Below are 225,374 nucleotides of genomic sequence, written 5' to 3' on the forward strand. Positions count from 1 at the left end.
GACGACCCGAACTGGGACGAATGGCAGAAATTCCAGGATCAGGTCGAGCTCTACAACGAGATCGCGGAGGACGTCGGCTCATGGTGGGGCGAGCTGGAAGTGTGGATCGCGGAGAACCTCGACGGATTCCTCGGAGGACTTCCCGCCCAATCCGCAGCGGAGAAGATACTCGAGGGTCTCAAGACCGTGGGTGAGGAGGTGCCGCGCACCTTCTTGGACGGAGCGGAGCTGCGCTGGGAGACGGATGCCCGCACCCTCACCTCTCAAGCCCAGGAACTCCGACAGGGCGCCGCCGATTTCGTGCGCGAACTGCGCTCGGGCAACCCCGCCGTCCGTGCAGCAGCGGAAGCGGCGAACCCCCACGGCATGCGGTGGGCCGCGGACGAGGCGGAAGACCTCGCTCGACGACTCGCCAAGGCCGGAAAGGTCATCCCCTTCGTGGGTTGGGGGATCGACCTGTGGAGTCTCGGCTCGGACATGGCTACGGGGGATGATCCCTCCTCCACCGGAGTGGAGATCCTCGGTGGTGTGGTGGGCGGTATCGCCGCCACCGCGGCCGTCGGAGCCTTGGCGGCCGCCGGCATCGTGACGCTCCCGGTCTGGGGCACGGTCGCCGTCGTCGCCGGAGCCAGCGTCGCGGTGGGAGCCGGCGCCGTGTGGGCGTACGAGAACTGGGTTCCGCAGGACGTCCGCGAGTCGATCGATGCCGGCATGGAGCAGGCGTGGGACGCGACCGCCGATTTCGCCGAAGACGCGTGGGAGAACACCGGCGATTTCCTCGGCGATGTCGGGCACGGCATCGGAAAGACCTGGAAAGGGGTCTTCGGGTGAGCACCGCCCCGACGACGATCGTTGTACCCGGCCACCCGGGCTGGCAGGGCCAACAGGGCTCGACCGGCGCCGTGACCAGCCTCGGAGTGCTGCTGGGACTGGCCGCGCTGGCGTACGGCGCGATCCTGTTCGCCGACCCGGCTCCCTCGATGAAGGCCCTCGGTCTTGCGGTCGTCGTGACGGCCGCGGCGACGGCCTGGCTGCTGATCGTGCAGGTGCGCCTGTCCCGCGTGCGGGTCGTTCGCGCCTCGGCCTCGCCTGACGAAGTGCGCTTCGCCGGCGCGACCGAGACGGCATGGCCGCTGCGGGTGCTGGGAGTGTTGGGGCTCGTCCTGATCGGATGCTGGCTCTGGGCCGTCCTGACGGTGCCCGCCGATCGGCTGAGCCTGCTAACCCTGCTGCTCGTGCCCGTGGTCGCAGCATCCCTTCTCTACGGCGGTGGCCGGGCCTGGCTGGGGCTGTCGGGAGCGCACTCGCTGACCCTTACCCCCGAGCGCCTCGTGCTGCGGATACCCCGCAACGCGCTCAATGCTCCCTGGGGGGATATCTCAGGAGCGCAGTTGGTTCAGAACCGCGTCGTGGTGACATCGGGAGCGGGCGGCTCGGTGTCGTGGGCGGCCCGCGATCTGGCGAGCGATCCGGTGATCCTCGCCGACCTCGTGTCGTTCTACGCGGGCTCCATCGCCGCGCGTGCCGAGATCGGGGAGGCGACCCTGGGCCGGCTGCAGGACGGCGCTCTGCCGGGGGCACAACCCCGGCGCCGCCCGCCGATGACACCGGACGCGCGCAGCTAAGCTGACGGCGGACACAACGCCCGGGTGCACCTCTGCCCTCGGAGAGACGGGGACCGACGTGACCCAGACGATGAACGTGCAGCGCGCGCTGCTGCGCATCTCGGTGCAGAGCGAGGGACGCCGACTCGACATCGGTGTGCCCGCCCAAGTGCCGCTCGTCGAGTTCATGCCCGGCTTCGCCCGCAGCCTGGGCGTGTTGGATCCGACCATGACCTACGCGGGCTACGCCCTGCAGAAGGCCGACGGCACCGTTCTGGACGTGTCGCAGGGGGGAGCCGCGCAAGGCGTCGAGGACGGCGAAGTGCTCACGCTCGCCCGCGGCGGCCTCGTCGCCCAGCCTCGCGTCTACGACGACATCGTCGAGGCCGTCATCGACGCGACGAACGACCAGAACCGCCCCTGGACGACGAAGGACAACGCCCGCACCGCTCTCGCCGTCAGCCTCACCCTGCTCGGGGTCTGCGCGGTACTGCTGCTCGCCGCCGGCCCCTCGCTCGGAGTGGGCGCACTGATGGCCGGCGGCGGCGCCGTCGCGCTCCTGGTCGTGGCGGCCGTCGTCTCGCGTCTCGGTCAGCTCGAGGCAGGCCAGGGGCTGGGGATCGCCGCCGCGGTGTTCGCCGGGCTCGCGGGATACCTCGCCGTCCCGGCCTCGTTCTCGCTCTGGGGCTGGCCGCTCGCGGCCGCCGGAGCGGGCGCGCTCATCGCCGGCGGTGCGGCGCTGGCCCTGCTGCCCGACCGTTCCGAAGTGCAGCTCACTCCTCTCGTCGCCGGCGGGATCATCGGCGTCACCGCGACGATCGCCGCCCTCGTTCCCGACTCCGAGGTCACGCCCTACGCCGTGATGATCGGCATCGCCGCGACGATCGGCGGCGCGCTGCCCTGGCTCGTGCTGAGCTCCACGCGGATCAAAGTGATCTCCCCGCAGACCGACGCCGAGGTCTTCGCCGACCCCGTCCCCATCGACGCTGCGGAAGTCGCCCGCCGAAGCGCCCAGGGTCGACGCATCCTCATCTCCCTCCGCGTCGCTCTCGGGATCGTGGTGCTGGCGGGAACCCCCTTGGTCGCAGCGTCCGGCGCCGCGGGCGCGGCCCTGTGCACCCTCGCCTTCGTGGGCATGATGTTCCCGTCGCGTCAGACGTACGCCCGTTCGGGGGTCGTCACGGTGATGGCCGTCGGCACGCTGGGTCTCGCCATCGCGGGCCTCACGATCTCGTTGACCCAGCCCGACCTGCGTCTCGTGCTGCTCGTCGTGCTCACGGTCGCGACCGTCTTCGTGGTGACCATCACCCTGCTCTCGCCGCGGGCGCGCCTGCGGCTGACGCGTTTCTCGGACGCCGTGGAGCTGCTGGTGCTCGCCGTGCTGCTGCCGCTCAGCGTCATCGCCTCCGGACTGGCGTAACCGCGTGGCCACCAAGGGCGACCTCATCGAGGCGCAGAACTTCTCCCGCCGCCGACTGCTGACCGCCTTCATCAGCGGCGCCCCGGGCGGTAAGGAACTCGAGCCCTCCTCCCCCATGCGCGCGGTGATCGCCGCGATCGCGCTCACCGCGCTGGTGGTGCTGGTGGGACTCTTCTACGGATTCATCAAACCGGGGCTTCCGAGCGGGTGGGAGAACGGCAAGCTCATCCTCGTATCCGACACCGGGGCGCGCTTCGTGACCGTCGACGGCGTGCTCCACCCCGTCATCAACACCGCGAGCGCGCGGCTGCTGCTCCCCTCCGCCGAGTTCGACGTGCTCTCCACCGAGCAGCAGAACCTCGAGGGCACGCGTATCGGCGACACCCTCGGCATCGTCGGCGCGCCAGACGAGCTGCCGGCGCCGGACCGACTCAGCAACACGGGCTGGAGCGCGTGCGTGACCGACGACGGCGCCCTGGACGTGCGCATCGGGGGCGCCCCGCTCGCCCGCGCCGAAGGGCGCGCGGCGGTGGTGGAGTCGGACGGCAACCTCTACGTCATCGACGGCGGCCGCAGCTTCGCCGTGGCCGACAACAGCGACGCCGTGCTGCGCGCCGCGGGGATCACCTCTCTCGACCCGGTCACCGTGCCGACGGACTGGCTGAACCTGTTCACGCCGGGCACCCCGCTCGGCCCGCTCGTCGTGGACGGCGCCGGTGGATCGGTCGAGGGCACCGACCTGCCGGTCGGCACCGTCGTGCATCAGACCGGTGCGCCCGACACCGAGCGCCTGCTCGTGCAGTCCGACGGCACCCTCGCCGCACTGACCCCCCTCGCCTGGCAGCTCTACCTGCTCGGCAGCGGCAGCGGATCCGGCGAGCCGGTCGACGTCACCACCGCCGAGACCGCTGCCCTCGACACGGCAGCGCGCCCCGCCGGCGGTGAGGATTGGCCCGACGAGGGCTTCCAGTCCATCGCCACCGACCAGCGCGCCTGCGCGGCCCTCGTCTCGGGCGACGGTCAAGCCACCACGGCCCTCGCCACCCAGGACGCGAGCACCGGCGTCACCGCCGGGGTGAACGTGGAGCCGGGCAGTGGCGCCCTCGTCCGCGCCGGTGGTCGCGGGGTGCAGAACACCGGGATCGTCACCCTCGTCGATGCGACCGGGCGCGCGTACCCGCTGCCCGGGGCGACGGAGGAGACCGTGCTGCGCCTCGGTTACACGGCCGATTCCGTCGGTGCGGTCAGCGACGGGTGGACCGAGCTCCTGCCCACCGGACCCGCGTTGAGCGAGGCCGCGGCGGGGCTTCCCCCTACCGCCGAGGCACCGTGACCCGCGCGAGAGCGACGCGGTCGGCTGCTGCCGGGATGCTGGGGCTCGCCCTGGTGCTGACCTTCGGCGCCGGCGCCCAGGCCGCGATGACGAACGCTTCGCCGTGGCGCGCGGCGGCCCAGGAGCAGTGCAGCGCCGCCACCCGCATCCCCGAGACCCCGCCCGCCCTCGAAACGCTGCAGAGCGAGGCCGCGTGGTCGGTCACGCGCGGAGCGGGCGTGACCGTCGCCGTCGTCGATTCCGGGGTCGCAGCGGCCAACCCCCACCTTGCGGCCGCGGTCAGCGGCGGCGTGAATCTCGTGCCCGACGGCACGGACGCGGCCGGTACCGCCGACTCCTACGGGCACGGGACGGCCATCGCCGGTCAGATCGCCGCGCGTCTCATCGAGGGTTCGGGGATCGTCGGGCTCGCGCCGGAGGCGAAGATCCTGCCCGTCCGCGTGTTCGCCGGCACCTCCGACCAGGAGGTGGAGGCGGGGTTCGGGCCCTCGACCGCCCGCATCGCGGAGGGCATCCGCTACGCCGCGGATCAGGGCGCTCAGGTCATCAACGTCTCGATGAGCACGGCTGCCGCAGACCCCGCCCTCGCCGAGGCCGTCGCCTACGCCACCGCGTCGGGCAGCCTGGTGGTGGGCAGTTCGGGAAACCGCGACTCCACGCTGGCGCTGGAGGAGAACGACGGGGACGGCGAGCGGTACCCGGCCGGCGCCGCCGGCGCGCTGGGGGTCGCAGCATCCGATCTCTCGGGAGCCCCGACCGAGGCGAGCATCCATGGCCCGCACGTGGCGATCTCCGCGCCCGGGCAGGAGATCGCGACGACCTCCGCCCTCGGAGGCGACTGCGCGTACGCGGTCGAGGAGGCCGCCACCAGTTACGCCGCCGGTTACGTCTCGGCGGCGGCGGCGCTCGTCGCGGCAGCCTTCCCGGACGAGACCCCCGAACAATGGGCCTACCGTCTGGAGGCGACGGCGGTACGCGCCGACCCGGATACGCGCTCCGACGAGGCCGGCTGGGGCGTCGTGCAGCCGTTCGATGCGATCGCGCTGGTGCCCGGAGCCGATATCCGGGGGCCCGCGAGCCCGTTCCTCACCACCCCCGCACCCGCCCGCACCCAGGACGCTGCCGCACCGATCTCGGTGAGCGACGACCCCGGGCCCGATGCCGAGGCCCTGGGCATCGCCGCGACCACCGCGATCGTCGCGCTCGTCGTGCTCGCCGCCGTCGGTGCCCTCAGCGTGTTCGTGACTCGGCGGCGCGCGGAAGCTTCCGTGTCCTCCTCGCGCACCCCGACCGGCCGCGGCGGACTCTTCGGGGACTCCCCCGGTCCCTGACCGCGCCGGCTAGGCCGTGTCGACCCGGCGAACGCTCAACCGCGCGTCGCCGAGGAGGAACTCCCCGTCGACCGGCACCGAGGCGCCTGGGGCGACCTGCTGCGCGACTCCCTGCGGGTCGAGCAGAGCGATGCCGTTGACCGAGCCGAGGTCGGTGATCAGCCATCCCTCGCCGCTCCACTGCAGTTGCGCGTGCTCCTTGGAGACGGTGCGGGTGTCATCGTCGACCGTGACGTACTGCGCCTCGCCGCGGCGCAGCAGCGGCTTGCGTCCGAGCACGATGGTGCGGGCCGTGACGGCGAGCGCCTCACCCGAGGGCAGCACGAGCTCCCAGCTGCGCGGACCGCGCACGATCGAGGTCTCGTCGTCGATCGGGTCTTCCCGCGAGCGGCGGCGGTACGACGTCGCGTCCGCGACGTCCGGCGTGACCGGCTCGACCACCGGCGCCGCGGGCGGCGGCGTCAGCGGAGCCGCTGTTATGACAGGGGACGCGATGACAGGGGCCTGGATCACCGGGGACGCGATGACGGGGGGCTCGGGGAGCGGCGCGGGCGGCGCGGCGACCGGGGCGGCCGCGGGAGCCCAGGCGGCGCCCGGGGCGATCGGCGCCACCGCGGGCGGCCCCGCCGGTGCGAGGGCGGGCACGGCGCGAACGCCGCCCGCGCTCAGCGCGAGGGGCGCTTCGTCGGCTTCGTCATCGTCGTCCGCCGCCGCGCCGGTGGCGATCGGCTCGGCGCCGGCGATCACCATCGCCCAGACCGGCGGCAGCAGGACGGCGAGCACCGTGGCGCCCGCACCCCGCCCGACGCCGATGTTCACGCGGTGGGCGGCGATCGCACGCAGGACGACGCCGTACACGGCCACGAGCGGAACGAGCAGCAACGCGGCCTTGACCGGGTCGATGCGCCCCATCCGCAGGATCTCGGCGTCGTTCAGCAGCGGCACCCACGCCCGCCACGGCTCGACGCCGTGGCTCTGCAGCACCCGGGCCAGCCCCAGGGCGTACCAGATGTGCCAGGCCGCACCGACGATGAGCACGACGACCGCTACCGTCAGCGCCACCGCGAGAAAGGCAGCTGTCTCCATCACGTGGGATCCTCTCCGCCGGGCGACCGGGTGGTGCCTCCTCGACGGTACCGCGTCGGCGCACAGGTTCGGCAAACGTGCAACGCCCGGTCGCGCCCTGGCGGAACACGTCGAGGCCCGCCTACGTTGGAGGCTGCACGACGAGAGGACACCCCGATGAGCGCTGAGACCCCCACGAGCGAGACCGTCACCGTCACGCGCGACGACGAAGCATCCCGCTACGACATCCGCGTCGGCGACGCCGTCGCGGGATTCGCCGCGTTCGTGCTCGACGACGGACGCGTGGTCATGACCCACACCCAGATCGACCCCGCGTGGGGCGGCCGCGGGCTCGGTTCGACCCTCGTCAAGGAGGCCCTGACCGATCTGGCGGCCCGCGGGATCGCCGTGGTGCCGCAGTGCCCCTTCGTGGCCGCGTACCTGCAGGACCACGAGGTCCCCGGACTCGTCATCGAATGGCCGGACGAAGACGAGGATGCCGCGGTCGACGAACCCACCTCGTGACCCGCCTCGACGGCGATCCACGTGAAGCCCCGGTGCGCGAAGAGCCGGTGACGGAACAGCCGAGGGTCCCGCTGGGTCCGCAGACCCTCCTGCTCGAAGCCCGCGAGGTCCCCCTCGGGGGCGTCCGGGCGATGTCGGTGCACCGCAGCCTCCCCCAGCGCGCGTTGCCGATGGTCGGAGCGTGGTGCTTCCTCGACCGGTTCGGACCGCAGGACACACGGATGCGCGTCGAGCCGCATCCGCACATCGGGCTGCAGACGGTCACGTGGCCGTTCGTCGGAGAGGTCAGGCACCGGGATGCGGTGGGCAGCGACGTCGTCGTCCGCCGCGGAGTGCTCAACCTGATGACGAGCGGGGCGGGCATCGCCCATTCGGAATACTCCGTGGGAGACGGCCCCGTTCCGCTCGATGCCCTGCAGCTGTGGGTGGCCCTCCCCGAGGAGCGCCGTCACGGCGGGTCCGCCTTCGAGCAGCATGCCGAGCTGCCCGAGGTCGACCTCGGCGCGGGCGCCGACGCCACGGTGGTCATGGGTGAATTCGCCGGCGCCACCTCGCCCGCCACCGTGTACACCCCGATCGTCGGGGCCGAGGTGCGCATCCCCGCCGGGGCCACCGTGCGGCTTCCGCTGCGCGAGGACTGGGAGTACGCCGTGGTCGGCGTCTTCGGTGCGGCCGCACTCGAGGACGAGGGTGCAGCATCCCCGGGCTTCGACAGCTCGCACCTGCTCTACCTCGGATCGAGGCGGGATGCTGTCGAGCTCAGCAGTATCGAGGGCGCGACCGTGTTCCTCCTCGGCGGCGAACCGTTCGAGGCCGACATCGTGATGTGGTGGAACTTCGTGGGGCGCAGCCACGACGAGATCGTCGATGCCCGCGAGCAGTGGGAGGCCGGCACCGAAAGGTTCGCGCACGTGGTCGGACACGGTGACGAACGCATCCCCGCCCCGCCGCTGCCCGGCGTGCGCCTCACCCCCCGGCGACGGCGCTGATGGCGCGGCGGATGCCCCTGGTCGCACCGCGCATCACCCCGATCGTGCTCCCGCACCTCGTCCCCGGCGACACCGATGCCCTGCGCGCCGGTGCCGCCGTCGACGGCGTGCGGTTCGAGGGGATCGATCTCGACGGCCGCGACCTCGCCGATCTGGCCCTGAGCGAGAGCGCACTGTCGGACGTGTCGGCCCACGACGTCGACCTGCGCACCGCCCGCATCGTCGACACCACGATCGACCGGCTCAACGCGCCCGTACTGCGAGCGGCGCGCTCGCACTGGCGTGACGTCGAGATCGCGCGCTCCCGGCTCGGCTCGGTCGAGGCGCACGGCGCCGGGTGGCAGTCGGTGCATTTCGTGGGGTGCAAGATCGGCTACCTGAACCTGCGGGGCGCTGACCTCCGCGATGTGCTGTTCACCGACTGCACGCTCGACGAACTCGACCTGGGCGGGGCTCGAGCCACCCGCGTCGCTTTCGCCGGCGCGCGGGTCGCGGCGCTCGATCTCACCGACGCCACGCTGTCGCAGGTCGACCTGCGGGGCGCCGAGCTGCAGCAGCTCACGGGGATCGAGGGCCTCCGCGGAGCGACCCTCAACACCTTCCAGGTCGCCCAGCTCGCCGACGTGTTCGCCGAGCGGCTCGGCATCCGCGTCGCCGACTGACCGCTCGGCCGCGAGCCCTCCGGCCGGACGATACTCTGAGAGCGTGGCGACAGCATCCCGAATCTCGACCCGCGTGCTGCTGGTCTGCGCCGCGATCGGTGTCGCCACGGGTGTCGTCGGAGGGATTGCGGGCTGGGTCACCCCCGTCGTGCTCGCTTCGCTGCCGATCGTTTACGGCTTCGTGCTGGGCGCGCACGTCATGCCCGGGATCATCGCCCAGGAGACCCTCCGGCTGCCGTGGGTGGCGCTGCTGACCCACGTGCTGGCCGCCCTCGTCTCCAGCGCCGTCGCGCCGCAGTTCGCCGTGCAGTTCCTCGGAACGGCGGTGCTGTTCGGCGGCATCCAGGAGCTCGTCGCCGCCGTCACGCGCTATCGGGTCTGGGGCGCCTGGCGCTTCTTCATCTCGGCCGTCATCATCGGCGCGATCGTCGCGGTGGCCGTTGCGTTCGCGGCGCACCTCTCCACCCTGCCCGCGTGGGCGGGCGTGACCTATCTCGTGCTCGCCGTGCTCGGCCCTGTCGCGTGGACGGCCGTCGCCCTCGGCGTCGGAGCGGGGCTCCGGCGAGCCGGCGTCGCCCGCCGCCGCTGACCGTCCTCCACGCGCTAGTTAGGGTCGGCTAACCTTACAGAGTGAGCCTCGACCCCCTGCTGCGTGTGCGCGGCCTGGGGATCACCCACGACGACGCCCCGACCGCCACTCCCGCCGACGTCACCTTCGACGTATCGGCCGGCGAGGTCGTGCTCTTGCTCGGACCCAGCGGTTCGGGGAAGTCCACCCTCGCGCTCGCCCTCAACGGACTGATCCCCCAAGCCGTCCCCGCGACGGTGACGGGTTCGGTGCACGTCGGCGGGAGGGATGCTGCCACCACCGCAGTCGCCGAACTCAGCACGAGCGTGGCGATGGTCTTCCAAGACCCCGATGCCCAACTCGTGACGGGATCGGTGCTCGACGAGGTCGCCTTCGGACCGGAGAACCTCAAGCTCCCCGTGGCCGAGGTGCTCGCGCGCGTCGAGAGCGCGCTGCGGCGAGTGGGGCTGTGGCATCGGCGCCCCGAGAATCCCGACCGCCTCTCCGGGGGTGGGCGTCAACGCCTCGCGATCGCCTGCGCGCTCGCGATGGGTTCGCCGTTGCTCGTGCTGGACGAGCCGACCGCCAACCTCGACCCGCGCGGCATCGAGGAGGTCTACGCCGCCCTCGGCGACCTCGTCGCGGCGGGAGATCGGGCCGTGGTGCTCATCGAGCACAACCTCGATGCCGCGGTGGAACTGGTCGATCGCGTGGTGGCGCTCGACGCCGGCGGGCGTGTGGTCGCCGACGGGACCGTCGACGAGGTGCTGCGCGGCCGCGCCGAAGAGCTGCTCGCCCTCGGGGTCTGGCTGCCGACCTCGACGCTGGCAGCGCTGCGCCTGCGGCGGGCGGGGTACGCGCTCGATCCCCTGCCGCTGAGCCCCGACGCCCTGCACGCCGCGCTCGCGCAGCAGCCCGAACCGCGGAGCTTCGGCCCAGCGGAGGAGATCCGGGCCCCCACGCTCCTCCCCTCGGCCGATTCTCCTCCGGCGGGACCTCCGGTCATCCGGGTGCGGGGGCTCACGCTCACCCGCGGGCGCTCCCCCGTGCTGCACGACATCGACCTCGACATCGCCGCGGGCGAGTTCGTCGCGGTCATCGGGGCCAACGGCGCCGGCAAAACGAGCCTCGTGCAGGCGATCGCGGGAGTACTGCGCCCGCCGCGTGGCACGGTCACCGTGGACGGTCTCGACGTGCACCGCGCCGACGCGCGCACCCTCGCGGCCCGGGTCGGATTCGTCTTCCAGAACCCCGAGCACCAGTTCCTCGCGCACAGCGTGTTCGACGAACTGGCGCACGGTCTGCGGATGCTGCGACTGCCCGACGACGACATCCACGCCCGCGTGCACGCCCTCCTCGAGCGGTTCGGACTGAGCCACCACGCCCGATCGCACCCGTTCCTCCTCTCCGGCGGACAGAAGCGGCGCCTCTCCGTCGGCACCGCCCTGGTGGGCGGCGCTCGCATCCTCGTGCTCGACGAGCCGACCTTCGGCCAGGATCGCGCGCGCGCCGACGAACTCCTGTCGCTGCTGCGCGAGCTGCAGCGCGAAGGGACCACGATCGTCGTGGTCACCCATGACATGCAGCTCGTGACCGAGTACGCCGACCGCACGGTGGTGATGAGCGACGGCCGGGTGCTGGCGAACGCTCCGACCACCGAGGTGTTCGGAGACGACGCCCTCATCGAGCGGGCAGGCCTCCGCCCACCGCCGCTGCGCCGCGCCCTCCGCGGCTTGGAACTGCATCCGTCCCTCGCGGGCGTCACCCGCCTCGCCGACCTCCCCGGCTCGCTGCCGTGACCGCCGTGACGACCGCGATCGACCCCTACGCCGAGGCGCAGCCCGCCCGCGGGGTGCGCTTCCTCGCCGCGCTGAACCCCCTCGCGAAGATCGCCGGCCCGCTCCCGGCGATGATCACGCTGGTCTTCGTCCGCGACCTCCGAACGCCCCTGGTCTTCCTCCTGCTCGCGTACGCGGTGCTCCTGATCGGGGCACGACTGAGCGGGCGGATGCTGGCGCTGCTGCTCCTCGGGGTTCCCGCGGCGATCATCGTGGTCGGCGTGGGGTTCTCGGTCTGGACCGACGCGGCGCGGGTGGACCAGTCGCTCGTAGTGCTGCAGATGGGCGGGTGGACCCTCTACGGCGGTGCCCTCGCGGTCGGCTTCGCCACCGCCCTGCGCCTGGGAGCGATCGCGACGCTCGCGCTGATCGGGGGACTCACCACGACCGGGCCCGACCTGGTGCGATCGCTCGTGCAGCAGCTGCGCGTGCCCTACCGGGTGGGCTACACCGCTCTGGCCGCGTTCCGCTTCGTGCCGCGATTCGGCTACGAGCTCGAGGTGATCCGGCAAGCCCACCGGGTGCGCGGCGCCCACGGCGGTCGAGGTCCGGTCGCCGCCGTCGCGCGGTGGGCGGGCTACGTCGTACCCCTTCTCGCCGGCGCCATCCGCCACGCCGAGCGGGTCGCGCTGGCGATGGATTCGCGGGCGTTCGGTGCCTACCCCACGCGCACCGAGCGGCACCTCGTACCCCTGCGCGCCCGAGATCTCGTCTTCGTCCTGCTCTTCTGGGCGGCGACGGCCACCGTCCTGCTGTCGCCTTTCTGGCCCTCCGTCTGAACCGAAGGATCGACCATGTCACGCGTCTCCACCGCCTACCTCCTCACCTGCGCCGCGATCGGAGTCGCCGGGGGGATCGTGCTCGCCGGGGCCAACTGGATCTCGACCGCGCTGTTCGCGACCGTGCCGTTCGTAACGGTCGCGCTCGCCGGCATCTGGTTGCTTCCGGCGGTCGTCGCGCTGCGCCTGCTCGAGCGCCCGCTGGCCGGGCTGCTGGTCGGTCTCATCTCCGGCCTCGTGATCGTGCCGTTCTCGGGGTACGGGTTCGCGAGCGTCGCCACCAACGTCTGGTGGGCCTTCTTCGCCGAGCTGCCGTTCCTCATCGTGCTCTACCGCTTCTGGCGCACCTGGCAGTACTACGCCGGGGCGGTCGTCGTCGGGATCGTCTACCCGCTGCTGGCGGCAGCATCCTTCGATCTCTTCTCCTTCCCCTGGCCGTTGCAGCTGGTGTTCGTGCTGTTGACCATGGCCTCGGCCGCGGTCGGGGTCTTCGTGGGGATCGTGATCGCCGATGCGCTGCGCCGCGCGGGGGTCGCCCGCATGGCGAGGCGGCGCCCACGCGTCGCCCGGTGACCCGGGCAGCTCGCCGGTGTGCGAGGAGGGCAGCGCGCCGCGCCGCTGCACCGATGACGCGGCGTCTGCTGTCTAGACTCATGCTCGAGCGGAGGGGGGACCGATGGCACGACGCCGCAAGACCGTAGCGCGCCACGCGCGGCTGGGTTCGCCGAGCGCCCTCGGTCAGGTGTTCACCCTCCTCGCCGTCGCCGTCGTCGTGCTGCTCGTCTCGGGCGCCGGCACGATCGCCTACACGGCGTACGACCTCACCTCCAGCATCGAGAACAACGCCGTCGAGCTCGACACCGTCGTGGCTCAACCCCCGTCGATCGGGGCGTACGAGGGGCCGTTCGACGTGCTCATCGTCGGCACCGACGAGTGCGAGCCCGAACTGGTGCAGCTCTTCCCCGGCCGGTGCACCGGCCCCGACGCCGGCGGCCAGCTGAACGACGTCAACATGCTCGTCCATGTCTCCGACAATCCGCGCAGGGTGACCGTCGTGTCGTTCCCCCGCGACCTGATGATCCCGATCCCGGAGTGCGCGGGGAAGGACGGCTCGATCCACTCCGCGATGAGCAAGCAGGCGATCAACTCCGCGTACGGCGACGGCGGCCTCAACTGCGTCGTCAAGACCGTGTCGAAGCTCAGCGGGCTCGACATCGGCTTCGCCGCGAAGGCGAGCTTCGGCAACGTGATCGCGATCACCGAGGCGATCGGCGGGGTCGAGGTGTGCATCGGCGAGGGCGGCCTCCGCGACTCGAACACGGGTATCGACTGGCCCGCAGGCCCGCGCGTGGTTCAGGGGGAGGACGCGCTGAAGTTCCTCCGCGTTCGCAAGGGCATCGGCGACGGCAGCGACCTGGCGCGCATCGGCAACCAGCAGCAATACCTCTCGAGCCTTACGCGCAAGCTGACCAGCGAGGGAGTCCTTTCCGACCCCGCCGCGGTGCTGCGTCTCGCCACCGCGGCCGCGCACAACATCGAGCCCAGCGAGAGCCTCGCGAACCCGCTGCGCATCGTTCAGCTGGCTCTCGCGGCGAAGGACGTGCCGACCTCCGACATCGTGTTCGTCCAGTTCCCCGTGAACGACGACCCCGCCGACAAGAACAAGGTGGTGCCCGACCAGGCGGCCGCCAAGAAGCTCTGGGATGCGCTCGCGCAGAACCGCCCCCTCGAGCTGACGGGCGACCTGGGATCGAACGGTGGAGTCATCGAGGCCGGCCCGACCGACGGCGCGGTTCCCTCCGAGACGCCCGTCCCCGATCCGTCCGCCAGCGCGACTCCCCCCGCGCCGGATGACGCGGTCCAGCTCCCCTCGAACGTCAACGGCTCCACCGCCGAACAGCGCACCTGCTCCGCGTAGACGCGCGCGAGCGGCAGCATCCGCTCTCCCCCTTCGCCCGTGTGATCCGTCCAGAACGTACGTACTCGACCAGCACGCACGTCATCGCGCCCGAAAGCGTGGGGTTTCGTCGAGTACGTGCGTACTCGACGATCCGGGGGTGCGGCGAGCGCGCCGGTTAGGAGGCGTAGTCGGGCGCGGCGGGAAGGCCGAAGAACTCCTCGAGCGTGCTGTACCCACCGTCGTGGTAGAGCCGGGCGATCTCGGGGCCGACGTAACGGAGGTGCCACGGCTCGGGGAGGTAGCCCGTGACGTCGGTGCGTCCGTCGAGGTAGCGCACGATCCAGCCGTGCTCCCAGGCGTGCTCGGTGATCCACGCGCCCTGCGTGGTCGCGGCCAGCTCGTCGATCGTGCCGCAGCCCGCTTCGCCGCACGCCACGACGTCGGCGCCCAAGCCCGACTGGTGCTCACTGAATCCGGGGCGAGCGCTCACGAGGTCGGCGCCCTCGACCCCGCGGTCACCGACGTGCCCGCGGTAGGTGGTCTGCTGGGTCGCGTACGAGCGGTAGCCGCTCTCCATCGCGATGTCCCCGGCGCCGGCGGCGCGCGCGGCCTGCGCCATCGCATCGAGGGCGTCCGCAGCATCCGATCGCAACTCACCGCCCTCGAGGCTCTGCACCGTCGCGGGCATGGCCAGGGGGAAGGGCGTGTAGTCGTTGGGCGCGAACGGGCGCTGCTTGTTCACGACGACCCATGCACGCGTCGGATCATCGAGGGGGATGCACGCGGCCGTGCCGGTCGCGATCATCGAGCGGAAGGTCTCGGCACCTCCGGCGGCGTCGATCACCGCGGCGTCATCGCCCGATTCGAGCGTGCGGAGGAAGTCGGGGTCGTCGCAGAGCGCCGTACCGGCCGCCGTGACGTCGAACGTCGGGGCGGGCAGACCCTCGGCGGGCATCGGCTGCACCGTGGCGCCGATCGTCGGCCGATCGACCGGCTGCGGCAGGGCGATCGGGGGAGCTTCCGCCAGTTCGGCGACCATGCCGCCGGTCACCGCAGCGGTGACGGCGCCCGACCCGCCGAAGACGAGGGCGGCGGAGGCTGCGGCGATGAAGAAGGTGCGGATCCCCGCCTCGCGATGACGCGCGTGCTGGGCGATCGGGGTGGCGAGGGTGTCGGAGCGCTCGCTCATCACCCGCGCCTCACGGCGCGAGCGGGGGGAGGACGTACCGGGCAACGTCACCCTCCCATTGTGTCCGACGACCCGCGCCGTGGCGAGGCAGCGGCGCGTCCTTCGATTGTGGACGCTTGCGCACTTGACACTCTTTCGTACATCTGTTCCCATGGAAAGATGCGATGGCAAGGACAGCAGTTGGGTGTGGCGGATGCTGCGGCCCTCCCCGGTATGGAACAGATGGACGGGCTCGTCCGCTCGGTCACGACCCCCGAGTTCGCGGGGATGACCTTCCACGAGGTGCTCTGCAAGAGCGCCCTGAACCGGGTTCCGGGCGTGTCGGCCATGCCGTTCGACTGGACCGTGAACCCCTACCGCGGGTGCAGTCACGCGTGCACCTACTGCTTCGCCCGAGGGACGCACGAATACCTGGACCTCGACGCGGGCAACGACTTCGACTCGCAGATCGTGGTCAAGATCAACGTCGCGGAGGTGCTGCAGAAAGAGCTGCGACGCGGGTCGTGGACGCGTGAGCCCGTGATGCTCGGCACCAACACCGATCCCTATCAACGCTCCGAGGGCCGCTACCGGCTGATGCCCGCGATCATCGGGGCGCTGGCGGAGTCGGGAACGCCGTTCTCGATCCTCACCAAGGGCTCGCTGATGCGGCGCGACCTGCCCCTGCTGACCGAGGCGGCAGCATCCGTTCGGGTCTCACTGGCCATGTCGATCGCGATCTTCGACGACGCCCTGCAGCACTCGATCGAACCCGGCACGCCGTCGACGCAGGCGCGCCTCGACACCGTGCGCGCGGCGACGGAGGCCGGATTCGCCGTCACCGTGTTCCTCATGCCCGTCATGCCGCACCTCACCGACTCCGTCGCCGCGCTCGACGATGCGTTGCGGCGCATCCGCGAGGCCGGAGCCGTGCGGGTCGTCTACGGCGCGCTGCACCTGCGCGCGGGTGTGAAGCCCTGGTTCTTCCAGTGGCTCGAGCGCGAGCATCCCGAGCTGGTGTCGTCGTACCGGGGACTGTACCCGGGGGTGTCGTCGCAGGCGCCCAAGCTCTACCGTTCGTGGCTCGCGAAACGGGTGCGCCCGCTGCTGCGGATGCACCGCCTCGACGGGCACGACGAGGACGAGCACCCCCGCGGTCGCCCCCAGCCCGGACTCGCTGCCCGCACGCCGCTGGCCACGCCCACACTCCGCCCGCGGATCGAACCGGCCACCCTCTTCTGACCCGGGCGCGCGGTCGTTGACGACACCGCTCACCTGTCGCAGAACGCGGGTGATACTCGCAGGTCGTGACAGGGGAGCCTTTAACGACACCACTCCCCTGTCACAACGTGCGGGTGGTAGCCGCAGTTCGTGACAGGGGAGCAGGGTGGATGCCGGCGCCGAAGCGCGCGGGATCAGCCGGCGACGTTCGACGCCTGGCGGCCGCTGAGCTCCTCGAGCAGGTCGTCGCCGGGACGCGCGTCCTCGAAGGGCGCGTCGATCTCGGCACGGTCGAGCAGCTCGGTCATGCGCCGCTGGCGCTGACGCGTGATGAGCGACACGACCCGGCCGGCGCGGCCCGCGCGGCCGGTGCGACCCGAGCGGTGCATGTAGGTCTTGTACTCGTCCGGCGGGTCGGCCTGAACGACGAGGTCGATGTCGTCGACGTGGATGCCGCGGGCGGCGACGTCGGTGGCGACGAGCACCTGCACGCGTCCGGAGGTCAGTCGCTCAAGGTTGCGCGTGCGCTTGGCCTGGTTGAGGTCACCGTGCAGGGCGACCGCCGAGATACCGGCGTCGTCGAACTGCTCGGCGAGCATCTCGGCGTAGGCGCGGGTGCGGGCGAACACGAGGGTCTTGCCGTCGCGGTCGACGAGCGAGGTGAGGATCGCGGCCTTGTCGCGGTGATCGATCACGAGCACGCGGTGCTCGATCGTGCCCGAGTCCTGGTCTTCACCGGCGACCTCGTAGACGGCGGGCTCCACGAGGAACTCGTCGACGAGAGCTGCGACCTCGCGGTCGAGCGTCGCCGAGAACAGCAGCTTCTGGCTGCCCTCCGCGGTGTGGCGCAGGATGCGCTGCACCGGCTCGAGGAAACCGAGCTCGCACATGTGGTCGGCCTCGTCGAGCACCGCGATGGTGACCTCGGACAGGTCGAGCTTGCCCTGCTCGATGAGGTCCTCGATGCGGCCGGGGGTACCGATGATGATGTCGACGCCCTTACGCAGCGCTCCGACCTGGCGGCCCTGGGGCACGCCACCGTAGATCTGCGTCGTGAACAGGCCCACGCTGCGCGCGATCGGCTGCACGGTGCGGTCGATCTGCAGAGCCAACTCGCGGGTGGGCGCGAGGATCAGCGCGCGGGGCTTCCGGGCGAAAGCACGCTTCTGCCCCGCGCCGGCACGCAGCACGCTTTCCACGAGCGGAGCGCCGAAGGCGATCGTCTTCCCGGAACCGGTGCGCCCGCGGGCGAGCACGTCGCGACCCTCGAGGATCGGCGCGACGGTGGCTGCCTGAATGGGGAAGGGGCTCGGCGCGCCGAGCTCGGTGAGCACCTGCACGATGTTCTGGCCGAGGCCGAGGTCGGCGAAGGACGCTTCTCCGACGCTCGTCGCGTCGACGGCCTCCGCCTGCAGGCGCTCGTGCACGGTGTCGACACGGTTCTCCTGCTGAGTGGTGCGCGCCGGCTTGCTCCAGTCGGAGCGACCAGGACGCTCTTCGCGGGCCGGACGCTCCCGGCGGTCGAAGGAACGCGTCGGACGCTCGTCGGAACGGGCCGGACGCTCGTCGGACGCACGCCGCGGGCGGGGATCGAAGGAGCGGGCGGAGCGGGCGGGGCGATCTTTCAGACGCGCCTGACGCTCGGCGAAGGTCGGAGCGGGACGATCGTTCGGACGATCGGGCCGGTCATCGAAGGACCGCGCCGGGCGGTCGAAGGAGCGGGCCGGACGCTCGTCGTTGGAACGGGCCGGACGGTCATCGCGACGCGGCCGCTCGTCATAGGAACGCACCGGGCGGTCGTTCGAACGCACGGGGCGGTCGTTCGAGCGGGCCGGGCGATCGAAGGACCGCGCCGGACGGTCGTCGTTCGAGCGCACGGGGCGATCGAAGGAGCGGGCGGGGCGATCGTCGGAGGAACGCGTGGGGCGATCGTTCGAACGCGCGGGACGCTCGTCGTAGGAGCGTGCAGGACGGTCGTTCGAGCGGGCCGGACGCTCGTCGAACGAACGCGCGGGGCGGTCGAACGAACGCGCGGGGCGATCGTCGTACGAGCGGGCGGGGCGCTCCTCGTGGCGCGCTGCGCCGGCCGAGTGCGTGCGGATGCCGCGGGAGGCGTCGCGGCCGGCGCGCTCCTGCGCAGTCCAACGGCGCTTGGGGGCGGCGTCGGTCGCCTCGGCGGGGCGGTGACCCCGGTGGCTGGGGCTCTTGCTGCCGGGCTTGCTCGCCGACCACGAGGAACCGGCCTCGTCGGGGCGACGCTTGCGATCCTGGTAGGCGGGCTTGTCGCCGTACCGCGGCTCGAAGTTCTTCGCGGGCCGGCCGCCGGCCGGCTTCTTGTTCTTGGGCATGGGTGTGTCCTTCTGAGTTCTCGCACGAGAACAGCGTCCGCGCTCGCGCGGACTACCCGGACTACCGTCGGCCGGGGCCATTCCTGTTATGGTCCGGGGCGCAGATCGGCCCCTGGAATCGGCCCCGAGGACTGACAGAATTGCACGCGCCTCAGCGCGGTGTCCTCCGCCGACCTGCCAACGCTATCCCACTCCCCTGTGAAGACGCCTCCCTCGCACCTAGGGTGGAGGGGCGACGGATGCTGCGTCCGACCGCCGAGCGAGGAGCGCCGCATGAGTACCGATCCCACCGGCCACCGCTTCACTCTGACCCGCGGCACGGTCACCGCGGAGGTCGCCCAGGTCGGGGCGGCGCTGCGCGCGCTCACCGTGGACGGTACGGATCTGGCTCCCCGCTACTCCGACGATTCGCCGACGCCCGCAGCATCCGGGGTCGTCCTCGTGCCGTGGCCCAATCGCATCCGCGACGGCATCTGGGACGACGAGGGAACGGTCCGCCGCCTCGCGATCTCCGAACCCGCTCTCGGAAACGCCAGCCACGGGCTGCTGCGCTTCGGTGCCTACACCGCGGATGCCGCCCCCACCGACACCCTCACCCTGCGCGCCGACGTGTTCCCGCAGACCGGCTACCCCTACCACCTGGCGACGGCAGTGACCTTCACCCTCACCGATCGCGGCCTGCACATCGCCCACGTGGTGCAGAACGTCGGCTCGGGCGCGGCACCGGTCGCCCTCGGGGTGCACCCCTATCTGCAGATCGGCGGGGTGCCGACCGCCGATCTCGTCATCCGCTCCAGTGGTACCCGCCGCCTCGTGCTCGACGAACGCAGCCTTCCGATCGACGAGCGGGACGTCGACGAGGCGACCGACCTCCGCGGCGGCCGCCGCCTGGGCGACCTTTCCCTCGACACGGCGTACCGCGGGCTGGATCGCGGGGCGGACGGTCGGATCCGACACACCCTCACGGCGCCCGACGGCCGGATCCTCACGCTCTGGCAGGGCGAGGGCTTCGACTGGGCGCAGGTGTTCACGACCGACCGCTACCCCGGACAGCCCCTGGCGGTCGCGGTGGAGCCGATGACCGCGCCCGCGGACGCCTTCAACTCCGGGGTCGGACTGCGGCGTCTGGCACCCGGCGAAGAGTGGTCGCTGGAGTGGGGCGTCGAGCTCGCCTGAGCGCCCCTCGCGGCCTGATTCGCGACGCGCCGAACAGGATGCTGCGCCGACGCGCGATATCCGGTAACCCACGCGACTCCCACGGGCGCTACCATGAGCGGGACGGCTTGCCGTTGCGCTGGGGCGCGAACATCTGATGTGGACCACTTCCCGGCGTTCTACCTGCCGATGGGGCGACGGGGTCTGGGGGTCTCGCGGGGGTGGGACGCCCCGTTCGTCCTGGATGGAAAATGCCCGCTGCGAGCTTCGCCACCCCGCTGCCCTTCCCGATCGTGATCCCGACGCCGGCCGCCGTGCTGTCGCGTCTCACCACCATGCACTTCGGCTCCGCCGCGCTGATCGTGCTGCTCGGGGGGATCTTCGCCTCCATCGTGACCACCACCGACCCGCTCTGGTGGCACCTGCACTTCAGCCGGCTCGGCACGTTCCGCGACACCTCGGGGTGGCTGTTCAACGGCACCCTGATGGTGTCCGGCATCGTCGTGACGCTCTACGCCCACAGCGTCGGTCGCGATCTGCGTCGCATCCAGCGCCATTCCGTGCGGCGCGGCACCGCGCTGACCGCTCAGATCTGCCTGAGCATCGTGGGCGTCAACCTGGCCCTCGTCGGGTGCATCCCGCTCAACGTGAACAAGACGATGCACGACAACGTCGCCGGCAGCATGGTGCTCGGCTTCGCCGCACTGCTGCTGTCGTCGCCGTTCCTCATGCACCGCCTTCCCAAGCGGCTCATCTACTCCACGGCGATGGCCTTCGTGGTCATCTTCATCAGCGCATCGCTGTTCGTGACCGAGACCATCAACCTCGCCCTGTTCGAGGTCATCGCCACCAGCGCCATGTTCGCGTGGTCGGCGGTGTTCACCCGGTGCGTGGCGGGGTCGGTGAAGAGCCTCAGCTCGACGGATGCTCCCGTCGATACTCCCGTCGAGACGGCACTGTATCGGGCGCACCGTGCGACGCCTGCTCGCCGGCGCGCTCTGACTCCGGCCCGCCGTCCGCTGCCGGCGTCGACGACGCGTCCGGCGCCGCTGCGCCGCTCGTCGGTCCTGCGTGCGGACGCGGCGAGCCCCCGCCGTCCCGCGCCTCGGGTCCGCCCCGGCGCCCTGCGCGCCGCTCAGCACGCCGCTCACGAGCCCCTTCCACGAGCGCGTAGAGGGTCGGCAGCACGAGCAGCGTCAAGAATGTCGACGACACCAGCCCGCCGATCACGACGATCGCCAGCGGCTGCGAGATGAACCCCCCGTGCCCGGTCACGCCGAGCGCCATGGGCGTGAGGGCGAAGATCGTGGCCAGCGCGGTCATGAGGATCGGGCGCAGTCGTCGTGAACCGCCCGCGATGGTGGCATCCACCACGCTGAGACCCTTGCGCCGGTACTGATTCACCAGGTCGATCAGCACGATCGCGTTCGTCACGACGATACCGATCAGCATCAGCAGCCCGATCAGCGAGGCGATCCCGACCGGGATGCCGCTGGCGAGCTGCAGCAGGATCCAGCCGGTCGCGGCGAACGGCACCGACACGAGCAGCAGCACGGGCTGCAGCAGCGAGCGGAACGACGCCACCATGATGATGTAGACGATCAGGATCGCGGCCAGCAGCGCCAGGCCCAGCTGCTGGAAGCCTTCCTGCTGCTGGGTGAGCACGCCGCCGACCTCGGCCGTCGCGGACGAGGGCAGCTCGGTGTCGGCGAGGGCGCTCGTGACCGCCGCCGATGCCGCATTCAAGTCGTCGCTGGTGGGGGTGACGGTGACCGTGGCCGTCTGCTGTCCGCGCACCGTGGTGATCGAGGTCGGACCCTGCGTCTGCTCGACGCTCGCGATCTCGTCCAGCCGCACGATACCGCTCGCGGTGGGGATGCTCAGGGCGCGCAGCTCGTCGAGGGTGGCAGGCGTGGACGGCGCCGACAGGTACACGGTCAGGGAGGTGTCGTCGATCTCGACCGAGCCGATCGAGCGCGGCTGCATCGTGTTGGACACGAGTCCACCCACCGCGACCTCGGACAGTCCGCGCTCGGCGGCGGCGTCGCGGTCGACGGTCACCGCGATGTACGGCAGCGACGCCGACAGGTTGCTCGTGACCTGGCCGACGCCGTCACGGCCGTCGAGCGAAGCGGTGACCGCGTCGGTGGCGGTCTGCAGGGTGGAGCTGTCGGGCGCGGACACATCGATCTCGATGTCGCTGCTCGTTCCGAAGCCGCCCCCGGAGGAGGCGACGGTGATCGTGCCGACGTCGGACAGATCGGCGACCGCGTTCTGCACGTCCTGACGCACGGTCTCCTGGTCGGCGTCCGCGTCGGTGGTGATCGAGTAGGTCACACCGGCGCCCCCGCTGCTGAACGCATCGCGCAGCGCCGAGCCGGTCGAACCGATCGACACCTGCACCGTCTCGATGCCGGGCAGGCCGATGATGGCCTCCTCGACGCGCTGCGATGCGGCGTCCTCCGCTTCGAGGCTCGCCGACGGCGCGACCTCCTGCGTCATGGTGAACGTGTTCTGGCCCGAGTCGCCGAGGAAGTTGACCTTCATCAGCGGGGCGAGCGCCCCGGTGCCGGCCAGGATCACGAGGGCCAGGCCGATGGTGATCCACTTGTGCGTGAGGGTCCAGCGCAGGATCGGCAGGTACCGCCTCTGCAGCCCGCTGGGGGGCGCCGCGGGATCCTCCGGATCGATGGGGTTGCCCTCAGCATCCAGCACCGGCTTGCCGGGTCGCAGGAACCAGTACGCCAGCACCGGCACGATCGTCAGCGCCACGAAGAGCGAAGCCACCATCGCGATGGTCACGGTGAGGGCGAAGGGACGGAACAACTCCCCGGTGAGATCGCCGACGAACGCGATCGGCAGGAAGACGGCGACGGTGGTGAGCGTGGACGCTGTGATCGCACCGGCCACCTCGCGCACACCCAGCAGCACGGCCTGCAGTTTGTCGGCCCCCTGCACGTAGTGCCGCTTGATGTTCTCGATGACGACGATGGAGTCGTCGACCACGCGGCCGATCGCGATCGTCAGTGCACCGAGGGTGAGGATGTTGAGGGAGTACCCGAACGCCTGGATCCCGATGAAGGTGATGAGCACGCTCGTGGGGATCGAGATCGCCGTCACCAGCGTCGAGCGCACCGACAGCAGGAAGACGAGGATCACGAGTACGGCGAAGGCGAGGCCGAGCAGGCCCTCCTGCGCGAGGGACTCGATGGACTGCTGGATGAAGGGCGCCTGGTCGAAGACGACCGTGAACGTGGCACCGTCGAGCGACTGCTCGAGATCGGGAAGAGCGGCGAGCACGCCGCGCGAGACGTCGACCGTGTTGGCGGAGGGCAGCTTCGTGACGGCGATCGTCAGCGCCGGCTCGCCGTCGACGCGGGAGATCGAGGTGACAGGGTCGGCCTGCTGGGCGACCGCGGCGACATCGGCGATCGTGGTGAGCCCCGATCGCGCCTGCTCGGCGTCTGTGGGCACGAGGGGCAGGGCCGACAGGTCGTCGACCGAGGTGATCTTCGAGCCGGTCTGCACCGTGAGGGTCTGGTCCGACTCGGTGATCTCGCCGCCGGGGAACAGCACGCCGTTCTGGTCGAGGGCGTCGGTGATGGCCTCCTGCGTGAAGCCCCGCTCGGCGAGCTTGGCCTGGTCGGGAGTGATTGTGACGCGCTGGCCGATGCCGCCGACGATCTGCGCGGCGTTGACGCCGTCGATGTCCTGCAGATCGGGAACGACGGTCGACTCCAGGTCGGCCTGCACGGTCGAGGCGTCGCTGTACCCGGTGACGGCGAGCTGGATCACGGGCAGGTCGTCGATGTTCACCGCGACGACGTTGGGCTCGACGCCCTCGGGGAGCTGAGATTCGATGCGGTTGATCGCCTGCGTGATCTTCTGCTCGGCCGTCGCCAGGTCGGTGCCGTAGGTGAAGGACGCTTGGATGATCGAGGCGTTCGTCGTGCTCGTCGCCGTCGTGGATTCGAGGCCGGGCACCCCCTGGATGGCCGTTTCGATCGGGGTGGAGACGTCGTTGCTCACGACCTCGGGGGACGCTCCCGGGTAGGTGGTCACCACCGAGAGCAGCGGGAACTCGATCGAGGGGATGAGTTCCTGCTTGAGGCTCGTGAGCGCGAGGCCACCGAACACGGCCGCCACGATCGTGATCAGCGCGATGAGAGCGCGGTTCTTGAGGCTGAGGACGGCGAGATTCGACACGAGGGTCCTTCGCGGATCACGGGGGTGGGATGCGTCGGCGAAGCCGATACACAGATGTATCGAGTCAAGTATTCCACGCGCGCGCGGGGGTGGACCCCAGCGCGTTCGGGGTGTAAGGCCTTCGGCTACCACCGGCCCTCGGGAGGCGTCAAGCCCTCCCCGCGCCGAAGGGCGCGTGGGACGCTATGGGCGTGTCCCGGCACGTCGTCAGGCTCGGTGTCGCTGCGCAAAGCGGCACTGCACTTACCAAGGAGTTCTCGCCATGAACATCGCCCTCCTCGTCATCATCGTCGTCGCGATCGTCATCGCCATCGTGAGCGGGCTGAACGCCTCGCTGCAGTGGCTGCTGTGGGTCGCCCTCATCGTCGGCGTCATCGCCCTCATCGCCTTCCTCTTCCGCGTCATCAGCGGCCGCAAGAGCGTCTGACTCACCCGGTGGGTTCCGCGTTTCGATACGCCGGATCCACCGCTCTACCGCGAGGTGACCTCGCGGCCCGCGAATGCCACGTCCTCCCCCCAAGGGACGTGGCATTCGTCTTGCCCCGGCCTCCGACGCTCGACTCAGAGGTGCTCGTCGGCGTAGTGGTGCAGCGCGTCCCGCACGAACTGCGCACCCGCGGTTCCGCCCGTGGCGGTGGCGTAGTTCTCACTGAATCGCGGATCGGTCACGTACATGTCGCCCAGGCCCCGGACGTACGGACCGACGTCGACCGAGGGCGTGCCCGGGATGCCTGCGAGCCAGCGAACGTGACGTGCGGCCTGCGCCTGCGCCTCCGGCGAACCGGGGTCGCCGCCCGCTTCGGCGAGCGCGACCCAGTCGCCGGCGAGTTGCGCGGCGTGACGGGTGAACTCCGCCTTCGCCCCCGCATCCATCCCCCGCCACCACGCATCACTGCGGGCGTAGGCCTCCTCCCCCCAACGCTCGGTCACCTCGCGCCGGTGGGCGGTGTGGTCGAACCCGTCGAACATGTTCTCCGCCATTAGCGGTACTCCTTCTTCTAATGCCGCCACCGTGGCCTCCACGGCGGCGATCCGTTTGGCCAGGCCGATCTGCTCTTCACGCATCCAGGCGAGATGACGCGTCAGCGCTTCTTCCTCGCTCTGTTCGGCGGCGAGCACCTCGGCGATCTGGGCGAGACCGAGCCCGAGCTCTCGCAACAGCAGGATGCGCTGTAGTCGCACGAGGGCCGCCTGGTCATAGCGGCGATAGCCGTTCGCGCCCACCCGCGAGGGAGCCAGCAGCCCGATCTGCGCGTAATGGCGCAGCGTGCGACTCGTCGTTCCCGCCAGCTTGGCGACCTCCTGAATGGACCAGTCCATCGCTCTCTCCTCTCGTCCTGGTCCGAGCGTAGAAGTTGACGTCGCGTCAAGGTCAAGCGGGGATCAGCGACAGGTCTGGAAACTCGCGATATATCGTGTTATGGTCCTGGAAACGCGATATATCGCGAAGCTGGCGGTTCGCCGCCCGAGACAGAGGAGCAGCCATGACCCTGGAGAAGTGGATCATCCACCCGGGCGAGACACGCGTCATCGACATCGAGAAGGTGCGCTCGCTCAAGGTCGGCCTCATCGGCGGTCAGATCGACGTCGTCGCCCATGACGAGCCCGGCGCCCGCATCGAGGTGCACGGCGTCACCATCAAAGACCTGCGCATCGAGGTGACCGGGGACGCGCTCGAGATCGACCACCCGCAGCTGCGGTGGGACAACTTCCTCGCGTCCTTCCGCAACTTCGGCGCGAGCGGCCCGAAAGCCGAGATCAGCGTCGCCGTTCCCCGCGACGTCGCTCTGACCCTCGGGGTCGTCAGCGCGAGCGCGCTCATTTCGGGCCTGCGCACCGACGCCCGGTTGAACACCGTCTCGGGCGACATCATCGTCGACGGGCTGGCCGGCGCGCTGACGCTGAATGCCGTGTCCGGTGACGTGCAGGTGCGCCAACTCGACGGCAGCCTCAACGCGAACAGCGTCTCGGGTGACATCGCGGCCACGGGCGCGATCACGAAAGCATCCATCGACACCGTCTCCGGGGCGATGCTCGTGGACTCCACCGGTCCGATCCACGCCGTGAATCTCAACACGGTCGGCGGCAACGCCACCATCCGTCTCGACGAGGACCTGGCGGCCAACTACGTCGTGCGCACCGTGAGCGGGCGCGTGCAGGTCGACGGCACCATGCGCTCGATCTCGGGACTCACGAACTTCGCCGGATCCACCGGTGAACTGAGCGGCCGTTTCGTCGACGTGCGCACGAACTCCGTGTCGGGTGACCTCACGGTGCTGCGCCGCAGCCCCACCCCGCCCGCCCCCGAGAGCCTGGAAGCCGAGGAGGAGTGGTGATGGCACCCGTCTTCTCGCACGGCGACCTTCGCCTCTACCTGCTCAGCCTGCTCGACGAGGCACCGCGTCACGGTTACGACCTGATGCAGGCCCTCTCCGATCGCACCGGCGGCACCTATACGCCCTCGGCCGGAACGATCTATCCGCGGCTCGCGAAGCTCGAGGAGGAGGGCCTGGTGACCAAGACCGTCGACGGTCGCAAGACCGTCTACGCGATCACCGAGGCCGGGCACGCCGAGGTCAGCGCTCGCGAGGGCGACCTGCACGGGATCCAGGACGACCTGGCCGACAGCGTGCGCCTCATCGCCCAGGAGGTGCGCGGCAGCGTCAAGGAGGCGATGCGCAGCCTGCGCGCCGACCTCGCGGCGGCGTCGCGTGACGATCGGGCCGCAGCGCCCGAGCCCGCAGCCCACGACGACGCGCGCACGCAGAGCCGGGAGCAGATGCATCGCGCCGACGCGCTGGTGAGCGAATTCCGCGCCCGGGTGCGCAGCGACCTACGCGCGCACGTCGCCCGAGGGGGCGCGCTCAGCGGTGCGACGGTCGACGCGCTCGAGGTCGCCCTCGACGAGGCATCCCGCTCTCTGCAGCAGGCGCTCCGCGCCTGATCCACCTCGAATCCACGTCGAAGCGCTCGAATCCAGATTCGGATGCTGCAGCTCGACGTGGATTCGAGCGCTGAGGCATTGATTCACCCAGGGCGCGGCGGCCCGCGGGAGTCAGCCGACCCAGTCGATGTCCTTGTCGTCGGGAACCGGCTCGCTCAACGGCACGACCAGCACGGGTCGGTGCTGACGGTGGGTGAGGCGGGCGGCGACGGAGCCCGTGAAGAATTCGCGGATCGACTCGCCGAGGCCGCGTCTGCGGGTTCCGACCACGAACAGAGGCGAGTCGATGCGTTCGGCAAGACTCTTCATCGCGAGGGCGGGGTCGCCCACCAGTTGCGTGACCGACCACTCCACGCCGGTGCCGGCCAACGCACCCTCCGCGGCGGCGGTGACCTCGAGCAGTTGAGCATGGCCGGCGGAGACGGAGACGTCGGTCGGCGTCGCGTGGACGTAGCCGTCGGGATCCTCGAAGGTCACGAAGCGGGTGACGTCGACGTGCACGACGGCGAGCGGTACGGAGAGCAGTCCGGCATAGCGCGCGGCCTCGGTGTAGACCCGCGCGGGAAGGTCCGGATGAACCCCGACGATGACGGCTCCGTGCGGCACATCGGCCGCCGCAGCACTGTCGGCGCTGATGGATGCTTCGTCCGGCATTGCTTCACCCTTCTCCCCACCGGCGCGGGGAGCGCAGGAGGCCTCCGTGATATCCTGAATGCTACTCTTACCGGCTCGATCCCGATCCGTGAAACCGCGCAGGCCGCCTAACAGCCCGCCACAGTCAAATGAGGGGGTCTCGCATGGGGCGTGGCCGTCAAAAAGCGAAGCACACCAAGATCGCCCGAGAGCTGAAGTCTTTCAGCCCGTCGGTGAACTATTCGGCGCTCGAGCGCGAATTGGGGCACCCCGAGAGCGACGAGCCCGACTACGTCGACAAGTGGGCCGATGATTACGACGAGGGCGACGACGAAGAGCAGACGCCGACGTCGTCGACGCAGATCTCGCACTGACCGTCACCCGGTGACAACGAGAACGGCCGGCAGCGCTGAGCGCTGCCGGCCGTTCTGTCGTTCAGGTCAGGCGATACCGCGGCGGCGACGGTAGGCGGCGTACACGCCGATCCCGATCATCGTCGCGGCGATCCCGGCGAGGGCCCACGGTGCGTTCGCTCCGGTGATGGCGAGCGAGCCGTTGTTCGACGAGCCACCGCCGACGAGGGCCGGCACAGCCGACTGGCTCGCGGACGGCGAGGGCGACGGCACGGCGACCGCGCCCACGACCACGTTGACGTTCGCGGACAGCTCCACGCCCGTCTGCACTCCGGTGATGGTGACCGTGTAGGTACCGGGGTCGGCGATGCTGAGGTCGTCGAACGTCGCGACGCCGTTCAGCACGTCCACCTGTCCGAGGTCGACCGGAGCGCCACCCGCGGTGGAGGTGAGCACACCCCGTGCCTGCCAGTCGGCGTCCAGCCCCGAAACGGTCGCGGTGAACTCCGTGCTGGGTGCGACCTCTGCCGGGACGCTGATGGTCGCATCCGCGCTCAGCTTCTCGAGGTCGCGGTCCAGGTCGAGCGCGTCGGCCGAGGTGAAGAACAGGTCGGTCTGATCGGTCAGGCCGATGACGCCGGCGGCACCGGGGCCGTAGCCGGCGATGCGCACCTGCGAACCGGTGTGCTGCTGCGATCCACCCGCGGGGGAGGTGTTGTAGGCGACGATCATCGACTGGCCCTCCTCGGTGAGGAGGTTCACGCTCAGTCCGGGGGTGACCCCGCCGACGATCTGGCTCGTGTGGGCGTGGTCGGCGGTGACGATGACCAGGGTGTCGTCGTTCTCCTGGGCGAAGGCGAGCGCGACCTGCACGGCCTCGTCGAGGTCGACGGTCTCACCGATCTGGCCACAGGCGTTGGCGGCGTGGTCCTGCTTGTCGATGCTCGCGCCCTCGACCTGAAGGAAGAAGCCGTCCTCGTTGTCGAGCAGGCCGATCGCCTTGTCCGTGAGCGAGGCGAGCGACAGCTCCGCGGGGAGTCGGCCGGCGTTCTCGGTGCAGGGCACTGCGGGGAGCGCCCCGCCACCGACGGTCGCGTTCACGGTGTTGTAACGCACGGGGAAGTTACCCGGGGTGAAGAGGCCGAGCACCGGCTTGTCGGCGCTCGCCTCGGTGACAGCCGCAAGGCCCGCGGCATCCTGGACGACCTGGTAACCGCGGTCGGCAGCCTGGTTGAAGAGGGTCTGGCCCGCCCACGGGCCGGCCGTTGCAGCCTGCGTGAAGCTGGTCTGACCGCCGCCGAGGGTGACGTCGGGACGAACGTTCAAGAGCTGCTCGCTGATCGAGCCGAGGCCACCTTCCTCGATCGTCTCGTCGGGGCACGCCGTCATCGTGTCGGGTCCGTAGCATCCGCGCGCGGAGATGTGTGCGATCTCGGCGCCGGGGGTCGCGTCCTGGATCTCAGCCGTCGAGACGTTGCCGGTCTTCAGCCCGTTGGCCTTGGCGATCTCGAGGAGAGTCGCCTGCGGGGTGTTCTCCAGCGTGTAGTCGACGCTGAGCTTGCCGTTGGCCGTCTTCGTTCCGGTCGACCATGCCGAGGCCGTCGAGGCCGACTCGGAGGCGTAGTTGGGAAGGCCGCCGCTGCCCGGCTTGCCTTCCTCCTCGGGCGTGACCGCCCAGTGCACGTACTGACCCGTCAGGGGAAGCGCGTCGATGCCCTTGAGAGTGCCGGCAGCACCCTCGGCGTAGTTGCGGGCGACCGTGATCTCGGAATCTCCCATCCCATCGCCGATGAGCAGGATGACGTTCTTGGCCTTCCCATCGACCAGGGCCTGGCGAATCACGTCGTTGCGATCCTGATCATGGTCGAGGCGCGTGGCCCCGCCGTTCTCGGTGATCGGGGCGTCGATCGGCGCTGCGGTGGCCGGAAGAGCGAAGGTGAAGCTGCCGAGGGCCAGCGTGGCCACGGCTACCGCCGACCATGCCGCGCGGGCGCGGCTGGGCGAAGTGCGAGGGGTCATTGAGAGATCCTTCTCTGGTTGCGACGACGGGTCTCCGGCGTCTCTTCCAGGCAACCGCGTGAGCGGCTAACAGCGGGGGCGTCCGCGGTGAAGACTCGGCTAACAGGCGGGGTCGGTCACCACGCGCCGTGTCGCTGCTCCCACTCGTCTTCGATCGTGCGGCCGCGCGCCACGACGAACCCCGCGGGGATCGCGATCGTCATCACCGCACCCAGCAGGATGAGCGAACCCGTCCACTCCCCCGTCGCCTCGTGCACGAGGCCGATCGCGAGCGGCGCGAGAGCGGCGAAGCCGTACCCGATGCTCTGCACGAACCCGCTCAGCGCGACGGCGGTGTCGTGGGTGCGCGTACGCAGTCCGATCAGCACGAGCAGCATCGGGAACAGCAGCGGGGGCAGCCCCAGCAGGGCCACCCACAGCGGGGTCGCGACCGTCGGGACGAAGAGCAGGCCGGCTATGCCCGCGATCCCCGAGGTGACCGCGACCACGTACAGTGCCCCGACCACGCGGTAGCGCGACACCAGCAGGGGCACGAAGAACGAGCACGGCAGGCCCATGAAGGCGAACAGAGCGAGGAGCGCGCCGGCCTGCTGCGCGGTGGTGTGCGCCACGTCGACGAGGATCACAGGCAGCCAGGCGAAGGCGGCGTACGCGACGGAGGAATTGACCGCGAAAGTGGCCGCGAGCGCCCACGCGAGAGGCAGACGCACCAGCCGTCGCACGACGTCGGCCCGCGGCCGCTCGACCAGGCCGGCGTCGAAGGCGCGGGCGCGCACGGTGATCACGATCCAGGGAACGATGGCCGCCGCCGCCACCGCCGCCCAGACGGTGAACGAGAGGCGCCATCCCCAGCTGTCGGCGAGCGGCACCGCCACGAGGGGCGGCACGAACGTCGCGACCGCCATGGCCGTCGTGTACAGCGCGGTCAGGACGCCGACGCGGTCGGGGAAGTACTTCTTCGCGATACCGGGGAGCAGCACGTTGCCGATGCCGACGGCAGCGAACAGCACCACGGTGACCACCAGCAGTGAGACGGCGTTCACGGCGAGTGATCGGGCGGCGAGGCCGAGGGCGGCGACGACCACCGCGCAGAGGGCCAGGCGCTCGAGCCCGAGGCGGCGCTCGAGCGGGGGTGTGAGCAACCCCGCCGCCGCGAAGGCCGCCGGCGGCGCCATCCCGATGAGCCCGACCAGGGCGGCGGGGAGCGGGAAGTCCCCGGCGATCCGATCGATCACCGGGGAGAGCGAGGCGACCGCGATGCGCAGCGTCAACGCCATCAGCACGACACCGATGACGATGAGCACACGCCCGCCCGGGCGCGCGGAGCCGCTCACTCGAGCGGCCGGGTCATGACGTCTGGCTACCCTCGACCCAGGCCAGGTATTCATCGGTCACGGTTCCCGTGACGTACCGGCCGTCGAAGCAGCTCATGTCGAGGTCGGTGACATCCGAGCCCTCGAGGATCGCCGCCTTCAGGTCTTCGACCTCTTGGTAGACGAGGTGGTCGCAGCCGAGCTCCTGGGCGATCTCGGGGATCGTCCGGCCGTGCGCGACGAGCTCTTCGCGGGAGGGCATGTTGATGCCGTACACGTGCGGGTGACGCACCGGCGGCGCCGCGGAGGCGAAGGTCACCGATTTGGCGCCGGCATCCCGCGCCATCTGGATGATCTCCCGGCTCGTCGTCCCGCGCACGATCGAGTCGTCGATGAGCAGCACGTTCTTGCCCTTGAACTCGCTCGACATGGCGTTCAGCTTCTGCCGCACGCTCTTCTTGCGGACAGCCTGCCCCGGCATGATGAAGGTGCGCCCGACGTAGCGGTTCTTGTAGAACCCCTCGCGGTACTCCAGTCCCAGCTTGCGGGCCACCTGCATCGCGGCGGGGCGCGCGGAGTCGGGGATCGGCATGACGACGTCGATCTCGTCGACCGGCGTGTGCTTCGCGATGGTGTCGGCGAGGCGCTCGCCCATCCGCAGACGCGATTCGTAGACCGCGATGCCGTTCATGATCGAGTCGGGGCGGGCGAGGTACACGTACTCGAAGGAGCACGGCACGAGTTGAGCGTCGGGTGCGCACAGGCGCGAGTGCAGGGTGCCGTCGAGCGAGACGAACACCGCCTCACCGGGGTGCAGGTCGCGGACGACCTCGAAGCCGGCGTTCTCCAGCACGAGCGACTCGGATGCGACGACCCACTCCGCGCCGCCTTCGACACCGTCGGAGGGGCGGGTGCCCAGGATGAGGGGGCGGATCCCGAAGGGGTCGCGGAAGGCGAGCAGCCCGTACCCGGCGATGAGGGCGATCGCGGCGTACGAGCCCTCAACGCGCTGGTGCACGCGCGTGACGGCGGCGAAGACCTGGTCGGGGTCGAGGTCGGGACCCGTGATCACGGACTGCAGCTCGGAACCGAGGATGTTCACCAGCAACTCGGTGTCGGAGCTGGTGTTGAGGTGCCGGCGGTCGCGGTGGAAGAGCTCGTCGGTCAGCTCACGGGTGTTGGTGAGGTTTCCGTTGTGCACCAGGACGATGCCGTACGGGGCGTTGACGTAGAAGGGCTGTGCCTCTTCTTCGTTGGACGCGGTGCCCTTCGTGGCGTAGCGCACATGGCCCAGGCCGATGTTTCCGAGCAGGGTGCGCATGTCGCGGGTGCGGAACGCTTCGCGCACCATGCCCCGCGCCTTGGTGGTGTGGACGACACCGTTCTGCTCGGCAGTGGCGATGCCCGTCGAATCCTGCCCGCGGTGCTGCAGCAGGAGAAGGGCGTCGTAGATCTCCTGGTTGACCGAACCCTGGCCGACCATCCCGACGATTCCGCACATGTGGTGTTTTTTGCTCCGTGTTGGGGGGAAGAGGAGGCGGTCAGGCGGTCGGGTGGGCGCCGATGAGGCGCACCGCTCCGCCGTCGACACCCTTGGCGCCTTGTTCGAACGCGCCGTCGGGGCGCTGCCCGTCGCGGATCACACCGACCTGCCAGGCAGGGAGGCCCCGCGCAGCGAGGTCGGCGACGGCGGCGGCTGCCTGATCGGGCGAGACGACGGCGAGGAAGCCGATACCCAGGTTCCACGTGCCCTCGGTCTCGGCGAGCGACAAGCCGCCGAGATCGGTCAGCACCTGGAACACGGTCGGCGGCGCCCACGTGGAGCGGTCGATCTCGACCCACGTCTCGCGGGGCAGCACACGAGCGAGGTTCGCAGCGATACCGCCGCCGGTGACGTGGGTCAGAGCGTGCACTCCGCCGTCCACAGCATCCAGCAATCCGAGGAGCGGCCGCGTGTAGAGCCGGGTCGGCTCGAGCAGGGCCTCGCCCCACGTCACGCCGAAGTCGGGGGCGAGGTCGCCGTACTGGATGCCGCGCTGCGCGACGATGTGGCGCACGAGCGAGAAGCCGTTGGAGTGCAGCCCGCTGGAGGCGACCGCGATGACGACGTCGCCGGTCTGCACGCGCTCGGCCCCGAGCACGTCGCTGCCCTCGACGACTCCGGTCGCGGCTCCCGCCACGTCGTAGTCGTGCGGTCCGAGCAGTCCGGGGTGTTCGGCGGTCTCGCCGCCCACGAGGGCGGTGCCGGTCTCGGCGCAGCCGCGGGCGATCCCCGCCACGATGTCGGCGATGCGTTCGGGCACGACCTTGCCGCAGGCGATGTAGTCGGTCATGAACAGGGGCTCGGCCCCCACCACGACGATGTCGTCGACGACCATGCCGACGAGGTCGATACCGATCGTGTCGTGCTTGTCGATGGCCTGCGCGATGGCCACCTTGGTGCCCACCCCGTCGGTGCTGGTCGCCAGCAGGGGACGGGTGTAGGAGCGCAGCGCGGAAGCGTCGAAGAGCCCCGCGAAGCCGCCGACCCCACCGAGCACCTGGGGGCCGTGGGTCTGGCGGACCGCCGCCTTCATCAACTCGACCGCCCGGTCGCCGGCTGCGGTGTCGACACCGGCGTCGGAGTAAGGATCACGGGGAGCGTCGGCCACGCTTCCAGCCTACCGGCGCCCGCGGCGTCGAGCCCCGCCCGGCCGCCGCTCCGCCCTACAATGGCCCCATGCGGAGCGGGAGCGGTCCGGAGTGGGTGGTTCGCGAGGACGCGGGCCTGCCCGTCCTGCTCGCGCTCGCCCTCCGGCAGGCGATCGGGGTGCGCTCGCCCGACGACCTCCCGCACCTGCGCGGCGGCGCCGCCGAGACCGGCCCTGCCCGCGGTGAAGAGGCGCAGGCGCGCCTCGAACGGCAGTGGCGGGAGTACTGGGCGATGACCGTGGAGCCCCAGGCGCACCCCTCGCCGGTGCCGCTCGAACTCGTCGACGGCTTCGACACCGTGATCGCGCTTCCCGCGGAGGGAATGGATGACCTGCGCGCCGCGATCGAACCGCACGCGGGGTCCGCGCTGCACTTCGCGCGCGGCGCTCACGAGCGGTATTCGAGGGATGCTTCCGCCCGGCCCGGTGTTTCGTACCGCGCCTACGCCAGTGCGATCGCCGAACATGAACGCCGGGTGGGACGCCGGGCGCACTCGTTCGAACTCAACGTGCAGGTGCTGCCGCTGACGCAGCGCGGGGTGTGGTGGATCGGTTCGCTCACGATCGCGGTGACCGATGGCCTCCGCGGGGACGTCGTCGCGTTCGACACCGCCATCCACCCGATCATCGCCGAGCTTGCCTGAGGCTCAGTCGGGGAGTTCGACCCGCTCGTGATCGACGACCACGTCGCGCGTTCGACGACCGACGGTGCGATCGAGCACCAGTGCGATCACGGCTCCCACCACCATGCCCAGGGGAATGCAGATGAGCGCGAGGAATCCGAAGACCTGGAGGCTGGAATAGGACATGCCGGTGTTGGGACTGACCTCGCTCGTGCCGTTGAACGACAGGGTGAGAATCATCGCGGCCAGCACTCCGAGCGCTGCGCCCAGGATGAGGAAGACGGCGTACTTCGGGGCGCGGCGCACGCGCAGGGTCTCCACCTCGTCGGTGACGGAGGGGAGGGAGGAGAACTCGGGCTCGGGGGCCATGGGTCCATTGTCTCACCGCTCCCGCCGGGGCGCTCAGGAGAATGATGCGGCGTCGAGAGGTTCTTCGCGATCGGAGCCCGCGGCGGTCGTCAGGGCCGAAGGGGCAGCACAGCGGTGAGGTCGGCCCGCACGCCCGAGGCCGAGATGCGTCCGGCGGTCACAGCATCCGCCCAATGCTCTCCCCCCGTCGCCAGCGCGATCCACGTGCGAGCGTCCATCTCGACCACGTTCGGCGGCGTGCCGCGCGTGTGGCGCGGGCCCTCGATCACCTGGACGGCGCCGAACGGGGGCACTCGCACCTCGACCGCGTTGCCCGGAGCCTTCTCGTTGAGCAACTGCAGCAAGTACCGCACCGCGGTGGCAAGCTCGGCGCGGGCGGCAGGTAGCCCCGCCGCATCGGACGCCGACACGGCACCGAGGGCGGCACGCCCCTCACCCGTTTCGATCCGTCGCGGCATGTGATCACGCTACGCCTCTCCGGCTCGCCGAAGCCTGCTGCGGGCTGGGTGGGGCCCGGCGGGGCGCTCGCTAGGCTGACCGGGTGAGAATCCTCGTCCTCGGCTCGGGTGCGCGCGAGCACGCCATCATCCTCGCCCTCCGTTCCGAAGACGCGGAGCACGCGATCTTCGCCGCGCCCGGCAACGCCGGGATCGCCTCCGACGCTCATCTCGTCGACCTCGACCCGAACGATCCCGAGGCTGTGACCGCCTTCGCGGGTCTCGAGGCGATCGACCTCGTGGTGATCGGGCCGGAAGCACCTCTCGTCGCGGGTGTGGCCGACGCGCTGCGGGTACGCGGCATCCCCGTCTTCGGACCGGGCAAGGCGGCGGCCCAGCTCGAAGGCTCCAAGACCTTCGCGAAACGGGTGATGGATGCTGCGGGCGTACCCACCGGTCGCGCCGTACGCGCGGTCGACTCCGCCGCGGTGGCCGCAGCGCTCGACGAGTTCGGGGCGCCGTACGTCGTGAAGGCCGACGGCCTCGCCTCCGGGAAGGGCGTGATCGTCACGAGCGATCGCGCCGCCGCTGTGGGTCACGCCGCTGCCTTCCTCGCGAGCGGCGCGGTGCTCGTGGAGGAGTTCCTCGACGGCCCCGAGGTCTCCCTCTTCTTCCTCTCCGATGGCGACACCGTGCGACCCCTGAGTCCCGCGCAGGATTACAAGCGCCTGCTCGACGGCGACGAGGGCCCCAACACCGGCGGCATGGGCGCCTACTCGCCGCTTCCCTGGCTCGCGGAACGCTTCGGCGGCGAGGACGAGTTCGTCGACCTCGTCACCCGCGAGATCGCGGAGCCGGTGATCCGCCAGCTCGATTCCGAAGGCACTCCTTTCATCGGTCTGCTCTACGCGGGCTTGATCCTGACCGACACCGGCGTGAAGGTCATCGAGTTCAACGCCCGCTTCGGCGACCCCGAGACGCAGGTGGTGCTGCCCCGCCTGGTCGACCCCCTGTCGCAGCTGCTGCTGGCCGCAGCATCCGGAACCCTCGAGTCCTTCCCCCGCCCCGCGTTCGCGGACGCGACGGCCGTCGCGGTCGTGCTCGCCAGCGAGGGGTACCCCGTCGCCCCGGTGACGGGGTACCGCCTCGACGGAACCGATGACGCCGCCGAGGTCGACGACGTGCACCTCGCGCACGCGGCGACCGCCCGCACCGACGGCGGGCTCGTCACGACCGGCGGCCGCGTGTTGAGCGTCGTCGCCCTGGGGACCACCTTCCGCGAGGCCCGGGATCGGGCCTACGAGGCGATCGAGCTGATCGAGCTCACGGGCGGGCAGTACCGCACCGACATCGCCGCCCGCGTCGTCGAGGCGTGAGACCGCCGCCGCAGGCCGCGGCGAGCGTCACCACTCGGCCCCGCGCCGCACCCCCTCCGCCCGACGAAGATCGAGGAGATACCGGAAATCGAGGACGAAAAACGCCGAAATCGTCCTCAAAGTCCGGAATCTCCTCGAAATCCGACGCGCGGGCCGCGCGCGGAGCCCGAGCCCGCGCGCGGGCCCGAGGCCCCCCTACGAGGCGCGCGCGGCGGCCTGCACGGAAACTGCGCCGGTGAGACCGGTCGGCTTCGGGCGGCGCAGGAACAGCACCGCGATGATGCCGATCACCAGCACCCCGGCGGGCAGTAGCACGGCCTGCGACATCGCCTCGGAGAATCCGGCGGCGACCTGGGTGGGAAGCGTTCCGCCGCCGAAGCTGCTCGTCGCGTCCCCCGCGCCCGGCAGGTTGGCCTCGAGGCGCGCCTGCATGAAGGCGGCGATCGCGGCGGAGCCGAGCACGGATCCGATCGTGCGGGTGGTGTTGTAAATGCCGGCTCCGGCTCCCGCCTGGCGCGGCGGCAGGTTGCGCGTCGCGGTCGTGGCGAGCGGACCCCACATCCCCGCGTTCCCGACGCCCATCACGGCGGCGGGCAGCAGGAACATCCAGATCGGGGTGTCGAGGTTCATGAGCGAGGAGTACCAGACGAGCGATCCGGCGACGAGGACGAGCCCCGGGACCAGCAGGAACCGCGGGTCGGTGCGATCGAGCAGCTTGCCCGCGAAGGGGGCGAGCACGCCGGAGAGCACGGCCTGCGGGATGAGCAGGAGAGCCGACTGGGTGGGGGTGAGGCCCCGCGCGAGCTGAATGAAGAACAGCAGCGGCAGCGACATGCTCGTCACGGTGAAGCCGACGGTGGCGATCGCGAGGTTCGCGATCGAGAAGTTGCGCTCGCGGAAGAGCTCGAGCGGAACGAGCGGTTCGCGCTTCGTGTGCGCCTGGGTCCAGATGAACACGGCGAGCACGACGACGCCACCGGCGATCATCGCCCACACCCAGGGCGCCCAGTCGTAGTGCTCCCCCTCCTGCAGACCGAACACGATGAGGAACAGTGCGACGGCACTGAGGATCACGCCGGGGATGTCGAAGCGGTGGGGGCTCGTCTCGAGCTGCGGGACGAGCCGCCAGGCGAGCACGAAGGCCACCACGCCGACGGGGATGTTGATGAAGAAGATCCACTCCCACCCGAAGCCGTCCACCAGCAGGCCGCCGGCGAGCGGGCCGACGAGGGTCGCGACACCGGCGGTCGCACCCCAGAGGCCCATCGCGGCGCCTCGACGGTTCGCGGGGAAGGTGCGCGTGATGACGGCCATCGTCTGCGGGGTCATGAGGGCGGCGCCGACACCCTGCACCGCGCGTGCCGCGATCAGCAGGCCGAGCGAACCTGAGAGGCCGCAGGCGAGCGAGGCGAGCGTGAAGATCGCCAGGCCGATGAGGTAGATGTTCTTCGGACCGAAGCGGTCGCCGAGGCGTCCGGTGATGAGGAGGGGAACGGCGTAGGCGAGCAGGTAAGCGCTCGTCACCCACACGACGTTGTCGAGGTTGTTCGTGTTCGGGTCGAGCGCCGCCTTGATGGCGGGGTTCGCGACCGAGACGATCGTCGTGTCGACGAGGATCATGAAGAAGCCGATGACGAGCGCCCAGAGGGCGGGCCATGGACTGCGAGTGGGGGCGGATGCTGTGGCAGCCGTAGTGCGGTCGGTCATTGTTCCTGGTCCTGTCGGAGTGTGTGGAGGTAAGGATCGGCGGGGACCTCGTCGAGGCCCCAGGCGAGAGAATGGTCGGCCAGTTGCGCGAGGAGCGCATCGTGCCAGCGGAGATCGGCGTCGAGCAGCGCGCTCTCGCGGCTCGCTTCGACGAGGAACTGGCCCGGTACCGAGCGCGTCGCGGCCTCCGCGAGACCCGAGGCCAGCTCGTCGCGGTGCGCGGCGAGCAGCTCGCGCCGCCGGGTGAGCAGATCGAGCACTTCGGCCCGCTCGAGGTTGTGCGCCTCGGCGAGCGCCACGCGGAACTCGGTGGGTCGATCCAGACGCGTCAATTCGCGGCGCACCCAATCGACGACCGCGGCCGCGCCGGACTCGGAGAGGGAGTAGGTGGTGCGTTCTGGCCGGTTGCCGTCGCGGTCCACCCCGATCTCTGTGAGGAGGCCCGCCCGTTCGAGCGAGGAGATCGTGTGGTAGAACGTGCCGTTCTGGATGCGGAAGATGCGGTCGTCGCGGCGGTGCCGCATGAGCCGCATCATCTCGTAGGGGTGCATGTCGCCCTCGCGCAGCAGCGCGAGCACCATCACCCCGAGGGGGGTGATCTTGGTGGCGTCCATGGTTACTCCGGTTCGACTAGTCCACATGGACTATACGCCTGTTCGGGCCTGATGACGAGCGGTGCTCCGGGGAGGCGAACCGCGATAATGGGCCAGTGACCGACTTCCCCTCCCCCGAGCTCGCCGGCTGGCGCCACGTCTACTCCGGCAAGGTGCGCGACCTCTATCGCCCCCAGGGGCCCGGGGATGAGGCGGATGCCGGCGCCGAGCGCCTGCTCGTCGTCGCCAGCGATCGCGTGAGCGCCTTCGATTCCGTGCTCTCCCCCGGGATCCCGGGGAAAGGCGAGCTGCTGACGACCCTCAGCCTGTGGTGGTTCGACCTGCTCGACGGCGGTGACGGCGGCCGTCGCATCCCGAATCATCTCGTTGCCGATCACGAGCTCGTCGGCGACGATGCCGTGGAGATCATCCCGCCCAGCGTCGTGGCGCGCTCGATGTACGTGCGCAAGCTGGAGATGGAGCCCATCGAGTGCGTCGTGCGGGGCTACCTCACCGGCTCGGGCTGGGCGGAGTACCGAACAGACGGCACGGTCTGCGGCATCGCACTGCCGGCCGGCCTCGAGAACGGCGACCGCCTGCCCGAGCCCCTGTTCACCCCGGCCTACAAAGCGCCGCTCGGCGAGCACGACGAGAACATCTCGTTCGCCCGGACGGCCGAGCTGGTGGGCGAGGAGAGCGCCGCCGAGCTGCGCGACACCTCGCTCGAGATCTACGAGCGTGCGGCGCGGGTCGCCGAGGCGCACGGGCTGATCCTCGCCGACACGAAGTTCGAGTTCGGTCGCGACGAGCGCGGCACTCTGACCTTGGCCGACGAGGTGCTGACGAGCGATTCCTCGCGGTACTGGGATGCTGCCGCGTGGCGCGAGGGAGCGACGCCCGACGAGCGCATGGCGAGCTTCGACAAGCAGATCGTCCGCGACTGGCTCGCCGCGCACTGGGACAAGACGGGAGAGCCGCCCACCCTGCCCCCCGAGGTCGTCTCGCGTACCCGCGACCGCTACGCGGAACTGCTCGAGCGCCTCACCTCGTAGCCCTGCCCACTCCCCCCGTAAGGGGCCGCGGGTAGTCTCGGGAGATGGCCGCCGACATCTCCCTGCCCGCCGACGCCACCTCGACCGCCGCGCTCGCGGCCCGGGGTCTGCGCATGGCCACCGTCGACGCGAACGACGACGCGGCGGTGCGCGCGTGGGTCGAGGCCGACACGCGCGGCTTCCACGACAGCGCCCCGACCGAGGAATCGTTCGCCGAGCTGCGCCCCGATTTCGCCTCGCAGCGGACGATCGGCGTTTACGACGCCTCGCTCGCCGACCCCGAGGTGCCTATCGCCACCGTGACGGCGTGGCCGGCACCCGTCACCCTCCCCGGGGGCGAGATACCGGCGTGGGCGATCAGCGCCGTGACCGTGGCGCCCACCCATCGCCGCCGCGGCATCGCTCGCGCGATGCTCGAGGGCGAGCTGCGCACCGCCGCTGCGGCCGGCTTCCCCCTTGCGATCCTCACCGTGTCGGAGGCAACGATCTACGGCCGCTACGGATTCGGCCCCGTCACCTGGTCGAGCAGGTTCGAGATCGACGTGCGTCGTGCCGGATGGGTGGGCGCCCCCTCCCCCGGGCGGGTGCAGCTCGTCGGGCGCGACACCGCCATGGCCACCGCCCGTGCGGTCTTCGACGAGGCGCGCCGTTCGACGACGGGCGACGTCGGGGCGGTCGGTCGGCGGTTCGACCGGCTGTTCGGCATGCCCTCGGAGACCACCGAGCTGCGCAAGAAGCGCTACGTGCGCTACGACGACGAGACCGGCACCCCCCGGGGCCTCGCGGTCTACCACGTGCTCGAGGACGGTGACGACTGGTCGACCCAGGTCGCCCACGTCGACTACCTCGCCGTCACGACCGACGACGCGTACCGCGCGCTCTGGCACTACCTGCTCGAACTCGATCTCGTCGGCACCCTGAAGGCCTCGTTGCGCTCGACCGACGAACCGCTGCGGTGGCTCGTGAAGAACCCGCGCATGATCCGCACGACCGAGCTGCGCGAGCACCTCTGGGCGCGCGTGATCGACACCGCGGCCGCGCTCGAGGCGCGGACGTACGGCGCCCCCGGCCGACTTGCCCTGCGGGTGCACGACCCGCTCGGCTTCGCCGACGGCAGCTTCACGGTCGAGGCGGATGCTGCCGGCCACCCCACCGTCACGCTCGACGAGACAGACGACGCACCGCTGCTGGACGTGCCCGTCGACCTTCTGGCGTCGCTGGTGTTCGGGGGCGTCTCGGCGCTCACGCTCGTCGACGCCGGTCGCGTGCATGAACGCACGCCGGGTGACGCGGCGGCTGCCGATCGGATGCTGCGGGCCGAACGCGCTCCGGTGCTCACGACCTGGTTCTGAGCCGGCTCACGTGGAGTCGCGGACGATGAGGTCGACGGGCATCACGATCGAGTGCTCGGGGGCGCCCCCGGCCAACAGCTCCAGCAGCACCTCCGCCAGACGCTCGCCCTGAGCACTCGAAGGCTGGCGGACGGTGGTGAGGGTGGGCGAGGTCGTCGACGCCACAGCCGAGTCGTCGAAGCCGACGACCGCGACGTCGCCGGGGACGGCCAATCCCGCCTCGCGGAGCACCTGCAGTGCCCCGCGCGCCATGAGGTCGCTGGCGACGAAGAGGGCATCGGGCGTGCCGGCGGCGAGGATCCTCCGGGTGGCGAGCGCTCCACCCGCTTCGGTGAAATCACCGTCTTCCACCGCGACCGCCTCCAGTCCCGCCTCGGCGAGCGCGGCGGTGAACCCTTCGAGCCGGTCGAGCGCGGAACGCATGGAGGCGGGCCCGGTGATGGTCGCCACGCGCCGCCGGCCGCGACCGAGCAGGTGCTCGGCCGCGATGCGCCCGCCTGCCACGTTGTCGCTGTCGACCACGTGATCGCTCTCGCGCACGCGCACCCGGCGACCGCCGTAGACCACCGGGATCGCGCCGGAGATGCGGTCGATGAACGTGTCGTTGTCGTGGTGGGACACGATGATCGCGCCGTCCACGCTGCCGCTGCGAAGGAATCCGGTGGTCTTGTCGCCGGGATCGCCGTTGGCGAGGATCACGTTGAGGATGTAATCGGTGCGGGCGAGGCGGCTCTGGATGCCGGAGACCACCGAAGCGATGAACGGGTCACCGAAGAACCGTGCGGTGTCTTCGGGCACGACCAGTGCGATCGCCTGCGTGTGCCGGCTCGCCAGCGAACGCGCAGCCCGATTGGGCACGTAGTTCAGGTCGTCGATCGCCCGTCGCACCGATTCACGGGCCACCTCCGACACCGCGGGTGAGCCGTTGACGACGCGGGAAACGGTCGATCGCGACACTCCCGCCCGCTCGGCGACCTCTTCGATGGTCGAGGCACCGTGCGGTGTCACGCTCACCACCATGCCATTTCCTCCCAGCACCGACGGGGGCGCTACGACGAGGTGCCGGTGGTGCTCTCGAGCGCGCGCTCCGCGATGATGCGACTGTACTGGAGCGCCGAATCCTTGGGCGCCCGCTCCTGGGTGTCGTAATCCACGCGCACGATCCCGAACCGCTTCTCGTAGCCCCACGCCCACTCGAAGTTGTCCAGCAGCGACCAGTAGAAGTAGCCGCCGACGTCGATCCCGTCGTCGATCGCGTCGAGGATCGCGGCGAGGTGCTCGCGCACGAAAACGACGCGATCCTGATCGTGCACGCGCGTCACCCCGTCTTCGGAGACGGGCTGGTCGTCGTACGCGGCGCCGTTCTCGGTGATGAACAGCGACACGGCGCGCTCCGAGGTGTACTCGTCGTGCACCCGGCGCAACAGGCGGGTCAGACCCTCGGGCTGCACCTCCCAGTTCATGGGCGTGCGGGGCAGTCCGCGGTCGTGCCAGTAGATGTCGTCGATCGAGGGGAAGGGCGAGCTGATGACGCGATCGGTGGGCGCGTCGCCGGCTCCCGGAGGATCGACCGGCGGCGTGCCGCCGACGTATTCGCCGTGGTAGTAGTTGACGCCGAGCGTGTCGATCGGGGTCGAGATGACCTCCAGGTCGCCCGGGCGGATGGCCGCCTCCAGGCGGGCGACAGCGTCGGGGTCGACGCGACGGAAGTCCTCGACGATGTCGGCCGGATACGCGCCGCGGAACACCGGGTCGAGGAACCACCGGTTGAACTGCCCGTCGATGCGCCGGGCGGCGTCCGCGTCGGCCGGATCGTTCGGATTCACCGGATCGGCCACCGTCAGGTTCAGCGTGAGGCCGAGGTTGAGCGAGGAGTCCCGCGCCCGCAGCTCGTTCACGACCTGACCGTGACTCAGCAGGAGGTGGTGGGATGCCAGCATCCCCTCGCCCGCCGACTGGTGTCCTGGCGCGTGGATCCCCGCCGTGTAGCTGAGGAACGACGAGCACCACGGCTCGTTGAGGGTCGTCCAGACTCCGACGCGGTCGCCGAGGGCGTCGTGCACGTCGAGGGCGTACTCGGTGAACTTCTCGACGTTGTCGCGGTTGGTCCAGCCGCCGTTCTCCTGCAGGGCCTGCGGCATGTCCCAGTGGTACAGGGTCAGCCACGGCTTGATGTCGGCGGCGAGCAGTTCGTCGACGAGGCGCTCGTAGAAGTCGATGCCCTTCGGGTTCAGCGCACCGCCGTCGGGGCGTACGCGCGACCAGGAGGTGGAGAAGCGGTAGGTCTGGAGTCCGAGACGCTTCATCAGCGCCACGTCGTCGCGGTAGCGGTGGTAGTGGTCGCACGCGACGTCGCCGTTGTCCCCGTTGATGACCGCACCCGGCACCCGGCAGAACGCGTCCCAGATCGAATCGCGTCGACCGTCCTCGTGCGCTGCGCCTTCGATCTGGAAGGCTGCCGTCGCCGCACCGAAGAGGAAGTCGGCGGGGAAAGGACGCGTCGGGGTCGAAGCGGTGACATCGAGCAGGGTCATGGAGCGGATTCCCATCGTTCGGGGAGAAGGGGCAGAAATGGTCATCCTTTGACCGCCCCAGCCATGATCCCACTGATCAGTTGCTTGCCTGCGACGACGAACAGCACCAGCAGGGGCAGGGTCGCCATCACGGCTCCGGTCAGCACGATCGAGTAGTCGATGTAGTAGCCGGACTGCAGCTGGCTCAGGGCCGTCTGCAGGGTCGGATTCTGCGGGCTGAGCACGATCAGCGGCCAGAGGTAGTCGGTCCAGGCCGTCATGAAGGTGAACAGCCCCAGGATCGCCATGGCGGGGCGAGCGGCGGGGATGCCGACCGTCAGGAAGGTGCGGAACTGGCTGGCGCCGTCCATGCGCGCGGCCTCGATGAGTTCGTCGGGGATGACGTCGACGAGGTACTGCCGCATGAAGAACACCCCGAACGCGGTGACCAGGGTCGGCACGATGACCGCGCCGATCGTGCCGGTCCAGCCCAGTTCGCGCATCACCATGAACAGCGGGATGATGCCGAGCTGCGTGGGGATCGCCATCGTGGCGATGACGAAGATCATCAGGCCGTCACGACCGCGGAAGCGGAGCTTCGCGAACGCGTAACCGGCGAGCGTGGCGAAGGACACCACGGAGACGGTGATGATCGCGGAGATGAGCACCGAGTTGCCCAGGGCGAGCCAGAACGGGATCGTGTCGAGCACCTTCGCCGCGTTGGCGAGGAAGTTGCCGCCGGGCACCAGCGGCACGGTTTCACTGCGCGTGGCGTTCGTGCCGCTGGCGATGACGAACGACCACCACAGCGGGTAGACGCTGCCGATGACGAAGGCGGCCAGCAGGCCGTAGGTCAAGAAGCCCGGCCGGCTGCCGATGCCGGCGGTGCCGGTCTCGCGGGGCCGGCGGCGGCGGCTCGAGCGGGGCGGATCGGGGTCGACGGAGTCGATCTGAACCGCGGGGAGCGGTTCGGGGATGCTGATGGTCATGAGTCGCCTCCACGGCTGAGAATGCGCGCCCTGGCGCGGCGGGCGCGGGCGTCGCGCCGGGAATCGGATGCGGAGATCCGCCGCGCGATGAGGAAGTTCACCAGACCGAATCCGACGATCAGGAGGAACAGGAGCCAGGCCACCGCCGAGGCCTCACCGAGGTTGCGGCGGAAGAAGGCCAGCTCCCAGAGGAAGAGCACCGTCGTCTGGAACTGGCGGTCGCTACCGCCGATCCCTCCGGCGGTCGAGACGTCGAACAAGCGCGGCTCGGCGAAGATCTGCAGACCGCCGATCGTGGCCGTGATGATGACGAAGATGAGGGTGGGGCGGATGGTGGGGATCGTGATCGAGAAGAACCGGCGCACGGGACCGGCGCCGTCGATCGCGGCGGATTCGTAGAGGTCTCGGGGCACGGACTGCATCGCGGCCAGCAGGATGAGGGCGTTGTACCCGGTCCAGCGGAAGTTGACCATCGTGGCGATCGCGAGATGGCTCAGGAAGCCGTCCTGCTTCCAGGCCTGATCGGTGATGCCGACGACGTTCAGCAGGTTGTTCGCGAGACCGTCGGCGTCGCTGAAGATGCTCGAGAAGATGAGGGCGGTCGCGACGGGGGTGACCACGAAGGGCACCAGCACGCTCATCCGCCAGAAGGTGGGGGCGCGGAGCCCCCGATCGAGGAGGTAGGCCACGACGAGGGCGATGGCCAACTGCGGGATCGCCGAGAGCAGGAAGATGCTGACGGTGTTCGAGACGGAGTTCCAGAACATCCCGTCGCCGAGGATCTCGATGAAGTTGCCGAGGCCGACGAACTCGCCCTGGCCCTTGAGGAGGTCCCACTCGTAGAGCGAGACGACGAGCGTGTAGACGAGGGGGAAGAGGCCGACGAGGCCGAACAGGAGGAAGAAGGGCGCTACGTACGCGTAGGGCGATCCCTTGTAGTCGGCGCGGGAGAGCCGCATGCGCCAGGCCGACCGCACCGGCGCGATGGGCCGCTTCGGTGTGCGCGGGGTGGGTGCGCTGGTGCGCGGGGGCAGGGTCGCAGTCATGGGGAGAGTCCTCTCGCCGGGCGAGGGCCGGGGCGTCTGAACGAGCACGCCCCGGCCGTCGCGTCGGATCAGCCGACCAGTTCGTTCAGCAGGCCGAGCGCCTTGTCCCAGGCGCCTTGCGTGTCGATCTCGCCGAGGTCGAGCGACTTGAGCGCCGGACCGAAGACGTTCTCCTGGATCACCGAGTCGTCGGGGCCCTTGAACTGGGCGACGACTCCCTTTGCGCGCTCCGCGAGGATCGCGCCGGTGGGGGCGTCGCTGAAGAACTCGTTCGGCGTCGCCTCGGAGGCGAGCGTCTCTTGAGCTGCGACGGTGCTGGGGAAGTTGTTCGCCGCGGCGGACTGCTTCACCTGCTGGTCGGGCTGGGTGAGCCAGTCGGCCAGTTTGGCCGCGGCTTCCTTGTGCTCGGAGTCCTCCGAGACGGCGAGGAAAGCGCCGCCCCAGTTGGCGGGGCCTCCGGGGAAGGCGTCAGCGAAGTCCCAACCGTTGTCGGGCCCGCCGCCGGCGCCCTCGATGGCGCCCTGCATCGTTCCCAGCATCCAACCGGGGCACACGAAGGTCGCGAAGGTGCCGTCGAGGAACGACTTGCCCTTGTTCCAGTCCCACGCGGTCTGGGCGGCGGACAGGCCGTCTTCGGTGGCCGCACCCAGCAGCTCGAAGCGATCCTGCAGCTCCGCGTTGCCCTCGACGTTCAGTTCGCCGTCGCTGGTGTAGTAGCCCTCGTCGAGCTGGTTGACCATCGCGTTCCACACGAAGCCGGAGTGGTCGTAGAAGGCCTTGCCCGTCGCCTCGTGGTACTGCCGGCCCACGTCGAAGAAGTTCTCCCAGTCACCCTCGAAGAGGGCGGCGACCTCGTCGCGGTCGGTCGGCAGCCCCGCCGCCTCGAACGCCGGCTTGTTGTAGCAGAGACCCTCGGGGCCGATGTCGGTGCCGTATCCGATCACGCGCCCGTCGGGGTCGGTGCCCTGGGCGTACTTCCAGTCGACCCAGTCGTCCTTGCGGTCTTCGATGCCGTAGTCGCGGAGGTCGGCGAACTGGTCGGAGACCTCCATGATCGCGCCGAGCCATCCCTCCTCGAGGGCGACGACATCGGAGAGGCCGGAGCCGGCGGCGATCTTGGTGAAGGCATCGGTTCGGGCGTTGCCACCGGTGTCGATGTTGTTCGCTTCGATGGTGACGCCCGGGTTGAGCTCTTCGTACTCGGTGTAGAGATCTTCGTAACCGAAGGTGCCGAAGGTCGTCACCGTCAGGGTGACGTCTCCGCCCGATTCCTCCGAGCTGGGTGCCCCGCCGCCGGCGCAGCCGGCGAGGACGAGGGCGGTGGTGGACAGGGCCGCTGCTGTGAAGGCGGCGCGGCGCCGTGCAGGTGATTTCACAGGTCACTCCTTTGTGTGTTCGTGTCTTCGATGACCGGAACAGGTCTGAGCAAGCGATCCGTGGGAGCGCTCTCATTGCTCGGCACCACCGTATGGGATCGCTCCCACGGCGTCAAGGGAGCGCTCCCATTTCGTCGATCCGTCGCCCGCGTCGGGCCGAGGGGGCTGGCCGTAGGATGGAACGAGCCCCTCTCCCCGCGACAATCGGAGCGAAAATGCCCACCATCGTCGTCGACGTCATGCCCAAGGCCGAATTGCTCGACCCCCAGGGGAAGGCCGTTGCCGGAGCCCTGTCCCGTCGGGGCGAGCAGCGCTTCTCGAGCGTGCGCATCGGCAAGCGCTTCGAACTCACGGTCGACGGGCCCGTCGATGAGGCGACCCTCGCCGTGGCGCGTGAGATCGCCGACGACATCCTGTCCAACTCCGTCATCGAGGACGTCGTGGGCATCGAGGTCGTGGAGTGAGCGTACGCATCGGCGTCATCACCTTCCCGGGCTCGCTCGACGATCGAGACGCGCAGCGCGCGATCCGCATCTCGGGTGCGGAGCCGGTGGCCCTCTGGCACGGCGATCACGATCTGCAGGGGGTGGATGCCCTCGTTCTCCCGGGCGGCTTCAGCTACGGGGACTATCTGCGCGCGGGAGCCATCGCCGCGCTCGCGCCGATCATGAGCGAGGTCAAGGATGCTGCGGGCCGGGGCATGCCGGTGCTCGGTATCTGCAACGGCTTCCAGATGCTGGTCGAGGCGCACCTGCTTCCCGGCGGGTTGATCCGCAACGCCTCCCAGCAGTTCATCCGCCGCGACCAGCGGCTGCGGGTGGAGAACGCCTCGACGGCGTGGACGAGCGACTTCGCGGAGGGCGAGGAGATCGTCATCCCGCTCAAGAACGCCGACGGCGGCTACATCGCCGACGCCGAGACCCTGGCGCGGGTGAACGGTGAGGGACTCGTGGCGCTTCGCTACCTCGGCGTGAATCCGAACGGGTCGCTCGACGACATCGCCGGGATCACCAACGCGCGCGGCAACATCGTCGGCCTGATGCCGCACCCCGAGCACGCGGTCGAGCCCGGGTTCGGCCCCTCGACCCCCCTCGCGATGAAGTCCGGCGTCGACGGGATCGGCTTCTTCGCCTCGGCGATCGCCGCGGTCGTCGCCACCGCGGCCTGATCGCCCGCATCCGATCGCCCTTTCGCAGTGAGATGGTGAGCGACGCGGTGAGCGACGAGACCCCTCACGACTTCGCCGAGCGGCGCACGCTGGACGGCAGGCTGATCGAACGTCTGCGGCGGCCACCCCTCGCTGTGGCCCTCGGTCTGCAGCCGCACCCCGAAGGCGGGTGGTACCGGCGGACGTGGGCATCGCCGCAGACGGTCCCGTTCGACGGCGATCGCTCGACGCGGCCGGCCGCGACCCTGATTCTCTTCCTCCTGCCCGCGGGCGAAGCTTCGGGGTGGCACCGCGTCGCCTCGAGCGAGATCTGGATCTGGAACGGACTCGGCTCGGTCGCGCTGCAGTACGGAGGCGACGGGGAGAGCCCCGAAGACACCGAGGTGCTGACGCTGGGCGATCCACGGGAAGGGATGACGGTGCAAGCGGTCGTGCCGCCGAACGTGTGGCAGCGCACGCTCCCCGCCGGCCACGACGGACTGGTCAGCTGTCTGGTCTCACCGGGGTTCGACTTCGCGGACTTCACGATGCCCGACGTCGACGGGCGCAGCGGCGATCACCGATAGGCGCGGTGGTAGCGGGGCTCGATCGCGGCGTCGCCCGTGAGAGCGCGCTCGGCCCGTCGCGCCCAGTGCGGATCGCGGAGCATCTCCCGGCCGAGCAGCACGAGGTCGGCTGCGCCCTCCCTCACGATCGACTCGGCGTGGTGCGGGTCCTCGATCAACCCGACGGCCGCCGTCTTGACGCCCGCCGCGCGCACCCGCGCTGAGCCGGGCACCTGATAGCCGGGGCTCGGTTCGTACTCGGCGCCGTCGACGAGCCCACCGGAGGAGCAATCGACGAGATCGACGCCGGCCGCCGCGAGGTGGACGGCGAGCCGGGCGGAGTCCTCGGCGGTCAGGCCGCCCGGTGCCACGTCGTCGGCGGAGATGCGGACGATGAGCGGCATCGAGGACGGCATGGCTGCCCGTACCGCCGCCACGGTTTCCCGCAGGAACGCTTCGCGGTCTCGTCCCCAAGCGTCCTCGCGGGCGTTGGTGACGGGAGAGAGGAACTCGTGCAGCAGGTACCCGTGGGCGGCATGCAGCTCGATCGCGTCGAAGCCGGCCGCCACCGCGCGCCCGGCTGCTTCCGAGAACGCGCTCACGATCTGCGCCACCTCATCTCCGTCGGCTCGCCGCGGCGGCGCGTACCGACCGAACGGCGTCCCCGACGTGCCGACGGTGACCCAGCCGCCGCGCTCGGGCGGAACGGAGCCGCGATCCGAGGGGGCATCAGTGGGAAGCCCCGCGTACTTGCCGCCCTTTCGTCCGGCGTGGGCGAGTTGCACCGCGATCGCTCCCCCGGCGCGGTGCACGGCGTCGGTCACGCGGCGCCACGCGCCGACGTGCTCGTCCGACCAGATCCCGGCGTCCTGCGGGGTGACGCGGCCCTCGGGGGTCACCGCGGTCGCTTCGGTGATGATGAGACCCGCGCCGCCCAGAGCGAATTGGCCGTAGTGCACCACGTGCCAGTCCGATACCCGGCCTGATTCGTCGGGCACGGCGTACATGCACATCGGCGAGACGCCCACGCGGTTGCGCAGCCGCAGTTCGCGCAGCACGAGGGGCTGGAAGAGGGCGGGGCCGGATGCTTCGGACGAGGTCATGGTCGGATCTCCTTCTTGCGGCCGCGGAACAACGCGAAGAGCGACAGGACGAGCAGCACGCCGCCGATGGCGGCGATCGTGCCGCCGAGCTCGCGGATACCGCCGAGCGGCTGGTCGGTGCCGAGCTGGTGAGCCACGACGACGGCGGCGAGGGCCGCGCCGACGTACTGGGCGGTGCGGTAGATCCCGCTCGACGCTCCAGCGGCGTCGGAGGGTACCGCGCGGTGCAGCAGCAGCTGATTGCCGAGGTTGTTGAAGCCGTTGGGAAGGCCCAGCAGGGCGCAGAGCACCGCGAGCCACCACAGCGGCATGTCGCGCGAGGCCGTGACGGCGAGCAATCCCCCGGCGGCCACCATGGCCGACGTCCCCACGATCAGCAACACGCGCGGGTTCGTCCGGCGCCCGATCCGGGTGGCCGCGATCGTCGAGATCGCCCCCACCCCGAACACGGGCAGCATCAGCAGGCCGGTGGTGCCGGGGTCGAGACCCCGGGTCGCCTCGAGCCATTGCGGCAGGCCGTAGAAGATGCCGTAGAACGAGACGAACGTGGCCACCGCACGCGCGCAGGTCAGACCGAACTGTGGATGGGTCACCATCAAGCGCACGTCGACGAACGGGGTCGCTGCCCGCAGCTCGCGCCAGACGAACAGCCCGACGACCGGTACCAGCGCGATGAAGTAGATCCATTGCGGGCTCGACCCTTCCCACGAGAGCAGGCCGAGCATCAGCAGGAGGAGGGAACCGACGAGCAGCAGCATCCCGATCGGGTCGAGCGAGCCGAGGACCGCGCGCACCGGCATGCGCTCGCGACGGGTGTCGCGGGGAACGAACGCCAGCACGAGCACGGCGGACACCGCCACCACGGGCAGATTGACCCAGAAGATGCCCTGCCATCCCCACAGCAGCACCATGAATCCCCCGACGGTGGGGCCGAGGGCGGCCGTCGTCTGCCCGCACAGCGCGATGACCCCGATCGCCCGGGTCGCGTTCTCGCCCCGGCGTTCGGCCTGGGTGCGGATCACGGCCATCGCAGCGGGGAATTGCGCGGCAGCGCCCAGCCCGAGGAGCACCCGGTCGAGGATCATCGCCTCGGGCGTCGTCACGAACGGACCCGCGACGGAGGCCACAAGGATGATGGCGAGCCCGACCAGGTAGATGCGTCGCGCACCGAACAGGTCGGCGAGCCGGCCCGCCGTGGGCGATCCCACCGCAGCGGCGATGTACAGGCAGCTGACGATCCAGGCGATCGATCCCTCGTCGCCGAAGTATTCCGCCATCGGAATGAGCGCGACGGCGATCATCGCCGAGTTCAGTCCGAGCAGCAGAGTGCCGCTGCCGAGAGACCAGGGGATGCGAGCGGGAAGGGGCCGCGGCTCCCCCGCTGCGGCCGCACGTCTCTCGTCGACGTCGCGGGTCATGACCGCCCCCGGATGCGGGGGGCGGTGAGATGGGCAGTCACAGGGCAGCGACCTCGCCCGGGGTCACGAGGCGCACATCGGGGTGGGCCACCAGCATGCGCACGGTGCGCTCCGCGACGTCGGCGAAGGCTGCTTGACCCGAGACCCAGCCGAACCAACTCAGACCGAGGTGGCGGGGTCCGACGATCGCGGCGTCGGCCACCAGCTGGTCAACCGTCGCGGCGAGCACTTCCTCGTAGTCCGAGAAGGGTTGGCCCCGCGAGTAGAGGGCGAACATGTCCTCGGTCTCGAGGGGGTGCGCCACGGCGGTGAGTCCCGACGAGCGTCCCGTCAGGGCGACCGGGCGCTCGTCGATGGGCCAATCGCCGAGCCACCGGAAGCCCGATTCCCGCAGCAACGCGGTCGTCCGAGAGGTCGACGCCCGCTCCGGACTGAACCAGCCCGTGCTCTCGCGAGCTGTGTAGTGCGCGACCGCATCCCGCGACCGCGTGATGTAGGAACGTTCGGTCGATTCGTCCATGGCCTGCGAGAGGATGCTGTTCGCGGCCTGCCCGCGCACGACGATCTCTTGGGCGCGCTCGGCGACGCCACGGGCCAAGCCGGGAACCGTGCGCGCTCCCGACTCGTCGAGCGCGACGGCGACCGGAACGCCCGAGCGTTCCGCGATCGCGAGCAACCGCCAGATGCCGACCGTGAGCCCGAAGTCCCATTGCGATAGCCGAGCGACCTGCCCGTGGCGCGGCTCGGAGGTGTCTCGGCCCACACCGCCCTGCATCGACATCGGCGTCACGGACCCCGCGGGTGGAACGTCCTGGTAGCTCGGGGCGTGCAGCAGCACGCTGACGGTGAGCTTCGCACCGCCCGCTCCCGCCCACGGCTCTCGGTGCGTGTCGTACGCGTGCGCCAGGTCGGGCGCGAACACCACGGCTTCGGCCGGATGAGGGATGAGGGTCATCGCGCGGCCTCTCGCTGGACGTCGTGGGCGTGCTCGGCCTCGAGCTCATCGGCGTACGCCACCTGCTCGGCGAAGTGATGCTCGAGGTAATGGTCGGTGATCTCCCCCGCCGTTGTGCACCAGATGCGCTCGTCCGCGCGAACCCGCGCGAAGATCTCCCGGTAGAACTGGTGAAACCACGGTTGGCCCGCGAGGAAGGGATGCGTCGCGAAGCAGACGACGCGGGCCTGCCCGTCGTCGTCGGCGTCTCGCAGCAGTCGGTCGATCTGCGCCAGTGCGAGTGCGACGAACTCGCGTCCGGAGTAGGCCCGCGCGTGCAGCATGGGGACGTCGTTCAGCATGAAGCTGTACGGGATGGACACGAGCGGCTTGCCCGAGGCCGTACGCAACGGCCGGGGCTGCTCGTCGTGGATCCAATCGGCGAAGTACTGCATCCCGTGCTCGGCCATGAGATCTGCGGTGTTGTCCGTGCCGGAGATCTTCGGACCCAGCATCCCCTTGATGCGCCTGCCGCCGTAATAGGTCTCGCTCAATCGCTGGGACAGCGCGTAGAAGGCGTCCTCCTCGGCGTACGGCATGTCGTAAAGCGGACGGAGGTTCGAGATGCCGTGGCTCATGACCTCCCAGTCGCGCGAGAACATGGCCTCGCGCACCTCGGGCTGTTCTTCGAGCAGAGACAGGCTCAACGAGACCGTGGAGGGCATCTCGAACTCGTCGACGACGCGCAGCATGCGCCACAGTCCGACACGATTGCCGGCATCGCGGTGGGCGTAGTGCTGCATGTCGGGGAAGGCCACCCGGCCCTGCGGGCCGACTCCCGTCGGGGCGATGTAGTCGTAGTGCTCGACGTTCGGCGCATGCCAGAACGCGAGGGTCTTCCCGTTGGGCCAGGTGACCTGAGGGCGCGTCGTGAGTGGGGCGTAGTACAGGCGCCGGTTGTTGGAGATCGTCACGAGGCGGCAGCCTCGCGACTCTCCGCGAGCGCGGCGAAGCGCTGCAGCATCCACTCCTTCGACACCACGTCGCCGAAGCGATCCTGCATGTCCCAGAGCGAGACTTCGCCCGACAGCGTGCGGAAGTCGTCGCAGCACTCCTCGACGATGCTGATCCGGTAGTTGCGGTAAGCGGCGTCGACGACGGTCGCGCGGACGCACCCGCTCGTGGAGGTGCCCGTCATGACGACCTCGTCGACGCCGAGCTGCTGCAGCAGTTCGTCGAGGCGCGTGTTGTAGAAGCCGGATGCGACGGTCTTCTCCACGATGTGATCGGTGGGCGCCGCCGGCACGGCCGAACTGATCGCGGTCCACGGGTTACCGCGTTCGCACCGCTCGGTGAGGCTCGAGCGCACGCGTTGCGCCAGCATCCGATCGTCCAGGGAATCGAGGATCATGACGAGGTAGATCACCGGAACGCCGGCCGCCCGCGCCGCCGCCAACAGCTCGTTCGTGTGCGCGAGAGTGACGGCGGTGCCGGGGCCGACCTTCTCGTGCTCGGTGAAGGCACGCTGGAAGTCGACCACCACGACCGCGGGGGTGCGGCCGGGGCCGACCTTCGTCCGCTCGGCGCGGAGGCGCCGGATCGTGTCGACCTCGTGGTTCCAGTCGATGGTGTCGGTCATCGCAGTGCTCCTTCCCGAAGCGGCGTCAGATGCGAGAGGGCGGTGGTCAGGGCCCCGGGGGCGGGGTCGTGCATCGCGGCGAGGGTGGCGCGGACGGCCGCGGCGTCGAGGCCGAGGGGCGAGAGCGCCTCGGAGAGCAGGGCGTCGATACGCTCGGGGGAGAACGGCGTGTCCACCGCGTCGCCCTGGGGATGGCTCACCGCGCTCGAGAAGACGCGTGCGTCCTCGACCATCACGCTGACCCGAGCGGGGCGCGAGGTAGGGGTTCGCGGAGCGAGGGCGACGGTGTCGTCGTGGACGTCGACGAGGCGGGCGAGCGCCGCGTGCTCCGCCGGTGCCGGCACCCGCGCCCGTTCTGCGCCGACGTCGCCGTAGAGCAGAGCGCTCGACACCGCGAACGGGACGGAGAAGTAGGCGCCGTGGCGACTCGTCCACTCCCGCGCGGGCAGCGCCGCCGCCGACGCCACGCCGTCTACACGCACGGAGCGGATGCTGTCGACGCCGATGCCGGCGGCATGCAACTGCGCGCGCACGCCGAGCGCCGCGTCGGCGGGACCGTGGGTGTACGCGCATGCTGAATGCTGTTTCAGGTAGCTCGAGGAGACGAGGCTCCCCTGGCCGAGACCGTCGACGAGCAGGTCGAGGTCGATGGCGCCGAAGACTCCGCCGAAGGTGCGGCCGATCCCGCCGGCACCGCTCGGCATTCCCGCGACGGCGTATCGCGCGGCTGCCAGGCCCGCCAGGGCGCCGGCACCCACCCACTGATCCCGCACAGCCGAACCGGAGTGCACCGCCGTCCACGACGTGGCGGGCGCCATCGCAGCGCCGGTGTCGATGGCCCGCGCGATGACCGCAGCATCGGCGCCGAGGAGCACCGCGCACCCTGCGGCCGCCCCGGCCGCTCCCAGCGGACCGTGCGTGTGCACCAGCGGGGAGAAGCTGGTCGCTCGCCCGACGCGCGCGGCGATCTCGTACGCGACGTAGAGCGCTTCCCACACCCGCGGTCCCGACAGCTTCCTCGACTCGGCGAGCGCCAGCACGGCGAACACCGTCTGGGCGGCGGGGTGTCCCTTGCTGTAGCGGTTTCCTTCGTCGCGTTCGGTCGCGACGGAGGCGACGCTGTTGAGCCACACCGCCGCCTCGACGCTGACTCCGCGACCGGTGCCGATGAGGGTCGCGGGACCGCCGTCGGGAGTCCAGACGGCGCGGAGCTCCGCCTGTTCGGGCAGGCTCGCCGCACCCGCGGTGACGGCGAGGAGATTGGCGACCGCACGCTCGAGTGCCGAACGGGCCTCCTCTCCGGCCTCGGCGAGCGGCGAGCCCGCGGCCCAGGTTCCCAGCTCTGCCAGGGCTTCGGACGGCGTGATCCGCGGCGGTGCGATGGTCACGTCAGTACCCGAGGTACGCCGCGCGTACCCGCTCGTCGTTCGCCAGACCGGTCGCCTCGCCTTCGAGGGCCACGACCCCCGACTCGAGGACGTAGGCGCGGTCGGCGAGTTGCAGCACCTGCTGGGCATTCTGCTCGACGATCAGCACACTCACCCCGCGCTCGCGGATCGCGTGCACCGCGTGGAAGACGTCCCACGTGAGCTTGGGCGACAGGCCCGTGGACGGCTCGTCGAGCATGAGCAGGCGCGGGGCGCCCATGAGAGCACGCGCGATGGCGAGCATCTGCTGCTGCCCGCCCGACATCGTCTCGGCCAGCTGCTGACGGCGTTCGCGCAGGATCGGGAACAGGTCGAGGATTTCGTCCTCGGTGAAGCCGCGGCGCTCGCCGCGTCCCCACGCGCCCATGCGGAGGTTGTCCTGCACCGACAGCGACCCGAACAGGGCTCGGTTCTCGGGGACGAGCATCAGGCCACGGCGTGCCGCGGTATGGCTGCGACCGTGGGCAACCGGTGCCCCCTCGAAACGCACCGAACCGCCGAACTGCTTCACCTCGCCGACGATCGTCTTCAGGGTCGTGGACTTGCCGGCCCCGTTCGCACCGACGATCGCGACGACTTCTCCCTCCCCCACGGTGAGCGAGAGTCCGTGGATGATCTCCAGGCCGTGGTAGCCCGAGCGCAGGTCATCGACTTCAAGCAGCATTTCCGTACTCCTTCCCGAGGTAGGCCTCGACGACCCGCGGATCCGACAGCACCTCGTCGACACTGCCCCGGGCGAGTACGGCGCCCTGGTCCATCATCACGACGCGGTCGCTCAGCTGGCGGACGGCCGCCATGATGTGCTCGATGAAGAGCATGCTCATGCCCTCGTTGGTGCGAAGCTCGCCCAGCAGTTCGAGCACAGGCGCCCGCTCGGAGGGCACGAGCCCTGCCAGCACCTCATCGAGCAGCAGGATGCGGGGACGCATCGCCAGGGCTCGCGTGAGCTCGAGCCGTTTCTGGACCGCTGTGGGGAGCGAGCCGGACACCATCGCGGCCCAGTCGGTCAGACCGGTGCGCTCGATGAGTTCACCCGCCTCCCGCCGCGCCGCGCGCTCGGGTCGCACGCCGCGACTCTGAACGGCGATGGTCACGTTCTCCCACGCCGTCATCGAGTGGAAGGGGCGCATGAGCTGGAAGGTTCGCACCATGCCGCTCGCGGCGAGAGTGTGCATGGCAGCGCCCGTGATGTCGCGCCCGTCGAGCTCGACGGTGCCGGCGTCGGGGGGGAACGCGCCCGTGATGCAGTTGAACAGCGTGGTCTTACCGGCACCGTTGGCGCCGATGATGCCGACGATCTCCCCCTCGTCGACCGAGATGTCCACGTCGTGGAGCGCCTTGAGTCCGCGGAAGGACTTGCCGAGACCCTGGATGTCGAGGAGGCTCACTTCTTCACCGCCCAGTGCTTGATGGTTCCGTAGATCCCGCGCGGCAGCAGCAGCACGCACGCGATCAGGATGATCGCGTAGATCAGGATGTCCAGCCCGCCGTGGCCCTGGATGAACGAAAGCCATTCCGGGGGGTGACGCAGGAACGCCGCGACGAGGTCGGACAGCGGTGCCACCACCACCGCCCCGACCAGCGGCCCCCAGACGGTCGCCACGCCGCCGACGACGGCGGTGATGATCGCGTTGTTCGACACGTTCGCCCCGAAGGCCAGCTCGGGGTCGATGAACATGTAGTACTGCAGGTACAGCGTGCCGGCCGCAGCGGTGATCGCCGCCGAGATCGCCACCGTGGTGAGCTTGTAGCGGAGGACGTTCACGCCGATGGCGGCCGCGGCGAGGTCATCGTCGCGTGCCGCCTGCGTGAAGCGGCCGGTGCGGGACTGGAGGAAGAGGATCACGACCGCGAGGGCGGCGACCAGCATCCCGATGCCGATCCAGAAGTAGTACGGCGAACCGGCCGGGAACTGGAACATGCCCCAGTCGTCCCCGCGCAGCACCGGGAGGGTGAAGCCCACGGTGCCGTTCAGCGCGTCGTTGCCGACGACGAAGAGACGCAGCATTTCGGCGAACGCGAAGGTGGACAGCGCGTAGTAGGCACCGGTGAGCTTGTAGCGCAGCGCGAGGTAGCTGATTCCGACCCCGGCGGCCGCGGCCACGATCATCCCCGCGACGAGCCCGATCCACGGGCTGATGCCGAAGTCGACGAGCAGGATGGCCGTGACGTAGGAGCCGATGCCGAAGTACGCGGCGTGACCGAAGCTGAACATGCCGCCGAAACCGCTCATCATGTTCCAGCCGATGCCCATGATGGCGAAGATCACGACGCGCATGGCGATGGCCATCTCGGCCGGGGGAAGGATGAACGGCACGGCGATACCGATCAGCGCGACGACACCCAGCGTGGCGAACTGCCAGCGCGTGGTGGGTCGCGGCGTCCGCAACACGGTCGTGCTCGATGCGGGCGCCCTGCGGGCGGTGGTCGATGCGGTCGCGGTCATGATGCCCTCCCGAAGATGCCGCGGGGCTTTGCGAAGAGCACCACGAGGAATACGACGAAAACGGCGAGCAACGGCGACTGGCCGGGGAAGATGAGGCCACCCAGCTGCTCGGTGAGTCCGACGATGAGACCGCCGACGAGCGCGCCCGGGATGTTGCCCATGCCGCCGAGTACGACGACGACGAACGCGGTGAGGTTGAAAACCGAACCGGCCGTCGGCTCGATGGTGGTGAAGGGTGCGACCAGCGTGCCCGCCGCCCCCGCCGCCGCCGAGCCGAGCCCGAAGGTGAGCACGTAGATGAGGCGGATGTCGATGCCGACGAGGCGCGCGCCCTCGGGGTTTGCGGCCACCGACCGCACGGCGGTGCCCACCGGGGTCTTCTGCAGCACGGCCCAGAGGACGGCCACCAGGACGAGTGCACCGATGAAGGCGTAGATGCGGCTGAGGTCGACGGTCGCCCCGAGGATCGGTACCCCCACGTTGCCCGGCAACTGCACCGACTGCGGATTGGGACCGAAGACGAGGAGCAGGATGTTCTCGATCGCCAGCGCGAGTCCGATCGTGACGAGCAGCTGGGTGTGCACCGGCGCCTTCATGATCGGGTTGAGCAGGGCGGCCTGGGTCGCCGCGCCGACCAGGAACATCACCGGCACGGTGATGAGGAGGGTGAGGTAGGGGTGCATCCCCGTCGCGCTCACCAGGGCGAAGGTGAGGTACATCGCGAGGGCCACCATCGCGCCGTTGGCGAAGTTGATGATGTGCAGCACCCCGTAGACCAGGGTGAGTCCCATGGCGACCAGGCTGTAGATCCCGCCGGTGAGAAGGCCGGTCACCAGCGCTTGCGACAGCACCGCGGGGCTTCCCGAGATGATGCCGGCGGCCACGGTCGCTGCCGCGAGGATCACGGCGGTGACCGCGATCGTGCGCAGGGACGGGCCGTTGTAGACGCGGCGGGGGCGAGGCAGGATGCCTGTGCTCGCCGTGGTCGGATCGACCTGGGTCGTCATGGGACTCACTCCTCGCGTCAGCCCACGGGGGCGGGGTAGACGAACGGGGCCTCGGCGAGATCCTCCGGGAACACCTGCAGCACCTTCGCGTCCTGCACCTGCATGACGACGACCGAGGCGTTCGTGTTCTGTCCGGTCTCGTCGAAGGACACCGGTCCGTCGTTGACGACGAGAGGCTCGTAGGTCGTTTCGGCGATCGCGTCACGGATGGCGGCCGGGTCGCTCGATCCCGCTTCCTCGATCGCCTGGGCGATCAACATCACCGCGTCGTAGGTCAGCACGGCGCTGGTTCGGATCGGCTCGTCGAACTCTTCCTGGTACTGCTCGGCCAGCGCGAGCGAGGCCTCGTTGGTGACGTCCCAGTGGTAGTTCGAGTCGAAGTAGTTCTCGCCGCCGTTGGGGGCGTCCGTCACGAAGCGGGGCTGGTCGTAGCCGCCGTTCGCCACGCCGAAGACCGCGTCGATGTCGGGCGCGATGGAGCTGACCGCGCGCGCGATCGCGAGACCGTCGTTGTAGTACCCGGACACCGCGAGAACCTCGGCGCCCGACGCTGCGACCTGCTGCACCTGAGTGGACAGGTCGCTCGAGGCCGGGTCGTAGCTGATCGCCGGATCCACCGTGATGCCGTGCTGCTCGGCCTGGGCGGCGAAGGCGAGGTAGGCCGACTCGCCGAAGTTGCCCTGCTCGTACAGGTAGCCGACCCGGGTGACGGGGGTCTCGCTCGCCTCGCTGATCTCGGCGAGGTAATCGGCGCTCTGCGAGCCCATCATGCTCGCGGACGGCTGGATGCGGAACGAGTAGGTGTAGCCCTGCTGGAGGATCGAGTCCAGGGCCGACACGTCCATGACGAAAGGCACGCCGCTGCGCTCGGACACCGAGGCGATGTTCGCACTCGTACCGCTCTGGTACGAACCCACCAGTGCCGCGGCACCCTCCTGGATGAGACGGGTCGCCTCGCTCTGGCCGGTCTCGGGCTCACCGCGGGTATCGGCTGCCTCGAGGACGAGCTGAGCACCGCCGAGCGACTCGATGCCGCCGGCCTCGTTGATCGCGTCGACGGCCATCTGCGCGGCGTTGCTCATCTGCTGACCGTCCGCCGCGTTCGCGCCGCTCAGCGGATGCAAGGCTCCGATCACGATCTCATCGACGCTCTCGCTCGATTCCGGCGCAGCGCTTCCGACGGCTGACCCGGCGCAGGCGGCGAGGACGAAAGCCCCCGCCACCAGCCCCGCGGTTGCGGTGGCGATCCTAGTTCCGGTTCTCACGTGGTCTCCTCAAGTAGGGGTGTTCCGTCCAGCGACACTGTTTCTCTGTGCGGAACGATTGCTGAACATTCGGGTGGAACACGAGGGACGTTACGCCCCGATTTCCGGCCCCCCGTTGCCCAATTGTGAACAGTTTGTTTCTCGTGCTCGGAAATCGCTTCCAGCCGTTCCGTCCAACGAAACGGCTCGCTACGCTCGAGCCCGACGAAGGGTAGCGATGTCCACACCAACCGAATCTCCCGTCTCCACGACGACCCGCGTGGCCCAGGTGCTGCTCGCCTTCGGCGGGGCAGCCGGCCCGCTGGGCGTGTCCGAGATCGCTCGCACGTGCGGCTTGAGCAAGGCCGTGGTGCACCGCATCCTGCAGTCGCTGGTGGAGACCCACCTCGTCACGTACGTGCCGGAGCAGCGTCGCTACACGCTCGGCCCCGCAGCCTTCGCGCTCGGGCGCCTCGCCGCAGAGCGCAACGATCTGAGGGCTGCGGGGATGCCGGTCATCTCGCACCTGGCGCGCGTGACGGGGGAGACCACGACCCTCACGGAGCGCTTCGGACACCACCGGCAGTACGTCGGGCAGGTGGTCAGCACCAATCCCATCCGCATCACGATCCGCCTCGGGGAGACCGTGCCGCTCTGGTCGGGAGCGAGCGGGCTCAGCATCCTGGCCTTCATGGACCCCACGGACGTGGACTACATCCTGAGCTCGCACCGCTCGGAGTACACGAGCGCCACCGTGACCGACGACGCCGGGATCCGGGCACGCCTGGCGGAGATCCGCGAGCGGGGGTGGGCGCACACGGCCGGAGAACGCGTGCGCTTCTCCAGCAGCATCGCGGCACCCGTCTTCGACCTGGAGGGCGTGCCGGTCGGGTCGCTCTCGGTCGCCTATCTCGTCGACCGTCTCGGTTCCGCCGACCACTTCGCCCTGGCCGAGCTCGTCACCTCGGCGGCCGCCGACGCGGGAGAGCGACTGCGCACCATCCAGCGGGGAGAGATCGTCCCCTGACGCGCCAGAGGGTGACGCAGTCGTTGCTGCGCCACCCTCTGTTCGGCGATCCGCGGTCAGGTCGTTCGGCGTCGCGCGCGTGTTGCAAGGATCAGCGCAGCGGCTCCCACCGTGAGCGCCAGCGCTCCGCCGCCGATCAGCGGCCACGCCACCTCGGAGCCGGTTCCCGCGAGCGCGCCGCGCGTCGCAGCATCCGAACCGCCGTCCGCGTCACTCCCGGCAGTCGGCAGTCCTGCCGTCGGGTCGGGCGAGCCGCTCGGGGAAGGTTGCGGCTCTCCCCCGCCACCGTCAGGATCGGTCGGCTCGGGGTCGACGGGCGGGTCTTCAGGGTCGACGGGCGGGTCGACGGGCGGGTCGACGGGCGCCGCCGCCCGAGCCCCGGCGAACCACACCGAGATGCGCTCATCTGCGGAACCCGAAACGAACGGGTCGATCACTCGGCTGCTGACGACCTGACCGGCCGCCTGGCGCTCGGCGGTCACCGACGCGGGAGCGATGTCGTCTTCGACCCAGTCGACGATCGACGCCAACCAGTCGACGGTGGATTCGCCGGGTCCACCCGTGCAGTGTCCGACACCGGGCAGCAGGAACAGCCGGGCGTACTCGTCGGTCACCGCAGCGCCGCCGTCGCGTTCGACGACCGACTCGAAATAGTCGATCGTGCCATACGGCGTGATGAGCGGGTCGGCGAGGCCGTGGTAGAGGATGAGCTTGCCACCGCCCTCGGCGAAGGCCGACAGGTCGGGATCCTGCGCGTTGTAGATCTCGGCCTGGGCGTCCAGCTGTCGGTATTGCGTGCTCGGATCGAAGTCGCTCAGGGCGTATGTCGAGCCGGGATCGTCCGGGAAGGCGAGGTAGCGGAGCACGTTCTGGGCGTACGACCCGCTGCCCGAGAGGGATGCATCCGAGCTCACCGTCGAACCCCGCCACAGGGCTTCGGAGCCGAGCGGCACGCCGCCGGGGTAGAGGACAGTGCCGTCCTCGGCCACCGGGGCCGAGTACAGGCGCTGGACGGTCTGCACCTGCTCGGCCGTCAGGCAATCCGCCCCGACCACCCCGTCGGCGCACTGCAGCGTCGCCGGCGAGAAGTCGCAGCCGATCGGGTCGCTGATAACCCCACCGACACCGCCGCAGGCCTGCTGCACGGCGGCGGAGAGGGTCGCGATCGCCGTCGTGGTCAGAATGGCCGTGCCGTCCGCGCGACGGTTGGCTTTTTCGAAACCGCCCTGCGAGAGCACCGCGAGGTAGTTCTGGTAGAGGGCGGGGGCACCCGCGACGATGCCGTCGAAGTCGTCGGGGTACCGCTGAGCCTCACTCAACGCCTGGCGACCCCCCGTCGAGCAGCCCTGGAAATAGGTCGTGTCGGCGGCCTGGCCATAGACCTCCACGATCAGCGCGTCGGCGACGACGGCGAGCAGGTGCGGGGAGCGATAGCCCCAGTCCGCCTCGGCCTGCGGGTTGTCCAGCGCCCACTCCGCCCCGCCGCGCGGGTCGACGTGACCGGAGTCCTCCGCCCCGACCGCGAAGCCCGCGGTGAGCGCGTCAGCGCAGCTCGCGATGGGGGTGTAACCGCAGAAGCCGCCGCAGCCGGTCTGGAAGTAGCGGCCGTTCCAATCGGTCAGGGGAAGTTGCACCGTGTATCCGACCCGCCCCTCGATCACCCCCGAAAGCGAGCAGGCGAGGTCGCCCGATGCCGTCGTGATGATGGTCGCCGTCACGATGGTCGCCGTGACCGCGCTCGCTGCACCCTCGGCATCGTCGTCGCTCGCCGTGATCTCCGACCCCGTTCGTGCCGAACACTGCGCGTCGGTGATGGCCGCGACGGCCGCGGGCTGTTCCTCTGGTGGGAACGGCGCTGCCGCTCCGAAAGACGGCGTCGGCACGGCCACCAACGCGGCGGCGATCACCGCCGCGATCATCATCGGTCTTGTCTTTTTCATCGGGGATCCCATCCTGAAGCGTTCGACGGACGTGGAGCGTCGAAACGGATTCTTCTCGTCGGCCGTCATCGAACCGGTCACGCGGCCATTACGGTCTGGTTTCGTCTGCGCCCTTGGCGGCGACGGTGTTCCGCCGACTCGAACGCGGGAGCCGAGTGTTCCCGATAGCGGAACAGCGGCCCCGTGTAGCGTCGGAGGATGGCCCGCTCCGAACTCGTGATCTCCGTTCCCAACGACCAGCTCGCCGGCGACCTCGCCCCCCTCCCCGCGGGAGTGGAGGTCGTGGTCTGGCCGATGACGGACGACGCGCCCCGCGACCGTTTCGACATGGTGGTCGGTCCGCACGCGAACCTGACGGCGGCCCTCGCTCACCTGGACGGCGTCGAGGTCGGCCTGCTGCAGAGCCAGTCGATCGGGTACGAGGGGGTCGCCGAGCACGTCCCCGCGGGTGTCCCGTTCGCCAACGCCGCCACTGTGCACGAGAGCTCGACCGGTGAACTCGCCGTCGCCCTGGCCGTGGCCGCGCAGCGGCTCATCCCCGAGTTCGTGCGCGCGCAGGACGAGCACGAATGGCGGCCGCGTTTTGCCGAGAGCCTGGCCGACCGCCGGGTGACACTGCTCGGCTTCGGCGGTGTCGGCAAGGCCATCGCCGCCCGTCTGCAGGGCTTCGAGGTGCAGCTCACCGCGGTGGCGACCCGGGCACGCGAAGAGGACGGCGTCACCGTGCGCGCCCTCGCTGATCTGCACGACGTCCTGGCGAGCACCGAGGTGCTGATCGCTTCGCTCCCCGGTGGCGACAGCACGCGGCACGTGCTCGACGCCGCGGCGCTCGCAGCGCTTCCCGACGGCGCGCTCATCGTCAACGTCGGCCGGGGTCCGCTCATCGACACCGACGCGCTGGTCGCCGAGGTGCGAAACGGTCGCCTGCGCGCCGCGCTCGACGTGACCGATCCCGAGCCGCTCCCCTCCGACCACCCGCTGTGGGCGCTGCCGGGCGCACTCATCGTTCCCCACGTCGGCGGTGACTCGAGCGCGATGCGGTCGCGGATCACCCGACTGGTGCGCAACCAGATCGAGCGGATGCTGGCGGACGAGCCGCCGCTCAACGTCGTGCTCGAGGGCTGAGCTCAGCGCCGGTCGAGGTCGCGGCCCGACCAGAGGTCGGCGCACTCGACGTCCGTCACGGGCCGCCCGTCGAGGAAGGAACCGGCGCCCGCGTCTCCGACGAGTTCCGCGGTGAGAGCCGGCCAGTGCACCGACCCCAGCAGCACCGGATGCCCGGGCCTCCCGTCGTAGCGCGCGCGCACGAGCGCCGAACGGAGATCCGCGATCCCCGCCGCCGCGATGACACGCTCGACCGCCGACGCGGGCAGTTCGGGAGTGTCGACGGGCACGACGACGACCGCCCGAGCTCCGCGCGCTGCATCGAGGCCCGCGCGCAACGACCGCGACATCCCCGCCCCCCAGTCGGCGGCGATCACCGTCCGGGCGGACGAGGGAACGAGGGCGGCGGCAGCATCCGCTCCCGCCCCCACCACGACCACCACCTCGTCGCATCCTCCGTCGGTGAGCGCCTCCACGGCGAGGGTGAGCCATGACTCACCCCCGGCGGTGCGGGCCAGGGCTTTCGGACCGCCGAACCGGGTGCCGGCACCGGCCGCCAGCACGATCCCGCAGATGCCGCCCGACTCGCTCATCGCGCCACCCTAGCCCCGCCCCCGTGCAGCCGGTCCCCACCGCCGCGTAGCGAGCAGGAAACACGACGCGACTACCGTGAAGGGATGCTGGAACTCGCCCGAGAGCTGCTGCCGCTGCTGCGTCGCGGTGAGGCCGTCGCCGTCGTCACCGTGGCCCGGGTCGCCCGCAGTGCACCGCGCGGAGCCGGCGCCGCCATGGCTGTGACCGGAGCGGGCGAGGTGATCGGATCCATCTCGGGCGGATGCGTCGAGGGCGACGCCGTGCTGCTCGCGACCGAAGTGCTCGCGACGGGCCTCCCGCGGCGCGCGACGCTCGGCTTCACCGACGATGCCGCGCACGCCGCGGGCCTCGCGTGCGGAGGCAGTGTCGAGGTGATCGTGCATCGCGTCACCCCCGACGACGAGGTGGCGATCGGCGCTCTCGAGGCGGCGGACGCCGACCTCCCGACCGCCGTGGGAATCGTGCTCGGTGGAGCAGCCATGGGCCGGACGGTGCCCCTCGAGCCGGGCGCGGCCGAGACCACCCGCACGCTCGCCACCGACATGCTCGCCGTCGTTCATCTCCCCCGCCCACGGTTGGTGGTGATCGGTGCGGGCGAGCACGCCATGGCCCTCGCCCGCGTCGCGAGCGCAGCAGGGTTCTTCGTCGCCGTGTGCGATGTGTGGGAACGGCTCGTCACCCCGGAACGCTTCCCCTCGGCCGAGCTGCTCGTCGTGGCGACCCCCGCCGACGAGCTGGAAACGCTCGTGGGGGCGTCACCGCAGCGCGCGGCGGTGTGTGTACTGACACACGACGAGCGCGTCGACGTGCCCGCGATCGCCCGTGCGCTGCGCCTGGGCGTGGGCTTCGTCGGCGCGTTGGGGGCTCGGTCCACGGTGGCGCACCGAGAGGTGCTGCTGCGGGCGGCCGGGGTCACCGACGAGGAGGTGGCGCGCCTGCGCAGCCCGCTCGGTCTCGACCTCGGTGGCGTGAGTCCGGAGGAGTCTGCGATCGCGGCGCTCGCCGAGATCGTGGCCGCACGTCACGGCGGCTCGGGCGCTCCCCTGCGCGACGGTGACGGCCCCCTGCACCGCCGGACCGCTGCGCCCACGTGCGCGACCGACTTCGAAGGAGCAGCCCGATGACCCTCCCCGACACCGCCGCCGAGACCGATCGCGCCTACCTCGACCAGGCGATCGCGCTCGCGCGCGCAGCCCGAGACCGCGGCGATCACCCCTTCGGTGCGATCGTGGTCACGCCCGCGGGCACGATCGTCGAGGGGATGAACTCCGTGCTCACCGAGCACGATCCCACCGGCCACGCCGAGACGAACCTCGTCCGCCGCGCGGCAGCGACGCTGGAAGCCGTCGAACTCGCGGCCGCCACCCTCTACACGAGCACCGAACCCTGCGCGATGTGCGCGGGGGCGATCTACTGGTCGGGTATCGGGCGGGTCGTCTACGCGCTCAGCGAGGATGCGCTCATCGAGATGGTGCGCGAGCAGGAAGGCGTGCCGACGATGGCGTTGCCGTGCCGCGAGGTGTTCGCCCGCGGTGGCCGCGCGATCGAGGTCGTCGGCCCCGTGGAAGTGGCCGGCGCCCGCGAGGTGCACGCCGGTTTCTGGAGGTAGCTGCACGCGTTCGAGGCCTTGACAAATTAAATCGTCAAGGCCTACGGTGAGCGCATGGATGACATCCGAGTGCTCGAAGACAGTGCCGCAGTGGAGGTGGCGCTCGATCCGATGCGGTCGGCGATCCTCGACGCGCTGAGCGAACCGGGGTCGGCCTCCACGATCGCCACGGCGATCGGCTCGACGCGTCAGAAGGTGAACTACCACCTGAAGGCGCTGGAGACGCATGGCCTCGTGGAGCCGGTGGAGACGCGCACCTGGGGCGGCATCACCGAGCGGTTCGTCCAGCGTTCGGCCCGCTACCTCGTCGTTTCGCCGAGCGTCCTGCAGAACATCAGCCTCGACCCCGACCAGGTCGCCGACCGGCTGTCCGCCGCCTTTCTCATCGCCGTGAACGCCCGAGCAGTGTCCGAGGTGGGGGCCATCACCACGGGCGCTCCCCCCGACACGCGCGTACCCACCTTGACCCTGGACACCGTCATCGGTTTCGCATCCCCGAGCGATCGGGCCGCGTTCGCCGTCGACCTCCAATCGGCGATTGCGGCGTTGGTCGCCGAGTACCACCACGACGAGGGGCGGCCGCATCGGTTGACCGTCTCGTCCTACCCCCAACCGAAGGAGTCGTCATGAACAGATCAGAGCGGATCGAACACCGGGCGGAGCGCACCTACGAGGTGATCGCCACCCCCGAGCAGGTGTGGGAGGTCATCGCGACCGCCGAGGGTCTCACCTCCTGGATGCTGCCCACGAACCTCGAGCCCCGGGTGGGCGGCGCCGTGACCTTCGACCTCGGCGACGTCACCTCCACCGGCGTGGTCACGGCCTACGAGCCCGACGCGCGTTTCGCCTTCGAGGAGCCGTGGCCCATCGCCGAGGAGCCGGAGAACCTGGCACCCGGCATGGCGCAGTGGTTCGAGAGCATCGGCGTGCCGCTGTCGGAGGTCTACGAAGGCCTGACCCACGTCTCCCCGATCGCCACGGAGTTCCTCATCGAGGCCGGATCCGGCGGGACGTGCGTGCTGCGCGTCGTCACCAGTGCCTACGGGAACGGCGCGGAGTGGGAGAACGAGTTCTTCGACGAGATGGTCGCGAGCCTCGGCGCGATCCTCGACAACGTCGCGACCCGGTTCCCCGCCTCGGTGCGGTGATCTCGGCTGACGCGGCCGGGAGCGCGGCCGCGGTGGCGAGGAGCGCGGTGGCGGGCCGCGGTGGCGAGGAGCGCGGTGGCGGGCCGCGGTAGCGGGCAGCGCGGCCCCGGCGAAACACCGCGGTAACAGGGCCTGCTTAGGCTGGGGGGACTGCGTGTCCTATCACCATGGCCGGCCCGCGCGGGTCGGGGCCTGCTCAGGGCGGGGACTGCGGCGACATCCGTCACTGCATCCTCGAAGGAGAAAGCCATGTCCACCGTCGACAAATCCCAGGTCGGTCTGAACGAACGCCAGTACCACATCGGCATCGCCCCCGGTGAGGTGTCCACCGTGGCGCTGCTGCCCGGCGATCCGTTCCGGGTGCCCTTCGTCGCGGAGTTCCTCACCGACGTCACCGAGGTCGCGCACAACCGCGAGCACCGCACCATGACGGGGTGGTACAAGGGTCGGCACATCACCGCGACCTCGACCGGGATGGGGTGTCCGTCCACGGCGATCGCCGTCGAGGAGCTGGCTCGCGTCGGCGTCACCTCCTTCATCCGGGTGGGCAGCTCCGCGGGGCTGCAGCCCGGCGTCGCGCCGGGCGATCTGCTCGTGAGCGAGGGGAGCCTGCGCAACGACGGCACCACCGACGCGTACGTTCCGCGCGGGTTCCCGGCGATTCCCGATCTCGGGCTGACACTCGAGCTGAGCCGCCAAGCCGAGCGCATCGCGGCAGCATCCGGCACTCGCTCCTTCACCGGCATCAGCACGAGCAGCGATGCCTTCTACGCCGAGACTCCCGAGCTCATCGCCCAGCTGAGCGGCATGGGAATCCTCAACATCGAGATGGAGGCGTCGGCGATGTACGTCGTCGCGCGCCTGCGGGGCCTGCGGGCAGGAATGATCTGCGCGTGCTCGAGCAACCTCGTCGACGGCGATTCGCTGTACTCCGACAAGAACGCGGCGCTGAAGGGCGGCTGGATGCGCTCGATCGAGGCCGCCCTCGAGACCGCGGTCGAGCTGGAGCTGTGATGACGCGCACCATCATCGAGGGCGGGTACGTGACCACGGTCGCGGGGTCCGAGTTCGACGGCGGTCACGTCGTGTTCGAGGACGAGCGCATCGTCGCCGTCGGCCCCGGTGCGGCTCCCGCCCCGTGGCGCGAGGGCGCTGCCGTCGTCGATGCCCGCGGGTGCCTCGTCACTCCCGGGCTGATCAACACCCACCACCACCTCTACCAGTGGCTGACCCGGGGGTATGCCCAGGACAGCATCCTGTTCGACTGGCTCACGTCGCTGTACCCGCTCTGGGCGCGGATCGACGCGGGTCTGGTCGGATCCGGCGCCGCCGGCGCGATGGCGGTGCTCGCCCGTTCTGGGTGCAGCACGGTGGGCGATCACCATTACGTGTTCCCCCGAGGCGGCGGCGACCTCGTCGGCGCGATCGTCGAAGCATCCGCTCGCATCGGCGTGCGGCTGCACGCGACGCGCGGTTCGATGGACCGCGGGCAATCCCAGGGCGGGCTGCCGCCGGACTTCGCGGTGGAGTCGACGGATGCTGCGCTCCGCGCCTCGCAGGAAGCGGTCGAGCGTTATCACGATCGGTCGTTCGATTCGATGGTGCGGGTCGCCGTCGCTCCCTGCTCGCCGTTCTCCGTGACGGAGGATCTGCTGCGTGAAGCGGCCGTCTTGGCGCGGTCGCTCGATGTGCGGCTGCACACGCACGCCTCCGAGACCGCCGAGGAGGACGAGTACTGCCTGGCCACCTTCGGCAAGACGCCCACCGATCATCTCGGCGACCTCGGCTGGCTCGGCGAGGACGTCTGGATGGCGCACGCGGTGCGTCTCGACCCCGCCGGGATCGCGCGGTATGCCGAGACGGGAACGGGTGTCGCCCACTGCCCCTCGTCGAACGCGCGGTTGGCCGCCGGGATCGCGCCGGTGCACGACATGCTGAAGGCCGGGGTGCCCGTGGGTCTGGGCGTGGACGGTTCGGCGTCGAACGAGTCGGGGCAGCTCGGACCCGAGATCCGCGAGGCCGTGCTCATGAACCGCCTGCGCACGGGATCGGATTCGTTCTCGGTGCGCGACGGGCTGCGGATCGCGACGATCGGCGGTGCGCGGCTGCTCGGGCGGGAGGCCGAGATCGGTTCGCTCGAGGTCGGCAAACTCGCCGACATCGCGGTGTGGCGGATCGACGGGGTGGAGCACGCCGGCCTGCTCGACCCCGTGGCCGCGCTCGGACTCGCCTCGATGCCGCCCGTGGCGCGCCTGTTCGTGAATGGCCGCAGCGTCGTCGAGGACGGGATGCTGGTCACCGCCGAGGAGCCCGTCATCGCCGCCGAGGTGGCCGCCGCGTCGCGCGAACTGGCGGGGCGGCTATGAGCGCCCGATCGAATGCCGCCGCCGCTGCGCGCAGCATCCGCTCACCCGCGTCGGAGACTTCGACGAACGTCGGAGCATCGGCGCGGAATCCTCCGACCTTGGTGCAATTCTCCGACGGAAGTGAACGACCCGAATGACCCCTCGCATCCCGCTCGTCATCGACACCGATACGGCCGCCGACGATTGTTTCGCTCTCATGATCGGGCTGACCGACCCGCGCGCCGATCTGCGGGCGATCACGATGGTGGCCGGCAACGTCGGGTTCGAGCAGCAGGTCGAGAACGCCTTCCTCACGCTCGAGGTCGTCGGGCGACGCGCCGACGTTGCGGTGCACCTGGGTGCGCGGCAGCCGCTCGAGCGCGAGTGGGCGAGCGCCACCGACGTGCACGGCGACGGCGTGGGCGGTCAGCGGCGCGAGGGCACCGAGACCTCGTCGAGCGAGCCGGCCGAGGAAGCCCTCGTGCGTCTCGCGAAGGAACACGCCGGCGAGCTCAAGATCGTGGCCATCGGGCCGTTGACCAACATCGCCTTGGCCGTGAAGCGCGATCCGGAGTTCGCCGCGAACATCGCGGAGCTCGTGATCATGGGCGGTTCGATCAACGCCCGCGGCAACATCACCGCCGCGGCCGAGTACAACATCTACGTCGACCCGGAAGCCGCGCAGATCGTGCTCGACGCGGGCTTCCGCTCCGTGCGCTTCGTGACCTGGGATCCCCTGTCATTGCGCGATGCCGTCTTCGATGCCGCGATGATCGACCGCATCCGCGCCCTCGGCACCCGTCGCAGCGCCTTCTTCGTCACCGCGAATCAGAAGACCTTCGACTTCGACGTCGCCGTGGGTGTCGGCGGATCGATCCACTGCGATTCGCTTTCGGTGCTGGTCGCCCTCGAGCCGTCGCTGGTTCTCGAGGAGAACGGCTATTTCGTGGCCGTCGAACTGCAGGGCGAACTCACCCGTGGCGCCACGGTCTTCGACTGGCGGGCCGTCGCTCCGCCGGCCAATGCGACGGCGATCGAGAGCATCGACCGCGAGCGCTTCGTGGATGCGATGCTCGGGATGCTGGCGGCGGACTGACCCGCGACGGGCGCCGACCTCAGCTGTGGCGGTCGTGGCGCTCGTGACGCGGCTCGTCGCGGCCCGCCTCGAGGGCCTCGGCCTTCGAGGTGAACGGGCCGATGGCTCCCTTTTCGCCGTCCGCCCGGATGTACCAAGCACCGTCCTGGTGGAACGTCTCGATCTCTCGTTCGGGCATCACGATCTCCTTGCTCGATGGGAGATCCCTTTCTACCGGGGGGCGCCGCGTCCGACACTGGACGTTTGTCGCACACGCCTCCTCATCGCGACCTGACACCGATGTTCGTCTGAGAAACATCCGAGTAATGCGCGGGTGATTGACTGATCCTCCAGCAGAGGGGGCCAGCGTGGACATCAACACCGTCACGAGCTTCCGCCGCGCGCGCACGCGCGCCGACCTGACGCTCGCCCCGGGTGAGATCTTCCTCGGCGGCGGCACATGGCTGATGAGCGAACCGCAGCCCGGCGCCACCGGCTTCGTGGATCTCACCACCCTCGACTGGCCCGATCTCGAGGTCACTCCCGAGGGCCTGCGCATCGGTGCGACCTGCACGATCGCGCGGTTCGTCTCGTGGGCGCAGAGCCCGGAGGTTCCCGTCGAGTGGACGGCCGTCGCGAGGGTTCCGGATGCTGCGAACGCCCTGCTCGCGGGATTCAAGATCTGGCGCACCGCGACCGTCGGCGGAAACATCTGCCAGTCCTTCGCCGCGGGAGCGATGACCTCGTTCGCCGCGGGGCTCGACGCGGTCGCCGAGGTGTGGATGCCCGGCGGCGGCGAGCGCCGCGTGCGGGTCGCCGACCTCGTCACGGGCAACCAGGAGAACGCCCTCGCCCCGGGCGAAGTGCTGCGCGCCATCGAGATCCCCGCGCACGCGCTGCGCTCGCGCCTCGTGCTCCACAAGATCGCCCTCGCCGAACTCGGCCGGTCCGGTGCCGTCGTCACCGGCCGCATCGACCCCGACGGCGCGAGCGTGTTCGGCATCACCGCCGCGACCCGCGCGCCCACCGTGCTGCGTTTCCCGCGGCTTCCGGATGCTGCCGACCTCGCGGCCGCGGTGGGCACAGCATCCGGCTACTACAGCGATCCCCTCGGCCCCGCCGACTGGCGGCGCGGCGTCAGCCTCGTGCTGGCCGAGCGCATCCGCAGCGAACTGGAGGCGGCGTGAGATTCGACGTGAACGGCGCCGAGGTCGAGGCGGATCCCCGCCCCGGGCAGTCGCTGCGCACCCTGTTGCGCGAACACGGGCACTCCGAGGTCAAGAAGGGGTGCGACGCCGGCGACTGCGGCGCCTGTTCGGTGCTGCTCGACGGCGAACCGGTGCACTCGTGCATCATCCCCGCGATGCGGCTGGACGGCCACGAGGTCACCACCGCGGCCGGGCTCGCCCCGGGAGACGACCTCCACCCCGTGCAGGAGGCACTGGCCGCCGGCTTCGGCTTCCAGTGCGGATTCTGCACCGCCGGCATGGCGGTCACCGCCTCCACCCTCGGCCCCGACGACCTTCCCGACCTCGACCGGAAGATGAAGGGCAACCTGTGCCGGTGCACGGGCTACCGGCCCATCCGCGAGGCGATCCGGGAGTCCGTGCTCGGCGCGGTGCGCGAGACCGGACCGAGCCGCGTGGCCGGCGACGGCGTCGGCGCCTCGCCGGCTCCTCCCGCAGCCCGCCGCATCGTGCAGGGGCTCGAGCCGTTCACCTTCGACGAGCCGGTGCCCGGCGCCCTGACCCTGCGGGTGCTCGGCTCCCCGCACGCCCATGCGCGCATCCTCTCCCTCGACACGACGGCGGCCCGCAGCATCCCGGGCGTCGTCGCGGTCTTCACGCACGAAGACGTGCCCGACGTCCTGTACTCGACCGGACGCCACGAGCACCGCACCGACGACCCCGACGACACGCGGATGCTGGATGACACCGTGCGCTTCATCGGCCAGCGCGTGGCGGCCGTCGTCGCCGAAACCGCCGCCGCTGCGGAAGCCGCCTGCCGCGCGATCCGCGTCGAGTACGAGGTGCTGCCGGCGGTCTTCGACCCGGAGGAGGCGCGCACCCCCGGGGCTCCCCTGCTTCATCCCGATCGCGCGCCCGAAGACCGCGTGGCGGAAGCCGATCGCAACGTCGTCGTCGCCCTGCACGACGAGAAGGGCGGCGACGCCGATGCCACCCTGGCGGCGAGCGCCGTGTCGGTGAGCGGAACCTGGCGCACCGCCCGGGTGTCGCACGCCCAGCTCGAGACGCACGGTGCCGTCGGCTGGCTCGACGACGACGGCCGCCTCGTCATCCGCGCCAGCACCCAGGTGCCGTTCCTCACGCGCGATGAGCTCGCCCGAATCTTCGACCTCGACCCGTCCCGTATCCGCGTGCTGACCGCGCGCGTGGGCGGCGGCTTCGGCGGCAAGCAGGAGATCTTCGCGGAAGACCTCGTCGCCCTCGCGGTGCTGCGCACCGGGCGCCCGGTCGCCTACGAGCTGTCGCGCACCGAGGAGTTCCAGCGGACCGCGCTGCGGCACCCGATGCGGGTCGCGGTGAGCCTCGGCGCCACCGCCGACGGCGTGCTCACCGCGATGAAGGTCGACGTGCTCAGCGACACCGGCGCCTACGGCAACCACGCGATCGGCGTGATGTTCCACGGGGTCGCCGAGTCGACGAGCGTCTACCGCGTTCCGGTGCGTCGGGTCGACGCAGAGGTGGTCTACACGAACAACGTGCCCTCGGGCGCCTTCCGCGGCTACGGCCTCGGCCAGGTGATGCTCGGCGTGGAATCCGCGATGGACATGCTCGCCGAACGGCTCGGTATCGACCCGTTCGAGCTGCGCCGGATCAATGCCGTCCGCGAGGGCGACCCCCTGCACCACGAAGAGGACGACCGCTACGAGGAGGACATGGTCTGGGGCAGCTACGGCCTCGACCAGTGCCTCGACCTCGCCCAGACCGCGCTGCGGCGGGGCAACGGCGTCGCCGCCCCCGCCGGGGCGAACTGGCGCGTGGGCGAGGGCATGGCGATCGCGATGATTGCCACGATGGCCCCGCGTGGCCACATCGCCCATACCTCCGCGACCCTCCGGCGCGACGGCACCTTCGTGCTGCGCGCGGGCACCGCCGAGTTCGGCAACGGCACCACGACCGTGCTCCGCCAGATCGCGGCGACCGACCTGTCAGCATCCTTCGATCGCCTCGAGCTGCTGAGCGCCGACACCGACCTCGTCTCGCACGACACCGGCGCGTTCGCCTCGGCGGGGATCACCGTCGCCGGCAAGGCTCTGCACGCGGCCACCTCGACTCTGCGCGACCGCCTGCTGCACCTCGGCGCCGAGATCGCCGGGTCCCAGCGCCGAGTCGACACGTTCTCGCCGAACCCACACGCTGCCGACGCCGAGAAGGTGTCGACTCGACGGGGGGATGTCGGTTCGACGGATGCTGGCGGGCCAGAGCCCGTGCTCACCCCCGACGGCGTGCAGGTCGGCGACCGGCTCGTGCGCTTCGCCGAGCTCGTCGACGCCGCCCCGGAGAACACCGAGGAAGGATTGCGGGTCGAGGGGGCGGAATTCGGCGAGCTGCGCTCGCTCGCCTTCAACGTGCACGCGGTGCGCGTGGCGGTCGACGTCGAGACCGGCACGGTGAGGGTGCTGCAGTCGGTGCAGTCCGCCGACGCCGGGGTCGTGCTCAACCCCGAGCAGTGCCGCGGCCAGATCGAGGGCGGAGCCGCCCAGGGGCTCGGCAGCGCCCTCTACGAAGAGGTCTACATCCAGCCGGACGGTCGGGTGCAGAACCCGATGTTCCGCACCTACCGCGTTCCGCAGTTCGCCGACATCCCCGACACCGAGGTGTACTTCGCCGACACCGACGACTCGGTCGGTCCCTTCGGGGCGAAGTCGATGAGCGAGTCGCCCTACAACCCGGTCGCCCCCGCGGTCGGCAACGCGATCGCGCGCGCCCTCGGGGTGCGCGGCTTCGAGCAGCCCTTCTCGCGCGACCGCGTGTGGCGGCTCGCCCAGACGCTGCCGGTGACCACCGGGCCGGCATGACCGCGCCAACACCTATCGTGGAGCGCGTGCCCGACGCCCGCCCCGATGCCCCCGACGACGCCTTCATCGGGCAATCGCTCGGGCGCGCGATCCGTGAGGCGCGCACCGGGCGCAAACTCTCGATGCGGGCCTTGGCGACGGCGGCCGACATCAGCCAGCCCTTTTTGAGCACGATCGAGAACGGCCAGACGATGCCCTCGCTCGCCACGCTCTACCGGATCGCGAAAGTGCTGGGGATCTCGCCCTCCGCGCTTCTGCCCGCGATGCCCGAGCCGGAGGTGATCCACCTCTCCCGGGCGGATGCCGGCCCGTGGGCGCCCATCGCCGACGTCGCGAACGCGGGCGTGCACCGCGTGATCTCCTCGGCCGACGCGCGCTCGGCCACGGTGCAGGAGTACCGCATCGAACCGGGCCAGTACATGGGCGACTGGTTCGAATCCGACGGCGACCTCACCGTGTACGTCGTGGCCGGGCGGATCACGGTCACGATCGAGGGTCGGGGGGAATGGCAGCTCGGCGCGGGCGACGCGATCGCCCACCCCGGGGCGCTGCGCAACCGCTGGTCGGTCGTCGGCGACGATCCGGTGCGCATCCTGCTGGTCTATGCCGGCGACTCCTGATCTTCGGAGCTCCACGAAACAACCTTGTAACCCGATCGCTATTTGCAATCAACGATAGTTATTTACTATCGGTCTCAGGACGGCACGCCGCGTCCCGTCGCATCACCCGCTGCGATGACCGAGTTCCGCCGCGCACCCGTGTATCGGGGGCAGCCGCGGGAGAGGGAGAGACCCGATGACCTCGAAACGACCCATGCTGCGCCGCCTCGCCGCGGGAGCGGCCGTCGCCGTCGGCGCCCTGCTACTTTCGGCGTGCGCCGGAGCCGATTCCTCCTCCCCCGGCGAGAGCACGTCGCCCGCCGGCGACCTGGGCGAACTCACCGTGCAGCTCAGCTGGATCCTGAACGAGGAGTGGTCCGGCGAGTTGATCGCCGACAGCGAGGGGTACTACGCCGACGCGGGACTCGCCGGCGTGCAGCTCGTTCCCGGACCCTCGAGCGGCGTCCCGGAGCTGCTGTCCGGTACCGCCGACCTGTCGCTCACCGACGCGCTGTCGGTCGGCGCCGCGGTCGCGAACGAGGGGGCGCCACTGAAGGTCATCGGTGCCACCTTCCAGAAGAACCCCTTCACGATCGCCTCGCTCACCGACGGTGCCGACATCACGACGCCCCAGGACATGATCGGCAAGAAGATCGGCGTCCAGGACTCCAACCGCGCTGTCTTCGACGCCTTCCTGGCCGCGAACGACATCGACCCGGCCGAGGTCGAGATCGTGCCGGTGCAGTACGACCCGGCACCGCTGACCACGGGCGAGGTCGACGGGCTCATCGCCTTCGTGACCAGCCAGTCCGTGACCATCGAGTTGCAGGGCCTGGAGGTCACCGACCTGCTCTTCGCCGACAACGGGTTGCCGTTCGTGGGTCACGTCGTCACCGCGACCGATGAGACCATCGCCGCTGATCGCGACGCGCTCAAGGCGTTCCTCACCGCCGAGATCCGAGGATGGACCGACGCGGTGGCCGACCCGAGCACCGGTGCACAGCTCGCCGTCCAGGAGTACGGCTCCGACCTCGGCCTCGACCTCGAGAGCTCGACCGCGAGCGCCACCGCGCAGGCGGAGCTGCTCGTCGTCTCGGAGGAGACCGCGAAGAACGGACTCTTCACGATCTCGGACGACCTGCAGGAGCAGACCCTCGCGAGCCTCGCGACCGCGGGGTACGAGCTGAGCGCGGCCGACCTGTTCGACCTCAGCCTGCTCGACGAGGTTTACGCCGAGAACCCCGATCTCGTGGCGTACCAGCAGTGATGGGCGCGCTCCCGACGACCCTGCTCACGCCCGACATCATCGTCACGATGGATGACCGGCGCACGGTTCTGACCGACGCCGCCGTCGCCGTGCAGGGCGACACCATCGTCGCGGTGGGCCCGCGCGCCGACCTCGAGGCCCGCTACCCCGCCGCCGCCCGCATCGACCTGCCCGATCGCGTGCTCCTGCCCGGGCTGGTGAACGCCCACCACCACTCCGGGATGCTGCGCGGCACGGCCGAGCACCTCCCGGTGTGGGAGTGGCTGCGCCTGCACATCGACCCGATGCACCGGGTGCTCACCGCCGAGGAAGCCGAGGCCGCCGCCTGGCTCTGCTACGCGGAGGGGCTCCTGTCGGGAACCACCACGGTGGTCGACATGTGGCGGTACATGGACGGCGCCGCGCGCGCAGCATCCACCCTCGGAAACCGCGTCGTGACGGTGAACTACGTCGGCGCGCACCCCGACTTCGACTACTTCGACACCCTCGATGACAACGAGCGGATGCTGCGGGAATGGACGGGCGCCGCGAACGGGCGCATCATGCCCTGGGTCGGTCTCGAGCACCCCTTCTACGCCGACGCTGCGGGCCAGCAGCGCGCCATCGCCCTGGCGAACGAGTACGACACCGGCATCTACACCCACTGCAGCGAGGCCGAGATCGAAGTCGCCGACTTCGTCTCGCGCTACGGCGTGCGGCCGATGTTCGCTCTCGAGAAGCTCGGGTTCTTCGACACCCCGAAGGCGATGATCGCCCATGCCGTCTGGCTCGACCCGGCCGAAGTGCAGCTCATCGCCGACCGCGGTGTCGGAGTCTCGCACAACCCGGTGTCGAACATGAAGCTCGCGAGCGGTATGGCGCCGGTCGCCGAGATGATCGCGGCCGGCGTCGAGGTCGGACTCGGCACCGACGGGGAGAAGGAGAACAACAACCTCGACATGTTCGAGGAGATGAAGGTGGCCTCCCTCCTCGGCAAGCTCCGGACGATGGACGCCGCCGCCATGGACTCGTGGCAGGTGCTGCACATGGCCACCCGGGGAGGAGCGGCCGCGATCGGACGCGCGGGCGAGCTGGGCGCGATCGCCCCCGGCTTCAAGGCCGATGTCGTCGCCGTCCGCACCGACACCCCGCGCATGACGCCGCTGCTGCCCAGCGGCGGGTACGCGAACATCCACCACAACCTCGTGCACGCCGTACGCGGCTCGGACGTCGACCTCACGATGGTCGACGGCGACGTCGTCGTGCGCGACGGCCGGCTCGTGAACGCCGACCTCGGCGAACTCATCGCTCGGGTGCGCTCCCTGGTGCCCGATCTGTTCGCCCGCCGCTCCGCGTGGCTGGACGCCCAAGAAGATCCGAGCGGACTCTTCCACGGCTGACACGGGAGCGGTGACCGGCTGTAACACGGCCTGAATACGCTCGACCCACCATCCGAACCCCGACGGAGACCCCATGACTCTCGTGATCACGCGCGGCGAGCTGCGCGAGCGGGTAGCGGCCTTCCTGGCCGACGACCCCGGCCGGCTGCTGATCGGCGGACGCTGGACGCCGGCCGCATCCGGCGACACGTTCGCGACCCTCGACCCGGCGACCGGGGAGAGTCTCGCCGCCGTCGCGCGCGGCGAGGCGGCGGACGTCGATGCCGCGATGGCCGCAGCATCCGATGCCCTGCACTCTGCGGCGTGGGCGAAGATGCGCCCCGCCGACCGGGGAGCACTGCTGTGGCGCATCGCCGACGTCATGCAGGAGCACCTCGACGACCTCGCCGAGCTCGAGACCCTCGACCAGGGCAAGAGCGTCCGCACCTCCCGCTTCGGAGAGGTGCCCGCGGCGATCAATCAGTTCCGCTACTACGCGGGGTGGCCGACGAAGATCCTCGGCGACACGATCCCCACCTCGCTCAGCCGCACGCCCCCGGGCAAAGAGGTGTTCGCCTACACCCGGCGCGAGCCGGTAGGCGTGGTCGCCGCCATCGTGCCGTGGAACTCGCCGCTCATCATGACCGCGATGAAGCTCGCCCCCGCGCTCGCCGCCGGCTGCACGATCGTGCTGAAACCCGCCGAGAACACTCCGCTCACGGCGCTGTACCTCGGTCGCCTGATGCAGGAGGCGGGAGTCCCCGCGGGGGTGGTCAACATCGTGACGGGGTTCGGAGCCGAGGCTGGGCAGGCCCTCGCCGAACACCCCCGCGTTGCGAAGGTCGCCTTCACCGGCTCGACCGCCGTGGGCAAGCGGCTCGTCGCCACGGCCGCGTCGGGGCTGAAGCGGCTCACCCTCGAGCTCGGCGGCAAGTCCCCCGCGCTCGTCCTTCCCGATGCCGACCTCACTCAAGCCGTCGACGGCATCTCCCGCGGCATCTTCGACAACGGCGGGCAGGTGTGCGTGGCGAGCGCTCGCGTCTACGCCCACCGCTCGGTCTACCGCGAGGTCGTCGACGGCATGGCCGCGGCGGGCGAGGCGCTGCGGCTCGGTCACGGCCTCGACCCCGAGGTCGACCTCGGTCCGCTCGTGAGCGTGGCGCAGGCCGAGCGTGTCGCGGGGTACATCGACGAGGGGCGCGCCCAGGGCGCCACGGTCGTCACCGGCGGCGAGCTGGAGAGCGGCACCTTCTTCACCCCGACGGTGCTGACCGACGTGCGCGCGGATATGCGGCTCATGCGCGAAGAGATCTTCGGACCCGTCGCCGTCGTCACCCCCTACGACGATCTGGACGACGTGATCGGCTGGGCCAACGACTCGCCCTACGGCCTCGCTGCGAGCGTCTGGACCGAAGGCCTCGGCGACGCGCACCGGGTCGCCGCCCGGCTGCAGGCGGGCACGGTCTGGGTGAACTGCCATTCCTTCCTCGGCCCCGAGCTGCCCAAGGGCGGCCACAAGGAGTCGGGCTGGGGATACGAGAACGGCGCGCAGGGACTGGAGAACTATCTGGAGACGAAGACGGTGGTGATGGTGCTGTGACCAAGAGGATCGCACTCGGGGTGTTCGAGATGATGAACCCGAGCAATGGGATGCCGACGTGGACCGACGACCGCGGCCGCGGCGACGAGTGGGACGACCTGGAGTACTGGGTCGCGCTCGCACGGGAATTGGATGCTGCCGGGTTCGACTTCCTGTTCTTCGCCGACACCTACGGCTACGCCACGCTCGAGGGCCGGATGCCGGAGGAGGTCGCAGCGCACGGCATCCAGTTCCCCGCTCTGGACCCGATGCTCGCGATAGCGGCGCTCGCCCGCGAGACGGAGAGACTCGGCTTCGTCGTCACCTCCCCCACGACCGTCGAGCGTCCCTACGCGACCGCCCGACGGTTCGCGACACTCGACCGCCTCACGAACGGGCGCATCGGCTGGAACATCGTCACCGGCAGTTCCCAGGCCACCACGGACGAGCTCTTCGGGGTCACCGAGCAGTTGACGCACGACGAGCGGTACGACGCGGCCGACGAGTTCCTCGACACGTGCCTGCGGTACTGGGAGCACAGCTGGGACGACGGCGCGGAGCTGCGCGATCGCGCTCGCGGCGTCTACGCCGACCCCGCTCGACTGCACCGCGTCGAGGTCGACGGACGCTTTCAGCGCTCGCGCGGCATCTTCGCCGTTCCCCCCACGCCGCAGCGCACGCCCGTGCTCTTCCAGGCCGGCACCTCCGACCGCGGGCGGGCGTACGCCGCGCGCAACGCCGAGGCCGTCTTCATCCAGGGGCAATCGATCGCCTCGGCCGCAGCCCACGTCTCCGACATCCGCGAGCAGGCGGTCATCAACGGGCGACTCCCCGACGACATCTCGGTCGTCACGGGGATGACCGTCACGGTCGCCCCCACCTCGGAAGAGGCATGGATGCTGCGGGAACAGTACGAGCGCCTGCTCTCCCTCGACGATGCCGCCGTCATGTTCGCGGGGATCACGGGTCTGGATCTCACCGGCCTTGACCCCGCCACCCGCGTGGTCGATCTCAAGACAGACCTCGGTCAGACCCTCGTGCAGCGTTACGCCCGGCAGAACCCCGACATGCGCGTCGGCGAGATCCTCGACCAGTTCCGCACGAAGGCGATCCGCGGATTCCAGGTCACCGGCTCGCCCGTCGAGGTGGCCGACGAGATCGAGCGCATCGTCGACGGCTCGGGAATCGACGGCATCATGCTCGAGCCCACGTTCGGCGGCGTCGGCGCCTACCGGGCGTTCATCGAGCTCGTCCTGCCGATCCTCGTCCAACGCGGCCGCGCGGCCGCTCCGGTCGCTCCCACCCTCCGGGAGCGGTTCACCGGCGCGCCCCGCCTCGCTGCCACCCACCGCGTGCACGGCCTGTCGGCCGGCGCGATCACCCCCTCCCCGATCGGAGAGAACGCATGAGAGCCGACGCCGTCGAGGCCGTGATCCGCGGCCTGAAGAAGGCCGGGGTGAGCGTGGCCACCTACCTGCCCGACTCGCTGCTGAAGGAGCTGTACCCGGCCCTGGACGCCGACCCTGACATCCGCACGATCCCCGTCACGAACGAGGGCGAGGGCGCCGCGATCGCCGGGGGCGTCTTCCTCTCGGGCAAGCGTGCGGTGCTGGTGATGGAGAACTCGGGATTGCGGGCCGCGACCGAGCACCTCGCCCGCATGGGGCTGGGAGCGGGCATCCCCGTCGTGATGATCATGAGCTACCGGGGCGAGATGGGCGAGAACAACTGGTGGGCCATTCCGCACGGCATCACGATGGAGCCGCTGCTCGCCGCGTTGCGGACGCCGTACACGATCGTCCACGACGTGGATGAGATCGAACAGGCCGTCGTGAACGCCTACGAGACGGCCTACGCCTCGTACTACCACGCCGCCGTCGTGCTCGGGGGAGGGATCGTTCGATGAGCCTTTCGCGGTTCGAATGCATGCAACTGCTCGGCGCTCGCCTGTCCGAGGAGCTGGTCATCCTCTCCCTCGGCGGCGCGGTCGACGAGTGGTACAACGCCGCCCCGCAGATGCGCTCGGCGAGCCTCTTCCAGCAGCAGCTCGGCTGCGTCACGCCCGAGGCGTTCGGCCTGGCGGTCGGACTCCCGCACCGCCGCATCGTGTCGCTCGACACCGACGGGGGGATGCTGTTCAACCTCGGCATCCTCGCGACCCTCGGCAACGAGCAGCCGGCCAACCTCTTCATCGTTGTCTGGGACAACGAGCAGTACCAGTCGATCGGTGGCCCCGCCACCCACACCGCGAAAGGCCGCGTCGACCTCGCCGCGATCGCCCGCGGCGCCGGGGTGGAGCACGCCTACACGGCCACGACCCTGGCGGACTTCGACCGTCACTGCGCGGCCGGGCTCGCAGCATCCGAGCCCTACATCGTGGTGGCCAAGACCGACGGCATCCTGCAGCCCGGGATCAAGCGCAAGCACTCCGACGGGCGCGAGGACAAGTACATCTTCGTCCGCCACGTCGAGGCCACCGAGGGCGTCACGATCATGGGTCCCAGCGAGCACAACTGATGCCCGTCGTCTCCGCCCCCGCCCCCGCTTACGACGTCATCGTCGTCGGCGGGGGCGCGGCGGGATGCGTGCTGGCCGCCCGACTGTCGGAGGACCCCGAACGTCGCGTGCTGCTCATCGAGACCGGTCCCGACCATCGCGGCGTCCGCGAGATCCTCGATGCCGCGCACTGGGACGCCTTGATCGGTGGCGAGTACGACCACGGCTACCGATCGACCCCGACCCCTCATGTGTTGGAGCGCGCCCTCGCGATGCCCCGAGGCAGGGTTCTGGGCGGCAGCTCGAGCACGAACGCGATGCTCTGGTATCGCGGTAACCGGGCCGACTACGACGCATGGGCAGCCTCTGGGGCCACCGGGTGGGGCTACGACGACCTGCTCCCGTACTTCCGCCGCTCGGAATCGCGCGCCGGCGGCGACCCCGCGTTCCGGGGACTCGACGGTCCGATGCGGGTCGGCCCCCTGGCCGATGTGCACCCGATCGCCGACGCCCTCATCGCCGCGTCTGCCGAACGCGGGCTCCCGGTGCTCGCCGACGCGAACGCCGCGACGAACGAGGGCGCCGTGTACGCCGACTACAACGCGGTCGTCGGTGAGGACGGCGCGTTCGAGCGCTGGAGCACCGCCCGCGGCTACCTCGAGCCGGCACTGGAGCGGGCGAACCTCGAGGTGCTCGTCGGCAGCCGCGTCCACGAGCTGGTCCATCACGCCGGCACGGTGACGGGGGTGCGCCACGTCGTGGCAGGCGGGCTCGTCACGACGGCCGCGGCACGCACCGTGCTGGCAGCGGGAGCCCTCGACACGCCCCGGCTGCTGCAGCTCTCGGGCATCGGTGACCCCGGGCGGCTCGCGGCCGCCGGCATCCGCGCGCGGCACGACCTCCCGGGGGTCGGGGAGAACTTCCAGGACCACCCGCTCATCCTGGGCATGAACTTCCGCGCGCGCGCCGACCTCGGCCCCGTGATCGGCAATGGCGGGGGCGCCATGCTGAACTGGCGCAGCAGTTCGGCCGACGAAGGACCCGACCTGCACACCGTCATCGCCCACGGCTCGCGGGGCGACGAGGCCCTGCACGCGGCGCACGACCTCGGCGGCAACCGCGTGTTCGCCCTCGTGCCGGGCCTGTACCGCTCGAGGAGCGTCGGCTGGGTGCGAGTGCGCTCGGCGGACCCCGATGCCGCCGCCGACATCCACCCCAACTACCTCGCCGATCCGACCGACCTCGCCGCGATGGTCGAAGCCATCGACGCCGTGCACGACCTCGTGGCCGCCCCCGCATACGCCGCGCTGGCGGAGGGCCCGATCACGCCGCCGCGCGGACTCGACACGGCGGCGAAGATCCGCTTCGTGCGCGAGAACCTCGGCACCTTCTTCCACTGCTCGGGCACCGCGCGGATGGGCACCGACGATCTCGCGGTCGTCGATCCCGCACTGGCCGTCCGCGGCATGGCGGGGCTCTGGATCGCCGACGCCTCTGTCATGCCCCGCATCCCGACGAGCAACACCCAAGCACCCACCGTGGCGATCGCGGAGCGCGCCGCCGAGCTGCTGCGCGAGCTCTGACCCCTCAGCGCGAGCGCACCGCGTCGAGCGCCAGGAACTGGGCACGGAAGTCCGCCCGCAGGCGCTCCTTCTCAGCGTCGTCGCAGAACGCGGCGTCGATGCCGTTGAGTGCGATGGTCTTCGCCGTGTCCAGGTCGACTCCCAGCGCCGTCAGGCCCTCGCGGTACTCGCGGCCGAGGTCCGTGCGGAAGAACATCGCGTCATCGGTCGACACCGCCACGGCGAGGCCGGCGTCGATCATCCGGCGGATCCGGTGCTCCTCATCCAGCGTCCATCCCGAGCAGAAGGTCGTCGACACCGGGGTGACGGCGAAGCCGATCCCGCGCTCCACGGCCAGCGCGACGACGGCCGGGTCGTCCACGATCCGATAGCCGTGATCCAGGCGGTCGCACCCCAGCACCTCGATGGCCTGGCGCACGGCGTCGGGCGTCGCCGAGGGGGTCTCGCCGACGTGTGCGGTCAGCCGGTACCCGTGTGCGCGCGCCAGGCGGTATGCCTCGGCGAAGCGGGTCGGGTCCTCCGTGTTCTCGGGCGTGAGGTCGTCCTGGCCGAGGCCGACCACCTCCGCGCGTGGGTGCGCGATCATCTGCCGCACGAGGTCGACGGCGGATTCGGCCGACTCCCGACGGTTGATGGCGACGACCAAGCGGAAGCCGACCCCCAGGTCGCGTTCCGCGCGCCGCAGCCCCGCGATGATGGGGTCGATGACCTCCGGGTAGCTGAGCCCGCGCTCGGCGAAGTACTGCGGGTTGATGTAGTACTCGCGGTAGCGCAGGTTGCCGCCGGCGACCGCGGCGCGCACCCCGTCGTAGGCGACGCGCTCGAAGTCCTCGGGCTCGCGCAGTACGTCGTGCGCGAAGCGGAAGGCGACGAGGAAGTCGACGAGACCGTCGAAGTCGAACAGCTCGGCAGGATCGTCCGAGGGCAGCGTGACGGCGTACTTCGCGGCGAGCTCGATGAAGAGTGCAGCATCCATCGTCGACACGAAATGACAGTGCAGCTCGGTCTTGGGAAGCAGCTGCAGGTAATCGGCGTCGGAGATCACGGCCGCGTCCATCCGCCGGGGCCCTGCTTCACCACGAGCAGTCGGTACGCCTCCCCGCTGGGCGACCACCATCGGTGGGCGACTCCCCCGCGGTAGTAGACCGAGTCGCCGGGCGACAGCGCGTGCACCTCGCCGTCGAGCTCGACGCAGACCTCGCCGGCGAGCGCGTAGACGAACTCGTCCTCGGCGTGCGTGAACACGGCACCCGGCTCGGCGCCCCCGCCGGCCACCTCGAGCGGATGCATCGGACGCGTTCCGTGAGCGAGCGTGCGCGCGGGGGTTGCGGCGAAGCCATTGTCGACGAGGCCTTCGTCCGAGCGATGCACCTCGATCTCGGCGGCGCCCTGCGCGGGCGCGTCGGCCGCGGCGATCAGCTCGATCGGACTCGTCTCCAGCGCCAGCGCGATCCGCCGCAGGGTCGACAGGCTCGGTTGGGCGAGCCCGCGTTCGAGCTGACTGAGGAATGGATGCGACAGATCCGTCGCATCCGCGAGACGCACCAGCGTCATCCCCCGGGCGTGACGGAGACGCCGGATGTGGCCGCCCAGTCGGATGTTCGCCGCCCGCTCGTCCTGCACGCCGGCGTTCGCCGCCGCGGTGTCCGCCTGGGGGGCGACCGTCGTCGTCATCGCGATCGGCCTCAGACCGGCAACGCCACTCCGTGGGCGGCGGCGTACTCCTGCACCCGGGCGACGTACGCCGCCCGTTGCGCCGGCGTCAGCCACGAGGCCTCGAAGGAATTGATCGCGAACTGCACGAGGTCGGTCAGCGAGAGCTCTGCCTGCTCGGCGAGGGCGACGTAGTTGTCACCGACGTACGCACCGAAGTATGCGGGGTCATCGGAGTTGATCGTCACCCGGACGCCGTCGCGCAGCAGCGAGACGATCTCGGTGGACTTCATCTGCTCGGTGACGAACGAGTTCGACACCGGGCAGGTGGTGAAGCCGAGGCCGCGCTCCTTCGCCAGTGCGACGAGCGAGGGGTCCTCGACGATGTTCGTGCCGTGGTCGATGCGGTCGACGCCGATCTGCTCGACGACGGCGCGGATGTTGTCGATCGAACCGGCCTGGTCGATGTCGCAGTGCATCGTCAGGAAGAAGCCCTCCGCCTTCGCGCGGGCGAAGACGGCCGCGAACTTTCCGGGTGGGTTGTCCCGCTCGTCGGAGTCGAGCCCGACGCCGATGATCCAGGCGCGGTAGCGCAGGGCGTCCATGAGGGTCGCCATCGCGTACTCGGCCGAGAAATCGCGGAGGAAGCAGAGGATCAGTTCGGCGGTGATGCCGAGCTCGTCCTGCGCGCGCACGGCTGCGCGCCGGTACCCGGTGATCACGTTGTCGAACGGCACGCCGCGGGAGGTGTGCGCCTGCGGGTCGAAGAACATCTCCGCGTGCACGACGCCCTGCGCCTGCGCGCGCAGCAGGTAGGCCCACGCGAGGTCGTGGAAGTCCTCGGCCGTCTGCAGCACCTCCATCGCGGGGTAGTACACCGCGAGGAAGCTCGTCAGATCGGTGAAGTCGTACGTCGCTTTGACCTCTTCGACGCTCTTCTCCGCCAGCACGATGCCGTTGCGCTCGGCGAGAGCGAACTTGAGGTCGGGTTCGAGGGTGCCTTCGAGGTGCAGATGCAGCTCGGCTTTGGGCAGACCGAACGCGAACTCGGCGAGGGTGGGGGTCATCGGGTGTCCTTCGAGTGGGGAACGAGAAGCGGATGCTGGCGGGAAGAGCGCGGCATCGTCGTGGCGGGCGCCGTCAGACGCGATCGGCCATGCCCATGCGGGCCAGCACGACCGACTCGACGATCTGCACGAGGTTGTACAGCACGAGCGCCGTGCCGGTGACGAGCACGACCGCCGTCCACACCGCGGAGAACTGCGCGCTGTTGACGTAGCCGCCGACCGCGCCGCCGATTCCGCCGCCGACCGCGAGCCATTCGGCCAGCAGAGCGCCGGTGATCGCACCGGGCACGGAGATCCGCACCGCGGCGAAGAACTCCGGCAGCGAGCTCGGCAGGGCGATCTTGCGCAACCGCGTCCACGCCGTGCCGCCGTAGACGGTGACGAGGTCGTTCATCTGGGGCGAGGCCGACTTGAGCCCGAACACGATGTTCACCAGCGCGGGGAACAGCACGACGATGCCGCCGATCACGGCGACGGAGGCGAACTCACGACCGAAGATCAGGATGATGACGGGCGCCATCGCGACGAGCGGCACGGAGCGCAGCAGCATCGCCAGCGGCATCAGCGCGTGCTCGACGCCCTTGCTGAGCTGGAAGACAATGGCCACGAGCAGCGCGACGACGAGACCCGCGGCGAAGCCGACGACGGCGTGACCGAGGGTGACTCCCAGCTGGCCGAAGAGCTGCGCTCGATTGGCCTCGGCGGCCGGCACCGTGAAGAGGAAGTTCCAGACGTCGATCGGCCCCTTGCCGACGTACGCCGACACCCGGAAGACCACGAGGGATCCGACCCAGATGACCAGCACCGCGACGATCGTGAGGACGAAGGTGAGGAGGCTGCGCGTGAGGGCCCGCGTCGTCGCGCGTCGCGCCTCGCGCCGGATCTCGGCGTTCAGCTTCGCGACGGATTCGCCGCGGTCGGTGACCGTGGGTTCGGGCAGCGTTTGTACGCTCATGAGCTGGTTCCCTTCGACCACGGCGCCACCGCGCGGGACACGAGGCCCAGGAGCGAATACCCGATGAGGGCGACGGCCCCCGAGGCGAGGGCGATGTCCCACACGCGCGCCGCGTTCAGCGCCTGCTGCGCGGCGATCATGGCGGGTCCGACACCGAGGGTGATCTTGCCGAAGAACTCCCCCAGCACCGCGCCGAGGAAGGCCGCGGGCACGGCGATCTGCAGGGCGTTCAGGACGGCGGGCAGGGCGGCGATGAGGCGCACCTTGCGCAGCTGGGTCAACCGCGATCCGCCGTACACGGTGATGAGGTCGAGGCTCGCCTTGTCGGCGGCCTTCAGCCCGAGGAGGGCGCCGACCACGGTGGTGAAGAAGCAGCTGAGGGCGGCGAGGAAGATCGCCGTCGTCGAGGGCTGCCCGCTCACCGGGATCGGCACGATCACCGTGAGCAGCAATCCGAGAGCGACGATCGGGATGCAGTACGTGATGATCGCGATCTGCATGACCACGCCTTCGAGGCGGGGAACGATCAGCACGAGGGCGGCCAGCACCAGGGCGAGTCCGTTGCCCCAGAGGTAGCCGATGCCGGCCTCGGTGAGAGTCACGCCGAAGTTCTTGGCATAGAACTCGAAGCCGGTCTCGAAGAACTCCACGACCACCTGCAGGGGCGTCGGAATGGCCTGCACTCCGCCGGGACCGACGCTGGAGAAGACGGTGGCCGCGAGGATCCACCACACCGCGATGATGCCGACGGCGCCGATGAGACCAGTGATCCACGCGGGGAGTTTCACGTCCTCCCACTGGATCGAACGCCCCTTCGCGGGCGCTGCCGGTGCGGGAGCCGCATCCGTTCTCGGTGTCTCAATGGTCATCGGTGGCAGCGCCTCCGACACCGAAGAGCAGCTCCTGCGCGTGATCGACGTAGGCGTGGAACTCGGGCGTGCGCATCATCTCGGGCGTGCGGGGCCGCGGGAGGTCGATCGTCATGACCTCCTTGATCCGGCCGGGCCGCGGACTCATGACGGCCACCTGGTCGGAGAGGAAGATCGCCTCCGAGATGCCGTGGGTCACCAGCAGCGTGGTCGCCGGCTTCTCGGTCCAGATGCGCAGCAGTTCGAGGTTCAGCTTCTGGCGGGTCATGTCGTCGAGCGCGCCGAACGGCTCGTCGAACAGCAGCACCGAGGGCTTCATGATGAGCGATCGGGCGATCGACACGCGCTGGCGCATGCCTCCCGACAGTTGCGCGGGCTTGGCCTTCTCGAACCCCGTCAGACCGACGAGGTTGATCATCTCGGTGACGTAGGCCTTGTCGACGGGCTTGCCCGCCACCTCGAACGGCAGCTGGATGTTGGACTGCACGCTGCGCCAGGGAAGCAGCGCCGAGTCCTGGAAGGCGATACCCAGCTCGTTGCCGCGACGCAGCTCCTTCGGGCTCTTGCCGTCGACGCGCGTCGTGCCGCTGGTGGGTTCTTCGAGGCCCGCGAGGATGCGCAGGATGGTCGACTTGCCGCACCCGGAGGGTCCGAGCAGGGCCAGGAACGTGCCCTGGTCGGTGTGGAGGTTGGCGTCCTGCAGCGCGACGACGCTCTTGCGTCCGACGCTGAAGACCTTGTTCAGTTCGGTGATCTGCAGGCCGGTGCCCAGGGTCGTCCCCTGGGCACCGGTCTGGGTGGCCGTTTCGGTCACAGTGTGGACTCCAGAATGGATCTCAGCCCGCGTAGGCGATGAGGTCCGGGTTCTCTTCGTAGACCTCGGTCAGCAGGCTGAGGTCGAACAGGTCGGATGCTTCGATCGTGATCCCGGCACCGGCGAGGCTCGCGATGGTCTCGGCCTGCAGGTCGTCGGAAATGGTGAACAGGCCGTTCTCCTCGGTCTCATCCGAGACGACGAGCTTGTTCTGCGCTTCGGCACCGGCCAAGGTCTTGGCCGGGTCGAGGTCGAGGTCGACGCCGTAGGTCTCGATCGCCAGGTCGGCGGCGGCCTGCGGGTCGGCGAGCGCGTCGGTCCAGCCCTTGATCTCGGCGACGAGGAACGCCTTCAACATCTCGCGGTTGTTCGCGATGGTGTCGTCGGTGACGGTGACGGTCTCGGCGACGAACGGCAGGCCGTTGTCGGCGAACGGCAGGTTGGTGGTGGGCGTACCCTCCATCTCGACCGAGATCGCCTCGTTGGTGAGGTAGGCGACGAAGCCGTCGACCTCGCCGTTCACGAGGGGGGCCGGGTCGTACTGCACGGGAACGATCGTCAGTTCCGACGCGTCGATGTCGTTGGCGGCGAGCAGGGCGTTGAACAGCGTCAGGTTCGAGTCCTGCACACCGATCTTCTTGCCCTTGAGGTCGTCGGGCGTCGCGATGTTTCCGCCCGCCTCGAGCGAGAGGATCGTGAACGGGTTGGCCTGAAAGGTCGCACCGATGATCTTGAGCGGGGCGCCTTCGTTCGCGATGGCCGCACCGACCTGCACCGAGTCGCTCAGCGCCACGTCGGCCGTGCCGCCGAGCAGCTCGGGCACACCGCCCGAGGGGCCGGGGACCAGGTTGACGGAGGAGAAGCCGGCGTCGGTGTAGTAGCCCTTCGAGTCGGCGAAGTACTCGCCGGCGAACTCCTCGTTGAGGATCCAGCTCAGCTGGACGGTCAGGTCGCCGAATCCTTCGGCGGAATCCCCCGAGGGGGCGGCGGACGATCCGGCGTCGGAACCTCCGGCGCAAGCGGTGAGGGCGACGGCCGTCAGGGCGATGCCGGCGAGGGCGGCCGCCGCGCGCTGAACGCGGCGGGAAGAGAAGAAGGTCATGTGATCTCCGGTCGGACATGGTGCATTCGGGATTGGCACGCTCGTCCAAGGCCTCGACGCTGCGCGTGGGTCTGACGTTAGGCGATGTAGATTTCACGAACACTGGCCGGATGTTTCGCCCCCGTTACACCTGGCGCGGTTCGCGCAGAAGGAGCCGGGATCAGCCGGGCTCGGCGGCCAGGTGCAGGATCGATTCGGCGAGCGCGCGGATGCCGGCGGCGACGTCGGCGGTCGAGACCGCCTCGTCGGGGTGGTGACTGATGCCGTCCGGGTTGCGCAGGAATAGCATGCCCACGTCGGTGATCGCGCCGAGCGCCATCGCGTCGTGGCCCGCCCGGCTGAAGATCGTCGGGGGTGGCTCCGACCCCGAACCGATACCGGCGCGGATGACGTCCTGCAGCAGCGGCGCGCAGAACACCGCGGCCGCGTCGTGCACCTCGCGGGACTGCCAGCGCAGGCCGCGTCTGCCCATGATGCCGTCGAGCTCGAGCGCGATCGCGTCCCACACCCGGTCGCGCTCGCCGTCGAACTCGCCCCGCAGATCGAGCGAGAACCGCGCCTCGCCCGGCACGATGTTGACGGCGCCGGGGAAGGCCTCGAGCTGCCCGACGGTGCCGATGATGTGGTGCTCGCCGCGGCAGATGCGCTCCACGGCGAGGGCGGCCTCGCTCGCCCCGAGCAGGGCGTCGTGGCGCATGTCGTACGGCGTTCCGCCCGCGTGGCGCGCTTCGCCCTCGACGACCAGCTGGAACCGGCGCGCGCTGGCGATCGACGACACCACGGCGAGCGCCTCATCGCGGCGGTCGAGTTCCGGCCCCTGCTCGATGTGCGCTTCGAGGTAGCCCACGAGCTCGTCGGGCCGCCGCGCGGCTTCGCCGATGCGCGCCGGATCGAGCCCGAACTCCAGGAAGGCCTGGCGCAGCGTCACGCCGTCGGCGTCGGTGAGCGCCCACCACTCGTCGTTCCAGGTGCCCGCGACGGCGGAGGATCCCAGCAGCGCCTTTCCGAAGCGCGTGCCTTCCTCGTCCGAGAACGCGACCACCTCGAGGGCGAAGGCGAACGGCGACTGAGCACCCTCGTCGGGGTGGATGCTGCGCAGCAGCCGCGCGACCTCGAGACCCATGAGCACGCCGACGATGCCGTCGAAACGCCCCGCGTCGGGCACCGTGTCGAGGTGCGAGCCGATCATCAGCGCGGGCGCCGTTCCCGATCCTGGATCGAGGCGCCCGATCTGGTTGCCCGCGGCATCCTGGCGGGTGCTCATCCCGATCTCGCGCATCCACTCCGCCGCGAGGCGGTTCACCCGCGCGTGCTCGGGCGAGAGGTAGACGCGCTCGATGTGCCCCGGGGTCGCCGTCACGCGCGCGAGTTCTTCGCAGCGCTGCATCACGCGGCGCGCGGCGACGGCCACGAGCTCGGGGTTCACCTCGAGACGGGTGCGCACGCGTCAGGCTCCCGCCGGCACCCGACCGGCTGCGGCGTAGACGTCGGCCGCCGCCTCGACGCCGCCACCGGCGGGCACGGACGCCCCGAAGCGACGCAGCACCGACTCGAGTGCGGCGAGGGTCTGCAGCACGGCGTCGGTGCGGGCGTTGTACCCCATGGTGCCGATCCGCCACACCCGGCCGTGGAGGGGTCCGAACGAGGTGCCGATCTCGATGCCGAAGTCCTCGAGCATCGCGGTGCGCGCAGCATCCCCCGCCACCCCCTCGGGGATCTCGACGGCGACGACGTTGCTCATCTTGTGGCCGACGTCGCCGAAGACCGTCAGCCCCAGCCCGCGCACGCCGGCGAGCATCGCCTCGCCGTGCAGGCGGTGACGCTCGATGACCTCGTCGCGCCCCTCGAGCAGCAGCACCCGGGCGCACTCGCGGGCGCCGTAGAGCATCGAGGTCGCCTCGGTGTGGTGGTTGAGGCGCCGCGGCCCCCAGTAGTCGAGGATCATTCCGAGGTCGAAGTAGTTGGACCGGATGAAGTCGGATGCTTGCGGGTCGCCCTCTTCGCGGATGCCCGCCTCGATGCGCGCCCGCGAGCGGATCACCGCGACCGCGGCCTCCGACAGGCTGATCGGCGCCGAACCCGAGGGGCCTCCGAGGCATTTCTGCAGCCCGGCGGTCGCAGCATCCAGTCCCCAGGCATCGAGCTCGAAGGCGTTGCCGCCGAGCGAGGCCGTCGCGTCGGTGTAGAACAGCACGCCGTGGGCGCGGCAGATCTCGCCGATCTCGTCGAGGGGCTGCAGCATCGTGGTGGAGGTGTCGCCCTGCACGAGCGCCAACAGCGTCGGCTTCACCCGCTCGATCGCGGCGCGGATCGTGGAGACGGGGAAGACCTGACCCCACGGCACCTCGATCGTGTGCACCTCGGCGAGCGCGCGCTCGGCGATCTCGGCGAGCAGGTGCCCGAAGCGCCCGAAGATCGGCACCAGCACCCGGTCACCCGGCCGGATGAGCGACACGATCGCCGCTTCGATGCCCGCGCGCGAGGTGCCGTCCACCAGCACCGTCGCCTCGTTGCGCGTCGACCAGACCTGGCGGTAGAGCTCCTGCGTCTCGGTCATCGTCGCCGTCATGAACGAGTCGTACTGCCCGACGAGGGGCGCCGACATCGCCGTCAGCACACTCGGGTACGCCGAGATCGGGCCCGGCCCCATGAGCAGGCGCTGGGGCGGGGCGATCGGTCCGGGGATGGTCATGCGGTCTCCGTGGGGTCGAAACGGGTGAGGCAGCGGCGGGCGCCGGGAGGTGGGCGGACACAACTCCTCCCAGGGACGCGGGCGTGGGGTTCGCGGCCGCGAGATCCCGGGGGTGGGTGGGTGTGGGGGCGGCGAAATGGAGGAGTTGTGTCCGCCCGATGTTCGAGAGGGTCACGATCCCCCCTCACCGACAGCCGCCGCGAGGCGGCGGGCGAGGCGCACGAGCGCGATGTCGGTGCCGGCTCGCGAGACGAGGCAGATTCCGACGGGCGCATCGCCGAGCGGCGAGGCGACGCGCAGCAGGGGCACCGAGACGGCGGGGAGACCCGCGATCGACACCGGCGAGGTCATCCGCAGGGTCGCGGCGCGGGCCGCGTCCACGGCCGCGGCGTCGGCGGTGCGCGAGGGCGCGGCGCCGGGCACGGTCGGAAAGATGAGCACCCCGGTCTTCACCAGGGCGGTGAGGGTGTCGCGCAGGGGGGCGAGGGCGGTGCGAGCGGATGCTTCGGCCTCGGCCGTCACGGCGGAGCCGAGCCGGAACCGCTCGGCCACGGCGGGGCCGACGGCGCCGGGGTGCTCGCTCAGCCATTCCCCGTTGTTGCGCCAGGCCTCGGCGCCCTGCACGGTGCGGAACGCCGCGGCGGCGGAGCCGAGATCGCCGATCGAGGTTTCGGTGATCTCCGGTGCGTCGGCGGTGCCGAGCGCGTCGAGGGATGCAGCGAATGCGGCGCGCGTGGTCGGTTCGACGCTGTCGAGGATCTCGGTCGGCACGAGCAACCGCCAGGGCAGGTCGTCGGCGGATTCGCCGAGGGCGCTCTCGGTCGATTCCGAGCCGTCGTAGCTGAGGCACCAGTCGGCGACGCGTTGGAGGGTGTCGCCGTCGCGGGTGAGCCACCCGATCGCGTCGAACGATTGGGCGAGGGGCAGCAGACCCTGGCGGGGAACGAGTCCGTGCGTGGTCCGCAGCCCCCAGAGCCCCTGGTAGGACGCGGGCACCCGGATGGATCCGGCGGTGTCGGTGGCCAGGCCCACCTCCGCCTGGCCGGTGGCGACCGCTGCGGCAGGACCGCTCGACGAGCCGCCGGGCAGCGCGCCCGGCAGCGCGCCGTTCGGCGGGGTGCCGTAGTGGGGGTTGTCACCCGCGATCGAGTAGGCGAACTCGTCGGTGCGCGCGATTCCGCGCAGCGATGCGCCGCCGCGCAGCAGATCGGCCACCGCGGCGGCCGTGGTCGTCTCCGGGCGCGCGCCCTCGAGGTAGGTGGGATTTCCCGCGCCGATGCGGAAGCCCTTGATCGCGAACAGATCCTTCACCGCCACGGTGAGGCCGGCGAGCGGTCCGTCCCAAGCGCCCTGGAAGAAGGGGTCACCCACGCTGCGCCAGACCGTGCGGTCGAGGGCCTGGGCCTTGCCGGTGACGTGGGCCGCCGTGATGACCCACCGTCCGTCGAGCTGCTGCCATACCTGGGTCTGCAGTCCTCGCCCGCCGCCGCGGTAGCGCGACACCGACACGAGCAGGGCGACGCCCTCGCCGAGCGGGCGGTACTCCACTCTCTCGATCGTCCGGGCCGCCACTCCGCCGCGGAGGTGGCGGAAAGCGCTCAGCGCCTCCTCACCGACGAGCAGCCCCGCAGCATCCCCCCTCATCACCTCGGGACCCGGGGCGAACGCGGCGTCGAGGGCCGGGACATCGTCGACCATCAGGGCGTGCTCGTACGCCTCGAACGCCGCGCGCAGGTCGGCGGGGATGGGCGCCGTGGCTGACGTAGTGGTGCCCACGGCAGCCGTGCCGAGTACAGGAGAATCGCCGGAATCAGGCCGATCTTCGCCAGAACGTCCTGTCCCGGGCGGTTCGCCCGCCACCGGCGCGGTGGTTCCGTCGGAGGTCATGCGCCGACCCCCGCCTTGGCGAGGGGGACGGCGGCGAAGTCCGCCTCGCGGATGCGGGCGTGCACCCCGCAGACGAGGTCGACCACTTGCGAGATGTCGAAGTCGGTCGCAGCGCTCAGGTAGGCGTAGGCGAGATGCTCGTCCAGGCCCCACCGCGCCTCGATGAGCGACAGCGCCGCGCGGACGCACGCGCGCATCGCGGCTCCCAGGTCGGGATCCAGCCCGGTGGGCACGAGGTACTCGTCGGTGCGCACGAGCGGTCCGGTGATCTCGCCGAACTCGGCGAGCGCGTCGTCTCGGGCGATGACGTCGAAGCGCAACGTCGCGCGCAGCGGCGCCTCGAGCGCCGTGAGCGCCACTTCGCCGTCGCCCTGCGCGAAGTGGGGGTCGCCGACGTACGCGAGGGCCCCCTCGACCTGCACCGGCAGGTAGAGGATCGTGCCCGCCACGAGCAGGTTGATGTCGATGTTGCCGCCGTGCGAACCCGGCGGCACCGAGTGCGGCCGGTCGCCGCCGGCCACGGCGACACCCATCGTGCCGAGGAAGGGGGCGAGGGGGAAGGTGACCACCGGATCGCCGCCCTCGGTCACCGGTAAGGCGCCCACGAGGGCGCCGTCCCGTTCGAGCACGGGGGCGAAGACGCTGACCGTGCCGGGTGCGCGCGGCAACTCGCCCGGCAGCGCCCCCCGACCGTGGCGGTTGGAGATGACCCCGTACGGCACGCGCAGGTCGAGCCGCTCGACGGTGATCTTGAGCAGGTCTCCGACCCGCGCCCCCTCGACGCGGATCGGACCGGTCACGACGTGCGGGCCGTCCACCGCCGTGTCGCGGGACAGCGCGGCGGCGATCTCGACCGCGTCGGAGAGGACGTCGGATGCTGCGACCCCGTGCCCCGCGAAGAAGGAGAGCGGGTCCTTCCCCTGATCCTCGAGGATCCCCTCGTGACTCACGGTGTCGATCGTGACGGTCGCTCCCGGAGCGACGGTGAGCACCGCACCATCCGTCTCGCACGGGAGCCGTCCCCACATCACCGTGGCGGGGCTCGACGCCAGGTAATGATCGCCCGGGATCGGCCCGACGCCGGGCTGCAGGATGTCGACGGTCACGGTCTCGCCCCTTATCCCGCGAGCGTCGCGGGTTCGGCCAGGATCTCACGGCCGCCGCGACCCGAAAGACCGCCGTCGGGCGTGAAGGCGAGATCGCCGCGCACGTACGTCGCCGCGATCACGCCGCGCAGTCGCCGGCCGTCCCACGGCGAGAGCTTGTTGCGGTATTCCAGCCGTTGCGCATCGACGGTGTGCTCGGCGTCGGGAGCGAAGGCGACGAGGTGCGCCGGCTCCCCCGCGGCCAGGCGTCCTCGACCGCCGAGGCCGCCGATGCGGGCGGGGCCTGTCGTGAACAGCGGAAGCAGTCGCTCGAGGGGGACGCCGCGGCGGTCTGCTTCGGTCCAGACGGCGGAGAAGCCCGTCTGCAGTCCCGAGATCCCGCCCCACGAGAGGCCGAAGTCGGGAGAGGACTTCAGGGCGGGCGTCGAGGGGGAATGGTCGCTGACGATCGCGTCGATCGTGCCGTCGAGCACGCCTTCCCACAGCAGGTCCTGGTTCGCCGCGTCGCGGATCGGCGGGCAGCACTTGAAGGCCGCCGCGCCCGCGGGAACATCTTCGGCGCGCAGCGTGAGGTAGTGCGGGCACGTCTCCACCGTGATCGGCACGCCCTCGGCCTTGGCCGCTCGCACGTCGTCGAGAGCGCCACCGTCCGACACGTGCACGATGTGCGCACGCCCCCGCGTTCGCCGTGACGCCTCGATCACGGCGCGGATCGCTTCGCGTTCGCTCTCGGGCGGACGGGAGGCGACGAAGTCGGCGTACTGGTCCCCGAGCGGGCCGTCGGAGTGGAGGTGCTCGGGATCTTCGGCGTGCACGATCAGGATGCTGCCCAGCTCCGCGATCTCGCGCAGTGCCGCCTCGAGCTGCTCGGCGTCGAGGTGGCCGAACTCGTCGATGCCGGACGGGGAGAGGAAGCACTTGAACCCCACGACCCCGGCGCCGACGAGCGCGGCGAGCGCGCCCAGGTTCTCGGGGACGGCTCCTCCCCAGTAGCCGACGTCGACGGCGAGCTTTCCGCGCGCGGCCTCGCGCTTCGCCGCGAGCGCCTCGACGGTGGTGGTCACGGGCACGCTGTTGAGCGGCATGTCCAGCAGCGTGGTGACCCCGCCGGCGGCTGCCGCGGCCGTGCCGGTGGCGAAGCCCTCCCACTCCGTGCGCCCCGGTTCGTCGAGGTGCACGTGGGAGTCGACGAGCCCCGGCAGCAGGACGAGCTCGTCGGAGAGCACCACGTCGGCGGCGGGGTCGTACACGTCGATCGCCGAGATCTCGCCGCCGTCGATGCGCACCGTCGCCGGCACGAACGATCCGCCGCTCCAGACGCGGGTCGCGGCGATGCTGCGAGGAGAAGTCATGGCCGCCACGCTACGGCCGCCGCATTTCCCGGATGTTACCCAGGGCAACATTTCCGCCGCGGGACCGTAACGAGCGCTGGGTACGGTGACCACATGCAGCTCGACGATTTCAACGCCCTCGACGAGGCCGAGGCGACAGCGGTCGCCCGCGTCTGGGCCGAGGTACCCGGGTGGGTGAACGCCGTGGTGGCCGGTCGGCCCTACGCTTCGGTCGACGCCCTCGCCTCCTACGCCGGCGCGCTCGCGGCGCAGTGGGCTCCCGCCGACCTCGAGGCCGCCCTCGCCGCGCACCCCCGGATCGGCGCGCGCGTGAGCGGAGACGACGCCTCCTCGGCAGCATCCCGTCGCGAACAGGCGGCCGTCAGGGCCGCCACCGACGACGTCGTCGAAGCGATCGCCGACGGCAACGCCCGCTACGAGGAACGTTTCGGGCGCGTCTTCCTCATCCGCGCGGCCGGTCGCGCGCCCTCCGAGATCCTCGCCGAGCTCGAGCGACGACTCGGCAACGATGACGACACCGAGACGCGCGAGGCCACGGCGCAGCTGGCCGAGATCGCGCTGCTGCGGCTGAACGACGATTTCGCCGCGAGCACCGCGGCACCCGAATCCTTCGCGGAGGAGAACGAATGACCCACGTCACCACCCACGTGCTCGACGCGGCGACCGGTGACCCCGCCGTCGGTGTCGACATCGTGCTCGCCCACGCCTCGGGGGGCGCGGTGACCGCGGAGGCGGCCGGCGCGATCGTCGCGCACGGCACCACCGATGCCGACGGTCGCCTCGCGCTGGGTCCGGAGCGCCTCGAGCCCGGGGATTACACCCTCACCTTCCTCACCGGGGAGTACTTCGCCGCCACGGCCACCCCGACCTTCTACCCCTACGTACCGGTCACCTTCACGGTCGACGAGAGCGGACGCCACCTGCACGTGCCGCTGCTGCTCAGCCCGTTCGCCTACTCGACCTACCGGGGGAGCTGACGTGAAGGTCATCATCATCGGGGCGGGCGTCGGCGGCACCAGCGCCGGCATCGCGCTGCAACGACTCGGGCACGAGGTCGTGATCTACGACCAGATGCGCGAGAACAAGCCCGTCGGGGCCGCCCTGTCGCTCTGGTCGAACGGCGTGAAGGTGCTCAACTGGCTCGGACTCGGCGCAGAAGTCGCCGCCCTCGGCGGGCGCATGGACGAGATGGCGTACCTCGACGGACACACCGGCGAGATGATGACGCGTTTCAGCCTCGAGCCCGTCACCCGCCAGACCGGCCAGCGCCCCTACCCGATCGCCCGCGCGGAGTTGCAGGGGTTGCTCATGGAGCGCTTCGGCGTGGACAGCATCCATCTCAACAAGAAACTCGTCGGGATCGACGATGACGGCGCTGTCGTGACGGCGACCTTCGCCGACGGCTCGACCGACACCGCCGACCTGCTGCTGGGCGCCGACGGGGCGCGCTCCTTCACCCGCGACTACGTGACCGGCGGCCTCGAGGGAGCGCCGAGAGTGGAGCGGACGTACTCGGGATACACCAACTACAACGGCCTCGTCGCGGTCGATGAGGCCATCGGGGCGGCCGACGCCTGGACCACCTACGTCGCCGACGGCAAGCGCTGCGCGGTGATGCCCGTGGGCGGGGGGCGGTTCTACTTCTTCGTCGACGTGCCCCAACCCTCGGGCCTCGCCTACGACCGCGCCGACGGCAAGGCGCCGCTCGAGGAGGCCTTCGCCGGCTGGGCACCGGGCGTGCAGGCACTGCTCGACGCGATCCGCCCCGAGGAGTCGCTCAACCGGGTGGAGATCTGGGACGTCGATCCCTTCGACACGTGGGTGCGCGGGCGCGTCGCGCTGCTCGGCGACGCCGCGCACAACACGACCCCGGACATCGGACAAGGGGCGTGCTCGGCGCTCGAGGACAGCTTCGCGTTGGGCATCGTGTTCGCCACGAACACGCTCGGCGTCGAGGACTCCCTCGAGCGCTATCGCCGCGTGCGGGCCGATCGCGCCGGCGACCTGGTGCTGCGTGCTCGCAAGCGCGCGTGGGAGACGCACGCGTTCGATCCGGAGGCCACCGCCGCCTGGTACGCGCAGCTGCGCGCCGAAGACGGCAGCGGCGTCATCCGCGGGATCGTCGGCAACATCGAGGGAAGCCCGGTGAACCTCGGCGGGGGCCTGCTGCCGTAGGGGCGTCTCAGGCGTGGAAGAGCGCGTTGAGCGGCGCCGAGCCCAGCAGCGCGCGTCCGTTCAGCTCATCGAGCTCGAGCAGCACCGCGGTGCCGATCACCTCGGCGCCGAGCTCGGCCACGAGCTGTCGGGCCGCCGCGATCGTGCCGCCGGTGGCGAGCACGTCGTCGAGCAGCAGCACCCGGGTGCCGGGGGCGAGGTCGTCGTGCATCTCGATCGCGGCCGTGCCGTATTCGAGGGAGTAGGAGACGGATGCTGCGGGCCGCGGCAGCTTCCCCGCCTTACGGATCGGCACCAGCCCCGCGTCCGCGGCGATCGCGGCAGCACCGGCGAGCAGGAAACCGCGCGCTTCGATACCGGCGACCACGTCGAACCCACCCGCGAACGGCTCGACGAGGGCGTCGATCGTCGCGCGAAGGGCGGCAGCATCCGCCAGCAACGGGGTGATGTCGCGGAACAGGATGCCCGGCTCGGGATAGTCGGGGATCGTTCCGATCAGCGATTCGGCACGGGCGAGGGCGGAGGCGTCAGGCACGCTCCGACCCTATGCGCTGGCCGCGAAGCGCAACCCCCTCGCCGACTGATCGAACCGATTCGGTAGCCTGGACGGATGACTGACACCGCGACGAACCCCGACGTCCGACTCACCACCGTGGGCGGCGAATGGTGGCGCACCGCCGTCATCTACCAGATCTACCCCCGCTCCTTCGCCGACAGTTCGGGCGACGGCATCGGCGACCTGCCGGGCGTCACCGCCCACCTCGACGACCTGGCCTCGCTGGGCATCGACGCGATCTGGCTGAGCCCGTTCCAGCGCTCCCCCCAGAAGGACGCCGGGTACGACGTCGCCGACTATTGCGACGTCGACCCGCTCTTCGGCACCCTGGCCGATTTCGACGAGATGCTCGCGGCGGCGCATGCCCGCAGCATCCGCATCATCGTCGACCTCGTCCCCAACCACTCCAGCGACCAGCACGCGTGGTTCCAGGCCGCCCTGGCCGCCGGTCCCGGCAGCCCCGAGCGCGCGCGCTACATGTTCCGCGACGGCCGGGGCCCGAACGGTGACGAGGCGCCCAACAACTGGGAGTCCGTCTTCGGTGGACCCGCCTGGACGCGCGTCACGGAGCCCGACGGCACGCCCGGGCAGTGGTACCTGCACCTCTTCGACGCCTCGCAGCCCGACTTCGACTGGTCGAACGAGGGCGTGCAGGAGTCGTTCCGCGACGTGCTGCGCTTCTGGCTCGACCGGGGTGTCGACGGCTTCCGCGTCGACGTCGCCCACGGCCTCGTGAAGCAGCACGGGCTGCCCGACTACACCCCTGATCCCGAAGCCGGCTCGATGGGCGGCAACGAGGCCGCCGTGCCGTACTGGGGTCAGCCCGGGGTGCACGACATCTGGCGCGATTGGCACGACGTGCTCGCCGCCTACGACGGGGATCGCGCCCTGTGCGCCGAGGCGTGGTTGCCGACGATCGCCCAGACGGCCCTGTGGGTGCGCCGCGACGAGATGCACCAGGCGTTCAATTTCGAATACCTCGAGACCGACTGGAATGCCGGCGCCCTCCGACGGGTGATCGACGAGTCGCTGCGCGCCTACGGCGAAGTGGGAGCCCCGAGCACCTGGGTGCTGTCGAACCACGACGTGGTGCGCCACGCCTCCCGCCTCGCGCTCACCGCCGACACCCCCCAGGGCGCGGGGATCGGACCGAAGTCCCCCGGCAAGCCCGACCCCGTGGTGGGGCTGCGTCGCGCCCGTGCGGCGAGCGCGCTCATGCTCGCCCTGCCGGGCTCGGCATACCTCTACCAGGGCGAAGAACTCGGACTGCCCGAAGTGATCGAGCTGCCCGACGACGTGCGGCAGGATCCGACGTGGTTCCGCACGAATGGCGAGCGCTACGGCCGCGACGGCTGCCGTGTACCGCTGCCCTGGAGCGCCGAGGGTCCCGCCTACGGCTTCAGCGACACCGGGGCGTCTTGGCTGCCCCAGCCCGCGGAGTGGTCGGCCCTCGCCCGCGAAGCCCAGCAGGGCGACCCGACCTCGACGCTGTCGCTCTACGAGACGCTGCTCGCCGAGCGCCGTGCCCGCGACCTCGGTGCCGGCACGCTGGAGTGGTTCGACGGCGGCAGCCCCGACGTCCTGGCGTTCGAGAACGGCGGGGTGCGGGTGCTCGCGAACCTCGGTTCCGCGCCGGTAGCGCTTCCCGAGGGAGTGGTGCTGGCTGCGAGCGAGCCTCTCGCCGACAGCATCCTGCCCCCCGACACGACGGTCTGGCTCGCCTGACACGCGCCCCGGATCGACAGCATCCGAATCGACATCCCGCCGCCCAGGCGACATCCGCCCGACGGCGGCAGCATGTCGCTTCGGCGCGGGAGTGTCGACTCGGCGCAAGGCCGGCCGGAGGCCGCCGGGGCACCCGGCAATAGAGTCGAGGGCATGACGATCGACCTGGAAGCCCTGTACGTCGACCTGCACAAGCACCCGGAGCTGTCGTTCCAGGAGACGCGCACGGCCGGGGTGATCGCTCGCCACCTGGCCGAGCTCGGCCTCGAGGTCGAGGAAGGGGTCGGTCGCACCGGCCTCGTCACCACGATCCGCAACGGCGACGGTCCGGTCGTGTGGCTGCGTGCCGACATGGACGCTCTGCCGGTGCCCGAGCAGACCGGGCTCGACTACGCCAGCACCGCGCGGGGCATCGACCCGGCGGGGCTCGAGGTGCCGGTGATGCACGCGTGCGGTCACGACATGCACGTCTCGGCCCTGATCGGGGCACTCGAGCGTCTCGTAGCGACGAAAGACGAGTGGTCGGGCACGATCGTGGCGGTGTTCCAGCCGGCGGAGGAGTACGGCGCGGGAGCGAGGGCGATGATCGCCGACGGCGTTCTCGACCGCTACCCCCGCCCCGACATCGTGCTCGGTCAGCACGTGACCCCCCTCCCCGCCGGCGTGGTCGGGGTGCGCCCCGGCACGCAGATGGCCGCCTCCGATGGGATCACCGTCGTGATGCACGGCCGGGGCGGGCACGGTTCGCGACCGCACTCCACGATCGATCCGATCGTGATGGCGGCGGCGACCGTCATGCGCCTGCAGACGATCGTGTCGCGCGAGACCGATCCCCGCGATGTGGCCGTCGTGACCGTCGGCTCGATCCACGCGGGGCTGAAGAACAACATCATCCCCGCCGAGGCGAAGCTCGAACTGAGCCTGCGCTACCCCGACGAGGTCGCTCGAGACCGCGTGCTGGAGAAGGTGGAACGTATCGTGCGCGCCGAGGCTGCAGCATCCGGCGCCGAAACGCCCCCGACGATCACGACGCAGCACACACTGCCGCCCACGATCAACGACGCCGACGCGACCGCGCGGCTGACGGCGACGTTCGCCCGGGAGTTCGGTGAGCACAATGTCGTGGACCCCGGCATGTTCACCGGCAGTGAGGACGTGTCGTGGTTCGCCCGCGAGTCCGGCGCGCCGCTCATCTTCTGGTTCTGGGGCGGGGTGGATCCGCAGAAGTACGCGGATGCTGTCGCCGGCGGCACGATTGATCGCGACATCCCGACGAATCACTCGCCGTTCTTCGCCCCCGTCCTGCAGCCCACCTTGAACCGCGGGGTCGAGAACCTCGTGGTCGCCGCCCGCGAGTTCCTGGACTGACCGCGCCGCGCTGATCCCCCGGTACTTCGCCCGCCAGTTCGCCCGCCAATTTTCGTCCAGAACGTACGTACTCGTCGAAACCACGCGATCTGGGCGCCCCAGGACGTGTGCGCTCGTCGAGTACGCACGTTCTGGGCGGGCAGGGCGGGGCGGGTCGGGCGCTAGGCGGGGGCGGACACAACTCCTCCCATCCGGGCGGCGTCCTGGCCGTCGTCGCCGCTATTCCGCGGCCGGGGGCAGCCGGTCGCGATCGAATGGAGGAGTTGTGTCCGCCGCGCGGTCGTCGAGCACGCGCGCGCCATAGATCCCGGGCAGACCGCGCCCGTCGGCGAACGCGAGCACCATGACCACCGTCGCCAGCACGAACGGCAGGGTGAGCGCGCTCCACGGATCGGGCAGCGCGTCCAGCAGCGGATAGCCGCTCACCCCGGTGACCCAGCGCGCCGGACGCGCGAGCGGTGCGGGCAGCACGCCGCGGGTGAAGCGCAGCCGGACGGCGAGGTCGCCCACCGACCGACCGGTGGCGAGCACCACGATCAGCCACGTGCCCGTGCCGACCGCCACTCCCGCGACCGAGGCCATGGTGCCGTCGAGCGGCGGCGTCCCGTCGCCCACCACGAAGGTCTGGAAGAGCTGCACGGCCACCCCGGCCGTGCCGATGACGAGCGTCAGCCCGAGGGCATCGCACAGCATCCCCAACATCCTCCGCCGCCGGGTCACGGGCCGGGGGGCGTCGGCATCGGCCGACCGCTCGCCTCCGCGGTGGCGGGCGGGAACGGCGAGGGCGAGCAGCGAACCGCACACCGCACCGACCGTATTGGTGAGCATGTCGTCCACGTCGAACACCCGGTACGCGCAGTCGTAGATGCCCCAGTCGCCGGTCAGCTGCGTCGTCTCCACGAACACCGACACGCCGAGCCCGACGAGGAAGGCCACGATGACTCCACGCCCTCCCAGCACGCGCAGGAAGAAACCGAGGGGTGCGAAAAGGACCACGTTGAGCAGCAACTGCAGGATGACCGGGTCGGTGATGAAGGGTCCGGGTCGACGAGCGGCTCCCCGCACGTCGCCGACGAAGGCCCAGAGGTCGAGATTCACCCCCGCGCAGCGGAACGTCGTCGGGTCGGGCAACGGCAGGAGGGTGTACGTCCAGATCGCCCAGAAGTAGACGAGCGCGGCCGCCCAGAGCAGCATGCGGGCAGGGCTCAGACGCCCGCGACGGCGGTAGCTGAGAGCGACGAACGGAACGAAGAGCACCACCCCGGCCGCGCCGCCGGCGAGGACGGCGAGCACCCCATTGCGCACCTCGTCACTCACCCGGCGAGTCTAGGCATACCCCCGATTCGGCGACACGCGGAGGTCGGGGGAATGAACGCTGCGTGCCCCGCGTTGTTGTTCTGCCCGAAAAGGGCGTAGTGTCACGCGCCGTGACTGATGAAAGTCGCGAGTCCGGCCTCGAGACGCCGATCGCCAAGCGCCTGCTGATCGGCGACCCCCTCACCTCCGAAAAACTCGACGAGCAACTGCTGCCCAAGAGGATGGCTCTGCCCATCTTCGCCTCGGACGCACTGTCGTCGGTGGCCTACGCTCCGCAAGAGCTGCTGATGATCCTGCTGATCGGCGGGACGGCCCTGCTCACCTTCAGCCCCTGGATCGCCGCGGCGGTCGTGCTGGTGCTCGTCGTCGTGGTCACGAGCTACCGACAGCTGATCAAGGCCTATCCCTCGGGCGGTGGCGACTACGAGGTCGCCCGCAAGAACCTGGGCGAGATTCCCGGGGTCATCGTGGGCGCCGCGTTGCTGGTCGACTATGTGCTGACCGTGGCCGTGTCCGTCGCCTCCGGCGTCGACAACATCATCTCGGCCATCCCGGAACTCAACCCCTTCCGCATCGAGTTCGCGGTGGGCTTCGTGATCCTCATCGTGATCGTGAACCTCCGCGGCGTGCGGGAGGCGTCGGCGGTCTTCGCGATCCCGACCTACCTGTTCATCGGGTCGGTCGCCGTCATGATCGTCGTGGGCCTCGCGCGCACCGTCGCCGGTGACGCCCCGATCGCCTCGAGCGCGCAGTACGCGGTGCAGGGCGAATCCCTCACCCAGGCCGCGATGATCCTGCTGATCCTCCGAGCCTTCTCGAGCGGATGCTCCGCCCTCACCGGCGTGGAGGCGGTATCCAACGGTGTCCCGGCGTTCCGGAAGCCGAAGGTGCGCAACGCCCAGCAGACTCTGAGCCTCATGGGCGTGATCGCGATCGCGCTCTTCGTCGGTCTGGTGATCGTGGCCCTCGTGTCGAACGTGCACTACGCGGAGAACCCGTGCTCGCTGGTCGGCTTCGACTGCGAGAACACTCCGCAGCCGAGCCTCATGGCACAGGTGGCCGCCGCCACCTTCGGCGCGGGAAGCATCCCCTTCTTCATCATCCAAGCCGCGACAGCGTGCGTGCTGCTGCTCGCGGCCAACACCGCCTTCAACGGTTTCCCGCTGCTGGGCTCCACCCTCGCCCGCGACGGTTACGCGCCGAAGGCGCTCAACACCCGCGGCGACCGCCTGGTGTACTCCAACGGCATGATCATCCTCGGCGTGCTCGCCGTGATCGTGCTGATCGTCTACCAGGCCGATCAGACCGATCTGATCCAGCTGTACATCATCGGCGTCTTCGTGTCGTTCTCCCTCGGCCAGATCGGGATGGTGCGGCACTGGCGACGGTCGCTGCGCGAACTCGCGGCGCTGACGGAAGAGGCCGCCGGCCAGCAGAGCGCCCGCTACGAACGCCGCTCGGCCATCAACGGCCTCGTCATCAACTCCGTGGGCGCGGGCATGACGGTGCTCGTGCTGGTGATCGTCACGATCACGAAGTTCACGCACGGGGCCTGGCTCGTCTTCCTGGCGATCCCGATCCTGGCGGTGCTCATGCTCGGGGTGAACCGGTACTACCGCGACGTCGAGCACGAGATCGCGATGGACGACACCGTGCACTTCGGTTCACAGGGCGATGTCGCGATCGTGCTCGTCAACCGTCTGCAGAAGCCCACCGTCAAGGCGATCGACTACGCGCGCGCCGCGAACCACGACAAGACCCTCGCCGTGCACATCAACGTCGACGAGGCCGAGTCGGATCAGTTGCAGCGCGACTGGAGAGAGCACGACGTGCCCGTGCCCCTCGTGATCATCGATTCCCCGTATCGCGCGTACACCTCGCCGGTGGCGGGATTCATCAAGAAGTACCGGGCCAACCACGGCAGTGCGGTCGTGACCGTGTACCTGCCGCAGTACATCGTGGGGCACTGGTGGGAGTCGTTCCTGCACAACCGGCGCTCGCGCCGCCTCGCCCAGCAGCTCATGCTGCTGCACGGGGTCTCCATCACCCTCGTGCCCTGGTTGCTCGACTCCTCCGAGGTCATCTACGGCCGTCGGTCCCGGCCGCTCCCCGGCCAGCAGCGCGGTGGGCAGTGGACGCCGGGACCCGATCACCAGGTGCACAACCGGCCCGATTCGAAGCCCCCGACCGCGGAGTCCTGAGCGCGGCGCCTGGTCCGTAGCACCTCGCCTGGAGCAATGAAACCCTGACGCCGCCCGGCGGGGCCGGCCGTAACGTCCTGGCATGCGCGTCTGCGGCCGCAGAGCGCCCGTCACCGCGAGGAGCCCGGCATGAATCAGCCCGCCCAGCAGCAGGACGTCCCCGGCACGGAAGCGGCGCTCGAGCCCCGCGCCGACCACGGCGAGGAGAGCTATTTCGGCTCGGGCCGTCTCACCGGCAAGGTCGCGCTGATCACGGGGGGTGACAGCGGGATCGGCAAGGCCGTCGCGATCGCGTTCGCCCGCGAGGGCGCTGACGTCGCGATCTCGTACCTGTCCGAGGAGGACGACGCCCGCGACACCGCGAGGTGGGTCGAGGAAGCGGGGCGCCGTGTCGTGCTGCTGCCGGGCGACCTGTCCGACCCGGAGACCTGCCGCTGGGTGGTCGCGCAGACCGTCCAGCAGCTCGGCGGTCTCGACATCCTGGTGAGCAACGCCGCCTTCCAGATGTACCGCGAGGACATCACCGAGGTCCCCGACGACGAGTGGGACTTCACCCTCGCCACCAACCTCAGCGCCTACTTCCACCTCGCCAAGGCGGCGGTGCCGCACCTGACGGCGGGATCGTCGATCATCGCGACCTCGTCGATCCAGTCCGACTCCCCCACGCCGCAGCTGTTGCCGTACGCGATGACGAAGGCCGGCATCGCCAGCATGACCGCCTCGCTCGCCCAGATGCTCGGGGGGCGCGGGATCCGCGTGAACGCCGTCGCTCCCGGGCCCATCTGGACGCCGCTGATCCCGGCGACCATGCCGCCCGACGCGGTCGCGGCCTTCGGCTCGGACACCCCGCTCGGTCGCCCGGGCCAGCCCGCCGAGCTGGCCCCCGCCTACGTGCTGCTGGCCTCCGATGAGGGCAGCTACATCTCGGGAGCCGTGCTGCCGGTGACCGGCGGCAAGCCGATCCTCGGCGCCTGAGCACACGGTCGCTGCTTCAAGACGCTCAGGCGACCTTGCGGCGATAGATGACGCTCGCGACGACGAGGGCCGCCGCGAGAAGGCCCGCCATCCACGCGAGCGCCACCCAGATGTCGCCGCCGACCGCCTGCTCGGAGAAGAGTCGGCGGATGCTGTCGACGATCGAGGTGACGGGTTGGTTCTCGGCGAACCAGCGCACCGGCGCGGGCATCGACGCGGTCGGCACGAACGCCGAGCTGATGAACGGCAGGAAGATGAGCGGGTAGGAGAACGCGCTCGCGCCGTCGACGCTCTTCGCCGACAGCCCGGCGATGACCGCGACCCACGTCAGCGCGAGGGTGAACAGCAGCAGGATGCCGGTGACTCCCAGCCAGGCGCCCAGCCCCGCTCCGGTGCGGAAGCCCAGGAGGAAGGCGACGCCCACGACGACCGCGAGGGAGATCGCGTTCGCGACGAGCGAGGTCAGGACGTGCGCCCACAGCACGCTGGAGCGGGCGATCGGCATGGACTGGAACCGTTCGAAGATGCCGCTCTGCAGATCGAGGAACAGCCGGTACGCGGTGTACGCGATGCCGCTCGCGACCGTGATCAGCAGGATGCCCGGCAGCAGGTAGTCCACGTACGAGTCGGTGCCGGTGTCGATGGCCCCGCCGAAGACGAAGACGAACAGCAGCAGGAAGGCGATGGGCATGATCGCCGTCGTGATGATCGTGTCGGGGCTGCGCAGCACGTGGCGGAGCGAGCGTCCGGTCAGCACGACCGTGTCGCCGAGGAAGTGCGTGCTCATGATCGGTCCTCCGTGCGGTTCGCAGCATCCGCCCCGTCGTCGTCTCCGACGAGCGCGAGGAAGACGTCCTCGAGAGTGGGCTGCTTCTCGACGTACTCGACCTGGGCGGGCGGCAGGAGCTGCTTCAGTTCGGCGAGGGAGCCCTCGACGAGGATGCGGCCCTGATGCAGGATCGCGATCCGGTCGGCGAGGTTCTCGGCCTCGTCGAGGTACTGGGTGGTGAGCAGCACCGTGGTGCCGCCGGCCGCGAGCTGGCGGATGCTCTGCCAGACCTCGAGTCGCGCCTGCGGGTCAAGGCCCGTGGTCGGCTCGTCGAGGAAGATGACCGACGGTTCGCCGATGAGGCTCATGGCGATGTCGAGGCGTCGGCGCATGCCGCCGGAATAGGTCGCCGCTCGCCGGTCGGCGGCGTCGACGAGCGAGAAGCGGTGCAGCAGCTCGTCGGCGATGGCGCCCGGCTCGGCGAGATGGCGCAGTCGCGCGACCAGCACGAGGTTCTCGCGACCCGTGAGCACTTCGTCGACCGCGGCGAACTGCCCGGTCAGGCTGATCGACTGGCGCACCCGCGCGGAGTCGGTCGCGACGTCCCACCCGGCGACGCTCGCCGCCCCGCCGTCGGCGCGCAACAGCGTCGCGAGGATGCGCACGAGAGTGGTCTTGCCGGCCCCGTTCGAGCCGAGCAGGGCGAAGATCGTGCCGGGCGCGACTTCGAAGTCGACGCCGTGCAGCACGACGGTGTCGGCGAAGGACTTCTCGAGCCCGGCGACGCGGATCGCCGGCGGCGCCGCGGTCGTCATGACCCCGCCTCCTGCTCCCGTTCGGCGCGGTCGATCGATTCGGCGAGGCGCGCGCGTTCTTTGCGCACCCAGCTGCCGCCGTCGTAGTTCGCCATGAACGTCTCGGCGAAGTCGGCGGGGTCCGCGCCGACCACATCACGCAGCGGTGCGCCGTCGGCAGCACTCTGCTCGAGCAGATCGGCGAGGTCTTCGAGCATCGTGACGAGGCCCTTGCCGTCGTCGGTGGGTCCGAGGTTCATCAGGTATCGCTCGAGCGCTTTCGCGGCGTCTCGATAGCCGTCGGGGAGGCGCTTGACGCGCTCGCGATACGCCAGGTACCGCTTCTTGTCGCCGAGGTCTCCGACGATCTTCTCGATCCATCCGGGCATGATCACTCTCCGTCTTCCTGGAGCTGTTCGAGTCGTTCGGCGAGGAAGCTCCATGTCCCCCAGAACTCGGCGAGGTACTCCCGCCCGCGTGCGTTGAGCGAGTACACCTTGCGGGGTGGGCCCTTCTCGGAGGCGACCTTCTCGACGTCGACGAGTCCCCGCTGCTCGATCCGCACGAGGAGCGCATAAACGGTCCCCTCGGCGATATCGGCGAAGCCCTGATCTCTCAGCCACGCGGTGATTTCGTACCCGTAAGCCGGTCGCTTGCCGAGGATCGCGAGCACGATGCCTTCCAGGACGCCCTTGAGCATCTCCGTGGCCTGCTTGCCCATGCGCTTCTCCCGTACTACCTAGTGTTACTCACTACCAGTACATAGTAGCACTGAGTACCCAGATCGCAAGTGGTCGTTCCCGATCGGATAACAGACGCAACGCGCAGGCGAAGCCCGCGGAGGTCGGAAAACCGGTACTACCGAGGTTTCACGCGCGAATAGCCTCCGACCAGGCATTCTTTTGCGGTGATGGCGGGTCGCGTCGCGCAAAAGGCCGGTGAGCGCACCGCGCAGTGAGAGCCGGAAACCCCGGTGATACGTTCGCGTTGGCAGCCCCCATTCGGGGGTCGGTCCCTTCGGTGAACGCGTCGAGGCTGCGAGCCATCTGCACACTGAACGAGGGAAAATCCATGTCCCAGACAACGACGCCTGGAAAAAAACGCCTCGCCATCGCACTCGCTGCGGTGCTCATGCTCGGAGGGGCCGGTGCCGCTTTCGCGTACTGGACCTCGACAGGTACGGGCGAGGGTGAGGCCACGACGGGTGAGAGCGTCGCGTTCACGATCACCAGCGAGCCCGCGGTCGGCATCATCGTGCCGGGGGGTGTCGGCCAGACGGTCGACTTCACCGTCGCCAACCCCGGGACGGGATCGCAGTATCTGACCGCGGTGACGGTCGAGCTCGCAGAAGCGGACGGAACACCGTGGGCGCCCCCTGCTGGATGCGAATTCGAGGACTACACGGCCGCGATCACGACGGCACCCCCTGCCGGAGATATCGCCGCGGGCGGCTCGGTCCAGGGGACGGCCACCGTGACCTTGGCGAACACCGCCGTCAACCAGAATGCCTGCCAGGAAGCGGTCGTCCCGCTGTACTTCGAAGCATCCTGACCCACTGACCGCTCCGGAGCGTGCTGCCGTCACGCAGGACGCTCCGGAGCGTTCCACCCCGTACCGGCCGTGAGTGAAACGGCCACCCCGTACCGCCGACCAGATTGCCGCAGCCGATCATGAGCGCACACCCGGGCTCTCCGCGAGGTCACGAGGTGGCCCGAGCCGTCCGGCCATCCCTTGCCCTCCTCACCCTCGTGGTCGCGGTCCTCACGGGGGCCTCTGCCGCTTCGGCGTACTGGACCTCGGCCGGGTCGGGCTCCGCCGCCGCGGCGACCGCGATCTTGGCCGCACCCGTCGACGTCACCGTTCCCGCCACCGCGCCCGGCGCCGTTGCCGTCTCCTGGACGCACCCCGGGGGCGTCGTCGAGCCGACCGGCTTCTTCCTCACCCGCGAGAGCGGCGGCACGGTCACCTCGGCCTGCGGGACCAGCCCCGCCGCCCTGACCGACGACACCGGCTGCACGGACAGCGCCGTGCCGATCGGGACGTACACCTACACCGTGACAGCGGTCTATCGGTCGTGGACCGCCCGCAGCGTCCCGAGCCCATCCGTCGCCGTGACGGCGCCTCCGCTGCTCGGCGACGCCGCGAGCTACTCCGTGCTCGCCGGGACGGCGATCGTCAACACCGGCAGCTCGACGACGATCAGCGGCGATGTCGGCGTGAGCCCGGGCACCGCCGTCACCGGTCTCGGTGCCGAAATGGTCGGCGGCACCGTCCACGTGAACGATGCGCATGCCGCCTCCGCGCAGAGCGCACTCGCGTCCGCTGACACCGAGCTGCGTGCGCGCCCGGCGGGGGCCGAGATCGTCGGCGACCTGGGCGGGCGCACCCTGACACCCGGGGTCTACCACAGCACCGCTGCGCTCGCGGTGACCGGCGAACTCATCCTCGACGCCGAGGGCGACACCGCGGCGACCTTCGTCTTCCAGGTGGACGCCGCCTTCAACACCGCCGCGGCCAGCCACGTCACCCTGATCAACGGAGCACAGGCCTCGAACGTCTTCTGGGTGGTTCTCGGCGCCGCCGGCACCGGGGCCGACTCCTTCCTGTCCGGCTCGATCCTGGCCCAGGGCGCGATCACCCTCGGAGCGGGTACCGAACTGATCGGCCGCGCCCTGTCCCGGACAGCGGTCACCCTGGCGAGCAACGTCATCCGCTTCACCACGGAGCTTCCCCCGTCGCTCACGATCGACGGGGGAGCCATTGCGGTCACGAAGGACACCACCCCGACCATCTCCGGAACGACCAGCGCACCGCCCTCCAGCCCGGTCGCCGTCACGATTTCGGGGAGCACGGTTTCCACGGTCGTGGGCGCGGGCGGTACGTGGAGCGTCGTCGCGCCCGCCTTTCCCGCCGGTACCTATGACGTCGTGGCGAAGGTCCGCGACCCCGCCGGCAACGGGAGCGTCGCGACCCAGGCGCTGACCATCGAGGTGAATCCGATCGCCCCCGCCCTCGGGAGCGCGGCCACCTTCTCGGTGCTGGCGGGCACGGCGATCGTCAACACCGGTGCGACCGAAGCGAGCGGCGACGTCGGCGTCAGCCCCGGCACCTCCGTCACCGGCTTCCCCCCGGGCACCCATGCTGGGAGCCTCCACGCGGGTGACCCGGTCGCGGCCGCAGCGCAGAACGACCTTCTCGCCGCCCTCACCGAGGCGAGCGCGCTGGCCCCGCATACCCAGATCGTCGGCGACCTCGGGGGCCGCACGTTCCACGCCGGCGTCCACCACGCCGCCGCGGCCCTCGCCCTGACGGGTACCCTCACGCTCGATGGCGAAGGGGACAGCGACGCGGTGTTCATCTTCCAGACGGACGCCGCCTTCAACACCGCCGCCGACAGCACCGTCGTGCTGACGGGCGGCGCGCAAGCCTCCAACGTCTTCTGGGTCGTGACCGGGGCGGCCGGTACGGGTGCGACCTCGACGATCTCGGGCGCGGTCCTCGCGCGGGGCGCCATCACGCTGGGAGCAGGAACACGATTGAGCGGGCAGGCTCTCTCCCGCGACGCGGTGACGCTCGCGGCAGGCACGCTCACGGGGATCGATCCCGCACCCCTCGCCCGTCGAGCACCGCCGGCGCAGGCGGAGGAACCCGGGCCGAGCACCGACCCCAGCCCGAGCCCGAGCACCGACCCGAGCGACAGCCCGAGCCCCAGCCCTCCCTCCAGCCCCAGCCCGAGTCCGAGTCCGGTGACCCCGTGACCTGCGCTCCGCTGGCCGCGACCGGTGCCGAGCTCGGCTTCGGGCTCGTCGTCGTCGCCCTCGCGGGCCTCGTCATCGGGGTGGCGCTGCTGCTCGTGGTCCGTACCCGCCGCGGCGGAATGGCGGGCTCCCTCCTGCTCGCGCTCGCCGTCGCTGCCGGCCTCGCGATCATCCCCGCCCCGTCGGCCGAAGCATCCTCCTCCGCCTGCGAATCCGTGGACAACACCCTGACCGTCGTCCAAACCTCGACGATGGCGGGCCTCGCCCCGGGGATCGCCCCCGTCGCGATCGTCGGGCGGGTCACTAACAACGGCGTCGACAGCACGTACATCACGGCGGTCCAGGTCGAGATCACCGGTGTCACCGTCGACGGCTCGGCGGTCGCGTGCACCGCCGCCGACTTCACCCTGATCGACACCGTCATGCCGGTCGGGCGCACCCTCGACCCGGGGGCATCCGCGACGTTCAGCGGCGCCGCCATCGGGTTCGCGAACGCGGCGACGAACCAGGATGACTGCCGGCACGCGGCCATCCATCTCCGCTACACGGCGAATCCGGGCTGACCCTCCAGCCTCACGCCGCGGGGAAGCGGCCGTAAGCAGGTCGTGAGGAGGCGTGAGGGCGCCGTATGGATTGCGTGAGGACCGACGGATGCTGCGGCACAGGGGTGTTGCATCGAATCTCGTTCCCCGTCCGTCCGGTGGGGACTCCGCGCTGATTCTCGCGCGGGCCCGAACTCGTCTCAAGGAGCTTCCGTGCTCGATGTCGTCTACATCGCCGCGACGATCGTGCTGTTCGCACTCGTCGCCCTGGTCGCGAAAGGGGTGGAGAAGCTGTGATGTTCTTCTCCGTCCTCGCCGCCGTTCTGGCGATCGCCGCCGTGGTCTACCTCGTGATCGCCCTCGTGCGACCGGAGAGGTTCTGACATGACCTCGGAACAGATCCTGTTCGCCGTGCTCCAGGGAGCGACCCTGGTCCTCCTTCTCGCCCTGGCCTACAAGCCGCTCGGCGACTACATCGCTCACATCTACACCTCCCCCAAGGACCTCGCCGTCGAGCGCGGCACTTACCGCGTCATCGGTGTGGATCCTCGCTCGCAGCAGACCTGGCAGGCCTACCTCCGCGGCGTCCTGCTCTTCTCCGCCGTGGGCGTGGTGCTGCTGTACGTGATCCAGCGCCTGCAGGAAGTGCTGCCGTACTCGCTCGGCCTGCCGGCAACGAGCGAGCCCCTCTCGTTCAACACGGCGGTGTCGTTCGTGACCAACACGAACTGGCAGTCCTACTCCCCCGACCTGACGCTCGGCTACACCGTGCAGTTCGCCGGCCTCGCCGTGCAGAACTTCCTGTCCGCGGCCGTCGGCATCGCCGTCGCGATCGCGCTGGTGCGCGGCTTCGCCTACCGGCGCTCGGGCACGATCGGCAACTTCTGGGTCGACCTCGTGCGCGGCACCTACCGGCTGCTGCTGCCGTTCTCGATCATCATCGCCATCGTCATGCTGGCGGGCGGCGTCATCCAGAACTTCAACGGCTTCACCGACGTGTCCACCCTCGCCGGCGCGACCCAGTCGATTCCCGGCGGCCCCGTGGCCAGCCAGGAAGCCATCAAGATGCTCGGCACGAACGGTGGCGGGTTCTTCAACACCAACTCGGCCCACCCCTTCGAGAACCCGACGCCCTGGACGAGCATGTTCCAGATCTTCCTCATGCTCGTGATCCCCTTCTCGCTCCCGCGCGCCTTCGGCAAGATGGTCGGCGACAACCGTCAGGGGTACACGATCGTGGGCGTCATGGCGGCCATCTTCCTCGTCTCCCTCGTGCTGGTCACCTGGGCGGAAGCCGCCGGCGGTGGCACGGCCACCCAGCTCGCGGGCGGGGCGATGGAGGGCAAGGACGTCCGGTTCGGGCTGTTCGGCTCGACGCTGTTCGACTCGACGTCGACCCTGACCTCGACCGGTGCCGTCAACTCGATGCTCGACAGCTACACCTCCCTGGGCGGCATGCTGCCCATGATCAACATGATGCTGGGCGAGATCGCGCCGGGCGGCGTCGGGTCGGGCCTCTACGGCATGCTCGTGCTCGCGATCATCGCCGTCTTCGTGGGCGGGCTGCTCATCGGCCGCACCCCCGAGTACCTGGGCAAGAAGATCGGACCCCGCGAGATCAAGCTCGCGAGCCTCTACATCCTGGTGACCCCGATCCTCGTGCTCGCCGGTACGGCGCTGAGCTTCGCGATCCCCGCGGTGCGCTCGGATGTCGAGACCACCTCGATCTGGAATCCCGGCGTCCACGGCCTGAGCGAAGTGCTCTACGCCTTCACCTCGGCGGCGAACAACAACGGCTCGGCGTTCGCGGGGCTGACGGCGAACACCCCGTGGTTCAACACCGCGCTCGGCGTCGCCATGCTGCTCGGCCGCTTCCTCCCGATCGTGCTGGTGCTGGCTCTCGCCGGTTCCCTCGCCGCCCAGGACAAGGTGCCCACCACCCTGGGAACGCTGCCCACGCACCGGCCGCAGTTCGCCGGCCTGCTCGCGGGCGTCGCGATCATCATCACCGCACTCACCTACTTCCCGGTCCTCACTCTCGGACCCCTCGCTGAAGGACTCTCCTGATATGTCCACCCCTTCCCTGACCCGCACCCCAGCCCAACCGGACCCTGAGCGAGGGAGTGAAGCGACCGCGACGAAGGGCGCCCCGCAACGCGCGATCAGCGCCGCACAGCTCGTGCAGGCACTGCCGGGCGCGCTGCGCAAACTGAACCCCGCCGCCCTGTGGCGCAACCCCGTCATGTTCCTGGTGTGGGTGGGCGCCGCCCTCACCACCCTGATCGCCATCGCCGAACCGTTCCTCGGCGGCCCGGAGGCATCGGGCGGCACCTCGGTGCCCGCGGGGTTCACCTGGGGCATCGCGATCTGGCTGTGGCTGACCGTCATCTTCGCCAACCTGGCGGAGTCGGTCGCCGAGGGCCGCGGTAAGGCGCAGGCCTCGGCGCTGCGCAAGACCCGCACCACCACGAACGCCCACGAGGTCGTCGACTACGACGACAAGGCCGACCCTTCGGCCACGCGGGCGAAGATCCTGGAGGTCCCCTCGGCCGACCTCACCCTCGGTGACGTCGTCGTGGTCTCGGCCGGTGAACTCATCCCCGGCGACGGCGACATCGTGTGGGGCATCGCGACCGTGGACGAATCCGCGATCACCGGTGAGTCCGCTCCCGTCGTCCGCGAGTCGGGCGGTGACCGCAGCGCGGTCACCGGCGGTACCCGCGTGCTCAGCGACCGCCTCGTCGTGCGCATCACCTCGAAGCCGGGCGAGACGTTCGTCGACCGGATGATCGCGCTCGTCGAAGGCGCGTCGCGTCAGCGCACGCCCAACGAGATCGCGCTCAACATCCTGCTCGCGAGCCTGTCGATCGTGTTCGTCGTGGTGGTGCTGGTGATGAACCCCATCGCCTCGTACGCCGCTTCCCCCGTCAGCATCCCGGTTCTCATCGCTCTGCTCGTCTGCCTCATCCCGACCACCATCGGCGCTCTGCTGAGCGCGATCGGCATCGCGGGCATGGACCGTCTCGTGCAGCGCAACGTGCTGGCGATGTCGGGCCGCGCCGTCGAGGCCGCCGGTGACGTCACCACGCTGCTGCTCGACAAGACCGGCACGATCACCTACGGCAACCGCCGCGCGACCGACTTCGTGCGGATGCCCGGAGTGTCGGCCGACGAACTGGCCCGCGCAGCTTCGCTGTCGTCGCTCGCCGACCCGACCCCCGAGGGCAAGTCGGTCGTCGAGCTCGCCGCCGCCCAGGGCGTCGTCGCGACCCTGCCCGAGGGCGCCGTCTCCGTGCCCTTCACCGCCCAGACCCGCATGAGCGGGGTCGACCTCGCCGACGGCACCCAGGTGCGCAAGGGCGCGGGCTCCGCGGTGCTCGCCTGGCTCGAGGCATCCGGCGCCGCCCCCGCGACGCAGGTGCGCGCGCAGCTCGTGAGCGAGACCGACCGGATCGCGGAGTCGGGCGGCACGCCGCTCGTCGTCGCCACCCTGTCGCCCATGGCTGACGGCGGTGAGACCGGCGCCGTGCTCGGCGTCATCCACCTCAAGGACATCGTCAAGGACGGCCTGCGCGAGCGGTTCGACGAACTGCGCAAGATGGGCATCCGCACCGTGATGATCACGGGCGACAACCCGCTCACCGCCCGCGCGATCGCGGCGGAGGCCGGTGTCGACGACTTCCTCGCCGAGGCGACTCCCGAGGACAAGCTGGCGCTCATCCGGCGCGAGCAGGAGGGCGGCAACCTCGTCGCGATGACCGGTGACGGCACCAACGACGCACCCGCGCTCGCGCAGGCCGACGTCGGCGTCGCGATGAACACGGGCACCTCGGCGGCGAAGGAGGCCGGCAACATGGTCGACCTCGACTCCGACCCGACGAAGCTCATCGACATCGTGCGCATCGGAAAGCAGTTGCTCATCACGCGCGGCGCGCTGACGACGTTCTCGCTGGCCAACGACATCGCGAAATACTTCGCGATCATCCCCGCCATGTTCATGGGCGTGTTCCCCGGGCTCGCTGCGCTCAACATCATGCAGCTGAGCTCGCCCGCCTCGGCGGTCACGAGCGCGATCATCTTCAACGCGATCATCATCATCGTGCTGATCCCGCTCGCGCTGCGCGGCGTCAAGTACCGGGCGGCCAGCGCCTCGTCGACCCTGACCCGCAACCTCGTGATCTACGGCCTCGGCGGCGTGATCGCGCCCTTCATCGGCATCAAGCTCATCGACCTCGTCGTGAGCCTCATCCCGGGTTTCTGACCCGTCCTAGGAGACACACACCATGTCCACCACACGCACCACGCTGCGCACCACCGGCGTCGCGATCCGCGCGCTGCTGCTGTTCACCGTCGTCCTCGGAATCGGCTACATGCTGCTCATCACCGCGATCGGTCAGCTCGTGCTGCCCGCCCAGGCCAACGGCTCGCTCGTGAAGGACGCCGACGGCGCGGTCGTCGGCTCCTCCCTCATCGGCCAGTCGTGGACCGATGCCGACGGCGCCCCGCTGCCGCAGTACTTCCAGTCGCGCCCCTCGGCTGCCGGTGACGGCTACGACGCGGCAGCCTCCAGCGGGTCGAACTACGGCCCCGAGAACGAAGACCTCATCGCTGCGATCCAGGAGCGCCAGGCCACGATCGTCGATCTCGACGGTGTCGCGGTCGACGACATCCCGGCCGACGCCGTGACCGCCTCGGGCTCGGGCCTCGACCCCGACATCAGCGTCGATTACGCACTGCTGCAGGTGCCCCGCGTCGCCGAAGAGCGTGACCTCGACGAGAGCGCCGTGCGAGACCTCGTCGAGCAGAACGTCAAACAGCGCGACCTCGGGTTCCTCGGTGAGCCCCGGGTGAACGTGCTCGAGCTCAACCAGGCTCTGGACGCGCTGTCGGACTGACGCGCCCCGGGCGCAGCATCCCCTCGCTCCCCTGTCATGAAATGCCGGTCCATCCCGCAGAACGTGACAGGGGAGCGGATGCTGCGTTGCAGCCGTACCTGATGCCGGGACGGATGCGGGAGACAGCCCGCGCTGCCTCGGCCCACGAGTTCCGAAAAGCCACAACGAATAGGGTGACCACATGAAGCGTGGGCGGTTGCGGGTGCTCCTGGGAGCCGCCCCCGGCGTCGGCAAGACGTACGAGATGCTCGAGGAGGGTCGACGGCTGCTGAACGACGGCCGCGACGTCGTCGTCGCCGTCGTCGAGACCCACGGGCGTGCGGCCACCGCCGCTCAGCTGGAAGGTCTGCCCGAGGTGCCGCGGCGTCTCGTCGAGCACCGCGGGGTCGAACTGAGCGAGATGGATCTCGCCGGGGTCCTCGCCCGTCATCCCCAGATCGCCCTCGTCGACGAGTTGGCGCACACGAACGCTCCCGGTTCGGAGCACCACAAGCGGTGGCAGGACGTCGAGGATCTGCTGGCCGCCGGCATCGACGTCATCACGACCGTCAACGTGCAGCACATCGAATCGCTCAATGACGTGGTGTTCAAGATCACGGGGGTCGAACAGCGCGAGACGGTGCCCGACGCCGTGGTGCGTTCGGCCGACCAGATCGAAGTCGTCGACCTCGCCCCCCAATCCCTCCGGGATCGCCTCGCCTCCGGTCTGGTCTACCCCGCCGAACGCGTCGATGCCGCCCTCTCGAACTACTTCCGCCTCGGCAACCTCACCGCGCTCCGGGAGCTTGCCCTGCTGTGGCTCGCCGACGAGGTCGACAGCGCCCTCAAGTCCTACCGGGCCGAGCACGGTATCGAAGGCGCATGGCAGGCACGCGAGCGCGTGGTGGTCACGCTGACCGGCGGGCCCGAGGGCGAGACGTTGATCCGCCGCGGCGCCCGGATCGCCGATCGCGCGGCCGGTGGCGAGCTGTTGGCCGTCCACGTGACGACCCAGGACGGCCTCCGCCACGCCGAACCCGGCGCCCTCGCCGCACAACGCGCGCTCGTCGAATCGCTCGGCGGCTCCTACCATCAGGTCGTCGGCGACGACGTCGCGCGCACGCTGGTCGACTTCGCCCGCTCGGTCAACGCGACCCAGCTCGTGCTCGGCGTCAGCCGCCGCGGGCGTCTGGCCGCCGCGCTCACCGGCCCGGGGATCGGGGCCACGGTGATCCGCGAGTCCGGCGACATCGACGTGCACATCGTCACCCACGCCGCCGCCGGCGGGCGTTTCGCCCTGCCGCGACTCACCGGCGGTGCGCTGAGCGTGAAGCGCCGCATCCTCGGGTTCGTGGTCGGCCTCGTCGGCGGCCCCCTGCTGTCGTGGCTGCTCATCGCGACCAGCAGCGATGAGTCGATCACCTCCGACGTGCTCGCCTACCAACTGCTGGTCGTCGTCGCGGCCCTCGTGGGCGGCATCTGGCCCGCCCTGTTCACGGCGGTGCTCTCGGGCGTCACCCTGGACTTCCTGTTCGTCGAGCCGCTGTTCACCATCTCGATCGACGATCCGGGTCACGCGATCTCCCTCGTGCTCTACGTCATCATCGCGATCCTCGTCAGCTACATCGTCGACCAGGCCGCTCGCCGCGCCCGTGCCGCCCGTCGGGCCCTCGCCGAATCGGAGCTGCTGGCGACCGTTGCCGGAAGCGTGCTGCGCGGCGAGAGCGCGGTTCCCGCGCTGGTCAGCCGCACGCGGGAGGCCTTCGGCATGGCCGGGGTGCGCCTCGTCGCCGCCGACGGCACGGTGCTGGCGACCGACGGCGAGCCGCTCCGCGCCGACGCCGAACGGGAACGCGTGCTGCGCATGCCGGTCGGCTCGGCGACGCCGCCGCGCGCGACGCTGGAGCTGCACGGCGGAGATCTGGATGCTTCGGAACGCCGCCTGCTGGACGTGATCGTCGCGCAGCTCGCAGCCGCGCTGGAGCACACCGACCTGACCGAGACCGCCCGCTCCGCGGGGGTGCTCGCGGAAACCGATCAGGTGCGTAGTGCTCTGCTCTCGGCCGTGAGCCACGATCTGCGGCGGCCGCTCGCCGCCGCCGTCGCCGCGATCGGCGGGCTCCGCGCCGCCGATCAGTACCTGTCGCCGGACGACCGCCGCGAACTCATCGACACCGCGAACGAGAGCCTCACCACCCTGACGACCCTCGTGACCGACCTGTTGGATGTGAGCCGGGTGCAAGCCGGCGTGCTCGCCGTGTCGATCGCCCCCGTCGACGCCGCCGGTGTCGTGCTCGCCGCCGTCGCCGAGCTCGGTCTCGGCCCCGACGAGGTCGAGCTCGCCCTCGACGGCGATCTCCCCCCGCTCGCCGCCGACCCGGTGCTGTTGCAGCGGGTGATCGTGAACGTGCTGGCGAACGCCGTCCGCCACTCGCCCGTCGGCAGCCGGGCGCGCATCGCCACGAGCAGGCTCGGCAGCACCGCTGAGATCCGGGTGGTCGATCACGGGATCGGCATCGCCCCCGAACGTCGCGACGACATCTTCGCGCCGTTCCAGCGCCTCGGCGACACCGACAACACCACCGGACTCGGTCTGGGCCTCGCCCTCTCGAAGGGATTCACCGAGGGCATGGGCGGTACGCTCACCCCCGAAGACACGCCCGGAGGAGGTCTCACCATGGTCATCGCACTCCCCGTGGCTGCAGCATCCGTTCTCCCCACCGCGAACGTCCTCCGATGAAGATCCTGATCGCCGACGACGATCCGCAGCTCATCCGGGCCCTGCGCATCACCCTCGCCGCGCACGGGTACGACGTCGTCGCCGCGCCCGACGGCGCGAGTGCGATCACGCTCGCGGCGCAGTCGCACCCCGACCTCGTGGTGCTCGATCTCGGGATGCCCCGCCTCGACGGCCTGCAGGTCATCGAGGCGCTGCGGGGGTGGACCAGCGTGCCGATCCTCGTCGTTTCGGGGCGCACCGGCTCTGCCGACAAGGTCGAGGCCCTCGACGCGGGAGCCGACGACTATGTGACGAAGCCGTTCCAGATCGACGAGCTGCTCGCCCGCGTGCGCGCCCTCTCGCGCCGGCACGGGGCGAGCGGAACCGACCCCGTGGTGCGCTTCGGCGACGTCGTCGTCGACCTCTCGGCCCGCGCCGTGACGCGCGGCGGCGAGCGCGTGCATCTCACGCCCACGGAGTGGCGGATGCTGGAATTCCTCGCCCGCAACCCGGGAACCCTCGTCACCCGGCAGACGCTGCTCAAGGAGATCTGGGCGAGCGAGCAGGTGAGCGACTCCGGCTACCTGCGCTTGTACATGTCGCAGCTGCGCAAGAAGCTCGAGAGCGACCCCGCGCACCCCGTGCACCTGCTCACTGAGTCGGGCATGGGATATCGCCTGATCGCGGACTGACCGACCGGGCGCGGTCCGGCCACCCGCTCGCGTCCGCCCGGATGGGCGACGTGCCCGGTCGGTCAGAGGCGGGAGACCGCCGCGGCTTCGGCGACGCCGTGCGCGCAGACGTCCTCCCACCCGACGGCGGCGACGCCGTCGGTGACCAGGCGTCCGTGGCACAGGCGCGCGCCGAGCACCTCGGCGGGGGTGGCAGCATCCGCGAACACGACCGAGACGCCCAGCGGGCACCCGCGGGTCATCTCGCTGTGGCGGTGCAGCGACTCGGCGGTGGCGACGGCGAGCGAGCGGATGCGATCGCCGGCTGCGTGGTCGCCGCTCCACACGACGACCACGGCCCGGGAGGCGGAGCCGGTGTACAACGACACGGCGAGCCGCGTCATCGCCTGCTGCAGGCGCGACCGGGCGGCCCGCGGGCGGTCGCAGCACGACACGTCGATCCCGGTCACGAGCGTGCCGGGGGTCATCGCGGTGAGCGCGCTCGTCCATTGATCGAGCACGGCGGCGTCGGCCAGCACGCTCACGCCTGCTCGTCCTCGTCCACGGCGCCGCGAGGATCGGCGCCGGCCGTGGCCTCGATGCGCGCGCAGCGGGAAGCGAACACGATCGTGTGCAGCAGCATCCTCAACGCCCTTCGTGCGGACGGACGTCTCCGACGCTGAAGCATCCGGCACACGGAACGGCGATGAGGTCGCCCACCCGGGGGTCGTTCGGGATGCGCACGACACCGCACGCGGTCAGCGCGTCGGCGCCGTAGAGCGCGAACGGGTCCTCGTAGGCGTGCGAGACGCGGCCGAGCAGCCGCGCTTCGCGCCAGAGTGGAGCGTGTCCCTCGAAGGTGGCGTCCAAGCGCACGTGGGTGGCGTCGGCCTCGATGACGCGCGCGATGACGACCGTCGTCGATTCGGTGGGCGAGGCGACCCCGCCCGAGAGGGGCACGATCGCGGCGCCGGTGTACACGCAGGGCGTCGCGCACAGCTCGACGATGCGCTTCAGCGAGACGCCCGAGACGACGACGTCATCGAGGGTGGGGATGCTGCCGGCCGGCCACGCGTCGCGGTCGAACGGCGAGGGAATGCTGTCTCGGAAGGTCGGGGAGAGGGACGTCAAGGTCATGCCTCCGGTCTACGCTCACCCCGGCCGCGGTGGTGGGCTCCTCACGGTCTCCGTACGGCGCCGCCCCGAACCCTGACGGAATCGCTGCGCGGTCGGTCCGCGGAAGCCGCGACCCGCGGGCCGACCGCGCGGCTTAGCCTGGAACGATGAGCAATCTCGCTGCCGCGGCGCGCGCCCTCGCCTTCGACCCGGCGTCGGTGCGCGACGACTTCCCCATCCTGGCGCGCGAGGTCGACGGCTCGCCGCTCGTGTACCTCGACTCCGCCGCGACGAGCCAGAAACCGCGGGCCGTCATCGACGCCGAGGTGGCCTTCCTGACCGGGGCGAACTCCGCCGTCCACCGCGGCGCTCACACGCTCGCGGCGGAGGCCACCGAGCTGTTCGAGGACGCCCGCGAGAGCGTCGCGGCCTTCGTCGGCGCGGGGCCCGAACAGCTGGTGTGGACCTCCGGCGCGACCGCGGGTCTCAATCTCGTCGCCTACGCGCTCTCGAACGCGAGCGCGGGGCGGGGCGGCGACGCCGCGCGAGCGCTCGCCCTGCACGCCGGCGACGAGATCGTGGTGACCGAGACCGAGCATCACGCCAACCTCATCCCGTGGCAGGAACTCGCCGCGCGCACCGGAGCGGTCCTCCGCCACATCCCCGTGCGCGACGACGGCACGCTCGATCTCGAGGCGGCCGCCTCCCTCATCGGCGAGCGCACGCGCGTGGTCGCCTTCCCGCACGTCTCCAACGTGCTGGGCATCGTGAACCCGGTCGCCGAGCTGGTCGCCCTCGCCCGGGCGGCAGGCGCACTCACGGTGCTCGACGCCTGCCAGTCCGCTCCGCACCTCGCGCTCGACCTGCCGGCGCTCGACGTCGACCTCGCCGTCTTCTCGGGCCACAAGATGCTCGGCCCCTACGGCATCGGCGCCCTCTACGGCCGCGCCGAGGTGCTCGAGGCGCTCCCGCCGTTCCTCACCGGCGGCTCCATGATCACGACCGTGACGCTCGACGAGGCCGAGTACCTGCCCCCGCCCCAGCGGTTCGAGGCGGGCACCCAGCCGGTGTCGCAGGCGATCGCCCTCTCCGCCGCGGTGCGCTACCTCTCCGCCCTCGATCTGGAGGCCGTGGCCGATCACGAACGCCTCCTCGAGCGGCGGATGCGACAGGGTCTCGTCTCGATCCCCGGCATCCGCCTGCTGGGCGACCCTTCGACAGGCTCAGGGCAAGCGCACGTCGAGCGGGTGGCGCTCTGGGCCTTCGACGTGGACGGCGTGCACGCCCATGACGTCGGGCAGTTCCTCGACTCCCGCGGAGTCGCGGTGCGGGTCGGTCACCACTGCGCGCAACCCCTGCACCGCCGCTTCGGCATGACGGCATCGGTGCGCGCGAGCGCGGCGCTCTACACGACGGTCGAGGAGGTCGACGTCTTCCTCGACGCCGTCTCCGGCGTCCGCGGCTTCTTCGGAGCCGGCTCGTGAGCGGGCTCGAATCGCTCTACCAGGAGCTCATCCTCGACCACGCGAAGAACCGCCGCGGCTTCGGGCTGGAAGGCGACGAGTCCGACGCGACCTCGCACCAGCGCAATCCGATCTGCGGCGATGAGATCACCCTGCGCGTCCACGTCGACGGCGACCGCGTCACGTCGCTCACGTGGGAGGGCGCGGGTTGCTCGATCTCCCAGGCGTCCGCGTCGATGCTCGCCGAGCTCGCCGAGGGGCTCGACCGCGTAGCATCCGAGCGTCTCATCGAGCGGTTCCGCGAGGCCATGCGCTCGAAGGGGCAGCTCGAGCTGGACGAGGACGAGTTCGGCGACGCGACGGCCCTGTCGGGGGTGTCGAAGTACACCGCGCGGGTCAAGTGCGCGATGCTCGCGTGGGTCGCCCTCGAAGACGCGCTGCGGCGCTCCTAGAGCGGCACGGAGCACGGATGCTGTCGCCGCGTCACGTTCGCCCCAGCGCGCACAACTTCGGACAAGTCCTGAGACACGCCGAGCAGCAGCCCGCTGCCACCGGCGTGTCGCCGAGAACGTCCGAAGTTGTGCTCGCGGTCGAAAGCGTCAGCTGACGAGGATGCCTTCCAGGCGCTGGTAGCTGGTCTCCATGCCCTCGGTCATCCCGGTGGCGAGCACCATGTCGCGCGTCTCGCTGTCGGGATACTCGATGAGGAGCGTGAGCAGGGTCGCGCCGTCCTCCTCGTAGAGCGACAGATCGTTCGTCGTCGCGGGGAAGTCGGTGTCGGTCATGTGCTCCGTCGACACCATGCGCACGGGGGCCTCGATGAGCAGCGTCTCGCCGTCGAAGCCGAACGGTTCGCCCATCGCGGGATCCTCGGGCTCCCAGGCGTACCGGTAGCGACCACCCACGGTCGGGTCGATCTCGCAGACCGTCATCTTCCAGCCGTCAGGGCCGAGCAGCCATCGCTTCATGAGGTCCGGTTCGGTGTGCGCGCGCCAGACGAGGTCGCGGGGCCCGTCGATGAGGCGGGTGATGCGCACGTGCGTGTCGTCCAGGATCTCGGTCTGCGTGCCCTTGCCCGCCGAATACGCCCGGAGGTCGGCGACGACCTGATCGAGCTGGTTGATCGCGAGACGCGAGCCTTCGACCGCGCCCATCGCGACGACCTGCTCGAGCGCCTCGGCGGAGGAGAAGTACGTCACGCTCGTCACGCGGGAACCCGCGCCCGTCTCATCGAACGACAGCACCATCCGCATCGACGGCATGTCCGTGAGGGCCTCGCCGTCCTCGCCGACGAACGAGTCGATCACCTCGAATCCCGACGTGGGGTCGATCCGCAGGAACTCCCACGCGCCGCGCGCCTTCTCGCCGGTCGGACCGGTCATCGCGTACTGCGCCCTGCCCCCGACGGCGAAGTCGAAGTCGGTGAACGTCGCCGGCCACCCCGGGGGGCCCCAGAAACGTTCGAGTTGCGCTGGTTCGGAAAAGGCTCGCCAGACGCGGGCCTGCGGAGCCTCGACCTCGGCGACGAGGGTCATGGTGAGTGCTTCGGGATCGGTGTGAACCGTGGTGACGGGCATGATGCTCTCCTTCTCTCATGGGGTGTTCGTACTGTCTTGACGGGTGTCGGCGGCTTGTCCATCGGGTTCGGCGAGAATCGCGTCGAGGCGGTCGATCCGCGCGCGCCACAGGTGCTCGTAGCGCGTGAGCAGTTCGCGCACGCGGGCGATCGTGGCGGGGTTTGCCCGCACGAGTCGCTCGCGTCCGTCGGCGCGCTTGACGATCAGCTCGGCCGCCTCGAGTACGGCCACGTGCTTCTGCACGGCGGCGAAGCTCATGTCGTAGTCGGCGGCGAGCGCCGACACCGACTGCTCGCCGCCGATGGTGCGCCGCACGATGTCTCGACGCGTCGTGTCGGCGAGCGCCCGGAAGATCCGATCGAGCTGCGCGTCCTGGGAATCCGTTTGTACAACCATTTGGTTGCACGTTAGCGCCTCCTGACACCCGGGTCAAGAGGGGCAGCTGTCCCGACCCCCTCTCACCCCCGTCGGAGATTCGCACCAACGTCGGAGCATTCCGCTCGAATCCTCCGACCTCGGTGCGATTCTCCGACGCTCGTGCGGGCGGCCCGCCCGCGGCCGCGCTATCAGCGCGCCGGCGGCGAAGCCACCACCCCGGACGCTGAGCGAGCGAAGCGAGACGAAGCGCTGCTCGGGCCCGCGGCGATGGCATCCTGTACCGATGAGCGCGGAACCCGCCCCGATCGACGTCACGGTCGATTCGGTCGAGCGCGGTGGCGCCAAGACCCGCGTCACCCGGGTCCGCACGCCGAGCTCCGGCGACGGCGGACGATCGTTCGTGCTCGTCGCGGGCATCGGTGTCGCCGCGACGTACTTCGAGTTCCTCGCGCCCGCCTTGGCGATGCACGGCGAGGTGTTCGCGCTCGACCTGCCGGGTTTCGCCGGCGTGCCGCGGCCGCACGAGCAGCCGACGGCGGCGTTCTTCGCCGACCAGGTCGAAGCCGTGCTCGACCATCATGCGCTGCAGAATCCGGTGCTGATCGGCCACTCCATGGGAACGCAGGTCGTGACCGAGGTACTGCGCCGTCGACCGACGATCTCCCACGCCGTGCTCGTGAGCCCCGTCATCAACGAGGCCGAGCGGGCAGTCCCGGTGCAAGCCGTGCGATTCCTCCAGTCGGCAGCCCACGAGACGGTGCATCTCGCCCTGACGGCGGTGTCGGCGTACATCCTCTGCGGCGTCGTCTACTTCCTGACGGTGCTTCCGCACATGATGCGTTACCGCATCTCCGAGCGCCTCCGGGGGGTTTCGGCCCACGTCCTTCTCATCCGCGGCGAGTTCGATCGCACGTCGCCGCGACGCTTCCACTCCCGCCTGGTCACAGCCGCCCCTCGGGCACGTCGGTGGGAGATCGAGGGTGCCGCTCACTCGATCATCAACGGTCACGCCGTCGGGGTGGCCGCGCTGACGATGCGCCATCTCGGCGACGACCTGGCGGACCGCGGTCGGATGTCCTCCGAAGAAGCCGAAGTACCCCCGATACGCCACGCTGATCTCGCGATGATCCTCGGCGCGCTCGCGAGCCGCGTCGCCGAGTGGTTCAGTGCCCTGCACGGGGACGAGAAGGGCGTCGCGCGCGCGAAGGCAGAACATGCCCGCCTGCTCTGGCGGGCGTACCGGCGCTCCTGACCCGCCCGGCTCCCCCTCGACGCGGCGGGCCTTCACTCGCCACCGTCGGAGATTCGCACCGAGGTCGGAGCATTCCGCCCGAATCCTCCGACCTCGGTGCGATTCTCCGACGCTCGTGCGGGCCGGAGGCCGACGCTCGTGCGGGCCGGAGGCCGGCGCCCGCGCGGGCGGGCCGCACCCACAGAGCTCGCAGACGGGCGGCCGGTAGGATGGAATGACCCCCCGGCACCCGCGATCTCTGGAGCTCAGCCGCGTGACCAGCCCCGCCCTATCCCTCGCCGACACCGTTCAGAACGCGGCGGCGACACCCGAGAAGGAACAGCCGTACGGCGCCCTCGGTCTCAAGCCCGACGAGTACGCGCAGATCCGGGAGATCCTCGGACGCCGCCCCACGAGCGGCGAGCTGGCGATGTACTCGGTCATGTGGTCGGAGCACTGCTCCTACAAGTCCAGCAAGATCTACCTGCGCCAGTTCGGCCAGAAGGTCAGCGAAGAGATGAAGACCCGCCTCATGGTGGGCATGGGCCAGAACGCCGGCGTCGTCGACGTCGGCCAGGGCTGGGCGGTCACGTTCAAGGTCGAATCGCACAACCACCCGAGCTACATCGAGCCCTTCCAGGGCGCGGCCACCGGTGTCGGCGGCATCGTCCGCGACATCATCTCGATGGGCGCCCGCCCGGTGGCGGTCATGGACCAGCTGCGGTTCGGCGCCATCGACCACCCCGACACCGCCCGCGTCGTGCACGGCGTCACCAGCGGCATCTCGTTCTACGCCAACTGCCTCGGCCTGCCGAACATCGGCGGCGAGACGGTCTTCGACTCCGTCTACCAGGGCAACCCGCTGGTCAACGCACTGGCCGTCGGCGTGCTCCGCCACGAAGACCTGAAGCTCGCGAACGCCACCGGCGTCGGCAACAGGGTCGTGCTCTTCGGCGCCCGTACCGGGGGCGACGGCATCGGCGGAGCATCCATCCTCGCCTCCGACTCGTTCGATTCGACCGGACCGACCAAGCGCCCCGCGGTGCAGGTCGGCGACCCGTTCGCCGAGAAGGTGCTCATCGAGTGCTGCCTCGAGCTCTACAAGGGCGAACTCGTCGAGGCCATCCAGGACCTCGGCGCCGCCGGCATCTCGTGCGCGACGAGCGAACTCGCCGCCAACGGCAACAGCGGCATGAAGGTCGAACTCGACCGCGTGCTGCTGCGCGATCCCTCGCTGACTCCCGAGGAGATCCTCATGTCGGAGTCGCAGGAGCGGATGATGGCGATCGTCGCGCCCGAGAAGCTCGACGCCTTCCTCGCCGTCACCGACCGCTGGGATGTCGAGACCAGCGTGTTGGGTGAAGTCACCGGCGACGGCCGCCTCGTCATCGACTGGCACGGCGAGGAGATCGTCAACGTCGATCCCTCCACCGTCGCCGTCGACGGACCCGTCTACGAGCGCCCCCTCGCGTACCCCACCTGGCTCGACGCACTGCAGGCCGACTCGGCGAGCGCCCTCCCCCGCGCCACCGACCCCGACACCCTGCGGGAGCAGTTCACCCGCCTGTTGGGCAGCCCGAACCTCGCCGACCCCTCCTGGGTGACGAACCAGTACGACTACTACGTGCTCGGCAACACCGCGCTGTCGTTCCCCGACGATGCGGGCATGATCCGCGTCGACGAGGAATCCGGACTCGGATTCGCCATCTCGACCGACTGCAACGGCCGGTTCTGCCAGCTCGACCCCTACCAGGGCGCCAAGCTCGCCCTCGCCGAGGCCTACCGCAACGTGGCTGTCACGGGCGCGGCTCCCGCCGCCGTCACCGACTGCCTCAACTTCGGCAGCCCCGAGAACCCCGAGGTCATGTGGCAGTTCTCGCAGGCCGTCGAAGGCCTCGCCGACGGCTGCCTCGAGATCGGCATCCCCGTCACGGGCGGCAACGTCTCGTTCTACAACCAGACCGGCGACGCCCCCATCCACCCGACTCCGGTCGTCGGTGTGCTGGGCATCATCGACGACGTCGCGGCTCGCATCCCGAGCGGTTGGCAGGACGCCGGCGAGAACCTCTACCTGCTCGGCGTCACCCGCGAAGAACTCGACGGCTCCGCCTGGGCCGACACGATCCACGGCCACCTCGGCGGGCGCCCCCCGCAGGTCGACCTCGCCGGCGAGCGCCGTCTCGGCGAGCTGCTGCGTGCAGCATCCACGCAGTCCCTCATCTCCAGCGCCCACGACCTCTCCTCCGGCGGTCTCGGCCAGGCCCTCGCCGAAGGCGTGCTGCGCTTCGGCGTCGGCGCACGCGTGTGGCTCACCGAGATCATGGAGCGGGACGGGGTGGATGCTGCGACCGCCCTCTTCTCCGAATCCGCCGGCCGCGTCATCGTCTCGGTCCCCCGCGAAGAGGACGTCAAGTTCCGCGGCCTCTGCGCCGGGCGCGACTACCCGGTGCTGCGCATCGGCGTCACCGACGCAGCCGAGGGCGAGGAGTCGGTGCTCGAGGTGCAGGACGTCTTCACCGTCCCAGCCTCGGAGCTGCGCGCCGTCGCCACCGCCACCCTTCCCGCGGCCTTCGGACCGACCATCACCGAGCCCGCACCCGAGATCACCCGATGAGCGACGACGAAGAATACGGCGAGTTCGCCGCCTCCCGACAGCGTCGCGTCAAGCTGACCGCGTGGATCGTGATCGCCGCCCTCATCCTCACCGGCGGCGGCGCCACGGTCTTCGCCCTGCTCTTCGGCTGAGGGCCGCGGCGGAGAGCGCGATCGCTCGCCCGACGGACCGCGCGGCTACCATGACAGGGGTGGAGCCCCTCTTCGATTTCCTCCGCCAGTTCTGGTGGCTGGCCTTCCCGCTGTTCGGCGGACTGGCAGCCGTCGGAGGCGCGTGGGAGAAGGCCGCCCGCGACCGGCACGAGCGACGGCTGGAAGTCCTGCGGGCGAAGAGTGAACTGAAGGCTGCCCAAGCACGGGAGCTCGCGCCCACCTCGCCCCCCGCTCCGATCGAGGACGAGGACTTCAGCCCGCTCAGCCGCCTCATGGCCAGTCACGACGATGTCACCGCCCGCTGGCTCGAATACGAGCTCGACGTCGGCAAGACCATCGATTTTCCGGCGATGAGCGATGGGCGCCAGCCCCTCACCGCCGCTTTCCTCCGAGCGAAGAAGGTGGCCGACCGGCTTCGACCGCCCTCGGCGACGACGAAGCTCTCCCCCGAACAGCTCCGTGAGTACCGCGATGCCGTGACCGACTTCGAGGTCGCCTTCGACGTCGCCGAGCGTGACGCCCGGCGCCTGAAAGACTCCGCCTTCACCGATCCCGAACGCAAACGGCTCGACACCGCCAAGCAGTTGCTGACCACAGCGGTCGATACGGCCGCGACGCCGGCGGAGCGTCAGCTCGCCTACCGACGGGTGCGCGACGAACTCAACGGTCTGATCTCCTTGTCCGACGGCGCGATCGACGTGCTCGAGAAGCAGGTCGCCCTCCAACTCCCCCGCGGCCGCGACGCGGCATCGCCGTGAACACTCCCTGCGCCCCCCGAGGCGGGCGACGTAGCATGAGGGCATGGACGCGCTCTGGTTGCTCGTCGCCGACTGGTGGTGGATCGGCCCGACGGCGGCCGGCGTCGGTGCTGCCGGTTGGGTCGGCGTGCTCGCCAACCGCGAACGATCCCGACGGCCCCTCGCCGTGGGCACCCGGCGGCGGGCGATGAGCAAGGGCGCCGCGCGCCGTTTGGAACTCGACGCCGCTGTTCTCGACCTGCAGTCGTCGAGGGATGCGGTGACCCGCAGCCGCGCCGAGGTGCAGGTGGCTCAAGCCGAGCTCTTGCGGGTGCAGGCCGACCAGGGCGCCGACCGCACCTCGTCCGGAGCCGTAGCCGCGGCGCGCGCCCGCGTGCAGACCGCCCAGCGCGAAGCGCGTGCTGCGATCGCCGCGGTGAGGGCCCGCCGAGCAGGACTTCGCGCCGCACGTGCGGTGCTCCCCTCGATCCGAGCCGGGCGGCTCCCCTTGCCCTTGGCCCGCCTGATGGCCGAGCACGACGCGCTCACCGCACGGTGGATGGCGTACGAGACCGACGCCGCCCTCGTGCTGGCGTACCCGCGGATGACCGACGTCCGCTCACCGTTGCTCGCCGTGTTCCTGCGCGAACAGTCCCAGGCGCAATGGCTCCGCCCCGCTTCGATCGAGACGCGGATCACCCCGGCCGATTTCCTCGCCTACCGAGATGCCGTCCGCCGGGCCGCCCACGCTTTCGAAGACGCCGAACGCGACGCGCGGCGTCAGGCCGGAGAAGCACCCCACCCGACCATCGACGCCGGTGCGGAACTGTGGACGCAGGTCGCCCAGGGACTGGCCGACAACGCCCAGCGCGCGGTAGCGCGCTCCATGCAGTCGTTCGGCAAGACGGCGCGCGACCGATTCGACCGCTCCCGCCCCGGTTCCCCGGCGCAGGCCGGCGGCGACCCTGCCGAGCCGAATCCACCCCGAGCATCCGACCCGGGCACGCCGCCCGTCTGGCCGGTGCCGGGTCGTGACCGGCGCCCCCCGAAGCCGTGAGCGCAGAGCGCGACGCCCCACCGCTGCCCGGCCGGGCCATCATCGAGCAGCGCTGGAGCGAGGCGGTCTTCGTGCACTGGCGCGTCGACCCCGCGCTCGTTGATCCCCTGCTTCCCGAGGGCACGCGTCCCGACGTCTTCGACGGCTCAGCCTGGGTGGGCCTCGTGCCCTTCCGCCTCAGCCGGTTCCGCTTCCTCCCGTTCCCGCCCGTCCCACTGCTGGGTTCGTTCGTCGAGATCAACGTGCGCACGTACGCGATCGACGCGCAGGGTCGCCGGGGCGTCGTGTTCCGCACCCTCGAAGCGGAGCACCTTCTTCCGGTGCTGGCCGCGCAGGCCCTGTTCGGGCTGCCCTACCGGTGGGCGCGGGCGGGCTCCCGTGAGGAGGGCGACGTCATCGCCTACCGTTCCCAGCGCCACGGTCTCCGTGGCGAACAACGCCCGGGGACGCGCCTGCGTGTCGCTCGCAGCACCTCCCCGGTGGATACCCCGCTGTCCCGATTCCTCACGGCGCGCTGGGGTTTCCACGAGCGCCATCTCGGCCGCACCGTCTGGGCATCCAACTCTCACGAGCCCTGGCCGCTCGTCGAGGCCGACCTGCTCTCCCTCGACGACGACCTCGTCGCCGACTCGGGCTTCCCCGGACTCGCTCATCGCACGCCCGACTCGGTCCTCGCGATGCCGTCGGGGCATCCGGGCTTCCTCACGCGGTTCGCGGCGCCCGAGCGCGCCTGAGTCGGTTTCAACGCCGCTCTTGACACCCGCCCGGTCTGCGTTGCATGGTTAGTTACCGAAGTAACTAACCGAACAACGGAGGCCCCGTGATCGACGAAGGTCGAGCGCTCTTCCTGCAGATCGCCGAGAGCGTCGAGGACTCGATCATCGACGGCAGCCTGCCCGAGGAAGGCCAGGCTCCCTCGACGAACGAGCTCGCCGCCTTCTACCGCATCAACCCCGCCACCGCCGCCAAAGGAGTGAACATGCTCGTTGACAAGGGAGTGCTCACCAAGCGTCGCGGCATCGGGATGTTCGTCGCCCCGGGGGCACGGGAGGCTCTCATCTCCGAGCGCCGCACCGCGTTCGCCGACCGTTTCGTCGATCCCCTCCTCGCCGAGGCGCGCAAGCTCGGCCTCGGGCCCGACGACCTCGCGGCGCTCATCCGAACGCGCGCCGACCTCGCAGCATCCGACCGCACCGAAGGGAACGTTTCATGACGTCCGTCATCGAGGTGGACAACCTCACCAAGCGCTACCGCGAGACCGTCGCGCTCGACGACGTGAGCTTCACGATCGAGCAGAACACCATCTGCGGGCTCCTGGGCCGCAACGGAGCGGGGAAGACCACCGCGATGTCCATCCTCACCGCGCAGAACTTCGCCACCTCGGGCGACGTTCGCGTGTTCGGACAGTCCCCCTACGAGAACGCCGCCGTGCTGTCGCGGCTGTGCTTCGTGCGGGAGAGTCAGAAGTATCCCGAGGATGCCTTGCCGCTGCATGCTTTCCGCACCGCCCGGCTATTCTTCCCGAACTGGGATCAGGCGTTCGCCGACCAGCTGATGGACGAGTTCCAGTTGCCGCTCAAGACGCGCATCAAGAAGCTCTCCCGGGGGCAGCTCTCGGCGGTCGGGGTCATCATCGGTCTCGCCGCACGGGCGGAGGTCACCTTCTTCGACGAGCCGTATCTCGGTCTGGATGCTGTCGCCCGACAGATCTTCTACGACCGCCTCCTCGAGGACTACACCGAGCATCCCCGCACGGTGATCCTCTCGAGTCACCTGATCGACGAGGTCTCCAACCTCATCGAGCGCGTGCTCGTCCTCGACCACGGTCGTGTCGTGATGAACGAGGACACCGACGCCGTCCGCGATCGCGCGGCCACCATCGTCGGCGATGCGGCCGCCGTCGACGCCTTCACCGTCGGCCGCGAAGTCATCCACCGAGAGAGCCTCGGCCACGTCGCGTCCGTCACGGTGATCGGTCGCCTGACCGACGCCGATCGCACACAGCTGGCGGCGGCGGGCCTCGATGTCGCCCCCGTCTCGCTGCAGCAGTTGATCGTACGAATCAGCCAGAATGCGGCGGCCGCAGAAGCATCCGCCCCCGACGAAGGAGCACTGCGATGAGCCGCACCGTGAACGTCGTGCGTATGCAACTGGTGAACCGCGAGACCTACCTCTGGGTGCCGCTGATCGTGCTCGGCGGCTCGTTCGCCATCACGCTCGCCGTCTACTTCCTCCTCAACCGAGCCGGGGTCGACACGGCGATGTTCGGCGGCGGCGCGCAGGCGCCGCTGTGGTACTTCCTCTACGTGGGCGTACAAGCCCTGACGCTGACCTTCCCGTTCTCGCAGGCGATGAGCGTCACGCGCCGCGAGTTCTACCTCGGCACCCTGCTGACGGCGGTACTCGCCTCGCTCGTCCTGGCGGCGGTGTTCGTCGTCGGGGGATTCGTCGAGGAGGCCACCGACGGCTGGGGTTTGAACGGCTACTTCTTCGCCCTCCCCTGGATCTGGGATCGGGGCTGGTGGGTTGCCGGCGTGCTCTACTTCGCCGTGGCCATGGTCTTCTTCATCATCGGGTTCTGGACGGCGACGATCTACAAGCGCTTCTCGAGCATCGGTCTCACGATCGTGCTCGTCGCGATCGGGCTCGTGCTCGTGGGTGTGCTGTGGCTCGTCGGCCACCTGCAGGCCTGGGCGACGGTCTGGGAGTGGTTCGTCGCCCAGGGTCCTCTCGGCCTGTCGCTGTGGGGACTGCTCTTCATCGCGGTGCTCGCCGCAACGGCCTTCCCGTTGTTCCGCCGGCTGACGCCGTGACCGGGCCCCCGCTCAGGCGGGGGTCTCGGCGGTCGCCATGAGCACGGCTCGCCCGAGGATGTGGCTCGCCATGGTGAAGCCCAGGTACGCGGGCGTCGCGTCGGCAGGAACGCCGATGGTCGCGACATCGAGAGCGTGCACGACCACGAAGTAGCGGTGCTGTCCGTGACCGGCGGGCGGAGCCGCACCGACGAAGCGTGCCAGTCGCACGTCGTTGGGCAGTTGGTACGCCCCGGCGGGCAGCTGCTCGCCGGCGTCGTCTCCCGCGCCTTCGACGAGCGAGGTCACCGTCGCGGGGATGTCAGCGACCGCCCAGTGCCAGAAGCCCGAACCGGTCGGAGCGTCGGGGTCGTAGACGGTGACCGCGTAGCTGTGGGTTCCTTCGGGGGCACCGCTCCACGACAGCTGGGGCGAGAGATCCATACCCGAGCGCTGCCGCTCTCCGAACGCCGCGCCGTCGGTGAAGGATTCGCTGGTCACGGTGAAGCTGGCGGCCTCGGGGAGGCGGGCGAAAGGATCGTTCATACCCACAGACTAAGACGGATGCTGGCGGGTCGAGGTCGTGGAGTGCGATCACCCACCCGTATCCGCCCGCCCGTCAGGAGCCCTGCGCCGCGGCCTCGCTGCGGTGGTGGCGGATGACTTCGGCGACGACGAAGTTGAACCACTTCTCCGCGAACGCCGGGTCGAGATCGGCGTCCTCGGACAGCCGTTTGAGGCGGGAGATCTGCTGCTCCTCGCGAGCGGGATCCGACGCCGGCATGCCGTGCTTGGCCTTGAGGACTCCCACCTGCTTCGTGCAGCGGAAGCGTTCGGCCAGCAGGAAGATCAGCGCAGCGTCGATGTTGTCGATGCTTCCGCGGAGGCCCGCGAGCACCTCGGCCGGATCGGTCTCGCCCCGGGCGGCGTCGCCGCCCCACTCAGTCGCTTCGGTCATGATTCCTCCTGCGCCGACGATACCGCCTCACTCGTGGGAGGCCTCGGGAGAGCCCCGTCGAGCGAGGCGCGGGCGCCCTAGAGTGTGACGCATGACCGACGTGTCGAAAGAGTCCGCCACCGCCGCCGCCGAAGCGGCGCCCACGGCGGAGCCGGAGAAGCCGACCCCGACGCACCAACTGCTCGCGGGGCTCGCGAGCCCGTTCCGCGTCGGCTTCCTCGTCACGCTCGGCGGACTGGTGGCCGTGGTTCTCGGGCTGACGGTGTCGAACCTGTCCACGGTGATCATCTACGTCGTGTTCGCGCTCTTCGCCGCGCTCGGCCTGGACCCGGTGGTGCGATTCCTGGAGAAGCGCGGGATGAAGCGCGGGTGGGCGATCGTCGTCGTCTACGCCGCGTTCGCTCTCGTGCTCGTCGGCATCCTGCTGCTGCTCGTTCCGACCCTCGTGCGTCAGGTCACGCAGTTCGTCTCCGACGTTCCCGGCATCATCAGCGACTTCATGGCGAGCGACACCTACGGGTGGCTTCAGGCCAACCTCGGCGACAGTGTGGGCAACCTCGTGAGCGAGGCGCAGACCTTTGCGACCGACCCGACCAACATCGCCGCCGTCGGTGGCGGCGTGCTCAAGGTCGGTGCGACGATCGCCGAAGGCGTCTCGGGCGTCATCATCATCCTCGTGCTGAGCCTGTACTTCCTCGCCTCGCTGCCGTCGATCAAGGCGAGCTTCATCCGCCTCATTCCGGCGCGCAGCCGGATCGGCGTCGCGAGCCTCACCGACCAGATCACCGATTCCGTGGGCGGCTACCTCGCGGGCATGGTGGTGCTGGCCTTCTGCAACAGCCTGGTGGCCTTCTTCCTCCACCTGTTCCTCGGCCTCCCGTTCCCGGCCCTGATGGGAGTGGTGGCGTTCTGCATCACGCTCATCCCCCTCGTCGGGTCCGTGCTGTTCTGGGGCTTCTCCACCGTGCTGGCCTTGTTCACCAGCCCGCTGACGGCGCTCATCTTCGCGATCATCTACCTCGTGTACATGCAGCTCGAGGCATACGTGCTGACTCCCCGCGTGATGAACCGCACCATCTCGGTGCCGGGATCGCTCGTCGTGATCGGGGCACTCGTCGGCGGCACGCTCCTCGGCCTGCTCGGCGCGCTCGTCGCCATCCCCGTCACCGCGTCGATCCTGCTCATCATCAAGCAGGTAGTCATCCCGCGACAAGACGAGAAGGTCTAGCCCGGTCGGCGACCTCAGGCCACCGGCAGCAGGCAGGTGGGCGACGGCACGATCGTGCGGTGCCGCACCCGGCCGGGAATGCCGGTGCGCTCGTCGATCGGAAGCGACACCACCTCGTCGGCGCGCTGCCCCGCGACGAGCACCATGTCCCGCGCCACCACGTGGTTGCGCGGCCAGTGCGTACCCGCCTCGACGAACGCGACGGAGGTCAGCACTCCGCCGTTGCCGCCGATGCGCACCACACCGAGCGCGTCGCTGCCGCGCACCCCGGCGTACAGCGTCTCGCGATCCCGACTCGCGGTGATCTCTGCAGCGGTATCGGAACCGAGGCGCACATCCGGCGAAAGGGGAACGCCCGCGACGATGCGCCACACCCCGTCCACGCCCGGCTGCAGGGCGAAGACCTCGCAGCTGAGCTCGGTCAGAACGTAGAGATGCCCGCTCGGATGCCACACCATGTGGCGCGGTCCGCTCCCCTTCGGGAACACGACCTCCTGCACGAAACGCAGCCCCTCGCCGCCGACCCGCCAGAACCGCACGAGGTCGAGCCCCATGTCGGTGCTCGCGACCAGGCCGTTGCCGAGGAAGGCCGTCTGATGCGTCCGCGACGGACGGGCTTCGGATGCTTCGGTGTCGGCGGCCGCCGGCGATGGCGCAGCATCCGCCACATCATGATCGGGAACGAGATGCGCGAACTCCGGACCCGCGGCTGCGCGGAGCGCCCGAGACGCGGCCGCGAGATCCAACAGCTCCTCCGGCTGCCGCTCCGCGGCGACCGGGCCCCCCGATCCGTACGGATCGGTGGCCGCGGGGGCGATCCACGGCGAGGAGGGGCGGCCCGCAGCATCCAGCGAGATCCGCACCAGCCGGCCGTCGTTCCAGCAGCTCGCGAGGAGGAACGACCCGTCGGGCGACACGGCCACGTGACAGACGGCGGAGCCCGCGTCGATCGGACGACCGAGCGGCACCAGGGTCATGTCGCCGGTGCGGCGATACGCCTGCACGGTGCCGTCCGCCTCGAGGGCGGCGTAGAGCACGGCGACGCTCGGGTGCGCAGCCAACCACGAGGGCGACCCCGGTGCGGCCACGATCGTCGGGCTGAGCCCGAGCGGGCCCGAGGCCCACGGCGAATCGGCCTCCCCCGCCTGCAGCATCGTGATGCCCTCGGCGTCGCCCTTGCGGCTGGGCGCGTACCCTCCGACCCAGAAGCGCATCAGTCGACGAGCGGGGTGCGGACGATCACGGCGTCACGGGAGGGGCCGACCCCGATGACCGAGATGCGCGTGCCGCTCATCTCCTCGAGGGCCAGCACGTAGTCCTGCGCTTCGCGCGGCAGGTCCTCGAACGTGCGGGCTCCCGAGATGTCGGTCTTCCACCCGGGGAAATACTCCAGGATCGGCGTCGCGTGGTGAAAATCGGACTGGCTGATCGGCACCTCGTCGAAACGGACACCGTCCACGTCGTACGCCACGCACACCGGAACCTGGTCGAGTCCGCTGAGGATGTCGAGCTTCGTCAGCACGAGGTCGGTGATGCCGTTGATCCGCGTCGCGTAACGCGTGATCGGGGCGTCGTACCACCCCACCCGACGGGGACGACCGGTCGTCGTGCCGAACTCGAAGCCGCGCGAGCGCAGCCACTCGCCCTGCTCGTCGAACAGCTCGGTCGGGAACGGCCCCGACCCCACGCGCGTCGTATACGCCTTGACGATGCCGACGATACGATCCAGTCGGTTCGGACCGACACCCGAGCCGGTGGCCGCGCCTCCCGCGGTCGCCGACGAGGAGGTCACGAACGGATAGGTGCCATGGTCGACGTCGAGCATGGTGGCCTGGCCGCCCTCGAACACCACGACGTCGCCGGCGTCCAAGGCGTCGTTCAGCAACAGCGAGGTGTCGGCGACCATCGGGCGCAGCCGATCGGCGTACGAGGTCAGGTCCTCCACGACCTCGTCGACCGAGATCGCGCGCCGATTGAACAGCTTCACCAGCAGGTGGTTCTTCTGATCGAGCGCGCCCTCGACCTTCTGGCGCAGGATGTTCTCGTCGAAAAGGTCTTGCACACGGATGCCGACGCGGTTGATCTTGTCGGCGTACGCCGGGCCGATTCCCCGACCGGTGGTGCCGATCTGGCGCTTGCCGAGGAAGCGCTCGGTCACCTTGTCGATCGTGCGGTGGTACTGCGTGATGACGTGCGCGTTCGCGCTGATCCGCAACCGCGAGGTGTCGAGACCGCGGGCGTTCAAGGCCTCGAGCTCGTAGAACAGCACCTCGAGGTCGATGACGACGCCGTTGCCGATCACCGGGTTCACTCCCGGGGAGAGGATGCCGGAGGGGAGGAGGTGCAGCGCGTACTTCTCGTCACCGATGACGACGGTGTGGCCCGCGTTGTTGCCGCCGTTGAACTTGACCACCCAGTCGGTACGTTCGCCGAGCAGGTCGGTGGCTTTCCCCTTGCCCTCGTCACCCCACTGGACGCCGACGATAACGATTCCGGGCATGTGGCGCTCCTCGCGTCGGGTGCAACGGTCAACTCCCCATCCTACCGAGCGGGCACCGGTATCCCGCGGCCAGAAGCGGCGAGGGGTACCGTGAGCGAATGGACCCGACGCCGCAGTCAGGAATGCCACCCTCGCCGCTCAGCGCAGGGCCGGCCGACAGCGTTTCGCCGAGTCCGAAGCGGTTGTGGCGCAGCCAGTTCTCCTGGCCGACGATCGGGCTCATCGTCGCGGTGATCCCCCTCACCGTCGCCGGGATGCTGTTGTCCGCGAGCGACACCTACGGCGATCAGTGGTGGGGCGTGCTGCTGCTCGCAGCTCCCGCGGTGCCGACCGCGTGGGCGGTGCTCGAACTGGCGTGGCGGCGTGAGCCGGGGATCATCGGCGGAACGGCGTTCCGCATCCTCGGGATCAGTGCGGTCGCTGCGGCGGTCGGTGCCCTCACCACCGTGGTGGTCTCCGCGCTCCCCTCGTTCCAGGCCGACGTGCGGCGATACACCGACGCGGGGTTCCACTACTGGTTCGGCGATCGGAACCCCCATCCCGCCCTCACCGCGGGTCTCGCCGGGTGGGGTGCGGCGATCGTGGTCGGTCTGCTCGTCTTCGTCGTCATCGTCCTTCCCCTCCTCGCCGCGACGCGCCCGCGGGCATTCGCCGCGGCGAACATGTACAGCACCGCACCCGCCGACGCGAAAGCGAATCATCTCGCAGGCATCGCGCTGTCCCTCGTCGTGATCGCCGCGTTCGCCGCCCCCACCGCCTTCGTGCTCGGGTGGACGATCGCGGGGTGGGTGATCAGCATCATCGGCTTCGTGCTCGTGATCGTCGTCGTCGTGACCCAGCGCGTCGATGTCGCCCGGCGCCGGCGCACGGGCACGCCGGTCGGGATCTCCCGAACCAAGCCCTGACCCGGGGAAATTGCCCGATATCCGCATGCGGGGGAATAGACCGATCGCCCCGCGCATTGCGTCACGTGACGGTGCATTCGCGCCTCCCTGCCCTCCGATCGAGAATGGTCGCACCATGTCCGCATCCGACGATCACGCCCGCTGGCACCAGGCGCGCGAGCGCGCCGTTGTGTCGCCGACGGGCAACCTGGCGCTCATCGAGACCCGCTGGACGGGGGAACGCCCCGATCTCGAGGCGGCCCGAGCCGAAGCGTCGGAGTCCGTGACGGTCACCCCCCTCGAACGCCGCAACATCGACAGTGCCCTCCCCGAGCACGGAATCCGGCTGTGGGATGCTGCGTCCCCTGCCATTGCCGCCTTCGAGCGCATCGACGTCTACCCCTACGACCCGTCGTGGGTGCTCGAGGGGCGTTTCACTCCCGTCGAGGAGGGCCGGACGGTGCCGTTCGAGCACATCCGGGACAACGGCGGCACCCGCGATCTGGTGGTACCGGGCGACATCGCGCTGAGCGTCGATGGACGCGACTACACGCTCGCGGCGTTCGACGACGACGGCACCCTCCTTCTCGTCTTCGGCGACGAGACGAACGGCACGGAGACCTACGGCTCGGGCCGGTTCCTCTTCGTCCGCCGCGACCCGAACGACCCCACTCGGGTCGTCCTCGATTTCAACCGCGCGTTCGTGCCGCCCTGCGGCTTCTCCGCGCAGTACAACTGTCCCCTCCCGCCCGTCTCGAATCGCTTCCCCTTGCCGATTCGCGCGGGCGAGAAGTCGGTCGTCTTCCGCGACGGCTTCGACATCTACGCGGCCTGACCGTCGCATCCACAGCACCCTGGAGTTCCCCCGCATGAGAAGACCCCTGATCGCCCTGTCCGCGCTCGCCGCCACCGCCCTCGTTCTGGCCGGTTGCGCCGGCGGCGGCGCTGACGATGCCGCCGACTCCGACGACGCCACGATCGCCATCGGATCACTGTTCGAGCCGCAGAACCTGAGCAACACCCAGGGCGGCGGCCAGGGCGTCACCGAGGCGTTCAACGGCAACGTCTACGAGGGCCTCTACAAGCTCACCGACGACGGCGACGTCGAGCCGCTGCTCGCCGAGAATGCCGACGTGAGCGAAGACGGTCTGACGTACACGATCACGCTGCAGGACGACGTGACCTTCCACTCCGGCAAGGCGCTGACCTCGGCCGTCGTGAAGGCGAGCGTCGAGGCGGTGACCGCTCCCGATTCGAAGTCGGCCCGCAAGTCGAGCTTCGCCGTCATCAGCGACATCGCGACCCCCGACGACAGCACGGTGGTCTTCACGCTCAGCGAGCGGTCGATCTCGTTCCTGTACAACCTCAGCTACGTCTGGATCGTGAACGCCGAGGCGGGCGACCTCACCCAGACCGAAGACGGGACCGGCCCCTACACGCTCGACGAGTGGCAGCAGGGCAGCACCCTCGCCCTCGCCCGCTGGGACGACTACTGGGGCGACGCGGCGACCAACTCCGAGGTCGTCTTCACGTACTTCACCGATGCGACGGCCGAGAACAACGCGCTGCTCAGCGGCGAGATCGACCTGATCACCAGCATCCAGAGCCCCGACTCGCTCACCCAGTTCGACGGCAACGCCGACTACACCGTCAGCGAGGGGACCTCCACGACGAAGGAGCTCCTGGCCTTCAACGACCGGGTCGCCCCCTTCGACAACACGCTGGTACGCAAGGCCGTCTATTCCGCGATCGACCGGCAGCAGCTGCTGACCTCGATCTGGGGCGACTACGGCACCCTCATCGGTTCGATGGTTCCCCCGACCGACCCGTGGTACGTCGACCTCAACGACGTGAACCCGTACGACCCCGATCTGTCGCGCCAGCTGCTCGCGCAGGCCGGCCTTGCCGACGGATTCACCTTCACGCTCGACACCCCGAGCTACGACCCGCACCCCGCCGTCGCGGAGTTCCTGCAGTCGCAGCTGGCCGAGGTCGGCATCGTCGTGGAGATCAACACGATCAGCGCCGACGAGTGGTACACGAAGGTGTTCCAGGAGCGGGACTTCACCGCGACCCTGCAGGAGCACGTCAACGACCGCGACGTGGTCTGGTACGGAAACCCCGACTTCTACTGGGGCTACGACAACGCCGACGTTCAGCAGTGGGTGTCCGAGGCCGAGCAGGCCGAGAGCGTCGAGGCGCAGACCGAGCTGCTCACCCAGGTCAACGAGCAGATCGCCGAAGACGCCGCCAGCGTGTGGCTGTACCTCTACCCGCAGATCGTGGTCGCCTCCAGCGACCTCAGCGGCTACCCCGTCAACGGCCTGAACTCGCAGTTCTACGCCTACGACATCGTCAAGTCCTAGCCGGCACCGTCACCTACTGATTCGGTGAGGGATGCTGGTAGCGACCGCTCCCGGCATCCCTCACCCTTCTTCGAGATCCCATGATCACCTACGTTCTGCGCCGCTCCGGGTTCCTCCTGGTGTCGCTCGTCGTGGCCATGATCGTGATCTTCGTGCTGCTGCGGCTCTTGCCCGGTGACCCTGCGAACGCCCTGCTGTCGGTCGATGCCACGCCCGAGCAGATCGCGGCGGCGCGCGCGCAGGTCGGTTCCGATCAGCCGCTCTGGCAGCAGTTCACGACCTGGGCGGCGCAACTGCTGCGCTTCGATCTGGGTTCGTCGTACATCAGCTCACGCCCCGTAGGCCCCGAGATCGCCTCGCGACTCGCGATCACCGTGCCCCTGACGCTCTTGGCGTTCGGCCTTGCGCTCCTGGTGTCGCTCGTGGTCGGCGTCATCGCGGCGGTCAAGTCCGACCGGTGGTACGGAATCGCCCTGAGCGGCTTCTCCCAGCTGGGTGTCGCCGTGCCGGTGTTCTGGGTGGGGGTGATCCTGGTGTGGGTGTTCGCCCTCCAGTTCGGGCTGCTCCCCTCGGGCGGGTTCCCCCGCGACGGCTGGGAGGACCCCGCCGACGCCCTGCGTTCGCTGACCCTCCCGGTGATCGCGATCGCGATCGTGATGAGCGCCTCGCTCAGCCGGTATGTGCGCTCGGCCACGCTCGACGTGCTCGGCAGCGACTACCTGCGCACCGCCCGCGCCGGCGGTGCCGGCACGACCGAGGCGCTGCTGCGCCACGGGGTGCGCAACGGCGCCGTGCCGGTGGTCGCCGTCCTCGGCATCGAGTTGTCCACGACGCTGCTCGGAGCCGTCGTCGTCGAAAGCGTCTTCACCCTGCCAGGGCTCGGCAGCCTGCTCCTGACCGGCATTCAGCAGCACGACTTCGCCAACATCCAGGGCGTCCTGGTGGTCAGCACCCTCTTCGTGCTGCTCGTCGGCTTCGCCGCCGACATCACGCAGCGCCTGATCGATCCGCGCCTGCGCGCGAGCGTCTCGGGCAACCGATGAGCGAGATCGTGGAGCAGCAGGTCGAGGGCGCATCGAGCGGATCGCGTCGCGGTTCGCTCACCCTCGCGATCGGGATCGTCCTCACGGGTCTCGTGGTCGTCGTCGCCGCCGTCTCGGTGTTCTGGCTGCCGTACCCGCTCAGCGATCTCAGCGGTGGCCGCCTCGATCCGCCGAGTTTCGCCCATCCGCTGGGAACCGACCGCCTCGGTCGCGACCTGCTGTCGCAGCTGATGGTCGGCGCCCGTATCGCCCTGGCCGTCGGTGCCGGCTCCGTCGCACTGGCCGCCGTCCTCGGCATCCTCATCGGACTCGTGACGGCGTTCGCCCGCCCCTGGGTCGATGACACCCTCTCGGCCGCGCTCGACGTCGTCATCGCGTTCCCCGTGCTGCTGCTGGCGATGCTGGTGGTCGCCGTTCAGGGCGCATCGCTCTGGTCGGCGATCCTGGCGATCGGCCTCGCGATGTCAGCGGTCATCGCGCGCCTCACCCGCATCCTCGCGCGCCGGGTGCTGCAGGAGCAGTACGTCACCGCTGCGCGCACGAGCGGCACCCGGCTGCTCGGCATCGTCATGCACCACGTGCTGCCCAACATCGCGCCGACCCTCGCGGTCAGCCTCGCCCTGCAGTTCGGCATCGCCGTGCTCGCCGAGGCGAGTCTGTCGTACCTCGGTCTGGGCGCCCCGCCGCCGAACGCGTCCTGGGGTCGGATGCTGCAGGAAGCCCAGGGCACGGTGGTCAACGCGCCCATCGGCGCGATCGCGCCGGGGATCGCGATCGTGGTGCTCGTTCTCGGCGTCAATTTCCTCGCCGACGGCTTGCGCGATGTCGGCGATCCGACGAGGAGGAGACGATGACCCTGCTCGATGTCTCCGCGCTCGGCGTGCACGCCGATGGCACCCCTCTCGTCGACGGGGTGTCCTTCTCCCTCGCCGCCGGAGAGCGCCTCGGACTCATCGGCGAATCCGGGTCGGGGAAGTCGCTCACCTCACTCGCCGTGGTCGGGCTGCTGCCCGCCGGTCTCGTCGCCTCCGGGTCGGTGGTTCTGGCCGACCGCGAGGTGGTGGGCGCCCCCGACGCGCGGGTGCGGCCGTTGCGCGGAGCCGTGGCCGGCTTCGTCTTCCAAGAACCCCTCACCGCCCTCGATCCGCTCATGCGCGTCGGCAGGCAGATCGCCGAACCGATCCGCCGGTACCGGGCGCTGCGCGGCGCGGCCCTGCGCGAAGCGGTCGCGGCGTCCCTCGCCGAGGTCGCGCTCGGCGAGGCTCGGATCGCCCGCGCCTACCCGCACGAACTGTCCGGCGGTCAACGCCAGCGGGTGGCGATCGCGATGGCCCTCGCTGCTCGGCCGCAACTGCTCATCGCCGACGAGCCGACGACGGCGCTCGATGTCACGGTGCAGGACGAAGTGCTCACCCTGATCGAACGCCTCGTCGCCGAGCGGGGGATGTCGCTGCTGTTCATCAGCCATGACCTCGCGGTCGTCGCCCGGATGACCGAGCGGATCGTCGTCCTGCGCTCCGGCGTCGCTGTCGAGGAGGGCCCGGTCGATCGCGTGCTGCGCGACCCGCAGCATCCGTACACCGCCGCCCTCGTGGGGAGCGCTCGCGCCCTCGACGACGCCCTGGGCGAGGGAGGGGCGCCATGAGCCTGCTCGAACTGCGGTCGGTGGGGTACTCCTACGCGGAGCGAAGCGTGTTGGACGACGTGTCGATCTCCGTCGACGCCGGTGAATCAATCGGGCTCGTCGGCGAGTCCGGCGCCGGCAAGTCGACGATCCTGCGGCTGATGCTCGGACTCGCGTCGCCGCGCGAGGGCGCGGTTCTCTTCGCGGACGAGCCCCTCGACCTGCGCGATCGGGCGCTGATGCGGCGTTTCCGCACGGCGGTTCAGCCGGTGTTCCAGGATCCGTACTCCTCGCTCGATCCTCGCCAGCGCATCGATCGCTCGGTGGGTGAACCGCTGCGCTCGCTCGGACTCGCAACCGGTGCCGACGCCCGGGCGCGCGTCGCCGAGGCCATCGCCTCGGTCGGGCTCGACGCCGACACCCTCACCCGCTACCCGCACGAGTTCTCGGGAGGACAGCGCCAGCGCATCGCGATCGCGCGGGCGATCGTGTCGCGCCCGCGAGTGCTGCTCGCCGACGAGGCGGTGAGCGCCCTCGACGTGACGACCCGGGTGCAGGTCATCGAGCTGCTCCAGCGGCTCCGCCGCGAGAGCGGACTCGCGCTCGTGATGGTCTCGCACGATCTCAGCGTGGTGGCCGCCCTCTGCGACCGCACGGTCGTGCTGCGCCACGGCCGGGTCGTCGAAACGGGCCCCACCCGCCGCATCCTCACCGCCCCCGAGACCGCGTACACGCGCGAGCTCGTCGCCGCCGTTCCCCGCCTCCCGCGCTGACCGCGGCCCGCGGCCCGCGAGCTCACCGGCGGTGATGGCGCTACTTCTTCGCCAGCTGCTCGGTGATGTCGTGCCAGACGAAGCGATCTTCAAGGGATGTGCCGTTCGCCGACGCGAGCAGGGCCTCCCGCACCTCGGTCCCGGACAACCGCTCGTTCGGCAAGATAGGGAAGCTGCGCGTCCGACCGGGAAGCGCGACCAGCTCGCCCGACTCATCACCGTCGTGCGCGGCTACCCCGTGCCAGAACTCGCCGCCGACTCCCGCCTTACCCCACCGCCGCCACTCCAGAGTCAGGCCTTCTGCACCGCCGGCCGCCTGCAGGTAGTCGCCGCGCTCGTCCTCGAGCACCACGAAGCTGGGACCTCGGCCATGGGAAAGCCAGTCGACGGACGCGGCGATGAGGGCGTCGCTGGGTCCGGTGGCCGTCGCCTCCGATTCGACCATGAGGGTGAGGTGCGGGTGCTCCTCGTGCGCATAGGACTGTTCGGGCGGCCACCAGACGTTGCCACCCTCGGTGCTGCAGTCCCAGAAGCCGAGGCCGTGGGCTACCGCGGTGCGGTGAACGGCCGACTCCAGGAGTTCCGCCACCGAGAACATCGCGCTCACGTGGACACGAGGCCCCGACCGAGAGTATTCCGCGAACCTGTCGTCGGGCCCGAGCGTATCCGGAGCGTGCTCGTAAGACGCGAAGACCTCTTGCATGTCGCGCAGCCAGGGCGCGAACTTCGCGTCGCTCGCGCCACTCACGTGAGAATCATCCTGAAGCCACCGCAGCGCTTCGGACCTCTCCCGAGGAGATACCGCCGGATCGAAGACGACAATGTCGTAGCTCATCGTTTTGCCCCCCGGTGGGCAGATCGTCCCGCCCCCGCACGGCACGATACCGACCGCGGACGACGCGTGTGCGCATCCGTTCACAGGGGTGCGTGAGCAGCATCCGCCTCGCCCTTCTACGCTGGAGGCATGCGCTCTCGTCTGCTCTCCGCCACCTTCGCCGCCGTCGGCCTGCTGCTGCTTTCGGGCTGCGCCACGGCGACCCCCACCGCTCCCGCCGAATCCTCGGCCGCGGCCCCGTCGGCCCCCGCTACCGCTGCCGCCTCGGGAGAGTGCGCCTACCCGGCGGAGTCGGGCGCCTCGAGCGACGTCACCGCGCCGCCCGCCGACCCGACCGTCACGGGCGCCGTCTCGGCGACGCTCTCCACCACCGCCGGTGACATCGCGATCGCGCTCGACGCCGACCGCACCCCCTGCACCGTGGGCAGCTTCGTCTCGCTCGCCGAGCAGCAGTACTTCGACGGCACCGACTGCCACCGCCTGACGACCCAGGGCATCTTCGTGCTGCAGTGCGGTGACCCCACCGGCACCGGCCGCGGCGGCCCGGGCTACAGCTTCGACGACGAGCTCGACGGCTCCGAGACCTACCCCGCCGGTACCGTGGCCATGGCGAACGCCGGGCCCGACACGAACGGCTCGCAGTTCTTCCTCGTCTACGAGGACAGCCAGCTGCCGCCGTCATACACCGTCTTCGGACAGATGGATGCTGCCGGCCTCGAGGTCGTTCGACAGATCGCCGCGGTCGGAGCCGAGGGCGGCGCCGCCGACGGTGCGCCCGCCACTCCCGTGACGATCACCTCGGTCGCGATCGGCTGACCTCCGGCCACGAAAAAGGGGGGGAGGCCGTCGGCCTCCCCCCCTTTTTTCATCTCAGCGTCCCGAGCGGCGCTTGCTCAGCACGTCGAAGGCGACGGCGAACAGCAGCACGAGGCCCTTGATGACCTGCTGCCAGGCGGCGTCGACGCTCAGGATCGACAGGCCCTGGTTGAGCACGCCCATCACGAGGCCACCGATGACCGCGCCGATGACGGTGCCGACGCCGCCCTGGACGGCGGCGCCACCGATGAAGACCGCGGCGATGGCGTCGAGCTCGAAGCTGCCACCCGCCGAGGCGACGGCGCTACCGGCGCGCGCGGTGCTCACGACACCGGCAAGGCCGGCGAGCAGACCCATGTTGACGAAGATGAAGAACGTCACCCACTTCGTCTTGACCCCCGACATCTGCGCGGCGAAGAGGTTTCCGCCCATCGCGTAGACGTGCCGGCCGAAGACGGTGCGGTTGAGCACGAACGAGTAGATCAGGATGAGCGCGGCAAGGATGATCAGAATGATCGGCGTGCCCCGGTTGTACGCGAGCAGGTAGGCGACGTACATGATCGCGGCGACCGCGATGCCGACCTTGATCCACGCCGACACCGCGCGTTCGCGGGGCAGCTCGAGCCGGCGCAGCGTGGCACGCGTGCGCACCTGCTGCACGATGAGCGCGAGGGAGGCCACCGCGGCGATACCGAAGGTGATGAGGTCGGGGGCACCCGTGGTCGGGATGGTGCCCGACCCGATCGCGTTGAACTGCGGCGGCAGTCCGCTGATCGTGCCGCCGGTGAGCAGCACGAGGGCGAGACCGCGGAAGATGAGCATGCCCGCCAGGGTGACGATGAAGGCCGGTATGCCGACGAAGGCGATCCAGAATCCTTGCCACGCGCCGATCACCGCGCCGACGACGAGGGCCAGGATGATCGCGCCCCACCAGGGGAGCCCCCACGATTGCATCGACAGCGCCGCCACCGCACCCACGACGGCCACGATCGAGCCGACCGAGAGGTCGATGTGACCGGCGATGATGACGATGACCATGCCGATCGCGAGGATCAGCACGTAGGCGTTCTGCTGGATGAGGTTGCTGACGTTGCCGGGGTACAGGAGCCGGCCGTTGGTCAGGATCTGGAACAGGATGATGATGATCGCGAGCGCCGCGAGGATGCCGTACTGACGCAGGTCGATGCGCATGCGGCGCCGGGCCTTGCCCGGAACGCTGGGTCCGGCCGGGGTCGCTTGATCGGGGGCGGTGAGGGTCACGGGTTTACTCCTTCAGCTCTGCCTGCAGTCATATGGCGCATGAGTTCTTCTTGGGTTGCGTCGGCGCGAGCGATTTCGCCGGTGAGGCGCCCCTCCGCAATCGTGTAGATCCGGTCGGCCAGCCCGATCAGCTCGGGCAGCTCCGACGAGATCACGATGACCGCCTTGCCCTGGGCGGCGAGCTCGTTGATGATGCCGTAGATCTCGAACTTGGCCCCGACGTCGATGCCGCGCGTCGGTTCGTCGAGGATCAGCACGTCCGGACCCGAGTAGATCCACTTGCTGAGCACGACCTTCTGCTGGTTGCCTCCGGAGAGGAGGCCCGTGAGCGTCGCGACCGAGGGCGTCTTGATGTTCATCTGCTTGCGGTAATCCTCGGCGACCACGTACTCGCGGTTGCGGTCGATGACCCCCAGCTTCGCCAGTTTGCCGAGGGCTGCGGCCGAGACGTTCACCGTGACGGACCCGATCAGGTTGAGCCCGTAGCGCTTCCGATCCTCGGTCGCGTAGGCGATGCCGTTGCGGATCGCCTCATCCACGGTCTTGGTCGAGATCTCGATCCCGTCCTTGAAGACCTTCCCCGAGATGTCGGTGCCGTAGGAGCGGCCGAAGATGCTCATGGCCAGCTCGGTGCGCCCGGCGCCCATCAGCCCCGCGAACCCGACGATCTCGCCGGCGCGCACGGAGAACGAGATGTCGTCGACGACCTTCCGACCGATGTCCACCGGGTGATAGGCGTTCCAATGCTCGACGCGGAACTTCTCCTCGCCGAGCTTCGGGTCACGCGGGGGGAACTGGCTGTCGAGGGATCGCCCGACCATGTCGCGGATGATGCGCGTCTCGATCTCGTCCGTGTCTTCGACGGGGAACGCCTCGATCGTCGAGCCGTCTCGGATGACCGTGACGGTGTCGGCGATCGCGCGGATCTCCTTGAGCTTGTGGGAAATGATGATCGAGGTGATGCCCTGGCCGCGGAGGTGCTTGAGGAGATCGAGCAGGTGGGCGGAGTCGTCGTCGTTCAACGCTGCGGTGGGCTCGTCCAGGATCAAGAGCTTGACCTGTTTCGACAGCGCTTTCGCGATCTCGACGAGTTGCTGCTTGCCGACGCCGAGTTCGAGCACCCGCGTCGCCGGGTTCTCTTGCAGCCCGACGCGGGCGATCAGCTTGGCCGCCTCGGCGTTCGTCTTGTTCCAGTCGATGACCCCGGCCCGGGCGTTCTCGTTGCCCAGGAAGATGTTCTCGGCGATCGAAAGATAGGGGCTCAGCGCGAGCTCCTGGTGGATGATCACGATGCCGTCGCGCTCGCTGTCGTTGATCGAGCGGTAGGCGACGTCTTTCCCCTCGAAAGTGATGACACCGTCGAACGATCCGTGCGGGTAGACCCCGCTGAGCACCTTCATCAGGGTCGACTTTCCGGCGCCGTTCTCGCCGCAGATCGCGTGGACCTCGCCGCGCTGCACCTCGAGGTCGACACCGTTGAGTGCCTTCACCCCGCTGAAGTCCTTCACGATTCCGCGCATCGTGAGAATGGCGTTGTTCATAGTGCCCTTTCGAGGGGTCGGACCGCGATCGGCGGCGGCCGGTGGCCGCCGCCGATCAAGGTCGATCTATCAGAGTCCGACGTCCGAGGCCTTCAGGAAGCCGGAGTCGATCAGGAGCGACTGGACGTCGTCTTTCACGACGACCTGCGGGTCCAGGAGGTAGGCCGGAACGACCTTCACTCCGTTGTCGTAGGTCTCGTCGTCGTTCGTCTCCGGCTCCTCGCCGGCGACGATCGACTGCACCATCATCTGCACGCGGTCACCCAGCTCGCGGGTGTCCTTCCAGACCGTCATCGACTGCTGGTCGGCGAGGATCGCCTGCACGTTGGCCTTGTCGGCGTCCTGGCCCGTGATGATCGGCCAGTCGGCGCCCGGTGCGTAGCCCGCGGACAGCAGCGACTGCTCGATACCGAGCGCCAGGCTGTCGTTCGGGGAGAGGACGACCTGAACCTTCTCGCCACCCGTGTAGAACGACTGCAGACGGTTGTCCATCTCAGCCTGGGCGTCATCCGATCCCCAACCGAGGATTCCGATGGACTTCCAGTCGTCGTTCGTCGCCGAGAGCTTGCCCGAGGGGATGACCAGCTGGCCGCTCTCGACGTAGGGCTGGAGAACGTCCCAAGCACCCTGGAAGAAGAACCCGGCGTTGTTGTCGTCGGGGCTTCCGGCGAAGGGCTCGAAGTTGAACGGGCCCGCGCCACCGGCGAGGTCCAGCTGCTCTTCGATGAACTGACCTTGGAGCGTTCCGACCTTGTAGTTGTCGAAGGTCGCGTAGTAGTCGACCGCTTCGGTGCCGTTGATCAGGCGGTCGTATGCGATGACCTTCACGTCCTGGCCTGCGGCGTCCTCGAGGACCGGGCCCAGGGTCAGGCCGTCGATCGCCGCGACGACGAGGATCTTCGCGCCGCCGGCGACCTGGTTCTGGATCTGGCTGATCTGCTGGTCGGTCTTGTTGTCGGCGTACTGCAGGTCGACGGTGCATCCGTCGTCTTCGAGCTTGGTCTTGAGACCCTCACCGTCGTTGATCCAACGCTCCAGGCTGCGGGTCGGCATCGAGATGCCGACGTTGCATTCTGCAGCGGCATCCTCTCCGCCACCGCCACCGCCCGCGGTGCCGGCGGGCGCGCACGCGGCGAGGGTGGCGACGAGGCCACCGACCGCGAGGAGTGAGGCGAGTGTTCTTCCTTTGAACATGAATTTCCTTCCAAGAAATACGAGTCTGCTTCGACCCGCATCGCTCACCCCGCCGGAAGAATCTTGGCTGAGGTGGGGACGACGGTGTCCGCATCCGACAGCGATGATCGCCCCCGGATTGTGCTGCTGTGTGTGATCGCTTCGCTGGTTCCTGTTGGCAGGGCATACGTTGCGCGCATCAACATACGCGATCTACCAGCCTGGAGCCACGGAAATTCTTCCTCGGCGCGTCACAACTTGATCTCGGCACCCCGCGAGTGCTCTTTCCCATCGAGAGGGTGCCCTCTCGCGCTTGAATAGACTGGGGGTATGTCCAAGGTTCTGCAGTCCCTGCCCGTCGGCGAGCGCGTCGGCATCGCCTTCTCAGGGGGACTCGACACCTCGGTCGCCGTCGCGTGGATGCGAGACAAGGGTGCGATCCCCTGCACGTACACCGGCGACCTCGGCCAGCCCGACGAAGACGACATCGCCGCCATCCCCGGTCGTGCGCTCGAGTACGGCGCCGAGGTCGCGCGATTGATCGACGGCAAGACCGCTCTCGTCGAGGAGGGCTTCGCCGCCCTCGCGTGCGGCGCCTTCCACATCCGCTCGGGCGGACGCACCTACTTCAACACCACGCCCCTCGGTCGCGCCGTCACCGGAACGCTGCTCGTGCGCGCGATGCGCGACGACGGCGTCGACATCTGGGGCGACGGCTCGACCTACAAGGGCAACGACATCGAGCGGTTCTACCGGTACGGGCTGCTCGCCAACCCCGCTCTGCGCATCTACAAGCCCTGGCTCGACGCCGACTTCGTCACCGAGCTCGGCGGCCGCAAGGAGATGAGCGAGTGGCTGGTGGAGCACGGCTTCCCCTACCGCGACAGCGTCGAGAAGGCCTATTCCACCGACGCGAACATCTGGGGCGCCACCCACGAGGCCAAGACGCTCGAGCACCTCGAGGTCTCCCTCGAGACCGTCGAGCCCATCATGGGCGTGCGGTTCTGGGACCCGGCCGTCGAGATCCAGCCCGAAGACGTCTCGGTCACCTTCGAGGGAGGCCGACCGGTCGCCCTCAACGGAACCGAGTACACCGACCCGGTCGCTCTCGTGCTCGAGGCGAACCGCATCGGTGGCCGCCACGGCCTCGGCATGAGCGATCAGATCGAGAACCGCATCATCGAGGCGAAGTCCCGCGGCATCTACGAGGCGCCGGGTATGGCTCTGCTGTTCCTCGCGTACGAGCGCCTCGTCAACAGCATCCTGAACGAAGACACCCTCGCCACGTACCACGAGCAGGGCCGCCGGCTCGGGCGCCTCATGTACGAGGGCCGCTGGCTCGAACCGCAGTCCCTGATGCTGCGCGAGTCGATCCAGAAGTGGGTGGGCTCCACGATCACCGGCACCGTCACGGTGCGCCTGCGTCGCGGCGAGGACTACACGATCCTCGACACGACCGCCCCGACGATGTCGTACGGTCCGGAGAAGCTCTCGATGGAGCGCGTCGGCGACGCCGCTTTCGGCCCGATCGATCGCATCGGGCAGCTGACCATGCGCAACCTCGACATCGCCGACTCCCGCACCCGGCTCGAGCAGTACGCGACGCTCGGCCTGCTCGGCGGTCCGACGGGCGAGCTCGTCGGCCGCGTCACGGCCGGCGGCGCCGACGAGATCACCGAGCACGTGCTCGCGTACGACCCCGCTCGGGAGAAGCTGGCCGAGGCGACGGATGCTGCGGGCGAAGCCGCCGCGTTTGACTCCGGCACCGACTGACCCCTCTTAAAAACTGCACACGCGTGTGTAGTTTCGTGGCAGAATGTCGTCATGACTTCTTCCACGCTGCGCCAGCCGCGCCGCGACGCGCAAGAGAACCGCGCCGGTATCCTCGCGGCCGCGGCTGACGAGATCGCGCGCGACCCGCACGCCTCGCTCGACGCCATCGCCCGTGCGGCGGGACTGTCGCGCCGCGCCCTGTACGGCCACTTCGACGACCGGGAAGCGCTCGTGCGCCAGGTGCTCGTCACGGGCGCCGCCCGCTTCAACGCGATCGCCGACCGCATCGACGACGACGACCCGCAACGCGCCCTCGCACGCCTCGCCGCCGAGCTGTGGCACGAGGCCTCCCACGTGCGCGTCGCCGCCGCGATCGCGCTCGACGAGTCGCACGTCGCCGACACCGCCGCCGCCCTCGCGCCGTTGCGCACGCGCATCGCCGAGATCGTGCGCCGCGGTCAGGACACCGGCGCCTTGCGCACCGATATCGCCGCCCCCGTGCTGGCCCACCTCATCGAAGAGACCGGCCGAGCCGTCGTCGCCCGTATGCACGTCGATCCGGCGGCGAGCGCCGAGCACGCCGTCAAAGCCGTGCTGGGGATCGCAGGACTCTCGTGGCGCGAGAGCGTCGCACTGCTCGATGCCTTCGAGGGGGCGACCTCGTGAAGATCTCCCTCCGCGAGGTGCGCAAGGGCCGTGCCGAACGCGCCCTCCCCGACACCACCCTCTCGTACGAATCCGGCCACGTCACCCTCGCGATGGCCGAGACCGAGCAGCGCCCCACCGTACTCGGCCTCCTCGCCTCCGGCCGGATGCGCCCTGACACCGGCGAGGTGCACATCGACGGGCGCAAGGATGCTGCGACCATCCGCAAACGGGTGGCCCTGGTCGACGCCCCGCACGTCTCCGAACCCGAGTCGGGTGTTTCGGTCGGCGGCGTGGTCGCCGAAGAGTTGATGTTCGCCGGTCGCGCACCGAATCCCTTCGCCGCGCGCCGCTGGCTCGACACCCTCGGGCTCGGCGAACTGGCGGGGACACCGATCGGCAACATCGCCCCGGGCCAACGCATCCGCATCCTGCTGGAGTTGGCCGCCCTGCGCGACGGTGTCGAAGGCATCGTGCTGGCCTCCCCCGATCGACACGGCGGCGAGCCGACCGTCTGGTGGCGCCTCGCGGAGGAGTTCGCCGGACGCGGGTACGCCGTGCTCGTCATCGCCGGCAAAGCCTCGCGCTCAGCGCTCCGCGCGGCGGGAAAGCTCCCCGACGAGGAGGAGAGCGAACCCGAGGACGAGCCCGACTCCCGTACGCCGGAGATCGAGGTGGCGCCCGAGCCCGAGCCGATCGCCGAGCCAGAGGCAGAGCCCGTCCCAGAACCAGAACCAGAACCAGAACCCGACCCAGAATCGCAGCCCGAGCCCACCCCGGCATCGGACACCACCGCACCGGACACCACCGAGCCGAAAGGGGACGAAACGCCATGAAGGTGCCCCAGATGATCACCGCCGAGCTGCGCCGGCTCACGTCGACGCGCATGTCGGTCATCGCGCTCATCGCCCTGCTTGCGGTGCCGATCCTCTACGGCGGCCTGTACCTGTGGGCGAACCAGGATCCCTACGGCAACCTTTCCCGCGTTCCCGTCGCTCTCGTCGTCGACGACGCCGGGGCGACGCTCAACGGGCAGGACCGCAACCTCGGCGACGAGGTCGCCGACGAGCTCCTCGACGGGGACACGTTCGAGTGGCACCGCGTCGACGCCGATGCGGCCGCCGCCGGGCTCGAGAACGGCGACTTCGACTTCACCGTGGAACTCCCCTCCGACTTCTCCGACGCGATCGCCTCCATCTCCACCGGCTCACCCCGCCAGGCCGACATCGAACTGCGCACGAACGATGCGAACAACTACCTGGCCTCGACCATCGGCACCCAGGCGGTCGCCCGCATCGAGTCCACCGTCGCCTCCAAGGTGATCGACGAGGCGGGTCTGACGCTGCTCAATGCGCTGCAGACCATCCGCATGAAGTTGACGGATGCTGCCACCGGCGCCCAGCAGTTGGTCGACGGGCTCGGAACCGCCCACGACGGCGCGGGCAGCCTCGTCGACGGCGCGACGCAGCTCGCCGACGGCACGGCTCAGCTGCGCGACGGTGCGGCCACGCTCCGTGACGGCGCAGCCCAGGTGAGCACCGGGGCCGAGCAGGTCGCCGCCGGCACCGCCCAGGTCGATGCGATCGCCGACCGGGTGTCGACCGCGGCCGCGGGAGCGGCGGCTCTGCTGCCGCAGGCCCGCACCGACATCGCGCAGCGCCTCACCGATGCGGGCCTCGACCAGGCCCAGATCGATCAGGTGCTCGGCGTACTCGATCCGGTCGGCCAGCGCCTCACCGACGCCAACACCCGCGTGCAGACGGCCTCCGAACAGATCGATCAACTGTCGGCCGGCGCCCAGCAGGTGTCGACGGGAGCCCAACAGGTCGCCTCCGGCGCCGCGACCCTGGCCGGCGGCACCGCGACCGCGGCCGACGGAGCCGCGCAGCTGCGCGACGGCGCGAACTCCCTCGACGGTGGCCTCGGCCAGCTCGTCGACGGCGCGACCCAACTGCAGTCTGGACTCGCGGACGGCGTGGCGCAGATCCCCGACACCGACGATGCCACGCGCAACGCGCAGGCATCCACTCTCTCCGACCCGATCGCCGTCGAATCCAGCGCCGTCACCGCCGCCCAGAACTACGGCGCCGGTCTCGCGCCGTTCTTCGCCGCGCTGGCGGGATGGATCGGCATCTACGCCCTCTTCCTCATCGTGAAGCCCGTGTCGAAGCGGGCGGTGACGGCCCTCAACACCCCCGTCCGCGTCACTCTGGCCGGCTGGCTCACCCCCGCGCTGCTCGGCGGGATCCAGATGCTCGGGCTGTTCGGCGTGCTCGCCTGGGCTCTCGGGTTCTCGTTCGCCAATCCGTTGGCGACGCTGGGAATCCTGCTGTTCGCCTCGGCGACGTACGCCGCCATCGTGCTCGCGCTGAACGTCTGGTTGGGCTCGGTCGGACAGTTCCTGGGGCTCGTGCTGATGGTGCTGCAGCTCGTCACCGCCGGTGGTACGTTCCCGTGGCAGACCCTGCCCGGTCCGCTGGCAGCTCTTCATCACGTGCTGCCGATGGGCTACGTCGTCGACGCGATGAGGCAGGTCATGTACGGCGGCGACATCAGCCGCGTCGGACTCGACCTCGCCGTTCTCGCCACCTGGCTCGTCGGCGCCGGTATCGTCGCGGCGATCGGTGTGGGACGCATGACGCGCTTCCGCACCCTGCGCGACCTGCAGCCGAGTCTCATCGGCTGAGGTCGCTCAGCCCCCGGCGGCCGGTGGAGTCTCGTGCGACGCGCGCAACTCGTCGACGTACAGCGTGGTGCGATCGATCGTGCCGTTTCTGTAGGCCTGCCGCCCCACCATGTGGGCGCTGAGCGGCGCGGTCGCCAGCTGGAACAGCAGCACCGGCACGAGGAAGGCGACCACCGGCCACGAACGCAACGCGAGCGAGATCGCCAGGAATATCACGATCAGGCCGAGCACCTGCGGCTTTGTCGCCGCGTGCAGGCGGCTGGGCACATCGCGGAACCGCAACAGCCCGATCGCGGCGGTGAGACAGAGGAGCGCCCCAATGAGGATCAACACCAGCACGGCGATGTCGAGGGCGGCGTCGAGCACCGAGGTTCCGTCGGTGGCGGCTTCGGACACGGAGAAGGGGATCACTGGTCTGCGTTGTCCTTCCGCGCGACGAAACGGGCGATCGAGATCGAGCCGAAGACACCGACCGCCGCGATGATGAGCAGCGCGGGAAGCGACCGGGTGTGGTGATTGATGGCCATCTCCGCGCCCAGCACGCAGACGACCTCGGTGAGGAGCACGTCGGATGCGACGGCGCGGTCGAGGATCGAAGGTCCGACCACGATGCGCCACAGCGTCAGGATCGCCGCGACGGCGAAGACCGCGAAGATGATCAGGAGCAGCACGTTCATACCGGGGCTCCCCCTCTGCTCCGAGTGGCGGCGGCGGCTTCCTCGATCTGGGCGAGCTGCTCGCGCGAACCGACCGCGCGCACGATGCGCGCCTCCCAGCCCAGCACCGCCCGCCGCTGGGCCTCCACGTCCTCGTCGCTGTCGACGCCGATGACGTGCAGGTAGAGGATGCGCCGCTCGCGGTCGGCCTCGACGATGAGCGAACCCGGAATCAAGGAAGCCGTCACGCCGGTGTGCGTCATGATCAGGTCGTCGTCGATGAGCAGCTGCACCGCGATGATCGCGCCCCGCGGTTGATGGCGGAAGTTCAGCACCTGCCACGCCACCAGCAGCGAGCCGCGAACGACGGCGACGAAGAAGGTCACCACGAACACCAGTCCGCGCCACAGGTTCACGCGGCCCGACAAGGTCACGGGGGGCAGGCGGAACACGCGGGTCACGAAGATGGCTGCGGCGAGGCCGGTGAGGAAGGACAGGGGGGTGAATTGTCCCCAGAGAAGCATCCACAGCGCGATCAACCAGATGAAGAACGGCAGCTGCCGCCAGATCTGGTGCACCGCATCCCGCCTCCCCCGGATCACGAGTCCACATCCTGTTGCAGCTGCACGACGTTGACCGGCTCGAGCAGGGTGTTGCCGATGCTCGCGCAGACCTCGTAGAGCGGCCCGGCGAAGATCGTCAGCGCGACCGTGACGACGACCATGCCCGCGGTGGCCGCGGTCATGATGCGCGGGATGGCGCGCCGCTCGGTCTTGATCCCGGCGGCCGGCGCGTCGCCCAGGTAGCCGATACGCGCCTCGGTCTCCGGAGACTCTTCTTCGTCCTCGCGCCAGAACGCGAGGTTCCACGCCCTCATCAGCGCGTAGAGGGTGAGGAGCGAGGTCACGATGCCGCCGACGATGACCACCATCAGGAGGGGAGTGCCGACCTGGGCGGCGGCATCGAACAGGGCGTACTTGCCGATGAAGCCCGAGAACGGCGGCAGGCCACCGAGGTTGACCGCGGGGATGAAGTACAGCACGGCGATCACCGGAGCCGCCCGCATGAGGCCGCGCACCCGCAGGATCGAGGTGCTCCCGGCGCGGCGCTCGATGAGCCCGATCGCGAGGAAGAGGGTCGTCTGCACGACGATGTGGTGAACGATGTAATACACCGTCGCCCCGATCGCCGCGGGGGTCGCGATCGCCAATCCGAACACCATGTAGCCGATGTGGCTCACGAGGGTGAAGGAGAGGATGCGTTTCAGCTCAGCCTGCGCGATCGCGCCCAGCACACCGACGACCATCGTCGCCAGCGCCACGATCAGCAGGAGGAAGTTGATGTCGTTCTCGCGGAAGATCTCGGTCTCGGTGCGGATGAGCGCGTAGACGCCCACCTTGGTCAGCAAGCCGGCGAACACCGCCGTCACGGGCGCCGGCGCGGTCGGGTACGAGTCGGGCAACCAGAACGACAGCGGGAAGATGGCGGCCTTGATGCCGAACGCGACCACCAGCATGAGGTGAAGCACCAGCTGGGTCTCTTGCGGCAGCTCGGTCATCCGCTCGGAGAGCTGCGCCATGTTGACCGTGCCGAGGGCGCCGTAGATCGCGGCGATCGAGGCGAGGAACAGGATCGAGGACACGAGCGAGACGACGATGTAGACCACGCCGGTGCGGATGCGCGACTCGGTGCCGCCCAGGGTGATCAGCACGTACGACGCCACGAGCAGGATCTCGAAGCCGACGTAGAGGTTGAACAGGTCGCCCGCGATGAACGCGGTGAAGATACCCGCCGACAGGATCAGGTACGAGGGGTGGAAGATCGACACCGGGGTGTCGTCGTCGCCGTCCGCCGCGCCCTGGCCCACCGAGAAGAGCAGCACCGCGAGCAGCACGACGCTGGAGACGAGCACGAGCAGCGCTGCCAGGCGGTCGACGTAGAGCACGATCCCGAAGGGCACCGGCCATCCGCCGACCGACACCGCGAACGGCACGTCGGAGTTGTGCACCGCGACGAGCAGCACCGCCGCGATCGTCATCGTCAGGGTGAGGGTCACGATCGACACCGTCACCTGGGTGCGCCGGTGGCGGCCGGCGATGAGGGCGATCGCCGCCCCGAGCAGGGGGAGGGTGACCAGCAGGGGGACCAGATCGGTCATGTTCATCGGTCCTCTCCTTCCTGGTCGTCGCGCGCGGCCGGCCGGTCGGCGGGAGCGTCGTCGCGGATGCTGGTGTAGTCGCGGTTTCCGAGCAGACGCAGCGGCGAACTGGCGCGCCCGACGAAGTCGGTCGTCGCGTCGTCGTCCTCGTCCTCCACCTCGACGTCCATCTCGTCCTCGTCGGAGCGACGTGCGCGCAGTGCCACGTCGTCCTGGTCGTCTTCGACGGTGTCGGCCTGGCCGAGCTGCCACGAGCGGTAGATGAGGGCGAGGAGGAACGCCGAGACCGCGAAGGTGATGACGATCGCCGTCAGGGTGAGCGCCTGCGGAAGCGGGTCGGAGTAGCCGTCGGGACTGTCGGCCGCGCCGAAGAAGGGGGCGGCCCCCGGGTCGCCCATGACGATGAGCAGCATGAGGTTCGCCGCGTTGCCGAGCAGCAGGAACCCGATGAGCACCCGGGTGAGGCTGCGTTCGAGCATCGCGTAGACACCGCAGGCGAAGAGCACTCCCATGATGATGACGAGAACGAGGGAGACGCTCATCAGGCGAGCACCCCCTGCGCGCGCATCTCCTGCGTCTGACGGTCGACCTCGGCGCCGAGGCTGCGCAGCACGTCGAGCACGAGGCCGATGACGACGAGATACACCCCGACGTCGAAGATGGTGGAGGTCACGAACTCGATGTGCCCGAGCACGGGCACATCCGCCTCCCAGAAGAAGCTCGTCAGCGGCGCCGCCCCGAAGAGCAGCGGCACGATCGCGCACCCGACCGCGAGCGCCATCCCGGCCCCCAGCAGCCGTCCGGGGTCGGCGGGGGCCGCAGCTCCCAGCTCGTAACGGCCGCCCGCGACGTAGCGCATGACCAGGGCCATCCCCGCGACGAGCCCACCGGCGAAGCCGCCGCCGGGCAGATTGTGGCCGGCGAAGAGGAGGTACAGCGACACCACGATCACGGAGTGGAAGAGCACGCGCACGATCACTTCGAGGATGATCGTCCGGTTCTCGGGCCGCACCCGCTGGCCGGCGAACAGCCAGGCCTGCGGGCCGTCACTCGTCTCGGCGGTGCGGGCCCGCACGCCCTCGGCCGTCTCGACCAGCGCGCCGCGACCGCGCTTGTGCAGCCGGGGCAACGGGGCGGTGAGCCGCGACAGGGTGTCGGAGCGGTGGGTGACGAACACGAGCGATGCCACACCGGTCGCGGCGAGCACGAGCACTGACAGCTCGCCCATCGTGTCCCACCCGCGGAGGTCGACGAGGGCGACGTTCACCACGTTCTGCCCGTGGCCGATCTCGTAAGCGAGCATCGGCCAGCTGTCCGAGATCGGTCGATCCTGGCGAGCGCCGGTGGCGACGAGCACCACCAGGGCCATCGTCGCACCGACGCCGACGGCCAGCACGGCACGGGCGATCGGCCAGACCGAGTCGTTGTGCTCACCCATGCGGGCGGGGATCCGTCGGAGCACGAGGGCGAACGTGATCAGCGTGACGGTCTCGACGAGGATCTGGGTGAGCGCGAGGTCGGGGGCGCCGCTCGTGGCGAAGAGCACGACCATCCCGAGCCCCGTCACCGACACCAGCACGACGCCGGTGTAGCGCTTGCGCGCACTGACGGCGAGCAGGCCGGCGGCGATCATGACCGGCGCGACGGCCAACTGCGCTGGGGTCTGCCACGCATCCAATTCGATGCGCCATTCGGGACTCGACAGCAGAGCCGTGGCCTCCGCGACGACGAAGACGATGAAGATCGTGCCCACGTAGAGGGGGAGCGAGCCGCGCTGGGTGAGGCGGGTGGTGAAGACGGCCACGGTCGCGATGACGCGGAGAGCGCCGTTGTAGGCCTCGACGGCGGTGAACGGCAGGATGCGACGCGAGGAGGCGGGCGTCGCCTTGCGGGTGAACCAGAACACGGCGAGCCCGAGCGCGATGGTGCCGATCGAGATTCCCAATGCCGGCTCGAAACCGTGCCAGAGCAGCAGGTGCGCTTCGCTCGCCGGTGGCTCGATGCCGGGGCTCGCGGCCGGCGCCGTGCGCGCGTAGGGCTGCAGCACGAGGTCGAGCAGCGGTGCGGCGAAGCCCCCCGCGAGGGTGAGGGCGGCGAGCGCGCCCGGCACCGCGAGGAAGCCGATCGGCGGATCGGGCCATTCCGTGACGGCGCGGGGCTGACCGTCAGCATCCTTCTTCGTCCCGAACGCCCCCCACAGGAAGCGGGCGCCGTACGCCGCCGTCAGGATCGACCCCAGCGTGACTCCGAGCACCGCCACGATCCCCCACGGCGATCCGTGCGTCGCCTCTTCGAAGAAGGCGGTCAGCGCACCCTCCTTCGCGACGAACCCGAGGGTGGGGATGATCCCGACCATCGAGGCGATCGAGATCGTGGCGATGGTCGTGATGACGGGGGCCTGGCGGGCCACCCCGCTCAGTTCGGTGATGTCTCGCGTCGACAGTTGTCGGTCGATCACGCCCACCACCAGGAAGAGGCAGGACTTGAAGAGGGCGTGCGCGAGCAGGAGCGCGAGACCCGCGAGAGCAGCTTCGTGGGTTCCGAACCCCAGCACGACCGCGAGGAAGCCGAGCTGGCTCACGGTGCCGAAAGCGAGGATGCGCTTGAGGTCGGTCTCGCGCAGCGCCTGCACCCCGCCGAGCAGCATCGTGAAGATGCCGAGCGTGAGCACGATCGGACGCCAGGTCGGGGCGAAGGCGAACACCGGAGCCAGACGGGCGATGAGATAGATGCCCGCCTTCACCATCGCGGCGGCGTGGAGGTAGGCGCTGACCGGGGTGGGCGCCGCCATCGCGCCCGGCAACCAGAAGTGGAACGGGAAGATGGCCGACTTGCTCAGCGCGCCCACCAGCAGCAGCACGAGCGCGGCGTCCACGACCGGACCCGTGGGCGCGAGCGCCAGGATCGTCGAGATGCTCGAGGTGCCGGTGTCGACGACGAGCAGCACGACGCCGATGAGCATCACCAGGCCGCCGAGCGAGGTGACGAGGAGGGCCTGCAGCGCCGCGCGGCGACTCGCTCCGCGGCGGTGGTAGTAGCCGATCAGCAGGTACGACAGGATGCTGGTGACTTCCCAGAACATGACCAGTACGACGAGGTCATCGCTGAGCACGAGGCCGTACATCGCGCCAGCGAACCCGAGCAGCACAGCGGCGAACTGGCCCAGACCTTCGGTCTCGCCCCGGAAGTAGTACCGGCAGTAGATCATCACGAGGGCGCCGACGCCCGTGACGACCAGGGCCATCAGCCACCCGAGCGTGTCCATCCGCATCGAGATCGCGATGTCGAGCGGGGGGATCCAGTCGTATTCCTCGAACGGAATCGTCCCGCTCAGCACGGCGGGAGTCGCCAGCGCCGCGTGAACGAATGCGGCCAGGGGAAGAAGGGCGGCGAGGTAGAACGCGCGCGGGCCGATCCGGTGCACGACCCACGGCAGGACCAGCGGGACGATGGCGAACGCGACAAGGAGGACCAACATGCAGGCGGCCTCCTCGGGAGTCGACGGGCGTGGCGGCCCGGGCGCTCGGGGTGTCTGCTCTATTCTACCCGGCGCATGACGACGCCCTTACGAGACGGCCGCGCTCCGACGCACGGGAGCGGTGGTGTTGCCCTCCCGGAAGACGCACGTGAAACGCAGCGAGGCGGCCTCGCGCCCGGCGAGCATCGCGGCGACGGCGTTGCCCGCCGCGCGCCCTTTCTCGCTCGACGGCTGCACCAGGGTCGTCAGCGCGTAGGGCGCGAGGCCGTCGACCACCACTCCGTCGAAACCGGTGACGCTGACGTCTTCCGGAACCCGCAGACCCGCCTCTTCGGCGGCACGGATGACGCCCGCCGCCAGCAGATCGCTCTGCGCGATGACCGCGGTCGGGCGTGTCGCCGTGGCGGAGAAGACCACCCGGCCGGCCGCGAGACCCTCATCGATCGAACTCGCGGCCGCGGCGAACGCGGGCGCATCGGGGTACACGTCGCGCGCTCCGGCGAGGCGGTCGCGCGTCACCTCGACGCGGATGGCGTTCTCTCCCGCCGCGTCCAGCCACCCGCGCTCGCGGGCGGGGCCGGTGGACAGGGTCACGATCGCGACGTCGCGGTGGCCTTGGCTCGCGAGGTGGCTGGCGGCCTGGCGCTGGGCCTCCCGGTTGTCGAGCCGGATCTGCGGCACGCCCTCTCCCCCGTCGCCCTCGATCACGACGACCGGGATGTTGCGGGCACGCATGACGTCGAGCTGCTCGCGCATGAGCGTGCTGCACCCGATCAGCACGGCGGCGTCGATGGGCGCCGACATGAGGGAAGGTTGCGCGCCGGCCACCGCATCCTGGTCCGCAGAACTGTCGCGCAGCAGCAGTACACCCGCCCCGAGTTCAGCGACGCCCTCGGTGAGTCCGTCCATCATGAGGGTGGTGACCGGGTCGAGGAACGCCGCGCCGAGCGGACCCTCGAACACCACGCCGACGATGCCCGAGCTGCCTCGCCGGAGCGACGCCGCACGGGGGTCGGGACCGGTGTAGCCCAGCGCCGCCGCGGCCGTGACCACGCGTTGACGGGTCGCATCCGATACCGGCGTCCGGCCGCTGAACACCACGGACGCGGTCGACGGCGAGACCCCCGCCTCGCGGGCGACGTCGGAGATCGTGGCTCGGCGCGCGCTCATGAGCCGATGCTACCTCGGCGGGGGTCACGGGGATCGAATCGATTCGGTACGCTTCCAGACATGGAGTCCACCCTCACGCGTCGGCAGCTGTCCCGGTGGCGCACGGCGATCTTCGCGATCTTCCTCGCGAGCGGCTTGAGCATCTCGACCTGGGCGTCGCGTGTTCCCGCGATCAAGGACGCGCTCGGGATCGACAATGTGCAGGTCGGCCTGCTGCTGCTCGGCATGGGCGTCGCCTCGATCCTCGGCCTGTCCGGCGCCCCGGTCGTGCTGGCCCGGCTCGGAGCGCGACGCGGCATGCTCGGGGCTCTGATCGTGGTCGCGATCGGTGTCGTCGTCATCGGTGTGGGCACCGACGCCCTGCACTCCTACCCCGTCGTCCTCGCCGGGCTCGCGCTCTTCGGATTCGGCAACGGCTCCGTTGACGTGATGATGAACGTCGAGGGCGCGGACATCGAGAAGGCCACGGGCCGAACCATCCTCCCCCTCTTCCACGCCTTCTTCAGCTTCGGCACCGTGATCGGCGCCGGCCTCGGTGTCGTCGCGGTGACCTGGGGCTTGAACGTGGTCACCCACACGGCGATCATCGGGGTGCTCATCCTCGTGATCGCCGTCCTCAGCGTGGCGAGCGTTCCCCCTCACTCACCGCCGGTCGTGGTGAACACCGCCGAGCCCGCGGGATGGCGCGCGCGCCTGCACACCGCCATGTCGGCGTGGCGCGAGCCGCGCACCTACGCGCTCGGCGTCGTGATGCTCGGTATGGCCTTCGCCGAGGGCGGCGCGAACGACTGGCTGCCGCTCGCGCTGGTCGACGGACACGGTGCCGACCAGGCGCTCGGCGCTGCGGGCCTTGCGGTCTTCTCCGTCGCGATGACCGTCGTGCGCGTCTTCGGCGGGCCGCTCGTCGACCGCTTCGGTCGGGTTCTCGTCCTGCGCGTCCTGGCCGCGACCGCGGCGGCCGGGCTGTTGCTGTTCATCCTCGCGCCGAACCTGCCCCTCGTCTTCGTCGGAGCGGCGCTCTGGGGAGTGGGCGCCTCCCTCGGCTTCCCCCTCGGCATGTCGGCCGCCGCCGACGATCCGGCCCACGCCGCCGCGCGGGTGAGCGCCGCCGCCACGATCGGCTACGTCGCGTTCCTCTGCGGCCCGCCGATCCTGGGCTTCATCAGCGAGCACATCGGTCTGCTCAACACCCTCTTCATCATCGTCGGCCTCATCGTCGCCTCGGGGCTCTTCTCCTCGGCGGCGCGACCGCTGGTGCCGACCACCAGCGCGACACCTGCCCCGGCTCCTCGCGCCGACGCGCATTAGGCTCGTCGGGTGCGTCTCGTCATCGCCCGCTGCTCCGTCGATTACACCGGTCGACTGAACGCGCATCTGCCCCTCGCCACCCGCCTGCTCGTGCACAAGGGTGACGGCAGTCTGCTCGTGCACTCCGACGGCGGCTCGTACAAGCCGCTCAACTGGATGAGCCCGCCGTGCACCCTGACGGTGGAGATCCCGGATGCAGTCGACACCGAAGACGGGGTCGTGCTGCAGTGGCGGGTCTCGCACGCGAAGTCGGGCGACGCCCTGGTGGTCAAGTTCCACGAGATCCTGCACGACTCCTCGCACGAGCTCGGTGTCGACCCCGGCCTCATCAAGGACGGCGTCGAGGCCGACCTCCAGCGCCTCCTCGCCGAACAGGTCTCGGTCGTCGGCGAGGGACTCACCCTGGTGCGTCGGGAGTACCCGACGGCGATCGGTCCCGTCGACCTGCTGCTGCGCGATGCAGCCGGCGGCACCATCGCCGTCGAGGTGAAGCGGCGCGGCGACATCGACGGCGTGGAGCAGCTCACCCGTTACCTCGAACTGCTGGGCCGGGATCCGGGGCTCGCCCCCGTCACCGGAGTGTTCGCGGCGCAGGAGATCAAGCCGCAGGCACGCGTGCTCGCCACCGACCGTGGCATCCGCTGCGTGACCCTCGACTACGACGAGATGAAGGGCGTCGACTCCGGCGCCCCGCGCCTGTTCTGAGGTCCCCGCCCCGAACCGGTCGACCTGCGAGCGCCGGTAGCGTGGAGGACATGCCCGAACGCTCCCCCTGGTCCTGCATTCTCTGGGACGTCGACGGAACCATCGTCGATGCCTCGGAGGGAATCCTCCGCCGTCTGACCACGACGCTCGAACACTTCGGACTGCGCCCCCCGACCCGTGGCGAACTGGTGCACTGGATCGGGCCGCCGATGTTCGAGTCCTTCCAGGTCAATGTGGGGATGACCCCCGAGCAGGCGACCGAAGCTGTGGCGTTCTACCGGGGGCTCAACAAGACGGAGGGCTTCACCGGAAGCGCGAAACTGTACCCGGGCGTCGCCGACATCATCCACGAGGTGCAGGCAGCCGGAATCCCGCAGGCCACGGCGAGCTCGAAGCCCGAGATCCAGGTCGTCGCGCTCATGGACCACTTCGGTCTGGCTCCGGCGTTCACCGCGACGGTCGGGGCGACCCTCGACGAGCGCACCCTCAGCTCCAAGGCCGACATCGTCGCCGAGGCCCTGCGCCGCCTGGAAGCCGCCGGCGTCGACACCAGCCGGCCTGTCCTCGTCGGCGACCGCCACCACGACGTCGAGGGCGCCACCGCGAACGAGGTTCCGGTCATCTTCGTGCGGTGGGGCTTCAGTTGGCCCCACGAGTCGGAGGGCGCGCAAGCCGCGGTCGACACCCCCGAAGAGTTGCGCGCTCTGCTGCTGGTCCCCGACGTCCAGGTCTGACCGAGACGGGCTCGGCCCGGCGCAGCCTCCTCAGCGGTGTCGCGTGCGCGGCCGTTCGCGTGCCCCGGGCAGAGCGGGCGCGGCCACCGATTCTCCGACACGTCCGGTGATCTCGCCGATCCCCTCCACCACCATGCGCACCGCGTCGCCGACACGGAGCGGCGGCGGAGTGAGACCCTGATTGCGCCCCCACAGCTCTCCGAGGCACCCCCCGTTTCCGACCGTTCCCGAGCCGAGCACATCGCCCGGCACGACGCGGGAGTTGCGCGATGCGTACGCCACGAACTCCGGGAACGTCCAGCCGGCGTTGGAGACGAGGTCCTCTCCGATCAGCTCGCCGTTGACGAAGACCTCGGCGTGGACGGCGAGGAAGCCGTCGGGGTCGACGTACGGCTCCAGCTCGTCGGCCGTCACGATCCAGGGTCCGAGGGTGGTGCCGAAGTCCTTGCCCTTGCACGGACCCAGGCGCACCTTCATCTCGCGGGCCTGCAGGTCGCGCGCCGACCAGTCGTTCATGATCGTGTACCCGAAGATGTGCGAGCGTGCGGCCTCGGCGGTGAGGTTCACCCCGTCGGAGTCACCGGCCGTCCCGATCACCACGGCGACTTCGAGCTCGAAATCCAGGCGTTCGGTGACCGGTGGCGAGACCTCATCGAGCGGCCCCAGGATCGTGTGGGGATTCGTGAAGTAGAACGTCGGCGCCTCGTACCACTCCGCCGCGACGTTGCTCTTGCCCTCCACCCCCGCACTCACACCCTCGACGTGCTCCTCGAACGCGACGAAGTCCCGCACCGAGGCCGGCGCGAGGGGCGCGCGCAGACGCACGTCCGAAAGCGCGGTGCCGCCGGCATCCACGACCCTCTCGAAGATCGCCGCCGTGGCGTCAAGGCCCCGCTTCAACACCTCCTCGACGCTCAACCCGTCGGGAAAGGCCACGACGCGATCGTCGATCACGAAGCCTTCGCCGTCGGTCGAGTCGTGGGTCCACCGCGCGATCCTCATACCGTCACCGCCGCCGCGAGCAACGACCGCGCGTTGCCCCCCAGCACCTGAGCCGTGACCTCGGGCGGGAGGTCGGCCGAGCGGACGAAACCGACCGGGTCCTCCAGACCCATGTCGAACGGGTAGTCGCTGCCCATCAGCACCTGCGAACCACCCGCCAGTTCGAGCAGATGGCGAAGCGCCACCGGGTCGTGAACGACCGTGTCGAACCACAGGCTCCGCAGGTAGCTCGACGGTTCGTGCGCGCAGCGCCGGGCGTCGGGCCGTACGCGCCACGCGTGATCGCTGCGTCCCATCGCCGTCGGCAGGTAACCGCCGCCATGGGCGGCGAGAAGACGCAGCCCCGGGTGGCGGTCCAGGACACCGGCGAAGATCAGGTGCGAGAGGGCCACAGCGTTCTCGGTGGGCTGACCCACCGTGTTGGCGAGGTAGAACCGGTCGAGCCGCTCGTCCAGCGAGCACCCGAACGGGTGGAGGAACACCACGCACCCCAGTTCGGCCGCGCGTGCCCAGAACGGTTCCAGCCGCTCGTCCGACAACTCGACATCGCCGGCGAAGGACGAGATCTCCACCCCCGCGAGTCCTCTCCCAAGCACCGCGTCATCGAGGTACTCCACGATGCGGGCCGGGTGCTGCAGGGGGACCAGGCCCAGCCCGACGAGGCGGTCGGGCGCCTGGGACACGTGCTCGGCGATCAGACGGTTAGCCTCCATCGCCGCCCACACCGCGAGTCCCTCGGGGGCCCACGGGTAGAAGTGGTTCGGCGAAGAGCTGACCCACTGCACGTCCACGCCCTGGGCGTCCATGTCGGCCAGACGCACCGTGACGTCGGTGAGTTTCGGGATGCGGGAGCCGACCATCGGTCCCGAGACGGCCTGACTCTGCGCCCCGTTGCGGCGCAGGTCGAGGGCTGCCGCTTGCGCCACGAGCTCGGGCGCGCGCCGTTCGACCTCGGCGTGCAGGCTGGGCATCAGCAGGTGGGCGTGCACGTCGGTCGTGGGCGACGGCGACGGAGCCGCGCTCATGCGGGTTCCGCCATCTTCTGCGAGATGCCGAAGATGAGCCCGCCCGCGTCTGCGTCACGATTGCCGTCGAGTTGCCATTGACCCAGCTGGGTGGATGCTTCGACGACGGCCGTGGCTCTCGGGATCCGCCGCGCGTGGAACTCATCCCAGAGTCTCTGATCGATCACCTCGCGCGTGGTGAGCAGTTCGGCGAGCACGAAGGCGTCCTCCAGGCCTTGGGCCGCTCCCTGCGCGATCGTCGGCGGGCAGCTGTGCGCGGCATCGCCGATGACGACGACGCGGCCACGGTTCCACGGCGCGGGCACGATGTGCGAGGTGAACCAGGTGTAGTTCACCGACGCACCCGCCTCGAGGTCGGCGCGGATGGAGTCCCACGGTCCCCCGTAGCCGAGCGACGTCTCCCGCATGATCCTGGTCGCTTCCTCGTCGCTCACCCCCACCCGGTCCTGGGCCTTCTCGACGAGGAACGCGTACATGGAGTCCTCCCCCGTCGGGGTGTACCCCGCGATGTAGGCCGGCCCGCCGTAGTACAACTCGCTCTTCACGACCTCGTCGGGGCGCGACACGAAGGTGCGCCAGATCCCCATGCCGGTGGAGACCGGCTTGGTGTCGATCCCGATGAGCTCGCGAACGGTGGAGTTCAGTCCGTCCGCGCCGATGAGGAGGTCGTAACGACCGGCCGACTCCCCGTCGACGATCACGTCGACGTCGTCGTCCCCCTGCTCGATGGCCGTGACGTGCGCTCCGAAGCGGATGTGCACGCCTGCCTTCTCGGCGTGCGCGAAGAGGATGCGAGCGAGATCGCGCCTCGGCATCCCCATTCCCGCGGGGTAGTCGGCGCCTCCCGTCTTGAGCTCCGGCAGGGCGGCGACGACGGTGGCACCCGGGCCGGGGGCCCGCAGGTTCAGCCCGTCGAAGGCGTAACCCGCCGCGCGGATGTCCTCCCACGCGCCGAGCGCGTCGAACACCCGCAGGGCGTTGCCCTGCAGGGAGATGCCCGACCCCCCGATGCCCAGCTCGTGCTTGGCCTCGAACAGGTCGACCTCCACGCCGGCCTTCGCAAGCTGGATACCCGCGGCGAGCCCGGCGACGCCGGAGCCGACGATCGCGACCTTCTTCACTGCACTCATTTCAGAACCTCTCTGTTCTGTTCACTGCTGATACGTCGTCGGCCGCTCAGAACACGGCCACGGGATTGATCGGTGAACCGACCGCGCCCGTGATCGGGAGGGGAGGAGCGGAGAGCAGCACGTCCCACCGTCCGCGGGCCGCGCACGCCTCCGACAACTCCTCGAAGTCCCACATCTCCCCGATCGTGAGACCCATGTTGGGGATGGCGATCTGGTGGAGGGGCTGGAACGCGGGCGCGTCGAACTCGTTCGGGCGCACCTCGAATCCCCAGGTGTCGGTCGCGACGGCCGCCACCTCGCTGCGGTGCAGCCATCCCGCCGCCGTGATCGAGATGCCGGCGGCGTTCCCGCCGGCGTAGTCGTCCCATCCCTCGCGTCGGGCGCGGGTGAGGCGACCGGTGCGCACCAGCAGGATGTCGCCGCGCCCGACGCGGCTGGATGCTCCCTGCGCCGCGATGCACGCGTCCAGGTCGGCCGCGGTGATGCCGTACCCGTCGGGCAGCTCGCCGGTCTCGGGGTTGAGGAACCGGGCGACATCGAGAAGGACGCCGCGAGAGACGATGACGGATGCTGCATGCTCGACCCCGGTGACGAGGTCGCCGTCGCTGGTGACCACATCGCCCGCACGGCGCCCGTTCCAGGCCATGCCGTGATCGAAGATGTGACCGAGACCGTCCCACTGCGTGGAGCACTGCAGCGGCATCGTGATGTAGTCGTCCGCGCCGCCGATGCCGTGGGGGAACGGCTGGTTCCCCCGCTCGGCGTCGGTGCCGGTGTCGGTCATCGTGTGCACCGGGTTGATGCGACGACGCCACCCCTTCTGGGGGCCGTCGGTGTCGAACGACTGCGAGAGCGAGACCACGCGACCCTCGGTCACGAGCGCCGCAGCCTCGACCCGCTTGGCCTCGTCGATGAAGTTGAGTGTGCCGAGGGCGTCGTCCTCGCCCCACCGACCCCAGTTCCGATAGGCCTCCGCGCGCACGGCGATCTCGGCCTCCGGGTTCTGGCGGTCGAGTTCGCGCGGGTCCTGCGTCAGGGAGCTCATGCCGCACTCTCCGCGACGCAGCGCACGACCTGGGTTCCGAGGCCCTCGATCGACCCCGTCATCACATCGCCGTCGCGAAGGAATCGCTTCCAATGCTGGCCGTTTCCGGCGGGGCTGCCGGTGAGGAGGAGGTCCCCGGGCAGCAGCGGCAGGGTCTGCGAGGCGGTGGAGACGAGGGAGCGGACGTCGAACAGCAGCTCGGCGGTCGTCGCATCCTGCATCGTTTCGCCGTTCAGTTCGAGGCGCACCGCGAGGCCTGCGGGATCCACGAACGGCGCGGGGACGAGGAAAGGACCCGTCGGGAGGAAGCCCGGCGCGTTCTTCGACCGGAACCAGTCCGCCCCGATGTCGCCGACATCGGTGGGGAAGACGAGGTCTCTCGTGGTGACGTCGTTCGAGATCGTGTATCCGGCGACGTGGTAGAGCGCCTCTTCGGGGGTGACCCGGAACGCCTCGCGTCCGATCACGACGGCGAGTTCCAGCTCCCAGTCATGGGTCTCGCTGGAGCTCGGGAGGATCAGGGGCACATCATCGCCGACCACGCACTGCGCGAGCCCGATGAAGATGAAGGGGCGCCCGCTCGCGGCTCGCGCGTCCATGATCTTCTCGGCCTGGGCGCGCAGCTCCTCGGCCGGGCGGTCGGCGTCGCCCTTTCGCAAGCCGCCCATGATGAGCTGGACGACGTGCGTGCGATAGTTCGCTCCGGCCTGGAGCACCTGGCGCGGCTCGACGGGTGCGACGAGCGTCACGTCGTCGAGGTCGGTCCACGGGCCTTCGGCCTCGGCGAGCGCCGCGAGGCGATCCCAGTCCGCCGCGGCCAAGAACGTGTTCAGGTCGGGGGCACCGAGATCGGCGGCATCCAGGGCACGGATGCGATCCCCCGCGACGAGGCCGAGCACGACGTCGCCGTCCTCCCGGTAGCGGGCGAGGGCGTAAGGGGCAGTGGTGCGGGCATTCGTCATGAATCCTCCTCGAGTCCTGACGGGTGGTGTCTCGGGGCGGCGGACATCGCACCGCCCCGAGAAGACGCGCGGCTTCAGCCGTGGCGGGTATAGGGGTTGATGAGCGCGTCCTGGATCTCCTCGGGCACGCCCTCTTCGGTCGCGCTCGGGCCGTCCGCCGCGGGGAACGATTCCGTCATCGACATCGGCATGGCACCGTTGCGGTACAGGTTGCTCGAGCCCTGCGAGGGCTTCCACGTCTGCGGCTCCCAGTCGGGGACGTAATTGCGGTAGCCCCCGGTGTTCAACTCGATGCGCATGCTGGAGGGCTCGCGGTAGTAGAGGAAGCTCTGCTCCCCGATGCCGTGGATCGAGGGGCCGTACTCCATCGCCGTCCCGCGCTCCATGAGCACGTCCGCCGCGATGAGCAGCTCCTCGCGGGTGTCGACCCAGAAGGCGTAGTGGTTCACGCGCCCCGCCCGACTCGATCCGTCGAGGACGACGCCCAGGTCGTGGGACTTCTCGTTGGTGGTGAGCACCGAGAAGACCGAGATCGGTGCCTGGTCCAGAACCGTGCGCGCCATGATGCGGAAGCCGAGCACCTCGTTGTACCACTGGGCGAATCCGTCCACGTCGCTGGCCGCGACCGTGACGTGATCCAGCTGGCGGGGCGCGCCGGCGATGTGGCTGCGCTTCTCGGGGCGGTCGGGGTAGATCGACGCGACGGCCGGTTCTGCTCGGTGGCGGGTGACATCCCAGTGCAGGGTCATGTCGTGTCCGAAGGGACCGGTGAAGCGGTAGGCGCGGCCGATCTTGTGCGCCTCGATCCACTCGCCCTGAACGCCGGCGGCCTCGATTCGCGCGACGGCCTCCTCGAGGGCCTCAGCGCTCGAGGTGCGCCAGGCCATCGTCGCGAGCGTCGGCTCGTCGCCGGGCAGGACCACGAGCGAGTAGGCGTAGTAGTCGCCCCAGCAGCGCAGATACACGGCGCCGTCGACACGGTCCACCTCGGTGAGGCCCACCTGCGTCTTGTAGAACTCCACCGACGCTTCGACATCAGTCGAGGTGATGGCCACGTAGGAGAGGTGGGAAAGCAGCTTGATCATCGTTGACCCTTTCAGGAGCGGCCCATCCGCGGGCTCGTCTCCACTATCTGCGCCGTTCGATCATCAGGGAACGCTGGGTTCGCTATGTTCCTTATCGACATGACTTATAGTCAGGTCGTCGCCGCCGTCGTCGATATTCCGTCATAGAGGACCCTCATGGTCGCCGAAGCACCCCTGTCCCGGCTCGATCTCAATCTGCTGATCGCGCTGGACGCACTGCTGAGCGAACGCAGCGTGACGAAGGCGGCCCTCCGCCTCCAGCTCAGCCAGCCCGCGCTGTCCGCCTCGCTCGCGCGCTTGCGCACGCACTTCAACGACCCGATCCTCGCCCGTCGCGGCAACGAGTACGACCTGACTCCGCTCGCGGTCCGCCTCCTCGACCACACGGCCACGGCGCTCGAGATGGCGAGGCGCGTGTTCGACAGTCAGACCGACTGGGTACCCCACACGTCGACGCGGGAGTTCTCCGTCTTCGGTTCGGATTACGGCTTCGCCACCGCGGGAAGGGCCGTGTCGAAGCTGGCCGCGTCGCGGGCGCCGAGTGTGAAGTTCCGCTTCCTGCTGCACTCGCCCCAGATCATCGAGAACGTCGACGATCGCCTCCGCTCCACCGACGCCCTTCTCATTCCCCACGGCTTCGTCACCGACCTTCCGCACCTGAACCTCACCAAGGACCACTGGGTCGTCATGGTGGCAACGGACAACGACACGATCGGCGATGAGGTCACGATGGACCACATCATCCGTTCACCGTGGGTGTTCACCTACCAGTCGCGCACCGCCTTCACCTCGGCCAGTCGACAGCTGCAGGAACTCGGGGTCGAACCGCATGTCGAAGCGGTGGTCGAGAGCTTCCTCTCGCTCGCTCCGTTCGTCGCCGGTACCCGACGACTCGCGATGATCCAGGCGGGCCTTGCCGACCTGGTGGTGGGAATGGGCGGGGTGCGCATCATGGCGCCGCCGTTCGAGGCGACCCCGATCACGAACGCCCTGTGGTGGCATCCCGTCCACACCCACGACCCCGAACACGTCTGGATGCGCGAACAGTTCGCCGAAGCCGCCGCGTCGTAGGACGCGGCGGCTTCCCAGCATCCGTTGTCCTCAGCGAGGGAGCGGTGCGTCCTCGCTGGACCCCGTGCGAAGGACGAGCGCCGTCACGCCCGCCATCACGGCTGCAGCGATCCCCACGATGCCCACCGCGACGTTCAGGGTTCCGACCGCCGCGACGAGAGCGCCGATGATGATCGGCGTCACGAACTGGCCGAGGTAGAACGAGGCGGTCCACCAGCCGGTCACCCGGCCGCGTTCCTCGAACCGAGTGGCTGCGATCACCCAGGTGAGCAGCGACGGCAGGAGCAGACCCGATCCGAACGAGGCGATGACGGCGCCGGCGATGACGCCACCGAACGCGGGAACCATCCAGATGACGATCATGCCGACCGCCTGCAGAGCGAAGGCGAGGGGCAGGAGTGAGCCGGGGCGTACCTTCGCCAGGCGGGAGAAGATGAACCCGGCGACGGCTGTCGCCAGGGACGCGACGGCCGAGACGAGACCGATCACACGGGTGTCCTCGGCGTCGACGCCGGTTCCCACCACGAGGTAGCTGACCTCGATGATCAGCACGTAGAACGCGAAGCCACCGAAGAGGGTGACGGCGAGGGGCGTCGCGATCCGGCGCCACGGGATGCGCACCTTCTCACCGGCGGCGACGTGTCGGTCTCCCTCTGCCCCACCGCGCGGCTCCCAGAGCACGAAGATCATCGGAATGGCGATGACGATGCTGATGGCGTAGACCCAGAACGGGGTGTGCCACCCGCCGACGCCGAGCGCCCCACCGAGCACGATGAAAACGGTGGCCGCGAGGGTCGTGGTGACCGTCTGCAGGCCAAGGTACTTGTTGCGGCGGCGCTCCTCATAGAAGTAGTCGACGATCAGCGTCGTGCAGACGGTCATGATCGCCGCCTCGCAGATGCCCACGAGGATGCGGCTGAAGAGGATCTCGGGCAGACCTTCCAACCAGGCGGGCGCGGTGCCCACGAGCGCGTAGGCGATCATGGCCCCGATCAGAAGATTCTTCCGACCGAGCCGATCGACGATCTGCCCGGCGAACGGGGCGAAGAGCGCGATCATCAGTGCCGGGATCGCCACGATCATCGGTACGAGGATCGCGGAACCCTCGACGTCGGCGAAATGGGCGGAGAGCTGCGGCAGCACGGGTGTGATGAGCACCGATCCGAGGACCGGCATGCAGCTTCCCGCAAGGAGCAGGATGCCCTGGAGGGCACCCGCTGTTCGGGTTGTTTCGGCGGTACGGCCGCCAGAGGTCGTCTTCGACATGGGAACTCCTTTGTTCCCGATCATTCGACCGCGCGCACTGTCGCCTGTGAAGCAGAGATGCGTTATGTGGCCCATCAGCCGGGGTGATGAGACCCCGGCTGCACATCACCTGAGCGAACAGCATCGCCGCGGGAGTCCCCCGCGGCGATGCTGTTCTTCTTCCGCCGTGGCGGGGTGGATCAGATGGGGCGGATGTCCTCGGCCTGCAGACCCTTGGGGCCCTGCGCGACCTCGAACTCGACCCGCTGGTTCTCCTCCAGGGCGCGGTAGCCCGACGCCTGGATAGCCGTGTAGTGCGCGAAGACGTCCGCGCTGCCGTCATCGGGAGCGATGAACCCGAAGCCCTTTTCCGAGTTGAACCACTTGACCGTGCCCTGCGTGCTCATTCCATGCCGTTCTGTGCTGTCGGCGCCCTCTGCGTCGATCTGGCACCACGCTAACGCTCGGCGCTCGCGGGCGCACGAGTCGATCACAGAAACGTCGCCCGTCGACATCAGCGCGAAACGGCGGCTGCGAACGACGTCGTCCGGAAACCATACGACGCCCGGGCCGAGCTGAGCTCTAAGGCCCGGGCGTCGACGGATCCCCCCGGATAGGCCACGCGATGCGTGACTGCGGATCACTCTACTGATGAATGAAGGTTCTCGCGACAGGAATTTCTACGGATTTCGGCGAGCCTGACGGCGGGTGCCCCGGCGTAGGGTTGCGGCGTGGGCCACATCGATCTGCGCGACCTCGACGACGACGATCTCGACGCGATCTTCGACCTGCTGGCAAACCCGGCTGCGCTTCGCCCGGCCGACTTCGCCGCTGACGGTGCGACGGACCGCGAGGCGTTCGACGAATGGATGCTGCGCCGGCGCCGCGATGCCGAAGTCGTGCTCTCGGTCGTGACCGAGGACGGCGGCTTCGCGGGACTTGCCGCCTCGGTCCCTCTGGAGGGCGCGCGCGAGATCTCGGTCTGGATCGCGGGACACGCTGCGGGCCGCGACGTGGGCACCACGGCGCTGCGCCTCCTCGTGACGCGCGAAGCGGAGCGTCCGCTCTTCGCCCGCATCGCGGCGGCCGACACCGCATCCGTGGCCCTTCTGACGAAGATGGGCTTCACCGAGGTCGACGCCACCGCCTCGGCCGCGGAGGTCGTGCTCGCGCTCCCTCCCACCCTCGAGTGACGGAGCGGCCGGCGCGCTCACACGGGGATGCCCACGCGAGCCTTTCGCGCTCGCGTCGGTAGCCCGAGGTCCGCCTGACCGACACGGAAGGTCTCGGGCGAGAACAGGGCGACACCCGCAGAGACGGCTCCCGCCACCGCGCAGATGAGGGCCGCCGGCCACCAGAGTGTGGAGTCGGCTCCGGCCGCCTGAGCGGCGGCGGGAGCGAACCCCGCGAGCAGGATGCCCAGCATGAGCCCGACGGCCATTCCGGTGTAGCGGACAGAAGTGGGGAACTGCTCCGGGTACCAGGTCGCGCCCACCGTGATGGGCATGCAGTAGAAGACCCCGATGCCGATGATGCCGGCGGCGAAGACCGCCGGCAGATTGTCGGCGTCGATGGCAGCGAAAAGCAGGATCGTGCAGACGGTCGCGCCGACCACCCCGATGATGAATACGGGACGACGTCCCCATCGGTCGGACAGGATGCCGGTGAGGGGGGCGGCGATCACGGCCGTCAGGTTCGCGAGCGTCACGACCGTCAGCAGTATCGCGCTGGGAATGCCGTTGCCGGTGCCGTAGGCGAGGACGAAGACGTTGAACATCGTCCCGATGATGTTGATCCCGCTCAAGAGGAGGACGCGGATGACGGTCCGCCAGTGATTGCGCAGCAGATCCGCGAGAGGGATCCTGGCCCGCTCGCCAGTGGAGCGCATCTGGGCGAAGGAGTCCGTCTCGTCGAGTTTCCGACGCAGGAGATAGGCGATGACCGTGAGGATGCCGCTGAGGAGGAACGGAACCCGCCATCCCCAGCTGAAGAGCTGGTCCTCGGGGAGGAGCGCCACGGGGATGAAGACAAGGCTTCCCATGGCGATGCCGAACTGCATACCGCTCATCGTGAAGCTGGTGAAGAATGCGCGGCGGCGATCGGGGGCGTGTTCGACGGTGAGGGAGGTGGATCCCGGAGACTCCCCGCCCGCCGATAGACCCTGCAGCAGGCGAATGGCCACCAGCAGCACGGGCGCTGCCCATCCGATCGCGTCGTACGTGGGGAGCAGACCGATCAGAAAAGTCGCGACACCCATCAGGGCGATCGTCAGCACCAGCGCGAGGCGCCGACCGTATCGGTCGCCGACGTGCCCCCAGAGGACAGCGCCGAGCGGCCGCACGATGTATGCCACCCCGAACGTCGCGATCGAGAAGAACGTCCCGCTCGCTCCGGCTTCGGGGAAGAACAGCCGCCCGAAGACGAGTGCGGACGCCGAGGCGTAGATGAGGAAGTCGTAGTACTCCAGGGCGCTACCGAAGAATCCGGAGATCGCTGCCCGTCGGACCTTCAGTGTGGAGCTGACGCGGGTGTCCGTGTTCGTCATGGTGTCCTCCGTCCTGGTGATGGAGCTCAGAGGGTGATGGGGTTGAGCCGGAGTGTCTGCGGCCCGGCCGTCGAATTGAAAGCGACGGCGTACAGCCCGTCCGCTTTGCCATTGAAGTGGATCTCGAGGTCGAGCTGGTCCAGGTCGAGCGGACCGAGCCACGCGCGCATCTCCGCTTCCGTGCCCCCGACCTCGATCGCGGTGACGCCCTGGCCGCGGACCCGTCCGGAACCGGGCTGCGGGTCGAGCCCGCTGGAATCGTCATCCCAGCGGTAGCCGAGGTACACGTTCGGCTTACCGCGGAGCCAGGAGTTGCGGAAGTCCGGCGCGTGAAACGCGCCCCCGCCGCGCTGGCCCAAGATCATGGACCGCTTGCCGCCGTCGATCACCCGAGACGGTTCGATGCCGAGGTGTCGCGCGAAGGCTTCGATCTCCGGCACTTCGTCGCTGCGCAAGCACAGACCGGCGAAGCAGTCCCCGCCGAACGTCTGCTTCGCGAGCTCCTTGGCCATCGGGTGGCCGTTCGCGATCATCTGGTGGTCGACGATGCTCTCGACCTCGACGTACACCGAGCCACCCAAGGACATCAGCTTCTGACCCAGACCGAGGCCGGGGAAGTATCCGCCGTCGATGCTGCCGATCCCGGTCTGCTCCGCGAGATCGATGGTGGTGCGGTAGAGGTTGTCTGACCAGACGGCGATGTGGTCGAGGGCGATCATGGGGAGTTCCTTTCGCTGCATCGGTTATTTAAAATTTGAAGTTATTGGATACGGCGCTCCCGAATGTTTCCGGCGTGTAACAACTCGGTCAGTTGGGCAACATTCCCCCGGTGGCCTCGCCCCGAAGGTGAACTTGCAGAACGCCGAGAGCCGAGGACACCGCCTCGATCGTCGCGCTGTCGAGGGGCCTGACCACGGCGTCCTCGATCATCTCTGTCTGCGAATCGAACGCGTCGAGGAGGAACTGTCGACCACGATCGGTGATCTGCGCGAGGACGCCGCGTTCGTCGTCGGGCGCGGTCGCCCGTGTTGCGAGCCCAGCCTTCTCCAGCTGGTCCAGGTGATAGGTGAGGCCACTCGGGTAGGAGACGAGCTTGTTGGCGAGTTCAGCCATCCGCAGCTCCCCGCCGGCGTTGCGCAGGCGGATGAGCACCTCGTACTGGGAGTACTTGAGACCGACGCCCTGACGTGTGGCGCGGTCGGCCCGCTTCTCCAGGAGTTTTCCGACGTCGATCAGTCGCTCGAACAGAGCCAGCTCGGGTGAGGTCAACATGGCTGTCATCGCGTCCATTCAGAGAATCGGCGGAGGATCCCCCCGCGGTTACTAAATGACATCATGTCCACCCGTCGCGGGCATCACCGCGTGTTCTGGTCCGATCGTCGTCCCGCGCTCCGGAAACACCGAAGGCCCCCGGGGTCCGAGGGCCTTCGTCGTGTTGTGCGCAAGGGGGGACTTGAACCCCCACGCCCTTGCAGGCACTGGCACCTGAAGCCAGCGCGTCTACCTATTCCGCCACTTGCGCGTCGCGCAGCATCCGAAGATCCCGCGCACTCAACCTGCCGAGAATATCACGTCGAGTGCCCGCCGGTTACGGTCGATCGGCGAGCCCCGGAGCCCGCGTCCATGGGTCATCCAGCCGTGGCAACTACGATGTAGCCACCATCTGCCTGCCTGAAGGAGTCTCGTGGGGCTACTCGACAGTTTCGAGAAGGGTCTCGAACGTGCCGTCAACGGTGCCTTCGCGAAGACCTTCCGCAGTGGTATCCAGCCGGTGGAGATCGCCTCGGCACTGCGGAGCGAACTCGACAAGAAGGCCGCGGTCGTCAGCCGCGACCGCATTCTCACGCCCAACACGCTCGTCGTGCAGCTGGCCGTCGCCGACTACGACCGCATGGCCGGCCTCGGTCAGACCCTGCTCGACGAGCTGAACAGTGCAGTGCAGAAGCATGCCCGCACGCAGGGGTACTCGTTCGCCGGTCCCCTCACGATCGACCTTCAGCGCGATGAGACGCTCTCGACGGGAACGTTGCGTGTCGAGTCGCAGAGCGCCTCGGGCTCGGTCTCGTGGCGTGCGGTCGTCGACATCGACGGCAAACGCCACCCCCTCGTCGCCGCGCGAACGGTGATCGGTCGCGGCAGTGACGCCGACATCACGATCCCGGATGCCGGCACCAGCCGCAAGCACGTCGAGATCCTCTGGGACGGCGAGCGCGCGATGGTGCGCGACCTCGGTTCCACGAACGGAACGCAACTGCAGGGGCAGAAGGTCAGCGAAGCTCCCCTCCCCCCGGACGCCACGGTCACCATCGGGCGAACGAACATCGTGTTCCGCATCGTGGCCCAGGCGGCTCCCCCGCGTCCGCCCGTGCCCGACGCGACCCGAGCGTTCGACGCTCGACGGGGGGATCCGCGCTGATGCCCAGTGAACTGACCTACCTTCTGCTGCGCATCGGGTTCCTCATCCTGCTGTGGTTCTTCGTGTTCGCCGTCGTCTACTCCCTGCGCGCCGACCTCTTCGGAGTGAAGGTGCGAAAGATGCCCGAGCCCGTCGCCGCGGCCGCGGCACCCGCCGCGGTGCGAAACGCCCCCGCAGGTCCGAGCGACAAGACCGAGATCGTGACGGCCGCGCCCCGGGCGAGCGCCCCCGCCGACGGCAAGGCCACCACGCAGAGCGTCAGTCGCATCGTCATCACGAGCGGCCCGAAGACCGGACTCGAGCTGCCCCTCGGCAACGAACCGTTGACGATCGGCCGCTCCAGCGAATCGGGCCTCGTCATCCGAGACGACTACACCTCCAGCCATCACGCGCGGCTCGTGCTGTGGGGCGAGCAGTGGATGCTGCAGGACCTCGACTCCACGAACGGCAGCTGGCACGACGGCGCCCGCGTGTCCTCGCCCGTTCCGATCAAGATCGGCGCGCCCATCAAGGTAGGCGCGACGACCTTCGAGCTGCGGAAGTAAGCGGCGGCGACAACCACCATGGTCTTCCAGGGCTCGAGCGCGGCAATCTCGCACACCGGCAAGGTGCGCTCCAACAACCAGGACTCGGCGTATTCGGGCTCGAATCTCTTCGCGGTCGCCGACGGCATGGGCGGCCACGCCGGCGGTGACGTCGCCTCGAGCATCGCCATCCGCCGCCTGGCCGACGTCGATCACCCCTTCACCTCCACGGCCGACGCCGAGCACGCCCTCCGCGACGCGATCGCCGAGACCGCCGAGACGCTGATCGACACGGTGGCCGAGCGCCCCGAGCTGTCGGGGATGGGCACCACGGTCAGCGCGATCGTGATGGTCGACGACTACGCCGTCATCGCGCACATCGGCGACTCGCGCATCTATCTCTACCGCGACGATGCGCTGACCCAGATCACGACCGACCACACCTTCGTGCAGCGCCTCGTCGACTCCGGTCGCATCACCCCGGAAGAGGCGCGCTACCACCCGCGTCGCTCGGTGCTCATGCGTGTGCTGGGCGACATGGACCCCGACCCCGAGGTCGACACCTTCATCATGCCGACCCAACCGGGCGATCGGTGGCTGCTGTGCTCCGACGGACTCAGCGGAGTCGTCGACGACACGCACACGGCGAAGGCGCTCGCCGCCGGGCTCGCGCCGGGCCGGACGGCCGACCTGCTGCTCAGGCAGGCCCTCGACGGTGGCGCTCCCGACAACGTGACCGTCGTGCTGGTCGACGTCGGCGGCCAGCATCCGCTCTTCATCGGCACCCCCACCATCGTGGGGTCGGCCTCGAACCCCTCGGGCGTCGAGGTTCCCGCCGCCCGTGTGGGTCGCAGCGGCTGGCTGCACCCCAACCGCCAGGCCGCGAACGAGCCGACGCACTTCGAGCCCGCGGTGGAATTCCTCGAGGAGCTCATCGAGGAGGACCGCCGTCGTGCCCGGCGCCGTCGTGCCGGATGGATCGTGGGTTTCGTGCTGGTGCTGGTCGCCATCGCCGCCGGCCTCTTCATCGCCTACAGCTGGACCCAGACCCGCTTCTACGTCGGCGCCGACGATGACACCGTCGTGGTCTATCGCGGCATCCAGCAACCGATCGGGCCCATCCCGCTCTCCTCGCCCTACGAGGACACCGGAATCCCGCTCGCGAACCTCCCCGACTTCGAACGGGCGACCGTCGAGAACACCATCTCGGCCCGCTCCCTCTCCGACGCGAACCTCATCGTCGCGCGATTGCGCGACACGGCAGGAGCGATCGGATGACCGCCACCGACACCCAGGCACCCACGACCGACACCGCGGTCCTGCGGGCGCTGCGCCGATTCCGGGTTCCGCAGACGCAGCGCAACCGCGAGCTGGGGCTGCTGGTCTTCGCGCTCGTCGTGATCGCGAGCGCGGTCGCCCTCGTCGAACTGGGCACGTCGGGCACCCTGAATCCCCAGATCTTCATCTACGCGGGCATCCCCGCCGCCCTCGCCGTCACCCTGCACATCGTGCTGCGCTTCACGGCGCGCGCCGCCGACCCCTTCGTGCTCCCCATCGCCACGGTCCTCACCGGGCTCGGCATCGCGGAGATCTACCGGATCGACATCGCGAAGGAACGCCTGGGGTGGGAGGCCTTCTCCGCCCGTCAACTGGCGTGGGCCGCGATCGCCACCGCCGGTGCCCTCGCCGTCGTGCTGCTGCTGCGCAACTACCGCGTGCTGTTCCGCTACACCTACATCTTCGGCTTCGTCGGTATCGGCCTGCTGCTGCTCCCCTTCATTCCCGGCCTCGGTCTCGAGGGTGCGAACGCGAGCGTGTGGATCTCGGTCGGCGGTTTCTTCCAGTTCCAACCCGGCGAACTCGCCAAGATCGCCCTCGCCATCTTCTTCGCGGGCTACCTCGTGCGTACGCGAGAGAGCCTGAGCTCGGTCGGAACCCGCTTCCTCGGCATGACCTGGCCGCGCGCCCGCGAACTGGGTCCGCTCCTCGTGCTGTGGCTCGCCTCGCTCGGCATCATCATCCTGCAGCGCGACCTCGGGACCGGGCTGCTGATCTTCGGCATGTTCGTCGCGATGCTGTACGTCGCGACGGGCAAGACGAGCTGGGTGCTCATCGGTGTCGGGCTGGCCCTCGCCGGGGCGGTGCTCGCCTCGCAGGTGTTGACCTACGTGAGCTGGCGGTTCTCGAACTGGCTCGACGCCTTCAACCCCGAAGTCATCAACCGCACGGGCGGCAGCTTCCAACTGGTGCAGGGCATCTTCGGCCTGGCGCAGGGCGGGCTCATCGGCACAGGCCTCGGTCAGGGCCGGCCTTACATCACGCCGGTCGCCGAAAGCGACTACATCATCCCGAGCCTCGGTGAAGAGCTCGGCCTCGTCGGGCTGTTCGCGATCCTGGCGCTGTACATGGTCTTCGCGAGCCGGGGCATCCGCATCGGCGTCGCGGGGCAGGACGACTTCGGCAAGCTGCTCGCGACGGGGTTGTCGTTCACGATCGCGCTGCAGGTGTTCATCATGGTGGGCGGGGTCACCCGCCTCATCCCGCTGACCGGTCTCACCACACCCTTCCTCGCCGCGGGCGGCTCCTCGCTCATCGCGAACTGGCTCATCGTGGCGCTGTTGCTGCGGATCTCGGATGCTGTGCGCAGCCGTCCGCGGGTGGTGATCGGTTAATTCATGACAAAAGAACTTCGACGACTCAGCCTCGTCATGCTGGCGATGTTCCTCGCGCTGTTCGTGTCGACGAGCGTGATCCAGGTCGTGCAGGTCGACTCGCTGGCCAAGAACAGTGACAACACCCGTGCCCGGTACGACTCCTACGAGGTGCAGCGCGGATCGATCATCGTGGACGGCACCGCGATCGCCTCGTCCGTACCCGCCGACGACGTCTACCGCTGGCAGCGCGTGTACGCCGATGCCGACATGTGGGCCCCCGTGACGGGCTACCTCAACCCGGTACTCGGCTCGTCCACCAACCTCGAGGCCGCTGCCAACCAAGAACTCAGCGGCACGGCGAACTCGCAGTTCTTCGCTCGCGTCGAGCGGATCATGACCGGACAGCCTGCCCGCGGTTCGAACGTCGAGCTGACCCTCGACGCGACCGTGCAGCGCGCCGCCTACGACGCCCTCGGCGACAAGCAGGGCGCGGTCGTGGCGATCGAGCCCTCGACCGGCCGGATCCTGGCCATGGTCACGAGCCCGAGCTTCGACACGAACGCGATCGCCTCCCATGACACCACCGCCGTCGAGTCGGCGTACAACCAGCTCGAGGCCGATCCGGCGAACCCGCTGGTGAACCGCGCGATCGACGGCGACATGAATCCGCCCGGCTCGACCTTCAAGCTCGTCGTCGCCTCGGCGGCCCTCGCCTCCGGCAGCTACACCCCCGATTCGACGCTGCCCAACCCGGCGATCTATCAACTCCCCGAGTCGACGAGCGTCGTGCGCAATGCGAGCGGTGGATCGTGCGGCGGCGGTGGCGACACCGTGACCATCGCCGATGCGCTCCGTTTCAGCTGCAACATCCCGTTCGCCGAACTCGCCGTCGCCCTCGGCGACGACGCCGTGCGTGCCGAGGCGGAGAAGTACGGCTTCGACAGCCAGTTCGATCTGGTCGGGTTGTCGTCGTCGCTGCAGTCGGAAGCATCCGTCTATCCCCCGGCTCCCGATGCCCCCCAGACCGCCCTGTCGGGATTCGGTCAGGGCGACGTGCGGGCGACGCCCCTGCAGATGGCGATGGTGTCGGCGGGGATCGCGAACGGCGGCATCGTGATGAACCCCCGCATGGTCGACAACGTGATCGGCCCCGACCTTTCGGTCGAGAAGACCCCCGAGAACACCGAGTTCGGGCGCGCGCTCGATGAGAGTCTGGCGAACGAGATGGCAGCGATGATGGTGGCCAATGTCAGTGACGGCGCGGCGTCCGGTGCAAGAATAGACGGGGTTCAGGTGGGCGGTAAGACGGGAACGGCCGAGAACGGCGACAACCGCCCGTACTCGCTGTGGTTCACCGGGTTCGCCCCGGCGGATGACCCGCAGGTCGCGGTGGCGGTAGTCGTCGAAGACGGCGGCGGACAGGGACAAGCGGGCAGCGGGGGAACTCTCGCAGCGCCGATAGCGAAGAAGGTCATGGAGGCGGTGCTGGGACGATGAGACCGACACAGGGTGCGACCTTCGGAGGACGCTACGAGCTCGAGTCGCGGATTGCGATCGGCGGCATGGGCGAGGTCTGGGAGGCGACCGATCACGTCATCGGACGAACGGTCGCCATCAAGATCCTCAAAGACGAGTACATGGGTGACCCCGGGTTCCTCGAGCGCTTCCGCGCCGAAGCCCGCCACGCCGCCCTCGTCAACCACGAAGGCATCGCGAGCGTCTTCGACTACGGCGAGGAGGACGGCAGCGCCTTCCTCGTGATGGAACTGGTCCCCGGCGAAGCCCTGTCCACGATCCTCGAGCGCGAAGGCACGCTCTCCACCGACAAGACGCTCGACATCGTCGCGCAGACCTCATCCGCGCTGCAGGCGGCCCACGCCGCAGGCCTCGTGCACCGCGACATCAAGCCCGGCAACCTGCTCATCACCCCCGACGGTCGCGTGAAGATCACCGACTTCGGTATCGCCCGCATCGCCGACCAGGTGCCGTTGACCGCCACCGGGCAGGTCATGGGCACCGTGCAGTACCTGTCACCCGAGCAGGCGTCGGGTCATTCGGCGTCGCCGGCGACCGACATCTACTCACTCGGAATCGTCGCGTACGAGAGCCTCGCCGGCAAACGCCCCTTCACGGGCGAATCGCAGGTCGCGATCGCGATGGCGCAGATCAACGAGACGCCGCCTCCGCTCCCGCCGACCGTGGCCGTGCCGGTGCAGAACCTCGTGATGGCGATGATCACGAAGAAGCCCGAGGATCGACCGAACTCCGCAGCCGCCGTGGCGCGCGCAGCATCCGCTCTTCGTCGGGGAGACCTGACCGCGGCCGCAGCCGCCGTTCCCGCCGTCGCCGGCATCACCGCCAGTGACGAACTCACCCAGCTGCTCACCCCGGCCGGTGACACCTCCGCGACGACTCGGCTCATGCCCACGCCCGCGGCGGCCGCGATCGCGACGGACGACCCGCTCCTCGACGAGCCGGAGAAGAAGAAGCGCAGCCCGTGGACCTGGCCGCTCGTCGCCCTCATCGTGCTGCTCGTGCTGGTCATCGGCGGCACGATCTGGGCCTTCGTCGCCAACCAACAGCCCAGCTCGGACGGTTCACCCTCGCCCTCCGCACCGGCGTCGTCCTCCGCTCCGAGCCCCTCGGCATCGACACCCGCCCCCACCCCGTCCGAGACCCGGGTAGATGTGAACTCGCTCGGTCTCGTGGGTCAGACGTGCGATCAGGCCGGCGTGATCCTGACCGACGCGGGTCTGGTGGCCGACTGCCAGCCGGGCAACGCGGCCGGAACCCAGGATCAGGTCGGCATCGTCTACGCGGTCAACCCGCAGGGTCGTGTCGAAGAGGGCACCGAGATCACGCTCAGCACTTACGGTGAGCTCACTCCGCTCCCGACGCCCGGCAACCCGACGCTGCCCGCCACTGTGCAGCCCTCCTCCACCGTTCAGGTGCAGTGGACCGGATACACCTGCCCCTCCGGCACCGGTTCGGTGAGCTCCTACAACCTCACCGCGATCAACGGCACCTTCGCCTCCACGGGTCAGTCGACCGCAGCGTTCGGACCGAACGACCGCAACGCGCCGATCGAGGTGGCCGCCAGCCCGAATGAGACCCTCACGGTCAGCTACACCGTGACGTGCTCGGGCGGAAGCGGTTCGCAGCGCGACTCCGGATCGTCGGCCGAAGCGAACGCCCAGATCGCCGCCGCGCCGCAGACCTCGAGCCCGAGCCCCTCCGCCCCGTGACGCAAGAAGCGCGTGTGCTCTCGGGTCGCTACCGCATCGATGACCTCATCGGCCGCGGGGGGATGGCGAGCGTCTACAGCGGCTACGACCTCACCCTCGACCGGCCGGTCGCCATCAAGATCCTCCGGCGCGAGCTCGCCGAGGATGCGGCCTTCCGCACGCGTTTCCGGCTCGAGGCGCAGTCGGCGTCCCGCATGGCGCACCCCACCATCGTGCGCGTCTTCGATGCGGGCGAGGATGTCGAAACCACACCGGACGGCCAGGACCGGCCGGTGCCGTTCATTGTCATGGAGCGCGTGCACGGTGCGCTGCTGAAAGATGTCATCTCCGACGGCCCGGTGCCGATCGAGGAGGCCGTCCGCTACGTCGACGGCATCCTCGAGGCTCTCGAGTACTCCCACCGGGCGGGGGTCGTGCACCGCGACATCAAGCCCGGAAACGTCATGATCACCGAGCCGTCCGCGCACCTCAGCGGTGACGGGGCGATCTACTCCGACGGCGAGCCCTCGGAGTACGGCCGCGGCGAAGTGAAGGTCATGGACTTCGGGATCGCGCGCGCGGTATCGGATTCGTCGTCGACGGTCGCCGAGACGACGGCCATCATCGGTACCGCCGCCTACTTCTCCCCCGAGCAGGCGAAGGGCGAGCCCGTCGACGCCCGCGCCGACCTCTACTCCACGGGCGTCGTGCTCTACGAGCTGCTGACCGGTCGCCAGCCCTTCCGCGGTGATTCTCCGGTCGCGGTCGCCTACCAGCACGTCAGCGAGACGCCGGTCCCCCCGTCGGAGATCAACGACAAGGTGCCCCGCGGTCTCGACGCCGTCGTGCTGCGCGCCCTCGCGAAGGACCCTTTCCAGCGGTTCCCGGATGCTGCCGCCTTCCGTGAGGCATTGGACAGCGCGGTGGCCGGGAAGGCGCCCACGAAGCGGCAGCTCGGAGCCCTGACGAGCGAGCTGTACGGTCCGAACCCGCGCCAGGCAGCGGAGACCGCCCGCTCCCTCCGCCAACTCAGCACCGACACGACCATGCGGCGCACCCAGGCCGGGCCCCCGGTCGCCTGGATCTGGGCCGGCGTCGCCGTCCTGGCCGTGGTCCTGGTGTCGGTCCTGTTCTGGGTGCTCTCCATCCAGCCGGGTGACGAACCGTCCGCCAACGCCCGCACCGTGCCCGACGTCGTCGACGTCGCCTTCCCCCGCGCTCAAGAACTCCTCGCCGACAGCGACCTCCTCGCCGTCGAGGAGCGCGAGACGAGCGACACGGTCGCCGCGGGGAACGTCATCCGCACCGATCCGCCCGCGGGCGAGGCCGCGACACCGAGCCAGGAGGTGACGGTCTTCGTCTCCACCGGGGCGCAGACCGCGACCGTTCCTCCCCTCGCGGATCTGCCGGAGGCGGGTGCCCGAGAAGCGCTGGCCGCCGCCGGGCTGAACGTCGGCACCATCACGCAGCGCAATGATCCCGCTCTCGCCGCCGGCACCGTCATCGAGGCCAGCCAGCCGTCGGGCGCCGTGGTCGGCCCGGGCACGACGGTCGACCTGGTCGTCGCGACCGGACGCATCGTGATCGTCGACTACACCGGCTACACCGTCGACGCGGCCACCCGTGAGCTGCAGAGCCCCGAGCTGCAGTTGACCGTGCTGACCCAGGAGGATCCGGCGTGCTCCGCGTCGCAACCCCCGACCGTCAGCACCCAATCGCTCGCACCGGGCGAAGTGGCCATCCACTCCGAGATCGTGCTCACGACCTGTACGGGGGCCTGACCTCCGGCCCGCGGGGGCGGCGTTCGGCCGCCCGCTCGGCGGCGCCGTCGAGCCCCGCTGCTTCCAGCCAATTGCCGAGGAGCTGGTAGCCCCCCTCGGTGAGGATGCTCTCGGGGTGGAATTGCACACCCGTGATGGGGGCGGACCGGTGCTGGAAGGCCATGATCACCCCCGATTCGGTACGCGCGGTCACGGTCAGCTCACTCGGCAGATCATCGGGCGCCACCGTCAGGGAGTGATAACGGGTGGCGACGAAGGGATCAGGCAGTCCGCGGAACAGCGCGCTGTCGTCGTGATGCACGTCGGAGGTCATGCCGTGCATGAGTTCCGGAGCGTGCCCGACGGTGCCGCCGAATGCCACACCGATCGCCTGGTGCCCGAGGCAGACACCGAGAAGCGGGATGCTGCGACGAGCGGCCTCCCTCACGATCTCGACGGACGATCCCGCGGCCTCGGGGGTTCCCGGTCCGGGAGAGATCACGACGGCGTCGGCTTCGCCGAGATCGCGCGCTGGAACGGCAGCATCCGCCTCGACCATCTCGACCTCGGCACCGAGCTCGGTCAGATAGTCGACCAGGGTGTGGACGAAGCTGTCGTGATTGTCGACGACGAGCACGCGCATCGTCGTCAACCGACGGTGGCGTCCTGGGGGTTCACGATCGAGCTCACCCACGGGAAGGCGTAGAAGAAGAGACCGTAGAGTACGGCCGCCAGCAGAACCAGCACGATGAACAAGCGGACGAACCAGGGGCCGGGAAGAACCCGCCATAAGGCGCCGTACATCAGACCACCGCTTCCGTCAGTGAGGCGGGCGGACCGGCGTCCCGCGGGGTGAAGCCTTCGAAGACGCTGTACCCGATGATCCGCTCGGCGAGGGAGAACATGGGGCTGCAGCTCGTCATGGTGAGGTATCGCTCGCCGGGGGGAGCGTCGGGGGCCTGCGGGACGTCGGCGAGCACGTCCACCTCGCGCGGGGTGACGTACTCCAGCGTCCGGAAGCGGTAGGTGAACCACCCTTCCGCGGTCTCGATCACGATCGCGTCACCCACGTGCAGATCCGCCAGCCGGTTGAACGGAGCCCCGTAGGTCGTACGGTGAGCGGCGACGGCGAAGTTGCCGACCTCGCCCGGCATGGCCGCGTCGGTGTAGTGACCGATGCGGTTGGTGTCGAGGGTGCGGGGCCGTGTCGTTCCGCCGGCGATCTCCCGCGAGTAGTCGGCCCCCAGGCGCGGGATCCACATCACTCCGAAGGTCTGCGCGTCAACGGGCTGCGGCAGCGCCGGGGGGTCGGCGTAGACCGGCTGCGCGGCGGGCGCGGGCGCAACGGGCTCACGGACCTCTTCGTACTGCTGCTCCCATTCCTGGGAAAGGGTGTGACCCTGGGCGTCGGCCTGGGCGCCGATGATCAGGTCACCGATCCACATCTGCCAGGCGACGTACAGGAAGACGATGACGCCGGCCGTGATGAGCAGTTCGCCGATCACTCCGAAGAAGGAGACCCGGTGTCGCGGCTTGACCTTCGCCGGTGCACGCCGGTCGCGCCGTGTCGAGGGTGGCGCTTCGTCAAGGGTCTGCACGCCTGGATTCTCGCATATCAGGATGACGGGGAGCAGAGAGATAGACTGGCGCGCATGGCACGATCCAGCAGTGGCGAAGACCCGGTCGCCGAACGCAGTGAGCGCGAGGCCGCGCCGAATCCGGTGTGGTTCAAACCCATCATGTTGGGCCTGATGCTCATCGGTCTCGTCTGGGTGCTCGTCTTCTACCTCAGCGCGATGCAGTTCCCCATCCCCGGGGTGGGCGCGTGGAACCTGGTCATCGGTTTCGGCATCGCCTTCGTCGGGTTCTTGATGACGACGCGTTGGCGCTGACCGCCAGAACTACACCCGTGTGATTCATCCCCATGTGTGGATGAATCTGTGGATAACTCTCAGATCGAGAGCGACGGCACTGCCAGCAGTGCCACCAGCACGACGGTGAGCGCCGCGAGAAGTCCGATCTGCAGTGCTCTCCGGGAACGTTTCCGCGTGCGCGCATAGACGAGCCCGATGAGGGCGCCCGTCACCAGTCCGCCCAGGTGCGCCTGCCACGAGATTCCCACCGCAGCCAGTGACGCTGCGAACGATCCCGAGTTGATCGAATTGATCAACGCGAGCACGAACGGGAACGCGAAGTTGATCCCGATGAGCACGGCGATCGAGCGGATGTCCGCGCCGATGTGCCGACCGATCACCAGCAGCGCTCCGAAGAGGCCGAAGATCGCGCCCGACGCGCCCACCACCGGGGTGACCGGGGCCAGCAGCGTGACGGCGACCGACCCACCGAGCGCACTGATCACGTAGAGCGCGAGGTAGCGCCCCTTGCCCAGCAGGGGTTCAAGGAAGCGCCCCACCAACCACAGGGTGAGCATGTTCAGTGCAAGGTGGAGGAAACTGGCGTGGACGAGAGCCGCCGTCAGCACACGCCAGGGCTGCAGACCGAAACCGTACTCCGGCGTCACGAAGACGCTGCTGTAGGTGAGCGCGTTCTTGACAGCGGGACCGTAGCCCGGAATGAGGGTCACGATGTAGAACAACGCGGTCACCGCGATGATCGACAGGGTGACGACGGGTCGCCCGCTCGACACCGCGGCCACAGCCTGGGGACGACGGGCCCACCGGCGCTCGGCCTTGCGCTGCACGGGGGTTCGCGCCTTGCGTTGGTCTGCCAGGCACTCCGGGCAGATCACTCCGACAGCGGCCTGCGTCTGGCACTCGGGACAGATGGTTCGCAGGCATCGCTGGCAGAGGACGAAGCTCTGGCGATCAGGGTGCCGATAGCAGAAGTTGTCGCTGTTGCGGCGGAACTCTTCCGTACCGGACTGGCTCATACCGGGACGACGTCGATCGACGTCATGACGACCGGCTCGACGGGGCGATCGCCCGCACCGGTGGGAACGGCGGCGATCTCGTCGACGACGGCCTTCGATGCGTCATCGGCGACCTCGCCGAAGATCGTGTGCTTGCCCTGCAGCCAGGGCGTCGGGTCGGTCGTGATGAAGAACTGCGAACCGTTCGTGCCCTCCGCCTGTCCGGTGATCGCGTTGCGGCGCGAGCCCGCGTTGGCCATGGCGAGCATGTACGGCGCGGTGAAGTCGAGCTCGGGGTTGATCTCGTCGTTGAAGGTATAGCCCGGACCGCCCACACCCTGACCGAGCGGGTCGCCGCCCTGGATCATGAAGTTGGGGATGATGCGGTGGAAGATCACGTCGCTGTAGAGCGCACCCTCGCCCGGCTTGCCGGTGGCGGGATCCGTCCACGCCTGCGAACCGTCGGCCAGTCCGATGAAGTTCTGAACGGTGCGGGGGGCCTGGTCTCCGAAGAGGTTGACGACGATGTCGCCGTGGTTGGTGTGGATGGTCGCAACGGCGCTGGGAGAAGTCATGGGTACATTCTCGCAGAGTTATGTGCAAGCCCCTCCGTCCGGAGGGCGCGGTGTCTGGCAAGATGAGACGACACGTCCCATCGACAGGGAGGGCACCATCGTGAGCCTCAGCCGTAAGCGCAAGAAGGAACTCCGCAAGCTCCAGGAGCAGGCATCCAAGCTCTGGGAGTCGCAGCAGGTTCTCTTGAACGAGAGCGCCCACGTCGCCCAGGAGGCCGGTCGTCAGATCAGCCACTTCGGCCGTGAGCAGGTGGTTCCCACCGTTCAGCAGTCGTACGGCAAGTACGCCGCCCCCTACGTCGGGCGCACCGTCGAAGCATCCAAGCACCTCCTCAGCGACAAGGTCGTTCCGACGGCCGGTGCGCTCGTGGGTTCGGCGCTGTCGATCTGGGACGCTGCCGGCGAGACCCGCTCGAAGCTGGCAAGCGGACGCGGATTCTCGCTCCCGGATGCGAAGGCCTACTCGAAGAAGGCGGACAAGTACAGCAAGCAGGCCACCAAGGCGCTGTCGAAGAAGCTGGCCGTCGCGCCCAAGAACGACGGCATCGGCGCAGGAGGCGTGTTCGCGATCATCCTCGGTGCCGCGGCCGCCATCGGTGTCGCCTACGCCGCCTGGCAGACGTTGCGCGCCGACGACGAACTGTGGGTGGCCGACGACCCGCTGCGCGCCCCCGACGCGTGAGCCCAGACCCCACGGAACGTGTACGCTCGGCGGCCGCCGAGCGTGGGCTGTCCATTGATGTCCAGGAACGCCCCGCTGCCTCGAGTCTCATCGAGGCAGCGGGGCTTCTCGGTTTGGATCCGTCCGAGATCATCAAGACGCTCGTGGTGAAGCGCTCCGACGACACCTACCTCTTCGCACTCATCCCCGGTGACCGTGCCATCTCCTGGCCGAAGCTGAGGGCCGTGGTCGGCGTCAACAAGCTGAAGTTCCCCGATGCGGATTCGGCGTTGGCCGCGACCGGCTACGAGCGGGGCACGATCGTGCCCATCGGCAGCCATACCGCGTGGCCGATCTTCGCCGACGAACGCATCGTGGGCCGTCGCATCGCGATGGGCGCCGGCGCCCACGGTTACAGCCTCTTCGTCGACGCCGACGATCTCATCTCCGCCTACGGCGCGACCGTCGCCGATATCTCGGTGGAGTCCTCCGGGGCGTAGACCCCCGCCATCCGCAACGCGATGTCGACGAGCTTCACTCGGTGCAGCTCTTTTGCCTCCCCCAGGGAGAACCACTGCGCGCGGTCGGTCGAACCGTTCACCTCGTCGCGCAGGCGCCCTCCGATGACGTGGGCGCGATAGATGATGCGCAGGGCATGCAACGGGTCGGTCGCCTCGGCGCTCAGACGTTGGGTTGCGGGGATCACTCGGGAATGGATGCCGAGCAGCCCGTCGAGGGCGACGCGATACCCGGTCTCTTCCTTCACCTCGCGTCGAGCAGCATGCTCGGGGTCTTCCCCCGGTTCCAGCCCACCGCCGGGCAACGTCCATGCGGCGTGACGGCCCTCGTTCCAGTGTGCGAGGAGAACGCGGTCGCCTTCGTCGACGATGACCGCATAGGCAGCGACCCGGGTGTCCATCGCCCCACCTTACCGGCGGGCCTGCCCCCGGCCCCCGCTGTGGTAAAGCAGAAGCGGGGGGGGGGGGGGGGGAGGAGTTTGCCGCGTTGTCGCGGCCCCCGTGGGGGAAAAAGAAGAGCGCCCCCCCCCCCCCCCCCCCCCGCTTCCTGCGTTGTGGAGCCTAGGAGATTCGAACTCCTGACATCCTGCTTGCAAAGCAGGCACTCTACCAACTGAGTTAAGGCCCCGGGGCTGTTGTGGGGCTACCAGGATTTGAACCTGGGACCTCTTCATTATCAGTGAAGCGCTCTAACCAACTGAGCTATAGCCCCGTTCCGCACTGACGAACCAAGTCGTCAACCTCGAAGACTTTACCCGAACCGCGACGTTTTCACGAATCGGGCGAGGTCGTCAGTTCGAGGTGAAACCGACCAGCAGTCCGCCGGTGACCTTGACGGCGAGGTTGTAGATGCCCGCCATCACGGCGCCCATCACGGTGACCACGACCAGGTTCAAAATCGCCACGATCGCAGCGAACGCCATGACCTGCGGCAGACCCACGAACTGGCTGATCGACACGCCCCCGTCGGAGAAGCTGACGAAGAACTCGTCGATCCTGTCGATCAGGCCGATGGCCTCGATGACCATGTACACGAGGAAGAACGACACCACCGTGACAACGGCCAAAGCCACCGCTGCCAGGAACGACAGTTTCACGGCCGACCAGAAGTCGATGTAGACGAGACGGAGGCGGACCTGCTTCGCCGTGGTCTTGTGCGTCGATTTCTTGGCAAGCTTGTCGGCTACCGTGCTCATTCGTCCGTGCTTTCCTCGGGGGTCCCGGTCGGAGTCTCATCCGACGCAGGAACCGAATCTTCGGGCTCTGGAGCCTCATCGTGATCGGTGGCTTCGGCGAGTCCCCGCTCACCGTTTCGGGCGATCGCGATGATGCGATCGTCGTCGCCGGCACGGGCGAAAACGACTCCCATCGTGTCGCGACCCTTGGCAGGGACCTCGGCCACGGCAGAGCGTACCACCTTGCCGCTGGCAAGAACCACGAGGATCTCGTCGTCCGCGGAGGCGATCAGACCGCCCGCCAGGTCGCCCCGGTCATCGCTCAGGCGCGCCACCTTGATGCCGAGACCGCCTCGACTTTGCGTGCGGTACTGGTCCACCGCGGTGCGCTTCGCGTATCCGCCCTCGGTCACGACGAAGACGTAGGCATCATCGCGCACGAGCGAGGCCGACAGCAGACTGTCGTCGTCACGGAAGGACATCCCCTTCACACCCTCGGTCGCGCGTCCCATCGGACGCAGGGAATCGTCGGTCGCGGTGAAGCGCAACGACATGCCGTGGCGACTGATCAACATCACGTCATCGCCCTCGTCGGAGAGGAAGGCGCTGACGACCTCGTCGCCGTCCGGCTCGTCGGCCCCGCGCAGACGGATCGCAATGACCCCGCCCTGGCGGTTGGTGTCGTACTCGGTGAGGCGGGTCTTCTTGACCAGCCCACCACGCGTGGCGAGCACCAGGTAGGTCGCCACGTCGTAGTCGCGGATGTCGAGGATCTGGGCGATCTCCTCGTCGGGCTGCAGCGCGAGGAGGTTGGCGACGTGCTGGCCCTTCGCGTCGCGGCCGGCCTCGGGTACGTCGTAGGCCTTGGCGCGGTAGACCCGCCCCTTGTTCGTGAAGAACAACAGCCAATGGTGCGTCGTGGTGACGAAGAAGTGCTCCACGACGTCGTCTGCGCGCAGCTGAGCACCCTTGACGCCCTTGCCGCCGCGGTGCTGCGAGCGGTAGTTGTCGCTGCGGGTGCGCTTGATGTAGCCCTCACGCGTGACCGTGACCACCATCTCCTCTTCGGGGATCAGGTCTTCCACTGACATGTCGCCGTCGTAGCCGGGCAGGATCTGGGTGCGGCGGTCGTCACCGTACTTGGCGACGATCTCGGTCAGCTCGTCGCGCACGATGGCGCGTTGACGTACCGGGTCGGCGAGGATCGCCTGGAAGTCGGCGATCTGAGCCTCGAGATCGTTCGCCTCGTCGATGATCTTCTGTCGCTCGAGCGCTGCCAGTCGGCGCAGCTGCATCTGCAGGATCGCGTCGGCCTGGATGCCGTCGATCGCGAGCAGCTCGATCAGGCCGTTCTTGGCGTCATCGGCCGTCGGTGACCGACGGATGAGCGCAATGACCTCATCGAGCGCGTCGAGCGCCTTGAGAAGGCCCCGCAGGATGTGCGCCCGCTCCTCGGCCTTGCGCAGGCGGAACAGGGTGCGCCGCACGATCACTTCGATCTGGTGCGCGATCCAGTAGGTGATGAATCCGTCGAGCGGCAGGGTGCGGGGTACCCCGTCGACGATCGCGAGCATGTTGGCGCCGAAGTTGTCCTGCAGCTGCGTGTGCTTGTACAGGTTGTTCAGCACGACCTTGGCGACCGCATCGCGCTTGAGCACGATGACCAGTCGCTGACCGGTGCGATCCGAGCTCTCGTCGCGGATGTCCGCGATCCCGGTGATCTTGCCATCGCGGGCGAGGTCGCGGATCTTCACGGCGACGTTGTCGGGGTTCACCTGGTACGGCAGTTCGGTGATCACGAGGCACGTGCGGCCCTGGATCTCTTCGACGCTGACCACCGCGCGCATCGTGATGGAACCGCGGCCGGTGCGATAAGCATCCTTGATCCCCCGCGTTCCGAGGATCTGGGCGTGGGTCGGGAAGTCCGGGCCGTGGATGAGCTCAATGAGCCCCTCGAGCAGTTCTTCACGGTCGGCCTCGGGGCGATCGAGCGCCCACAGAGCACCAGCGGCGACCTCGCGCAGGTTGTGCGGGGGGATGTTGGTCGCCATGCCGACGGCGATACCCACCGAGCCGTTGACCAGCAGGTTCGGGAAGCGGGCGGGGAGCACGACCGGCTCCTGCGTCTGACCGTCGTAGTTGTCTTGGAAGTCGACGGTCTCCTCTTCGATGTCGCGCACCATCTCGAGCGCGAGCGGAGCCATCTTGGTCTCGGTGTAGCGGGGCGCGGCGGCGCCCTGGTTGCCCGGAGAACCGAAATTTCCCTGGCCGAGGGCCAGCGGGTAGCGCAGCGACCACGGCTGGACGAGACGCACGAGGGCGTCGTAGATCGGCGCGTCACCGTGGGGGTGGTACTGACCCATGACCTCGCCCACGACGCGCGCGCACTTGGAGAACGACTTGTCGGGGCGGAATCCGCCGTCGTACATGCCGTAGATCACGCGGCGGTGCACGGGCTTGAGCCCGTCGCGCACGTCGGGCAGCGCGCGACCGACGATGACGCTCATCGCATAGTCGAGGTAGCTGCGCTGCATCTCGAGCTGCAGGTCGACCTGGTCGATGCGGCCGTGGTCGTGCTCGGGGGTCGGACGTTCTTCGTCAGCCATGGGTTCTCAGTTCGTCAGTCGGCGGGCGCGGGTGAGCGCGTCAGATGTCGAGGAAGCGCACGTCTTTGGCGTTGCGCTGGATGAATCCGCGTCGGGATTCGACGTCTTCACCCATGAGCACCGAGAAGATCTCGTCGGCGGCAGCCGCATCGTCGATCGTCACCTGCAGCAGGGTGCGGGTCTGCGGGTTCATCGTCGTCTCCCACAGCTCCTTCGGGTTCATCTCGCCGAGACCCTTGTAGCGCTGAATGCCGTTGTCCTTGGGAATGCGCTTGCCCTCGGCGACACCCGCCGCGAGCAGAGCGTCGCGCTCACGATCGCTGTAGACGTACTCGTGCGGCGAGTTCGACCACTTCAACCGGTACAGCGGTGGCTGCCCGAGGTAGACGAACCCGGCTTCGATGAGCCCGCGCATGTAGCGGAACAGCAAGGTCAGCAGCAGGGTCGTGATGTGCTGGCCGTCGACATCGGCATCGGCCATCAGAACGATCTTGTGATAGCGGGCCTTCTCGATGTCGAAGTCCTCGCCGATCCCGGTACCGAAGGCCTGGATCATCGCCTGCACCTCGTTGTTGCCGAGGGCACGGTCGAGGCGCGCACGCTCGACGTTGAGGATCTTCCCGCGGAGGGCGAGGATCGCCTGGATGTGGGGGTCCCGGCCCTGCACGGCCGAGCCGCCGGCCGAGTCGCCCTCGACGAGGAAGACCTCGCTGATCTTGGGATCCTTGCTCGTGCAGTCCTTGAGCTTGTCGGGCATCGACGCCGACTCGAACACGCTCTTGCGACGTGCGGTCTCGCGCGCTTTGCGGGCAGCGAGTCGAGCGGTGTTGGCGTCGATGGCCTTGCGCACGACGTTCTTCGCCTGCACCGGATTGCGGTCGAACCAGTCGCCGAGGCGGTCGCCGACTGCCTTCTGCACGTAGGCCTTCGCTTCGGTGTTGCCGAGCTTGGTCTTGGTCTGACCCTCGAACTGCGGCTCGGCGAGCTTCACGGAGATGACGGCCGTCAGGCCTTCGCGGACGTCTTCGCCCGAGAGGTTGTCGTCCTTCTCCTTGAGCAGGTTGTTGGCCCGTGCGTACTTGTTGACCAGAGCGGTCAGCGCGGCGCGGAAGCCCTCTTCGTGCGTGCCACCCTCGTGGGTGTTGATCGTGTTCGCGAAGGTGAAGACCGTTTCGGTGTAACTCGTGGTCCACTGCATCGCCATCTCGAGGGCGATCTTGCGATCGGTGTCCTCGGATTCGAAGTCGATGATCTGGTCGTTCACGACATCGGCACGACGCACCTTGTTGAGGTATTCGACGTAGTCCACCAGACCGCGCTCGTACAGGAACGAATCGTGCGGGTGGTGGGGCGTCTCCTCGCCGTCGGCGCCCGCTTCGACCGAGATGGCCAACGGTCGCTCGTCGCGCAGGGTGATGCGCAGACCCTTGTTCAGGAACGCCATCTGCTGGAAGCGGGTGCGCAGCGTCTCGTAGTCGAAGTCGACGGTGTCGAAGATCGTCTCATCCGGCCAGAACGTGATGGTCGTGCCGGTCTCGTCGCTGGCCTCGCCCTGCACCAGCGGAGCCTCCGGCACTCCACCGCCGAGGTAGGTCTGACGCCAGACATGACCCTGGCGACGAACCTCGACCTCGAGGCGCGAGGAGAGGGCGTTGACGACGGAGGAACCCACGCCGTGCAGACCACCCGACACGGCGTAACCGCCGCCGCCGAACTTGCCACCCGCGTGCAGCACCGTCAGAACGACCTCGACGGTCGATTTCCCCTCGGTGCGGTGCATGTCGACCGGGATGCCACGGCCGTTGTCGATGACGCGCACGGCGCCGTCCTCGAGGATCGTGACTTCGATCGTGTCGCAGTACCCGGCGAGCGCTTCATCGACGGAGTTGTCGACGATCTCGTAGACGAGGTGGTGGAGGCCGCGCTCGCCCGTGGAGCCGATGTACATACCGGGGCGCTTGCGTACCGCCTCGAGGCCCTCGAGTACCTGGATCTCGTCTGCACCGTAGTCGTTGTGCACCCGCTCGGCGGGTCGGGATTCGGGTTCTTCGGGGACGCTGTCGGGATTGTCGGACGTCATAGGTTCAGCGCGCTCCACATCGGTCAACGGGGTCGATCCCATTCTACCTGGTGCGCGCTCATCTCGGAGCCTGTACGCCCCTGTGGCGCGATGAAAATCCGCGGGCTAGTTCCGGACGTCGGTTACCCGTAGGTATCGCGCGGACCACGGCCCTGAATGGCTCTGGGGCCCCATTTCCAGGAGGGGACGTCCGGGCCGATGAACCGGATGCTGTCGACCCCCGCCTCCGGGAAGCGTCGAACGATCTCCGAGAGGATGTGCGCACGCATGAGTTGCAGCTGCTTCGCCCAGGCCGTGGAATCGGCCTGCACCGTCAGCATCCCCGCGTCGAGCGCCACCGGGCGGGTGTGCTGGGCGGTGTCGGCGCCGGCGACTTCGTCCCACGTTCGCACGAGGTCCTCCCGCGCGAGGGCGGAGTTCCACCCCGCGGTGCGGGTGAGGTCGGCCAGCACGTCCCCGACGCCGCGCGGGTCGCGCCCGGCGGTGAACGGCACGTTCACGTCGTCGGTGGTCTTCTGTCGCCGACGTCGCCGGTGGTAGGGCGAGGGCTCGAGACCGCGGAGACGCAGGTAGGTGGCCATGGTCTCGGGGAGTTCTGCCTCGTCATTCATCGACGGCCTCCACGATGCGGCCGCCGTCCACGCGCACGAGACGTGCCCGCAATGCTTCGGGCACGTCTTCTTCCACCGCCGAGGTCACGATGACCTGCTCGTACCCGCTCGCCACGGCGGCCAGACGTTCTCGTCGCCCGGCATCGAGTTCGGCGAAGACGTCGTCGAGGATGAGGACGGGGTCGCCGAGCCGGGACTCCGCGCGTAGCAACTCCGCGGAGGCGAGCCGGAGGGCGAGGGCGACCGACCATGATTCCCCATGGGAGGCGTATCCCTTGACCGGCAGTCCCCGCACGCGCAGCACCAGATCATCACGGTGCGGACCGACGAGCGTGATGCCGCGTTCGAGCTCGGCGCTCCGCCGAGCGGCGAGAGCGGCGCGGAACTGGTCGGCAAGCGATCCCGCGGCCGAATCCGCCGAATCGCCCGTTTCGTCGTCTTCTGGGTCGCTCCCGCGCACCGACAGCGCCCAGTCCAACCGCGGTTCGTGATCGGCGCCGGCGATCGCCGCGTAAGCGTGCGACACCGGTTCGGCGAGATCGTTCGCGAGCGCCAGCCGCGCCTCGATGACCTCGGTACCGAGTGAAACGAGCTTGTCGTCCCAGACGTCGAGGGTCGATAAGGCGTCACCGCGCACCCCCCGCGCTCGCGCCGATTTGAGCAGCGCGTTGCGCTGGCGCAGCACTCGGTCGTAGTCGCCCAGCACGCCCGAGAGGCGTGGCGACCGCTGCACGAGCAACTGATCGGCGAATCTGCGTCGTGCGGAGGGATCGCTGCGCACGATCTGCAGATCTTCCGGAGCGAAGAGCACCGCTTGGGCATAGCGCGGGAGTTCAGCGGGTTTCACGCTCGCACCGTTGACGCGGGCCTTATTGGCACCCTGGCGATTGAGCTGCAACTCCAGCAGCACCCGTCGCTCCCCGTGAGCGAGACGAGCGCGGACGATCGCGGCATCCTGGCCGTCTCTCACCATCGGAGCGTCGGTGGAGACGCGATGAGATCCCAAGGTGGCGAGGTAGGCGATCGCTTCGACCAGGTTCGTCTTTCCCTGCCCGTTGCGACCGACGAACACGTTGGCACCGGGTGCGAGCTCGACGTCGGCCACCGCATAATTGCGGAAGTCGACGAGGCTGAGCTGCTCCACGATCACCGGGTCAGACTACCCGCGGCCCCGGACGTCAGCGCAGGAGCAGATTGGGCTGCAGGAGGTACTTGAACGTTCCCTCGCCGCCCGAAGTCTGCGGCGTCACGAGCACGGGGCTGAGCTTGTTGGCGTTCTCGCTCGAGGTGAAGGTGACCCGCGCGAACTCGCTGCGCACCGCGCCGAGCGACTCGAGCAGATACTGCGGGTTCAGCCCGAGGGTGACCTCTTCGCCGGCGAGGGTGGCGTCGACGGACTCCGAAGCGCGCGCCTGCTCGGTGCCGGAAGCATCCATCGAGACACTGTCGGCCGAGAACGTGAAACGCAGCGGTGCAGAGCGGTCGAGCACGAGCGCGACGCGTCGGACGGCCTCGGCGAGTTCAGCCGTGTTGACGACGGCGTGATGCTCGGTCGCGGCGGGGAACAGTCGTCGCACCGGCGGGAAATTGCCCTTGATCAACAGCGACGTCACCGTCTTGTTGCCGGCCGTGAAAGCGATGATCTCCCGATCGCCCGAGCCTGAGAAGGCGATCGAGATGTCTCCGCCGTGGGCGAAGGTCTTGCCGACCTCCTGCAGGGTGCGAGCGGGGACAAGAGCGGTGGTGGGTTCGTCGGATGCGGTCGAACCACCGTCCCAGGGGATCTCGCGCAGGGCGACGCGATAACGGTCGGTCGCGACGAGGCTGAGGGTCGTGCCCGAGACCTCGAGCTGTACGCCGGTGAGAACGGGTGTCACGTCGTCGCGGGATGCCGCGAATGCCACCTGCGCGATCGCCGTGGCGAAGTCTTCGGCGGGCACCAGCCCCGACTCCCCTGAGACCTCGGGGATCGCGGGGTACTCCTGGACGGGCATGGAGGCCAGCGTGAAACGCGCCGAGCCGCAGCTCAGCAGGATCCCACCGTCGTCATCGACGGAGATCTCGATCGGAGCGTTCGGCAGCCGGCTCGCGATCTCGGAGAGCAGCCGGCCGTGCACGAGGATCGTGCCGGGCTGATCGACCGTGGCCTCGATCGTGGTGCGGGCGGATGCTTCGTAGTCGAACGCGGCGAGGGAAAGCCCCGCTTCGCTCGCTTCGATCAGCACACCCGCCAGGATCGGCTGCGGATTGCGCTGCGGAAGCAGCTTGACGACGAACGACACAGCTTCGCTGAACACATCACGATTGACGTGGAATTTCACGGGCGCTCCCTCGACGTCGGGTCTGGCGTACTCATGCTAGTGCCCGCTTCGCCGGGAACTTGTAAGCGCATGTTTCTCGTAAAGGTGATCGAACGGGATCTTCATTAGGGAAATGTTCTTCATCTTGTTAACAGCTGTGGAATCTGTGGATAAGTCTGGGGATGCCAGCGGCGGCCTGGGAACTACAAGCGTGTGAGATGTGGAGCCGCTGCGGAAAGCGTGCGGGAAGTTTCTCGGGCGGCCGACCTCGTTCGGACGATCGTCCACAGCGGAGCGTGATTCCCTCACAGGCGAACAGGTCGGAATCCGAAGTTATCCACACGTTTTCCACATGTGCAGAACGCCGAATCATGGCGTCTCGGGCGGGGATTGTCAAACACGAATGCGCGCCGAATGCCGCCCCGAAGGGACCGCGGAGTGAGAAGACTCAGCGACGGCCGAGGAGCGTGGTGATCTCGGAGACCTGGTTGTAGATGGAGCGTCGCTCCTTCATCAGGTCGCTGATCTTCTTGTAGGCGTACATGACGGTGGTGTGGTCGCGGTTGCCGAACAGCTGCCCGATCTTGGGCAGTGACAGGCTGGTCCGCTCCCGGCAGAGGTACATCGCGATCTGCCGCGCCGTGGCGATGGCCTGGGAGCGCGAAGACCCGTACAGGTCGTCGACGGACAGTTTGAAATACTGCGCGGTCGCGGTGATGATGTCGGTCGGCGAGACGACGTTCGTGTCGTCCTGATCGATGATGTCGCGCAGGACCGTCTGGGCCAGTGACATGTCGAGGGTGGAGCGGTTGAGGCTGGCGAAGGCCGAGACGCGGATCAGAGCGCCCTCCAGCTCGCGGATGTTGGAGGAGACCACCGTGGCGATGTACTCCAGCACCTCATCGGGGATCTGCAGCCGCTCGCTCTGCGCCTTCTTCCGCAGGATCGCGATGCGGGTTTCGAGGTCGGGGGCCTGAACGTCGGTGATCAGGCCCCACTCGAACCGGCTCCGCATCCGATCCTCGAAGCCGGTGAGGTGTTTGGGAGGCACGTCGCTCGTGATCACGACCTGCTTGTCGTGATCGTGCAACGTATTGAAGGTGTGGAAGAAGGCTTCCTGCGTCTCCGCACGGCCCTGGAGGAATTGGATGTCGTCGATGAGGAGGATGTCGACGTCGCGGTATCGGGCCTGGAACGCCGAGCCGCGGTTGTTCACGATCGAGTTGATGAAGTCGTTCGTGAACTCCTCGCTCGAGACGTAACGCACGCGGATGCCGGCATACATGCTGACGGCGTAGTCCCCGATGGCGTGCAGCAGGTGCGTCTTGCCGAGTCCGGAATCGCCGTAGATGAAGAGTGGGTTGTAGGCCTTCGCCGGAGCCTCGGCCACGGCGACCGCTGCCGCGTGGGCGAAACGGTTCGACTGCCCGATCACGAAGTTGTCGAAGGTGTACTTCGGGTTCAGCCGGGTGTCGTTGCGTGACGCGGGTGACGACGACTCGGAGGTGTCTGCGACGTTCGGGCGGATCGAGCTGGGCGCGGGCATCGCTGCGCGCTCCCGCTCACGCTCGCGATCGCGCTCCGCTTCGTGCGTGGCCGGAGAGGAGATGTGGACATCGATGAGGTCGGGGTTCACGGCGACGCGGAAGGAGGACGCCGGTTCGTCGGAGTCGACCTTCGTCAGTGCCTCGAGCAGTGGCAGGCGCAGGCGCTTGTTGATCTGCGCCGCGGTGAGGTCGTTGGGAACATCGAGGTAGAGCACCCCGGCGTACACACCGCTCGGCACGACGAGATTCAGGAAGCCGCGCAGTTGCGGGGTGACACGGTCGTCCTCGTCGAGTTTGTCGAGCACGGTGGCCCAGAGCGGGACGTCGGAGACATCGTTGGGTGCCATCGTTCCCCCGGAAGATTCGGCGCGTCGCAGATCGACGGGAGAGCGTCGAACCTGTGGATAACTTTCGGAGCCACGTTAGTCAGCGGTCGTCTCGAGAGCAAAACCCACTGTAGAACCGGCCCGCGTGTCATTGCCAGGGCTCGGTGCGGGGATTGGGGATAATCTGCGTTTGCTGTGCGGGTTTGAGTTCGCGCGCTGGGAGACGTAACCTTAGTCGGTTGACTTACGCCCTCGCGGCAGTCCCACCATCTCTGCCCGGAAGAGCGCCCGGGCGTTCACCGATCCCGGAGTGATCTCATGACCAAGCGTACTTTCCAGCCCAACAACCGTCGTCGTGCCAAGAAGCACGGCTTCCGTGCCCGCATGCACACGCGCGCCGGTCGCGCCATCCTCTCGGCTCGTCGCGCCAAGGGGCGCACCGAGCTCTCGGCCTGACCCCCACCAGTGCTCGCGAAGCCGAACCGACTCACCCGCGGATCGGACTATAAAGCCATCGTCCGACGCGGTGTTCGTTGTGCGGCCACGCACACCGTCACCTACGTCGGCACGGGTGTCGAGCATGCGCCGACGCGGTTCGGCTTCATCGTCAGCAAGCAAGTGGGTTCTGCCGTCGTCCGCAACACCGTGCGCCGCCGCTTGAAGGCGGTCTGCGCCGAGATGCTTCCCGAGGTGCGCCCCGGCGCTGATGTCGTCATCCGTGCCCTCCCGGGCGCGTCGACCGCCGATTTCGGAATGCTGCGCGACGAGGTCGCTCGCTGTCTGAGGCGGAAAGCCGCATGAGCGCTTCGACGCTTCCGACGTCGGCCACGGGGCCGGCGCACCTCGAAGCATCCACTCTTCTCTCTTCCGTCCCCCTGATTCCCCGCAACACCGCGCTCGCGGCGTTGCACGGCTATCGGGCGACGATCTCCCACGTCTATGGCGACGTGTGCAAGTACTACCCCTCGTGTTCGGCCTATGCGGTCGGTGCTGTTCAGCAGCACGGGGTTGTGAAGGGCGTGGCTCTGGCGGCCGCGCGACTCGCCCGATGCCACCCCTGGGCTCAGGGTGGAATCGACGACGTGCCGCCACACCGTGCTTTCCGTCATGAGCTCACCCCGCACGGCTTCGTCGTGCCCCCCCGAAAGGATTGATCCGTGCCGGATCTGATTGGAACCATCCTCTGGCCGCTGAAGTGGCTGGTCGAGCTCGTGCTGGTCGCCTGGCACTCCCTCTTCACCCTCATCGGTCTGCCCGCGGCAGCCGGTATCACCTGGGTGCTCGCGATCGTCGGTCTCGTCATCGTCGTGCGCGCGGCGATGATCCCCCTCTTCGTGAGGCAGATCAAGAGCCAGCGAAAGATGATGGAAATCGCCCCTGAACTGCGAAAAGTTCAGGAGAAGTACCGCGGCAAGAAGGATCAGCTGTCGCGGGAGGCGATGAGCCGCGAGACGATGGCGCTGTACAAGAAGCATGGCACCACCCCCGTGTCGAGCTGTCTTCCGCTGCTCGTGCAGATGCCGGTGTTCTTCGCCCTGTTCAGCGTGCTGAACGATGTGACCAAGCACCAGGCTGCCGGGATCGGTGGCGTCGGGCTGCTCGACGCCAACCTCACGCAGGAGTTCTTCGACGCGCGCCTGTTCGACGTCGCCTCGATGCACGTGAACCTCGTGACCGCGTGGGGTCAGCCGGACGGCATGGTGACCGTGATCATCCTGCTCATCCTCGTCGTGCTGATGATCGCTTCGCAGTTCTTCACCCAGCTGCAGATCATTTCCAAGAACCTCTCCCCCGAAGCCAAGACCGGCCAGGCCTACCAGATGCAGCGGATCATGCTGTTCATCCTTCCGCTGGGCTTCATCTTCTCCGGTGTGTTCTTCCCGCTGGGTGTCGTCATCTACTGGTTCACGAGCAACCTGTGGACGATGGTGCAGCAGTTCATCGTCATCCGTGAGATGCCGACTCCGGGTTCCGAGGCGGCACAGGCGCGAGAAGAACGTCTTGCTCGCAAGGGCAAGGCCATCGATGCCAGCGGCAAGGTCGTCCCCCTGGAGAAGTACCAGGCCGAGCAGCAGCGCTTGCTCGAAGAAGCCGAACGCGCTCGCGCGGCGGCTCCCAAGCGGCAGCAGCCGGTGGGCAAGCAGCGGTCGAAGAAGCAGACCGGCAAGGGCGGCGCGACGCGTCCGTTGAACGGTTCGGCGAGCGGCGATGCGCCCGGCGCCTTGCCCGACGCTCCCCCGGCCCGCTGACCCCACCTCACTCCTGAAAGACGATCATGACGACTTCTGAGCAGACCGACGCCCGGATCACTCCCACCGACGCGCAGCTGGAGCAAGAGGGTGACGCGGCAGCCGATTACCTCGAGGGACTGCTCGACATCGCCGACATCGACGGTGATCTCGCCTTGGACGTGCGTGGAGGGCGTGCGTACGTGTCGGTTGAGACGGAAGCGGCAGGATCCCTCGGGCGACTGGCGGATCCCGACACGGTTCAAGCCCTGCAAGAGCTGACACGTCTCGCCGTGCAGAGCACGACCGGCCGGTTCTCCCGCCTGATCCTCGACATCGGCGGATCACGCGATGCTCGCCAGCGCGAGCTGGAGGTCCTCGTCGACCGCGCCATCGAACGTTTGGAAGAGGGCGCTTCGCAAGCATCCCTGCCGGCGATGTCGAGCTACGAGCGCAAGCTCATCCACGACATCGCGGCCGACCGCGGGTTCTCCTCGGAGTCCTTCGGTGAGGGCGCTGAGCGCCACCCCGTGATCCGCCGGGCTTGAGTGTTTCACGTGAAACATCGATGACGGATCTCGAGGAAGAACCCGCCGCTGCGGCGGAGATCTTCGGGGATCGCATCGGAGTTGCGCGTGCCTACACGGCGGCGCTGGCGGCACACGGCGAGGAGCGCGGACTGATCGGGCCTCTGGAGCTGCCCCGACTGTGGAGCAGACACATCCTCAACAGTGCGGTGACGGCTCGCCTCTTCTCGGGCAGAGTCGGCGATGTCGGCTCGGGGGCCGGTCTTCCCGGTCTCGTCCTCGCCATCGCTCGGCCCGATGTGCAGTTCGTGCTCATCGAGCCGATGGAGCGGCGAACGACCTGGCTCAGTGAGCAGGTGGACGCCCTCGGCCTGACCAATATCGAGGTCGTGCGTTCGCGCGGTGAGGACTGGACGGGCGCGGGAACACTGGATATCGTCACCGCCCGGGCCGTGAGTGCTCTTCGGACTCTCCTCCCCCTGACCGCACCGCTCGCCCGGGACGGCGGCGAGCTCGTTCTTCTCAAAGGCGCGAACGCGGGTAACGAGATCGAGTCCGCGGCGAAGCAGATCTCCCGTTTCGGCCTGCGCGACGTGCGTGTCGAAACCGTCGGAGCGAATCTCCTTGCTGAGCCCACCCGCGTCGTGCGAGCACGGGTTCTTCGCTCATCCCGGCGCTGATCCCAGCATCCATCCTCGCAATGTTTCACGTGAAACATGAGGGTGGATATCGGTGGCCATCGACGGGGCGAGGTGGGCCGCGGGAGGGCTCTGACGTAGAGTGGACCAGATGTGCTGCGCGGGGATGAAAGAGAGTGTTTCACGTGAAACAACCCGATGACTCCTCCCCCTTCGCGGGGCTCGATGACTCCCCCATAGCGCGTGAAATAGCGAACCTGTCGGCCCGCCGCCGGTCGCTCGAGGCCGTGTCGGTCGAAATGACCGGCGACACCCGCGTGATCACGGTGTCGAACCAGAAGGGCGGAGTCGGTAAGACGACCAGTGCCGTCAACATCGCCGCCGCTCTCGCGACATTGGGCGCCCGGGTACTGGTGATCGATCTGGATCCACAGGGGAACGCCTCGACAGCGCTCGGCGTGCCGCACTCCGCGGATGTCCCCAGCGTTTACGACGTGCTGATCGATGAGGTCCCGCTCGCGGAGGTCGTGCAGCAGAGCCCGGAGTCCCCCACGCTCTTCTGCGCCCCGAGCACGATCCATCTGGCCGGCGCTGAGATCGAACTCGTCTCCCAGGTCGCCCGGGAGCACCGACTGCGCACCGCACTCGACGAGTACCTGGCCGATACCGACGTGCACGTCGATTTCGTGCTGATCGACTGTCCCCCGTCGCTGGGGCTTCTCACGATCAATGCATTCACCGCCGCCCGTGAGGTCATGATCCCGATCCAGTGCGAGTATTACGCGCTGGAGGGGCTCAGCCAGTTGCTGGGCAGCGTGAAGATGATCCAGCGCCACCTCAACCCCGAGCTGCGACTCTCGACCATTCTGCTGACCATGTACGACGGACGCACGCGTCTGGCTCAGCAGGTCGCCGAAGAGGTGCGCACCCATTTCCCGTCGGAGGTGCTCGCCACGGTCATCCCCCGCTCCGTCCGCGTCTCGGAGGCCCCGAGTTTCGGTCAGACCGTCATCGCTTACGATGGGCAGTCCGCCGGCGCGATCGCCTACCGCGAAGCAGCGGTAGAGATCGTTCGGCGCGGCGCAGAACAGAAGGAAGAGTAATGGCGAAAAGAACCGGCCTCGGCCGCGGTATCGGCGCACTGATCCCCACGACGGAGATGTCGGAATCCCGTCCGGTGGACGTCTTCTTCCCCGACTCGCCGTCGTCGGGCGCGGGTGGCGACGTCGAGCCCGATCTCGTCGAGGTGCCGGGTGCCCGCCTCGTCTACATCGATCCGCACAAGATCGTTCCGAACCCGCGGCAGCCACGCCAGAACTTCGATGCCGACGATCTCGCGGAACTGGTGCACAGTGTGCGGGAGTTCGGCGTCCTGCAACCCGTGGTCGTGCGGGCACTGTCCGACGGCACGTACGAACTCATCATGGGGGAGCGGCGCACCCGGGCATCCCGCGAAGCGGGTCTGGACAGCATCCCGGCTGTCGTCCGTGAGACCTCGGATGAGAACCTCCTGCGCGATGCCCTGCTGGAGAACCTCCACCGTTCGCAGCTGAACCCCTTGGAAGAAGCATCCGCCTACTCGCAGTTGCTCGAAGACTTCGGGATCACCCAGGAACAGCTCGCCACCAGGATCGGGCGGTCGCGGCCGCAGATCAGCAACACCATCCGCCTCCTGAAGCTGCCTGTTCCCGTGCAGCAGCGGGTCGCGGCAGGTGTTCTCAGTGCCGGACACGCTCGGGCGATCCTCTCGGTCGAAGACGCCGACACGATGCAGCGTCTCGCCGACAAGATCGTCAACGAGGACCTGTCGGTGCGCGCGGCGGAAGCTGCGGCGAAGGGCCCGGAACTGTCGTCCAAGCGCACGCCGCCCCCCAAGCCAGGCGCTCGTCGGGGACACCTCGATGAGGTCGCGGAGAGGTTGGGGGACCGGCTCAACACTCGGGTGAAGATCGGCCTAACGGCTAGAAAAGGCCAGATCACAATAGATTTCGCTACCATCCAGGACTTGAATCGCATCCTCGGTGAGCTCGGCGAGGACGGCTACGGATCCTAGCGGCGCCGGGAGGTCTCGGCGACCTTTCCACCACGTTGTCGCGAGTGGCCCGACACTCGCGCGGTCGTCGTACGCTGGATGAATGGCGACGCACGAAGACCACCCGCGGAGGCGGGCAAGCCTCGAACTCTTGCGCGCCGAGGCGGCCGACGAGCTGTCGGTTCTGGTGGACGAGCGGCTGCGAAGCGGCGAGGATCCGTGGGACTTCATGGAAGACCTCCCATCGGTCGATGAACTCGTCGTTCTGATCCTCCGGGCCGAGAACATCGCCGAGAACGGCGGCTCGCGACCGAGTGCATCTCGCCACTACCGTGTGCTCCGACAGATAGCTCTGGATTACCCGCCGTTGACGGCCGCGGTGTGGCGGCTGCTCGGTGATCACGAGACCCACCGACGGTGGGACGCCTCCGTGCACCTCGACGCGTCCTGAAACGCACAGATCCCCGACGACCCTGAGGTCGCCGGGGATCCGGATGCTGCGTCGGCCGTGCCGCGCGAGCGATCAGCCGATGAAAGCGGCGAGATCCTTCTCGAGCGCGAACTTCGGCTTGGCGCCGATGATGGTGGTCTTGACCTCGCCGCCCTGGAAGACCTTCATCGCGGGGATGGAGGTGATCTGGTACTTCATCGCGAGGTCGGGGTTCTCGTCGACGTTCAGCTTGAGAACCGTGATCTTGTCGGGGTTCTCGGCCTGGATCTCGTCGAGGACGGGGGAGACCATGCGGCAGGGGCCACACCAAGCGGCCCAGAAATCAACGAGGACGGGGCCCTCGGCCTGAAGGACGTCCTGCTCGAATGTGGCAGACGTCGTCGCCTTAGCGGTCATCTTTATCTCCTTCAATGGGAAGTTCTGTAAAGGGCAACGCGAAGAGCGCGCCGAATGTTCCTCAGGCGGCGTCCGCGTCGGGGAGGTTCTCGATCTGGTCGGCGGTCACTTCGGGAAGGCCGGCCTCGCCGCGGGCTGCGAGGAAGTGCTCGACGTCGAGAGCAGCCACCGTGCCACTGCCGGCGGCCGTGATGGCCTGTCGGTAGGTGGGGTCGATGACGTCCCCGGCTGCGAACACCCCGGGGGTCGATGTGCGCGAGGAGCGCCCGTCGACCCAGATCGTGCCTTCGGGGGTGAGGTCGAGCTTGTCGTGCACGAGGTGCGTACGCGGATCGTTGCCGATCGCGACGAAGAGCCCGTCAAGAGCCATCTGCGTGGTGGTGCCGTCGACCGTGTCCTTGAGCACCACGCCGTCGACGGCGGCGTCACCGAGCACGTCGACCACTTCGCTGTTCCAGATGAATTCGATCTTGGGGTTCGCGAAAGCGCGCTCCTGCATGATCTTCGAGGCCCGCAGGGTGTCTTTGCGGTGGATGATGTACACCTTCGAGGCGAACTTGGTGAGGAAGTTCGCCTCCTCCATCGCCGAGTCCCCGCCGCCGACGACCGCGATCGAACGATCGCGGAAGAAGAAGCCGTCGCAGGTCGCGCACCACGACACGCCGCGGCCGGAGAGACGGTCTTCACCGGGGAGGCCGAGCTTGCGATACGCCGATCCGGTGGCGTAGATCACCGACCAGGCCTCGTACTCCTTGCCGCTGCCGAGGGAGACCTTCTTGACGGGGCCGTCGAAGTCGACGGACACGACATCGTCGTACAGCACCTCGGCGCCGAACCGCTCGGCCTGCTCCTGCATCTTGGTCATGAGGTCAGGGCCCTGGATCCCCTCGGGGAACCCGGGGAAATTCTCCACGTCGGTGGTGTTCATGAGCTCACCACCGGCCTCGACCGAGCTCGCGATGACAAGCGGCTCCAGGTTGGCTCGCGCCGCATAGATGGCGGCGGTGTATCCCGCCGGCCCGGATCCGATGATGATGACGTGACGCACGTGCGTCGCCCCCTTCGTTGGCCTACGGCGATTAAACCCATCGTAGCCCCGCGTTATTCCGCGGCCCGGGCGTCAGCGCCCGGGGAGGAACCGCCGGACGAGCTCGACGGCGGGTGCGAGCTCCGGCGCCCGCAGCACCGCGAGGACCGCGGTGTACACCAGGAGCGTGGTGGTGCCGATGAGGGCGGCCCCGAGGGCTCCCGTCAGGATGCTGGCGGTGGTCCACCCGTCGACCCCGCCGGTGAGGAGATACACGCCCCAGCCCGCGGCGGCGGCCGGAACGGCGGCCAGAACGAAGCGGCCGATCGACAGCATCCACGACCCGACGCCGATACCGCCGAGCCGTCGGTGGAGCAGCCTCGTAGCGACGATCACCTGCACGGTCGTCGCGAGGGACTGGCCGAGCGCGACCCCGGCTGCGATGTGGGTCGGGGGAGTGACGGCCGCGGCGATCAGCGCCGCCGTGACGACGAGGACGCCTTGGAGGAGGGTGAAGAAGAACGGGGTGCGCGTGTCGTTGTAGGCGTAGAACGTGCGCTGCACGACGAAGAGGATGGCGAGGGGAACCAGCGAGATCAGGAAGCACAAGAGCACTTCGGCCGCAGCGCTCGCGGCGTCGGCACTGTCGGTGAAGATGCGCGAGGCGGGTACGGCGGCGGCGGCGAGGGCAGCGGTGGCGACCACGGTGAGCAGTCCGAGGGTACGGATGCTGCTGACGATGTCGGCGCGTACCGCGTCATCGCGCCCGGCACCGGCGTGCTCGCTCAGTCGGGTGAAATACGGCGTCCCGATGGAGAGCACGATGATCGAGTACGGCAGCATGAAGATGAGCCACGCGTTGGCCGAGGCGAAGTTGCCGGGGCCGGTGCCGGTGGCCTCGGACAGGACGTTGGACTGCACGAGGCCCGCGAGTTGCCCGACGACCACCATGAGGAACGTCCAGCCGGCGAGGCGACCTACGTGGCGCAACCCCACCCCGCGCCACCGGAAGTCGGGGCGCAGCCGCAATCCTGCCCGCCGCCAGAACAGCGCGAGCACGAGGCATTGGACCACGATGCCCGCGGTCGCCGACCCCGCCAGGACGGCGATCATCTGCGGCGTCCACGACGCGACGTCGACGAACGGGCCTCCGAAGATGAGCAGGAACACCCCGAAGCCGGCGATCGAGATGATGTTGTTGACGATGGGGGCCCACGTGTACGGACCGTAGACCCGCCGCGCGTTCAAGATCTCGCCGAGGAGGGCGAAAAGTCCGAAGAAGAAGATCTGAGGGAGTAGCCAGTAGGCGAAGGCCGTGGCCAGCACCTGCTGTTCGGCGGAGAAACCCTGGGAGTACACCCGCACGAGCACCGGAGCGACCACCACGGCAACGCCGGTCGCCGCCAGCAGCACGACCGCGCCGAGGGTGAAGAGCTTGGAGATGTAGGCGTGCCCGCCATCGGCGTGCGCGGCGGCGCGCACGATCTGCGGCACGATGACCGCGGTCAGAAGCCCCGTCGAGATGATCGCGTAGGCACTGTTCGGCAGGGCGTAGGCGACCGACCACGCGTCGGCGGCTTTACTGGGGATGCTGCCGATCGCCGCGACCAGCACGATGGTGCGCAGCAGCCCGGTGAGGCGGGAGACGACGGTGCCGGCTCCGATGAGGGCACTCGCCCGCCCGAGACCACTCACGCGTCGTCCGCCGCGGGGGCGACGTCGCGCTTGGTGGCGCGTCGGCGCAGCACGGTGCGCACGATGCCGAGACCGAGGAAGAGCGCGAGGAGCACGCCGAGGATCACGATTCCGATCGTCTCCCATTCGGCGTGCACCTCGACGTCGACGCTCTGCGGAGCGCCGATCGGCTCACCGCTCGGGCTGTAGAGCTGCATCGCGACCGTGACCTGCCCGTTCGCGATCTGCGCCTCGATCGGAACCTCGACGCGCGTGTTGCTCGCCGGCTGCGCTCGCGCGATCGTGCGGGTCTGAATGATCAGGCGGGGGTCGTCGGGGCGGGCGACGAGGGTGACGGTGACGGGCCAGGGAAGGTCGTTGCGAACGTACGGCGCATACGTGGAGGTATAGCTCACCAGGTTGGGTCCGGTCGCCCGGATCCCGATCGCGTCGTACAGCGCGACCGTGGCCGCGCGGTGCGCGGCGATCGCCGCCTGGGCGGCTGCAGCATCCGCACGCCATGGCGACCCGAACAACTGCAGCACCTCGGCTCGCTCGCGTCCGGTGAGAAGACCCGGGTCATCGAGCACCGTCGCGAAGCGGGCGATATCGCCCTCGTCGGCGAGGAGGGTGGTGAGGTCGGTGACGCGGGTCGCGTCGGCCGCGACGTCGGAGACGGCGGCCGCCACCGCCGTCGAACCGGCGACCGCGGAGAGCCCTGCCGGCACGACGCCCGGGGCACCGCTGACGGCGGCGAGCGCGGCTTTCAGAGCCGCCCCCGAACGGCCGGTACCGCGATCCACGGTGACCACCAGGGGAGCACCCGCCTGCTCGATGTCGAGGTAGGCGGTGACGGCGGCGAGTTTCGCGTCGCGGCGCGCCGTATCGGTCTCGTCGGCGGCCGCGCGCAGCAGATCGGACACCGTGCTGTCGTAGGTGACGAGAGCGGATGCTGCCGCGTCGACGCGCGCTCCGACTCGGGACCCGTCGGCGCCGACCGAGGTGGACGCGGAGGGCACGAGGGTGAGAGCCGGCTGCTCGGGAGTGCCGAGCGCTCCCAAAGCGGCGACGACCCCGGCGCTCGCGGTGCCCCCGATGGGCCAGTACACGTTCGCCCGCGCGGAGCCGATGTCGGTGAGCGCGGCGATATCGGCGGTCGCGTCCTGCGCCGCCCCGTCTGCTGCGGCCGTACCGGGGGTGGCCGTGGGGTTGGCGGTGGGAGTGGAGACGACGGTACCCGTCGGCACGTAAGCCGCGAGCGACGTCGGAGCGAGCGGCTGCGTGAGACCCGCCTGCACCTGGGTGGCGAGGTCGGCGTCGCCGAACTGCAGCGCGAAACGCGGATTGGGCAGTTCCAGCAATCGCTGCAGCCACGCTTGCGCACTCGCGGGCGCGGTGTCGCCGAGCACACGGATGGCGGCGGCGATGGCCGGATCCACGGCGAGGATGGCCGCGGTGTTCTCGACGGCGTCGAGTTGAGCGGTGAGGGAGCCGTCGCCCGCGGTGAGGGTGGTGAGCTCTTCCGCCGTCAGCAGGCCCTGCGTGATCGCGGGAGCGGTGATCGGCACGACCGTGGCGACGGCCACCGCCGGCGCCGCGTCGTCGGGAACGATCAGCACGCTCGTGGAGGTGAGCGCCACCCCGTCGACCGTCGCGGTCGCGCGCAACGGATACACCCCGGGAGCACGTCCGGCGAGCGCCGGATCAGCGGCAGGAACCTGCACCGACGCGGTCGAGCGTGCCCCTGCGGGCGCGGCGCCGAGGGCAGCGGTGCCGACCTCGCGGAGAGCGACGCCGCCCCCGTCTCCGCCGATCCAGGCGGTCAGCGCTGCGCGGTCGGGGAGGGCGCTGTCGCCGAGAGCAACGGCCACCGTGCTGTCGCTCGCGCCCGCCGTTTCGTTGTCGAGCGTCACCGTCACGGCGAGATCCTGGCCGGGTCGCACGACGCCGCCGGCCGACGGGACAAGGGTGAGCAAAGTGACGCCCGCCGACGCGGTCGCGGTGGGGTCGGGGGTGGCCGCTCCCACGGCGGGGGACACGGGGGCCCAGAGCAGGGCCAGAGCCGCACCGGTCGCCGCGAGGCGCCGCCACCAGAGTCGGCGCGGCGCGCGTGCGCCTGCGCGCGGTTCGAAAGGAGTCACGGTCATTCGGGGCTTCTGCTCGGGCGCGAACGAGGCTCGCACCGCTGTGATTGTACGGTCCGCACACCGTTCGCCCCTGAGCGCCCGGCGGGAAAAGGGAGAATGGACGGATGCTTCCGCATCCCGACCCCGCTCTCGTCGCTGCACTCTCGAGCGATCTCGCCGCAGCCTCGTACTCCTCCGACGCGCTCCGCGAGGCGTGGGGTGAGCACGCCGACGCCGCCCACGGGCGGGGATTGCGATCACCCGCCGAACGCGCCCTGGCCGGGCGCGACGATTCCCTCGCCGTGATCGGTCGCCTCTTCGCGCTCGGTGTTCCGGTCGAGGGTGCGGCTGTCGATCGAGCGCTGCCGCAGACCCGCGGCGAAGGACTCACCGCTCTGGGGATCGCCCGCATCGACGGTGATCTCGTGCGTCCGACCGTCTTGATCCGGCCGCAGTCGTTCTCCGACGACGTCGGCGAGGGGGAGTGGTGGATCGCGAGCGACCTCGACGAAGCCGCCCTCGGAGGACCCCTCCCCGAAGACCACGTGCTCGGTGTCGGGGGCGCCTCGCTGACCCTGGCGCGCCTGCAATCGACCGTGCCGGCAGCATCCGGACTCGACGTGGGAACGGGATGCGGAATCCAAGCCCTGCGGATGCGCCGGGTCATCGATGGCGTCGTCGCGACCGATGTCTCGGAGCGCGCACTGCGGTTCACCCGGTTGAACGCCTTGCTCAACGGCGTGGACGGCATCGAGACCCGTCTGGGGAGCCTCTTCACCCCCGTTGCCGGTGAGCGTTTCGACCGCATCGTGTCGAACCCGCCGTTCGTCATCACCCCCCGCGAGACCGGGGTGCCGGCGTACGAGTACCGCGACGGCGGGATGGTCGGCGACGACCTCGTCGCCTCGGTCGTGCGCGGCGTGGGAGAGCACCTCGAGCCCGGGGGCCTCGCTCAGCTGCTCGGCAATTGGGAGACGAGGGACGGTGTGGAGGGCCTCGACCGCGTGCGCGAATGGGTCGCTTCCTCGCCGGTCCCGCTTGACGCGTGGGTGATCGAGCGCGAATGGCTGGATCCGATCGCGTACGCCGAGCTGTGGATCCGTGACGGTGGCACCGTGCCGGGCTCGCCGGTGTTCTCCGGCCTCGTCGACGCGTGGCTCGACGATTTCGCGGCGCGCGGGGTGACGGGCATCGGCTTCGGCTACCTGCTTCTGCGGCGCCCCTCCGCGGGGGAGCCGACACTGGCGCGATACGAGGAGGCGTTCGGAGCGGGCGACGGCGCGCTCGGCGCGCACGTGGACGCCGCGTTCGCCGCCCACGACCGACTGGCCGCCCTCGACGACGAGGCGCTCGCCGCGACACGCCTGATCGTGGCACCCGACGTGACCGAAGCGCGCCACCACCGCCCGGGCGAGGCGGACCCCACGGTGATCGAACTGCGCCAGGGCGAGGGGTTCGGACGTGCCATCACCGTCGATCCGGGCCTGGCCGCTCTCGTCGGCGCGAGCGACGGTGACCTGCCCACCGGCGCTCTCATCGATGCGATCGCCCAGCTGCTCGAGGTCGATCCGGTGCTCTTGCGCGCTGATCTGCTGCCCCGGGTGCGCGAGCTGGTCTTCACCGGTTTCCTCCGACTGGCCCCCGGATAGGCTCGAGGCATGCTGAATATGGCCGAGGGAGTCGCGCGCCTGGACGCTCTGGCCGACTCTTCCGTGGTCGCCCGCCTCGCACGGGCTTTCGCGGCGGCGGGATTCGAGCTCGCGATCGTCGGCGGTCCGGTGCGTGACGCTCTGCTGGGCCGGCGGGTCAACGACCTCGACTTCACCACGAACGCCCTCCCGGACGACATCCTGCGCATCCTCACCCCGCTGTCGACCGCGCACTGGGACATCGGGCGCGAGTTCGGCACCATCGGCGCTCGGGTGTCCTTGCCCGGCGGCGGCTCCGAGCAGGTCGAGGTGACGACGTACCGCGCCGACAGCTACGACGGCGTGACCCGCAAACCCACCGTCGAATTCGGCGACACGCTGGAGGGCGACCTGGCCCGCCGCGACTTCACCGTCAACGCGATGGCCCTGCGGGTTCCGGAGAAAGCGCTGGTCGATCCGACCGGAGGCGTCGAGGACCTCATCAATCAGCGCCTGCGCACCCCGGCCGACCCGGCGATCAGCTTCGGCGACGACCCGCTGCGCATGCTGCGCGCGGCCCGCTTCGCCGCGCAGCTCGACTTCGACGTCGACCACTCGACGCTGGATGCGATGGCCCGCCTCGGTGACACGGTGAACATCGTGAGTCCGGAACGGATTCAGGGCGAGCTCGTGCGGATGCTGCAGACCGACGACCCGGTGCGAGGAATCCGCATCCTCGTCGACACCGGACTTCTCGAGTACTTCCTCCCCGAGGTGCCTGCCCTGCGCCTGGAGGTGGACGAGCACCACCATCACAAGGACGTCTACGAACACTCCCTGACGGTGCTGCGCCAAGCCATCGCCCTCGAGCATTCCCGTCACCCGGGAGCCGCTCCCGATGTGCCCCTGCGCCTGGCCGCGCTGCTGCACGACATCGGGAAGCCGGCCACCCGCCGTTTGGAGCCGGGTGGGGGAGTGACCTTCCACCACCACGACGTGCGCGGCGCGCGCCTCGCACGCAAGCGCCTGCAGGAACTGCGTTTCGACACCGACACGATCGGCGTGGTGTCGCGGCTGGTCGAGTTGCACCTGCGGTTCTTCGGCTACTCCGAAGGGGCGTGGACCGACTCCGCCGTGCGCCGCTACGTGCGCGACGCCGGTGATGAGCTGGAACGGCTGCACATCCTCACTCGGGCGGACGTGACCACCCGCAACAAGCGCAAAGCCGGCCGATTGGCGTCGGCCTACGACGACATCGAGGCCCGGATCGCCGCCCTGCGCGAGCAGGAGGAGATGGACGCGATCCGTCCAGACCTCGACGGCAATCGCATCCAGGAAGTCCTCGGAATCTCGCCCGGACGCGAGGTCGGTGAGGCGTATCGCTTCCTGCTGGAACTGCGCCTCGACGAGGGCCCGCTCCCGCCCGAGGTGGCCGAGCAACGGCTGCGCGAATGGTGGGCCGCGCGCCCCTGAGCCGCACTCCCGTCTTCCGTGGTTGAGTTTGGACATGTCAACCGACGCGTCCCTCCCCGGTCAGCACCCCCGTGAACCCCACCGGCAGGGGCTGGCACAGCGCCTCAATTGGCTGCGGGCGGGAGTTCTCGGCGCCAACGACGGCATCGTGTCGGTCGCCGCGATCGTGGTCGGCGTCGCCGGCGCGACGAGCGAGGTGGCGCCCATCCTGACGGCGGGCATCGCGGGGCTCGTCGGTGGTGCCATCTCGATGGCGCTGGGGGAGTACGTGTCGGTGAGCAGCCAGAGCGACAGCGAGCGCGCGCTCATCGCGAAGGAGAAGCGCGAACTGCGGGAGATGCCCGACGAGGAACTGGTGGAGCTCGCAGGTCTTTACGAGGCGAAAGGTCTGCGCCCCGAGACCGCTCGGCAGGTCGCCGCCGAACTCACCGCGCACGATGCCGTCGCCGCCCATCTGTCTGCCGAGCTCAACATCGACGAGCTCGACGTGGTCAGCGCCTGGCACGCCGCCGCAGCTTCTGCCCTTTCCTTCACGATCGGTGCGCTGCTGCCCCTGCTCGCGATCCTGCTTCCCCCGGAGCAGTGGCGGGTGCCTACGACGTTCATCGCCGTGCTCGTCGCGCTGGGGCTCACCGGCTGGATCTCGGCGCGCCTCGGAGGCAGTTCGAGGATGAAGGCGATCCTGCGCGTGGTGATCGGCGGCGCGATCGCCCTCGCGGCCACCTACGGCGTGGGTACCCTGCTCGGCGCCACCGGGGTGGTGTGATCGCGCTGTCTGCTCAGGCGGGGCTGAGGCGCCCTTCGAGGGTGTCGGAGACGCCGTCGAAGAGGCCCTTGAGCTGCTGCGCGAGGCTGACGTACGTTCCCGCGGAGGTCACCAGGTCGCGGATGAACGCGGTGAGCAGCGTCGACCACTTGGCGGACTTGACGGCCAGCTGGGCAGCGATCCCGGGGGTCGCTGCGCCCAGGGTGGCGGCGGCGAGCGCGATGCTCTGCACGACGAAGCCGACCAGGTCGGAGATGACGTCCCGCACCATGTCGTGCACCATCTTGACCAGGGTCGACAGCAGCTCGACGGCGAGACCCACGCCGCTCGCCAGGGCTGCGGCTCCGCTGAGGGCGCCCGCCATGGTCTGCAGGACGGCGCGGTAGGCGTCGATGGTGAAGCCGCTCATGTGGGAGATCCCACTGAGGCTGGCATCGAGCTCCGCCGCGGACTCGCTGACGCTGGTCGACACGTTCTGCCAGATCACGGCGTAGCTCGCCACCATCTGATGGTCGCCCGTGAGCTGATCGAGCCAGTCGTTCAACGGCCAGAGGTGCTCCAGCATCCAGCCGACGCCCAGCGAGACCAGGGTCGCGATGGGATTGATCACGGCATCGACCACGGACATGCCGATCGAGACGCCGGCGAGAGCGCCCGATACCCAGTCGCCGCTCTGGAACGACTGGCCGAGGGTCATGCCGTCCTCGAAGGGCCCGACCCCGTCCATCCACCCCGGCATCTCGGGAGGGACGATCAGGGAGTTCGACTGTGAGGCGATCGTTCCCGTCACGACGCCGCCGAAGCCGACGGGGGTCATACGTACACCGTCCCGTCGATGGTGTTCTCGAGTTCCTTGAGCTGCGTGCAGTACTCCTGCTCCTGCTGCTCGAACTCGTCGGCGGCGAGGCGGACGAGTTCAGCCGCACGCTCGAGCACCCCTCGGGTGGCGAGGAGTGCGGCGCCGGCCCCGGCACCCATCAGGGTGGTGGGCAGTCCGGCGAACCCGCACATGATGCCGTAGGCGTCGGCGCCGAGCGTGACGTACTGCACAGCCCCGATGGGGTCATCGAGTGAGCGGGCGATGTTGTCGATGCGGCCCGCGTGATCGCGCAGTCCACCGCAGTCCAGGTCGATTCCGTAGCTCATGACACGATCCCTTCGTCGTTCCGCCGGATCTTCGGGGCGTAGGTCTCGGCATTGGAGCGGATGCCGGCGACGGTCGCGGAGTTCTCGCCGAGGGCGCTCTCCGCCAGTGCGACGCTGGCCTCGCTCGTGCGCCGGTAGCCCTCTTCGAGGGCATCGAGCAGAAGCTTCGACAGCTGATCTGGGCGCAAGGACAGCGCGGCAGCGGTGAAGCGCACGTCGGTCAGGCGTCCCCCGACGTCGACCTGGATGGATAGTTCGTTGCCCGGCGACGTCACGTCCGCCGAGATCTGCTGGATCTCACCCGCCAGTTGCTGCATCCGCTCAGCGTTCTGCACGGCCTGCGCCGCCTGCGCATTGATGCGCCGCAGCGCTTCCTGCACTTCTTCCGTTGTCTCCATGCCGCCCCCCAAGGTCGTCTCCCAGCATGTTACGGCGATGCGACGCGCCGCCTGATTCAGACCCCTCCCCTTGCAGCGAACCGCGTGAGAATAGCAACATGTTTCCTGGACCCGATTTTGCGCCGCTCCTTCACCCCACCGCGCCGCCGCGCGGAGTGAACCCGGATGCCTTCGCCGTGCAGAGTCTTGCGGCCGCGAACGGGTGGGAGTACTTCACCCACACCACGGAGCAGCCGTTTCCGGGCGTCGTCTTCCGCGAACCGAGCGGTGCCCCGCGGTACATGCAGCGCGCGGTGAACATCGTGCGGATCCCCGGACAACCCGTGCTGGAGATCGGCAACAGCGCTTACACCGAGATCGCGATCGGCAACCAGTTCACCCAGTACTGGGGCTATGCCGCCGCCGCAGCCCCGGGCATGTTCCCCACCGTCATCATCGAGGCCGACCGCAACCGCCAGCGCTCCGCCCTCCCCTCCCTCCCGCGGGGAGCGGTGGCCACTCCGCGTGGAGCAGCCGGCCGCGCCGTGGTGATCCACACGGATCCCGCAGCCGCTGCATGGGCTGCGGCGATCTTCACCGATGAGCTGTGCGCGCTTCTGGACGACGGCACCGTGGCTTTCGACCTCGAGCTGGCGGGCGGCTGGGTGTTCCTCTACGCCCCGCAGCCCCTGGCCACCGCGGATCCGCGGGTGTGGCAGCGCATCCTCGACACGATGGGCGCGGTACTCGAGCGCCTCCAGAGCGCCCCCGCCGCCGCTCCCGCCACGCCCCCGCCCCCGCCCCCGGCGCCGGCTCCCGCGGCTGCTGCTCCTTCAGCCTGGAACGCCGCTGCTGCTCAGCCCGCCCCGCCGGCCGCCGAGATGCGTTCCCGCGGTGGCGCGGTGAACGGCGGTCGCATCGGTTGGTACCTCGGTGCGATTGCCGCGGCGGTGGTGCTGTTCGGCGCCGCCTTCGCGATCTTCGGTCCGCGCTGAGCACCGGCTGCGCATTCGGGAGGAGATGTGCGGTGGGGAGGGTGGTTTCAGCCGGAGGCTCCTCCCTAACGCACATCTCCTCCCGAAGCGCTCTCCTGCGGGGCGTCGGACGAACCAGCAGGGACGATCGGATGCTGCGGCGAGGCACCCGAGTGCTCGAGGGCCGCGCGCACCAGGTGCGTGATGTCGATGCTGACGATCCGCGGCTGGTCGCTCATGGCGCCGGAGTCTCGGTTATCGAAGGTGTCGCCTCGGGCTGGGCCGCGTCGGTCAGGGTCCCGGCGATCGCCGGCACCCGCGGGAACGGGAAGATCGGGGCGAACGCGGCGTCGACGTTCGGCTCACCGGCGGTCGCGTCGCTGGGAGAGACCTCTCGCAGCGGAAAGACGTTCCACACCGGCTGTCGACCGATCTCCCTCTCCGCCACCGGGGTCGGACCCCCGCCGCCGTAGAAGTAGTAGTCCCATCCCTCGCGCTGACCGTACGTTCCGACGGTGGTGAGAGGACGCCCGTCCTGATCGAAGAGTTGGACGTGATCGATGGGTTCGCCGTTCGCGTCGTACGCGAAGATGTTGCGCACCCGCTGCCCGTCGACCGCGAGTCCCGGGGTCGGCCCGTTCTGCGACATGGCTGCTGAGGACATGACGACCTCCTGAGCGCCGGAGAGAAGTCCGAAGAAGAGGAACGGCAACGCGATCGCGGCGACGATGCTGACGCCGTTGCGGACGAGAACCAGCCACGATGCCGTCGCCCATCGACCGCGTCCCCATTGGATGCTGAGAAGCAGGAGCGCGACCAGGAGGAGCGTCGCGCGAGGGTCCGAGTACAGGGCCCTCGCCCGGTCGACGAGGTCGTTGCCCAGGGGCCGAGGGATTCCGACGAAGATGACGAGCAACATGTACAGCGCGAACGCGCGCGCTATCCACCAGACCGGAACGAGAGAGCCGAGAGTGTCGAGCAGCCAGGCGCCGAAGCGATAGTCGCGGGCGGTCGCGGCGAGGTTGCTGCCGACTGCCGACCACCACGCGCGTACCGATCGGCGCTTCCTCCTGCGCTCCCCGCGCTCCGGCAGTCCGCCGGCCGCACGCAGTTCGGCGGCGTACGCGGCAGCATCCGGCATCTCGAAGGTGTCGCCGGCCTCGGCGGCCTGGTCCGACAGGTCTGCCTCCAGCCCGCCGGTGAGCTCGTCGACGTCATCGTCCGCCAGATCGTCGAGGTGCTCGCGGACGGACGCTGCGAACTGGGCGATCTCCGGGCGGACTGTGGTGACACTCATCGTGCTTCTCCGATCGTGCGCAGCGCGGGTTTCGGTTTCTGGGGGTCGAGGAGGTCGCCCATCACCGCCGAGAAGTGGCTCCAGCTCTCCCGCTGATTCGCGAGCAGCTCGTCGCCGTGGGCGTTGATGGCGTAGTACTTGCGGTGCGGCCCGTCCTCGGACGGGACGACGTAGCTCGACAGCGCCCCGGCGCTGTACAGGCGGCGCAGGGTGCCGTACACCGACGCGTCGCCCACCTCGTCGAGACCCGCCTCGCGCAGCCGTCGCACGATGTCGTAGCCGTATCCGTCGGCGTGCTGAACGACGGCCAGCACCGCAGCATCCAGCACCCCTTTGAGCAATTGCGTGGTGTCCATGGCGCTCCTCTCGAGAGCACGGTACCACGCACTGCGCAGTAGTGTGCGATTCGTTTATGACGGGTTGCCTCCCCGGCATCGGGTGCACTCCGGAGGAGATGTGCGGTGGGGAGGATGCTTTCAGGCTGAGCGCCCTCCCGAAGGCACATCTCCGCCCGAACGCCCGCGCTCCGGCTCCGCCGGCGCACCCCTGGTCGCGGCCGATGCCCGCGCCTAAACTGCTCCCAACGCGCGTGGATGCGCGCGCTCATGGACCGTCGAAGGAGACAACATGACCATCGTCGAAGAAGGCGTCTCGAGCGTTTACGCCGCCCCCGGTGAGCGAGGAGCGCTTGCCGAGTTCCGCCCCCGTTACGGCCACTACATCGGCGGCGAATGGGTGGATCCGATCAAGGGCGAGTACTTCGAAGACATCACCCCGGTCACCGGCAAGCCCTTCACCGAGGTCGGGCGCGGCACGGTCGAAGACATCGATCGCGCGGTCGACGTGGCGTGGAAGGCCTTCGCGACCTGGGGCAAGACGACCCCGGCCGAGCGCAGCATCATCCTCAACAAGATCGCCGATCGCATCGAGGCGAACCTCGAGATGATCGCCGTTGCCGAGACGTGGGAGAACGGCAAGCCCGTGCGCGAGACCCTCGCCGCCGACATCCCGCTCGCCGTCGACCACTTCCGCTACTTCGCGGGGGTGCTTCGCGCCCAGGAGGGCACGCTGAGCCAGCTCGACGAGAACACCGTGGCGTACCACTTCCACGAACCGCTCGGCGTGGTCGGGCAGATCATCCCGTGGAACTTCCCCATCCTCATGGCCACCTGGAAGCTCGCCCCCGCCCTCGCCGCCGGCAACTGCGTCGTGCTGAAGCCGGCCGAGCAGACGCCCGCATCGATCCTGTTCCTGTTCGATCTCATCGGAGACCTGCTGCCGGCGGGTGTCGTCAACATCGTCAACGGATTCGGCATCGAAGCCGGTGCGCCTCTCGCCTCACACAAGGGCATCCGCAAGATCGCGTTCACGGGTGAGACGACCACGGGACGTCTGATCATGCAGTACGCCTCCCAGAACCTCATCCCCGTCACGCTCGAACTCGGCGGGAAGAGCCCCAACGTGTTCTTCGAGGACGTGGCTTTGTCGACCGCCGATCCGTTCTACGACAAGGCCCTCGAGGGGTTCACCCTCTTCGCCCTGAACCAGGGGGAGGTGTGCACCTGCCCCTCGCGCGCGCTCATCCAACGCTCGATCTACGACACGTTCCTCGGCGACGGTCTCGCCCGCGTCGCGAAGGTGAAGCAGGGCAATCCCCTCGACCCCGAGACGATGATCGGCGCGCAGGCGTCGAACGATCAGCTGGAGAAGATCCTGTCGTACATCGACATCGGCAAGGCCGGGGGAGCGAAGCTGCTCACCGGCGGCGAGCGCGTCGACCTCGGCGGTGACCTGTCGGGCGGGTACTACGTCGAGCCCACCGTGTTCGAGGGCACGAATGACATGCGCATCTTCCAGGAGGAGATCTTCGGCCCCGTGCTGTCGGTCACCGCGTTCGACGACTTCGATCAGGGCATCGCGATCGCCAACGACTCGCTGTACGGCCTCGGGGCGGGGGTGTGGAGCCGCAGCGGCGACATCGCCTACAAGGCGGGCCGAGCGATCCAGGCCGGCCGGGTGTGGACGAACACCTACCACCAGTACCCGGCGCACGCCGCGTTCGGGGGGTACAAGCAGTCGGGCATCGGACGCG

218 protein-coding genes, 3 tRNA genes and 1 pseudogene (2 of these 222 running past the window's edge) are annotated in these 225,374 nt (G+C 69.5%); 115 read left to right on the plus strand and 107 right to left on the minus strand.

What is annotated here, in order from left to right:
* The 5 genes in view from ACFXP5_RS09010 to ACFXP5_RS09030 are tightly spaced (at most 58 nt apart) and all read left to right on the plus strand, a layout consistent with a single transcriptional unit that may run on beyond the window.
* Nucleotides 1-831: the 3' portion of a hypothetical protein gene (locus ACFXP5_RS09010; RefSeq protein WP_394544372.1), read on the plus strand. It extends 381 nt beyond the left edge of the window; 831 of the gene's 1,212 nt are visible here — the last part of the coding sequence; its start codon lies beyond the left edge, outside the window; the stop codon is at nt 829-831.
* Nucleotides 828-1,625, plus strand: a complete 798-nt coding sequence (locus tag ACFXP5_RS09015; RefSeq protein WP_394544373.1) for a hypothetical protein — start codon at nt 828-830, stop codon at nt 1,623-1,625. Before ACFXP5_RS09010 ends, ACFXP5_RS09015 begins: the two co-directional genes overlap by 4 nt.
* A 58-nt stretch (nt 1,626-1,683) precedes the next feature.
* Nucleotides 1,684-3,024 carry a type VII secretion integral membrane protein EccD gene (eccD, locus tag ACFXP5_RS09020; protein ID WP_394544374.1) on the plus strand — a complete coding sequence of 447 codons (1,341 nt, stop codon included), beginning with the start codon at nt 1,684-1,686 and terminating at the stop codon, nt 3,022-3,024.
* A 4-nt stretch (nt 3,025-3,028) separates the two neighbouring features.
* Nucleotides 3,029-4,357: a type VII secretion protein EccB gene (eccB, locus tag ACFXP5_RS09025; protein WP_394527853.1), complete on the plus strand. Its 1,329-nt coding sequence runs from the start codon at nt 3,029-3,031 to the stop codon at nt 4,355-4,357.
* Nucleotides 4,354-5,688 carry a S8 family serine peptidase gene (locus ACFXP5_RS09030; RefSeq protein WP_394544375.1) on the plus strand — a complete coding sequence of 445 codons (1,335 nt, stop codon included), beginning with the start codon at nt 4,354-4,356 and terminating at the stop codon, nt 5,686-5,688. The genes eccB and ACFXP5_RS09030 overlap by 4 nt, the downstream gene beginning before the upstream one ends.
* Before the next feature lie 9 nt (nt 5,689-5,697).
* Here the strand turns inward: ACFXP5_RS09030 and ACFXP5_RS09035 are convergent, their stop codons facing one another.
* The gene (locus ACFXP5_RS09035; protein ID WP_394544818.1) at nt 5,698-6,774 is read right to left on the minus strand and encodes an FHA domain-containing protein; all 1,077 of its coding nucleotides are present in this window, start codon (nt 6,772-6,774) and stop codon (nt 5,698-5,700) included.
* 156 nt (nt 6,775-6,930) lie between these two features.
* Between ACFXP5_RS09035 and ACFXP5_RS09040 the strand changes: the two genes are divergently transcribed.
* From ACFXP5_RS09040 to ACFXP5_RS09075, 8 genes are all read left to right on the plus strand, one after another.
* Nucleotides 6,931-7,278: a GNAT family N-acetyltransferase gene (locus tag ACFXP5_RS09040; RefSeq protein WP_394544376.1), complete on the plus strand. Its 348-nt coding sequence runs from the start codon at nt 6,931-6,933 to the stop codon at nt 7,276-7,278.
* Entirely contained in the window at nt 7,275-8,267 is a 993-nt protein-coding gene (locus tag ACFXP5_RS09045) for a pirin family protein (RefSeq protein ID WP_394544377.1), read from the plus strand. The genes ACFXP5_RS09040 and ACFXP5_RS09045 overlap by 4 nt, the downstream gene beginning before the upstream one ends.
* 11 nt (nt 8,268-8,278) lie before the next feature.
* Nucleotides 8,279-8,929: a pentapeptide repeat-containing protein gene (locus ACFXP5_RS09050; protein ID WP_394544378.1), complete on the plus strand. Its 651-nt coding sequence runs from the start codon at nt 8,279-8,281 to the stop codon at nt 8,927-8,929.
* 43 nt (nt 8,930-8,972) lie between these two features.
* Nucleotides 8,973-9,518: an ECF transporter S component gene (locus tag ACFXP5_RS09055; RefSeq protein WP_394527858.1), complete on the plus strand. Its 546-nt coding sequence runs from the start codon at nt 8,973-8,975 to the stop codon at nt 9,516-9,518.
* A gap of 41 nt (nt 9,519-9,559) precedes the next feature.
* Nucleotides 9,560-11,296 carry an ABC transporter ATP-binding protein gene (locus ACFXP5_RS09060; protein WP_394544379.1) on the plus strand — a complete coding sequence of 579 codons (1,737 nt, stop codon included), beginning with the start codon at nt 9,560-9,562 and terminating at the stop codon, nt 11,294-11,296.
* Between the two features lie 5 nt (nt 11,297-11,301).
* Nucleotides 11,302-12,114, plus strand: coding sequence for an energy-coupling factor transporter transmembrane component T (locus ACFXP5_RS09065; RefSeq protein WP_394544380.1), 813 nt, complete (start codon nt 11,302-11,304; stop codon nt 12,112-12,114).
* A gap of 15 nt (nt 12,115-12,129) precedes the next feature.
* On the plus strand, nt 12,130-12,687 hold the full coding sequence (locus ACFXP5_RS09070) for an ECF transporter S component (protein WP_394544381.1): 558 nt from the start codon (nt 12,130-12,132) through the stop codon (nt 12,685-12,687).
* 103 nt (nt 12,688-12,790) lie between these two features.
* Nucleotides 12,791-14,032, plus strand: coding sequence for an LCP family protein (locus tag ACFXP5_RS09075; protein ID WP_394544382.1), 1,242 nt, complete (start codon nt 12,791-12,793; stop codon nt 14,030-14,032).
* Nucleotides 14,033-14,189: 157 nt separating this feature from the next.
* On the opposite strand, the gene ACFXP5_RS09080 is transcribed toward ACFXP5_RS09075, so the two are convergent.
* Nucleotides 14,190-15,203, minus strand: a complete 1,014-nt coding sequence (locus ACFXP5_RS09080; protein WP_394544383.1) for a M15 family metallopeptidase — start codon at nt 15,201-15,203, stop codon at nt 14,190-14,192.
* Nucleotides 15,204-15,362: 159 nt separating this feature from the next.
* Here ACFXP5_RS09080 and ACFXP5_RS09085 point away from each other — a divergent pair, with 159 nt between their 5' ends.
* Nucleotides 15,363-16,424 carry an Rv2578c family radical SAM protein gene (locus ACFXP5_RS09085; RefSeq protein WP_394527863.1) on the plus strand — a complete coding sequence of 354 codons (1,062 nt, stop codon included), beginning with the start codon at nt 15,363-15,365 and terminating at the stop codon, nt 16,422-16,424.
* Nucleotides 16,425-16,597: 173 nt separating this feature from the next.
* Here ACFXP5_RS09085 and ACFXP5_RS09090 read toward each other — a convergent pair whose 3' ends face one another.
* Complete coding sequence (locus ACFXP5_RS09090; RefSeq protein WP_394544384.1) at nt 16,598-18,751, minus strand: DEAD/DEAH box helicase; 2,154 nt, start codon at nt 18,749-18,751, stop codon at nt 16,598-16,600.
* A gap of 273 nt (nt 18,752-19,024) precedes the next feature.
* On the opposite strand from ACFXP5_RS09090, the gene ACFXP5_RS09095 reads away from it, so the two are divergent.
* Both ACFXP5_RS09095 and ACFXP5_RS09100 read left to right on the plus strand, forming a co-directional pair.
* Nucleotides 19,025-19,927, plus strand: coding sequence for an aldose 1-epimerase family protein (locus ACFXP5_RS09095; protein WP_394544385.1), 903 nt, complete (start codon nt 19,025-19,027; stop codon nt 19,925-19,927).
* A 314-nt stretch (nt 19,928-20,241) separates the two neighbouring features.
* Nucleotides 20,242-20,778: pseudogene (locus ACFXP5_RS09100) on the plus strand (DUF998 domain-containing protein); the annotation flags it as partial.
* Nucleotides 20,779-20,818: 40 nt separating this feature from the next.
* Here the strand turns inward: ACFXP5_RS09100 and ACFXP5_RS09105 are convergent.
* Complete coding sequence (locus tag ACFXP5_RS09105; RefSeq protein ID WP_394544386.1) at nt 20,819-24,112, minus strand: efflux RND transporter permease subunit; 3,294 nt, start codon at nt 24,110-24,112, stop codon at nt 20,819-20,821.
* 262 nt (nt 24,113-24,374) lie between these two features.
* Between ACFXP5_RS09105 and ACFXP5_RS09110 the strand changes: the two genes are divergently transcribed.
* Nucleotides 24,375-24,539, plus strand: coding sequence for a hypothetical protein (locus ACFXP5_RS09110; protein ID WP_394527867.1), 165 nt, complete (start codon nt 24,375-24,377; stop codon nt 24,537-24,539).
* A gap of 134 nt (nt 24,540-24,673) precedes the next feature.
* Here the strand turns inward: ACFXP5_RS09110 and ACFXP5_RS09115 are convergent, their stop codons facing one another.
* Nucleotides 24,674-25,432: a MerR family transcriptional regulator gene (locus ACFXP5_RS09115; protein WP_394544387.1), complete on the minus strand. Its 759-nt coding sequence runs from the start codon at nt 25,430-25,432 to the stop codon at nt 24,674-24,676.
* A 164-nt stretch (nt 25,433-25,596) separates the two neighbouring features.
* Between ACFXP5_RS09115 and ACFXP5_RS09120 the strand changes: the two genes are divergently transcribed.
* Together ACFXP5_RS09120 and ACFXP5_RS09125 are read left to right on the plus strand one after the other, a co-directional pair.
* Nucleotides 25,597-26,448 carry a DUF4097 family beta strand repeat-containing protein gene (locus ACFXP5_RS09120; protein WP_394527869.1) on the plus strand — a complete coding sequence of 284 codons (852 nt, stop codon included), beginning with the start codon at nt 25,597-25,599 and terminating at the stop codon, nt 26,446-26,448.
* A complete protein-coding gene (locus ACFXP5_RS09125) occupies nt 26,448-27,056 on the plus strand; it encodes a PadR family transcriptional regulator (protein WP_394527870.1) in 609 nt (202 codons plus the stop codon). The genes ACFXP5_RS09120 and ACFXP5_RS09125 overlap by 1 nt, the downstream gene beginning before the upstream one ends.
* 111 nt (nt 27,057-27,167) lie before the next feature.
* Here the strand turns inward: ACFXP5_RS09125 and ACFXP5_RS09130 are convergent, their stop codons facing one another.
* Nucleotides 27,168-27,710, minus strand: coding sequence for a universal stress protein (locus tag ACFXP5_RS09130; RefSeq protein ID WP_394544388.1), 543 nt, complete (start codon nt 27,708-27,710; stop codon nt 27,168-27,170).
* Between the two features lie 143 nt (nt 27,711-27,853).
* Here ACFXP5_RS09130 and ACFXP5_RS09135 point away from each other — a divergent pair, with 143 nt between their 5' ends.
* Nucleotides 27,854-28,063 (plus strand): DUF3073 domain-containing protein, encoded by a 210-nt coding sequence (locus ACFXP5_RS09135; protein ID WP_394527872.1) that lies wholly within the window; start codon nt 27,854-27,856, stop codon nt 28,061-28,063.
* Between the two features lie 66 nt (nt 28,064-28,129).
* Here ACFXP5_RS09135 and phoA read toward each other — a convergent pair whose 3' ends face one another.
* The 4 genes from phoA to purM form a co-directional block, all read right to left on the minus strand.
* Nucleotides 28,130-30,061: an alkaline phosphatase gene (gene phoA / locus ACFXP5_RS09140; RefSeq protein WP_394544389.1), complete on the minus strand. Its 1,932-nt coding sequence runs from the start codon at nt 30,059-30,061 to the stop codon at nt 28,130-28,132.
* Between the two features lie 116 nt (nt 30,062-30,177).
* Nucleotides 30,178-31,395, minus strand: coding sequence for an MFS transporter (locus ACFXP5_RS09145; RefSeq protein ID WP_394527874.1), 1,218 nt, complete (start codon nt 31,393-31,395; stop codon nt 30,178-30,180).
* A gap of 13 nt (nt 31,396-31,408) precedes the next feature.
* Nucleotides 31,409-32,875 carry an amidophosphoribosyltransferase gene (gene purF / locus ACFXP5_RS09150; RefSeq protein ID WP_394527875.1) on the minus strand — a complete coding sequence of 489 codons (1,467 nt, stop codon included), beginning with the start codon at nt 32,873-32,875 and terminating at the stop codon, nt 31,409-31,411.
* Between the two features lie 40 nt (nt 32,876-32,915).
* A complete protein-coding gene (gene purM / locus ACFXP5_RS09155; RefSeq protein WP_394544390.1) occupies nt 32,916-34,025 on the minus strand; it encodes a phosphoribosylformylglycinamidine cyclo-ligase in 1,110 nt (369 codons plus the stop codon).
* Nucleotides 34,026-34,093: 68 nt separating this feature from the next.
* Between purM and ACFXP5_RS09160 the strand changes: the two genes are divergently transcribed.
* Nucleotides 34,094-34,708 carry a zinc-binding alcohol dehydrogenase gene (locus ACFXP5_RS09160; protein ID WP_394527877.1) on the plus strand — a complete coding sequence of 205 codons (615 nt, stop codon included), beginning with the start codon at nt 34,094-34,096 and terminating at the stop codon, nt 34,706-34,708.
* A 3-nt stretch (nt 34,709-34,711) separates the two neighbouring features.
* On the opposite strand, the gene ACFXP5_RS09165 is transcribed toward ACFXP5_RS09160, so the two are convergent.
* Both ACFXP5_RS09165 and ACFXP5_RS09170 read right to left on the minus strand, forming a co-directional pair.
* Nucleotides 34,712-35,056, minus strand: coding sequence for a potassium transporter Trk (locus ACFXP5_RS09165; RefSeq protein WP_394527878.1), 345 nt, complete (start codon nt 35,054-35,056; stop codon nt 34,712-34,714).
* 89 nt (nt 35,057-35,145) lie between these two features.
* Nucleotides 35,146-35,514, minus strand: coding sequence for a sterol carrier family protein (locus ACFXP5_RS09170; protein ID WP_394544392.1), 369 nt, complete (start codon nt 35,512-35,514; stop codon nt 35,146-35,148).
* Between the two features lie 83 nt (nt 35,515-35,597).
* On the opposite strand from ACFXP5_RS09170, the gene purD reads away from it, so the two are divergent.
* Nucleotides 35,598-36,869 carry a phosphoribosylamine--glycine ligase gene (purD, locus tag ACFXP5_RS09175; RefSeq protein ID WP_394544393.1) on the plus strand — a complete coding sequence of 424 codons (1,272 nt, stop codon included), beginning with the start codon at nt 35,598-35,600 and terminating at the stop codon, nt 36,867-36,869.
* A gap of 195 nt (nt 36,870-37,064) precedes the next feature.
* Here purD and ACFXP5_RS09180 read toward each other — a convergent pair whose 3' ends face one another.
* Together ACFXP5_RS09180 and ACFXP5_RS09185 are read right to left on the minus strand one after the other, a co-directional pair.
* Nucleotides 37,065-38,576, minus strand: a complete 1,512-nt coding sequence (locus ACFXP5_RS09180) for an MFS transporter (RefSeq protein WP_394544395.1) — start codon at nt 38,574-38,576, stop codon at nt 37,065-37,067.
* Nucleotides 38,573-39,190, minus strand: a complete 618-nt coding sequence (locus ACFXP5_RS09185; protein WP_394544396.1) for a PadR family transcriptional regulator — start codon at nt 39,188-39,190, stop codon at nt 38,573-38,575. Before ACFXP5_RS09185 ends, ACFXP5_RS09180 begins: the two co-directional genes overlap by 4 nt.
* Before the next feature lie 95 nt (nt 39,191-39,285).
* Between ACFXP5_RS09185 and ACFXP5_RS09190 the strand changes: the two genes are divergently transcribed.
* The gene (locus tag ACFXP5_RS09190) at nt 39,286-40,221 is read left to right on the plus strand and encodes a phosphoribosylaminoimidazolesuccinocarboxamide synthase (RefSeq protein WP_394544397.1); all 936 of its coding nucleotides are present in this window, start codon (nt 39,286-39,288) and stop codon (nt 40,219-40,221) included.
* 44 nt (nt 40,222-40,265) lie between these two features.
* The gene (locus ACFXP5_RS09195; RefSeq protein WP_394544398.1) at nt 40,266-41,573 is read left to right on the plus strand and encodes a GNAT family N-acetyltransferase; all 1,308 of its coding nucleotides are present in this window, start codon (nt 40,266-40,268) and stop codon (nt 41,571-41,573) included.
* Nucleotides 41,574-41,579: 6 nt separating this feature from the next.
* Here the strand turns inward: ACFXP5_RS09195 and ACFXP5_RS09200 are convergent, their stop codons facing one another.
* The 5 genes from ACFXP5_RS09200 to ACFXP5_RS09220 all read right to left on the minus strand — a co-directional run bounded on the left by ACFXP5_RS09200 (nt 41,580) and on the right by ACFXP5_RS09220 (nt 47,497).
* Complete coding sequence (locus tag ACFXP5_RS09200; RefSeq protein WP_394544399.1) at nt 41,580-42,593, minus strand: LacI family DNA-binding transcriptional regulator; 1,014 nt, start codon at nt 42,591-42,593, stop codon at nt 41,580-41,582.
* Nucleotides 42,594-42,622: 29 nt separating this feature from the next.
* Nucleotides 42,623-44,107, minus strand: coding sequence for a glycoside hydrolase family 1 protein (locus tag ACFXP5_RS09205; RefSeq protein WP_394544400.1), 1,485 nt, complete (start codon nt 44,105-44,107; stop codon nt 42,623-42,625).
* Nucleotides 44,108-44,148: 41 nt separating this feature from the next.
* Nucleotides 44,149-45,075 (minus strand): carbohydrate ABC transporter permease, encoded by a 927-nt coding sequence (locus tag ACFXP5_RS09210; RefSeq protein ID WP_394544401.1) that lies wholly within the window; start codon nt 45,073-45,075, stop codon nt 44,149-44,151.
* Nucleotides 45,072-46,121, minus strand: a complete 1,050-nt coding sequence (locus ACFXP5_RS09215; RefSeq protein WP_394527889.1) for a carbohydrate ABC transporter permease — start codon at nt 46,119-46,121, stop codon at nt 45,072-45,074. Before ACFXP5_RS09215 ends, ACFXP5_RS09210 begins: the two co-directional genes overlap by 4 nt.
* Before the next feature lie 68 nt (nt 46,122-46,189).
* Nucleotides 46,190-47,497 (minus strand): ABC transporter substrate-binding protein, encoded by a 1,308-nt coding sequence (locus ACFXP5_RS09220; protein ID WP_394544402.1) that lies wholly within the window; start codon nt 47,495-47,497, stop codon nt 46,190-46,192.
* Nucleotides 47,498-47,712: 215 nt separating this feature from the next.
* On the opposite strand from ACFXP5_RS09220, the gene ACFXP5_RS09225 reads away from it, so the two are divergent.
* Genes ACFXP5_RS09225 through ACFXP5_RS09235 form a run of 3 tightly spaced genes read left to right on the plus strand, consistent with a single transcriptional unit; the run spans nt 47,713 to nt 49,231 of the window.
* Complete coding sequence (locus tag ACFXP5_RS09225; protein ID WP_394544403.1) at nt 47,713-47,961, plus strand: phosphoribosylformylglycinamidine synthase subunit PurS; 249 nt, start codon at nt 47,713-47,715, stop codon at nt 47,959-47,961.
* Nucleotides 47,958-48,665, plus strand: a complete 708-nt coding sequence (gene purQ, locus ACFXP5_RS09230) for a phosphoribosylformylglycinamidine synthase subunit PurQ (RefSeq protein WP_394527892.1) — start codon at nt 47,958-47,960, stop codon at nt 48,663-48,665. Before ACFXP5_RS09225 ends, purQ begins: the two co-directional genes overlap by 4 nt.
* A 35-nt stretch (nt 48,666-48,700) precedes the next feature.
* Entirely contained in the window at nt 48,701-49,231 is a 531-nt protein-coding gene (locus ACFXP5_RS09235; RefSeq protein WP_394544404.1) for a cupin domain-containing protein, read from the plus strand.
* Here ACFXP5_RS09235 and ACFXP5_RS09240 read toward each other — a convergent pair.
* From ACFXP5_RS09240 to ACFXP5_RS09290, 11 genes are read right to left on the minus strand one after another with little or no spacing between them, the layout of a single operon-like run.
* Nucleotides 49,222-50,313: an NADH:flavin oxidoreductase/NADH oxidase gene (locus tag ACFXP5_RS09240; protein ID WP_394527894.1), complete on the minus strand. Its 1,092-nt coding sequence runs from the start codon at nt 50,311-50,313 to the stop codon at nt 49,222-49,224. The two genes, ACFXP5_RS09235 and ACFXP5_RS09240, sit on opposite strands and share 10 nt — an antisense overlap.
* Nucleotides 50,310-51,731 carry an MFS transporter gene (locus tag ACFXP5_RS09245; RefSeq protein WP_394544405.1) on the minus strand — a complete coding sequence of 474 codons (1,422 nt, stop codon included), beginning with the start codon at nt 51,729-51,731 and terminating at the stop codon, nt 50,310-50,312. The genes ACFXP5_RS09240 and ACFXP5_RS09245 overlap by 4 nt, the downstream gene beginning before the upstream one ends.
* 37 nt (nt 51,732-51,768) lie before the next feature.
* Complete coding sequence (locus ACFXP5_RS09250; protein WP_394544406.1) at nt 51,769-52,686, minus strand: polysaccharide deacetylase family protein; 918 nt, start codon at nt 52,684-52,686, stop codon at nt 51,769-51,771.
* Entirely contained in the window at nt 52,683-53,639 is a 957-nt protein-coding gene (locus ACFXP5_RS09255) for a polysaccharide deacetylase family protein (RefSeq protein ID WP_394544407.1), read from the minus strand. Before ACFXP5_RS09255 ends, ACFXP5_RS09250 begins: the two co-directional genes overlap by 4 nt.
* Nucleotides 53,636-54,304, minus strand: coding sequence for a cysteine hydrolase family protein (locus tag ACFXP5_RS09260; RefSeq protein ID WP_394527898.1), 669 nt, complete (start codon nt 54,302-54,304; stop codon nt 53,636-53,638). The genes ACFXP5_RS09255 and ACFXP5_RS09260 overlap by 4 nt, the downstream gene beginning before the upstream one ends.
* Nucleotides 54,301-55,692: an MmgE/PrpD family protein gene (locus ACFXP5_RS09265; RefSeq protein WP_394544408.1), complete on the minus strand. Its 1,392-nt coding sequence runs from the start codon at nt 55,690-55,692 to the stop codon at nt 54,301-54,303. The genes ACFXP5_RS09260 and ACFXP5_RS09265 overlap by 4 nt, the downstream gene beginning before the upstream one ends.
* 1 nt (nt 55,693) lies before the next feature.
* Complete coding sequence (locus ACFXP5_RS09270) at nt 55,694-56,395, minus strand: ABC transporter ATP-binding protein (protein ID WP_394544409.1); 702 nt, start codon at nt 56,393-56,395, stop codon at nt 55,694-55,696.
* Entirely contained in the window at nt 56,385-57,119 is a 735-nt protein-coding gene (locus ACFXP5_RS09275; RefSeq protein WP_394544410.1) for an ABC transporter ATP-binding protein, read from the minus strand. The genes ACFXP5_RS09270 and ACFXP5_RS09275 overlap by 11 nt, the downstream gene beginning before the upstream one ends.
* On the minus strand, nt 57,116-58,177 hold the full coding sequence (locus ACFXP5_RS09280) for a branched-chain amino acid ABC transporter permease (protein WP_394544411.1): 1,062 nt from the start codon (nt 58,175-58,177) through the stop codon (nt 57,116-57,118). The genes ACFXP5_RS09275 and ACFXP5_RS09280 overlap by 4 nt, the downstream gene beginning before the upstream one ends.
* The gene (locus ACFXP5_RS09285; RefSeq protein WP_394527903.1) at nt 58,174-59,184 is read right to left on the minus strand and encodes a branched-chain amino acid ABC transporter permease; all 1,011 of its coding nucleotides are present in this window, start codon (nt 59,182-59,184) and stop codon (nt 58,174-58,176) included. Before ACFXP5_RS09285 ends, ACFXP5_RS09280 begins: the two co-directional genes overlap by 4 nt.
* A 17-nt stretch (nt 59,185-59,201) precedes the next feature.
* Nucleotides 59,202-60,449, minus strand: coding sequence for an ABC transporter substrate-binding protein (locus tag ACFXP5_RS09290; RefSeq protein WP_394527904.1), 1,248 nt, complete (start codon nt 60,447-60,449; stop codon nt 59,202-59,204).
* Between the two features lie 217 nt (nt 60,450-60,666).
* Here ACFXP5_RS09290 and ACFXP5_RS09295 point away from each other — a divergent pair, with 217 nt between their 5' ends.
* The gene (locus ACFXP5_RS09295) at nt 60,667-61,455 is read left to right on the plus strand and encodes an IclR family transcriptional regulator (protein WP_394544412.1); all 789 of its coding nucleotides are present in this window, start codon (nt 60,667-60,669) and stop codon (nt 61,453-61,455) included.
* Nucleotides 61,456-61,511: 56 nt separating this feature from the next.
* Here the strand turns inward: ACFXP5_RS09295 and ACFXP5_RS09300 are convergent, their stop codons facing one another.
* Nucleotides 61,512-63,395, minus strand: a complete 1,884-nt coding sequence (locus ACFXP5_RS09300; RefSeq protein ID WP_394544414.1) for a tannase/feruloyl esterase family alpha/beta hydrolase — start codon at nt 63,393-63,395, stop codon at nt 61,512-61,514.
* Nucleotides 63,396-63,593: 198 nt separating this feature from the next.
* On the opposite strand from ACFXP5_RS09300, the gene ACFXP5_RS09305 reads away from it, so the two are divergent.
* The gene (locus ACFXP5_RS09305) at nt 63,594-64,520 is read left to right on the plus strand and encodes an NAD(P)-dependent oxidoreductase (protein ID WP_394544415.1); all 927 of its coding nucleotides are present in this window, start codon (nt 63,594-63,596) and stop codon (nt 64,518-64,520) included.
* 2 nt (nt 64,521-64,522) lie between these two features.
* Here the strand turns inward: ACFXP5_RS09305 and ACFXP5_RS09310 are convergent, their stop codons facing one another.
* The gene (locus ACFXP5_RS09310) at nt 64,523-65,092 is read right to left on the minus strand and encodes a nucleotidyltransferase family protein (protein WP_394544416.1); all 570 of its coding nucleotides are present in this window, start codon (nt 65,090-65,092) and stop codon (nt 64,523-64,525) included.
* An 84-nt stretch (nt 65,093-65,176) separates the two neighbouring features.
* On the opposite strand from ACFXP5_RS09310, the gene ACFXP5_RS09315 reads away from it, so the two are divergent.
* The 7 genes from ACFXP5_RS09315 (at nt 65,177) to ACFXP5_RS09345 (ending at nt 71,291) form a co-directional block, all read left to right on the plus strand.
* A complete protein-coding gene (locus ACFXP5_RS09315) occupies nt 65,177-66,217 on the plus strand; it encodes an XdhC family protein (RefSeq protein WP_394544417.1) in 1,041 nt (346 codons plus the stop codon).
* Complete coding sequence (locus ACFXP5_RS09320; RefSeq protein ID WP_394527910.1) at nt 66,214-66,702, plus strand: nucleoside deaminase; 489 nt, start codon at nt 66,214-66,216, stop codon at nt 66,700-66,702. The genes ACFXP5_RS09315 and ACFXP5_RS09320 overlap by 4 nt, the downstream gene beginning before the upstream one ends.
* A gap of 54 nt (nt 66,703-66,756) precedes the next feature.
* Nucleotides 66,757-67,332 (plus strand): ArsR/SmtB family transcription factor, encoded by a 576-nt coding sequence (locus tag ACFXP5_RS09325; RefSeq protein ID WP_394544418.1) that lies wholly within the window; start codon nt 66,757-66,759, stop codon nt 67,330-67,332.
* Nucleotides 67,329-67,850 carry an SRPBCC domain-containing protein gene (locus tag ACFXP5_RS09330; RefSeq protein ID WP_394544419.1) on the plus strand — a complete coding sequence of 174 codons (522 nt, stop codon included), beginning with the start codon at nt 67,329-67,331 and terminating at the stop codon, nt 67,848-67,850. Before ACFXP5_RS09325 ends, ACFXP5_RS09330 begins: the two co-directional genes overlap by 4 nt.
* Before the next feature lie 249 nt (nt 67,851-68,099).
* Nucleotides 68,100-68,864 (plus strand): nucleoside phosphorylase, encoded by a 765-nt coding sequence (locus tag ACFXP5_RS09335; protein WP_394527913.1) that lies wholly within the window; start codon nt 68,100-68,102, stop codon nt 68,862-68,864.
* Nucleotides 68,864-70,216: an 8-oxoguanine deaminase gene (locus ACFXP5_RS09340; RefSeq protein WP_394544420.1), complete on the plus strand. Its 1,353-nt coding sequence runs from the start codon at nt 68,864-68,866 to the stop codon at nt 70,214-70,216. The genes ACFXP5_RS09335 and ACFXP5_RS09340 overlap by 1 nt, the downstream gene beginning before the upstream one ends.
* 133 nt (nt 70,217-70,349) lie before the next feature.
* On the plus strand, nt 70,350-71,291 hold the full coding sequence (locus tag ACFXP5_RS09345) for a nucleoside hydrolase (RefSeq protein ID WP_394544421.1): 942 nt from the start codon (nt 70,350-70,352) through the stop codon (nt 71,289-71,291).
* A 19-nt stretch (nt 71,292-71,310) separates the two neighbouring features.
* Here ACFXP5_RS09345 and ACFXP5_RS09350 read toward each other — a convergent pair whose 3' ends face one another.
* A complete protein-coding gene (locus ACFXP5_RS09350; RefSeq protein ID WP_394527916.1) occupies nt 71,311-71,469 on the minus strand; it encodes a DUF2188 domain-containing protein in 159 nt (52 codons plus the stop codon).
* A 169-nt stretch (nt 71,470-71,638) separates the two neighbouring features.
* Here ACFXP5_RS09350 and ACFXP5_RS09355 point away from each other — a divergent pair, with 169 nt between their 5' ends.
* The 10 genes from ACFXP5_RS09355 (at nt 71,639) to ACFXP5_RS09400 (ending at nt 84,194) form a co-directional block, all read left to right on the plus strand.
* Nucleotides 71,639-72,457 (plus strand): FAD binding domain-containing protein, encoded by an 819-nt coding sequence (locus tag ACFXP5_RS09355; protein WP_394544422.1) that lies wholly within the window; start codon nt 71,639-71,641, stop codon nt 72,455-72,457.
* A complete protein-coding gene (locus ACFXP5_RS09360; RefSeq protein WP_394544423.1) occupies nt 72,454-75,312 on the plus strand; it encodes a molybdopterin-dependent oxidoreductase in 2,859 nt (952 codons plus the stop codon). The genes ACFXP5_RS09355 and ACFXP5_RS09360 overlap by 4 nt, the downstream gene beginning before the upstream one ends.
* A gap of 26 nt (nt 75,313-75,338) precedes the next feature.
* Entirely contained in the window at nt 75,339-75,932 is a 594-nt protein-coding gene (locus ACFXP5_RS09365; protein WP_394544424.1) for a helix-turn-helix domain-containing protein, read from the plus strand.
* Between the two features lie 175 nt (nt 75,933-76,107).
* The gene (locus tag ACFXP5_RS09370) at nt 76,108-77,178 is read left to right on the plus strand and encodes an ABC transporter substrate-binding protein (RefSeq protein ID WP_394544426.1); all 1,071 of its coding nucleotides are present in this window, start codon (nt 76,108-76,110) and stop codon (nt 77,176-77,178) included.
* A complete protein-coding gene (locus ACFXP5_RS09375) occupies nt 77,178-78,557 on the plus strand; it encodes an amidohydrolase (protein ID WP_394544427.1) in 1,380 nt (459 codons plus the stop codon). The genes ACFXP5_RS09370 and ACFXP5_RS09375 overlap by 1 nt, the downstream gene beginning before the upstream one ends.
* A gap of 73 nt (nt 78,558-78,630) precedes the next feature.
* Complete coding sequence (locus tag ACFXP5_RS09380; protein WP_394544428.1) at nt 78,631-80,136, plus strand: aldehyde dehydrogenase family protein; 1,506 nt, start codon at nt 78,631-78,633, stop codon at nt 80,134-80,136.
* The gene (locus ACFXP5_RS09385) at nt 80,133-81,524 is read left to right on the plus strand and encodes an NtaA/DmoA family FMN-dependent monooxygenase (RefSeq protein WP_394544429.1); all 1,392 of its coding nucleotides are present in this window, start codon (nt 80,133-80,135) and stop codon (nt 81,522-81,524) included. The genes ACFXP5_RS09380 and ACFXP5_RS09385 overlap by 4 nt, the downstream gene beginning before the upstream one ends.
* A complete protein-coding gene (locus ACFXP5_RS09390) occupies nt 81,521-82,021 on the plus strand; it encodes a thiamine pyrophosphate-binding protein (RefSeq protein ID WP_394527924.1) in 501 nt (166 codons plus the stop codon). Before ACFXP5_RS09385 ends, ACFXP5_RS09390 begins: the two co-directional genes overlap by 4 nt.
* Nucleotides 82,018-82,632, plus strand: coding sequence for a thiamine pyrophosphate-dependent enzyme (locus ACFXP5_RS09395; RefSeq protein ID WP_394544430.1), 615 nt, complete (start codon nt 82,018-82,020; stop codon nt 82,630-82,632). Before ACFXP5_RS09390 ends, ACFXP5_RS09395 begins: the two co-directional genes overlap by 4 nt.
* Nucleotides 82,632-84,194, plus strand: a complete 1,563-nt coding sequence (locus ACFXP5_RS09400) for a GMC family oxidoreductase (RefSeq protein ID WP_394544431.1) — start codon at nt 82,632-82,634, stop codon at nt 84,192-84,194. Before ACFXP5_RS09395 ends, ACFXP5_RS09400 begins: the two co-directional genes overlap by 1 nt.
* Before the next feature lie 4 nt (nt 84,195-84,198).
* Here the strand turns inward: ACFXP5_RS09400 and add (ACFXP5_RS09405) are convergent, their stop codons facing one another.
* The 12 genes from add (ACFXP5_RS09405) to allB all read right to left on the minus strand — a co-directional run bounded on the left by add (ACFXP5_RS09405) (nt 84,199) and on the right by allB (nt 97,691).
* Complete coding sequence (add, locus tag ACFXP5_RS09405; RefSeq protein WP_394544432.1) at nt 84,199-85,251, minus strand: adenosine deaminase; 1,053 nt, start codon at nt 85,249-85,251, stop codon at nt 84,199-84,201.
* Nucleotides 85,236-85,868, minus strand: coding sequence for a helix-turn-helix domain-containing protein (locus ACFXP5_RS09410; RefSeq protein WP_394544433.1), 633 nt, complete (start codon nt 85,866-85,868; stop codon nt 85,236-85,238). Before ACFXP5_RS09410 ends, add (ACFXP5_RS09405) begins: the two co-directional genes overlap by 16 nt.
* Nucleotides 85,869-85,879: 11 nt before the next feature.
* A complete protein-coding gene (gene add / locus ACFXP5_RS09415; RefSeq protein ID WP_394527929.1) occupies nt 85,880-86,914 on the minus strand; it encodes an adenosine deaminase in 1,035 nt (344 codons plus the stop codon).
* A 73-nt stretch (nt 86,915-86,987) separates the two neighbouring features.
* Nucleotides 86,988-87,869: an ABC transporter permease gene (locus ACFXP5_RS09420; protein WP_394544434.1), complete on the minus strand. Its 882-nt coding sequence runs from the start codon at nt 87,867-87,869 to the stop codon at nt 86,988-86,990.
* A complete protein-coding gene (locus ACFXP5_RS09425; RefSeq protein WP_394527931.1) occupies nt 87,866-88,738 on the minus strand; it encodes an ABC transporter permease in 873 nt (290 codons plus the stop codon). The genes ACFXP5_RS09420 and ACFXP5_RS09425 overlap by 4 nt, the downstream gene beginning before the upstream one ends.
* Complete coding sequence (locus ACFXP5_RS09430) at nt 88,728-89,552, minus strand: ABC transporter ATP-binding protein (protein WP_394527932.1); 825 nt, start codon at nt 89,550-89,552, stop codon at nt 88,728-88,730. The genes ACFXP5_RS09425 and ACFXP5_RS09430 overlap by 11 nt, the downstream gene beginning before the upstream one ends.
* Nucleotides 89,553-89,574: 22 nt before the next feature.
* Nucleotides 89,575-90,654 carry an ABC transporter substrate-binding protein gene (locus ACFXP5_RS09435; protein ID WP_394527933.1) on the minus strand — a complete coding sequence of 360 codons (1,080 nt, stop codon included), beginning with the start codon at nt 90,652-90,654 and terminating at the stop codon, nt 89,575-89,577.
* A gap of 160 nt (nt 90,655-90,814) precedes the next feature.
* Nucleotides 90,815-92,098 carry an allantoate amidohydrolase gene (locus ACFXP5_RS09440; RefSeq protein ID WP_394544435.1) on the minus strand — a complete coding sequence of 428 codons (1,284 nt, stop codon included), beginning with the start codon at nt 92,096-92,098 and terminating at the stop codon, nt 90,815-90,817.
* 3 nt (nt 92,099-92,101) lie between these two features.
* Nucleotides 92,102-93,346: a pyridoxal-phosphate-dependent aminotransferase family protein gene (locus ACFXP5_RS09445; protein ID WP_394544436.1), complete on the minus strand. Its 1,245-nt coding sequence runs from the start codon at nt 93,344-93,346 to the stop codon at nt 92,102-92,104.
* A 171-nt stretch (nt 93,347-93,517) separates the two neighbouring features.
* On the minus strand, nt 93,518-95,122 hold the full coding sequence (locus tag ACFXP5_RS09450) for an AtzH-like domain-containing protein (protein ID WP_394544437.1): 1,605 nt from the start codon (nt 95,120-95,122) through the stop codon (nt 93,518-93,520).
* A 107-nt stretch (nt 95,123-95,229) separates the two neighbouring features.
* Nucleotides 95,230-96,339: an acetamidase/formamidase family protein gene (locus tag ACFXP5_RS09455; RefSeq protein WP_394544438.1), complete on the minus strand. Its 1,110-nt coding sequence runs from the start codon at nt 96,337-96,339 to the stop codon at nt 95,230-95,232.
* Nucleotides 96,340-96,350: 11 nt separating this feature from the next.
* A complete protein-coding gene (gene allB, locus ACFXP5_RS09460; RefSeq protein WP_394544439.1) occupies nt 96,351-97,691 on the minus strand; it encodes an allantoinase AllB in 1,341 nt (446 codons plus the stop codon).
* 93 nt (nt 97,692-97,784) lie between these two features.
* Here allB and uraD point away from each other — a divergent pair, with 93 nt between their 5' ends.
* Genes uraD through hpxO form a run of 3 tightly spaced genes read left to right on the plus strand, consistent with a single transcriptional unit; the run spans nt 97,785 to nt 99,866 of the window.
* Complete coding sequence (uraD, locus tag ACFXP5_RS09465) at nt 97,785-98,321, plus strand: 2-oxo-4-hydroxy-4-carboxy-5-ureidoimidazoline decarboxylase (protein WP_394544440.1); 537 nt, start codon at nt 97,785-97,787, stop codon at nt 98,319-98,321.
* Nucleotides 98,318-98,668: a hydroxyisourate hydrolase gene (gene uraH / locus ACFXP5_RS09470; protein ID WP_394544441.1), complete on the plus strand. Its 351-nt coding sequence runs from the start codon at nt 98,318-98,320 to the stop codon at nt 98,666-98,668. The genes uraD and uraH overlap by 4 nt, the downstream gene beginning before the upstream one ends.
* Before the next feature lies 1 nt (nt 98,669).
* Nucleotides 98,670-99,866 carry an FAD-dependent urate hydroxylase HpxO gene (hpxO, locus tag ACFXP5_RS09475; protein WP_394544442.1) on the plus strand — a complete coding sequence of 399 codons (1,197 nt, stop codon included), beginning with the start codon at nt 98,670-98,672 and terminating at the stop codon, nt 99,864-99,866.
* 7 nt (nt 99,867-99,873) lie between these two features.
* On the opposite strand, the gene ACFXP5_RS09480 is transcribed toward hpxO, so the two are convergent.
* Nucleotides 99,874-100,401: an adenine phosphoribosyltransferase gene (locus ACFXP5_RS09480; protein ID WP_394544443.1), complete on the minus strand. Its 528-nt coding sequence runs from the start codon at nt 100,399-100,401 to the stop codon at nt 99,874-99,876.
* A gap of 75 nt (nt 100,402-100,476) precedes the next feature.
* Between ACFXP5_RS09480 and ACFXP5_RS09485 the strand changes: the two genes are divergently transcribed.
* Both ACFXP5_RS09485 and ACFXP5_RS09490 read left to right on the plus strand, forming a co-directional pair.
* Nucleotides 100,477-102,147 (plus strand): glycoside hydrolase family 13 protein, encoded by a 1,671-nt coding sequence (locus tag ACFXP5_RS09485; protein ID WP_394544444.1) that lies wholly within the window; start codon nt 100,477-100,479, stop codon nt 102,145-102,147.
* A gap of 153 nt (nt 102,148-102,300) precedes the next feature.
* Entirely contained in the window at nt 102,301-103,515 is a 1,215-nt protein-coding gene (locus ACFXP5_RS09490; RefSeq protein ID WP_394544445.1) for an amidohydrolase, read from the plus strand.
* Nucleotides 103,516-103,734: 219 nt separating this feature from the next.
* On the opposite strand, the gene ACFXP5_RS09495 is transcribed toward ACFXP5_RS09490, so the two are convergent.
* Complete coding sequence (locus ACFXP5_RS09495; protein WP_394544446.1) at nt 103,735-104,832, minus strand: VanZ family protein; 1,098 nt, start codon at nt 104,830-104,832, stop codon at nt 103,735-103,737.
* 98 nt (nt 104,833-104,930) lie between these two features.
* Here ACFXP5_RS09495 and ACFXP5_RS09500 point away from each other — a divergent pair, with 98 nt between their 5' ends.
* Together ACFXP5_RS09500 and ACFXP5_RS09505 are read left to right on the plus strand one after the other, a co-directional pair.
* Nucleotides 104,931-107,033 (plus strand): APC family permease, encoded by a 2,103-nt coding sequence (locus ACFXP5_RS09500; RefSeq protein WP_394544447.1) that lies wholly within the window; start codon nt 104,931-104,933, stop codon nt 107,031-107,033.
* Nucleotides 107,034-107,162: 129 nt separating this feature from the next.
* Entirely contained in the window at nt 107,163-108,008 is an 846-nt protein-coding gene (locus ACFXP5_RS09505) for an SDR family oxidoreductase (RefSeq protein ID WP_394544448.1), read from the plus strand.
* A 25-nt stretch (nt 108,009-108,033) separates the two neighbouring features.
* Here ACFXP5_RS09505 and ACFXP5_RS09510 read toward each other — a convergent pair whose 3' ends face one another.
* Genes ACFXP5_RS09510 through ACFXP5_RS09525 form a run of 4 tightly spaced genes read right to left on the minus strand, consistent with a single transcriptional unit; the run spans nt 108,034 to nt 110,292 of the window.
* Entirely contained in the window at nt 108,034-108,795 is a 762-nt protein-coding gene (locus tag ACFXP5_RS09510; protein ID WP_394527948.1) for an ABC transporter permease, read from the minus strand.
* Nucleotides 108,792-109,592 carry an ABC transporter ATP-binding protein gene (locus tag ACFXP5_RS09515; protein ID WP_394544449.1) on the minus strand — a complete coding sequence of 267 codons (801 nt, stop codon included), beginning with the start codon at nt 109,590-109,592 and terminating at the stop codon, nt 108,792-108,794. Before ACFXP5_RS09515 ends, ACFXP5_RS09510 begins: the two co-directional genes overlap by 4 nt.
* Complete coding sequence (locus tag ACFXP5_RS09520) at nt 109,589-109,960, minus strand: DUF1048 domain-containing protein (RefSeq protein WP_394544450.1); 372 nt, start codon at nt 109,958-109,960, stop codon at nt 109,589-109,591. Before ACFXP5_RS09520 ends, ACFXP5_RS09515 begins: the two co-directional genes overlap by 4 nt.
* A 2-nt stretch (nt 109,961-109,962) precedes the next feature.
* Nucleotides 109,963-110,292, minus strand: coding sequence for a PadR family transcriptional regulator (locus tag ACFXP5_RS09525; protein WP_394527951.1), 330 nt, complete (start codon nt 110,290-110,292; stop codon nt 109,963-109,965).
* A 350-nt stretch (nt 110,293-110,642) separates the two neighbouring features.
* On the opposite strand from ACFXP5_RS09525, the gene ACFXP5_RS09530 reads away from it, so the two are divergent.
* The 9 genes from ACFXP5_RS09530 to ACFXP5_RS09570 all read left to right on the plus strand — a co-directional run bounded on the left by ACFXP5_RS09530 (nt 110,643) and on the right by ACFXP5_RS09570 (nt 122,156).
* Nucleotides 110,643-111,122: a hypothetical protein gene (locus tag ACFXP5_RS09530; protein WP_394544451.1), complete on the plus strand. Its 480-nt coding sequence runs from the start codon at nt 110,643-110,645 to the stop codon at nt 111,120-111,122.
* A 155-nt stretch (nt 111,123-111,277) separates the two neighbouring features.
* Nucleotides 111,278-113,329 (plus strand): ice-binding family protein, encoded by a 2,052-nt coding sequence (locus ACFXP5_RS09535; protein ID WP_394544453.1) that lies wholly within the window; start codon nt 111,278-111,280, stop codon nt 113,327-113,329.
* A complete protein-coding gene (locus ACFXP5_RS09540) occupies nt 113,326-113,892 on the plus strand; it encodes a hypothetical protein (protein WP_394544454.1) in 567 nt (188 codons plus the stop codon). The genes ACFXP5_RS09535 and ACFXP5_RS09540 overlap by 4 nt, the downstream gene beginning before the upstream one ends.
* Nucleotides 113,893-114,167: 275 nt before the next feature.
* Entirely contained in the window at nt 114,168-114,254 is an 87-nt protein-coding gene (locus tag ACFXP5_RS09545) for a potassium-transporting ATPase subunit F (protein ID WP_394528112.1), read from the plus strand.
* 1 nt (nt 114,255) lies between these two features.
* A complete protein-coding gene (gene kdpA / locus ACFXP5_RS09550) occupies nt 114,256-115,938 on the plus strand; it encodes a potassium-transporting ATPase subunit KdpA (protein WP_394527952.1) in 1,683 nt (560 codons plus the stop codon).
* A 1-nt stretch (nt 115,939) separates the two neighbouring features.
* On the plus strand, nt 115,940-118,132 hold the full coding sequence (gene kdpB / locus ACFXP5_RS09555) for a potassium-transporting ATPase subunit KdpB (RefSeq protein WP_394544455.1): 2,193 nt from the start codon (nt 115,940-115,942) through the stop codon (nt 118,130-118,132).
* A gap of 22 nt (nt 118,133-118,154) precedes the next feature.
* Nucleotides 118,155-118,766 carry a potassium-transporting ATPase subunit KdpC gene (kdpC, locus tag ACFXP5_RS09560; RefSeq protein ID WP_394544456.1) on the plus strand — a complete coding sequence of 204 codons (612 nt, stop codon included), beginning with the start codon at nt 118,155-118,157 and terminating at the stop codon, nt 118,764-118,766.
* Nucleotides 118,767-118,947: 181 nt separating this feature from the next.
* Nucleotides 118,948-121,485 (plus strand): sensor histidine kinase, encoded by a 2,538-nt coding sequence (locus ACFXP5_RS09565; protein ID WP_394527955.1) that lies wholly within the window; start codon nt 118,948-118,950, stop codon nt 121,483-121,485.
* Nucleotides 121,482-122,156 (plus strand): response regulator, encoded by a 675-nt coding sequence (locus tag ACFXP5_RS09570; RefSeq protein ID WP_394527956.1) that lies wholly within the window; start codon nt 121,482-121,484, stop codon nt 122,154-122,156. The genes ACFXP5_RS09565 and ACFXP5_RS09570 overlap by 4 nt, the downstream gene beginning before the upstream one ends.
* Nucleotides 122,157-122,218: 62 nt before the next feature.
* On the opposite strand, the gene ACFXP5_RS09575 is transcribed toward ACFXP5_RS09570, so the two are convergent.
* Both ACFXP5_RS09575 and ACFXP5_RS09580 read right to left on the minus strand, forming a co-directional pair.
* The gene (locus ACFXP5_RS09575) at nt 122,219-122,680 is read right to left on the minus strand and encodes a hypothetical protein (protein ID WP_394544457.1); all 462 of its coding nucleotides are present in this window, start codon (nt 122,678-122,680) and stop codon (nt 122,219-122,221) included.
* A gap of 100 nt (nt 122,681-122,780) precedes the next feature.
* Entirely contained in the window at nt 122,781-123,272 is a 492-nt protein-coding gene (locus ACFXP5_RS09580) for a hypothetical protein (RefSeq protein ID WP_394544458.1), read from the minus strand.
* 146 nt (nt 123,273-123,418) lie between these two features.
* On the opposite strand from ACFXP5_RS09580, the gene ACFXP5_RS09585 reads away from it, so the two are divergent.
* Complete coding sequence (locus ACFXP5_RS09585) at nt 123,419-124,735, plus strand: aminotransferase class V-fold PLP-dependent enzyme (protein ID WP_394544459.1); 1,317 nt, start codon at nt 123,419-123,421, stop codon at nt 124,733-124,735.
* Nucleotides 124,732-125,166 carry a Fe-S cluster assembly sulfur transfer protein SufU gene (gene sufU, locus ACFXP5_RS09590; RefSeq protein ID WP_394544461.1) on the plus strand — a complete coding sequence of 145 codons (435 nt, stop codon included), beginning with the start codon at nt 124,732-124,734 and terminating at the stop codon, nt 125,164-125,166. The genes ACFXP5_RS09585 and sufU overlap by 4 nt, the downstream gene beginning before the upstream one ends.
* 147 nt (nt 125,167-125,313) lie before the next feature.
* On the opposite strand, the gene ACFXP5_RS09595 is transcribed toward sufU, so the two are convergent.
* The gene (locus ACFXP5_RS09595) at nt 125,314-126,291 is read right to left on the minus strand and encodes an SRPBCC family protein (RefSeq protein WP_394544462.1); all 978 of its coding nucleotides are present in this window, start codon (nt 126,289-126,291) and stop codon (nt 125,314-125,316) included.
* A gap of 15 nt (nt 126,292-126,306) precedes the next feature.
* On the minus strand, nt 126,307-126,687 hold the full coding sequence (locus ACFXP5_RS09600) for an ArsR/SmtB family transcription factor (protein WP_394544463.1): 381 nt from the start codon (nt 126,685-126,687) through the stop codon (nt 126,307-126,309).
* A 265-nt stretch (nt 126,688-126,952) separates the two neighbouring features.
* Between ACFXP5_RS09600 and ACFXP5_RS09605 the strand changes: the two genes are divergently transcribed.
* The 9 genes from ACFXP5_RS09605 (at nt 126,953) to ACFXP5_RS09645 (ending at nt 135,273) form a co-directional block, all read left to right on the plus strand.
* Entirely contained in the window at nt 126,953-127,921 is a 969-nt protein-coding gene (locus tag ACFXP5_RS09605; protein ID WP_394544464.1) for an alpha/beta fold hydrolase, read from the plus strand.
* 214 nt (nt 127,922-128,135) lie between these two features.
* A complete protein-coding gene (gene purL / locus ACFXP5_RS09610; protein WP_394544465.1) occupies nt 128,136-130,514 on the plus strand; it encodes a phosphoribosylformylglycinamidine synthase subunit PurL in 2,379 nt (792 codons plus the stop codon).
* Complete coding sequence (locus ACFXP5_RS09615; RefSeq protein WP_394527965.1) at nt 130,511-130,645, plus strand: hypothetical protein; 135 nt, start codon at nt 130,511-130,513, stop codon at nt 130,643-130,645. The genes purL and ACFXP5_RS09615 overlap by 4 nt, the downstream gene beginning before the upstream one ends.
* A gap of 59 nt (nt 130,646-130,704) precedes the next feature.
* The gene (locus ACFXP5_RS09620) at nt 130,705-131,424 is read left to right on the plus strand and encodes a hypothetical protein (protein ID WP_394544466.1); all 720 of its coding nucleotides are present in this window, start codon (nt 130,705-130,707) and stop codon (nt 131,422-131,424) included.
* Nucleotides 131,425-131,467: 43 nt separating this feature from the next.
* Nucleotides 131,468-132,460, plus strand: a complete 993-nt coding sequence (locus tag ACFXP5_RS09625) for a hypothetical protein (protein ID WP_394544467.1) — start codon at nt 131,468-131,470, stop codon at nt 132,458-132,460.
* Nucleotides 132,457-133,194 (plus strand): YqjF family protein, encoded by a 738-nt coding sequence (locus tag ACFXP5_RS09630; RefSeq protein ID WP_394527968.1) that lies wholly within the window; start codon nt 132,457-132,459, stop codon nt 133,192-133,194. Before ACFXP5_RS09625 ends, ACFXP5_RS09630 begins: the two co-directional genes overlap by 4 nt.
* 86 nt (nt 133,195-133,280) lie before the next feature.
* Nucleotides 133,281-133,673 (plus strand): GntR family transcriptional regulator, encoded by a 393-nt coding sequence (locus tag ACFXP5_RS09635; protein ID WP_394527969.1) that lies wholly within the window; start codon nt 133,281-133,283, stop codon nt 133,671-133,673.
* On the plus strand, nt 133,670-134,581 hold the full coding sequence (locus ACFXP5_RS09640) for an ABC transporter ATP-binding protein (protein ID WP_394544469.1): 912 nt from the start codon (nt 133,670-133,672) through the stop codon (nt 134,579-134,581). Before ACFXP5_RS09635 ends, ACFXP5_RS09640 begins: the two co-directional genes overlap by 4 nt.
* The gene (locus tag ACFXP5_RS09645) at nt 134,578-135,273 is read left to right on the plus strand and encodes a hypothetical protein (RefSeq protein WP_394544470.1); all 696 of its coding nucleotides are present in this window, start codon (nt 134,578-134,580) and stop codon (nt 135,271-135,273) included. Before ACFXP5_RS09640 ends, ACFXP5_RS09645 begins: the two co-directional genes overlap by 4 nt.
* Nucleotides 135,274-135,285: 12 nt before the next feature.
* Here ACFXP5_RS09645 and ACFXP5_RS09650 read toward each other — a convergent pair whose 3' ends face one another.
* On the minus strand, nt 135,286-135,798 hold the full coding sequence (locus tag ACFXP5_RS09650; RefSeq protein ID WP_394544471.1) for a YbhB/YbcL family Raf kinase inhibitor-like protein: 513 nt from the start codon (nt 135,796-135,798) through the stop codon (nt 135,286-135,288).
* 73 nt (nt 135,799-135,871) lie between these two features.
* Nucleotides 135,872-136,210, minus strand: coding sequence for a chorismate mutase (locus ACFXP5_RS09655; protein WP_394527973.1), 339 nt, complete (start codon nt 136,208-136,210; stop codon nt 135,872-135,874).
* A gap of 91 nt (nt 136,211-136,301) precedes the next feature.
* Here ACFXP5_RS09655 and ACFXP5_RS09660 point away from each other — a divergent pair, with 91 nt between their 5' ends.
* Nucleotides 136,302-137,438 (plus strand): AI-2E family transporter, encoded by a 1,137-nt coding sequence (locus ACFXP5_RS09660; RefSeq protein ID WP_394527974.1) that lies wholly within the window; start codon nt 136,302-136,304, stop codon nt 137,436-137,438.
* 14 nt (nt 137,439-137,452) lie between these two features.
* On the opposite strand, the gene ACFXP5_RS09665 is transcribed toward ACFXP5_RS09660, so the two are convergent.
* Nucleotides 137,453-138,652, minus strand: a complete 1,200-nt coding sequence (locus tag ACFXP5_RS09665) for a lactonase family protein (protein WP_394544472.1) — start codon at nt 138,650-138,652, stop codon at nt 137,453-137,455.
* On the minus strand, nt 138,652-139,938 hold the full coding sequence (locus ACFXP5_RS09670) for an adenylosuccinate synthase (protein WP_394527976.1): 1,287 nt from the start codon (nt 139,936-139,938) through the stop codon (nt 138,652-138,654). Before ACFXP5_RS09670 ends, ACFXP5_RS09665 begins: the two co-directional genes overlap by 1 nt.
* 98 nt (nt 139,939-140,036) lie before the next feature.
* On the opposite strand from ACFXP5_RS09670, the gene ACFXP5_RS09675 reads away from it, so the two are divergent.
* From ACFXP5_RS09675 to ACFXP5_RS09705, 7 genes are all read left to right on the plus strand, one after another.
* A complete protein-coding gene (locus ACFXP5_RS09675; RefSeq protein WP_394544473.1) occupies nt 140,037-140,843 on the plus strand; it encodes a hypothetical protein in 807 nt (268 codons plus the stop codon).
* A 115-nt stretch (nt 140,844-140,958) separates the two neighbouring features.
* Complete coding sequence (locus tag ACFXP5_RS09680) at nt 140,959-141,657, plus strand: DUF1684 domain-containing protein (RefSeq protein WP_394527978.1); 699 nt, start codon at nt 140,959-140,961, stop codon at nt 141,655-141,657.
* 34 nt (nt 141,658-141,691) lie between these two features.
* Nucleotides 141,692-143,188: an ABC transporter substrate-binding protein gene (locus tag ACFXP5_RS09685; protein WP_394544474.1), complete on the plus strand. Its 1,497-nt coding sequence runs from the start codon at nt 141,692-141,694 to the stop codon at nt 143,186-143,188.
* Between the two features lie 80 nt (nt 143,189-143,268).
* Nucleotides 143,269-144,231 carry an ABC transporter permease gene (locus ACFXP5_RS09690; RefSeq protein ID WP_394544475.1) on the plus strand — a complete coding sequence of 321 codons (963 nt, stop codon included), beginning with the start codon at nt 143,269-143,271 and terminating at the stop codon, nt 144,229-144,231.
* On the plus strand, nt 144,228-145,085 hold the full coding sequence (locus ACFXP5_RS09695) for an ABC transporter permease (RefSeq protein ID WP_394544477.1): 858 nt from the start codon (nt 144,228-144,230) through the stop codon (nt 145,083-145,085). The genes ACFXP5_RS09690 and ACFXP5_RS09695 overlap by 4 nt, the downstream gene beginning before the upstream one ends.
* On the plus strand, nt 145,082-145,876 hold the full coding sequence (locus tag ACFXP5_RS09700) for an ATP-binding cassette domain-containing protein (protein ID WP_394544479.1): 795 nt from the start codon (nt 145,082-145,084) through the stop codon (nt 145,874-145,876). Before ACFXP5_RS09695 ends, ACFXP5_RS09700 begins: the two co-directional genes overlap by 4 nt.
* Nucleotides 145,873-146,628, plus strand: coding sequence for an ABC transporter ATP-binding protein (locus tag ACFXP5_RS09705; RefSeq protein ID WP_394544480.1), 756 nt, complete (start codon nt 145,873-145,875; stop codon nt 146,626-146,628). Before ACFXP5_RS09700 ends, ACFXP5_RS09705 begins: the two co-directional genes overlap by 4 nt.
* Nucleotides 146,629-146,668: 40 nt before the next feature.
* On the opposite strand, the gene ACFXP5_RS09710 is transcribed toward ACFXP5_RS09705, so the two are convergent.
* Nucleotides 146,669-147,235, minus strand: a complete 567-nt coding sequence (locus ACFXP5_RS09710; RefSeq protein WP_394544481.1) for a hypothetical protein — start codon at nt 147,233-147,235, stop codon at nt 146,669-146,671.
* Nucleotides 147,236-147,592: 357 nt separating this feature from the next.
* On the opposite strand from ACFXP5_RS09710, the gene ACFXP5_RS09715 reads away from it, so the two are divergent.
* Complete coding sequence (locus tag ACFXP5_RS09715) at nt 147,593-148,279, plus strand: peptidylprolyl isomerase (RefSeq protein ID WP_394527985.1); 687 nt, start codon at nt 147,593-147,595, stop codon at nt 148,277-148,279.
* Between the two features lie 54 nt (nt 148,280-148,333).
* Here the strand turns inward: ACFXP5_RS09715 and mmsB are convergent, their stop codons facing one another.
* The 3 genes from mmsB to chvE form a co-directional block, all read right to left on the minus strand.
* The gene (gene mmsB / locus ACFXP5_RS09720) at nt 148,334-149,539 is read right to left on the minus strand and encodes a multiple monosaccharide ABC transporter permease (RefSeq protein WP_394527986.1); all 1,206 of its coding nucleotides are present in this window, start codon (nt 149,537-149,539) and stop codon (nt 148,334-148,336) included.
* The gene (gene mmsA / locus ACFXP5_RS09725; protein ID WP_394527987.1) at nt 149,536-151,080 is read right to left on the minus strand and encodes a multiple monosaccharide ABC transporter ATP-binding protein; all 1,545 of its coding nucleotides are present in this window, start codon (nt 151,078-151,080) and stop codon (nt 149,536-149,538) included. The genes mmsB and mmsA overlap by 4 nt, the downstream gene beginning before the upstream one ends.
* 69 nt (nt 151,081-151,149) lie before the next feature.
* A complete protein-coding gene (gene chvE, locus ACFXP5_RS09730) occupies nt 151,150-152,274 on the minus strand; it encodes a multiple monosaccharide ABC transporter substrate-binding protein (RefSeq protein WP_394527988.1) in 1,125 nt (374 codons plus the stop codon).
* A gap of 309 nt (nt 152,275-152,583) precedes the next feature.
* Between chvE and argG the strand changes: the two genes are divergently transcribed.
* Genes argG through ACFXP5_RS09750 form a run of 4 tightly spaced genes read left to right on the plus strand, consistent with a single transcriptional unit; the run spans nt 152,584 to nt 157,357 of the window.
* Nucleotides 152,584-154,026, plus strand: coding sequence for an argininosuccinate synthase (gene argG / locus ACFXP5_RS09735; protein ID WP_394527989.1), 1,443 nt, complete (start codon nt 152,584-152,586; stop codon nt 154,024-154,026).
* Between the two features lie 51 nt (nt 154,027-154,077).
* Entirely contained in the window at nt 154,078-154,692 is a 615-nt protein-coding gene (locus tag ACFXP5_RS09740; RefSeq protein ID WP_394527990.1) for a TetR/AcrR family transcriptional regulator, read from the plus strand.
* On the plus strand, nt 154,689-155,507 hold the full coding sequence (locus tag ACFXP5_RS09745; RefSeq protein WP_394544482.1) for a P-loop NTPase family protein: 819 nt from the start codon (nt 154,689-154,691) through the stop codon (nt 155,505-155,507). Before ACFXP5_RS09740 ends, ACFXP5_RS09745 begins: the two co-directional genes overlap by 4 nt.
* Nucleotides 155,504-157,357, plus strand: coding sequence for a YhgE/Pip family protein (locus tag ACFXP5_RS09750; protein ID WP_394544483.1), 1,854 nt, complete (start codon nt 155,504-155,506; stop codon nt 157,355-157,357). Before ACFXP5_RS09745 ends, ACFXP5_RS09750 begins: the two co-directional genes overlap by 4 nt.
* Before the next feature lie 6 nt (nt 157,358-157,363).
* On the opposite strand, the gene mnhG is transcribed toward ACFXP5_RS09750, so the two are convergent.
* The 7 genes from mnhG to ACFXP5_RS09785 form a co-directional block, all read right to left on the minus strand.
* The gene (gene mnhG / locus ACFXP5_RS09755; protein ID WP_394527993.1) at nt 157,364-157,768 is read right to left on the minus strand and encodes a monovalent cation/H(+) antiporter subunit G; all 405 of its coding nucleotides are present in this window, start codon (nt 157,766-157,768) and stop codon (nt 157,364-157,366) included.
* The gene (locus ACFXP5_RS09760) at nt 157,765-158,034 is read right to left on the minus strand and encodes an MrpF/PhaF family protein (RefSeq protein WP_394527994.1); all 270 of its coding nucleotides are present in this window, start codon (nt 158,032-158,034) and stop codon (nt 157,765-157,767) included. The genes mnhG and ACFXP5_RS09760 overlap by 4 nt, the downstream gene beginning before the upstream one ends.
* Entirely contained in the window at nt 158,031-158,591 is a 561-nt protein-coding gene (locus tag ACFXP5_RS09765) for a Na+/H+ antiporter subunit E (RefSeq protein ID WP_394544484.1), read from the minus strand. Before ACFXP5_RS09765 ends, ACFXP5_RS09760 begins: the two co-directional genes overlap by 4 nt.
* A gap of 20 nt (nt 158,592-158,611) precedes the next feature.
* Nucleotides 158,612-160,171, minus strand: a complete 1,560-nt coding sequence (locus ACFXP5_RS09770) for a Na+/H+ antiporter subunit D (RefSeq protein WP_394527996.1) — start codon at nt 160,169-160,171, stop codon at nt 158,612-158,614.
* A 2-nt stretch (nt 160,172-160,173) separates the two neighbouring features.
* On the minus strand, nt 160,174-160,713 hold the full coding sequence (locus ACFXP5_RS09775) for a Na(+)/H(+) antiporter subunit C (protein ID WP_394527997.1): 540 nt from the start codon (nt 160,711-160,713) through the stop codon (nt 160,174-160,176).
* Nucleotides 160,713-163,649 carry a Na+/H+ antiporter subunit A gene (locus tag ACFXP5_RS09780; protein WP_394544485.1) on the minus strand — a complete coding sequence of 979 codons (2,937 nt, stop codon included), beginning with the start codon at nt 163,647-163,649 and terminating at the stop codon, nt 160,713-160,715. Before ACFXP5_RS09780 ends, ACFXP5_RS09775 begins: the two co-directional genes overlap by 1 nt.
* 87 nt (nt 163,650-163,736) lie before the next feature.
* Nucleotides 163,737-164,819, minus strand: coding sequence for a LacI family DNA-binding transcriptional regulator (locus ACFXP5_RS09785; RefSeq protein ID WP_394527999.1), 1,083 nt, complete (start codon nt 164,817-164,819; stop codon nt 163,737-163,739).
* A gap of 60 nt (nt 164,820-164,879) precedes the next feature.
* Between ACFXP5_RS09785 and ACFXP5_RS09790 the strand changes: the two genes are divergently transcribed.
* Genes ACFXP5_RS09790 through ACFXP5_RS09800 form a run of 3 tightly spaced genes read left to right on the plus strand, consistent with a single transcriptional unit; the run spans nt 164,880 to nt 167,566 of the window.
* Complete coding sequence (locus ACFXP5_RS09790) at nt 164,880-166,127, plus strand: MFS transporter (protein ID WP_394544486.1); 1,248 nt, start codon at nt 164,880-164,882, stop codon at nt 166,125-166,127.
* Nucleotides 166,128-166,136: 9 nt separating this feature from the next.
* Entirely contained in the window at nt 166,137-166,832 is a 696-nt protein-coding gene (gene nucS, locus ACFXP5_RS09795; protein WP_394544487.1) for an endonuclease NucS, read from the plus strand.
* Nucleotides 166,833-166,882: 50 nt separating this feature from the next.
* The gene (locus ACFXP5_RS09800) at nt 166,883-167,566 is read left to right on the plus strand and encodes an HAD hydrolase-like protein (protein WP_394544488.1); all 684 of its coding nucleotides are present in this window, start codon (nt 166,883-166,885) and stop codon (nt 167,564-167,566) included.
* 30 nt (nt 167,567-167,596) lie between these two features.
* On the opposite strand, the gene ACFXP5_RS09805 is transcribed toward ACFXP5_RS09800, so the two are convergent.
* The 6 genes from ACFXP5_RS09805 to ACFXP5_RS09830 all read right to left on the minus strand — a co-directional run bounded on the left by ACFXP5_RS09805 (nt 167,597) and on the right by ACFXP5_RS09830 (nt 173,815).
* Nucleotides 167,597-168,568, minus strand: a complete 972-nt coding sequence (locus tag ACFXP5_RS09805; RefSeq protein WP_394544489.1) for a fumarylacetoacetate hydrolase family protein — start codon at nt 168,566-168,568, stop codon at nt 167,597-167,599.
* On the minus strand, nt 168,565-169,593 hold the full coding sequence (locus ACFXP5_RS09810) for an amidohydrolase family protein (protein WP_394528004.1): 1,029 nt from the start codon (nt 169,591-169,593) through the stop codon (nt 168,565-168,567). Before ACFXP5_RS09810 ends, ACFXP5_RS09805 begins: the two co-directional genes overlap by 4 nt.
* Nucleotides 169,590-170,723, minus strand: coding sequence for an FAD-dependent monooxygenase (locus ACFXP5_RS09815; protein WP_394544490.1), 1,134 nt, complete (start codon nt 170,721-170,723; stop codon nt 169,590-169,592). Before ACFXP5_RS09815 ends, ACFXP5_RS09810 begins: the two co-directional genes overlap by 4 nt.
* 46 nt (nt 170,724-170,769) lie before the next feature.
* A complete protein-coding gene (locus tag ACFXP5_RS09820; RefSeq protein ID WP_394528006.1) occupies nt 170,770-171,768 on the minus strand; it encodes a cyclase family protein in 999 nt (332 codons plus the stop codon).
* A complete protein-coding gene (locus ACFXP5_RS09825; protein WP_394544491.1) occupies nt 171,765-172,730 on the minus strand; it encodes a fumarylacetoacetate hydrolase family protein in 966 nt (321 codons plus the stop codon). Before ACFXP5_RS09825 ends, ACFXP5_RS09820 begins: the two co-directional genes overlap by 4 nt.
* A gap of 74 nt (nt 172,731-172,804) precedes the next feature.
* A complete protein-coding gene (locus ACFXP5_RS09830; RefSeq protein WP_394544492.1) occupies nt 172,805-173,815 on the minus strand; it encodes a VOC family protein in 1,011 nt (336 codons plus the stop codon).
* 156 nt (nt 173,816-173,971) lie between these two features.
* On the opposite strand from ACFXP5_RS09830, the gene ACFXP5_RS09835 reads away from it, so the two are divergent.
* Nucleotides 173,972-174,886 (plus strand): LysR family transcriptional regulator, encoded by a 915-nt coding sequence (locus tag ACFXP5_RS09835; RefSeq protein ID WP_394544494.1) that lies wholly within the window; start codon nt 173,972-173,974, stop codon nt 174,884-174,886.
* A 30-nt stretch (nt 174,887-174,916) separates the two neighbouring features.
* On the opposite strand, the gene ACFXP5_RS09840 is transcribed toward ACFXP5_RS09835, so the two are convergent.
* Both ACFXP5_RS09840 and ACFXP5_RS09845 read right to left on the minus strand, forming a co-directional pair.
* Complete coding sequence (locus ACFXP5_RS09840) at nt 174,917-176,152, minus strand: MFS transporter (protein WP_394544496.1); 1,236 nt, start codon at nt 176,150-176,152, stop codon at nt 174,917-174,919.
* Between the two features lie 179 nt (nt 176,153-176,331).
* Nucleotides 176,332-176,538 carry a cold-shock protein gene (locus ACFXP5_RS09845; RefSeq protein ID WP_394528011.1) on the minus strand — a complete coding sequence of 69 codons (207 nt, stop codon included), beginning with the start codon at nt 176,536-176,538 and terminating at the stop codon, nt 176,332-176,334.
* Between the two features lie 324 nt (nt 176,539-176,862).
* Between ACFXP5_RS09845 and ACFXP5_RS09850 the strand changes: the two genes are divergently transcribed.
* On the plus strand, nt 176,863-177,324 hold the full coding sequence (locus tag ACFXP5_RS09850; protein ID WP_394544497.1) for a GNAT family N-acetyltransferase: 462 nt from the start codon (nt 176,863-176,865) through the stop codon (nt 177,322-177,324).
* Nucleotides 177,325-177,341: 17 nt separating this feature from the next.
* On the opposite strand, the gene ACFXP5_RS09855 is transcribed toward ACFXP5_RS09850, so the two are convergent.
* The 4 genes from ACFXP5_RS09855 to ACFXP5_RS09870 form a co-directional block, all read right to left on the minus strand.
* Entirely contained in the window at nt 177,342-178,676 is a 1,335-nt protein-coding gene (locus ACFXP5_RS09855) for an MFS transporter (protein WP_394544498.1), read from the minus strand.
* Between the two features lie 26 nt (nt 178,677-178,702).
* Nucleotides 178,703-179,395 carry a VOC family protein gene (locus ACFXP5_RS09860; protein ID WP_394544499.1) on the minus strand — a complete coding sequence of 231 codons (693 nt, stop codon included), beginning with the start codon at nt 179,393-179,395 and terminating at the stop codon, nt 178,703-178,705.
* An 88-nt stretch (nt 179,396-179,483) separates the two neighbouring features.
* Nucleotides 179,484-179,957 carry a MarR family winged helix-turn-helix transcriptional regulator gene (locus ACFXP5_RS09865; protein ID WP_394528015.1) on the minus strand — a complete coding sequence of 158 codons (474 nt, stop codon included), beginning with the start codon at nt 179,955-179,957 and terminating at the stop codon, nt 179,484-179,486.
* Between the two features lie 157 nt (nt 179,958-180,114).
* Nucleotides 180,115-180,198 (minus strand) — tRNA-Leu (locus ACFXP5_RS09870).
* A 162-nt stretch (nt 180,199-180,360) separates the two neighbouring features.
* On the opposite strand from ACFXP5_RS09870, the gene ACFXP5_RS09875 reads away from it, so the two are divergent.
* The 7 genes from ACFXP5_RS09875 to ACFXP5_RS09905 are packed head-to-tail and all read left to right on the plus strand — an operon-like array spanning nt 180,361 to nt 189,275.
* Complete coding sequence (locus ACFXP5_RS09875) at nt 180,361-181,092, plus strand: FhaA domain-containing protein (protein WP_394544500.1); 732 nt, start codon at nt 180,361-180,363, stop codon at nt 181,090-181,092.
* Nucleotides 181,092-181,637, plus strand: a complete 546-nt coding sequence (locus tag ACFXP5_RS09880; RefSeq protein ID WP_394528090.1) for an FHA domain-containing protein FhaB/FipA — start codon at nt 181,092-181,094, stop codon at nt 181,635-181,637. Before ACFXP5_RS09875 ends, ACFXP5_RS09880 begins: the two co-directional genes overlap by 1 nt.
* An 18-nt stretch (nt 181,638-181,655) precedes the next feature.
* Nucleotides 181,656-182,894 carry a PP2C family protein-serine/threonine phosphatase gene (locus ACFXP5_RS09885; RefSeq protein ID WP_394528091.1) on the plus strand — a complete coding sequence of 413 codons (1,239 nt, stop codon included), beginning with the start codon at nt 181,656-181,658 and terminating at the stop codon, nt 182,892-182,894.
* Nucleotides 182,891-184,288 carry an FtsW/RodA/SpoVE family cell cycle protein gene (locus ACFXP5_RS09890; protein ID WP_394544502.1) on the plus strand — a complete coding sequence of 466 codons (1,398 nt, stop codon included), beginning with the start codon at nt 182,891-182,893 and terminating at the stop codon, nt 184,286-184,288. Before ACFXP5_RS09885 ends, ACFXP5_RS09890 begins: the two co-directional genes overlap by 4 nt.
* Before the next feature lie 3 nt (nt 184,289-184,291).
* Nucleotides 184,292-185,767, plus strand: coding sequence for a peptidoglycan D,D-transpeptidase FtsI family protein (locus ACFXP5_RS09895; protein WP_394528093.1), 1,476 nt, complete (start codon nt 184,292-184,294; stop codon nt 185,765-185,767).
* Nucleotides 185,764-187,515 (plus strand): serine/threonine-protein kinase, encoded by a 1,752-nt coding sequence (locus ACFXP5_RS09900; RefSeq protein WP_394544503.1) that lies wholly within the window; start codon nt 185,764-185,766, stop codon nt 187,513-187,515. Before ACFXP5_RS09895 ends, ACFXP5_RS09900 begins: the two co-directional genes overlap by 4 nt.
* Nucleotides 187,512-189,275, plus strand: coding sequence for a protein kinase domain-containing protein (locus ACFXP5_RS09905; protein ID WP_481825239.1), 1,764 nt, complete (start codon nt 187,512-187,514; stop codon nt 189,273-189,275). Before ACFXP5_RS09900 ends, ACFXP5_RS09905 begins: the two co-directional genes overlap by 4 nt.
* Here the strand turns inward: ACFXP5_RS09905 and ACFXP5_RS09910 are convergent.
* From ACFXP5_RS09910 to ACFXP5_RS09920, 3 genes are read right to left on the minus strand one after another with little or no spacing between them, the layout of a single operon-like run.
* Nucleotides 189,253-189,897 (minus strand): anthranilate synthase component II, encoded by a 645-nt coding sequence (locus ACFXP5_RS09910; protein WP_394544504.1) that lies wholly within the window; start codon nt 189,895-189,897, stop codon nt 189,253-189,255. The two genes, ACFXP5_RS09905 and ACFXP5_RS09910, sit on opposite strands and share 23 nt — an antisense overlap.
* A 5-nt stretch (nt 189,898-189,902) precedes the next feature.
* Entirely contained in the window at nt 189,903-190,058 is a 156-nt protein-coding gene (locus ACFXP5_RS09915) for a hypothetical protein (RefSeq protein ID WP_394528096.1), read from the minus strand.
* Complete coding sequence (locus ACFXP5_RS09920; RefSeq protein ID WP_394528097.1) at nt 190,058-190,852, minus strand: class E sortase; 795 nt, start codon at nt 190,850-190,852, stop codon at nt 190,058-190,060. The genes ACFXP5_RS09915 and ACFXP5_RS09920 overlap by 1 nt, the downstream gene beginning before the upstream one ends.
* Nucleotides 190,853-190,906: 54 nt before the next feature.
* Here ACFXP5_RS09920 and ACFXP5_RS09925 point away from each other — a divergent pair, with 54 nt between their 5' ends.
* Nucleotides 190,907-191,146: a cell division protein CrgA gene (locus tag ACFXP5_RS09925; RefSeq protein WP_394528098.1), complete on the plus strand. Its 240-nt coding sequence runs from the start codon at nt 190,907-190,909 to the stop codon at nt 191,144-191,146.
* Between the two features lie 59 nt (nt 191,147-191,205).
* Here the strand turns inward: ACFXP5_RS09925 and ACFXP5_RS09930 are convergent, their stop codons facing one another.
* Nucleotides 191,206-192,144, minus strand: a complete 939-nt coding sequence (locus ACFXP5_RS09930; RefSeq protein WP_394544505.1) for a rhomboid family intramembrane serine protease — start codon at nt 192,142-192,144, stop codon at nt 191,206-191,208.
* Nucleotides 192,141-192,698 carry a peptidylprolyl isomerase gene (locus ACFXP5_RS09935; protein ID WP_394528100.1) on the minus strand — a complete coding sequence of 186 codons (558 nt, stop codon included), beginning with the start codon at nt 192,696-192,698 and terminating at the stop codon, nt 192,141-192,143. The genes ACFXP5_RS09930 and ACFXP5_RS09935 overlap by 4 nt, the downstream gene beginning before the upstream one ends.
* 100 nt (nt 192,699-192,798) lie before the next feature.
* On the opposite strand from ACFXP5_RS09935, the gene ACFXP5_RS09940 reads away from it, so the two are divergent.
* Both ACFXP5_RS09940 and ACFXP5_RS09945 read left to right on the plus strand, forming a co-directional pair.
* Nucleotides 192,799-193,380, plus strand: a complete 582-nt coding sequence (locus ACFXP5_RS09940) for a DNA helicase (RefSeq protein ID WP_394528101.1) — start codon at nt 192,799-192,801, stop codon at nt 193,378-193,380.
* Between the two features lie 47 nt (nt 193,381-193,427).
* Nucleotides 193,428-193,859: an aminoacyl-tRNA deacylase gene (locus ACFXP5_RS09945; RefSeq protein ID WP_394544820.1), complete on the plus strand. Its 432-nt coding sequence runs from the start codon at nt 193,428-193,430 to the stop codon at nt 193,857-193,859.
* Here the strand turns inward: ACFXP5_RS09945 and ACFXP5_RS09950 are convergent.
* The 10 genes from ACFXP5_RS09950 to dnaA form a co-directional block, all read right to left on the minus strand.
* Entirely contained in the window at nt 193,811-194,278 is a 468-nt protein-coding gene (locus ACFXP5_RS09950) for an NUDIX hydrolase (RefSeq protein ID WP_394528103.1), read from the minus strand. The two genes, ACFXP5_RS09945 and ACFXP5_RS09950, sit on opposite strands and share 49 nt — an antisense overlap.
* Nucleotides 194,279-194,432: 154 nt before the next feature.
* Nucleotides 194,433-194,505, minus strand: a tRNA-Ala gene (locus ACFXP5_RS09955).
* A gap of 10 nt (nt 194,506-194,515) precedes the next feature.
* Nucleotides 194,516-194,589, minus strand: a tRNA-Ile gene (locus ACFXP5_RS09960).
* A gap of 79 nt (nt 194,590-194,668) precedes the next feature.
* Entirely contained in the window at nt 194,669-195,073 is a 405-nt protein-coding gene (locus ACFXP5_RS09965; RefSeq protein ID WP_394528121.1) for a DUF3566 domain-containing protein, read from the minus strand.
* Nucleotides 195,070-197,658, minus strand: a complete 2,589-nt coding sequence (gene gyrA, locus ACFXP5_RS09970) for a DNA gyrase subunit A (protein ID WP_394544506.1) — start codon at nt 197,656-197,658, stop codon at nt 195,070-195,072. Before gyrA ends, ACFXP5_RS09965 begins: the two co-directional genes overlap by 4 nt.
* A gap of 40 nt (nt 197,659-197,698) precedes the next feature.
* Nucleotides 197,699-199,738 carry a DNA topoisomerase (ATP-hydrolyzing) subunit B gene (gene gyrB, locus ACFXP5_RS09975; RefSeq protein WP_394528123.1) on the minus strand — a complete coding sequence of 680 codons (2,040 nt, stop codon included), beginning with the start codon at nt 199,736-199,738 and terminating at the stop codon, nt 197,699-197,701.
* Nucleotides 199,739-199,860: 122 nt separating this feature from the next.
* Nucleotides 199,861-200,349, minus strand: coding sequence for a DciA family protein (locus ACFXP5_RS09980; RefSeq protein ID WP_394528124.1), 489 nt, complete (start codon nt 200,347-200,349; stop codon nt 199,861-199,863).
* Complete coding sequence (recF, locus tag ACFXP5_RS09985) at nt 200,342-201,499, minus strand: DNA replication/repair protein RecF (RefSeq protein WP_394528125.1); 1,158 nt, start codon at nt 201,497-201,499, stop codon at nt 200,342-200,344. Before recF ends, ACFXP5_RS09980 begins: the two co-directional genes overlap by 8 nt.
* Nucleotides 201,500-201,527: 28 nt before the next feature.
* Entirely contained in the window at nt 201,528-202,670 is a 1,143-nt protein-coding gene (gene dnaN / locus ACFXP5_RS09990) for a DNA polymerase III subunit beta (protein ID WP_394544507.1), read from the minus strand.
* A gap of 427 nt (nt 202,671-203,097) precedes the next feature.
* Complete coding sequence (gene dnaA, locus ACFXP5_RS09995) at nt 203,098-204,543, minus strand: chromosomal replication initiator protein DnaA (protein WP_394528127.1); 1,446 nt, start codon at nt 204,541-204,543, stop codon at nt 203,098-203,100.
* A 297-nt stretch (nt 204,544-204,840) separates the two neighbouring features.
* On the opposite strand from dnaA, the gene rpmH reads away from it, so the two are divergent.
* From rpmH to ACFXP5_RS10040, 9 genes are all read left to right on the plus strand, one after another.
* Nucleotides 204,841-204,978 carry a 50S ribosomal protein L34 gene (gene rpmH, locus ACFXP5_RS10000; RefSeq protein ID WP_394528128.1) on the plus strand — a complete coding sequence of 46 codons (138 nt, stop codon included), beginning with the start codon at nt 204,841-204,843 and terminating at the stop codon, nt 204,976-204,978.
* Between the two features lie 9 nt (nt 204,979-204,987).
* Entirely contained in the window at nt 204,988-205,323 is a 336-nt protein-coding gene (gene rnpA, locus ACFXP5_RS10005) for a ribonuclease P protein component (RefSeq protein ID WP_394544508.1), read from the plus strand.
* Nucleotides 205,320-205,676 (plus strand): membrane protein insertion efficiency factor YidD, encoded by a 357-nt coding sequence (yidD, locus tag ACFXP5_RS10010; protein WP_394528130.1) that lies wholly within the window; start codon nt 205,320-205,322, stop codon nt 205,674-205,676. The genes rnpA and yidD overlap by 4 nt, the downstream gene beginning before the upstream one ends.
* 3 nt (nt 205,677-205,679) lie before the next feature.
* Nucleotides 205,680-206,771, plus strand: a complete 1,092-nt coding sequence (yidC, locus tag ACFXP5_RS10015) for a membrane protein insertase YidC (protein ID WP_394544509.1) — start codon at nt 205,680-205,682, stop codon at nt 206,769-206,771.
* 26 nt (nt 206,772-206,797) lie between these two features.
* On the plus strand, nt 206,798-207,298 hold the full coding sequence (locus ACFXP5_RS10020) for a Jag family protein (protein ID WP_394544510.1): 501 nt from the start codon (nt 206,798-206,800) through the stop codon (nt 207,296-207,298).
* A 20-nt stretch (nt 207,299-207,318) separates the two neighbouring features.
* On the plus strand, nt 207,319-207,957 hold the full coding sequence (rsmG, locus tag ACFXP5_RS10025; RefSeq protein ID WP_394544511.1) for a 16S rRNA (guanine(527)-N(7))-methyltransferase RsmG: 639 nt from the start codon (nt 207,319-207,321) through the stop codon (nt 207,955-207,957).
* Nucleotides 207,958-208,091: 134 nt separating this feature from the next.
* On the plus strand, nt 208,092-209,018 hold the full coding sequence (locus ACFXP5_RS10030; protein ID WP_394528134.1) for a ParA family protein: 927 nt from the start codon (nt 208,092-208,094) through the stop codon (nt 209,016-209,018).
* On the plus strand, nt 209,018-209,968 hold the full coding sequence (locus tag ACFXP5_RS10035; protein WP_394544512.1) for a ParB/RepB/Spo0J family partition protein: 951 nt from the start codon (nt 209,018-209,020) through the stop codon (nt 209,966-209,968). Before ACFXP5_RS10030 ends, ACFXP5_RS10035 begins: the two co-directional genes overlap by 1 nt.
* A gap of 82 nt (nt 209,969-210,050) precedes the next feature.
* Complete coding sequence (locus tag ACFXP5_RS10040) at nt 210,051-210,398, plus strand: tryptophan synthase subunit alpha (RefSeq protein ID WP_394528136.1); 348 nt, start codon at nt 210,051-210,053, stop codon at nt 210,396-210,398.
* Between the two features lie 72 nt (nt 210,399-210,470).
* Here the strand turns inward: ACFXP5_RS10040 and trxA are convergent, their stop codons facing one another.
* From trxA to ACFXP5_RS10060, 4 genes are all read right to left on the minus strand, one after another.
* On the minus strand, nt 210,471-210,794 hold the full coding sequence (gene trxA, locus ACFXP5_RS10045; protein WP_394528137.1) for a thioredoxin: 324 nt from the start codon (nt 210,792-210,794) through the stop codon (nt 210,471-210,473).
* A gap of 61 nt (nt 210,795-210,855) precedes the next feature.
* A complete protein-coding gene (trxB, locus tag ACFXP5_RS10050) occupies nt 210,856-211,842 on the minus strand; it encodes a thioredoxin-disulfide reductase (protein WP_394544514.1) in 987 nt (328 codons plus the stop codon).
* Between the two features lie 72 nt (nt 211,843-211,914).
* On the minus strand, nt 211,915-213,516 hold the full coding sequence (gene murJ / locus ACFXP5_RS10055) for a murein biosynthesis integral membrane protein MurJ (RefSeq protein WP_394544515.1): 1,602 nt from the start codon (nt 213,514-213,516) through the stop codon (nt 211,915-211,917).
* On the minus strand, nt 213,513-215,642 hold the full coding sequence (locus tag ACFXP5_RS10060; protein ID WP_394544516.1) for a DUF6049 family protein: 2,130 nt from the start codon (nt 215,640-215,642) through the stop codon (nt 213,513-213,515). Before ACFXP5_RS10060 ends, murJ begins: the two co-directional genes overlap by 4 nt.
* Nucleotides 215,643-215,746: 104 nt before the next feature.
* Between ACFXP5_RS10060 and ACFXP5_RS10065 the strand changes: the two genes are divergently transcribed.
* From ACFXP5_RS10065 to ACFXP5_RS10075, 3 genes are read left to right on the plus strand one after another with little or no spacing between them, the layout of a single operon-like run.
* Nucleotides 215,747-217,270 carry a DUF7059 domain-containing protein gene (locus tag ACFXP5_RS10065; RefSeq protein ID WP_394544517.1) on the plus strand — a complete coding sequence of 508 codons (1,524 nt, stop codon included), beginning with the start codon at nt 215,747-215,749 and terminating at the stop codon, nt 217,268-217,270.
* Nucleotides 217,271-217,279: 9 nt separating this feature from the next.
* Nucleotides 217,280-218,722, plus strand: a complete 1,443-nt coding sequence (locus ACFXP5_RS10070; protein ID WP_394544518.1) for a CCA tRNA nucleotidyltransferase — start codon at nt 217,280-217,282, stop codon at nt 218,720-218,722.
* A 34-nt stretch (nt 218,723-218,756) separates the two neighbouring features.
* A complete protein-coding gene (locus ACFXP5_RS10075) occupies nt 218,757-219,488 on the plus strand; it encodes a VIT1/CCC1 transporter family protein (protein ID WP_394544519.1) in 732 nt (243 codons plus the stop codon).
* Nucleotides 219,489-219,501: 13 nt separating this feature from the next.
* Here the strand turns inward: ACFXP5_RS10075 and ACFXP5_RS10080 are convergent, their stop codons facing one another.
* Genes ACFXP5_RS10080 through ACFXP5_RS10090 form a run of 3 tightly spaced genes read right to left on the minus strand, consistent with a single transcriptional unit; the run spans nt 219,502 to nt 221,032 of the window.
* Nucleotides 219,502-220,305, minus strand: a complete 804-nt coding sequence (locus ACFXP5_RS10080; RefSeq protein WP_394528144.1) for a hypothetical protein — start codon at nt 220,303-220,305, stop codon at nt 219,502-219,504.
* Nucleotides 220,302-220,634, minus strand: coding sequence for a hypothetical protein (locus ACFXP5_RS10085; RefSeq protein WP_394528145.1), 333 nt, complete (start codon nt 220,632-220,634; stop codon nt 220,302-220,304). Before ACFXP5_RS10085 ends, ACFXP5_RS10080 begins: the two co-directional genes overlap by 4 nt.
* Nucleotides 220,631-221,032, minus strand: a complete 402-nt coding sequence (locus tag ACFXP5_RS10090; protein ID WP_394544520.1) for a YbaB/EbfC family nucleoid-associated protein — start codon at nt 221,030-221,032, stop codon at nt 220,631-220,633. The genes ACFXP5_RS10085 and ACFXP5_RS10090 overlap by 4 nt, the downstream gene beginning before the upstream one ends.
* A gap of 98 nt (nt 221,033-221,130) precedes the next feature.
* Between ACFXP5_RS10090 and ACFXP5_RS10095 the strand changes: the two genes are divergently transcribed.
* The gene (locus ACFXP5_RS10095; protein ID WP_394544522.1) at nt 221,131-222,006 is read left to right on the plus strand and encodes a hypothetical protein; all 876 of its coding nucleotides are present in this window, start codon (nt 221,131-221,133) and stop codon (nt 222,004-222,006) included.
* Between the two features lie 65 nt (nt 222,007-222,071).
* Here the strand turns inward: ACFXP5_RS10095 and ACFXP5_RS10100 are convergent, their stop codons facing one another.
* From ACFXP5_RS10100 to ACFXP5_RS10110, 3 genes are read right to left on the minus strand one after another with little or no spacing between them, the layout of a single operon-like run.
* Nucleotides 222,072-222,224 (minus strand): hypothetical protein, encoded by a 153-nt coding sequence (locus tag ACFXP5_RS10100; protein ID WP_394544523.1) that lies wholly within the window; start codon nt 222,222-222,224, stop codon nt 222,072-222,074.
* The gene (locus ACFXP5_RS10105; protein WP_394544524.1) at nt 222,221-223,282 is read right to left on the minus strand and encodes a hypothetical protein; all 1,062 of its coding nucleotides are present in this window, start codon (nt 223,280-223,282) and stop codon (nt 222,221-222,223) included. The genes ACFXP5_RS10100 and ACFXP5_RS10105 overlap by 4 nt, the downstream gene beginning before the upstream one ends.
* Nucleotides 223,279-223,638, minus strand: coding sequence for a PadR family transcriptional regulator (locus tag ACFXP5_RS10110; protein ID WP_394528150.1), 360 nt, complete (start codon nt 223,636-223,638; stop codon nt 223,279-223,281). The genes ACFXP5_RS10105 and ACFXP5_RS10110 overlap by 4 nt, the downstream gene beginning before the upstream one ends.
* Nucleotides 223,639-223,909: 271 nt before the next feature.
* Here ACFXP5_RS10110 and exaC point away from each other — a divergent pair, with 271 nt between their 5' ends.
* Nucleotides 223,910-225,374 carry the 5' portion of an acetaldehyde dehydrogenase ExaC gene (exaC, locus tag ACFXP5_RS10115; protein ID WP_394544525.1) on the plus strand. The gene runs 86 nt beyond the window's last position, so the window shows 1,465 of its 1,551 coding nt (coding positions 1-1,465); it begins with the start codon at nt 223,910-223,912; its stop codon lies beyond the right edge, outside the window.

The sequence above is a fragment of the Microbacterium hanjuni genome (assembly GCF_043556395.1).
Lineage (GTDB): Bacteria > Actinomycetota > Actinomycetes > Actinomycetales > Microbacteriaceae > Microbacterium.

Bases quoted from the DNA above. Each gene is read 5' to 3' on its own strand.
- ACFXP5_RS09035 (WP_394544818.1), bottom strand. From the start codon at position 6,774: ATGGAGACAGCTGCCTTTCTCGCGGTGGCGCTGACGGTAGCGGTCGTC.
- ACFXP5_RS09040 (WP_394544376.1), top strand. From the start codon at position 6,931: ATGAGCGCTGAGACCCCCACGAGCGAGACCGTCACCGTCACGCGCGAC.
- ACFXP5_RS09050 (WP_394544378.1), top strand. From the start codon at position 8,279: ATGCCCCTGGTCGCACCGCGCATCACCCCGATCGTGCTCCCGCACCTC.
- ACFXP5_RS09070 (WP_394544381.1), top strand. From the start codon at position 12,130: ATGTCACGCGTCTCCACCGCCTACCTCCTCACCTGCGCCGCGATCGGA.
- ACFXP5_RS09075 (WP_394544382.1), top strand. From the start codon at position 12,791: ATGGCACGACGCCGCAAGACCGTAGCGCGCCACGCGCGGCTGGGTTCG.
- ACFXP5_RS09080 (WP_394544383.1), bottom strand. From the start codon at position 15,203: ATGAGCGAGCGCTCCGACACCCTCGCCACCCCGATCGCCCAGCACGCG.
- ACFXP5_RS09085 (WP_394527863.1), top strand. From the start codon at position 15,363: ATGCGATGGCAAGGACAGCAGTTGGGTGTGGCGGATGCTGCGGCCCTC.
- ACFXP5_RS09090 (WP_394544384.1), bottom strand. From the start codon at position 18,751: ATGCCCAAGAACAAGAAGCCGGCCGGCGGCCGGCCCGCGAAGAACTTC.
- ACFXP5_RS09095 (WP_394544385.1), top strand. From the start codon at position 19,025: ATGAGTACCGATCCCACCGGCCACCGCTTCACTCTGACCCGCGGCACG.
- ACFXP5_RS09110 (WP_394527867.1), top strand. From the start codon at position 24,375: ATGAACATCGCCCTCCTCGTCATCATCGTCGTCGCGATCGTCATCGCC.
- ACFXP5_RS09115 (WP_394544387.1), bottom strand. From the start codon at position 25,432: ATGGACTGGTCCATTCAGGAGGTCGCCAAGCTGGCGGGAACGACGAGT.
- ACFXP5_RS09120 (WP_394527869.1), top strand. From the start codon at position 25,597: ATGACCCTGGAGAAGTGGATCATCCACCCGGGCGAGACACGCGTCATC.
- ACFXP5_RS09125 (WP_394527870.1), top strand. From the start codon at position 26,448: ATGGCACCCGTCTTCTCGCACGGCGACCTTCGCCTCTACCTGCTCAGC.
- ACFXP5_RS09130 (WP_394544388.1), bottom strand. From the start codon at position 27,710: ATGCCGGACGAAGCATCCATCAGCGCCGACAGTGCTGCGGCGGCCGAT.
- ACFXP5_RS09135 (WP_394527872.1), top strand. From the start codon at position 27,854: ATGGGGCGTGGCCGTCAAAAAGCGAAGCACACCAAGATCGCCCGAGAG.
- phoA (WP_394544389.1), bottom strand. From the start codon at position 30,061: ATGACCCCTCGCACTTCGCCCAGCCGCGCCCGCGCGGCATGGTCGGCG.
- purF (WP_394527875.1), bottom strand. From the start codon at position 32,875: ATGTGCGGAATCGTCGGGATGGTCGGCCAGGGTTCGGTCAACCAGGAG.
- ACFXP5_RS09160 (WP_394527877.1), top strand. From the start codon at position 34,094: ATGCGGAGCGGGAGCGGTCCGGAGTGGGTGGTTCGCGAGGACGCGGGC.
- ACFXP5_RS09165 (WP_394527878.1), bottom strand. From the start codon at position 35,056: ATGGCCCCCGAGCCCGAGTTCTCCTCCCTCCCCTCCGTCACCGACGAG.
- ACFXP5_RS09170 (WP_394544392.1), bottom strand. From the start codon at position 35,514: ATGCCGCGACGGATCGAAACGGGTGAGGGGCGTGCCGCCCTCGGTGCC.
- ACFXP5_RS09180 (WP_394544395.1), bottom strand. From the start codon at position 38,576: ATGACCGACCGCACTACGGCTGCCACAGCATCCGCCCCCACTCGCAGT.
- ACFXP5_RS09185 (WP_394544396.1), bottom strand. From the start codon at position 39,190: ATGGACGCCACCAAGATCACCCCCCTCGGGGTGATGGTGCTCGCGCTG.
- ACFXP5_RS09195 (WP_394544398.1), top strand. From the start codon at position 40,266: ATGGCCGCCGACATCTCCCTGCCCGCCGACGCCACCTCGACCGCCGCG.
- ACFXP5_RS09200 (WP_394544399.1), bottom strand. From the start codon at position 42,593: ATGGTGGTGAGCGTGACACCGCACGGTGCCTCGACCATCGAAGAGGTC.
- ACFXP5_RS09205 (WP_394544400.1), bottom strand. From the start codon at position 44,107: ATGACCCTGCTCGATGTCACCGCTTCGACCCCGACGCGTCCTTTCCCC.
- ACFXP5_RS09210 (WP_394544401.1), bottom strand. From the start codon at position 45,075: ATGACCATCAGCATCCCCGAACCGCTCCCCGCGGTTCAGATCGACTCC.
- ACFXP5_RS09215 (WP_394527889.1), bottom strand. From the start codon at position 46,121: ATGACTGCGACCCTGCCCCCGCGCACCAGCGCACCCACCCCGCGCACA.
- ACFXP5_RS09225 (WP_394544403.1), top strand. From the start codon at position 47,713: ATGCCCACCATCGTCGTCGACGTCATGCCCAAGGCCGAATTGCTCGAC.
- ACFXP5_RS09240 (WP_394527894.1), bottom strand. From the start codon at position 50,313: ATGACCTCGTCCGAAGCATCCGGCCCCGCCCTCTTCCAGCCCCTCGTG.
- ACFXP5_RS09245 (WP_394544405.1), bottom strand. From the start codon at position 51,731: ATGACCCGCGACGTCGACGAGAGACGTGCGGCCGCAGCGGGGGAGCCG.
- ACFXP5_RS09250 (WP_394544406.1), bottom strand. From the start codon at position 52,686: ATGACCCTCATCCCTCATCCGGCCGAAGCCGTGGTGTTCGCGCCCGAC.
- ACFXP5_RS09260 (WP_394527898.1), bottom strand. From the start codon at position 54,304: ATGACCGACACCATCGACTGGAACCACGAGGTCGACACGATCCGGCGC.
- ACFXP5_RS09270 (WP_394544409.1), bottom strand. From the start codon at position 56,395: ATGCTGCTTGAAGTCGATGACCTGCGCTCGGGCTACCACGGCCTGGAG.
- ACFXP5_RS09280 (WP_394544411.1), bottom strand. From the start codon at position 58,177: ATGACCGCGACCGCATCGACCACCGCCCGCAGGGCGCCCGCATCGAGC.
- ACFXP5_RS09285 (WP_394527903.1), bottom strand. From the start codon at position 59,184: ATGACGACCCAGGTCGATCCGACCACGGCGAGCACAGGCATCCTGCCT.
- ACFXP5_RS09295 (WP_394544412.1), top strand. From the start codon at position 60,667: ATGTCCACACCAACCGAATCTCCCGTCTCCACGACGACCCGCGTGGCC.
- ACFXP5_RS09300 (WP_394544414.1), bottom strand. From the start codon at position 63,395: ATGAAAAAGACAAGACCGATGATGATCGCGGCGGTGATCGCCGCCGCG.
- ACFXP5_RS09305 (WP_394544415.1), top strand. From the start codon at position 63,594: ATGGCCCGCTCCGAACTCGTGATCTCCGTTCCCAACGACCAGCTCGCC.
- ACFXP5_RS09310 (WP_394544416.1), bottom strand. From the start codon at position 65,092: ATGAGCGAGTCGGGCGGCATCTGCGGGATCGTGCTGGCGGCCGGTGCC.
- ACFXP5_RS09315 (WP_394544417.1), top strand. From the start codon at position 65,177: ATGCTGGAACTCGCCCGAGAGCTGCTGCCGCTGCTGCGTCGCGGTGAG.
- ACFXP5_RS09320 (WP_394527910.1), top strand. From the start codon at position 66,214: ATGACCCTCCCCGACACCGCCGCCGAGACCGATCGCGCCTACCTCGAC.
- ACFXP5_RS09325 (WP_394544418.1), top strand. From the start codon at position 66,757: ATGGATGACATCCGAGTGCTCGAAGACAGTGCCGCAGTGGAGGTGGCG.
- ACFXP5_RS09330 (WP_394544419.1), top strand. From the start codon at position 67,329: ATGAACAGATCAGAGCGGATCGAACACCGGGCGGAGCGCACCTACGAG.
- ACFXP5_RS09335 (WP_394527913.1), top strand. From the start codon at position 68,100: ATGTCCACCGTCGACAAATCCCAGGTCGGTCTGAACGAACGCCAGTAC.
- ACFXP5_RS09340 (WP_394544420.1), top strand. From the start codon at position 68,864: ATGACGCGCACCATCATCGAGGGCGGGTACGTGACCACGGTCGCGGGG.
- ACFXP5_RS09345 (WP_394544421.1), top strand. From the start codon at position 70,350: ATGACCCCTCGCATCCCGCTCGTCATCGACACCGATACGGCCGCCGAC.
- ACFXP5_RS09350 (WP_394527916.1), bottom strand. From the start codon at position 71,469: ATGCCCGAACGAGAGATCGAGACGTTCCACCAGGACGGTGCTTGGTAC.
- ACFXP5_RS09370 (WP_394544426.1), top strand. From the start codon at position 76,108: ATGACCTCGAAACGACCCATGCTGCGCCGCCTCGCCGCGGGAGCGGCC.
- ACFXP5_RS09375 (WP_394544427.1), top strand. From the start codon at position 77,178: ATGGGCGCGCTCCCGACGACCCTGCTCACGCCCGACATCATCGTCACG.
- ACFXP5_RS09380 (WP_394544428.1), top strand. From the start codon at position 78,631: ATGACTCTCGTGATCACGCGCGGCGAGCTGCGCGAGCGGGTAGCGGCC.
- ACFXP5_RS09390 (WP_394527924.1), top strand. From the start codon at position 81,521: ATGAGAGCCGACGCCGTCGAGGCCGTGATCCGCGGCCTGAAGAAGGCC.
- ACFXP5_RS09395 (WP_394544430.1), top strand. From the start codon at position 82,018: ATGAGCCTTTCGCGGTTCGAATGCATGCAACTGCTCGGCGCTCGCCTG.
- ACFXP5_RS09400 (WP_394544431.1), top strand. From the start codon at position 82,632: ATGCCCGTCGTCTCCGCCCCCGCCCCCGCTTACGACGTCATCGTCGTC.
- add (WP_394544432.1), bottom strand. From the start codon at position 85,251: ATGGACGCGGCCGTGATCTCCGACGCCGATTACCTGCAGCTGCTTCCC.
- ACFXP5_RS09410 (WP_394544433.1), bottom strand. From the start codon at position 85,868: ATGACGACGACGGTCGCCCCCCAGGCGGACACCGCGGCGGCGAACGCC.
- add (WP_394527929.1), bottom strand. From the start codon at position 86,914: ATGACCCCCACCCTCGCCGAGTTCGCGTTCGGTCTGCCCAAAGCCGAG.
- ACFXP5_RS09420 (WP_394544434.1), bottom strand. From the start codon at position 87,869: ATGAGCGTACAAACGCTGCCCGAACCCACGGTCACCGACCGCGGCGAA.
- ACFXP5_RS09425 (WP_394527931.1), bottom strand. From the start codon at position 88,738: ATGACCATTGAGACACCGAGAACGGATGCGGCTCCCGCACCGGCAGCG.
- ACFXP5_RS09435 (WP_394527933.1), bottom strand. From the start codon at position 90,654: ATGACCTTCTTCTCTTCCCGCCGCGTTCAGCGCGCGGCGGCCGCCCTC.
- ACFXP5_RS09445 (WP_394544436.1), bottom strand. From the start codon at position 93,346: ATGACCATCCCCGGACCGATCGCCCCGCCCCAGCGCCTGCTCATGGGG.
- allB (WP_394544439.1), bottom strand. From the start codon at position 97,691: ATGACTTCTCCTCGCAGCATCGCCGCGACCCGCGTCTGGAGCGGCGGA.
- uraD (WP_394544440.1), top strand. From the start codon at position 97,785: ATGCAGCTCGACGATTTCAACGCCCTCGACGAGGCCGAGGCGACAGCG.
- uraH (WP_394544441.1), top strand. From the start codon at position 98,318: ATGACCCACGTCACCACCCACGTGCTCGACGCGGCGACCGGTGACCCC.
- ACFXP5_RS09485 (WP_394544444.1), top strand. From the start codon at position 100,477: ATGACTGACACCGCGACGAACCCCGACGTCCGACTCACCACCGTGGGC.
- ACFXP5_RS09490 (WP_394544445.1), top strand. From the start codon at position 102,301: ATGACGATCGACCTGGAAGCCCTGTACGTCGACCTGCACAAGCACCCG.
- ACFXP5_RS09505 (WP_394544448.1), top strand. From the start codon at position 107,163: ATGAATCAGCCCGCCCAGCAGCAGGACGTCCCCGGCACGGAAGCGGCG.
- ACFXP5_RS09510 (WP_394527948.1), bottom strand. From the start codon at position 108,795: ATGAGCACGCACTTCCTCGGCGACACGGTCGTGCTGACCGGACGCTCG.
- ACFXP5_RS09515 (WP_394544449.1), bottom strand. From the start codon at position 109,592: ATGACGACCGCGGCGCCGCCGGCGATCCGCGTCGCCGGGCTCGAGAAG.
- ACFXP5_RS09520 (WP_394544450.1), bottom strand. From the start codon at position 109,960: ATGCCCGGATGGATCGAGAAGATCGTCGGAGACCTCGGCGACAAGAAG.
- ACFXP5_RS09525 (WP_394527951.1), bottom strand. From the start codon at position 110,292: ATGGGCAAGCAGGCCACGGAGATGCTCAAGGGCGTCCTGGAAGGCATC.
- ACFXP5_RS09530 (WP_394544451.1), top strand. From the start codon at position 110,643: ATGTCCCAGACAACGACGCCTGGAAAAAAACGCCTCGCCATCGCACTC.
- ACFXP5_RS09545 (WP_394528112.1), top strand. From the start codon at position 114,168: ATGTTCTTCTCCGTCCTCGCCGCCGTTCTGGCGATCGCCGCCGTGGTC.
- kdpA (WP_394527952.1), top strand. From the start codon at position 114,256: ATGACCTCGGAACAGATCCTGTTCGCCGTGCTCCAGGGAGCGACCCTG.
- kdpB (WP_394544455.1), top strand. From the start codon at position 115,940: ATGTCCACCCCTTCCCTGACCCGCACCCCAGCCCAACCGGACCCTGAG.
- kdpC (WP_394544456.1), top strand. From the start codon at position 118,155: ATGTCCACCACACGCACCACGCTGCGCACCACCGGCGTCGCGATCCGC.
- ACFXP5_RS09565 (WP_394527955.1), top strand. From the start codon at position 118,948: ATGAAGCGTGGGCGGTTGCGGGTGCTCCTGGGAGCCGCCCCCGGCGTC.
- ACFXP5_RS09570 (WP_394527956.1), top strand. From the start codon at position 121,482: ATGAAGATCCTGATCGCCGACGACGATCCGCAGCTCATCCGGGCCCTG.
- ACFXP5_RS09580 (WP_394544458.1), bottom strand. From the start codon at position 123,272: ATGACCTTGACGTCCCTCTCCCCGACCTTCCGAGACAGCATTCCCTCG.
- ACFXP5_RS09585 (WP_394544459.1), top strand. From the start codon at position 123,419: ATGAGCAATCTCGCTGCCGCGGCGCGCGCCCTCGCCTTCGACCCGGCG.
- ACFXP5_RS09595 (WP_394544462.1), bottom strand. From the start codon at position 126,291: ATGCCCGTCACCACGGTTCACACCGATCCCGAAGCACTCACCATGACC.
- ACFXP5_RS09600 (WP_394544463.1), bottom strand. From the start codon at position 126,687: ATGGTTGTACAAACGGATTCCCAGGACGCGCAGCTCGATCGGATCTTC.
- ACFXP5_RS09605 (WP_394544464.1), top strand. From the start codon at position 126,953: ATGAGCGCGGAACCCGCCCCGATCGACGTCACGGTCGATTCGGTCGAG.
- purL (WP_394544465.1), top strand. From the start codon at position 128,136: ATGACCCCCCGGCACCCGCGATCTCTGGAGCTCAGCCGCGTGACCAGC.
- ACFXP5_RS09615 (WP_394527965.1), top strand. From the start codon at position 130,511: ATGAGCGACGACGAAGAATACGGCGAGTTCGCCGCCTCCCGACAGCGT.
- ACFXP5_RS09625 (WP_394544467.1), top strand. From the start codon at position 131,468: ATGGACGCGCTCTGGTTGCTCGTCGCCGACTGGTGGTGGATCGGCCCG.
- ACFXP5_RS09640 (WP_394544469.1), top strand. From the start codon at position 133,670: ATGACGTCCGTCATCGAGGTGGACAACCTCACCAAGCGCTACCGCGAG.
- ACFXP5_RS09645 (WP_394544470.1), top strand. From the start codon at position 134,578: ATGAGCCGCACCGTGAACGTCGTGCGTATGCAACTGGTGAACCGCGAG.
- ACFXP5_RS09650 (WP_394544471.1), bottom strand. From the start codon at position 135,798: ATGAACGATCCTTTCGCCCGCCTCCCCGAGGCCGCCAGCTTCACCGTG.
- ACFXP5_RS09655 (WP_394527973.1), bottom strand. From the start codon at position 136,210: ATGACCGAAGCGACTGAGTGGGGCGGCGACGCCGCCCGGGGCGAGACC.
- ACFXP5_RS09660 (WP_394527974.1), top strand. From the start codon at position 136,302: ATGACCGACGTGTCGAAAGAGTCCGCCACCGCCGCCGCCGAAGCGGCG.
- ACFXP5_RS09665 (WP_394544472.1), bottom strand. From the start codon at position 138,652: ATGCGCTTCTGGGTCGGAGGGTACGCGCCCAGCCGCAAGGGCGACGCC.
- ACFXP5_RS09670 (WP_394527976.1), bottom strand. From the start codon at position 139,938: ATGCCCGGAATCGTTATCGTCGGCGTCCAGTGGGGTGACGAGGGCAAG.
- ACFXP5_RS09675 (WP_394544473.1), top strand. From the start codon at position 140,037: ATGGACCCGACGCCGCAGTCAGGAATGCCACCCTCGCCGCTCAGCGCA.
- ACFXP5_RS09680 (WP_394527978.1), top strand. From the start codon at position 140,959: ATGTCCGCATCCGACGATCACGCCCGCTGGCACCAGGCGCGCGAGCGC.
- ACFXP5_RS09685 (WP_394544474.1), top strand. From the start codon at position 141,692: ATGAGAAGACCCCTGATCGCCCTGTCCGCGCTCGCCGCCACCGCCCTC.
- ACFXP5_RS09690 (WP_394544475.1), top strand. From the start codon at position 143,269: ATGATCACCTACGTTCTGCGCCGCTCCGGGTTCCTCCTGGTGTCGCTC.
- ACFXP5_RS09695 (WP_394544477.1), top strand. From the start codon at position 144,228: ATGAGCGAGATCGTGGAGCAGCAGGTCGAGGGCGCATCGAGCGGATCG.
- ACFXP5_RS09700 (WP_394544479.1), top strand. From the start codon at position 145,082: ATGACCCTGCTCGATGTCTCCGCGCTCGGCGTGCACGCCGATGGCACC.
- ACFXP5_RS09705 (WP_394544480.1), top strand. From the start codon at position 145,873: ATGAGCCTGCTCGAACTGCGGTCGGTGGGGTACTCCTACGCGGAGCGA.
- ACFXP5_RS09715 (WP_394527985.1), top strand. From the start codon at position 147,593: ATGCGCTCTCGTCTGCTCTCCGCCACCTTCGCCGCCGTCGGCCTGCTG.
- mmsA (WP_394527987.1), bottom strand. From the start codon at position 151,080: ATGAACAACGCCATTCTCACGATGCGCGGAATCGTGAAGGACTTCAGC.
- chvE (WP_394527988.1), bottom strand. From the start codon at position 152,274: ATGTTCAAAGGAAGAACACTCGCCTCACTCCTCGCGGTCGGTGGCCTC.
- argG (WP_394527989.1), top strand. From the start codon at position 152,584: ATGTCCAAGGTTCTGCAGTCCCTGCCCGTCGGCGAGCGCGTCGGCATC.
- ACFXP5_RS09740 (WP_394527990.1), top strand. From the start codon at position 154,078: ATGACTTCTTCCACGCTGCGCCAGCCGCGCCGCGACGCGCAAGAGAAC.
- ACFXP5_RS09750 (WP_394544483.1), top strand. From the start codon at position 155,504: ATGAAGGTGCCCCAGATGATCACCGCCGAGCTGCGCCGGCTCACGTCG.
- ACFXP5_RS09760 (WP_394527994.1), bottom strand. From the start codon at position 158,034: ATGAACGTGCTGCTCCTGATCATCTTCGCGGTCTTCGCCGTCGCGGCG.
- ACFXP5_RS09770 (WP_394527996.1), bottom strand. From the start codon at position 160,171: ATGACCGATCTGGTCCCCCTGCTGGTCACCCTCCCCCTGCTCGGGGCG.
- ACFXP5_RS09775 (WP_394527997.1), bottom strand. From the start codon at position 160,713: ATGAGCGTCTCCCTCGTTCTCGTCATCATCATGGGAGTGCTCTTCGCC.
- ACFXP5_RS09780 (WP_394544485.1), bottom strand. From the start codon at position 163,649: ATGTTGGTCCTCCTTGTCGCGTTCGCCATCGTCCCGCTGGTCCTGCCG.
- ACFXP5_RS09785 (WP_394527999.1), bottom strand. From the start codon at position 164,819: ATGAGCGCGCGCCGAGCCACGATCTCCGACGTCGCCCGCGAGGCGGGG.
- ACFXP5_RS09790 (WP_394544486.1), top strand. From the start codon at position 164,880: ATGGAGTCCACCCTCACGCGTCGGCAGCTGTCCCGGTGGCGCACGGCG.
- ACFXP5_RS09800 (WP_394544488.1), top strand. From the start codon at position 166,883: ATGCCCGAACGCTCCCCCTGGTCCTGCATTCTCTGGGACGTCGACGGA.
- ACFXP5_RS09805 (WP_394544489.1), bottom strand. From the start codon at position 168,568: ATGAGGATCGCGCGGTGGACCCACGACTCGACCGACGGCGAAGGCTTC.
- ACFXP5_RS09810 (WP_394528004.1), bottom strand. From the start codon at position 169,593: ATGAGCGCGGCTCCGTCGCCGTCGCCCACGACCGACGTGCACGCCCAC.
- ACFXP5_RS09815 (WP_394544490.1), bottom strand. From the start codon at position 170,723: ATGAGTGCAGTGAAGAAGGTCGCGATCGTCGGCTCCGGCGTCGCCGGG.
- ACFXP5_RS09820 (WP_394528006.1), bottom strand. From the start codon at position 171,768: ATGAGCTCCCTGACGCAGGACCCGCGCGAACTCGACCGCCAGAACCCG.
- ACFXP5_RS09825 (WP_394544491.1), bottom strand. From the start codon at position 172,730: ATGACGAATGCCCGCACCACTGCCCCTTACGCCCTCGCCCGCTACCGG.
- ACFXP5_RS09830 (WP_394544492.1), bottom strand. From the start codon at position 173,815: ATGATCAAGCTGCTTTCCCACCTCTCCTACGTGGCCATCACCTCGACT.
- ACFXP5_RS09835 (WP_394544494.1), top strand. From the start codon at position 173,972: ATGGTCGCCGAAGCACCCCTGTCCCGGCTCGATCTCAATCTGCTGATC.
- ACFXP5_RS09840 (WP_394544496.1), bottom strand. From the start codon at position 176,152: ATGTCGAAGACGACCTCTGGCGGCCGTACCGCCGAAACAACCCGAACA.
- ACFXP5_RS09845 (WP_394528011.1), bottom strand. From the start codon at position 176,538: ATGAGCACGCAGGGCACGGTCAAGTGGTTCAACTCGGAAAAGGGCTTC.
- ACFXP5_RS09855 (WP_394544498.1), bottom strand. From the start codon at position 178,676: ATGACGAACACGGACACCCGCGTCAGCTCCACACTGAAGGTCCGACGG.
- ACFXP5_RS09860 (WP_394544499.1), bottom strand. From the start codon at position 179,395: ATGATCGCCCTCGACCACATCGCCGTCTGGTCAGACAACCTCTACCGC.
- ACFXP5_RS09865 (WP_394528015.1), bottom strand. From the start codon at position 179,957: ATGACAGCCATGTTGACCTCACCCGAGCTGGCTCTGTTCGAGCGACTG.
- ACFXP5_RS09880 (WP_394528090.1), top strand. From the start codon at position 181,092: ATGCCCAGTGAACTGACCTACCTTCTGCTGCGCATCGGGTTCCTCATC.
- ACFXP5_RS09885 (WP_394528091.1), top strand. From the start codon at position 181,656: ATGGTCTTCCAGGGCTCGAGCGCGGCAATCTCGCACACCGGCAAGGTG.
- ACFXP5_RS09890 (WP_394544502.1), top strand. From the start codon at position 182,891: ATGACCGCCACCGACACCCAGGCACCCACGACCGACACCGCGGTCCTG.
- ACFXP5_RS09895 (WP_394528093.1), top strand. From the start codon at position 184,292: ATGACAAAAGAACTTCGACGACTCAGCCTCGTCATGCTGGCGATGTTC.
- ACFXP5_RS09900 (WP_394544503.1), top strand. From the start codon at position 185,764: ATGAGACCGACACAGGGTGCGACCTTCGGAGGACGCTACGAGCTCGAG.
- ACFXP5_RS09910 (WP_394544504.1), bottom strand. From the start codon at position 189,897: ATGCGCGTGCTCGTCGTCGACAATCACGACAGCTTCGTCCACACCCTG.
- ACFXP5_RS09915 (WP_394528096.1), bottom strand. From the start codon at position 190,058: ATGTACGGCGCCTTATGGCGGGTTCTTCCCGGCCCCTGGTTCGTCCGC.
- ACFXP5_RS09925 (WP_394528098.1), top strand. From the start codon at position 190,907: ATGGCACGATCCAGCAGTGGCGAAGACCCGGTCGCCGAACGCAGTGAG.
- ACFXP5_RS09930 (WP_394544505.1), bottom strand. From the start codon at position 192,144: ATGAGCCAGTCCGGTACGGAAGAGTTCCGCCGCAACAGCGACAACTTC.
- ACFXP5_RS09935 (WP_394528100.1), bottom strand. From the start codon at position 192,698: ATGACTTCTCCCAGCGCCGTTGCGACCATCCACACCAACCACGGCGAC.
- ACFXP5_RS09950 (WP_394528103.1), bottom strand. From the start codon at position 194,278: ATGGACACCCGGGTCGCTGCCTATGCGGTCATCGTCGACGAAGGCGAC.
- ACFXP5_RS09965 (WP_394528121.1), bottom strand. From the start codon at position 195,073: ATGAGCACGGTAGCCGACAAGCTTGCCAAGAAATCGACGCACAAGACC.
- gyrA (WP_394544506.1), bottom strand. From the start codon at position 197,658: ATGGCTGACGAAGAACGTCCGACCCCCGAGCACGACCACGGCCGCATC.
- gyrB (WP_394528123.1), bottom strand. From the start codon at position 199,738: ATGACGTCCGACAATCCCGACAGCGTCCCCGAAGAACCCGAATCCCGA.
- ACFXP5_RS09980 (WP_394528124.1), bottom strand. From the start codon at position 200,349: ATGAATGACGAGGCAGAACTCCCCGAGACCATGGCCACCTACCTGCGT.
- dnaA (WP_394528127.1), bottom strand. From the start codon at position 204,543: ATGGCACCCAACGATGTCTCCGACGTCCCGCTCTGGGCCACCGTGCTC.
- rpmH (WP_394528128.1), top strand. From the start codon at position 204,841: ATGACCAAGCGTACTTTCCAGCCCAACAACCGTCGTCGTGCCAAGAAG.
- yidD (WP_394528130.1), top strand. From the start codon at position 205,320: ATGAGCGCTTCGACGCTTCCGACGTCGGCCACGGGGCCGGCGCACCTC.
- ACFXP5_RS10020 (WP_394544510.1), top strand. From the start codon at position 206,798: ATGACGACTTCTGAGCAGACCGACGCCCGGATCACTCCCACCGACGCG.
- rsmG (WP_394544511.1), top strand. From the start codon at position 207,319: ATGACGGATCTCGAGGAAGAACCCGCCGCTGCGGCGGAGATCTTCGGG.
- ACFXP5_RS10035 (WP_394544512.1), top strand. From the start codon at position 209,018: ATGGCGAAAAGAACCGGCCTCGGCCGCGGTATCGGCGCACTGATCCCC.
- ACFXP5_RS10040 (WP_394528136.1), top strand. From the start codon at position 210,051: ATGGCGACGCACGAAGACCACCCGCGGAGGCGGGCAAGCCTCGAACTC.
- trxA (WP_394528137.1), bottom strand. From the start codon at position 210,794: ATGACCGCTAAGGCGACGACGTCTGCCACATTCGAGCAGGACGTCCTT.
- ACFXP5_RS10060 (WP_394544516.1), bottom strand. From the start codon at position 215,642: ATGACCGTGACTCCTTTCGAACCGCGCGCAGGCGCACGCGCGCCGCGC.
- ACFXP5_RS10065 (WP_394544517.1), top strand. From the start codon at position 215,747: ATGCTTCCGCATCCCGACCCCGCTCTCGTCGCTGCACTCTCGAGCGAT.
- ACFXP5_RS10070 (WP_394544518.1), top strand. From the start codon at position 217,280: ATGCTGAATATGGCCGAGGGAGTCGCGCGCCTGGACGCTCTGGCCGAC.
- ACFXP5_RS10075 (WP_394544519.1), top strand. From the start codon at position 218,757: ATGTCAACCGACGCGTCCCTCCCCGGTCAGCACCCCCGTGAACCCCAC.
- ACFXP5_RS10080 (WP_394528144.1), bottom strand. From the start codon at position 220,305: ATGACCCCCGTCGGCTTCGGCGGCGTCGTGACGGGAACGATCGCCTCA.
- ACFXP5_RS10085 (WP_394528145.1), bottom strand. From the start codon at position 220,634: ATGAGCTACGGAATCGACCTGGACTGCGGTGGACTGCGCGATCACGCG.
- ACFXP5_RS10090 (WP_394544520.1), bottom strand. From the start codon at position 221,032: ATGGAGACAACGGAAGAAGTGCAGGAAGCGCTGCGGCGCATCAATGCG.
- ACFXP5_RS10095 (WP_394544522.1), top strand. From the start codon at position 221,131: ATGTTTCCTGGACCCGATTTTGCGCCGCTCCTTCACCCCACCGCGCCG.
- ACFXP5_RS10100 (WP_394544523.1), bottom strand. From the start codon at position 222,224: ATGAGCGACCAGCCGCGGATCGTCAGCATCGACATCACGCACCTGGTG.
- ACFXP5_RS10105 (WP_394544524.1), bottom strand. From the start codon at position 223,282: ATGAGTGTCACCACAGTCCGCCCGGAGATCGCCCAGTTCGCAGCGTCC.
- ACFXP5_RS10110 (WP_394528150.1), bottom strand. From the start codon at position 223,638: ATGGACACCACGCAATTGCTCAAAGGGGTGCTGGATGCTGCGGTGCTG.